Annotated in this window: 202 protein-coding genes, 2 tRNA genes and 4 pseudogenes (1 of these 208 cut by a window edge); 113 read left to right on the plus strand and 95 right to left on the minus strand. The window is 62.7% G+C overall.

Going from position 1 to position 230,686, the window contains the following annotated elements; genetic code table 11:
• From dnaA to recF, 3 genes are all read left to right on the plus strand, one after another.
• A complete protein-coding gene (gene dnaA / locus ACPPVP_RS00005) occupies positions 1-1,431 on the plus strand; it encodes a chromosomal replication initiator protein DnaA (RefSeq protein WP_426530097.1) in 1,431 nt (476 codons plus the stop codon).
• Between the two features lie 312 nt (positions 1,432-1,743).
• On the plus strand, positions 1,744-2,862 hold the full coding sequence (dnaN, locus tag ACPPVP_RS00010) for a DNA polymerase III subunit beta (protein ID WP_426530099.1): 1,119 nt from the start codon (positions 1,744-1,746) through the stop codon (positions 2,860-2,862).
• A 219-nt stretch (positions 2,863-3,081) separates the two neighbouring features.
• On the plus strand, positions 3,082-4,221 hold the full coding sequence (recF, locus tag ACPPVP_RS00015) for a DNA replication/repair protein RecF (protein ID WP_426530101.1): 1,140 nt from the start codon (positions 3,082-3,084) through the stop codon (positions 4,219-4,221).
• Between the two features lie 6 nt (positions 4,222-4,227).
• On the opposite strand, the gene ACPPVP_RS00020 is transcribed toward recF, so the two are convergent.
• Positions 4,228-6,111, minus strand: a complete 1,884-nt coding sequence (locus tag ACPPVP_RS00020) for an acyltransferase family protein (protein WP_426530103.1) — start codon at positions 6,109-6,111, stop codon at positions 4,228-4,230.
• Between the two features lie 337 nt (positions 6,112-6,448).
• Here ACPPVP_RS00020 and gyrB point away from each other — a divergent pair, with 337 nt between their 5' ends.
• The 6 genes from gyrB (at position 6,449) to ACPPVP_RS00050 (ending at position 14,634) form a co-directional block, all read left to right on the plus strand.
• Complete coding sequence (gene gyrB / locus ACPPVP_RS00025; protein WP_426530105.1) at positions 6,449-8,884, plus strand: DNA topoisomerase (ATP-hydrolyzing) subunit B; 2,436 nt, start codon at positions 6,449-6,451, stop codon at positions 8,882-8,884.
• Positions 8,885-8,898: 14 nt separating this feature from the next.
• Complete coding sequence (gene murA, locus ACPPVP_RS00030) at positions 8,899-10,200, plus strand: UDP-N-acetylglucosamine 1-carboxyvinyltransferase (RefSeq protein ID WP_426530107.1); 1,302 nt, start codon at positions 8,899-8,901, stop codon at positions 10,198-10,200.
• A 148-nt stretch (positions 10,201-10,348) separates the two neighbouring features.
• Entirely contained in the window at positions 10,349-10,606 is a 258-nt protein-coding gene (locus ACPPVP_RS00035) for a FeoA family protein (protein ID WP_426530109.1), read from the plus strand.
• A 4-nt stretch (positions 10,607-10,610) separates the two neighbouring features.
• Complete coding sequence (gene feoB, locus ACPPVP_RS00040; protein WP_426530111.1) at positions 10,611-12,491, plus strand: ferrous iron transporter B; 1,881 nt, start codon at positions 10,611-10,613, stop codon at positions 12,489-12,491.
• A 254-nt stretch (positions 12,492-12,745) separates the two neighbouring features.
• The gene (locus tag ACPPVP_RS00045; RefSeq protein ID WP_426530113.1) at positions 12,746-14,152 is read left to right on the plus strand and encodes an MATE family efflux transporter; all 1,407 of its coding nucleotides are present in this window, start codon (positions 12,746-12,748) and stop codon (positions 14,150-14,152) included.
• Entirely contained in the window at positions 14,149-14,634 is a 486-nt protein-coding gene (locus ACPPVP_RS00050) for a DUF2867 domain-containing protein (RefSeq protein ID WP_426530115.1), read from the plus strand. The genes ACPPVP_RS00045 and ACPPVP_RS00050 overlap by 4 nt, the downstream gene beginning before the upstream one ends.
• Positions 14,635-14,643: 9 nt before the next feature.
• Here ACPPVP_RS00050 and ACPPVP_RS00055 read toward each other — a convergent pair whose 3' ends face one another.
• Entirely contained in the window at positions 14,644-15,759 is a 1,116-nt protein-coding gene (locus ACPPVP_RS00055) for an FUSC family protein (protein WP_426538358.1), read from the minus strand.
• A 135-nt stretch (positions 15,760-15,894) separates the two neighbouring features.
• Between ACPPVP_RS00055 and ACPPVP_RS00060 the strand changes: the two genes are divergently transcribed.
• Positions 15,895-17,265 (plus strand): MmgE/PrpD family protein, encoded by a 1,371-nt coding sequence (locus tag ACPPVP_RS00060; protein WP_426530117.1) that lies wholly within the window; start codon positions 15,895-15,897, stop codon positions 17,263-17,265.
• Between the two features lie 196 nt (positions 17,266-17,461).
• On the opposite strand, the gene ACPPVP_RS00065 is transcribed toward ACPPVP_RS00060, so the two are convergent.
• The 3 genes from ACPPVP_RS00065 to ACPPVP_RS00075 form a co-directional block, all read right to left on the minus strand.
• Positions 17,462-18,892 carry a serine hydrolase domain-containing protein gene (locus ACPPVP_RS00065; protein WP_426530119.1) on the minus strand — a complete coding sequence of 477 codons (1,431 nt, stop codon included), beginning with the start codon at positions 18,890-18,892 and terminating at the stop codon, positions 17,462-17,464.
• Positions 18,893-19,041: 149 nt separating this feature from the next.
• Positions 19,042-20,103, minus strand: a complete 1,062-nt coding sequence (locus ACPPVP_RS00070; RefSeq protein WP_426530121.1) for a helix-turn-helix domain-containing protein — start codon at positions 20,101-20,103, stop codon at positions 19,042-19,044.
• Positions 20,100-20,669 (minus strand): GNAT family N-acetyltransferase, encoded by a 570-nt coding sequence (locus ACPPVP_RS00075; RefSeq protein ID WP_426538360.1) that lies wholly within the window; start codon positions 20,667-20,669, stop codon positions 20,100-20,102. Before ACPPVP_RS00075 ends, ACPPVP_RS00070 begins: the two co-directional genes overlap by 4 nt.
• A gap of 87 nt (positions 20,670-20,756) precedes the next feature.
• Between ACPPVP_RS00075 and ACPPVP_RS00080 the strand changes: the two genes are divergently transcribed.
• The 3 genes from ACPPVP_RS00080 to ACPPVP_RS00090 all read left to right on the plus strand — a co-directional run bounded on the left by ACPPVP_RS00080 (position 20,757) and on the right by ACPPVP_RS00090 (position 23,680).
• The gene (locus tag ACPPVP_RS00080) at positions 20,757-21,674 is read left to right on the plus strand and encodes a pirin family protein (RefSeq protein ID WP_426530123.1); all 918 of its coding nucleotides are present in this window, start codon (positions 20,757-20,759) and stop codon (positions 21,672-21,674) included.
• 69 nt (positions 21,675-21,743) lie between these two features.
• A complete protein-coding gene (locus tag ACPPVP_RS00085; protein ID WP_426530125.1) occupies positions 21,744-22,658 on the plus strand; it encodes a phosphoribosylaminoimidazolesuccinocarboxamide synthase in 915 nt (304 codons plus the stop codon).
• Positions 22,659-22,876: 218 nt separating this feature from the next.
• Complete coding sequence (locus ACPPVP_RS00090) at positions 22,877-23,680, plus strand: crotonase/enoyl-CoA hydratase family protein (protein WP_426530127.1); 804 nt, start codon at positions 22,877-22,879, stop codon at positions 23,678-23,680.
• A 143-nt stretch (positions 23,681-23,823) separates the two neighbouring features.
• Here ACPPVP_RS00090 and ACPPVP_RS00095 read toward each other — a convergent pair whose 3' ends face one another.
• Both ACPPVP_RS00095 and ACPPVP_RS00100 read right to left on the minus strand, forming a co-directional pair.
• The gene (locus tag ACPPVP_RS00095) at positions 23,824-25,317 is read right to left on the minus strand and encodes an NAD-dependent succinate-semialdehyde dehydrogenase (RefSeq protein WP_426530129.1); all 1,494 of its coding nucleotides are present in this window, start codon (positions 25,315-25,317) and stop codon (positions 23,824-23,826) included.
• A gap of 240 nt (positions 25,318-25,557) precedes the next feature.
• On the minus strand, positions 25,558-25,878 hold the full coding sequence (locus ACPPVP_RS00100; RefSeq protein ID WP_426530131.1) for a hypothetical protein: 321 nt from the start codon (positions 25,876-25,878) through the stop codon (positions 25,558-25,560).
• Between the two features lie 354 nt (positions 25,879-26,232).
• Here ACPPVP_RS00100 and ACPPVP_RS00105 point away from each other — a divergent pair, with 354 nt between their 5' ends.
• Together ACPPVP_RS00105 and ACPPVP_RS00110 are read left to right on the plus strand one after the other, a co-directional pair.
• Positions 26,233-27,426 carry a serine hydrolase domain-containing protein gene (locus tag ACPPVP_RS00105; protein ID WP_426530133.1) on the plus strand — a complete coding sequence of 398 codons (1,194 nt, stop codon included), beginning with the start codon at positions 26,233-26,235 and terminating at the stop codon, positions 27,424-27,426.
• A 201-nt stretch (positions 27,427-27,627) separates the two neighbouring features.
• Complete coding sequence (locus tag ACPPVP_RS00110) at positions 27,628-29,322, plus strand: AMP-binding protein (protein WP_426530135.1); 1,695 nt, start codon at positions 27,628-27,630, stop codon at positions 29,320-29,322.
• Positions 29,323-29,412: 90 nt separating this feature from the next.
• On the opposite strand, the gene ACPPVP_RS00115 is transcribed toward ACPPVP_RS00110, so the two are convergent.
• A complete protein-coding gene (locus ACPPVP_RS00115; protein WP_426530137.1) occupies positions 29,413-29,931 on the minus strand; it encodes a CC0125/CC1285 family lipoprotein in 519 nt (172 codons plus the stop codon).
• Positions 29,932-30,111: 180 nt separating this feature from the next.
• Entirely contained in the window at positions 30,112-31,113 is a 1,002-nt protein-coding gene (locus ACPPVP_RS00120; RefSeq protein ID WP_426530139.1) for an adenosine kinase, read from the minus strand.
• Positions 31,114-31,425: 312 nt separating this feature from the next.
• Between ACPPVP_RS00120 and murJ the strand changes: the two genes are divergently transcribed.
• The 4 genes from murJ to ACPPVP_RS00140 all read left to right on the plus strand — a co-directional run bounded on the left by murJ (position 31,426) and on the right by ACPPVP_RS00140 (position 35,550).
• Positions 31,426-32,970, plus strand: a complete 1,545-nt coding sequence (gene murJ, locus ACPPVP_RS00125; protein WP_426530141.1) for a murein biosynthesis integral membrane protein MurJ — start codon at positions 31,426-31,428, stop codon at positions 32,968-32,970.
• A gap of 67 nt (positions 32,971-33,037) precedes the next feature.
• Complete coding sequence (gene trpS, locus ACPPVP_RS00130) at positions 33,038-34,090, plus strand: tryptophan--tRNA ligase (RefSeq protein ID WP_426530143.1); 1,053 nt, start codon at positions 33,038-33,040, stop codon at positions 34,088-34,090.
• 279 nt (positions 34,091-34,369) lie between these two features.
• Positions 34,370-34,864 carry a universal stress protein gene (locus ACPPVP_RS00135; protein WP_426530145.1) on the plus strand — a complete coding sequence of 165 codons (495 nt, stop codon included), beginning with the start codon at positions 34,370-34,372 and terminating at the stop codon, positions 34,862-34,864.
• 116 nt (positions 34,865-34,980) lie between these two features.
• Entirely contained in the window at positions 34,981-35,550 is a 570-nt protein-coding gene (locus tag ACPPVP_RS00140; RefSeq protein ID WP_426530147.1) for a NifU family protein, read from the plus strand.
• Positions 35,551-35,681: 131 nt separating this feature from the next.
• Here the strand turns inward: ACPPVP_RS00140 and ACPPVP_RS00145 are convergent, their stop codons facing one another.
• The gene (locus ACPPVP_RS00145) at positions 35,682-37,367 is read right to left on the minus strand and encodes a PAS domain-containing protein (RefSeq protein ID WP_426530149.1); all 1,686 of its coding nucleotides are present in this window, start codon (positions 37,365-37,367) and stop codon (positions 35,682-35,684) included.
• Between the two features lie 335 nt (positions 37,368-37,702).
• Here ACPPVP_RS00145 and tsaB point away from each other — a divergent pair, with 335 nt between their 5' ends.
• The 13 genes from tsaB (at position 37,703) to trmB (ending at position 50,702) form a co-directional block, all read left to right on the plus strand.
• On the plus strand, positions 37,703-38,404 hold the full coding sequence (tsaB, locus tag ACPPVP_RS00150; RefSeq protein WP_426538362.1) for a tRNA (adenosine(37)-N6)-threonylcarbamoyltransferase complex dimerization subunit type 1 TsaB: 702 nt from the start codon (positions 37,703-37,705) through the stop codon (positions 38,402-38,404).
• Entirely contained in the window at positions 38,401-38,886 is a 486-nt protein-coding gene (gene rimI, locus ACPPVP_RS00155; RefSeq protein WP_426530151.1) for a ribosomal protein S18-alanine N-acetyltransferase, read from the plus strand. The genes tsaB and rimI overlap by 4 nt, the downstream gene beginning before the upstream one ends.
• A 52-nt stretch (positions 38,887-38,938) precedes the next feature.
• Positions 38,939-39,388, plus strand: coding sequence for a Fur family transcriptional regulator (locus ACPPVP_RS00160; protein WP_247782117.1), 450 nt, complete (start codon positions 38,939-38,941; stop codon positions 39,386-39,388).
• A 64-nt stretch (positions 39,389-39,452) separates the two neighbouring features.
• Positions 39,453-40,127, plus strand: coding sequence for an HAD family hydrolase (locus ACPPVP_RS00165; RefSeq protein ID WP_426538364.1), 675 nt, complete (start codon positions 39,453-39,455; stop codon positions 40,125-40,127).
• Between the two features lie 101 nt (positions 40,128-40,228).
• On the plus strand, positions 40,229-42,190 hold the full coding sequence (locus ACPPVP_RS00170; protein WP_426530153.1) for a glycosyltransferase family 39 protein: 1,962 nt from the start codon (positions 40,229-40,231) through the stop codon (positions 42,188-42,190).
• A gap of 104 nt (positions 42,191-42,294) precedes the next feature.
• Positions 42,295-43,695, plus strand: coding sequence for a tRNA (N6-isopentenyl adenosine(37)-C2)-methylthiotransferase MiaB (gene miaB, locus ACPPVP_RS00175; protein WP_426530155.1), 1,401 nt, complete (start codon positions 42,295-42,297; stop codon positions 43,693-43,695).
• A 4-nt stretch (positions 43,696-43,699) separates the two neighbouring features.
• Entirely contained in the window at positions 43,700-44,755 is a 1,056-nt protein-coding gene (locus tag ACPPVP_RS00180; protein WP_426530157.1) for a PhoH family protein, read from the plus strand.
• Positions 44,756-44,838: 83 nt separating this feature from the next.
• Positions 44,839-45,342: an rRNA maturation RNase YbeY gene (ybeY, locus tag ACPPVP_RS00185; RefSeq protein ID WP_426530159.1), complete on the plus strand. Its 504-nt coding sequence runs from the start codon at positions 44,839-44,841 to the stop codon at positions 45,340-45,342.
• A gap of 1 nt (position 45,343) precedes the next feature.
• Positions 45,344-46,462 (plus strand): hemolysin family protein, encoded by a 1,119-nt coding sequence (locus tag ACPPVP_RS00190; RefSeq protein ID WP_426530161.1) that lies wholly within the window; start codon positions 45,344-45,346, stop codon positions 46,460-46,462.
• Between the two features lie 20 nt (positions 46,463-46,482).
• Positions 46,483-48,069: an apolipoprotein N-acyltransferase gene (gene lnt, locus ACPPVP_RS00195; RefSeq protein WP_426530163.1), complete on the plus strand. Its 1,587-nt coding sequence runs from the start codon at positions 46,483-46,485 to the stop codon at positions 48,067-48,069.
• Between the two features lie 247 nt (positions 48,070-48,316).
• Positions 48,317-48,733 (plus strand): helix-turn-helix domain-containing protein, encoded by a 417-nt coding sequence (locus ACPPVP_RS00200; protein WP_426530165.1) that lies wholly within the window; start codon positions 48,317-48,319, stop codon positions 48,731-48,733.
• 101 nt (positions 48,734-48,834) lie between these two features.
• Positions 48,835-49,962, plus strand: a complete 1,128-nt coding sequence (locus ACPPVP_RS00205) for a M20 family metallopeptidase (protein WP_426530167.1) — start codon at positions 48,835-48,837, stop codon at positions 49,960-49,962.
• Positions 49,959-50,702, plus strand: a complete 744-nt coding sequence (gene trmB, locus ACPPVP_RS00210) for a tRNA (guanosine(46)-N7)-methyltransferase TrmB (RefSeq protein WP_426530169.1) — start codon at positions 49,959-49,961, stop codon at positions 50,700-50,702. Before ACPPVP_RS00205 ends, trmB begins: the two co-directional genes overlap by 4 nt.
• Before the next feature lie 8 nt (positions 50,703-50,710).
• Here the strand turns inward: trmB and ACPPVP_RS00215 are convergent, their stop codons facing one another.
• The 3 genes from ACPPVP_RS00215 to ACPPVP_RS00225 all read right to left on the minus strand — a co-directional run bounded on the left by ACPPVP_RS00215 (position 50,711) and on the right by ACPPVP_RS00225 (position 53,383).
• Positions 50,711-51,217: a DUF4265 domain-containing protein gene (locus tag ACPPVP_RS00215; protein WP_426530171.1), complete on the minus strand. Its 507-nt coding sequence runs from the start codon at positions 51,215-51,217 to the stop codon at positions 50,711-50,713.
• A 32-nt stretch (positions 51,218-51,249) separates the two neighbouring features.
• Positions 51,250-52,095 (minus strand): phytanoyl-CoA dioxygenase family protein, encoded by an 846-nt coding sequence (locus ACPPVP_RS00220; RefSeq protein ID WP_426530173.1) that lies wholly within the window; start codon positions 52,093-52,095, stop codon positions 51,250-51,252.
• Positions 52,096-52,312: 217 nt separating this feature from the next.
• The gene (locus tag ACPPVP_RS00225; protein ID WP_426530175.1) at positions 52,313-53,383 is read right to left on the minus strand and encodes a DUF2336 domain-containing protein; all 1,071 of its coding nucleotides are present in this window, start codon (positions 53,381-53,383) and stop codon (positions 52,313-52,315) included.
• Between the two features lie 340 nt (positions 53,384-53,723).
• Here ACPPVP_RS00225 and rimP point away from each other — a divergent pair, with 340 nt between their 5' ends.
• The 9 genes from rimP to ACPPVP_RS00270 all read left to right on the plus strand — a co-directional run bounded on the left by rimP (position 53,724) and on the right by ACPPVP_RS00270 (position 65,097).
• Positions 53,724-54,503, plus strand: coding sequence for a ribosome maturation factor RimP (rimP, locus tag ACPPVP_RS00230; protein ID WP_426530177.1), 780 nt, complete (start codon positions 53,724-53,726; stop codon positions 54,501-54,503).
• 3 nt (positions 54,504-54,506) lie between these two features.
• Positions 54,507-56,117, plus strand: a complete 1,611-nt coding sequence (nusA, locus tag ACPPVP_RS00235; protein ID WP_426530179.1) for a transcription termination factor NusA — start codon at positions 54,507-54,509, stop codon at positions 56,115-56,117.
• A 75-nt stretch (positions 56,118-56,192) separates the two neighbouring features.
• Positions 56,193-56,876: an RNA-binding protein gene (locus tag ACPPVP_RS00240; protein ID WP_426530181.1), complete on the plus strand. Its 684-nt coding sequence runs from the start codon at positions 56,193-56,195 to the stop codon at positions 56,874-56,876.
• Positions 56,877-56,945: 69 nt separating this feature from the next.
• On the plus strand, positions 56,946-59,600 hold the full coding sequence (gene infB / locus ACPPVP_RS00245) for a translation initiation factor IF-2 (RefSeq protein ID WP_426530183.1): 2,655 nt from the start codon (positions 56,946-56,948) through the stop codon (positions 59,598-59,600).
• Between the two features lie 183 nt (positions 59,601-59,783).
• Complete coding sequence (rbfA, locus tag ACPPVP_RS00250; RefSeq protein ID WP_426530185.1) at positions 59,784-60,200, plus strand: 30S ribosome-binding factor RbfA; 417 nt, start codon at positions 59,784-59,786, stop codon at positions 60,198-60,200.
• On the plus strand, positions 60,197-61,375 hold the full coding sequence (gene truB, locus ACPPVP_RS00255) for a tRNA pseudouridine(55) synthase TruB (RefSeq protein ID WP_426530187.1): 1,179 nt from the start codon (positions 60,197-60,199) through the stop codon (positions 61,373-61,375). The genes rbfA and truB overlap by 4 nt, the downstream gene beginning before the upstream one ends.
• 2 nt (positions 61,376-61,377) lie before the next feature.
• Entirely contained in the window at positions 61,378-61,647 is a 270-nt protein-coding gene (gene rpsO, locus ACPPVP_RS00260) for a 30S ribosomal protein S15 (protein WP_426530189.1), read from the plus strand.
• 317 nt (positions 61,648-61,964) lie between these two features.
• Positions 61,965-64,121, plus strand: coding sequence for a polyribonucleotide nucleotidyltransferase (pnp, locus tag ACPPVP_RS00265; RefSeq protein WP_426530191.1), 2,157 nt, complete (start codon positions 61,965-61,967; stop codon positions 64,119-64,121).
• 226 nt (positions 64,122-64,347) lie between these two features.
• Positions 64,348-65,097 carry a superoxide dismutase gene (locus ACPPVP_RS00270; RefSeq protein ID WP_426530193.1) on the plus strand — a complete coding sequence of 250 codons (750 nt, stop codon included), beginning with the start codon at positions 64,348-64,350 and terminating at the stop codon, positions 65,095-65,097.
• 84 nt (positions 65,098-65,181) lie between these two features.
• On the opposite strand, the gene katG is transcribed toward ACPPVP_RS00270, so the two are convergent.
• Positions 65,182-67,329: a catalase/peroxidase HPI gene (gene katG, locus ACPPVP_RS00275; RefSeq protein WP_426530195.1), complete on the minus strand. Its 2,148-nt coding sequence runs from the start codon at positions 67,327-67,329 to the stop codon at positions 65,182-65,184.
• Positions 67,330-67,429: 100 nt separating this feature from the next.
• Between katG and ACPPVP_RS00280 the strand changes: the two genes are divergently transcribed.
• Positions 67,430-68,356, plus strand: a complete 927-nt coding sequence (locus ACPPVP_RS00280) for a LysR substrate-binding domain-containing protein (protein ID WP_426530197.1) — start codon at positions 67,430-67,432, stop codon at positions 68,354-68,356.
• A 39-nt stretch (positions 68,357-68,395) separates the two neighbouring features.
• On the opposite strand, the gene ACPPVP_RS00285 is transcribed toward ACPPVP_RS00280, so the two are convergent.
• Positions 68,396-70,393 (minus strand): autotransporter outer membrane beta-barrel domain-containing protein, encoded by a 1,998-nt coding sequence (locus tag ACPPVP_RS00285; RefSeq protein WP_426538366.1) that lies wholly within the window; start codon positions 70,391-70,393, stop codon positions 68,396-68,398.
• A gap of 172 nt (positions 70,394-70,565) precedes the next feature.
• Here ACPPVP_RS00285 and ACPPVP_RS00290 point away from each other — a divergent pair, with 172 nt between their 5' ends.
• The 3 genes from ACPPVP_RS00290 to ACPPVP_RS00300 all read left to right on the plus strand — a co-directional run bounded on the left by ACPPVP_RS00290 (position 70,566) and on the right by ACPPVP_RS00300 (position 72,565).
• Entirely contained in the window at positions 70,566-71,021 is a 456-nt protein-coding gene (locus ACPPVP_RS00290) for a GNAT family N-acetyltransferase (RefSeq protein ID WP_426530199.1), read from the plus strand.
• Positions 71,022-71,101: 80 nt separating this feature from the next.
• The gene (locus ACPPVP_RS00295) at positions 71,102-71,935 is read left to right on the plus strand and encodes a hypothetical protein (RefSeq protein ID WP_426530201.1); all 834 of its coding nucleotides are present in this window, start codon (positions 71,102-71,104) and stop codon (positions 71,933-71,935) included.
• A 33-nt stretch (positions 71,936-71,968) separates the two neighbouring features.
• On the plus strand, positions 71,969-72,565 hold the full coding sequence (locus tag ACPPVP_RS00300; protein WP_426530203.1) for a glutathione S-transferase family protein: 597 nt from the start codon (positions 71,969-71,971) through the stop codon (positions 72,563-72,565).
• A 155-nt stretch (positions 72,566-72,720) separates the two neighbouring features.
• Here the strand turns inward: ACPPVP_RS00300 and fabV are convergent, their stop codons facing one another.
• The 7 genes and pseudogenes from fabV to fabA form a co-directional block, all read right to left on the minus strand.
• Entirely contained in the window at positions 72,721-73,890 is a 1,170-nt protein-coding gene (gene fabV / locus ACPPVP_RS00305; RefSeq protein ID WP_426530205.1) for an enoyl-ACP reductase FabV, read from the minus strand.
• Positions 73,891-74,225: 335 nt separating this feature from the next.
• Positions 74,226-75,218 (minus strand): 2-hydroxyacid dehydrogenase, encoded by a 993-nt coding sequence (locus ACPPVP_RS00310; protein WP_426530207.1) that lies wholly within the window; start codon positions 75,216-75,218, stop codon positions 74,226-74,228.
• 128 nt (positions 75,219-75,346) lie between these two features.
• A complete protein-coding gene (eutB, locus tag ACPPVP_RS00315; protein WP_426530209.1) occupies positions 75,347-77,707 on the minus strand; it encodes an ethanolamine ammonia-lyase subunit EutB in 2,361 nt (786 codons plus the stop codon).
• Positions 77,708-77,794: 87 nt separating this feature from the next.
• Positions 77,795-78,817, minus strand: a complete 1,023-nt coding sequence (adhP, locus tag ACPPVP_RS00320; protein ID WP_426530211.1) for an alcohol dehydrogenase AdhP — start codon at positions 78,815-78,817, stop codon at positions 77,795-77,797.
• Positions 78,818-78,940: 123 nt separating this feature from the next.
• Positions 78,941-79,216, minus strand: a pseudogene (locus tag ACPPVP_RS00325) (succinyl-CoA--3-ketoacid-CoA transferase); the annotation flags it as partial.
• 584 nt (positions 79,217-79,800) lie between these two features.
• A complete protein-coding gene (gene fabB / locus ACPPVP_RS00330) occupies positions 79,801-81,024 on the minus strand; it encodes a beta-ketoacyl-ACP synthase I (protein ID WP_426530213.1) in 1,224 nt (407 codons plus the stop codon).
• A gap of 63 nt (positions 81,025-81,087) precedes the next feature.
• Entirely contained in the window at positions 81,088-81,609 is a 522-nt protein-coding gene (gene fabA, locus ACPPVP_RS00335) for a 3-hydroxyacyl-[acyl-carrier-protein] dehydratase FabA (RefSeq protein ID WP_426530215.1), read from the minus strand.
• Positions 81,610-81,944: 335 nt separating this feature from the next.
• Here fabA and irrA point away from each other — a divergent pair, with 335 nt between their 5' ends.
• Entirely contained in the window at positions 81,945-82,436 is a 492-nt protein-coding gene (irrA, locus tag ACPPVP_RS00340; RefSeq protein ID WP_426530217.1) for an iron response transcriptional regulator IrrA, read from the plus strand.
• A gap of 139 nt (positions 82,437-82,575) precedes the next feature.
• Here irrA and ACPPVP_RS00345 read toward each other — a convergent pair whose 3' ends face one another.
• Entirely contained in the window at positions 82,576-83,103 is a 528-nt protein-coding gene (locus ACPPVP_RS00345) for an SH3 domain-containing protein (RefSeq protein WP_426530219.1), read from the minus strand.
• Between the two features lie 347 nt (positions 83,104-83,450).
• On the opposite strand from ACPPVP_RS00345, the gene ACPPVP_RS00350 reads away from it, so the two are divergent.
• Both ACPPVP_RS00350 and ACPPVP_RS00355 read left to right on the plus strand, forming a co-directional pair.
• Positions 83,451-84,452 (plus strand): 2-hydroxyacid dehydrogenase, encoded by a 1,002-nt coding sequence (locus ACPPVP_RS00350; protein ID WP_426530221.1) that lies wholly within the window; start codon positions 83,451-83,453, stop codon positions 84,450-84,452.
• A 13-nt stretch (positions 84,453-84,465) separates the two neighbouring features.
• Positions 84,466-85,137 (plus strand): uridine kinase, encoded by a 672-nt coding sequence (locus ACPPVP_RS00355; protein WP_426530223.1) that lies wholly within the window; start codon positions 84,466-84,468, stop codon positions 85,135-85,137.
• A gap of 88 nt (positions 85,138-85,225) precedes the next feature.
• On the opposite strand, the gene ACPPVP_RS00360 is transcribed toward ACPPVP_RS00355, so the two are convergent.
• The gene (locus ACPPVP_RS00360) at positions 85,226-86,140 is read right to left on the minus strand and encodes a LysR family transcriptional regulator (RefSeq protein WP_426530225.1); all 915 of its coding nucleotides are present in this window, start codon (positions 86,138-86,140) and stop codon (positions 85,226-85,228) included.
• Positions 86,141-86,260: 120 nt separating this feature from the next.
• Here ACPPVP_RS00360 and ACPPVP_RS00365 point away from each other — a divergent pair, with 120 nt between their 5' ends.
• Positions 86,261-87,268, plus strand: coding sequence for an aldo/keto reductase (locus tag ACPPVP_RS00365; RefSeq protein ID WP_426530227.1), 1,008 nt, complete (start codon positions 86,261-86,263; stop codon positions 87,266-87,268).
• Between the two features lie 119 nt (positions 87,269-87,387).
• Here the strand turns inward: ACPPVP_RS00365 and ACPPVP_RS00370 are convergent, their stop codons facing one another.
• A complete protein-coding gene (locus tag ACPPVP_RS00370) occupies positions 87,388-88,482 on the minus strand; it encodes a hypothetical protein (RefSeq protein WP_426530229.1) in 1,095 nt (364 codons plus the stop codon).
• 22 nt (positions 88,483-88,504) lie between these two features.
• Here ACPPVP_RS00370 and ACPPVP_RS00375 point away from each other — a divergent pair, with 22 nt between their 5' ends.
• Entirely contained in the window at positions 88,505-89,182 is a 678-nt protein-coding gene (locus tag ACPPVP_RS00375) for a TetR/AcrR family transcriptional regulator (RefSeq protein ID WP_426530231.1), read from the plus strand.
• A gap of 10 nt (positions 89,183-89,192) precedes the next feature.
• Here ACPPVP_RS00375 and ACPPVP_RS00380 read toward each other — a convergent pair whose 3' ends face one another.
• On the minus strand, positions 89,193-89,996 hold the full coding sequence (locus ACPPVP_RS00380) for a HesA/MoeB/ThiF family protein (RefSeq protein ID WP_426530233.1): 804 nt from the start codon (positions 89,994-89,996) through the stop codon (positions 89,193-89,195).
• Between the two features lie 280 nt (positions 89,997-90,276).
• On the opposite strand from ACPPVP_RS00380, the gene ACPPVP_RS00385 reads away from it, so the two are divergent.
• Positions 90,277-91,650, plus strand: coding sequence for a serine protease (locus ACPPVP_RS00385; protein WP_426530235.1), 1,374 nt, complete (start codon positions 90,277-90,279; stop codon positions 91,648-91,650).
• A gap of 175 nt (positions 91,651-91,825) precedes the next feature.
• On the opposite strand, the gene ggt is transcribed toward ACPPVP_RS00385, so the two are convergent.
• Positions 91,826-93,505: a gamma-glutamyltransferase gene (gene ggt / locus ACPPVP_RS00390; RefSeq protein WP_426530237.1), complete on the minus strand. Its 1,680-nt coding sequence runs from the start codon at positions 93,503-93,505 to the stop codon at positions 91,826-91,828.
• Positions 93,506-93,756: 251 nt separating this feature from the next.
• On the opposite strand from ggt, the gene ACPPVP_RS00395 reads away from it, so the two are divergent.
• Positions 93,757-94,527, plus strand: coding sequence for an AAA family ATPase (locus tag ACPPVP_RS00395; protein WP_426530239.1), 771 nt, complete (start codon positions 93,757-93,759; stop codon positions 94,525-94,527).
• 82 nt (positions 94,528-94,609) lie between these two features.
• Here ACPPVP_RS00395 and ACPPVP_RS00400 read toward each other — a convergent pair whose 3' ends face one another.
• Entirely contained in the window at positions 94,610-95,176 is a 567-nt protein-coding gene (locus tag ACPPVP_RS00400; protein WP_426530241.1) for a GNAT family N-acetyltransferase, read from the minus strand.
• The gene (gene mutM / locus ACPPVP_RS00405; RefSeq protein WP_426530243.1) at positions 95,164-96,045 is read right to left on the minus strand and encodes a bifunctional DNA-formamidopyrimidine glycosylase/DNA-(apurinic or apyrimidinic site) lyase; all 882 of its coding nucleotides are present in this window, start codon (positions 96,043-96,045) and stop codon (positions 95,164-95,166) included. Before mutM ends, ACPPVP_RS00400 begins: the two co-directional genes overlap by 13 nt.
• An 80-nt stretch (positions 96,046-96,125) precedes the next feature.
• Here mutM and ubiE point away from each other — a divergent pair, with 80 nt between their 5' ends.
• The 11 genes and pseudogenes from ubiE (at position 96,126) to trxA (ending at position 113,149) form a co-directional block, all read left to right on the plus strand.
• Complete coding sequence (ubiE, locus tag ACPPVP_RS00410) at positions 96,126-96,887, plus strand: bifunctional demethylmenaquinone methyltransferase/2-methoxy-6-polyprenyl-1,4-benzoquinol methylase UbiE (RefSeq protein ID WP_426530245.1); 762 nt, start codon at positions 96,126-96,128, stop codon at positions 96,885-96,887.
• Positions 96,884-98,458: a 2-polyprenylphenol 6-hydroxylase gene (ubiB, locus tag ACPPVP_RS00415; protein WP_426538368.1), complete on the plus strand. Its 1,575-nt coding sequence runs from the start codon at positions 96,884-96,886 to the stop codon at positions 98,456-98,458. Before ubiE ends, ubiB begins: the two co-directional genes overlap by 4 nt.
• A gap of 55 nt (positions 98,459-98,513) precedes the next feature.
• A complete protein-coding gene (gene coaBC / locus ACPPVP_RS00420; RefSeq protein ID WP_426530247.1) occupies positions 98,514-99,929 on the plus strand; it encodes a bifunctional phosphopantothenoylcysteine decarboxylase/phosphopantothenate--cysteine ligase CoaBC in 1,416 nt (471 codons plus the stop codon).
• Positions 99,926-100,384, plus strand: coding sequence for a dUTP diphosphatase (gene dut / locus ACPPVP_RS00425; protein ID WP_426530249.1), 459 nt, complete (start codon positions 99,926-99,928; stop codon positions 100,382-100,384). Before coaBC ends, dut begins: the two co-directional genes overlap by 4 nt.
• A 173-nt stretch (positions 100,385-100,557) precedes the next feature.
• Positions 100,558-103,077: an ATP-binding protein gene (locus ACPPVP_RS00430; protein ID WP_426530251.1), complete on the plus strand. Its 2,520-nt coding sequence runs from the start codon at positions 100,558-100,560 to the stop codon at positions 103,075-103,077.
• Complete coding sequence (tsaE, locus tag ACPPVP_RS00435; protein WP_426530253.1) at positions 103,074-104,594, plus strand: tRNA (adenosine(37)-N6)-threonylcarbamoyltransferase complex ATPase subunit type 1 TsaE; 1,521 nt, start codon at positions 103,074-103,076, stop codon at positions 104,592-104,594. The genes ACPPVP_RS00430 and tsaE overlap by 4 nt, the downstream gene beginning before the upstream one ends.
• 90 nt (positions 104,595-104,684) lie before the next feature.
• Positions 104,685-105,008, plus strand: coding sequence for a PilZ domain-containing protein (locus ACPPVP_RS00440; protein ID WP_426530255.1), 324 nt, complete (start codon positions 104,685-104,687; stop codon positions 105,006-105,008).
• A gap of 152 nt (positions 105,009-105,160) precedes the next feature.
• A complete protein-coding gene (locus ACPPVP_RS00445) occupies positions 105,161-105,883 on the plus strand; it encodes a nucleotidyltransferase family protein (RefSeq protein ID WP_426530257.1) in 723 nt (240 codons plus the stop codon).
• A gap of 203 nt (positions 105,884-106,086) precedes the next feature.
• Positions 106,087-109,233 (plus strand): double-strand break repair protein AddB, encoded by a 3,147-nt coding sequence (addB, locus tag ACPPVP_RS00450; protein ID WP_426530259.1) that lies wholly within the window; start codon positions 106,087-106,089, stop codon positions 109,231-109,233.
• Positions 109,227-112,757, plus strand: a pseudogene (gene addA / locus ACPPVP_RS00455) (double-strand break repair helicase AddA). Before addB ends, addA begins: the two are co-directional and overlap by 7 nt.
• Positions 112,758-112,828: 71 nt before the next feature.
• Positions 112,829-113,149 carry a thioredoxin gene (trxA, locus tag ACPPVP_RS00460; protein ID WP_426530262.1) on the plus strand — a complete coding sequence of 107 codons (321 nt, stop codon included), beginning with the start codon at positions 112,829-112,831 and terminating at the stop codon, positions 113,147-113,149.
• 1,009 nt (positions 113,150-114,158) lie between these two features.
• Here trxA and ACPPVP_RS00465 read toward each other — a convergent pair.
• From ACPPVP_RS00465 to rpsA, 11 genes and pseudogenes are all read right to left on the minus strand, one after another.
• Positions 114,159-114,947, minus strand: a pseudogene (locus ACPPVP_RS00465) (alpha/beta fold hydrolase); the annotation flags it as partial.
• A 191-nt stretch (positions 114,948-115,138) separates the two neighbouring features.
• Positions 115,139-115,879, minus strand: a complete 741-nt coding sequence (locus ACPPVP_RS00470) for a metallophosphoesterase family protein (protein WP_426530264.1) — start codon at positions 115,877-115,879, stop codon at positions 115,139-115,141.
• A gap of 320 nt (positions 115,880-116,199) precedes the next feature.
• Positions 116,200-117,540, minus strand: coding sequence for a bifunctional folylpolyglutamate synthase/dihydrofolate synthase (locus ACPPVP_RS00475; RefSeq protein ID WP_426530266.1), 1,341 nt, complete (start codon positions 117,538-117,540; stop codon positions 116,200-116,202).
• Positions 117,537-118,478 (minus strand): acetyl-CoA carboxylase, carboxyltransferase subunit beta, encoded by a 942-nt coding sequence (gene accD, locus ACPPVP_RS00480; RefSeq protein ID WP_426530268.1) that lies wholly within the window; start codon positions 118,476-118,478, stop codon positions 117,537-117,539. Before accD ends, ACPPVP_RS00475 begins: the two co-directional genes overlap by 4 nt.
• A gap of 83 nt (positions 118,479-118,561) precedes the next feature.
• Positions 118,562-119,398: a tryptophan synthase subunit alpha gene (gene trpA, locus ACPPVP_RS00485; protein WP_426530270.1), complete on the minus strand. Its 837-nt coding sequence runs from the start codon at positions 119,396-119,398 to the stop codon at positions 118,562-118,564.
• Positions 119,395-120,612, minus strand: a complete 1,218-nt coding sequence (trpB, locus tag ACPPVP_RS00490; protein WP_426530272.1) for a tryptophan synthase subunit beta — start codon at positions 120,610-120,612, stop codon at positions 119,395-119,397. The genes trpA and trpB overlap by 4 nt, the downstream gene beginning before the upstream one ends.
• Positions 120,609-121,268 (minus strand): phosphoribosylanthranilate isomerase, encoded by a 660-nt coding sequence (locus tag ACPPVP_RS00495; RefSeq protein ID WP_426530273.1) that lies wholly within the window; start codon positions 121,266-121,268, stop codon positions 120,609-120,611. The genes trpB and ACPPVP_RS00495 overlap by 4 nt, the downstream gene beginning before the upstream one ends.
• A gap of 61 nt (positions 121,269-121,329) precedes the next feature.
• Entirely contained in the window at positions 121,330-121,722 is a 393-nt protein-coding gene (locus ACPPVP_RS00500; protein WP_426530275.1) for a lipopolysaccharide assembly protein LapA domain-containing protein, read from the minus strand.
• A 79-nt stretch (positions 121,723-121,801) separates the two neighbouring features.
• Entirely contained in the window at positions 121,802-122,107 is a 306-nt protein-coding gene (locus tag ACPPVP_RS00505) for an integration host factor subunit beta (RefSeq protein WP_334391754.1), read from the minus strand.
• A gap of 170 nt (positions 122,108-122,277) precedes the next feature.
• The gene (sppA, locus tag ACPPVP_RS00510; RefSeq protein ID WP_426530277.1) at positions 122,278-123,258 is read right to left on the minus strand and encodes a signal peptide peptidase SppA; all 981 of its coding nucleotides are present in this window, start codon (positions 123,256-123,258) and stop codon (positions 122,278-122,280) included.
• Between the two features lie 297 nt (positions 123,259-123,555).
• A complete protein-coding gene (rpsA, locus tag ACPPVP_RS00515; RefSeq protein WP_426530279.1) occupies positions 123,556-125,256 on the minus strand; it encodes a 30S ribosomal protein S1 in 1,701 nt (566 codons plus the stop codon).
• 503 nt (positions 125,257-125,759) lie between these two features.
• On the opposite strand from rpsA, the gene ACPPVP_RS00520 reads away from it, so the two are divergent.
• Positions 125,760-125,930 (plus strand): hypothetical protein, encoded by a 171-nt coding sequence (locus ACPPVP_RS00520; RefSeq protein ID WP_426530281.1) that lies wholly within the window; start codon positions 125,760-125,762, stop codon positions 125,928-125,930.
• Between the two features lie 40 nt (positions 125,931-125,970).
• Here the strand turns inward: ACPPVP_RS00520 and cmk are convergent, their stop codons facing one another.
• Complete coding sequence (cmk, locus tag ACPPVP_RS00525; RefSeq protein ID WP_426538370.1) at positions 125,971-126,600, minus strand: (d)CMP kinase; 630 nt, start codon at positions 126,598-126,600, stop codon at positions 125,971-125,973.
• Between the two features lie 157 nt (positions 126,601-126,757).
• Between cmk and ACPPVP_RS00530 the strand changes: the two genes are divergently transcribed.
• Positions 126,758-127,747 carry a Bug family tripartite tricarboxylate transporter substrate binding protein gene (locus ACPPVP_RS00530; protein ID WP_426530283.1) on the plus strand — a complete coding sequence of 330 codons (990 nt, stop codon included), beginning with the start codon at positions 126,758-126,760 and terminating at the stop codon, positions 127,745-127,747.
• A 21-nt stretch (positions 127,748-127,768) separates the two neighbouring features.
• Here ACPPVP_RS00530 and aroA read toward each other — a convergent pair whose 3' ends face one another.
• Entirely contained in the window at positions 127,769-129,112 is a 1,344-nt protein-coding gene (gene aroA, locus ACPPVP_RS00535; protein WP_426530285.1) for a 3-phosphoshikimate 1-carboxyvinyltransferase, read from the minus strand.
• A gap of 137 nt (positions 129,113-129,249) precedes the next feature.
• Here aroA and ACPPVP_RS00540 point away from each other — a divergent pair, with 137 nt between their 5' ends.
• The 3 genes from ACPPVP_RS00540 (at position 129,250) to ACPPVP_RS00550 (ending at position 130,271) form a co-directional block, all read left to right on the plus strand.
• Positions 129,250-129,675: a TIGR02300 family protein gene (locus ACPPVP_RS00540; RefSeq protein WP_426530287.1), complete on the plus strand. Its 426-nt coding sequence runs from the start codon at positions 129,250-129,252 to the stop codon at positions 129,673-129,675.
• Between the two features lie 92 nt (positions 129,676-129,767).
• Positions 129,768-129,843 (plus strand) — tRNA-Ala (locus ACPPVP_RS00545).
• Positions 129,844-130,034: 191 nt separating this feature from the next.
• Complete coding sequence (locus ACPPVP_RS00550; protein WP_426530289.1) at positions 130,035-130,271, plus strand: GIY-YIG nuclease family protein; 237 nt, start codon at positions 130,035-130,037, stop codon at positions 130,269-130,271.
• Positions 130,272-130,273: 2 nt separating this feature from the next.
• Here ACPPVP_RS00550 and ACPPVP_RS00555 read toward each other — a convergent pair whose 3' ends face one another.
• Complete coding sequence (locus ACPPVP_RS00555; protein WP_426530291.1) at positions 130,274-130,732, minus strand: MarR family winged helix-turn-helix transcriptional regulator; 459 nt, start codon at positions 130,730-130,732, stop codon at positions 130,274-130,276.
• 166 nt (positions 130,733-130,898) lie between these two features.
• Between ACPPVP_RS00555 and ACPPVP_RS00560 the strand changes: the two genes are divergently transcribed.
• From ACPPVP_RS00560 to ACPPVP_RS00600, 9 genes are all read left to right on the plus strand, one after another.
• Positions 130,899-131,324: an organic hydroperoxide resistance protein gene (locus ACPPVP_RS00560; protein ID WP_057837514.1), complete on the plus strand. Its 426-nt coding sequence runs from the start codon at positions 130,899-130,901 to the stop codon at positions 131,322-131,324.
• 273 nt (positions 131,325-131,597) lie between these two features.
• A complete protein-coding gene (locus ACPPVP_RS00565) occupies positions 131,598-132,794 on the plus strand; it encodes a CaiB/BaiF CoA transferase family protein (protein ID WP_426530294.1) in 1,197 nt (398 codons plus the stop codon).
• Between the two features lie 213 nt (positions 132,795-133,007).
• A complete protein-coding gene (ugpB, locus tag ACPPVP_RS00570) occupies positions 133,008-134,321 on the plus strand; it encodes a sn-glycerol-3-phosphate ABC transporter substrate-binding protein UgpB (protein WP_426530296.1) in 1,314 nt (437 codons plus the stop codon).
• A 151-nt stretch (positions 134,322-134,472) separates the two neighbouring features.
• Positions 134,473-135,354, plus strand: a complete 882-nt coding sequence (ugpA, locus tag ACPPVP_RS00575; RefSeq protein WP_426530297.1) for a sn-glycerol-3-phosphate ABC transporter permease UgpA — start codon at positions 134,473-134,475, stop codon at positions 135,352-135,354.
• Positions 135,354-136,202 (plus strand): sn-glycerol-3-phosphate ABC transporter permease UgpE, encoded by an 849-nt coding sequence (gene ugpE / locus ACPPVP_RS00580; protein WP_426530299.1) that lies wholly within the window; start codon positions 135,354-135,356, stop codon positions 136,200-136,202. The genes ugpA and ugpE overlap by 1 nt, the downstream gene beginning before the upstream one ends.
• Positions 136,203-136,209: 7 nt before the next feature.
• Entirely contained in the window at positions 136,210-137,301 is a 1,092-nt protein-coding gene (locus ACPPVP_RS00585) for a sn-glycerol-3-phosphate import ATP-binding protein UgpC (RefSeq protein WP_426530301.1), read from the plus strand.
• A gap of 219 nt (positions 137,302-137,520) precedes the next feature.
• The gene (locus ACPPVP_RS00590; RefSeq protein WP_027538067.1) at positions 137,521-137,946 is read left to right on the plus strand and encodes an Hsp20 family protein; all 426 of its coding nucleotides are present in this window, start codon (positions 137,521-137,523) and stop codon (positions 137,944-137,946) included.
• Between the two features lie 49 nt (positions 137,947-137,995).
• Positions 137,996-138,262 carry a DUF1150 family protein gene (locus ACPPVP_RS00595; RefSeq protein WP_426530303.1) on the plus strand — a complete coding sequence of 89 codons (267 nt, stop codon included), beginning with the start codon at positions 137,996-137,998 and terminating at the stop codon, positions 138,260-138,262.
• A gap of 201 nt (positions 138,263-138,463) precedes the next feature.
• Complete coding sequence (locus ACPPVP_RS00600; protein ID WP_426530304.1) at positions 138,464-138,970, plus strand: GNAT family N-acetyltransferase; 507 nt, start codon at positions 138,464-138,466, stop codon at positions 138,968-138,970.
• A gap of 72 nt (positions 138,971-139,042) precedes the next feature.
• Here the strand turns inward: ACPPVP_RS00600 and ACPPVP_RS00605 are convergent, their stop codons facing one another.
• The 10 genes from ACPPVP_RS00605 to ACPPVP_RS00650 all read right to left on the minus strand — a co-directional run bounded on the left by ACPPVP_RS00605 (position 139,043) and on the right by ACPPVP_RS00650 (position 148,733).
• Complete coding sequence (locus tag ACPPVP_RS00605; RefSeq protein WP_426530306.1) at positions 139,043-140,731, minus strand: methyl-accepting chemotaxis protein; 1,689 nt, start codon at positions 140,729-140,731, stop codon at positions 139,043-139,045.
• Between the two features lie 106 nt (positions 140,732-140,837).
• Complete coding sequence (gene ptsN, locus ACPPVP_RS00610) at positions 140,838-141,299, minus strand: PTS IIA-like nitrogen regulatory protein PtsN (protein ID WP_108512713.1); 462 nt, start codon at positions 141,297-141,299, stop codon at positions 140,838-140,840.
• 232 nt (positions 141,300-141,531) lie between these two features.
• Complete coding sequence (gene hpf, locus ACPPVP_RS00615) at positions 141,532-142,119, minus strand: ribosome hibernation-promoting factor, HPF/YfiA family (protein WP_426530309.1); 588 nt, start codon at positions 142,117-142,119, stop codon at positions 141,532-141,534.
• Between the two features lie 86 nt (positions 142,120-142,205).
• Positions 142,206-143,855 (minus strand): RNA polymerase factor sigma-54, encoded by a 1,650-nt coding sequence (rpoN, locus tag ACPPVP_RS00620; protein ID WP_426530311.1) that lies wholly within the window; start codon positions 143,853-143,855, stop codon positions 142,206-142,208.
• Positions 143,856-144,064: 209 nt separating this feature from the next.
• On the minus strand, positions 144,065-145,078 hold the full coding sequence (gene lptB, locus ACPPVP_RS00625; RefSeq protein WP_426530313.1) for an LPS export ABC transporter ATP-binding protein: 1,014 nt from the start codon (positions 145,076-145,078) through the stop codon (positions 144,065-144,067).
• A gap of 196 nt (positions 145,079-145,274) precedes the next feature.
• Entirely contained in the window at positions 145,275-145,976 is a 702-nt protein-coding gene (locus ACPPVP_RS00630; protein WP_426530315.1) for an LptA/OstA family protein, read from the minus strand.
• A gap of 9 nt (positions 145,977-145,985) precedes the next feature.
• Complete coding sequence (locus tag ACPPVP_RS00635; protein ID WP_426530317.1) at positions 145,986-146,684, minus strand: LptA/OstA family protein; 699 nt, start codon at positions 146,682-146,684, stop codon at positions 145,986-145,988.
• 5 nt (positions 146,685-146,689) lie between these two features.
• Positions 146,690-147,421 carry an LPS export ABC transporter periplasmic protein LptC gene (gene lptC, locus ACPPVP_RS00640; RefSeq protein WP_426530319.1) on the minus strand — a complete coding sequence of 244 codons (732 nt, stop codon included), beginning with the start codon at positions 147,419-147,421 and terminating at the stop codon, positions 146,690-146,692.
• A 138-nt stretch (positions 147,422-147,559) separates the two neighbouring features.
• Complete coding sequence (locus ACPPVP_RS00645; RefSeq protein WP_426530321.1) at positions 147,560-148,174, minus strand: ribonuclease D; 615 nt, start codon at positions 148,172-148,174, stop codon at positions 147,560-147,562.
• A 169-nt stretch (positions 148,175-148,343) separates the two neighbouring features.
• On the minus strand, positions 148,344-148,733 hold the full coding sequence (locus ACPPVP_RS00650; RefSeq protein WP_426530323.1) for a DUF4267 domain-containing protein: 390 nt from the start codon (positions 148,731-148,733) through the stop codon (positions 148,344-148,346).
• Positions 148,734-148,863: 130 nt separating this feature from the next.
• On the opposite strand from ACPPVP_RS00650, the gene ACPPVP_RS00655 reads away from it, so the two are divergent.
• Positions 148,864-149,451: a TetR/AcrR family transcriptional regulator gene (locus ACPPVP_RS00655; RefSeq protein WP_426530325.1), complete on the plus strand. Its 588-nt coding sequence runs from the start codon at positions 148,864-148,866 to the stop codon at positions 149,449-149,451.
• A gap of 113 nt (positions 149,452-149,564) precedes the next feature.
• On the opposite strand, the gene ACPPVP_RS00660 is transcribed toward ACPPVP_RS00655, so the two are convergent.
• Positions 149,565-149,723: a hypothetical protein gene (locus ACPPVP_RS00660; RefSeq protein ID WP_426530327.1), complete on the minus strand. Its 159-nt coding sequence runs from the start codon at positions 149,721-149,723 to the stop codon at positions 149,565-149,567.
• A 172-nt stretch (positions 149,724-149,895) separates the two neighbouring features.
• Here ACPPVP_RS00660 and ACPPVP_RS00665 point away from each other — a divergent pair, with 172 nt between their 5' ends.
• Positions 149,896-150,138, plus strand: a complete 243-nt coding sequence (locus ACPPVP_RS00665) for a hypothetical protein (RefSeq protein ID WP_426530329.1) — start codon at positions 149,896-149,898, stop codon at positions 150,136-150,138.
• 89 nt (positions 150,139-150,227) lie between these two features.
• Here the strand turns inward: ACPPVP_RS00665 and ACPPVP_RS00670 are convergent.
• Positions 150,228-150,314, minus strand: a tRNA-Leu gene (locus tag ACPPVP_RS00670).
• Positions 150,315-150,465: 151 nt separating this feature from the next.
• On the opposite strand from ACPPVP_RS00670, the gene ACPPVP_RS00675 reads away from it, so the two are divergent.
• Positions 150,466-151,446 (plus strand): complex I NDUFA9 subunit family protein, encoded by a 981-nt coding sequence (locus tag ACPPVP_RS00675; protein WP_426530331.1) that lies wholly within the window; start codon positions 150,466-150,468, stop codon positions 151,444-151,446.
• A gap of 99 nt (positions 151,447-151,545) precedes the next feature.
• Here the strand turns inward: ACPPVP_RS00675 and ACPPVP_RS00680 are convergent, their stop codons facing one another.
• Complete coding sequence (locus ACPPVP_RS00680) at positions 151,546-152,352, minus strand: undecaprenyl-diphosphate phosphatase (protein ID WP_426530333.1); 807 nt, start codon at positions 152,350-152,352, stop codon at positions 151,546-151,548.
• A gap of 178 nt (positions 152,353-152,530) precedes the next feature.
• Here ACPPVP_RS00680 and ACPPVP_RS00685 point away from each other — a divergent pair, with 178 nt between their 5' ends.
• The 3 genes from ACPPVP_RS00685 to ACPPVP_RS00695 all read left to right on the plus strand — a co-directional run bounded on the left by ACPPVP_RS00685 (position 152,531) and on the right by ACPPVP_RS00695 (position 155,361).
• Positions 152,531-153,223, plus strand: coding sequence for a glutathione S-transferase family protein (locus tag ACPPVP_RS00685; protein ID WP_426530335.1), 693 nt, complete (start codon positions 152,531-152,533; stop codon positions 153,221-153,223).
• A complete protein-coding gene (queG, locus tag ACPPVP_RS00690; protein WP_426530337.1) occupies positions 153,172-154,383 on the plus strand; it encodes a tRNA epoxyqueuosine(34) reductase QueG in 1,212 nt (403 codons plus the stop codon). Before ACPPVP_RS00685 ends, queG begins: the two co-directional genes overlap by 52 nt.
• Positions 154,384-154,554: 171 nt before the next feature.
• Positions 154,555-155,361 carry a thioesterase family protein gene (locus tag ACPPVP_RS00695; protein WP_426530339.1) on the plus strand — a complete coding sequence of 269 codons (807 nt, stop codon included), beginning with the start codon at positions 154,555-154,557 and terminating at the stop codon, positions 155,359-155,361.
• 133 nt (positions 155,362-155,494) lie between these two features.
• Here the strand turns inward: ACPPVP_RS00695 and ACPPVP_RS00700 are convergent, their stop codons facing one another.
• Both ACPPVP_RS00700 and ACPPVP_RS00705 read right to left on the minus strand, forming a co-directional pair.
• A complete protein-coding gene (locus tag ACPPVP_RS00700) occupies positions 155,495-155,965 on the minus strand; it encodes a nuclear transport factor 2 family protein (RefSeq protein ID WP_426530341.1) in 471 nt (156 codons plus the stop codon).
• A gap of 170 nt (positions 155,966-156,135) precedes the next feature.
• Positions 156,136-156,930, minus strand: coding sequence for an alpha/beta hydrolase (locus tag ACPPVP_RS00705; RefSeq protein ID WP_426530343.1), 795 nt, complete (start codon positions 156,928-156,930; stop codon positions 156,136-156,138).
• Positions 156,931-157,155: 225 nt separating this feature from the next.
• On the opposite strand from ACPPVP_RS00705, the gene infC reads away from it, so the two are divergent.
• Positions 157,156-157,695 carry a translation initiation factor IF-3 gene (infC, locus tag ACPPVP_RS00710; protein WP_426538373.1) on the plus strand — a complete coding sequence of 180 codons (540 nt, stop codon included), beginning with the start codon at positions 157,156-157,158 and terminating at the stop codon, positions 157,693-157,695.
• Positions 157,696-157,850: 155 nt separating this feature from the next.
• Here infC and ACPPVP_RS00715 read toward each other — a convergent pair whose 3' ends face one another.
• Entirely contained in the window at positions 157,851-158,276 is a 426-nt protein-coding gene (locus ACPPVP_RS00715; protein ID WP_426538375.1) for a hypothetical protein, read from the minus strand.
• Between the two features lie 252 nt (positions 158,277-158,528).
• Here ACPPVP_RS00715 and rpmI point away from each other — a divergent pair, with 252 nt between their 5' ends.
• Both rpmI and rplT read left to right on the plus strand, forming a co-directional pair.
• Positions 158,529-158,729, plus strand: coding sequence for a 50S ribosomal protein L35 (gene rpmI, locus ACPPVP_RS00720; protein ID WP_008539890.1), 201 nt, complete (start codon positions 158,529-158,531; stop codon positions 158,727-158,729).
• 79 nt (positions 158,730-158,808) lie between these two features.
• Positions 158,809-159,168 (plus strand): 50S ribosomal protein L20, encoded by a 360-nt coding sequence (gene rplT, locus ACPPVP_RS00725; RefSeq protein WP_426530346.1) that lies wholly within the window; start codon positions 158,809-158,811, stop codon positions 159,166-159,168.
• 9 nt (positions 159,169-159,177) lie between these two features.
• On the opposite strand, the gene ACPPVP_RS00730 is transcribed toward rplT, so the two are convergent.
• Entirely contained in the window at positions 159,178-159,594 is a 417-nt protein-coding gene (locus ACPPVP_RS00730) for a hypothetical protein (protein ID WP_426530347.1), read from the minus strand.
• Between the two features lie 154 nt (positions 159,595-159,748).
• On the opposite strand from ACPPVP_RS00730, the gene pheS reads away from it, so the two are divergent.
• Genes pheS through ACPPVP_RS00745 form a run of 3 tightly spaced genes read left to right on the plus strand, consistent with a single transcriptional unit; the run spans position 159,749 to position 164,003 of the window.
• Positions 159,749-160,831, plus strand: coding sequence for a phenylalanine--tRNA ligase subunit alpha (gene pheS / locus ACPPVP_RS00735; RefSeq protein ID WP_426530349.1), 1,083 nt, complete (start codon positions 159,749-159,751; stop codon positions 160,829-160,831).
• Complete coding sequence (gene pheT / locus ACPPVP_RS00740) at positions 160,828-163,236, plus strand: phenylalanine--tRNA ligase subunit beta (protein ID WP_426530351.1); 2,409 nt, start codon at positions 160,828-160,830, stop codon at positions 163,234-163,236. The genes pheS and pheT overlap by 4 nt, the downstream gene beginning before the upstream one ends.
• Positions 163,233-164,003: a sulfite exporter TauE/SafE family protein gene (locus ACPPVP_RS00745; protein WP_426530353.1), complete on the plus strand. Its 771-nt coding sequence runs from the start codon at positions 163,233-163,235 to the stop codon at positions 164,001-164,003. Before pheT ends, ACPPVP_RS00745 begins: the two co-directional genes overlap by 4 nt.
• Positions 164,004-164,068: 65 nt before the next feature.
• Here the strand turns inward: ACPPVP_RS00745 and ACPPVP_RS00750 are convergent, their stop codons facing one another.
• The gene (locus ACPPVP_RS00750; protein ID WP_426530355.1) at positions 164,069-164,737 is read right to left on the minus strand and encodes an ATP-binding protein; all 669 of its coding nucleotides are present in this window, start codon (positions 164,735-164,737) and stop codon (positions 164,069-164,071) included.
• A gap of 11 nt (positions 164,738-164,748) precedes the next feature.
• Positions 164,749-166,131, minus strand: a complete 1,383-nt coding sequence (locus ACPPVP_RS00755) for a flavin monoamine oxidase family protein (RefSeq protein WP_426530357.1) — start codon at positions 166,129-166,131, stop codon at positions 164,749-164,751.
• A gap of 189 nt (positions 166,132-166,320) precedes the next feature.
• On the opposite strand from ACPPVP_RS00755, the gene ACPPVP_RS00760 reads away from it, so the two are divergent.
• Positions 166,321-167,334 carry a lipo-like protein gene (locus ACPPVP_RS00760; RefSeq protein ID WP_426530359.1) on the plus strand — a complete coding sequence of 338 codons (1,014 nt, stop codon included), beginning with the start codon at positions 166,321-166,323 and terminating at the stop codon, positions 167,332-167,334.
• 47 nt (positions 167,335-167,381) lie between these two features.
• On the opposite strand, the gene ACPPVP_RS00765 is transcribed toward ACPPVP_RS00760, so the two are convergent.
• Positions 167,382-169,589, minus strand: a complete 2,208-nt coding sequence (locus ACPPVP_RS00765; RefSeq protein WP_426530361.1) for a TonB-dependent receptor domain-containing protein — start codon at positions 169,587-169,589, stop codon at positions 167,382-167,384.
• 130 nt (positions 169,590-169,719) lie between these two features.
• Between ACPPVP_RS00765 and nikR the strand changes: the two genes are divergently transcribed.
• Entirely contained in the window at positions 169,720-170,166 is a 447-nt protein-coding gene (gene nikR, locus ACPPVP_RS00770; RefSeq protein WP_426530363.1) for a nickel-responsive transcriptional regulator NikR, read from the plus strand.
• Between the two features lie 22 nt (positions 170,167-170,188).
• On the opposite strand, the gene ACPPVP_RS00775 is transcribed toward nikR, so the two are convergent.
• Positions 170,189-170,464, minus strand: a complete 276-nt coding sequence (locus tag ACPPVP_RS00775; RefSeq protein WP_426530364.1) for a metal-sensitive transcriptional regulator — start codon at positions 170,462-170,464, stop codon at positions 170,189-170,191.
• 50 nt (positions 170,465-170,514) lie between these two features.
• Between ACPPVP_RS00775 and ACPPVP_RS00780 the strand changes: the two genes are divergently transcribed.
• Positions 170,515-172,926, plus strand: coding sequence for a heavy metal translocating P-type ATPase (locus ACPPVP_RS00780; protein WP_426530366.1), 2,412 nt, complete (start codon positions 170,515-170,517; stop codon positions 172,924-172,926).
• 87 nt (positions 172,927-173,013) lie between these two features.
• Positions 173,014-173,712: a Spy/CpxP family protein refolding chaperone gene (locus ACPPVP_RS00785; protein ID WP_426530368.1), complete on the plus strand. Its 699-nt coding sequence runs from the start codon at positions 173,014-173,016 to the stop codon at positions 173,710-173,712.
• 17 nt (positions 173,713-173,729) lie between these two features.
• On the opposite strand, the gene ACPPVP_RS00790 is transcribed toward ACPPVP_RS00785, so the two are convergent.
• A complete protein-coding gene (locus tag ACPPVP_RS00790) occupies positions 173,730-174,677 on the minus strand; it encodes a hydroxymethylglutaryl-CoA lyase (protein WP_426530370.1) in 948 nt (315 codons plus the stop codon).
• A 127-nt stretch (positions 174,678-174,804) separates the two neighbouring features.
• Between ACPPVP_RS00790 and ACPPVP_RS00795 the strand changes: the two genes are divergently transcribed.
• The gene (locus ACPPVP_RS00795; RefSeq protein WP_426530372.1) at positions 174,805-175,557 is read left to right on the plus strand and encodes a sulfate transporter family protein; all 753 of its coding nucleotides are present in this window, start codon (positions 174,805-174,807) and stop codon (positions 175,555-175,557) included.
• Here ACPPVP_RS00795 and ACPPVP_RS00800 read toward each other — a convergent pair.
• From ACPPVP_RS00800 to nth, 6 genes are all read right to left on the minus strand, one after another.
• Positions 175,554-177,116 (minus strand): DHA2 family efflux MFS transporter permease subunit, encoded by a 1,563-nt coding sequence (locus ACPPVP_RS00800; protein WP_426530374.1) that lies wholly within the window; start codon positions 177,114-177,116, stop codon positions 175,554-175,556. The genes ACPPVP_RS00795 and ACPPVP_RS00800 overlap by 4 nt on opposite strands.
• The gene (locus ACPPVP_RS00805) at positions 177,113-177,628 is read right to left on the minus strand and encodes an isoprenylcysteine carboxyl methyltransferase family protein (protein ID WP_426530376.1); all 516 of its coding nucleotides are present in this window, start codon (positions 177,626-177,628) and stop codon (positions 177,113-177,115) included. Before ACPPVP_RS00805 ends, ACPPVP_RS00800 begins: the two co-directional genes overlap by 4 nt.
• The gene (locus tag ACPPVP_RS00810) at positions 177,625-178,677 is read right to left on the minus strand and encodes a type III polyketide synthase (protein ID WP_426530378.1); all 1,053 of its coding nucleotides are present in this window, start codon (positions 178,675-178,677) and stop codon (positions 177,625-177,627) included. The genes ACPPVP_RS00805 and ACPPVP_RS00810 overlap by 4 nt, the downstream gene beginning before the upstream one ends.
• Before the next feature lie 179 nt (positions 178,678-178,856).
• On the minus strand, positions 178,857-180,482 hold the full coding sequence (locus ACPPVP_RS00815; RefSeq protein WP_426530380.1) for an MFS transporter: 1,626 nt from the start codon (positions 180,480-180,482) through the stop codon (positions 178,857-178,859).
• Positions 180,469-181,620, minus strand: a complete 1,152-nt coding sequence (locus ACPPVP_RS00820) for an HlyD family secretion protein (RefSeq protein ID WP_426530382.1) — start codon at positions 181,618-181,620, stop codon at positions 180,469-180,471. The genes ACPPVP_RS00815 and ACPPVP_RS00820 overlap by 14 nt, the downstream gene beginning before the upstream one ends.
• A gap of 66 nt (positions 181,621-181,686) precedes the next feature.
• Entirely contained in the window at positions 181,687-182,445 is a 759-nt protein-coding gene (nth, locus tag ACPPVP_RS00825) for an endonuclease III (protein WP_426530384.1), read from the minus strand.
• A 22-nt stretch (positions 182,446-182,467) separates the two neighbouring features.
• On the opposite strand from nth, the gene ACPPVP_RS00830 reads away from it, so the two are divergent.
• Together ACPPVP_RS00830 and ACPPVP_RS00835 are read left to right on the plus strand one after the other, a co-directional pair.
• Complete coding sequence (locus ACPPVP_RS00830; protein WP_426530385.1) at positions 182,468-182,989, plus strand: DUF2244 domain-containing protein; 522 nt, start codon at positions 182,468-182,470, stop codon at positions 182,987-182,989.
• Between the two features lie 120 nt (positions 182,990-183,109).
• On the plus strand, positions 183,110-184,006 hold the full coding sequence (locus tag ACPPVP_RS00835; protein ID WP_426538377.1) for a methylated-DNA--[protein]-cysteine S-methyltransferase: 897 nt from the start codon (positions 183,110-183,112) through the stop codon (positions 184,004-184,006).
• A gap of 104 nt (positions 184,007-184,110) precedes the next feature.
• On the opposite strand, the gene ACPPVP_RS00840 is transcribed toward ACPPVP_RS00835, so the two are convergent.
• The 9 genes from ACPPVP_RS00840 to dnaK all read right to left on the minus strand — a co-directional run bounded on the left by ACPPVP_RS00840 (position 184,111) and on the right by dnaK (position 191,873).
• Complete coding sequence (locus ACPPVP_RS00840; RefSeq protein ID WP_426530386.1) at positions 184,111-184,734, minus strand: 2,3-bisphosphoglycerate-dependent phosphoglycerate mutase; 624 nt, start codon at positions 184,732-184,734, stop codon at positions 184,111-184,113.
• Between the two features lie 33 nt (positions 184,735-184,767).
• Entirely contained in the window at positions 184,768-185,583 is an 816-nt protein-coding gene (gene dapB, locus ACPPVP_RS00845; protein WP_426530388.1) for a 4-hydroxy-tetrahydrodipicolinate reductase, read from the minus strand.
• A gap of 68 nt (positions 185,584-185,651) precedes the next feature.
• Positions 185,652-186,104: a GNAT family N-acetyltransferase gene (locus ACPPVP_RS00850; protein WP_426530390.1), complete on the minus strand. Its 453-nt coding sequence runs from the start codon at positions 186,102-186,104 to the stop codon at positions 185,652-185,654.
• Positions 186,105-186,124: 20 nt separating this feature from the next.
• Complete coding sequence (locus ACPPVP_RS00855; protein ID WP_426530392.1) at positions 186,125-186,427, minus strand: DUF1330 domain-containing protein; 303 nt, start codon at positions 186,425-186,427, stop codon at positions 186,125-186,127.
• 19 nt (positions 186,428-186,446) lie between these two features.
• The gene (gene pyrF / locus ACPPVP_RS00860) at positions 186,447-187,157 is read right to left on the minus strand and encodes an orotidine-5'-phosphate decarboxylase (RefSeq protein WP_426530394.1); all 711 of its coding nucleotides are present in this window, start codon (positions 187,155-187,157) and stop codon (positions 186,447-186,449) included.
• Between the two features lie 6 nt (positions 187,158-187,163).
• Positions 187,164-187,742 carry an NADPH-dependent FMN reductase gene (locus ACPPVP_RS00865; RefSeq protein WP_426530396.1) on the minus strand — a complete coding sequence of 193 codons (579 nt, stop codon included), beginning with the start codon at positions 187,740-187,742 and terminating at the stop codon, positions 187,164-187,166.
• A gap of 136 nt (positions 187,743-187,878) precedes the next feature.
• Complete coding sequence (locus tag ACPPVP_RS00870) at positions 187,879-188,481, minus strand: class I SAM-dependent methyltransferase (RefSeq protein ID WP_426530398.1); 603 nt, start codon at positions 188,479-188,481, stop codon at positions 187,879-187,881.
• A gap of 214 nt (positions 188,482-188,695) precedes the next feature.
• Positions 188,696-189,829 carry a molecular chaperone DnaJ gene (gene dnaJ, locus ACPPVP_RS00875; protein WP_426530400.1) on the minus strand — a complete coding sequence of 378 codons (1,134 nt, stop codon included), beginning with the start codon at positions 189,827-189,829 and terminating at the stop codon, positions 188,696-188,698.
• Between the two features lie 142 nt (positions 189,830-189,971).
• Positions 189,972-191,873 (minus strand): molecular chaperone DnaK, encoded by a 1,902-nt coding sequence (gene dnaK, locus ACPPVP_RS00880; protein WP_426530402.1) that lies wholly within the window; start codon positions 191,871-191,873, stop codon positions 189,972-189,974.
• A 590-nt stretch (positions 191,874-192,463) separates the two neighbouring features.
• Between dnaK and ACPPVP_RS00885 the strand changes: the two genes are divergently transcribed.
• A complete protein-coding gene (locus tag ACPPVP_RS00885) occupies positions 192,464-193,426 on the plus strand; it encodes a hypothetical protein (protein WP_426530404.1) in 963 nt (320 codons plus the stop codon).
• Between the two features lie 116 nt (positions 193,427-193,542).
• Positions 193,543-194,256: a bifunctional nicotinamidase/pyrazinamidase gene (gene pncA / locus ACPPVP_RS00890; protein ID WP_426530406.1), complete on the plus strand. Its 714-nt coding sequence runs from the start codon at positions 193,543-193,545 to the stop codon at positions 194,254-194,256.
• A 179-nt stretch (positions 194,257-194,435) separates the two neighbouring features.
• Here the strand turns inward: pncA and grpE are convergent, their stop codons facing one another.
• Together grpE and hrcA are read right to left on the minus strand one after the other, a co-directional pair.
• The gene (gene grpE, locus ACPPVP_RS00895; protein WP_426530408.1) at positions 194,436-195,038 is read right to left on the minus strand and encodes a nucleotide exchange factor GrpE; all 603 of its coding nucleotides are present in this window, start codon (positions 195,036-195,038) and stop codon (positions 194,436-194,438) included.
• Between the two features lie 103 nt (positions 195,039-195,141).
• A complete protein-coding gene (gene hrcA / locus ACPPVP_RS00900) occupies positions 195,142-196,245 on the minus strand; it encodes a heat-inducible transcriptional repressor HrcA (protein WP_426530410.1) in 1,104 nt (367 codons plus the stop codon).
• Between the two features lie 157 nt (positions 196,246-196,402).
• On the opposite strand from hrcA, the gene rph reads away from it, so the two are divergent.
• From rph to hemW, 3 genes are read left to right on the plus strand one after another with little or no spacing between them, the layout of a single operon-like run.
• A complete protein-coding gene (gene rph, locus ACPPVP_RS00905; RefSeq protein WP_426530412.1) occupies positions 196,403-197,116 on the plus strand; it encodes a ribonuclease PH in 714 nt (237 codons plus the stop codon).
• 11 nt (positions 197,117-197,127) lie between these two features.
• On the plus strand, positions 197,128-197,757 hold the full coding sequence (rdgB, locus tag ACPPVP_RS00910) for an RdgB/HAM1 family non-canonical purine NTP pyrophosphatase (RefSeq protein ID WP_426530414.1): 630 nt from the start codon (positions 197,128-197,130) through the stop codon (positions 197,755-197,757).
• Positions 197,750-198,922 carry a radical SAM family heme chaperone HemW gene (hemW, locus tag ACPPVP_RS00915; protein WP_426530416.1) on the plus strand — a complete coding sequence of 391 codons (1,173 nt, stop codon included), beginning with the start codon at positions 197,750-197,752 and terminating at the stop codon, positions 198,920-198,922. Before rdgB ends, hemW begins: the two co-directional genes overlap by 8 nt.
• 127 nt (positions 198,923-199,049) lie before the next feature.
• Here hemW and ACPPVP_RS00920 read toward each other — a convergent pair whose 3' ends face one another.
• Entirely contained in the window at positions 199,050-200,258 is a 1,209-nt protein-coding gene (locus ACPPVP_RS00920; RefSeq protein WP_426530418.1) for a penicillin-binding protein activator, read from the minus strand.
• Between the two features lie 225 nt (positions 200,259-200,483).
• Here ACPPVP_RS00920 and rsmI point away from each other — a divergent pair, with 225 nt between their 5' ends.
• The 5 genes from rsmI to ACPPVP_RS00945 all read left to right on the plus strand — a co-directional run bounded on the left by rsmI (position 200,484) and on the right by ACPPVP_RS00945 (position 205,237).
• Positions 200,484-201,437, plus strand: a complete 954-nt coding sequence (gene rsmI / locus ACPPVP_RS00925) for a 16S rRNA (cytidine(1402)-2'-O)-methyltransferase (protein WP_426530420.1) — start codon at positions 200,484-200,486, stop codon at positions 201,435-201,437.
• Positions 201,424-201,837, plus strand: a complete 414-nt coding sequence (locus tag ACPPVP_RS00930) for a YraN family protein (protein WP_426530423.1) — start codon at positions 201,424-201,426, stop codon at positions 201,835-201,837. The genes rsmI and ACPPVP_RS00930 overlap by 14 nt, the downstream gene beginning before the upstream one ends.
• A 31-nt stretch (positions 201,838-201,868) precedes the next feature.
• On the plus strand, positions 201,869-202,816 hold the full coding sequence (gene gshB / locus ACPPVP_RS00935; protein ID WP_426530425.1) for a glutathione synthase: 948 nt from the start codon (positions 201,869-201,871) through the stop codon (positions 202,814-202,816).
• Positions 202,817-203,355: 539 nt separating this feature from the next.
• Positions 203,356-203,961, plus strand: a complete 606-nt coding sequence (locus ACPPVP_RS00940) for a hypothetical protein (protein WP_426530427.1) — start codon at positions 203,356-203,358, stop codon at positions 203,959-203,961.
• A gap of 304 nt (positions 203,962-204,265) precedes the next feature.
• A complete protein-coding gene (locus tag ACPPVP_RS00945; protein WP_426530429.1) occupies positions 204,266-205,237 on the plus strand; it encodes an MBL fold metallo-hydrolase in 972 nt (323 codons plus the stop codon).
• 128 nt (positions 205,238-205,365) lie between these two features.
• Here the strand turns inward: ACPPVP_RS00945 and ACPPVP_RS00950 are convergent, their stop codons facing one another.
• A complete protein-coding gene (locus tag ACPPVP_RS00950) occupies positions 205,366-206,712 on the minus strand; it encodes an IS5 family transposase (protein WP_426527868.1) in 1,347 nt (448 codons plus the stop codon).
• A 661-nt stretch (positions 206,713-207,373) separates the two neighbouring features.
• Here ACPPVP_RS00950 and ACPPVP_RS00955 point away from each other — a divergent pair.
• Positions 207,374-208,021: pseudogene (locus tag ACPPVP_RS00955) on the plus strand (magnesium chelatase domain-containing protein); the annotation flags it as partial.
• A gap of 92 nt (positions 208,022-208,113) precedes the next feature.
• Here ACPPVP_RS00955 and ACPPVP_RS00960 read toward each other — a convergent pair.
• The 4 genes from ACPPVP_RS00960 to ACPPVP_RS00975 form a co-directional block, all read right to left on the minus strand.
• Positions 208,114-209,622 carry a hypothetical protein gene (locus ACPPVP_RS00960; protein WP_426530431.1) on the minus strand — a complete coding sequence of 503 codons (1,509 nt, stop codon included), beginning with the start codon at positions 209,620-209,622 and terminating at the stop codon, positions 208,114-208,116.
• Positions 209,623-209,625: 3 nt separating this feature from the next.
• Complete coding sequence (locus tag ACPPVP_RS00965) at positions 209,626-211,227, minus strand: hypothetical protein (RefSeq protein ID WP_426530433.1); 1,602 nt, start codon at positions 211,225-211,227, stop codon at positions 209,626-209,628.
• Positions 211,228-211,237: 10 nt separating this feature from the next.
• Entirely contained in the window at positions 211,238-212,299 is a 1,062-nt protein-coding gene (locus ACPPVP_RS00970) for a hypothetical protein (RefSeq protein WP_426530435.1), read from the minus strand.
• Positions 212,300-212,448: 149 nt separating this feature from the next.
• Positions 212,449-212,937, minus strand: coding sequence for a hypothetical protein (locus ACPPVP_RS00975; RefSeq protein ID WP_426530436.1), 489 nt, complete (start codon positions 212,935-212,937; stop codon positions 212,449-212,451).
• 161 nt (positions 212,938-213,098) lie between these two features.
• Here ACPPVP_RS00975 and ACPPVP_RS00980 point away from each other — a divergent pair, with 161 nt between their 5' ends.
• On the plus strand, positions 213,099-213,965 hold the full coding sequence (locus ACPPVP_RS00980) for a hypothetical protein (protein WP_426530438.1): 867 nt from the start codon (positions 213,099-213,101) through the stop codon (positions 213,963-213,965).
• A 306-nt stretch (positions 213,966-214,271) separates the two neighbouring features.
• A complete protein-coding gene (locus ACPPVP_RS00985; RefSeq protein ID WP_426530440.1) occupies positions 214,272-216,017 on the plus strand; it encodes an adenylate/guanylate cyclase domain-containing protein in 1,746 nt (581 codons plus the stop codon).
• Positions 216,018-216,533: 516 nt separating this feature from the next.
• Here the strand turns inward: ACPPVP_RS00985 and ACPPVP_RS00990 are convergent.
• The 3 genes from ACPPVP_RS00990 to ACPPVP_RS01000 all read right to left on the minus strand — a co-directional run bounded on the left by ACPPVP_RS00990 (position 216,534) and on the right by ACPPVP_RS01000 (position 220,040).
• Positions 216,534-218,120: a sensor histidine kinase gene (locus ACPPVP_RS00990; RefSeq protein ID WP_426530442.1), complete on the minus strand. Its 1,587-nt coding sequence runs from the start codon at positions 218,118-218,120 to the stop codon at positions 216,534-216,536.
• 323 nt (positions 218,121-218,443) lie between these two features.
• The gene (locus ACPPVP_RS00995) at positions 218,444-218,872 is read right to left on the minus strand and encodes a GNAT family N-acetyltransferase (RefSeq protein WP_426530444.1); all 429 of its coding nucleotides are present in this window, start codon (positions 218,870-218,872) and stop codon (positions 218,444-218,446) included.
• 10 nt (positions 218,873-218,882) lie between these two features.
• A complete protein-coding gene (locus ACPPVP_RS01000; RefSeq protein WP_426530446.1) occupies positions 218,883-220,040 on the minus strand; it encodes a DUF2652 domain-containing protein in 1,158 nt (385 codons plus the stop codon).
• A 324-nt stretch (positions 220,041-220,364) separates the two neighbouring features.
• Here ACPPVP_RS01000 and ACPPVP_RS01005 point away from each other — a divergent pair, with 324 nt between their 5' ends.
• From ACPPVP_RS01005 to ACPPVP_RS01020, 4 genes are all read left to right on the plus strand, one after another.
• Complete coding sequence (locus ACPPVP_RS01005; RefSeq protein ID WP_426530448.1) at positions 220,365-222,074, plus strand: IS630 family transposase; 1,710 nt, start codon at positions 220,365-220,367, stop codon at positions 222,072-222,074.
• Positions 222,075-222,375: 301 nt separating this feature from the next.
• Entirely contained in the window at positions 222,376-222,735 is a 360-nt protein-coding gene (locus tag ACPPVP_RS01010) for a hypothetical protein (protein WP_426530450.1), read from the plus strand.
• Between the two features lie 1,121 nt (positions 222,736-223,856).
• Complete coding sequence (locus tag ACPPVP_RS01015; protein ID WP_426538379.1) at positions 223,857-224,309, plus strand: ester cyclase; 453 nt, start codon at positions 223,857-223,859, stop codon at positions 224,307-224,309.
• 241 nt (positions 224,310-224,550) lie between these two features.
• A complete protein-coding gene (locus tag ACPPVP_RS01020) occupies positions 224,551-226,308 on the plus strand; it encodes an adenylate/guanylate cyclase domain-containing protein (protein ID WP_426530452.1) in 1,758 nt (585 codons plus the stop codon).
• A 350-nt stretch (positions 226,309-226,658) separates the two neighbouring features.
• Here ACPPVP_RS01020 and ACPPVP_RS01025 read toward each other — a convergent pair whose 3' ends face one another.
• The 4 genes from ACPPVP_RS01025 to ACPPVP_RS01040 all read right to left on the minus strand — a co-directional run.
• A complete protein-coding gene (locus ACPPVP_RS01025) occupies positions 226,659-227,243 on the minus strand; it encodes a tyrosine-type recombinase/integrase (protein WP_426530454.1) in 585 nt (194 codons plus the stop codon).
• Positions 227,244-227,542: 299 nt separating this feature from the next.
• Positions 227,543-228,436, minus strand: coding sequence for a thymidylate synthase (locus ACPPVP_RS01030; protein ID WP_426530456.1), 894 nt, complete (start codon positions 228,434-228,436; stop codon positions 227,543-227,545).
• Entirely contained in the window at positions 228,433-229,080 is a 648-nt protein-coding gene (locus ACPPVP_RS01035) for a dCTP deaminase domain-containing protein (RefSeq protein ID WP_426530458.1), read from the minus strand. The genes ACPPVP_RS01030 and ACPPVP_RS01035 overlap by 4 nt, the downstream gene beginning before the upstream one ends.
• 209 nt (positions 229,081-229,289) lie before the next feature.
• On the minus strand, positions 229,290-230,686 hold the 3' portion of the coding sequence (locus ACPPVP_RS01040) for an AIPR family protein (protein WP_426530460.1). 445 nt of this gene lie beyond the right edge of the window; only the last 1,397 of its 1,842 coding nucleotides appear in the window; its start codon lies beyond the right edge, outside the window; it ends in the stop codon at positions 229,290-229,292.

The raw sequence follows: 230,686 nt of genomic DNA on the forward strand, positions 1-230,686 counted from the left end.
ATGACAAATACGGAACAGGATCGTTGGTCGCGGGTAAAGGGGCGGTTGCGGACGAGTGTGGGCGAGGACGTCTATACGAGCTGGTTTGCGCGCATGGATCTGGAAGGCGTGCAGGACGAAAGCGTGCATCTGTCGGTTCCGACCCGGTTCCTCAAGAGCTGGATCCAGGCGCATTACGCCGACCGCGTCCTGACATGCTGGCAGGCCGAGATGCCGGCGGTGCACCGGATCGACCTCACCGTGCGCACGGCGATGCGCAGCGCGGCACCCGCCAAGGAAGCTATCGCGCCGGCCGATCAACGCCGCGCCGAGCACGCCAATGGCCGTCCCGCGCCGGAATTGCGCGCGACCGCGACGGCGCCGGTATCCGCCAGCCATGATGCGCTCGGCGGCTCGCCGCTCGACCCGCGCCTGACCTTTGCAAGCTTCGTGATCGGTCGCTCCAACACGCTGGCCCATGCGGCCGCGCGCCAGGTTGCCGAAGGACGCCGCGGCGATGCCGTGATGTTCAACCCACTCTATATTCACGCCGGCGTCGGCCTCGGCAAAACCCATCTGCTGCAGGCGGTGACGTGGGCCGGCAATTCGGGCAGCGAGCGCAAGGTACTCTATCTCACTGCCGAGAAATTCATGTACGGCTTCGTCGCCGCGCTGAAGACGCAGACGGCGCTGGCGTTCAAGGAGGCGCTGCGCGGCATCGACGTGCTCGTGATCGACGATCTGCAGTTCCTGCAGGGCAAATCGACGCAGGCCGAGTTTTGTCACACGCTGAACGCGCTGATCGATGCCGGCCGCCAGGTGGTGATCGCCGCCGACCGTCCGCCGTCCGACCTCGAAAGCCTGGACGATCGCGTGCGCTCGCGGCTGGCGGGTGGCCTCGTCGTGGAAATGGGCTCACTCGGCGAAGAGCTGCGCCTCGGCATCCTGAAATCGCGCGTCGCGGCGGCGCGTGCGCATCACGCCAGCTTCGACGTGCCGGAAGCGGTGCTGGATTATCTGGCCCGCACCATCACCCATAACGGCCGCGACCTCGAAGGCGCCATCAACCGCCTGCTCGCTCATTCCAAGCTCAACAATCAGCCGGTGACGCTGGAAATGGCCGAGCGCGAAGTGCGCGACCTGATCCGTCCGCAGGAACCGAAGCGGATCAAGATCGAGGACATCCAGCGGGTGGTCGCCCGGCAGTACAATGTCAGCCGTTCGGACCTGCTGTCATCGCGGCGGACCGCCAACGTCGTCCGGCCGCGCCAGGTCGCGATGTATCTGGCAAAGACGCTGACGCTGCGTTCGCTGCCCGAGATCGGCCGCCGGTTCGGTGGACGCGATCACACCACCGTGCTGCACGCCGTGCGCAAGATCGAGGCGCTGGTGGCCCGGGATACCGCGCTGTCCGAAGAGGTCGAGTCGCTGAAGCGACAGTTGCAGGAATAGGGCCTGGCTCCTCCCAACCTCTCCCTCCCCTGCTCCAATCGAAGTCGGATATATCCGACTTCGATAATTGTGACGCCCAGGCCGGGTAAACCCGGCTGGGTGTGGCGGGAGAATTTTGTTCTGCCGCCATTTTCTGCCGCAAAAGTGGGGAACGGGGGGTTGTCTCCCTTGCACCGGCGGGCCATCCGCGCCACCTTGCGGTCCCCCCGGGGGTTTGATCAACTCCGATCCTGATCCGGCTTTTCGGGTTTCCAATGCCGCGGCGCTGCCTTTACGGGCCGCCCGGCTTTTCCATCTCTGGCGGATATTGCAATGAAGGTCACCGTCGAACGCGCGCAACTGCTGAAATCGCTGGGCCACGTCCATCGCGTGGTCGAGCGCCGCAACACCATTCCTATTCTCGGCAACGTGCTGGTCCGCGCCGAAAATGCCCGCCTGTCGCTGAAGGCGACCGACCTCGACCTGGAGGTGACCGAAACGCTGGCGGCGGAAACCGCGACCGGCGGTTCCACCACCGTGCCGGCGCATATGTTCTACGATATTGTCCGCAAACTGCCCGATGGCGCGCAGATCGTGCTGGAAGCCGACGGCGACCGTTCGGTGCTGGCGATCCGCGCCGGCCGCTCGCGCTTCACGCTGCAGACCCTGCCCGAAAGCGACTTCCCGGACCTCGCCGCCGGCGACATGACGCATTCGTTCGCGCTGCCTGCCACCGACATCAAACGCCTGATCGACCGCACGCAGTTTGCGATTTCGACCGAAGAGACCCGCTACTATCTCAACGGAATCTATCTGCACACCGCCGGCACCGCCAAGGCCGCGACGCTGCGCGGGGTAGCGACCGACGGCCATCGGCTGGCGCAGATCGATCTGATGCTGCCCTCCGGCGCCACCGGCATGCCCGGCGTGATCGTGCCGCGCAAGACGGTTGGCGAGGTGCAACGGCTGATCGAGGACAATGAGGCCGAGGTCAAAATCGAACTGTCGCAGGGCAAGATCCGCTTCACCCTCGGCAATGTCGTGCTGACCTCGAAACTGATCGACGGCACCTTCCCGGACTACGGCCGCGTCATTCCGCAGAACAACGACAAGGAACTGATCGTCGACAAGAAGGATTTTGAGGCCGCGGTAGACCGCGTCTCGACCATTTCCAGCGAGCGCGGCCGCGCCGTGAAACTCGCATTGTCGCCGGGCAAGCTGGTGCTGTCGGTGACCAATCCGGATTCCGGCAGCGCCACCGAAGAACTGGAAGTCGAATACGCCTCCGACGCCCTCGATATCGGCTTCAACTCGCGCTATCTGCTCGACATCGCCGCCCAGATCGAAGGCGAAGTCGCCGTACTGCGCCTCGCCGATCCCGGCTCGCCGACGCTGGTGCAGGACAAGGAAAACAAAGGCGCGCTCTATGTGCTGATGCCGATGCGGGTGTGAGCAAGATTGGCGACACGGGCGCCGATCTTCCCTCTCCCCTTGTGGGAGAGGTGGCGCCCGACAAGAATGTAGCTGTCATACCCGCGAAGGTGTGTATCCAGTAATCGCCAGCGCCAGTAAAGAAATCGAGCAGCTCGGCGTACTGGATCATCCGCTTTCGCGGATGATGACGACAAAGGTTGCCGCCACCTTCCGACTCTTCGGCAATGACAGCGCATCATGACCCCGTCTCGCATCCAACGCCTGTCCCTCACGCACTTCCGCAATTACCGCGCGGCGACCGTGCAGGCGCGGGGGGATGTCGTGGTGCTGGTGGGACCGAACGGCGCCGGCAAGACCAATTGCCTGGAGGCGATCTCGTTTCTGTCGCCGGGGCGCGGCCTGCGGCGCGCGACGCTGGAGGATGTCGCCGACAACCAGGGCGACGGCTCGTGGGCGGTATCGGCCGAGGTCGAGGGCGCGCTGGGGCTTGCCACGCTCGGCACCGGTATCGATGCGCCCGCTGCGGAAGCCGCGTCAACCAGCCGGCGCTGCCGGATCGACCGCGAGCCGGTGAGTTCGGCAACCGCCTTCGGCGATCATCTGCGCATGGTGTGGCTGACGCCCGCGATGGACGGACTATTCATGGGCGCCGCTTCCGAACGGCGGCGCTTCTTCGACCGGCTGGTGCTGGCGATCGACAGCGAGCATTCCAGCCGCGTCTCGGCGCTGGAGCGCTCGTTGCGCTCGCGCAATCGCCTGCTCGAAGTGCGCAACTATGACGACCATTGGTGCGACGCGATCGAGCGTGAAACCGCCGAGCTTGCGGTGGCGGTCGCTGCCACCCGCGGCCAGACCGTGACGCGGCTGGCGGCGATGCTGCGCGAACGCGGGCAGAATTCCGCCTTTCCGTCGGCACAGATCATGCTCGACGGCTGGATGGAAAATGCGCTGGTCAACGAGTCCGCAACTTCCGTCGAGGATCGCTACCGCGAGATCCTGCGCGCGAGCCGCGCGCGCGACGCCGCGGCCGGCCGCACGCTGGACGGCCCCCACCTCACCGATCTGCAGGTGGTCTATGCGCCGAAAAACATGCCGGCGCGCGACGCCTCCACCGGCGAGCAGAAGGCGCTCCTGATCGGGCTGGTGCTGGCCCACGCGACGCTGGTTGCCGAGATGACCGGCATCGTGCCGCTGCTGCTGCTCGACGAGGTGGTCGCGCATCTTGATCCCGCCAGGCGCAAGGCGTTGTTCGACGAGCTTGCAAAGCTCGGCGCGCAGGTCTGGATGACCGGGGCCGACCCTGCGGCGTTCGTCGATATCGGCGCCGGCGGAGAGATTTTCGACGTCGAATCCGGCCAGGTGAAACGTCGCGGCTGAGTGCCGTTAACGCGGCCTCGCAGGTGCCGCGCCGGCGAGCAGGCGGTCGATGATGGATGCGATCAGAAAGACCGATCCCTTTTCAGTGATGTGCACCTGATCGCTGACGGTGATGTCCGCCGCCGCATCGCCGATGCGGGTCAGACAACCCTGCGCGTTGCAAAAGACGTCCGACGCAGAGATGAATTCCGCACCGAGCGGCTCGAGCCTGGCGCGCATGACCGCGTCGTAGGCCGACGATTGTGCGGCAGCGGGCGAACGCTGCGGGATCAGCGTGCGATGGAGGATGAAATACTTGAGCACCTCGGAGGGAAGCCCACGCCGCCACGTCGGCACACCGCCAAGAACAACGACGCGCGCATTCGTCTCCTTCTTCAGTGCGACCACCGTTTCAGCCACGTTGTCGAGGTGCTGTTCCCAGGTTCCGTGCAGCAGAACGATGTCGGGCTTGATCTGCCGGACCAGCGAATAAACCTTGTCGTTCATCGCGCGGCAGCCGGGTGTACTCGCAATGTCGGCGTTCAGCGCCGGAATGCAAGAACTGGAGGTCAGCTGCGCAATGCCGAAGTTGTGCGTCTCCTGAGCCTTGCGCAGGCCAGGCAGCAGAGCGCCCGCGGTCGAATCGCCCCAGATCAGAACCAGCGGACGCCGATCGCGCTCGACGCAAGTATCGGCGAACGTCGTTTCCCTGCTGAGATCGAGCAGGCATTCGTGAAACCGCCACCTGAAGCTCTCCGTCCGCACGCTCGCCATGGCGCGGATTTCAGGCGGCAGCCGGAAGTCGAAGCCGCGCCCCCAAACGACAGCAAGACCGGCGACCGCGACCATCGCCATGCCGGCCCCAAGGCTGAACATCTTGCGCCGGCTCGGGAGGCCGAAGCGGATTGGTATTTCGACAAACCGGTAGGTCGCCCACGCCAGCAGCGCGCTCGCGAGCAATATCAATTCGCGCTCCGGCAGTGTCAGCGGACCGAATTTGACGACCCCCGCGAATACCAACAGCGGCCAGTGCCAGAGATAGAGCGGGTAACTGATCAGCCCGATCCACACCAGCGGCGGGCTTGCCAGCGCGACCCGGTTCACCCACGCAGCCGGCGCGGACAACAGAAGCGCGCTACCGGCGACCGGAAGCACCGCCCACCAGCCCGGAAAGGCGCGGTGGCTGTCGAGAAGGCCGGCCGCCAACGCGATCAGCGCTACCCCGATCCAGGCGCGCCAGTTGCTCGCCGCGCTGGAGTGATGGACGTTGATCCAGCCGCAGGCCAGCACCGCACCGATCAGCAATTCAAACGCGCGCGTGAACGGCAGATAGAAGGTCGCGACCGGATTTGAGCCGATCAATGCCACGTTGAGCAGGAAAGAGGCGATGCCGAGCATCGCAGCCATTGCCATGATGCTCATTCGAAAGCGGGCTGCGAGCATCAACAGCAGCGGCCAGAACAGATAGAATTGTTCCTCAATTCCGAGCGACCACAGATGTAACAGCGGCTTCCTGGCGGATTCGACGTCGAAATAGCCGGACTGCAGCAACAGCGCGATATTGGCCAGAAACGCCGCGCTGGCGAAGGTGTCGCTGCCGAGTTGCGCAAAGGCCTGTGGCAGCATCCAGAACCAGCCCAGCGCCAATGTCGCGCCGAGCACCACGATCAGCGCCGGGAAGATGCGCCGGATCCGCCGGTTGTAGAACTCGACCAGGCTGAAACGGCCGCGTTCCAGTTCGCGCGTGATGATGCCCGTGATCAGAAAACCTGAAATCACGAAGAACACGTCGACGCCAATGAAGCCGCCCGGCATGGCGTCCGGGAACGCGTGGTAATTCAGGACCAGCATCACGGCGATGGCGCGGAGGCCGTCGACATCGGGCCGATATTTGGATGAAGGCAGAGACAATGGAGCGCTAACCCGGGATCGCTGTGAACGGCGGACAACGACTACAGGCTGCCGCGCCGCCCTTCTCTAGCAGGTCCGCGGCGTCCTGCCATTTCCCGCCGCGCCGGCAGCCAAAAAATCCGACGGTCGGGAGCACGGAATCAGCCCTCGAATCGCGCTTTTCGAGAGCGTCAGAATCGACCCTTGGAGACCTTGAAAAAGGGTAAAAAATCGCCATTTATTCAAAGGCTTGTGGACGGAGAGATTGCGCTAGGCGCAACCTCTCTTTCATGGCACAAATAGACCAATCAGCGCCTCATATTGCGCAGCTGATTCGGGACACCCTCGAAGGCTTCATATGACAGAACCTGCCCGGCAGACACCTGCCGAAACTGAGCATCCCATTCCGGTCGAATACGGCGCGGAATCGATCCGGGTGCTGAAGGGGCTCGATGCCGTGCGCAAGCGGCCGGGCATGTATATCGGCGATACCGATGACGGTTCCGGCCTGCATCACATGGTCTACGAGGTCGTCGACAACGCCATCGACGAAGCGCTCGCGGGCCACGCCACCGCCGTGGAAGTCATCCTCAACGCCGACGGCTCGGTGACGGTGCGCGACGACGGCCGCGGCATTCCGGTCGACATTCACAAGGGCGAAGGCATTTCCGCGGCCGAGGTCATCATGACCCAGCTTCACGCCGGCGGAAAATTCGACCAGAACTCCTACAAGGTTTCCGGCGGCCTGCACGGCGTCGGCGTCTCCGTCGTCAACGCGCTGTCCAGCAAGCTGCAGCTTCGCGTCTGGCGCGACGGCAAGGAGCACTACATCGAATTCGCCCATGGCGATGCGGTGGCCCCGCTCGAGATCGTCGGCGACGCCAACGGCAAGCGCGGCACCGAAGTGACCTTCCTTGCATCCACCGAGACTTTCACCAACGTCGAATATGATTTCCCGACGCTGGAGCATCGCCTGCGCGAGCTCGCGTTCCTGAATTCCGGCGTCAATATCGTGCTGTCCGACATGCGCCACGCGGTCGAGAAGCGCGAGGCGATGCAATATGCCGGCGGCGTCGAGGAATTCGTCAAATATCTCGACCGCAACAAGAAGGCGATGGTGCCTGCCCCGATCATGGTGCGGGCGGAGATGAACGACATCGGCGTCGAGGCCGCATTGTGGTGGAACGACAGCTACCACGAGAACGTGCTGTGCTTCACCAACAACATCCCGCAGCGCGACGGTGGCACCCATCTGGCCGGCTTCCGCGGCGCGCTGACGCGCCAGGTCAACGGCTATGCCGAGGCCAACGCGAAAAGGGAAAAGATCGCGCTGACCGGTGACGACTGCCGCGAAGGCCTCACCGCCGTGCTGTCGGTGAAGGTGCCGGACCCGAAATTTTCCTCGCAGACCAAGGACAAGCTGGTGTCCTCGGAAGTGCGACCCGTCGTCGAAAACGTCCTCAACGAGGCGCTGGCGGCGTGGTTCGAGGAGCATCCGAGCGAAGCAAAAGTCATCGTCGGCAAGGTGATCCAGGCGGCGGCAGCGCGCGAGGCCGCCCGCAAGGCGCGCGAGCTGACCCGCAAGAGCCCGCTCAGCATTTCCTCGCTGCCCGGCAAGCTCGCCGACTGCCAGGAGAAGGATCCCGCCAAGTCCGAACTGTTCATCGTCGAGGGCGACTCGGCAGGCGGCAGCGCCAAGCAGGGCCGCAACCGTGAATTCCAGGCGGTGCTGCCGCTGCGCGGCAAGATCCTCAATGTCGAGCGCGTCCGCACCGACAAGATGCTGTCGAGCGAGCAGATCGGCACACTGATCACCGCGCTCGGCACTGGCATCAGCGACGATTTCTCGGCCGACAAGCTGCGCTACCACAAGATCATCGTGATGACGGACGCCGACGTTGACGGCGCCCATATCCGCACGCTGCTGCTGACTTTCTTCTACCGGCAGATGCGCGAACTGATCGACCGCGGCCATCTCTATATCGCGCAGCCACCGCTCTACAAGGTGACGCGCGGCAAGTCCGAGCAGTACCTGAAGGACGAGCGCGCGCTGGAAGATTATTTGATCTCAACCGGCCTGGACGAATGCGTGTTTACGCCGGGCACGGGCGACGAGCGCGCCAGCCGCGATCTGCTCGCGCTGGTGGAAGACGCTCGTGTCATCCGCGGCGTGCTGCGCAACCTGCACAACCGTTATAATCGAAAGGTCGTCGAACAGGCCGCCGTCGCAGGCCTGTTTGGAAGGGACATTTTTACCGATCCGGCAACTGCCGCGGCCGCCGCCGAATACATGACCCGCCGGCTTGATATTCAAGCCGAGGAAGTCGAACGCGGCTGGACCGGACATTTCGTGGAAGGCCAGGGTTTCGTCTTCGAGCGCACGGTACGCGGGGTGAAGGACGTTGCCATCATCGACGACGCTTTCCTTGGCTCGGCTGACGCGCGCAAGCTGCACGAATACCGGGAGAGATTGCAGGACGTCTATGCGCGACCCGGCAAGCTCCGCCGCAAGGATTCGGAGACAATCATTTACGGTCCTGTCGATCTGTTCGAGGCAGTCACCGACGCCGGCCGCAAGGGCGTGGCGCTGCAGCGCTACAAAGGCCTTGGCGAGATGAATCCCAGCCAGCTCTGGGAAACCACGCTCGACACCAACGAGCGTTCGCTGCTGCAGGTGAAGATCAAGGAGGTCGACGAGGCCGACGACATCTTCACCAAGCTGATGGGTGACGTGGTCGAGCCGCGCCGCGAATTCATCCAGGATAATTCGCTCAGCGCCAATGTCGACGTGTGAGGCAGGACGCGCCCGTGCCGCCCATTCAATACATCGTTGAAGGCGGCCACCGGCTCGCGGGGACGATCGAGCCGTCCGGCAACAAGAACTCTGCGCTGCCGATCATCGCCGCCGCCTTGCTCACCGAGCATCCGGTCACACTGGAAAACGTGCCGCGAATCCGCGACACCGAGACGCTGGTCGAACTGATCCGCTCGGTCGGCGCTTCCGCCGAATGGCTGGAACGCAACAAGCTGGCGATCCATGCCAAGGAAGTTCGCGCCGCCGACCTCGATCCCGAACTCTGCGCGCGGATCCGCGCCTCGATCCTGCTGGCCGGGCCGCTGCTCGCCCGTTGCGGCGAGGTGGCGCTCCCGCCGCCCGGCGGCGATGTCATCGGCCGGCGGCGTCTAGACACGCATTTCCTTGCCTTCGAGCAGCTGGGCGCCACCGTCACGGCGACGCACCGGCTGGAATTCCGCGCGACCAAGTTGAGGGGCGCCGACGTGTTCCTCGACGAGCCCAGCGTCACCGCCACCGAAAACGCGCTGGTCGCAGCGGTCGCCGCCCACGGCACGACCTACCTGCGCAACGCCGCCTCCGAGCCGCATGTGCAGGACCTCGCGCATTTCCTGGTCGCGCTCGGCGCCAGGATCGAGGGCATCGGCACCAACACCATCATCGTGCACGGCCCGGCGACGCTCGGCGGCACCAGCTATTCAATCCAGCCCGACCATATCGAGGTGGGCTCCCTGATCGGGCTCGCCGCAGTGACCCGCTCGCCGCTGCGCATCGCGAAAGCCGGCGTCGAGCATCTGCGCTCGATCCGGATGGGCTTTGAACGACTCGGCATCGTCTGCGGCGTCGAGGGCGACGACCTCGTGGTGCCCTCAAGCCAGACCATGAAGATCCATGACGATTTCGGCGGTCACGTGCCGAAGCTGGAGGATCAGCCCTGGCCGGCCTTCCCGGCCGACCTGATGTCGATTGCGATCGTGACCGCGACGCAATGCGACGGCGTCATCCTGATGTTCGAAAAAATGTTTGAGTCGCGAATGTTCTTCGTCGACAAGCTGATCGCGATGGGCGGCCGGATCGTGCTGTGCGACCCGCACCGCGCGATCGTAGCCGGTCCGAGCCGGCTGCGCGGCTCGACGATGACCTCGCCCGACATCCGCGCCGGCATGGCCATGCTGCTGGCAGCGGTCGCCGCCGAGGGCACCTCGACCATCAACAACGCCGACCAGATCGAGCGCGGCTATGAGCGCATCGAGGAGCGGCTCAACGCGCTGGGCGCAAAGATCACGCGGGTGCCGGAACGGCCGAGCGACAACTAGCGACGGAGCCGCGAGCAGCAATCGGCGGTCCGAATAGCCTGGAATCTTGATTTAAAGCCATTCTAAACTACAGGCCGACCGTGGTTGCACGCTATCTCCGGAAATAGCCTATCTACAATCGAGATCGGCCCGTCGAGATCCCAGTTCCATGACCAAGACCTTGTCGCTCGGACAAGCCCCGCGAGGCTTCATCGGCCGGATCCGCGCCATCGACGCGGCGGCCTGCTCTTCCGCGCTGGCGCCAACCGAGCTGGAAAGCCGCCTCATCGAGATGGGCTTTGTGGAAGACGCGCGGGTGGAAATCCTCCACGAAGGCATGTTCGGCCGCGACCCGATTGCGGTCCGTGTCAATAACGCAACCGTCGCAATCCGCCGGCGCGAAGCCCTGGCCATCATTGTCGATTGATCAGATGGACGCTCGAACGACGACATCGCTGAACCTCACTCTGGTCGGAACGCCGAACAGCGGGAAGACAGCGTTGTTCAACGCCCTCACCGGCAGCCGGCAGCGCTCCGCCAATTATCCGGGCGTCACCGTCGAGCGAAAATCGGGAGCGTTTGTCACGCCGGCGGGACGCAGAGTTGCGATCGTCGACTTGCCGGGCACCTATTCGCTCAGAGGCCGCAGTCCGGACGAGGAAATTACGCGCGAGGTGGTTCTCGGCGAAATACGCGACGAAGCCGTGCCCGACTGCGTCGTCTGTGTTGCCGACGCGACCAATCTTCGACTCAGCATACGCCTGGTGCTGGAACTTAAGCGTGTGGGCCGGCCGATGCTGCTGGTTCTCAACATGATCGACCTTGCGCACCACCGCGGCATCAGGATCGATCTTGACCGCCTTGCATCGGAACTCGGTATTCCCGTTACCACGTCGGTTTCGGTTCGCAAGGGCGGCACGGCCGATCTGTTGCAGCGTCTGGACACATTCGCCCAGACGCGCACAGGCGAGGTCACCGTCAGCACATGGCGGCCACTTTCGACACACGAACTGCGCGCGCTGCAGCGGGATGCCGACCGGATTATTGCAGGCGCCGTAACTCCTCCAGCGAAGCCGGATAATTTGACGAACCGGATTGATTCCGTGGTGCTGCAGCCGGCATCCGGTCTCCTGATCCTGCTCACGATCCTGTTCATCATGTTTCAGGCCGTCTTCAGCTGGGCGCAGCCGCTGATGGAGCTGCTGTCGAGCAGCTTCGCTTCGCTCGGTCAATTGGTCCACGCGATGCTGCCGGATGGCCTGCTGCAGAGCTTCGTGCAGAATGGCGTGATTTCCGGGGTTGGCAGCGTTGTCGTGTTCCTGCCGCAAATCGTCATCCTGTTTTTCTTTATCCTGATGCTCGAAGATTTCGGCTATATGGCGCGTGCCGCGTTCCTGATGGATCGCATCATGGGCGGCGCCGGGCTGCATGGCCGCGCTTTCATCCCGTTGCTGTCGAGCTTTGCTTGCGCCATTCCTGGAATCATGGCCGCACGCGTCATCGACAACCGCCGCGACCGGCTGACCACGATCCTGATCGCGCCGCTGATGACCTGCTCGGCGCGCATTCCCGTCTACACGCTGATCATTTCCGCCTTCGTTCCGCAACGCCAGGTGTTTGGCTGGATCAATCTTCAGGGCCTCGTGATGTTCGGCCTCTATGCTGCCGGCATTGCGAGCGCGCTCGCGGTTTCGTTCGTCGTCAAATTCTTGATGGGGCGGGACTACGAACCCTCGCCGTTCATGATGGAATTGCCGGACTACAAACTGCCGCGCCCAAAAAGCATTGCGCTTGGTATCTATATGCGCGCCAAGGCGTTCCTGTACCGCGCAGGAACGACGATCTTCTCGATGATGGTGTTGATCTGGTTCCTTGCTTCATTTCCGCAGCCGCCCGCGGGAGCGGAGAATCCCGCTATCAACTACAGTCTGGCTGCGATCATCGGGTCTGCCATTCAGCCGGTCCTCGCACCGCTGGGCTTCAACTGGCAAATCGCAGTCGCGCTGATCCCCGGCATGGCGGCGCGCGAAGTCGCGGTTGCTGCCCTCGGCACAGTTTACGCGATCGAGGGCGGCAAGGAAGCCGCCGACCGGATTGGCGAGGTCCTCGCCAACAACTGGAGCCTCGCCACCGCGATATCGTTGCTGGTCTGGTACGTATTTGCGCCGCAATGCGCGTCGACGCTCGCCGTGATCCGCCGCGAAACCGGCAGCTGGAAATGGATGGCTGTCACATTCGGCTACATGTTGGCGCTGGCTTACGCCGGATCGTTCCTCGCCTACAACATTGCCAGAGCTCTTGGCGCGGGTTGAGTAGGCCGCACGCAGCGTGTTCAAGCTTCTGTCGATCGCCGAGCGAATCGTCGACAATCTTGGTGGCACGGTGACCGTTCAGAACGATGCCTCTTCTGGCGCAACCAGCCTTCGCTGCGACCATTCGACTTCCCTCAACTATGACTGGTTTTCGCAACTAATCGTGATTGCGTGCTGCGCGTGATCAGTTAAACAGACCAGCCCGGCGGGACTGAAACGGCGGCGATACCCCGCGACAATGCTGGCCTTATCGTATGGCTCTATCAGACAAAATCGGACCCGTATCGACCGCACCGACCACCGCTGCGGCCGTCCCCGGCCGTCATCTCGCGATCGAACTCGCCGAGACGCTGAAACTCGCGGTGCCGATCGCACTGACCCAGCTTGGGCAGATCGCGATGATGACGACCGACATTGCCATGATCGGCCGCCTCGGCGCCGAGGCCGTGGCGGCGGCATCGCTGGCGCATACCGTGCTCTTCGTCAGTTTCACTTTCGGCATGGGTCTCGTCTCGGCCGTAGCACCCTTGGCCGCGCAGGCCTACGGCGCCCGTAACCCGCATCTGATCCGACGTTCGCTCCGCGTCGGCCTGTGGGCCGCGCTGTTGATCTCGCTGCCGCTGATGGCACTGCGGTTCTGGGCCGAGCAGGTCCTGCTGATGCTGGGCCAGACCCCCGTGACCGCGCATTTGGCGCAGGAATATCTGGCCGGTCTGGTCTGGACCATCCTGCCTGCGCTGTGGTTTCTCGCGATCCGCGGCTTCATGAGCGCGATCAACCGCCCCGAGCCGATCCTGTGGATCACGCTGGCCGCGATCCCGGCCAATGCGCTGCTGGTCTATCTCTTGCTGTATGGCGCGTTCGGCCTGCCGCAGCTTGGCCTGTTCGGCGCGGGGCTGGCGACCTCCATCGTCAACCTCGGCACGTTCCTGGCAGCCGTGTGGTTTGCCGCGTACCGGCGGCCGTTCCGGAAATATCACGTGTTCGGATATTTCTGGCGCATCGATTGGAAACTGATGTGGCAACTCATTGTCATCGGCGCGCCGATCTCGCTCTCCTTCCTGCTCGAATACGGCCTGTTCGGCGCCGCCGGACTCTTGATGGGCCTGATCAGCACGACCGCGCTGGCGGCGCACCAGATCGCGCTGCAGGTTGCGGCCATCCTGTTCATGGTGCCGTTCGGCATCGGCATGGCCGCCACCGTGCGGGTGGGACACGCCATCGGCCGCGGCGACGCCGGCGCGGTTCGGCGCGCGGGCTATGTCGCCACCTGGCTCGGCATCGTGCTCGCGGCCATCCTGACGCTCGCCGTGATCGTCAGCCGCTTCGGCATCGCGGAAGTGTTTCTGGGCGAGAGCACCGACGCGACGGCCGAACTCTCCGCGACGCTGCTGCTGGTCGGATCGACCTTCTTCATCGCCGACGCCATCCAGACCGTTGCCGCCGGATCGCTGCGCGGCATGAACGACACGCGCGTGCCGCTATTGTTCGCGATCCTCAGCTACTGGCTGATCGGTTTCGCCTGCGCCTGCGGGCTCGCTTTCTGGACACCGTCAGGCGCCGTCGGCGTATGGATCGGGCTGTCGGTCGGAACCGCGGTCTATGCCGTGCTTCTGCTGTTGCGTTTCCGTTCGCTTGCAAGCAAGCTCACATTACAATGACCGTCCGCGAAGTCACACCTGCCGTCGATACCGGTGCGCTGCTGGCCGGCGCGCAGTTTGCCGACGCCTTCCGCGTCGAAATCGGGGATCGCAATCTCGACGCGCGACAGGCCGCAGAGCGCATGATGGCGCGTCAGCCGCGATGGGCCGAGGCGCTGGTGTCGCTGCGCAATTTCCTGATGGCGCCGCTGGGACTGAGAACGTCGGGTGCGAGCCTGGTCCCGCCCGAGGACATGATCGGCATATTTCCAGTCGTCAGCCAAACGCCGGATCGTCTCATCGCCGGCTTCAACGACCACCATCTGGATTTTCGTGTCGTGATCGATGTGACCGGGCCCGGGGATGTCCAGCAGGTCACCGCGACGACGCTGGTCAAGACGCACAACTGGTTCGGCCGGACTTATCTCGCCATCATCATGCCGTTTCATCGGCTGATCGTGCCGGCCCTGTTGCGTCAGGTTGCGGGCCGAGGCACTGGCTAACCGAATTGGCTAGACTTTTGCGCTAGCCGGTTTCTCCGCCGGCTTCTCGCACCACTCGGCATGGCAGCGATCGAGATCGTTCAGGTTCTGCCGCATCTGCTCCAGCGAAAATCCCAGCGCGAAGAACCGCTCCGCGACATCGACGGGCACGCCGCGGATCAGGCCTTCGCTGCGCAACGCGGCGACCTCAGTGGCATAGGCGTGCAATGCCGCATCGACGGGCCGAATGTCCACAGCGCCCTCGCCGTTTCGCAACGATGCGGCCGCCGCGCCCATATAGCCGACGATCGCACCGCTGACATCGGACAGCGGCCGCGCCAGCCGGGCCTGCACGTTGGCCGGCAGCGGCACCACGCTGGCGCGTCCGATCATCACGACATCATGGCGCAAGCGCTGGACGGTGCGCAGCAATGGGCCGGTGTCGGGTCCAGATGACAGGTGTGTCGCACGCTCGCGCTCGGCTTCCAGCCCGATCGCATGGAGGCTCGCCATCGCGGTGCCGATGCCATCCTGGATACGGTGCAGGGCGTCGTTGTCGAGCCCGCGCGTCAGGCCCGCGAGCAGTTCGGCGAATGCGGAAGCCAAAAGCTCCAAAAGCTCCGCGGCATTGATGCGGATCTGGCTGATCGCCCGCGACGGCAGCACCAGGAACGAGACCACCAGCCCGGTGAGCGCGCCGACGGTAACCTCGAACAGCCGGTCGATCGTGGAATCCAGCGGATTGGCGTGGTTCATCGCCGGAACCAGCAACACGATCACGGCCGTCACCGTGGCCGCGCTCAGGCTGGGATTGATGGCGCCGATGAACGCCATCGGCGCAACCGTCAGCACCAATAGCGCCAGCAATCCGCCTTCCCCGGAATGCGGGATCAACATCGCGATAGCGCCGCCATATACCGCGCCCCCGACCGTGCCGAGCATGTAATCCCGGGTCGCCTTCAGGGACCGGCCGACGCTCATCTGGGTGACGATGAGCGAGGTCAGCACCGCCCACAGCGGCAGCATGAGATGCAGCGCTTTTGCGATCGCGTAGGCCGCGACCGCGGCGACCGCGAGCCGGACCGCCAGCGACAGTTGCGTCTTGTGGCCGCGGAGCGAACCAAACATGCGTTTTGTGAAGACCATCATGCGCCGCTTTCCGGAATTTGTAGGCTGCGCCTGTGCTAGACGACGCCAAGCATAGCTGATGCCCGCGACCGGAAGGTGGCTTGAAAGCCAAAATCAGCCCGCCTACCCTGCGCCGCAAAACGAGGAAACACGATGGCCAACGAAACCGCAACGCTCGCAGCCTATGTCGCCGACCTGAAATTTGCGGACATCCCGCCGGAGGTGCTGGAACGCGCTAAGGTGCTGACGCTGGATTTCCTCGGCAGCACGATCCGGGCGCGGCGCGACGCGGAATCCACCGCCTCGCTGCTCGGGATGTTGGAAGCGCTGGCGCTGGACGGCAAGGGCGAATCCACCGTGTTCGGCGATGGCAAGACCTGGACACCGGCGGTCGCCGCCCTGCTCAACGGCGCGCTCGGCCACTCCCTCGATTTCGACGACACCCATGCGGACTCCTCGCTGCATCCGAGCGCGCCCGTGGTGCCGGCGGCGTTTGCGGTCGGCGAAATGGTCGGTGCGTCGGGGCGCGACGTGCTGACCGCGATCGTGGCCGGCTATGAGGTGTGCTGCCGTCTCGGCAACGCGCTCGACCCGACCTCGCATTATGCGCGCGGCTTCCATCCGACTGCGACCGCGGGGACCTATGGCGCCGCGGCGGCCGCGGGTAAATTGTTCGGCCTGTCGAAGGACCAGATCATCTCCGCCTTCGGCGTATCCGGCAGCCAGGCCGCGGGCTCGCTGCAGTTTTTGGTCAACGGCGCCTGGAACAAGCGCTACCAGGTCGGCGCCGCCGCGATGAACGGCGTTATCGCAGCCACGCTGGCGCGCAACGACTTTGTCGGTTCGAGCGAATCGGTCGAGGGCAAGCATGGCCTCCTCGTCGGCTATAGCGACAATGCGCATCCCGACAAGGCTGTCGCAGGCCTCGGCAAGACCTATGAGACGCTGAAGATTGGCGTGAAGCCGTATCCGAGCTGCCGCTATACCCACGCGGCGCTGGACGCGCTGATCGCGATGCGCAGGGAGCACAATCTGACGCCGGACCAGATCAAGCGCGTCGAGATCGGCCTCCATCGTAACGGCATCACGCTGACGGGCGACGCCGCCACCAAGCGCCATCCGACCTCGATCGTCGGCGGCCAATTCTCGATGTTCTTCACCGGCGCGCTGGCGCTCGATCAGGGCAGCTTTGGTTGGGACGATTACGACCGGCTCGGCGATGCCGCGGTGAATGCGCTCGCTGACAAATTCGACGTGGTGCAGGACGACCGCCTCGAGATCGGCCGCACCCATCCCTTCGGCGCGCGCGTTTCCATCACCACCGACGACGGCGTGCATGAGCGGCTCTATGCCGATCCCTCCGGCGAACCGAACTCGTTTCCGGACGCGCAGGCGATGCAGCAGAAGTTTCTCACCCTCGCCCGCCCCGTACTGAACGGCCGCGCCGATCAGCTCGCTGATGCAATTCTTTCCCTGGAGAGATTCGATCGCGTCGAGAAGGCCACGCGGTTGGGACGGCAATAGTCGCTGCGCGTACTGACCAACCTCGCCCCGCTTGCGGGGTCGAGACGAGCGGAGCTCGCTCTTAGAGGTCGGCGCGTAGCGCCGGGTGAGGGGTACAGGTCTATCGATAGAGCTCACGCGCTGAGAGAGCCCCTCACCCCGACCCTCTTCCCGCAAGAGCGGGGCGAGGGAGAAGCGGCACAGCCTCGCATAACGTTCAATTCGCGCCCGCTAACTTCTCCTTGCTCCTCGTCGCAGCAACCACATCGCGGACGAGATCGAACACGCCGTCCGCCTCCGGCGGCCAGTTCGGCGAACGGCCGAGCCGCACGATGACCAGCCGTTCGGACGGCACGATGATCACATATTGCCCGATCGTACCTTTGGCGAAGAACGCGTCGCCTGGCCAGCCGCGTTCGGTGCGGTAGGTCGCACCAAGGCTGTCGCCGAGATTGGTCCAGAATCCCGCACCCTGGCCAACCCAGGCGTTTGGCGTCGGTGAAGCGGAATACTTCGCCCATCCTTCCGGCAGGATGCGTTTGCCGCCGGCGACGCCGTCATTGAGGTAGAGCTGGCCGAAACGCGCCCAGTCACGCGCGCTCGCCAGCATCTGGCTCGACCCTTCCGCATTCCCCGACGCGTCGAACTCGAGCGTCACGTTGCGCATGCCGAGCGGATCGAACAATTCCTGCCACGCGAAACGCATCATTTTGGATGCACTTCCGCCCGCGGCCTGACGGATCACGTGACTGAGGATGACGGTGTTGCCGTCGTGATAGTTCCATGCGGTACCCGGCGCCGACTCCAGCGGCATGCTTTCCGCATAGGCCGCCATATCCGATTCCATGAATTTCATCCGGTTGACCGGCTCCAGCGCGGACGCCAGCGACGCCTGCAGCGAACTGCCGAGCGCTAGGCCTGCGGTGTGACGGATCAGATGATCGAGCGTGATGGCGCGCCTTGGATCATCGGTGCCTTGCCACGCTGCAATCGGCACCGGCTCGTGCAGCTTCAACGCGCCCTTGCGCACGAGAATGCCGGCGAGCGCGGAGATCACCGATTTGGTAGCGGAGAATCCGAGCAGCGGCGTGTCGACGCCGATGCCGTCGGCATAACGCTCGGCAACGACGCGCCCGTCCTTCATGACCACGATGGCCCGCGTATGGCGCAGCGTCGACTTGTCGGGCTCGGCAAAGGCGCGGTCGAGCGCCGCAGCCAGTTGCGGCGTTTGCGGCGCGGCAATGGAGGGACCGGCGATGTCCGGCAGCAGCACGGCCTTCGCATCGGCCGCCGGCACCGAGATGTCGGCGACGGCGCCACCGTGATCGAGATAGCAGCCAAGGCCTTCGCCCCGGTAAACCGCATGGCTCCGGCCGAGGCCGAACAGCGTTACCGTGACGTCCTTGCGCGCGCGGTCGACGCGATAGTCGAGCCCCCAGGAGATCAGCCCGGTGCCGGGCATGGCCGACATGGTCTCGGCGAACACGCGCGCGGGGTCGAGACCGGAGACGAAGGTCTCGGTGCAGACCACGTTGGCGACGAAGCCGGTCGCGACCTTTGGCACGTCACGGGCGCGGGCGGCTGAGAGCGCGAGCGCGCTCAGCGCCGTGGCGCTGGCGAGGATGAGGATAAGATTTCGTCGTTTCACGGGGGCCCTCCGGCATGACGCAAAAGCGCGTGCCGGACATGATGGCGAGCGCATCCATCGCGGCTCGCCGGATTTGGAAATCGCCTTGGCCGAACCTGGAAGCGGTTCGCCGATTCCAAAATAATACAGCAATTACAGTGATGTAAAGATCAGGCCGCAGTCGCCTTGAGCCGGCGATATTCGGTCGGCGTCACGCCCGTGGTGGCCTTGAACGCGCGGTTGAAGGGGCCGAGCGACTGGAAGCCAGCGTCCATCGCGATTGTAATCACGGGGACCTCGGCCTGGCTCGGATCGGCAAGCGCGGCCTTGGCTTCGGCGATCCGGTGCTCATTGAGGAAGACATTGAAGTTGCGATAGCCGAGCCGCTGGTTGATCAGCCGCCGCAGCCGGTATTCGGGGATGGAAAGTTTTGTCGCCAACGTGCCGATGCTGACATTGTCGTGCCGGTAGATCCGCTCACCCGCCATCAACCGCATCAGCGCGCCGACCAGCTTTTGATCCGCCGCGCCTTGCTCCTGCGCTGCGACCGCCTCGCTCGCGACGTTGGCCGCAGGCGCCGCAAACAGTTCGGCGCCATCGACGCGCATCATCGCATAGCTGATCGCGGCAACGATCAAGACCAGCACGGCGCTGTTGATGGCATTCGCGACGTCCGACGCGCCATTGCTGGAGATCGCGATCTGCGAAATCGCGTTCATGCAGCCGTAAAGCGCCGCGGCGCCGACGATGAAGACCCGGACGCGGCGGCGGCCTTCGACGAGGTCGGCCGACCAGGAGGCGATTGTTTGCCCGACCGCGAGCAAAATAAAGCCGAGCGCAAGCACATTGATCGCAATGATGGAAATCCGCGCGCTGCCGCTGGGCGCAATCCACATGCAATTGACGAAGCTGAACGCCGCCACCGCCGCCCAGATCAATGCATGCCACCAGCGCAATTTGAAGGAATCATCGAACAGCGCGCGCGTGAACAGCCAGAGCACCACGACATTGCCGGTCGACAGCGCGATCAGCGGCGCATGCGCGACCGAAACCGGCGTGGTCGCGCCGATTCCGGAGGTCACGGCATGCGTGGCCGAGCCCAGCGCAAGCGCAATCGCCAGCCGCCCGGCGACGACGTTGCGAAAATCGCGCAACAGCGATGCTGACAGCACCAGCAGCAGGGCCACCGTGCCGGCGCGCAAGGCAAGGTCGAGGGCAAAAAGCGACGTCAATTTTGGCTGCTCCACGTCTGGCGGCGCGTCACCCATAATTCAACGGCATGGCTGAGTAACATCGTCTCGCCCTCCGGATATGCGCCGAGCCGCCGCGCTACGGCTTGAGAGGCCGTGTTCTCGCGATCGATGCAGTGGATGATCCTGTCCAATTCGAACGTCGCAAACGACCAGTCGATCGCGGCCCGCGCCGCTTCGACGGCATAGCCCTTGCCACGGAATTCCGTTGCAATACCCCAGCCGACCTCAAACCCCGGCCAGACCGGCGGATAGAAAGGGCCGACGCGTCCGACGAACGTGCCGCTTGCCTTCTCTTCGACCACGAACATGCCGAAGCCGTGCAGCACCCAATGTCCCGCCATGATCGCGGCGTTGCGCCAGCCGGCCATCAGCTCCGTCACAGGCTTGCGGTCCGCGGTAATGAAGCGCGCGCTGAGGGGATCGCCGAGCATCATCGTGTTCGCAGTAACGTCCGAGGCGCGCCATTGCCGGAGGACGAGACGCTCGGTCTCGATCCCCGGCCAGTCCGGCTGCGGCAGCGTGGCACCCTTCTTCAGCGGCGGCATCACTCTTTTGTCATCCTCCCGGGGAGCGTCGCAGGACGCCTCTTATAATGCATGCTAAGCTCGCGGCAAAACTTGGAGTGCAGGAAAATGAGCTGGCAACCTTCCAACGATCCCGTGCTTGGCGATCCCAAGACCTGCGATGCGCTTGATCTCATCATCGTGCCGCGCACCCGCGATCTCGGCGACGGATTTGTGGTGCGCCGCGCGCTGCCGCATGGCAAGCGGCAGATGGTCGGGCCGTTTATCTTCTTCGATCATTTCGGCCCGATGCAGTTCATCGCCGGCAAGGGCATGGACGTGCGCCCGCATCCGCATATCGGGCTGGCTACCGTCACCTATCTGTTCGACGGCTCGATCATGCACCGCGACAGCGAGGGCAACATTCAGGAGATCCAGCCCGGCGCCATGAACCTGATGACGGCGGGGCGCGGTATCGCGCATTCCGAGCGCACGCCGGACGTGCAGCGCCGCGACGGCCAGAAGATGCTGGGCCTGCAGAGCTGGATCGCGCTGCCGGCCGGCTCGGAGGAAATCGCGCCGTCGTTCCAGCATTACGCCGCCGAGCAGCTTCCGACCGTAAAAGAGAGCGGCTTCACCGCGCGTATCATCGCAGGAAGCGGCTTCGGCGTGAAATCGCCGGTCAGCATGGTGTCTCCGTGGTTCTATACCGAGGTGACGGCGCAGGCCGGGACCAGCGTCCCGCTCGATCCGGACCATGAGGAGCGCGCGATCTATCTGGTCGACGGCGAGGTTGATATCGCGAACGAGCGCTATGAGGGGCCGCGCCTGCTGATCTTCCGGCCGGGCGACCGCATCACCGTGAAGGCCGTGAAGCCGACACGGATGATGTTTCTGGGCGGCGACGCGCTGGAGGGGCCGCGGCATATCTGGTGGAATTTCGTCTCCTCCAGCAAGGAGCGGATCGAGCAGGCCAAACAGGACTGGAAAACCGGGCGTTTTGCCGCGGTTCCGCAGGAACACGAGTTCATTCCGCTGCCGGAGTGAGCTATTGCTCCGGTTTCCAATTTGCGCCTTCGCACCTCGGCGAGGACGCCCGCTCGAAAGCCTGACCTGATGAACGCGATGCTCGCCAGCGATCTGCCCCTGCCCCGGATCGGCCGCGGCAAGGTGCGCGATATCTATGCCGTCGGCGACGACCGCCTACTGCTGCTGACCACCGACCGCATCAGCGCGTTCGACGTCGTGATGGCCGAGACCATTCCGATGAAGGGCGCAGTGCTGACGCAGATCAGCGCCTGGTGGTTCCGCCAGCTTGAAGGCGTGGTGCCGCATCACATGATCAGCGCCGACGCCGACGAGATCATCCGTCAGGTGCCCGAGCTGAAAAGCCACCGCGCCGATATTCTCGGGCGCGCGATGCTGTGCCGGCGTACCACCGTCTTTCCGGTCGAGTGCGTGATCCGCGGCTACATCTCAGGCTCGGCCTGGAAGGAATATGCCGTATCCGGCACGCTCGCCGGCGAGCAGCTCAAGGACGGTCTCGCCGAAAGCGAGAAGCTCGACGCGCCGATCTTCAGCCCGGCCACCAAGGCCGAGACCGGTCATGATGAAAACATCACGGTCGCGCGGGTGCGCGAGATCTTGGGTAACGACGTCGCCGAAAAACTCGAGAGCATGGCGCGCACGGTCTATAATTTCGGCGAACGGATCGCCCGTCACCAGGGCATCATCATCGCCGACACCAAGTTCGAGTTCGGACGCGCGATGGACGGCCGCATCATCCTGATCGACGAGGTGATGACGCCGGACAGTTCACGGTTCTGGGCCGCCGACGTCTACAAGCCCGGCCGGCCGCAGCCCTCCTTCGACAAGCAGCCGCTGCGCGACTATCTCGACGCCGAGCGCCGCGCCGGCCGCTGGAACGGCGACGCCCCGCCTCCACTGCTGCCCGACAGCGTGGTGGACACGACGAGCAAGCGGTATCTCGAGGCATATCGGCGCGTAACGGGAACGGAGCTCAATATCTAGCTCCCGTCATTGCATGCGACAAACGTGAAGCGTTTGCGCACGGAAGCGACGGCTCCCTCCACGTCATTGCGAGCAAAGCGAAGCAATCCATGGCTCAACGCTGGGATAGATGGATTGCTTCGTCGCTTCGCTCCTCGCAATGACGCGCGGATACAGGATTGCCCATTGGGCCCCTCGGGTGCGAAACTCCCTCCATAAAGAATGCGAGGGAGCGCACCATGTCCGAAGCCCATTCCGTGCTTGTCGAACGCGATGGTCCCGTCACCATCGTTTCCATCAACCGCCCGCATTGCCGCAACGCCGTCGACGGCGCGACCGCGCGAAAGCTGTATGATGCCTTCCTTGCCTTCGATGCCGATGAAGCAGCCTCGGTCGCCGTGTTCACCGGCACCGGCGGCTATTTTTGCGCGGGCGCCGACCTCAAGGCGGTGGCGGCGGGCGATCCCAACAAGAAGCGCGAACTCGGCGGCCATGACTCGATCGCACCGATGGGGCCGAGCCGGCTGCGGCTGTCAAAGCCTGTGATTGCCGCAGTGGAAGGTTTTGCGGTGGCCGGCGGGATGGAGCTGGCGCTGTGGGCGGATATGCGCGTGGTCGCCGACGACGCGACTTTTGGCGTCTTCTGCCGCCGTTTCGGCGTGCCTTTGATCGATCTCGGCACCATCCGCCTGCCGCGGCTGATCGGGCATTCGCAGGCAATCGACCTGATCCTCACCGGCCGCCCGGTCGGCGCGCACGAGGCGCTGCGCATGGGGCTCGCCAACCGCGTCGTCGGCCGCGGCGAGGCGTTCGCGCAGGCGATTGCACTGGCGCGGGAGATCGCGCGCTTCCCGCAGAAATGCATGCGTGCCGACCGGCTGTCGGCGCTGCGGCAATGGGATCTTTCCGAGGAAGAAGCGATCGCCAATGAAATGCGCGGCGGGATCGAGGTCATCTCCTCGGGCGAAACGCTGTCAGGCGCGACGCGCTTCGCCTCCGGCGTCGGACGTCACGGCGCGTTTGCCGGTGACGCAAGCGACTGACACGAACGGTCGTCCCTGCGAACGCAGGGACCCATAACCACCGATGCCTATTGCCGCGAATGCTGTGGCTCCAGCTTCTTTCAAAACTAAAGCCTGTGGTTATGGGTCCCCGCGTTCGCGGGGACGACAACGGAGTTTGAAGGCTACACCCCGGCCATCATCACGTATTTGATCTCGACATATTCTTCCATGCCGTGATGCGAGCCTTCGCGGCCGAGACCTGACTCCTTCACGCCGCCGAACGGCGCGACTTCCGTCGTGATCAATCCGGTGTTGACGCCGACCATGCCTGATTCCAGCGCTTCGGCGACGCGCCAGACGCGGCCGAGATCGCGGGAATAGAAGTAGGAGGCGAGTCCGAACGGCGAGTTGTTGCACATCGCGATCACCTCGGCCTCGTCCTTGAAGCGGAACACCGGCGCGAGCGGACCAAAGGTTTCCTCGTGCGCGACCAGCGCGTCCGGCTTCACATTCGAAAGTACCGTCGGCTCGAAGAAGCTGCCGCCGAGCGCGTGGCGCTTGCCGCCTGTGACGATCTTGGCGCCGCCCTTCACCGCGTCCGCGATGTGCTTCTCGACCTTGTCGATCGCTTCCATGTTGATCAGCGGGCCCTGCACCACACCCGCTTCGGTGCCGTCGCCAACCTTCATCGCCGCGACCTTCTTTGAAAGCTTTTCAACGAACTGATCGTAGATCTTGTCCTGGGCGTAGAGGCGGTTGGCGCAGACGCAGGTCTGGCCCATGTTGCGATACTTGGAAACCATCGCGCCCTCGACCGCGGCGTCGATATCGGCGTCGTCGAACACCACGAACGGCGCGTTGCCGCCGAGCTCGAGGCCGAGCTTCTTCACGCCGACGGCGGCCTGCTGATAGAGGATTTTTCCAACTTCGGTCGAGCCGGTGAAGCCGACGAAGCGCACGGCGGGGTGTTCGCACAGCACCTTGCCGATCGCCGATGAATTGCCGGTGAGAATATTGAACACGCCCTTCGGCACGCCGGCCTTTTCAGCGAGCGCGACCAGCGCCAGCGCGGTCAGCGGCGTTTCATTGGCCGGCTTGAGGACCACCGTGCAGCCGGCGGCGAGCGCCGGCGAGACCTTTCTAGTGATCATCGAGCACGGGAAATTCCACGGCGTGATAGCGCCGCAAACGCCGATCGGCTGCTTGATCGCAAGCAGCCTCGCATCCGGCCGCTGCGTCGGAATGGTTTCGCCATAGACGCGGCGGGCTTCCTCCGCAAAGAACTCGACATAGGCGCCGCCGATATCGACTTCACCGAGCGCTTCGGCCAGCGGCTTGCCCTGCTCGGACGTCAGGATCAACGCGAGGTCCTCGCGGTTGGCGATGATCAGGTCGAACCACTTTCGCAGAATATTGGAACGCTGTTTTGCCGTGAGCTTGGCCCAGGCCGGGAACGCGCGTTCGGCGGCCTCGACCGCTTGCGTTGCTTCCGCGGTGCTGAACGCCGGCACCTTCGCCAGTTCCACGCCATTGACCGGGTTGGTAACGGGACGCGACGGCGTGCCGACCCAGGCGCCGTCGATGTAGCAGCGGTCGCGCAGCAGCGAGGGGTCTTTCAGGCGATCGTGCAGCGAGGGGGTGGAAGCTGAAGCGCGAGCGGCAACGGGCGGGTTCATGGCGTACTCCTCGGATTTTCTTGGGATATTGATCCGAGTATAGGCCCGTCTCGTCGGCAATGCACCGCCCGCTGAGGCAACCCTGCGTCAACCAATGTTGAGGGCAGTAGTCATTCCGGGATGGTCCGAAGGACCAGACCTCAGGTGTGCAATTGCACACCGGGGAATCTCGAGATTCTCAGGGGCGCAAGGGCGCCCCATAGTTCGATGCTGCGCATCGCCCCGGAATGACCGACTCAATCAGGCCGCGCCGCTCATATAGGTTTCGCGGCGGCCAATCATGCGCTGGGCCGCGGCCTTGGCGTCGGCCTTCGAGGAGGTCGCGCAGGTCCGGTATTCGAGGTCGGGCAGCTTGGCGCTGTCCCGGCGGACGAACCAGGATTTGGACCCGACCGAAAGCTGCGCCAGCGCCTGGGCGACGTTATCGACCGCCTCGAAGGAGTGCAGCGCGCCGGTGCCGGCATAGCGGACTTCATAGAGGCCGGGGGTAATCGGCGCTTCGATGTTCTCGCCACGCCCGAGACGGGGATAGCGCTTCCATTCACTCCAGGTCGAAATCATTGCGCACCCTTCAAAGACGTCGGAAATGAGACAATTTTGGTCAATTGATCCAGTCAACGAGCAACGTTTGTGCTGGAATCTGAACGCTTTACTGCAAAAAATCGGCGGGGGGAATCATGGCGAAATCACGATATCGTGGATGGTTAAGCCGGTCACCGGCGAGGCCGTCCATCCACCGCCAATTGTAGCGAAGTGTTGCAGTTTTGTGCCTCCCATACCGCGCCACCGCCGCCCACGCGCCTTGCCCATCACGAGCGCGCGACGTCGCCCGCCGCCGAAGACCGCCGCTTGCGGGATCGCATGACCGGGAGGAAGATCGCGGCACCCCATAAAAATCAAAGCGGGAGGTGACCCATGCAAAGCAAAGCCCAGATCGATCAGATTCTGCGTCAGAAAAGTGAGGCCAAGGAAATTCCCGGCGTGGTCGCGATGGCGGCGACCGGGAGCGAGGTGATTTATCAGGGCGCGTTCGGCAAGCGCGACCTGGCCAAGGACGATCCCATGACCGCCGACAGCGTGTTCTGGATCGCCTCCATGACCAAGGCGATCACATGCGCCGCTGGCATGCAGCTTGTCGAACAAGGCAAGCTCTCGCTCGACGAGCCGATCGGCAAGCTCTTGCCCGATCTCGCCTCTCCGCAGGTGCTGGAAGGTTTTGACGCCAGCGGCGAGCCAAAACTGCGCCCCGCGAAGAAGCCGATCACGCTGCGTCACCTCATGACCCACACCGCGGGCTTCTGCTACGACGTGTGGAACGGCGACATGGGGAAATACCAGGACAAGACCGGAACCCCGAACATCTTCTCCTGCCTGAACGCCGCGCTGAAGGGGCCGATCATGACCGATCCCGGCACGCGCTGGGAATACGGCATCAACATCGATTTCGTCGGCAAGGCGGTGGAAGCCGCCAGCGGCACGAAGCTCGACGTGTATTTGCGCGAGAACATGTTCGCGCCGCTCGGCATGAACGACACCGGCTTCAAGATCACGGAATCGATGCGCCAGCGGCTGGTCGGCATGCATGCGCGCGGCGAGGACGGATCGTTGGCGCCAATCCCGTTCGAGCTGGAACAGAATCCGGAATTTCACATGGGTGGCGGCGGCCTCTACGGCACGGCGGCTGATTACATCAAGTTCACCCAGATGATCCTCAACAAGGGCCGCGGCAACGGCAACCAGCTCTTGAAGCCCGAGACGGTCGCGCTGATGGGCGAGAACCACATCGGTGATCTCACCGTCGGCAAGATGCCGACGATGGCGCCCATGTACACCAACGATGTCGATCTCTATCCCGACATCGTCAAGAAGTGGGGCCTCTCGTTCCTGATCAACACCGCCAAGACGTCGGAAGGCCGCAGCGCCGGCAGCCTCGCCTGGGCCGGCCTCGCCAACACCTATTTCTGGATCGATCCGGCACGCAACGTCGCCGGCGTGATCCTGATGCAGCTGTTGCCGTTCGTCGACCACAAGGCCCTGGAAGCGTTTGCGGGGTTTGAGCGCGGGGTTTATGCGGGGCTCGATGCCGGCAGCGGCCAGCGCGCGGCGTGATTGCAACAGGCGCCGTGATCGCCCCTGCTCTTCGGGCGTCACGGCGCGCACGTTCCCTCCCCCACTTGGGGGAGGGTCAGGGAGAGGGCGCGGCGGTGATCGCGGCGCATTTTTTTCTCTCACAAGTGCCCACCTCACACTTGCAGATTCCCATACTTGCTAATCTCGTACTTATAAATCTCATACTCGGAGAACCCCGCCTTGACCGACACCCTCGACAGCTACGTCTGCGGCACCGCCAACGCGCCGCTGCTCGGCGACACCATCGGGCGCTGCCTCGATCAGGCCGCTGCGCGCTGGAGCGATCGCGAGGCGCTGGTTTCGCCAAGCCATGACGTGCGCTGGACCTGGAAAGAGTTTGCCTGTCACGTCGATGCGCTGGCGGCGGGCTTTCTCGCGCTCGGCCTCGAACGCGGCGCGCGGATCGGGGTGTGGTCGCTCAACCGGCCGGAATGGGCGCTGACGCAATTCGCCGCTGCCAAAGCCGGGCTCATTCTCGTCACCATCAATCCCGCCTACCGCCTGAGCGAACTGGAATTCGCGCTGGCCAAAGTCGGCTGCGTCGCGATCGTCACCGCGACCGCCTTCAAGACCTCCAACTACATGGAGATGCTGAACACGCTGCTGCCTGAGCTTGCGGCATCGCAGCCGGGTGAACTGCAGGCGCAGCGGTTGCCGCAACTGCGCGCGGTGATCCAGATCGGCGGCCCCAAATGTCCGGGCACCATCGCCTTCGAGGACGTCACCAAAATGGGCGGCGCGCAGCACCGCGAACAGCTGGCCGAACTCGGCAAGACGCTGCAGTTCGACGATGCGGTGAATATTCAATTTACCAGCGGCACCACGGGCTCGCCGAAGGGCGTGACGCTGACGCACCACAACATCCTCAACAACGGCTATTTCGTCGGCCGCGCGATGCGGCTCACGGAACAGGACCGCATCTGCATTCCGGTGCCGCTCTATCACTGCTTTGGCATGGTGATGGGCAATCTCGCTTCGGTGACGCTCGGCGCGACCATGGTCTACCCCGGCGAAGGTTTTGATCCGCTGGCGACGCTGCAGACGATCGAGCGCGAAAAATGCACCGCGGTCTACGGCGTGCCGACCATGTTCATCGCCGAACTGGATCATCCGGAATTTGCACGCTTCAACCTGAAATCGCTGCGCACCGGCATCATGGCGGGCGCGCCCTGCCCGATCGAGGTGATGAAGCGCGTCAACAACGAGATGAACATGGGCGAAGTGACCATCGCCTACGGCATGACCGAGACCTCGCCGGTGAGTTTTCAGAGCTCGACCGATGACCCGCTGGAACGTCGCGTCTCCACCGTCGGCCGCATCCATCCGCATGTCGAGGTCAAGGTCGTCGATCTCGAGGGACATGTGGTGCCGCGCGGCGAACGCGGCGAACTCTGCACCCGCGGCTACAGCGTGATGCTGGGCTACTGGGACGAAGCCGAAAAGACCGCCGACGTGCTCGACGCCAATGGCTGGATGCACACCGGCGACATCGCCATCATCGACGCCGAGGGCTATTGCAACATCGTCGGCCGTATCAAGGACATGGTGATCCGCGGCGGCGAAAATCTCTATCCCCGCGAGATCGAGGAATTCCTCTATCGCCACCCCAAGATCCAGGACGTGCAGATCTTCGGCGTCGCCGACGATCGCTACGGTGAAGAACTCTGCGCCTGGATCCGCACCCGGCCCGGCGAGGTGCTCACCGCTGACGAGGTCCGCGCCTTCTGCCACGGCCAGATCGCCCACAACAAGATCCCGCGCTATGTCGAATTCGTCGACGAATTTCCGATGACGGTGACGGGCAAGATCCAGAAATTCCTGATGCGGGAAGCGGTGGAAACGAAGCTGGGGCTGAAGGCGGCGAAGACGGCTTAAAAAAGAAAAAGCAGGGTGGCGCTTCGTTGCGTGGCTCGCCCTCGCCGCAACCACCGTCGTCATTGCGAGCGAAGCGAAGCAATCGGGAGATCAGTCCCGCTTCACCCTCGGACCAATAAATTGGATAATCTCGTCTGCGGAGTAGGCGCCCGGCATCTGCTGGCCCGCCGCAAGCTTCAAGACTCGGATGTGGACGTCCTGGCCCGGCTTGATGATGTTGTCGACGTATCCCGCCGACCTCGTCGTATAGGCCGTGTTGCCGCTGAATGTGGTGGTGCTCGTTCCTGGCACGACGACCGTTGCAGCAGTGGTCGCATCAGCGGCGCTGATGATGACGAAATGCGTTGCGCCCGCATCCTTCGTGGTTTCGGCAGCCTTCAGGAGAGCGTAGTCCTGAATCGTCGTGGAGCGCGTATTTCCATTTCCGCGTGCGACGATTCGATAGGTGTCCTTGGTGATCTGCTCCGCTGCGACACCGCCCGTAAAGCCCATCTCCTGATATTTCGTACCGCAGCCCATCAACAACAGGCCAAGCGTGATGACGCACGCGATCGTTCCAAGTGTACGCATTTGATTTCCCCCCAGCCGCTTTGATTTATTCGCAACCACGGGGCGAGATCAAGGAGAGATGCGAGCCGAAGGTATGACCACAAAGGCTAATGGGGCGAACTGCACGCTGAATCCATAATGTGAACGCACCGCTCCCGGCGCGCGTGGCGTTGCTGCCGCAGGAAAGCGTCGCGTTAACGATATGAGCACAAAATCGCGACAGCTCTTTTGGAGCGAGAGCTACACGGGCAGCCCGTTCTGCCCAGCCAGTTCCTTCAGCGACACCTGCGGTCTAGCCCCGATGTGCTGGATCACCTCGGCCGCCGCCAGCGCCCCTAGCCGTCCCGCCGCCTCATGGCCCGCATTGCGCACGAGGCCGAACAGGAAGCCGGCGGCGAACAGGTCGCCGGCGCCGGTGGTGTCGACGAGCTTTTGAATCGGGAACGCAGGCACGGACGTGACGCCATCCTTCGCGGCCACCACACACCCCTTCTCGCTGCGGGTGACGACCCCGAGTTTGGTGTCGGCGCGGAGCTGCTTCAGCGCGCCCTCGAAATCCGAGGTCTGGTACAGCGAATGCAGTTCGGCCTCGTTGGCGAACACGAGATCGACGGTGCCCTTGCGCATCAGGTCGAGAAACTCGTCACGGTAACGATCGACGCAGAAGGAATCCGACAGCGTCAGCGCCACCTGCCGGCCGGCCTTATGCGCGATGGTCGCTGCCTTGACGAAGGCTTCCTTGGCGTTCTTCGGATCCCAGAGATAGCCTTCGAGATAGACGATGCGCGCGGCTGCGATCTGCGCTTCATCGATGTCCGATGAGTTAAGATCCTGCGCGGCGCCGAGATAGGTGTTCATGGTGCGCTCGCCGTCCGGCGTCACCAGGATGTAGGAGCAGCCGGTGGCGGGGCCGGTGCTGGCCGCCTTGGTCTCGAAGGCCGCGCCGGCCGCGCGGATGTCATGGGTGTAGAGACCGCCGATCTGGTCGTTCTTGACCTTGCCGATGAAGGCCGCACGGGCGCCGAAACTGGCAAGGCCGACGATGGTATTGGCGCCGGAGCCGCCGCTCATTTCGGTCGCCGGACCCATGTCCTTGTAGATGGCGGCGGCTCTGGCCTCGTCGATCAGCGCCATGCCGCCCTTGGTCATGCCGTGGCGGGCGAGAAAGCCCTCGTCGGTCTGCACCAGCACGTCGAAAATAGCGTTGCCGATCCCGAGAACGTCGTATTTTGCGTCAGTCATTCGTCCGTCCTGTTTACGGCTGTTTGCGCGAAGAAGCCGAGCGCGGCCAACAAGGCTGCGGCCTACCAGATCGGCCCCACGCCAGCAAGGGAAGCGGCTCAGATCAACCTCGCCCCGCTTGCGGGGAGAGGTCGGAATTCAAGCGCAGCTTGAATTCCGGGTGAGGGGGTACCGGTCTATCGATAGAACTCATTTCGCGGATAGAGCCCCTCACCCCAACCCTCTCCCCGTAAAGAACGGGGAGAGGGAGAAGCAAGCGCCAGCAGCATGGCTTGTTAGTGTTTCCTTGCTTCTCGCTGCTATACACCGCTCATGATCCGCTCCTTTCTCACGGTATCCTCGGGAACGCTGGCCTCGCGGCTGCTTGGATTCGTGCGCGATTCGGCGCTGGCCGCGCTGCTCGGCACTGGCGCCGTCGCGGATGCGTTCCTGGCGGCGTTTCAGCTGGTCAATGTTGTCAGGCGGCTGTTGACCGAGGGCGGGTTGAACGCGGCGCTGGTGCCGGCATGGTTGCGGGTGCGTGAAACTGATGGGCCTGTGGCCGCGGCGGCGTTCGCCGGCCGCGTGCTCGGCACCATCACGGTCGCATTGATCGCAGCCACGGCGTTGCTCGCTCTGCTGATGCCGTTCGTGATCGCGGGGCTGGCGCCTGGCTTTTCCGGCCGCGAGACGCTGCAGCTCGCCACCGACAATGCGCGGCTGATGCTGCCGTACCTCGCCTTTGCCGGCCCGGTGACCGTGATGATGGCGCTGTTGAACGCACAAGGGCGTTTTGCGCTGACGGCATTCTCGCCGCTGCTGTTCAATATCGCGCTGATCGCGATCATGGCCGTGCTGATGACGTTTCCGCAAAGTCCTGTTCGTGCCGCGCAGATCGCCGCCGCGACCGTCGGCGTTGCCGGCCTGTTGCAGCTTTCCATTCTGGTGTTGCGCCGTGGCGATAGCATCGCAACACCGCTGCGGATTTCGTTCGACAAGGAAATCCGCGGCTTTCTCGCCAAGGCGGCGCCGGGCATGATGGCGTCGAGCGCGCCGCAGTTGCTGATGGTCGCCGGCGCGATCATCGCCTCGTCGTCGCCGTCGGCGGTGTCGTGGCTCTATTTCGCCAACCGGCTGGTCGAACTGCCGCTCGGCATCGTCGGCGTCGCCATGGGCACGGTGCTGATCCCGGAACTGACGCGCGCATTGCGGGCCGAGGATCGCACGGCCGTCGCACATGCAGAATCGCGCGGCCTCGAACTCGCGGTCGGCCTCGCGCTGCCGGCAACGCTCGGCCTGATCGTGCTGAGCGAGCCGATCGTGCGGCTGCTGTTCGAGCATGGCGCCTTCACCGCCGATGATACCAAGGCTACCGCCCGCGCGCTGATGTGGCTGACGCTGGCGCTGCCGGCGCATGTGCTGGTGAAGGCATTGTCGCCGGCATTCTTCGCGCGCGAGGATACGATGACGCCGCTGGCGTCAGCGCTGAAGGGCGTGGTGCTGGCGATCGCGGCGGCCTTCCTGCTCAGCCGCTGGTACGGCACTGAGGGCATCGCAGCCGCCATCGCGCTTGGCGCGTGGAGCATGGCGTTCAGCCTGATCCGCCGCGGCGCCGAGACTTTTGGATTCTCGATCGATACGGAAGCGCGCCGGCGGCTGCCGCGCATCGCACTCGCGGCGCTCGCCATGGGCGCGCTGCTGTGGCTGGCGACGCGGTGGCTGCCTGCCCTCGCCTCGGGCGCGCACGGCCTCGTGCGGGCCGTCCTGCTGTTCGCGGTGATCGCGGCGGGAATTGCGATTTACGGCCTGTTGTTAAGGCTTTTCGGCGTCACCGGCCGGCGCGAGGCGGTTAACGCCGTCAGGCAAACAAAGGGCTAGCGGCTTGCGCGAATAGTCCCTGCGTGGCAAACGACAGCGCGAAACAGGGATCCTCGGGAAGCTGACTATGGCTTTTGTTGAAAAGGTTTTTTCCGGCGTCCAGCCGACCGGTAATCTGCATCTCGGCAATTACCTCGGCGCGATCGTCAACTTCGTGAAGATGCAGCAAACCCATGACTGCATCTATTGCGTCGTCGACATGCACGCGATCACCCAGGGCGTCGACGTCTGGGGCGGCCCGGCGGAGCTCGCCCGCAACACCCGCGAGGTCACCGCGGCCTTCATCGCCGCCGGTATCGATCCGAAGAAGCACATCGTGTTCAACCAGAGCCAGGTCTCCGGCCACGCGGAGCTCGCCTGGATCTTCAACTGCGTCGCGCGCGTCGGCTGGCTCAGCCGCATGACCCAGTTCAAGGAGAAGGCCGGCAAGGACCGCGAGAACGCGTCCGTCGGGCTATACGATTATCCGGTGCTGATGGCGGCCGACATTCTGCTGTACCGCGCCACCCACGTGCCGGTCGGCGAGGACCAGAAGCAGCATCTGGAACTGTCGCGGGACATCGCGCAAAAATTCAACAACGATTTTGCCGATTCGATCCGCAGCCATGGCGCCAATGACGGACTGTTCTTTCCGCAGCCGGAGCCCTTTATCGTCGGCCCCGCAACGCGGGTGATGTCGTTGCGCGACGGCACCAAGAAGATGTCGAAGTCGGACGCCTCGGACAATTCGCGCATCAACCTGACCGACGACGCCGACACCATCGCGCAGAAGATCCGGAAGGCCAAGACCGATCCGGAACCGCTGCCGTCGGAGGAAAAGGGGCTGGAGAACCGGCCCGAGGCCGACAATCTGGTCGGGATCTATGCGGCCCTTTCCGAGCGCGGCAAGGCCGACGTCTTGAAGGAATTCGGCGGCGGGCAGTTCTCCAGCTTCAAGAACGCGCTGGTGGAACTTTGCGTCGCAAAACTCGCTCCGATCGCCTCCGAGATGAAGCGGCTGGTCGCCGACCCCGGCCATGTCGACCAAATCCTGGTCGATGGCGCCGACCGGGCGCGCGTCATCGCCGACGAAACCATGCGCGCGACCAGGGACATCGTCGGTTTCATCCGAAAGCCGTAGCTTCACCCGCCCCTTGAGGGGGCGGGTCGGCACGCATCGCAAGATGCGTGACGGGGCGGGGTGACGGTCTCTCCAGGTCCAACAGTGTGCGCGTGGAGATACCGCCACCCCACCTCGCCGCGCGCTTCGCGCGCGTCGATCTACGAGCGAGCTTCGCTCGTCTCGGACCCCTCCAGGGGAGGATAAGTTTCATCACCTCTTGAGGAACCGCGGCGCCGCTTGTCGAAGACGGCTGCGCCGTGGCAGCATGCGTCGGTTTGGCGCAGCACCGGGACATGCATGACCACCCAGCGACGAAGCTACGACACGGGTCACAAGCCAAAATGCCTTGTCATCGTTGACGACACCGCGGAATGGGACCGCGCGGTGTACTACGCCAGCCGCTGGGCGATCCGCGTCGGCGGCGGCGTGGTGATGCTGCGCATCATCGAAATCGAGGACCAGAACCAGCAATGGCTGGGGGTTGCCGACATCATGCGCGCCGAGGCCGAGGACGCCGCCAATGAGGCGCTCGACCGCGCTTCGGGACGCGCCAACGGGATCGCCGCGATCACGCCGGAGCGGGTGATTCGCGAGGGCGACCCCACCGCCCAGATCCTCGACGTGATCGACAAGGACGTCGATATTTCGATGCTGGTGCTGGCGGCCAATCCCGGCCCGGAAGGCCCCGGCCCGCTGATCACCATGATGGCGCAGGTCACGGGCTCGTTCCCGATTCCCGTCGTCATCGTGCCCGGCGATTTGAGCGATTCGGACATCGACGGCCTGTCCTAGGGCTTGATTTATCTACGGAATTGCTGGTTTGCGCCCCTTGATCGTGCACTGGCGGTCGCCATCTGCTACAGGAGACGCACGCGCCGGCCTTGAACCGGCGGCGCCGGAGAAAAATCATGTTCATTCAGACTGAAGCCACGCCCAATCCCGCCACGCTGAAATTCATTCCAGGCCGTACCGTGCTCGACACCGGCACGATGGAATTCGCCAACCGCGAAGCCGCCGCCCGTTCGCCGCTTGCCGAAAGACTATTCGGCGTCCCCGGCGTCTCCGGCGTTTTCTACGGCTACGATTTCGTCACCGTGACCAAGGCGGATGGCGACTGGCAGCACCTCAAGCCCGCGATCCTCGGCGCCATCATGGAGCATTACATGTCCGGCGCGCCGCTGCTCGCCGACGGCTCCGCCGGCAATGACGAGGCTTCCGATGAGGAAGACGAGTTCTTCAGCGAGGCCGACGCCGATACGGTCGCGACCATCAAGGATTTGATCGAGACGCGAGTGCGGCCTGCGGTTGCCAATGACGGCGGCGACATCACCTTCCGCGGCTTCAAGGACGGCGTCGTCTACCTCAACATGAAGGGTTCCTGCGCCGGCTGCCCGTCCTCGACGGCGACATTGCAGCACGGTATCCAGAACCTGCTGAAGCATTTCGTGCCCGACGTGGTCGAAGTCCGGCCGATGTGATCGGTGCCTAGGGTGGGCAAAGGCGCATTTGCGCCGTGCCCACCATCATGCATCCGTATCGCCGAATGGTGGGCACGCTTCGCTTTGCCCACCCTACGTTTCGCTACATTCGTCCACAATGATGATCTGACCTAAGCCGCCAACCCGATGCTGGCCGCTTCGGCGGCGGCCTGCTGCATGCCGTTCGACATCTCGCTGGTGACGGTGCTCTGCTCCTCGACCGCAGCCGCGGTCGACGTCACGTACTCGCTGACGTCCTGGATCGCCTTTTTGATGGAGGTCAGGGCTCCAACCACGTCGCCGGAAATTCCGTTGAGATTGCCGATCTCCTGTTCGATCTTGTCGGTCGCCTGCTTGGCCTGATTGGCGAGGTTCTTGACCTCGGAGGCCACTACGGCAAAGCCGCGGCCCGCTTCACCGGCACGCGCCGATTCGATGGTGGCGTTGAGCGCCAGCAGGTTGATCTGCCCGGTGATGTCGCCGATCAACTGCACGATGCTGCGCATCGACTCAGCTGCCTCCGACAACCGCTGCGCCTTCCGATCGGCGTCCTCGACCTGCTCGACCGCGGTCAACGCCGTGTCTCGGGATTTCGACATCGCCGCCGAGATTTCGCGGACCGAGGCGTTCAGCTCCTCGGCTCCGGCCGCGACCGACTCCATCATGCCGCGCACCTTTTCGCTCCGCATCCGTGCGAGGACCTGCGCTGTGGTATCGGAGGCGTATTTCACGACTTTGAACGGCTTGCCGTTGAGATCGCGGATCGGGTTGTAGGAGGCCTGGATCCAGATCTGCTTGCCGCCCTTGCCGACACGCTCATATTCACCCGACTGAAACTCGCCGCGGTTCAGGTTCGCCCAGAACGCGCGGTAGACCTCGCCATCGCGCTGCTCCGATGGCACGAACATGCTGTGATGCTTGCCCTGGATCTCGGCGAGTGAGTAGCCAAGCGCGCTAAGGAAATTCGCGTTGGCTGTCAGCACATGGCCCTGCATGTCGAACTCGATCACCGCCTGTGACTTGCCGATCGCTTCGATCTGTCCCGCGAAATTCGCCGCTTTCAGTTTGTCCGCGGTCACGTCGGAGGCGAATTTCACCACCTTGAACGGTTTGCCGGCGTCATCGAGAATCGGATTGTAGGAAGCGAGAATCCACACCTCCTTGCCGCCCTTGCCGAAACGCTTGTACTCGGCCGACTGGAATTCACCGCGGCCGAGCCTGGCCCAGAATTCCCGATAGGCGGCGCTGTCGCGCTCGCTGGGCGCCACGAACATCTGGTGATGCTTGCCCTGAATTTCCTCCAGCCGGTAGCCCACCGTAGCGAGAAAGTTCTCATTGGCGGTGATAATGGTGCCGTCGAGATTGAATTCGATCACGGCCTGCGCACGGCCGATGGCGGAAAGCTTGCCCGCATCCTCCATGCCGCGGATTTTCTTCTCCGTGATGTCGGTGGCGAATTTGATGACTTTGACGGGCCGGCCGGCATCATCCAGAATCGGATTGTAGGACGCCTGGATCCAGACTTCGCGGTCGCCCTTGCCGACGCGCTTGTATTCGGCGGCCTGAAATTCACCCCGATTGAGGCTGGCCCAGAACGCTTTGTACGCCTCGCTGCCGCGCAGCTCCGGCGGCGCGAACATCTGATGGTGCTTGCCCTGGATTTCATCAAGGCGGTAACCCATCGTGTCGAGGAAATTCTGGTTGGCGGTGATGATCGTGCCGTCCATCTTGAACTCGATCACCGCCTGCGACCTGTTGATCGCGGCTGCCTGCGCCAATGCATCGCGGGCAGATGAATTGCTTTTCCACAAAGGCATAAAAAACCCCTTTTAAAATGCAGGGACGGGCGTGGCTTGATATGCCGAAAATGCACCGCCCGGATCCCCATTGACCCGTATTTTGTCGGGACACAGGCTCTCACCGGCTGGTGAAGAAAGACTTAATTCCTCGTAATTTCAATAACTTAGCATCCCAGAAGTTGCATGATAATGCACATGCATCAAAAATGGGGCGCGAGCCTTTTTTCAGGTATCTCTACAGGTAGCGCTGACCGAAGGTAGAGCGGTGAGGCGACAGCTTCGCGATGGATGCAAATGCGGAAATAGCGCAGCAACGCATTCAACCGGAGCTGAAAAACCTCTACGTTGGCGTCATGCTCATCCTCGCCATCGATACCGCGCTTGATGCCTGCGCCGCGGCCGTGCTCGACACCAGCGCAGGCGGCGTGATCGCGCAGGAATCGCAGGCGATGAAGCGCGGTCATGCCGAAGCCCTGATGCCGCTGATCGCGCGCGTGATGAAGGCGTCAGGCGTTGCCTTTGCCGCGCTCGACCGCATCGCCGCCACGACCGGCCCCGGCAGCTTTACCGGATTGCGCGTCGGCCTTTCCGCCGCGCGCGGCATTGCGCTTGCCGCCGGCAAGCCGGTTGTCGGCGTGACGACGCTGACGGCTTTTGCCGCCCCCGTCGTCAGCGAAAATGACCAACCTCATCCCGTTCTCGCCGCCATCGATGCGCGGCATGATCACGTTTATTTCCAGATGGTCGGCGGCGACGGCAGTTCATTGATCAAGCCGAAGGTCGCGCCGATCGCGGAAGCGCTCGACGCGGCGCGCGCCAGTGCGCCTCATCTGGTCGGCAATGCGGCGCAGATCCTGGCCGACCGCTGGCCACCCGATGCAGCGCCGCCGTTCAAGATCGATCAGCAGGCAGCACCCGATATCGCCTGGGTGGCGTGGCTCGGCGCCGCCGTCGATCCCGAGAGTTCACCGGCGCGGCCCTATTATCTGCGCGCGCCCGATGCCAAGCCGCCAAAAGATCCGCTGGCCGGCGTAGCACGGCCTCCGGCGTCATGATGACATGGTTCACCGACTGGTGGAGCGGCGGCACCGCCGTGATCGAACCAGCAAGTCAACGCGACGCGGCGCGGCTGGCGCAACTGCATGGCGCATCGTTTCACCGCGGCTGGGGCGAAGGCGAATTCGAGGTCATGCTGACCGAGCGCAACACGCTCGTTCACCGGTTCAGAGCCGGACGCAAGATTATCGGCTTTGCGGTGTCGCGCATGGCGGCCGACGAGGCGGAGTTATTGTCGATCGCCATCGATGCGGCCCAACGCGGCCGCGGCTTGTCGCGCAACCTGTTGATGACGCATCTCGGTCATCTCGCGGGCCGCGGCGTACGCAAGGTGTTCCTCGAGGTCGAAGAAAATAATCGACCGGCGCGGCGCCTGTATGAATGGGCCGGATTTGAGGTCGTCGGCCGCCGGGAACGCTATTATCAGCAGCCCGGCGGCGAGCAATTGAATGCACTTCTGATGCGGCGTGACTTGTCGTAATATGCGGGTGGTGGCAAAAGACCCCCGACCTGCGTCCGAAGGCCCTGAGACCATGCCCGCACTGAAATCCCCGCCTGCGCATAAAAATACCGGCATCGAGGCCCGTTGTGCCGCCACCGGCATGCGCATGACCGAGCAGCGCCGGGTGATCGCGCGCGTACTTGCCGATTCGGTCGATCATCCGGACGTCGAGGAACTCTACCGGCGCTGTGTCGCGGTCGACGACAAGATCTCGATATCGACGGTGTACCGCACCGTAAAATTGTTCGAAGACGCCGGGATCATCGAGCGGCACGATTTCCGTGAAGGCCGTGCGCGCTATGAACAGATGCCCGACAGCCACCACGATCATCTGATCAATCTGCGCGACGGCAAGGTGATCGAGTTCACCTCCGAGGAGATCGAGAAATTGCAGGCCGAGATCGCCCGCAAGCTCGGCTACAAGCTGGTCGATCACCGGCTGGAACTGTATTGCGTTCCGCTCGACGAAGACAAAACATAGGCCATAGTGTTTTCGAGCGAAGTGGGAACCGGTTCGCGTGAAGAAAACACGTCAAAGCAAGAATCTGACGCCAACCCTCATCATCTTCGATTGCGACGGCGTGCTGGTCGACAGCGAAGCCATTTCATGCCGCACGCATGCGGAAGTTCTCAGCCGACACGGCTATCCGATCACACGTGAGCAGGTCTTCGATCGCTTCCTTGGCCGCTCGACGCGCCAGGCAAATTCGGAAGTCGAGGCCGAACTCGGCCGCGCGTTGGCCGACGATTTTCATGTGCAATTGCAGGACGAGCAATTCCGGTCGTTCGAAGCCAATCTGGAAGCCGTGCCGCACATTCACTCAGCCCTCGATGCCATCGTCCAACCGGTCTGCGTCGCGTCGAGCGGATCGCAACAACGCATGCGCCTCACCCTTGGCCGCACCCATCTTTACGATCGATTTGCGCCGAATATCTTCTCGTCCTCGCAGGTCTTGAACGGCAAGCCCGCACCCGACCTGTTTCTGTTCGCGGCCGAACAGATGAACGTCCCGCCCGAAAATTGCCTCGTGATCGAGGACAGCGTCGCCGGCATCGCAGGCGCCGTCGCGGCAGGGATGCCCGTGCTCGGCTTTCATGGCGGCAGCCATTGCCAGGAAGGATATGGCGGAAAGCTGCAGGATGCCGGCGCGGCCATGATCTTCGACGACATGCGGCAACTGCCCGAGCTGATTGCGCGCGTCGGTCGAAAGGCCGGCTAGTTCTGCTTCGCATGGTTGAAGTCCGGCGTCGCTGGCCTCCTTCAGATCAGGAATCTTGCCGCGAGTTAACTGGGCGCGAGACCCGCAAATGGTAGTTTCCGATGAAGTTGCGTGAGGGGAGCGCGCGCATCGTGAAATTGCCTGACAGCCAAACATGGAAGACAATCCTGCCGCTCACGCTCGTGTCGGCGGTGGCTGTGCTGGCGCGAACCTGGCAGCTTTCGCAGAACGATTTTGGCAGGCAGTACTACGCCGCAGGCGCGCGAAGCATGCTGGATAGCTGGCACAATTTCCTCTTCAACGCGTTCGACCCCGCAGGCTTTGTGTCCATCGACAAGCCGCCCGTGGCGATCTGGCTGCAGGCCGCCAGCGCCAAGCTGCTTGGTTTTTCCGCGCTTTCGATCCTGCTCGCCCAGGTGATGGCGGGACTCGCCGCGATCCTGTTGGTTTACGTTCTGGTACGGAAATATTGGGGCGGGACCGCCGGGACGATCGCCGCGCTGTCGCTTGCGCTGAGCCCGGTCAATGTCGCCGTCGACCGTTCCAACAATACCGAGAGCTGTCTCATCCTGGTGCTGCTGGCCGCCGTGTGGCTCGCGATGCGGGCAGCCGAAACCGGCCGGCTCGCACTGCTCTGCGCCGCGATGGCCGCAATCGGCATCGGCTTCAACGTCAAGATGGGAGCTGCGCTGGTGCTGGCTCCGGTGCTGGCCTTGACGTTCAGCCTCGCCCGGCCGGGCGCTCCCGTCACCTGGCATCTCGGACGGCAAACCATGGCAGGCATCGTCCTCGTCGCCGTCTCGCTGTCATGGGCGATCTTCTTCGATCTCACGCCGGCCCGCGACCGGCCTTATGCGGGCAGCACCAAACACAATTCCATGCTGGAGCTTGCATTGGTGCATAATGGCGCGGCCCGCTTCGTTGCGATGTCCACGCCCGCAGCCAATCCGGCAACCACGGAAGTCCGGCAGCCCGTGATGACCGACGACTCGCCGACAGGCCCGCTCCGCCTGTTCCGGCCGCGGGCTGCAGCCCAGTTCGCCTGGCTGCTGCCGCTCGCGCTCGCGGGCCTTGTCCTTGCATGGTCGGATGCAACAAGTCCGGGCGCGCCAGTGTCGCGCCGCATCAGCGCCGGTGTGTGGACCGGCTGGCTTGTGATGTACTGGATCGTGCTCAGCTTTGCCGGTGGATCGATCCACACCTACTACGTCGCCGTGCTGGGTCCGCCGCTGGCCGTATTTTCCGGCATCGCCATCGCCGGGCTGTGGTCGCGATGGAAAGCTGGCAGGCCGGGGTGGATATACCTGCCCCTGATCATCATGGCCACGGCCGCCTGGCAGGCCTATCTCTGCATCGCGCCATCAGGAACGATCGGATCCGACTGGCTCAGCGTGACGTGGCTGACGTCGATCGGAATCGCGGTGATTTGCGCCGTCGTCCTTTTTGCATGGCCGCAGCAGGGCAGCAGATTTGCAAAATTGTTCGTGGCCGCTTGCATCGGTGCGCTGCTCGTTGCGCCGACGCTGACTACCGCAAGCGTCGTTCTCAGGCGCCCGAACATCGCGGCACCGGTCGCCAACATGTCCGCTTTGCTCACGCCAGCAGATGCGGAGCGTCAGGCATTGCGGACATCGCGGCTGGACGCCGCCCGCCAGAAGCTCACCAACTACCTCGCCGCCAATCGCAAGGCGGCAAAGTTTCTCGTCGCGGTCCCCAACGCCAACGTCGCGGCGCCGCTGATTATCTCGACCGGCCTGCCCGTCATGGCGATCGGCGGCTATCTCGGCGACGATCCGATTCTGATGACTTCGGACGTCGAGCGGCTGGCCGCGGACAGGCAATTGCGCTTCGTGATGCTTGGCGGATTTACTTTGGCGCCGGCAAAGCAGGCGGCGGCGCTCGATCCGATCGCCCGATGGGTGCGCGCGAACGGCCGCCCCGTCGATACGAAATTGTGGCGCCTGTCCGCATCGGCCGGCACCCCTTACCGCATCAACCTCGGCAATGAGTGGGTGGAGGTTCCGCCGCCAGAACTGTTCGATCTCTGGAATAATGCAGACTGAACCTACCCGTAATCCCTGGCTCAAACGCTGGCTTTTTGGCCATTTAGGCTATATTTGAGCCCCAGACGCCGCCAGGGCGCCACTCCACCACCACCGAAGGTTCCATGAAGCCGCCGCGCAAGCTGCATATCAAGTCCTATGGCTGCCAGATGAACGTCTACGATGCGCAACGCATGGTGGACACGCTGGCTCCGGAAGGCTTTGTCGAAACAGCCAGCGCCGAGGATGCCGATCTGGTGATCCTCAACACCTGCCATATCCGCGAGAAGGCCTCCGAGAAGGTCTACTCCGAACTCGGGCGGCTGCGTGTCGCCAAAGATGAGGCGGCGCGCCAGGGGCGCGATATGCGCATCGCGGTCGCGGGCTGCGTGGCGCAGGCCGAGGGCGCGGAGATCATCCGCCGCGCGCCTGTCGTCGATGTCGTGGTCGGGCCGCAGAGCTACCATCATTTGCCGCAGCTATTGGCGCGCGCAAAAAGCGAAGGCCGTGCGCTGGAGACCGAATTCCCGGTCGAGGACAAATTCGGCTTCCTTCCCGCCCCCAAGCCGGATGCGATTCGCGCGCGCGGCATCTCCGCTTTCGTCACCGTGCAGGAAGGCTGCGACAAGTTCTGCACCTTCTGCGTGGTGCCCTATACGCGCGGCGCGGAAGTCTCGCGCCCGGTGACGAAGATCATCGACGATGTGAAGCGGCTCGCCGACAACGGCGTGCGTGAGATCACGCTCATTGGGCAGAACGTCAACGCCTATCACGGCGAAGGCCCCGACGGGAAAACCTGGCCGCTCGGCAGGCTGCTGCACCGGCTTGCCGAAATCGAAGGTATCGTGCGGCTGCGCTACTCCACCAGCCATCCGCGCGATGTCGACGATTCGTTGATCGCGGCGCATCGCGATCTCGCCGCGCTGATGCCGTTCGTGCATCTTCCGGTGCAGTCCGGCTCCGACCGGATCTTGGCGGCCATGAACCGCAAGCATACCGCCGATGATTATCGCCGCGTCATCGACCGTTTTCGCGATGTCCGCCAAGATATTGCTTTTTCATCGGATTTTATCGTCGGCTTCCCCGGCGAAACCGAGGGAGAATTTGCCGCGACCCTCGCGCTTGTCATGCAAATCGGATACGCTGGGGCATATTCGTTCAAATATTCGCCCCGGCCCGGCACGCCGGCGGCGGACATGCAGGAGACGGTGTCAGCGGCTGAAATGGACGAGCGATTGGTGCGGCTTCAGGAATTGATCGACAGCCAGCAATCGGCCTTCAACAAGGCCATGATTGGCAACACCGTCGATGTGCTGTTCGAACGCGCGGCCCGCAATCCCGGCCAGATCGTCGGCCGCACCGCGTACCTTCAGCCCGCGCATGTCTTTGCCTCGCCTGACATCATCGGACAGGTGCTGCCGGTCAAAATCGGCAGCCTCGAGCGCTACAGCCTGCTCGGCGAACTCGCCGGCGCTGCCGCGCGGCCGGTCTCTTCAACACATTCATCCATGATGACGGGAGCCTGAACCCTTGCCAAAAAGCGCATCGGATTCGCCTTCACTCGCTCCCAGCCGCAAATTTGACCGCGACATGCAAATTCCGCCCGAAACCCAGGTCGTCATCGACTTCGACGACAACCGCGCCGCTTCCGCGCTTGTCGGCCCCTACGGACAAAACCTGGCGCTGGTCGAACGGCGCCTCGGTGTCGTCGTCGATTCCCGCGGCAACCACATCACCATCGCCGGCTCCCGCGACGGCTGCGACGCCGCGCGGCGCGTGCTGGAGACACTCTATGCACAGGCCGTGCAGGGACATGACCTGTCGCAGGGCGAAGTCGAAGGCGCGATCCGTGTCGTGCTGGCACAGGGCTCCCTGTTCGAGTTCGACCCCAAGACCGCCAAGGCCTCGTTCGAGACCATCAACCTGCGCAAGCGTCCGGTGCGCGCACGCACGGCGGCGCAGGATTCCTACATCCGTGCGCTGAAGCGCCATGAGATGGTGTTCGGCGTCGGCCCCGCAGGCACCGGCAAGACCTGGCTTGCGGTGGCGCATGCCGCGCAATTGTTCGAACGCAAGGAAGTCGATCGCATCATCCTGTCGCGGCCCGCGGTCGAGGCCGGCGAGCGGCTCGGCTTTTTGCCCGGCGACCTTAGGGAAAAGGTCGATCCTTACTTGAGGCCGATCTACGACGCGCTGTACGACTTGATGGATTCGCGCATTGTCGAGCGCGCGCTGCAGGCCGGCGAGATCGAGATCGCGCCGCTGGCGTTCATGCGCGGCCGCACGCTGACCAACGCCGTCATCATCCTGGACGAAGCGCAGAACACCACTTCGATGCAGATGAAGATGTTCCTGACCCGGCTCGGCGAGAACAGCCGCATGATCATCACCGGCGATCCGTCGCAGGTCGACCTGCCGAACGGACAGGCCTCCGGGCTTGCCGAAGCGGTCAAGCTGCTCGACGGCGTCGAGGGCATTGCGCAGGTGAAATTCACCGCGGAGGACGTCATCCGCCATGAACTGGTGGCGCGGATCGTCGCCGCCTATGAGGGATTGCCGCAAAAACCGGCAACCAACAAATCTTGACCCAGAAATCGTCGGCGATGGGCCTGCCGCAAGCAGGCCCTGGCCGTAACCCGAACATGGCCATTCAAAGCGCTGGAACGCTCGTGTCGTCCGTCCTTCCCCTCACCGAAGTTCTCGTCGTCGCCGAGTGCTGGAAGACCGAGCCGGAGGCCGAGGCGGTGATCCATCGCGCCATCAATGCGGCGGCCGAAATCGCCGATGCCGATGTCGGCGAGGCCGAGCTCGCGGTCATGCTGACCGACGATGCTGGCATCCGCACGCTCAACAACAACTGGCGCGGCATCGACAAGCCGACCAACGTGCTGTCGTTTCCGGCGCTGCAGCCGACTGCGGGCGCGCCTGCCGACGCGCCGCGGATGCTCGGCGACATCGCCATCGCCTATGAGACCACGCGCAAGGAGGCCGACGACGAGGAGAAGCCGTTCGATCATCACCTCAGCCATCTTGCGGTCCACGGGTTCCTGCATTTGATCGGGTACGATCACGAGACAGACGACGACGCCGAAGCCATGGAAGATCTCGAACGGGAGATTCTCGCGCAGCTCGGCATTCCCGACCCCTATGCGGACCGGGAGCGGGTGGCCTGAAATGCCGGACTCCGACCCAATACAAGACAATCCGCGCGATACGCCCAACCTGCCGGCGGTGGTGAAGGAAGGCGAGGTGCTGCGTCCGACCGCCGACGGCTGGCTGATGCGCGCGATTCGCACGCTGTTCGGCTGGAGGGCAGGATCGGTCCGCGCCGATCTCCAGGTCGTGCTCGACGCCTCCACCCCTGATGATGTCGGCTTCTCCGCCATCGAGCGCACCATGCTGCGCAACATCCTCGGCCTGAACGAGCGGCGGATCGCCGACGTGATGGTGCACCGCGCCGACATCGTCGCGGTGAAGCGGGATATTCCGCTCGGCGAACTCATGAGCCTGTTCGAAAGCGCGGCGCATTCGCGGCTGGTCGTCTACGACGAAACGCTCGACGACCCCGAAGGCATCGTTCACATCCGCGACCTGCTGGCGTTCATGACCGCGAAGGCGCGGGTCGGCGACACCACCAAGCCGAAGCGCAAGAAGCCGTTCCCAGCGGGCCTCGACCTGCGCGCGGTCGACCTCGCATTGCCGCTCGCCGAGGCCAACATCATCCGCAAGCTGCTGTATGTGCCGCCGTCGATGCGGGCGATCGACCTCCTTGCACAGATGCAGGCCTCGCGCATCCATCTGGCGCTGGTGGTCGACGAATATGGCGGCACCGACGGGCTGGTCTCGATCGAGGACATCGTCGAGCAGATCGTCGGCGAGATCGACGACGAGCACGACAGCGACGAGCCGCCCTCGATCATCCGGCAGGGCGACAACGCATACATCGCCGACGCCCGCGCCAGCCTCGAGGATGCGCGCAAGATGATCGGCGAGGACTTCGTCACCGGCGAGGCCGGCGGGGAAGTCGAGACGCTGGGCGGCTATCTGGTGGCGCAGGTCGGCCGGCTGCCGGTGCGCGGCGAGGTCATTGCAGGCCCGGGCAATTTCGAGATCGAGGTGCTCGACGCCGATCCGCGGCGGGTCAAGCGGTTGCGGATCGGGATTAGGAAAGAGCGGCCTGCGGCGCGTGCGACGCGCGAGCGAAGCCGCCGCGAGCCCACGCCCGATGCCGGCGTGCCGCCGACCAATGACAATACGCCGCCGGCCCCCGGCGATGGAGCCGGCTCGCAGTGATTCCAGGCAGTAAATTCCGCATGGCGGGACTCTCGATCATCCTGGCCTGGGGCTGGAAGCGCGCGATCATCGCACTGGTCGCGGGCGCCTTGTCGGCGCTGGCGATGGCGCCGTTCAATGCCTGGCCGGTGCTGTTTGTGACCTTTCCGGTCGCGGTCTGGCTGATCGACGGGGCGGCGGCCGGAAAACGGCGCGGCGTGCCGGCGGCGGCGATGGCGGGCTTCTGGTTCGGGCTCGGCTATTTTGTGCCCGGGCTTTACTGGACCGGCAACGCCTTCCTGGTCGATGCGCCGACCTTTGCCTGGCTGATGCCGTTCGCGGTGCTCGGCCTGCCGACCTACCTTGCCTTATTCCCGGCGGCTGGCTTCGCGCTGGCGCGCCTGATCTGGACGCGGGATGCATCGCGGGTACTGGCGCTCGCGATCGGGCTCACGGTCAGCGAATGGCTGCGCGGCCATGTGCTGTCGGGCTTCCCTTGGAACGCCTACGGCTACGCGCTGTCGGAGCCGCTGGCGCTGGCGCAGACGGCGTCGCTGATCGGGCTGTGGGGCATGACCTTCCTCAGCGTCGCGATCTTTGCCAGCCCGGCGGCGCTGATCGACGGCTCTTCGCGCGGCCGAAAGCCCTGGATCGCGCCGGTGGCGGCGCTGTCGCTGCTGGTCGCGATGGGGGTCTACGGCGCCGTGCGGCTCTCGCTGCAGCCGACCGAATTGACCAAGGTCAGGTTGCGCATCATGCAGCCGAACCTGCAGCAGGACGTCAAATTCAACTACGCCGCCAAGGCGGAGGTGATGCAGAAATACCTGGCGCTGTCCGACCGGGCCTCGGGACCGCAATCCACCGGTGTGCGCGATGTGCAGATCCTGATCTGGCCGGAATCGGCCTTCCCGTTCTTCCTGGCGCGGGAGGCCGACGCGATGGCGCAGATCGCCGAGTTGCTGCCCAAGGGCACGGTACTGATGACCGGCTCGGTGCGGGCCCCGGACGGCCCGCCCGGCGCCCGCGTCAGCCGTGCCTACAACTCGATATATGTGATCGACCATGACGGTGGTGTGCTGTCGGTCTACGACAAGCTGCATCTGGTGCCGTTCGGCGAATATCTGCCGTTTCAGGACTGGATGGAAAAGCTCGGCTTCGTGCAGCTGACAAGGGTGCGTGGCGGCTTCATCCCGGGCACGCAGCGCCGCACGATGGAGATACCGAATGCGCCGTCCGCGCTACCACTGATTTGTTACGAAGCGATTTTTCCCGGGAATGTTGCAGCGCGTGACGAACGCCCCGGCTGGATCGTCAACGTGACCAATGACGGCTGGTTCGGAAATTCGACGGGCCCCTATCAGCACCTGCAGCAGGCGCGGCTGCGTGCGATCGAAGAAGGCTTGCCGATGGTTCGCGCCGCCAACACCGGCATCTCGGCGGTGATCGATCCCTCAGGGCGGATTGTCGCACGGCTCGGCCTCGGCATCGAAGGCGTGCTGGACGCCAACCTGCCGGCGGCGCTGCCGCCGACGGTTTATGCTCGTCTTGGAGATATCCCGGCTGCCATCATCGTGGCCGCTGCCCTGCTGTTCGTCGTCAGACGCCGTGTTGCAAGGCACTCTGCCTGAGATTTGCACGTCGCTAGTTGTTGCTGGTTTACTAAAAAACGCTAACTGCGCGGTTCCACCAGTTGACAGACAGCCTGCGATTCGCTTTCTGCGGTTGCAAGCCAAGAACAACAACCAGTCACTTCATTGCTCAGATCGTCCCGCAATTCTACCCGATGCTCCGAGCAGGATATGACGGTCACGGCGCGCCTGGGGCATAGCTCTTCCACTGCCTCATTCCCGGCGCGCAACTCCAGGAGCGATCCAGATGTCCACCAAAGCGCCCAATCCGGTTGACAAATATGTCGGCAGCCGCGTCCGGATGCGCCGCATCATGCTGGGCATGAGCCAGGAAAAACTGGGCGAAGCGCTCGGCCTTACTTTCCAGCAGGTGCAGAAATACGAAAAAGGCACCAACCGGGTCGGCGCCAGCCGCCTGCAGCAGATCTCGGAGATATTGCAGGTCCCGGTGTCGTTTCTGTTCGATGGCGGGCCGAGCGGCGCGGTGAATGGCAACGGTTTCGCCGAAGGCGCCTCCCCGGCCTATGTGTCCGATTTCCTCGCTACCTCAGAGGGTCTCGCGCTGACGCGGGCGTTCACGCGCATCGCCGATTCCAAAATGCGGCGCTCGATCGTCGAGTTGGTCGAGCAGATCGCCTCACGCGACGGCCCCGACCAGCGCTGATTTTCAAGCCGTAACGGTTTGATAATTTCGTATTCTGGAATATGCCATCATTTCCCGGTGCGAAATTGCGCACCGGGAAATGACGCTGTATCGGATACGACATGACGACAACCAATCCGTTCGATGCCCTGCCGATCCTCGAGGGCATCCGCCGCTGGGTCGAGATCGAGACCCCGACCGAAGCCCCCGGGCAGGTCAACCAACTGGTTGATCTCGTTGCTGAAGGCTATCGCGGCCTGCCCGCGAGCCTGGAGCGGATCGCCGGGCACTCCGGCTGCGGCGACCATCTGGTGGCCCGCTCCTCATGGGGACAGGACGCACCGGGAATCCTGGTGCTGAGCCACCTCGATACGGTTCATCCGCTTGGATTCATCGAGCGGCTGCCGTTCCGGATCGTGGATGACAGCGCGTTTGGCCCTGGTATCTACGACATGAAGGGCGGCGCCTATCTCGCCTACCATGCGTTTCGGCAGGTTTGCGCCGACCGGGCGACGCCGCCACTTGGGATCACCCAGCTCTATGTCTCCGATGAGGAGATCGGCAGCCCGACCTCCCGTGCGCTGATTGAGGGCGAGGGGCAGAAGGCGAAATATGTGCTGGTCACGGAACCGGCGCGCGACGGCGGCAAGATCGTCACCGGGCGCAAGGGCGTCGGGCGCTTTGAGGTCTTCATCAAGGGCGTGCCCTCGCATGCCGGCACCAGGCCCGAGGACGGCCGCAGCGCCATCCGCGAACTCGGCCATGTCATTCAAACGCTGGAGGCGATGAACGATCTGGCGCGCGGCATCACCGTCAATGTCGGCGTGGTCCGCGGCGGCACCAAACCGAACGTGATTGCGGAAGAGGCCTATGCCGAGGTCGATCTGCGCGTACCGACGATGTCGGATTCCGACGAACTCACGGCGAAAATCCTCAACCTGAAATCGCGCACCGAAGGCGTCACCGTCAAAGTGATCGGCGAGCTGAATCGCCCGCCTTACGAAAAGAGCAATGCCGGCGCCGCGCTCTACGAGCACGCCAGGACGATTGCAGCGGAGATCGGTTTCGACCTGGTCGATACGTCGACCGGCGGCGGCTCCGACGGCAATTTCACCGCGCCGCATACCGCAACGCTGGACGGGCTCGGCGTCGACGGCCAGGGCGCGCATACCCATTACGAGCAGATGTACATCTCCTCGATCGAGCCGAGGGCGCGGCTGTTGTACCGGCTGTACCAGACGCTGCGATGATCGTCTCACCGCGCGATACCGGCGACCGCGACGCGACGCCGGATGACGGTGCGTCGGCGCATGCGCATGGCTCGTTCTTCGGGCGCCGCAAGGGCCACAAGCTCCGCATCCACCAGGCCGACCTGATCGATAATCTGCTGCCGCATCTGGCGCTCGACATCGGAGCGCCCGCGCCGGCGCGGCTTGCCGAGCTTTTCGATGGCGACATCGAGAATGTCAGGCTCGAAATCGGCTTCGGCGGCGGCGAACATCTGATTGCGGAAGCGCAAGCGTTTCCCAACATCGGGTTCATCGGCTGCGAGCCCTATGTCAACGGCATGGCAAAAATCCTGACGCAGATCGAGACGCACAATATCGGCAACATCAGGCTCTATGCCGGCGATGCCGCGGAATTGCTGGCCTGGCCGCCGCCGCGATCGCTGGCGCGGATCGACCTGATCCACCCCGATCCCTGGCCGAAACGGCGGCACTGGAAGCGGCGCTTCGTGCAGGATGCGACGGTCAACGCAATGGCGCGCATCTTGAAAGACGGCGGCGAATTCCGCTTCGTCAGCGACATCGACGATTACTGCGCCTGGACGCTGGCGCATCTGATGCGCAGCTCCGATTTTCTCTGGACCGCCGAACGCGCCGCCGACTGGCGACAAGCGTGGGACGGCTACACCATGACGCGCTACGGCCGCAAAGCCGAACGCGAGGGACGTGTGGCGGCGTATCTGCGGTTTCGGCGGGTGCGCTGACGAGGTGTTCACATGACGGGAGGAACTGGGTCACCATCCAGCATGTGACCAACAAATCCTTCTTCGAACAGCCATAGGCCTTCCTTCTCGCCGCTCTCGAGCATCTCATAGATATCGTGGATGTTCACGTGTGGCGGGATATCCAGGGCGAACAGCTTTCCACCCCCGAAACTGGTCGACTCCCAATAGCAGCCAATCTCATTGAACCTGAGTAGAACTCTCGTCTCGTCCCCGCTGGGATTCTGGAAAAATATTCGATAGGTGGAATGCCCTCCCCTCTCGACGACGGAATCAAATACGACTTCGTTATCCTTGAATGCGATAACGATCTTGTCTCCCAGGCTCAGAGCCCTCGAGAAAAATGGAATCTTGTTCACTTCCACGATCGCCTTGTCAGCGAGCGGCTTTATCAGCTTTGTCCAAATACCTTCGGAACCGGCGCCGTGCCACGAATCATCCTCTAACTTGAGCCTGACTTGCATCGCGCCATTGTCGCCCATCGGATCAATCAGCATTCACGTTACAATCGAATCCCACTCACTTGCTACTATTTGATGGCCTCGCCCATCCGCACCTTCCTCGCATCCGTCGCTTCCCACACCATGCGTTTTCCCCGTTCACGCCCGAGCAGTTCGATCGGGTCATGATTGTCGATGTGGCCGAACTGTCCCTTGTAGACGCTGTAGCCGCATAATTCCTGCAAGCGCCTCGGAAAACGCTTTGCCGTCTCCTGCGGAATGCCGAGCTGCAAATTCTCCTGCTGCCGCATCCAGCCCCAGCAATAGGCGCAGGAGAATGCGAAGCGCCGCTCATCGGAGTTGTTGGCGCCGCCGCCATGCCACAGCGCGCTGTCGAACAGCATCACGCTGCCAGCCTTCATCGTCGCGGTGACCGCGTCATATTCCCGGCCGTATTGCGGAGAGGAATCATATTTGTGGCTGCCCGGGATGATCCGCGTCGCGCCATTGTCCGCGCGGAAATCCGACAGCGCCCAGATCGCGTTGATGGTGATCGGAATGTGCGGACGCGGCAGCGGAATCAATTGCGTGTCTTCATGGATCGGCTGCGCCTCCTGCCCCGGTCCCAGCACCAGCGAGCAGAACGACGATAGCAGGCACTCCTTGTCCAGCACGCGCTCCACCACCGGCAGCACATTGTCATGCAGCGGCACTTCCCAGAACAAATCGTCATAGGTGAGGAGGTTATTGATGCGGACGGTCTTGAAGCCTTCGAACGACGTTCGGGCGGGACCGAGATGATGCTCGCGCTCGATGCGCTGCAGCGTCGCCTTCAATCCTTCGACCAGCTCGGGGTTCGCCGCAGCTTCGATAACGGTGAATCCGTCGCCGCGGATTCGATCGGCATGGGCTTGAACCTGCGCGTCCGTCAGCATGTCTCGCTCCCCGAAATGACGCCTTATCGCGTCTTGGCGCGAAGCATAGCGCCTGACTGCGACGTTGGGGAGGTGTTTCGGTTCAGTTCGTCATTGCCTGCGACAAACGCAAAGCGTTTGCAAGGGAGCGTTAGCGGCGGAGCAATCCATCTCGGCAAGCGGAGAGATGGCTTGCTTCGCTTCGCTCGCAATGACGGACGGGAGATCCCGGGCCGGCTTACCGCGTCTTCCAGAACGCGACGACGCGCTGGGCGGTCGAGGGCATCAGGCGCACATAGTTCACCCTCGCGCTTTCGATGTCGGCGGGGGCTGCCGTCCGGTTCGGACCGAGCCGAAGCAGGATCAGCGCGCGCACGGTCGCCCATTCGATATCGATGGCCTTCCCGGCGATCAGGAGCGGATCGTCGCGGTCACCGCTGATCAAGCGGTCGAGGGTTTCGATCTTGACGCCGGTCATCGCCGACAGTGCGGCGACCGCCTCCTCGTATTTGAAGGCCCTGGCGAAGTTGAGCAATGCGCCTTCGCCGAGCATGCCTTCGCGGTGGAGCTTCATGACGGTGCGCTGCGCGGGCAGGAAGTCGCGCCGCTCCTCGCGTTCGGTCGGGCCGGTGATGGCAGTCATCGCCTGCTTGATGTCGGCCTGCCGTTCGGGCTTGACGACCTGGAACAGGCGTCGGCGGACGACGTCGATGGAGCCGGAGAGCAGCTCCTTCAATTGATCGGAAGACAGATCGTCGCGCTGACCGAGCCTGACGGTCAGCACGCCGTCCTGGCCGGCGCGCTTAATCAGCGTCGAATAGCTGCTCGACGAGAAGGCTGCGCCCGCATTGCCGGCGGCACGCCTGACGACCTTGCGATCGCCGCGGGCGACCATGACGTCGGTGAGATCGGCTGAAAGCGTGGGCCGTTCCGCCATCGCCAGCAGATGATCCTGGCCCTTCTCGGACGCGATTTCGATCAGCATCTTTTCATCGATGAGCGGCGAGCGGCGCAGCAGCGGGCCTGCGATGGCAATTTCGTCGTCATGGGCGAGTTGGCTAACCAGGCCACGCGGGGCGTTCGCCAGCACCGACAGCCGCTCGGCCAGCTCGGCGCGCTCTGTCAGCTCGGCATGCGGAACGAGATTGGTCAGGACACCGTCGAACAGATCGACATGATCGGGGCGGAAGCTTGCCGCACCCTGCAGGAAGAGTTCGCTGATACGGCGCGCGGCATCAGCGCGACGCTTAGGGTCGCCACGACTGATGATGTCGTCGAGTTCCGGGATCAGCGATGGTGAAATTATCATAAACCCACTCAAACCGGCCGAATTGGCTGGTTTTCGGGAAATCTAGGCAGCGTTCGTGAATGAAGGGTTAGATTCCATCCCTGCGCTCGAAGCTTGGCAAAATCGGCCTTAACGGGATCGCGGGCCTTGTCGGATTGCACAAAAACCGCTATATCCGCGCCAACTTATGGTTCTCATACGATCGCGTATTGAGAGTGGGCCCCCCGGGACCCGCTCTTTTTTATTACCTGAACGAGCCCGGCCCAGAAGGGCCTTAACGGGCACGGTTCGGGGAACCGGCCCGACCGCCGGTTAAGGCCCGGCCTAAACCCATGCAAGTAAGACCCTTTTGACCCTGGACATGACCGATCCAACTGCTGGTTCCGTGGATGCCGACCTCTTGGCCGAGCCCCGTCTCGTCGTCGAGCCGGGCGTAGCTGCGCGGGTATCGGCGGTGGCCGGACCGGTTTTGCAGGGAATGGGCTACCGGCTGGTCCGGATCAAGATATCGGCCGAGGCCGGCTGCACCGTCCAGATCATGGCCGAGCGGCCCGATGGTACGATGCAGATCGAGGATTGCGAGGCGATCTCGCGGGCGCTGTCGCCGGTGCTCGACGTCGCCGACCCGATCGAGCGCGCCTACCGGCTGGAGATTTCCTCGCCGGGCATCGATCGCCCGCTGGTGCGCCGCTCCGATTTCGAGCGCTATGCCGGTCATCTCGTCAAGGTCGAGATGGCGGTCGCCCATCAGGGCCGCAAGCGTTTCCGCGGGCTGCTGGCCAGCGTCGAAGGCGATGCCGTCCGGCTACATCGGGATGACATACGCGCGGGCGAAGATGCCGAAGTGCTGCTGGTGATGGAAGACATCTCCGATGCACGGCTGGTCCTGACCGACGAATTGATTGCGGAATCGATGCGGCGCGGCAAGCAGGCCGAGCGCGAGTTGAAGCAGAATCTCGGGCTGGCGCCGCCGCCTCCGCCGCACGCAAAGAAGAGCGATCCGGCCAGGAGCAACAAACCGAAGCCGAAGCCCGGCAAGAAGCTCGAGCCCAAAAAGCCCGAGCCGACCAATACCAAGAAGCACCGCCTCGCCGCAGAAAGACTGCGCAGAGGCGACCTCGATCCTACCGAAGGAGACTAGGCCATGGCCGTCAGTGCCAACAAACTCGAACTGCTGCAGATCGCAGACGCGGTCGCCCGCGAAAAGTCGATCGACCGCGGGATCGTGATCGCTGCGATGGAAGACGCCATCGCCAAGGCGGCCCGCGCCCGTTACGGCAGCGAGACCGACGTTCACGCCGAGATCGACGCCAAGAAGGGCGAGCTGCGGCTGTCGCGCCACATGCTGGTGGTTGAGGTCGTCGAGAACTCCTCGAACCAGATCTCGCTGGCCGACGCGCAGCGCGCCAACCCGGGCGCCCAGGTCGGCGACACCATTGCCGATACCCTGCCGCCGCTGGAATATGGCCGCATCGCCGCGCAATCCGCCAAGCAGGTGATCGTGCAGAAGGTGCGCGAGGCCGAGCGCGACCGGCAATACCAGGAGTTCAAGGACCGCATCGGCGACATCTCCAACGGCGTCGTCAAGCGCGTCGAATATGGCAGCGTGATCGTCGATCTCGGCCGCGGTGAAGCCATCATCCGCCGCGACGAAATGCTGCCGCGCGAGGTGTTCCGCAACGGCGACCGCGTCCGCGCCTACATCTTCGATGTCCGCCGCGAAACCCGCGGACCGCAGATCTTCCTCTCCCGCACCCATCCGCAGTTCATGGCAAAACTGTTCGCGCAGGAAGTGCCGGAAATCTATGACGGCATCGTCGAGATCAAGGCGGTGGCCCGCGATCCCGGCTCGCGCGCGAAAATCGGCGTGATTTCCCGCGATTCTTCGGTCGATCCGGTCGGCGCCTGCGTCGGTATGCGCGGCTCGCGCGTGCAGGCGGTGGTGAACGAACTGCAGGGCGAGAAGATCGATATCATTCCATGGTCGCCCGATATCGCGACCTTCGTCGTCAACGCGCTGGCGCCTGCCGAAGTCGCGAAGGTCGTGATCGACGAGGACCGCGAGCGGATCGAGGTCGTGGTGCCCGACACCAACAACCAGCTGTCGCTGGCGATCGGCCGCCGCGGCCAGAACGTCCGCCTCGCCTCGCAGCTCACCGGCTGGGATATCGACATCCTCACCGAGCAGGAAGAATCCGAGCGCCGCCAGGCCGACTTCGAGAACTCCACGCGGGTGTTCATGGAAGCGCTGAACGTCGACGAAGTGGTCGGCCAGTTGCTGGCGTCGGAAGGCTTCACGTCGGTCGAGGAACTCGCGCTGGTCGACGTCAAGGAACTGGCCGGCATCGAAGGCTTCGACGAAGAAACCGCCAACGAGCTGCAGAGCCGGGCGAGAGAATACCTGGAACAGCTCGAAACGGAGCTGGAAAACAAGCGTAAGGAGCTCGGCGTGGATGATGCTTTGAAGACGGTGCCCGGCGTGACCTCGAAGATGCTGGTCAAGTTCGGCGAGAACGACATCAAGTCCGTCGAGGATCTGGCGGGCTGCGCGACCGACGATCTGGTCGGCTGGACCGAGCGCAAGGAAGGCGGCGAACCGACCAAATTCCCCGGCATTCTCGACGCCAACGAGATCTCGCGCGAAGATGCGGAAGCCATGATCATGCAGGCCCGCGTCATCGCCGGCTGGATCACCGAGGCCGAACTCGCCAAGCAACCCGAGGCGACCGAAGCCACCGAAGACCAGACGGCGTAGTGCGGGTGTTCCGCACCAACGAAAGCCTTTTCTGTGCGCAGACCGTGCGCAGATGACCGGAGCTACACAACAGGCATGCTCGCTTTGGCTGACCCCGATCTCGACCATGGGCCACGGACCGACAGGTCCGCGACAATGCGGATGTGCGCGGTCAGCCGCGAGGTACGCCCGATCGACGAACTGATCCGGTTCGTGGTCGCCCCGTCGGGCGACGTCATCCCCGATTTGAAGCGCAAGCTGCCCGGCCGTGGCCTGTGGGTCCAGGCCTCGCGCCGGACCGTTGCGGAAGCGGTGCGGCGTCACCAATTTAGCAGAGGGTTCAAGCGCAGCGTTCGCGCCGCGGAGACCCTTCCCGCCGATACCGAGGCCCTGCTGGAACGAAGCTGCACCGAGGCGCTGGCCATGGCGGCCAAGGCCGGTCAGGTCGTTTCCGGCTTTGCCAAGGTCGAGGGCCTGCTCGAACAGGGCAGGGCCGGAGCCCTGATTCACGCCTCCGACGGCGCGGCCGACGGAATCCGCAAATTGGACGCTATCGCCGGGCAAAGGACCGGAAATATCGGTGAATCGCGAGGTTTACCGATTGTTACCGCTTTAACCTCGGCACAATTGGATTTGGCACTGGGGCGGTCAAATGTGATACATGCTGCCCTGCTCGCGGGCCCGGCGAGCAAAACGTTCCTGTCGCGCTGCCAGATCCTGGTTCGATACCGGATGGACGACGACGACAAGACCGGGGATGCGGCCAGAAATTCTGACTGACGAAGATTCCGAAGCCTTGCTTCAATGAATGTGCGGATACGCACCACGTAACGAGATTAGGACTGCTGAATGGTTGATACCAAATCGCCTGGCGACAAGACTCTGAGTGTTCCGACCAAGACCTTGTCGCTGAAGCCGCGGGTCGAGACGGGCACCGTGCGCCAGAGCTTCAGCCATGGCCGGACCAAGCAGGTCGTGGTCGAGAAGCGTGGCAAGCGCCGCGTCGGAGGCGATGCGCCCGCGACCGAAACGCATGCGCCCGAGCCGGTCGCCGCCAAGCCGGCGCCCGTTGCAAAGGCCCCCCTTTCCCGCCCTGCAGCGCCGGCCGCACCGCGCAGCGGTTCGGGCGTGGTGCTGCGCACGCTGACCGAAGACGAGCGCTCCGCCCGCGCCAGCGCGCTGGCCGACGCCAAGGTGCGCGAAGTCGAGGAACGGCGGCTGGCCGAAGAAGAAGCCAAGCGCCGCGCCAGCCGTGAGGGCATCGAACAGGCCGAACGCGAGGCCGCCGAAGCCCGCCGCAAGGCCGAGGAAGAACGCCACCGGATCGAAGAGGAAGCCAAGCGCAAGGCCGAGGTCGAGGCCAAGAAGCGATTTGGCGAGGCCGAGGCCAAGCCCGCAACGGCGACGACGACGCCCGCTGCAACGCGGCCCGCCGCGGCCCGCCCGGCGACCGGAGCCCGTCCGGCAGTCGTGCCCCCTGCACGTGCGCCCGGCGTTGCTGCCGACGCTTCCGATGAAGACGAAGGTCCGCGCCAGGTTCGCCGCGGCCCCGGCGGCGCCATGCGCCCCGCGGTGCCGCCCAAAACCACCCACAAGCCGGGCCCGCAAAAGGAGCGCGGCCGCCTGACGCTGGTCACCGCGCTTAATGCCGACGACGTACGCGAGCGCTCGATCGCTTCGTTCCGCCGCCGCACCCAGCGCCTGAAGGGACACGCCTCCAACGAACCGAAGGAAAAGCTGATCCGCGAAGTGACGATCCCGGAAGCGATCACGATCCAGGAGCTCGCCAACCGCATGTCGGAGCGCGCGGTCGACGTCATCCGCATGCTGATGAAGCAGGGCGCGATGCACAAGATCACCGACGTGATCGATGCCGACACCGCGCAACTGATCGCCGAGGAATTGGGCCACTCCGTCAAGCGCGTCGCCGCGTCCGACGTCGAAGAGGGCCTGTTCGACATCGTCGACGATTCCACCGATACCGAGCCGCGCTCGCCGGTCGTCACCGTGATGGGCCATGTCGACCACGGCAAGACCTCGCTGCTCGACGCGCTCCGCCACGCCAACGTGGTGTCGGGCGAAGCCGGCGGCATCACCCAGCATATCGGCGCCTATCAGGTCACCTCGCCGGAAAGCGGCAAGAAGATCACCTTCATCGATACGCCCGGCCACGCCGCGTTCACCGCGATGCGCGCCCGCGGCGCCAAGGTCACCGATATCGTGATCCTGGTGGTGGCGGCCGATGACGGCGTCATGCCTCAGACGATCGAGGCGATCAACCACGCCAAGGCGGCGAAGGTGCCGATGATCGTCGCGATCAACAAGATCGACAAGCCCGACGCCAAGCCGGAACGCGTGCGCACCGAACTGCTGCAGCACGAGGTTCAGGTCGAATCGTTCGGCGGTGAGGTCGTCGACGTCGAGGTTTCCGCCAAGAACAAGACCAATCTCGACAAGCTGCTCGAGATGATCGCGCTGCAGGCCGAACTGCTCGACCTCAAGACCAACTCGGAACGTCCTGCCGAAGGTACCGTGATCGAAGCCAAGCTCGATCGCGGCCGCGGTCCGGTGGCCACCGTGCTGGTTCAGCGCGGCACGCTCAAGGTCGGCGACATCATCGTGGCCGGCGCCGAAATGGGCCGCGTCCGCGCGCTGATTTCGGACCAGGGCGAGAACCTCGACGAGGCCGGACCTTCGGTGCCGGTCGAAGTGCTCGGCTTCAACGGCCCGCCGGAAGCCGGCGACCGCCTTGCGGTGGTCGAGAACGAAGCCCGCGCCCGCCAGGTCACGAGCTATCGCGCCCATCAGAAGCGCGAGAACGCCGCCGCCTCGATTTCCGGCATGCGCGGCTCGCTCGAGCAGATGATGTCGCAACTCAAGACCGCGGGCCGCAAGGAGTTCCCGCTGATCGTGAAGGCCGACGTGCAGGGCTCGCTCGAAGCGATTTTGGGATCGCTGGAGAAGCTCGGCACCGAGGAAGTTGCCGCCCGCATCCTGCACGCGGGCGTCGGCGGTATCTCGGAATCCGACGTCACGCTGGCGGAAGGTTTCAACGCCGCAATCATCGGCTTCTCGGTGCGTGCCAACAAGGAAGCCGCGGCCGCCGCCAAGCGCAACGGCATCGAGATCCGCTACTACAACATCATCTACGATCTCGTCGACGACATCAAAAAGGCGATGTCCGGCCTGCTCGCGCCGACACTGCGCGAAACCATGCTGGGCAATGCGCAGATTCTGGAAGTGTTCAACATTTCCAAGGTCGGCAAGGTCGCCGGTTGCCGCGTCACCGACGGCACCGTGGAACGCGGCGCCAATGTGCGCCTGATCCGCGACAACGTCGTCGTGCACGAAGGCAAGCTCTCGACCCTGAAGCGCTTCAAGGACGAAGTGAAGGAAGTGCAGTCCGGCCAGGAATGCGGCATGGCGTTCGAGAACTACGGCGACATGCGTCCCGGCGACGTCATCGAGTGTTACCGCGTGGAGACCATCCAGCGCTCTCTGTAAGTCCAAATCTTACAAGGGCTATTTTGAACGAAACCGTCATGCCCCGCCTTGTGCGCAATGGCGCACTAAGGCGGGGCATTCAGTAGTCACCGAAATTTGCTTTGAGCACGGAATGCTGGATCACCCGCCTCGTTGCGCAATTGCGCACAAGGCGGGTGATGACGACAATTGGGATTTCCGACAATGCCTCGCCATCATACCAAGGGTTCCGCCCCCGGCGGCTCGCAACGGCAATTGCGCGTCGGCGAGACCGTGCGCCATGCCGTTGCCGATATTCTGTCGCAGGGTAGCGTGCACGACCCCGACCTCGAAGGTCACATCATCACCGTTCCCGAGGTGAGGATGTCGCCTGACCTGAAGCTTGCGACGATTTACGTGATGCCGCTCGGCGGCCGCGATACCGAAGTCGTGCTCGCGGCGCTCGCGCGCAATAAGAAATTCCTGCGCGGCGAAATCGCTCACCGCGTTAACCTGAAATTTGCCCCTGACCTTCGCTTTCGCGTCGACGAACGATTCGATGAAGCGGAACGGATCGAGAAATTACTGAGAACACCTGCGGTGCAAAGAGACCTCGCACCCGATTCGGACGACCAGTCATGAATATCCCCACCGCCAACGGCGGGATCGCGCAGCAAGCTGCCGATTCCCGCGACGCCGAAAAAAATATTTTTTCAGGTGAGCCGCGCGGCGACGATACAGGTCACGCTGGCGACGGCGAGCGCCGCGCTGGCGACGACGAACGTCGCGCCGGCGAAGAACAGCGCCGCAGCAACAACGATCCGCGCCACACCAAGCAGCCGCGCCAGAACAACCAGCCGCGTCGCGACAAGCGCGACGTCCACGGCTGGGTGATTCTCGACAAACCGATCGGCATGACTTCGACGCATGCCGTGGCCGTGCTCAAGCGCCTGTTCCAGGCCAAGCGCGCCGGCCATGCCGGCACGCTCGATCCTTTGGCATCCGGCGGCCTGCCGATCGCGCTGGGCGAGGCTACCAAGACGGTTCCCTTCGTGATGGACGGCCGCAAGCGCTACCGCTTCACGGTCGCCTGGGGCGAGGAGCGCGACACCGACGATACCGAGGGCCGGGCAACGCAAACGAGCAAGCTCCGGCCGTCGGCCGATGCCGTCCGGGCCCTGCTTCCGCGGTTCACCGGCCTCATCGAGCAGATCCCGCCGCAATATTCCGCGATCAAGGTCCAGGGCGAGCGCGCCTATGACCTGGCACGGGACGGCGAAACCGTCGAATTGAAGCCCCGGCCGGTCGAGATTCACGAATTAACCCTTGTAGAACATGCCGATAATGGCCAGTCCGTGTTCGAGGCCGAGTGCGGCAAGGGAACCTATGTCCGGGCTTTGGCCCGCGATATCGGCCGGATTCTGGGCTGTTTCGGCCATATCTGCGCGTTGCGGCGGACCTTGGTGGGCCCATTCCGCGAGGCGGACATGATTCCGCTGGAACAGTTGGAGGCTTTATGCAATAGAGCCGCGTCTGGCGAGGGAAGCCTCGCCGACGCGCTTTTGCCCGTTGAGACCGCGCTGGACGACATCCCGGCACTGGCCGTCACACGGGCTGATGCGGCAAGGCTCCACAGGGGCCAGGCCGTTTTGTTGCGCGGACGGGATGCGCCCAATAGTAGCGGCACAGTCTATGTCACGGTGGCAGGCCGGCTTCTGGCCCTCGCCGAAATTGGCAATGGCGAACTCATCCCCAAGCGCGTGTTCAACCTGACCGGGCTGACTGCCAGTCCCGGTCGCAGCAATGAGAGAGTTTGACGATGTCGATTACCGCCGAACGCAAAGCGGAAGTCATCAAGACGAATGCCAACAAAGCCGGCGACACCGGTTCGCCCGAGGTTCAGGTTGCGGTCCTGTCGGAACGCATCAGCAATCTTACGGGCCACTTCAAGACCCACGTGAAGGACCATCATTCACGCCGCGGCCTCCTGAAGCTCGTGCAGACGCGCCGCTCGCTTCTCGACTACATCAAGAGGAAGGACGAGGCGCGTTACAAGGCCTTGCTTGAAAAGCATAACATTCGTCGTTGATTTGAGAGAGTACGCGCGCTGTATGCGCGCGTTTTTGCATGATCTTCCGAACAATCGGACTCCGAATTTTCGGAGACGATCATGCGCAAGAGCATCATCCGATAAGGATCATGCTCGACAACGTCCAGCAGCAATCCGGCCGCTGGACAGGGCAAGGTGCCCGTGACTGCCGAGAGGATGGACGCCATCCGGAATATGAAGACCATGGCAGGATCGCCGGACGCTGATCTCGTATTGCGATCAGCGTCCCGCAATCTTGCGCATGGTCTTTGTGTTTTTGGGCCCCGCTCTCTCGTGAACCTATGAAAGAAACCACTATGTTCAATAAGCATTCCGTCGAGATCGACTGGGGTGGACGTCCCCTCAAGCTGGAAACCGGCAAGATCGCCCGTCAGGCCGACGGCGCCGTGCTCGCCACCTATGGCGAGACCGTCGTGCTCGCCACCGTCGTCGCCGCGAAGTCGCCGCGCGAAGGCGTCGATTTCCTGCCGCTGACCGTCGACTATCAGGAAAAGACCTACGCCGCGGGCCGCATTCCCGGCGGCTACTTCAAGCGCGAGGGCCGTCCGACCGAAAAGGAGACGCTGGTCTCCCGCCTGATCGACCGCCCGATCCGGCCCTTGTTCGTGGACGGCTGGCGCAATGAAACCCAGGTCATCGTCACCGTGCTGTCGCATGACATGGAGAACGATCCCGATATCGTGGCGCTGGTCGCCGCCTCCGCAGCGCTGACGATTTCCGGCGCCCCCTTCAAGGGCCCGATCGGCGCCGCCCGCGTCGGCTTCGCCAACGACGAATACGTGCTCAACCCGACGCTGGACGAAATGCTCGAGACCCAGCTCGACCTGGTCGTCGCCGGCACCGCCGACGCCGTGCTGATGGTGGAATCGGAAGCCAAAGAGCTCAACGAGGACATCATGCTCGGCGCCGTGATGTTCGGCCACCGCCACTTCCAGCCGGTGATCAAGGCGATCATCGAACTGGCCGAGAAGGCCGCCAAGGAGCCGCGCGAAGTCAAAGTCGTCGACGAAAGCGCACTTGAGAAGGAAATGCTCGGCCTGATCGAGCAGGACCTGCGCGCCGCCTACGCCATCCCGGTCAAGCAGGATCGCTATGCGGCGGTCGGCAAGGCCAAGGAAAAGGTGATGGCGCACTACTTCCCGGAAGGGCAGGAGTCGCCGCACAACAAGCTGCGCATCGCCGCAGTGTTCAAGGAACTCGAGTCCAAGATCGTTCGCTGGAACATCCTCGACACCGGCAAGCGCATCGACGGCCGCGACGCCAAGACTGTCCGCAACATCATCGCGGAAGTCGGCGTCCTGCCCCGTGCCCATGGTTCGGCGCTGTTCACCCGCGGTGAAACCCAGGCGATGGTCGTGACCACGCTCGGCACCGGCGAGGACGAGCAGTACATCGACGCGCTGTCGGGAACGTACAAAGAGACGTTCCTGCTGCACTACAACTTCCCTCCCTACTCGGTCGGTGAAACCGGACGCCTCGGCGGCACCAAGCGCCGCGAGATCGGCCACGGCAAGCTCGCCTGGCGCGCGATCCACCCGGTCCTGCCGCCGCACCACGAATTCCCCTACACGGTGCGCGTGGTCTCCGAGATCACCGAATCCAACGGCTCGTCGTCGATGGCCTCGGTGTGCGGCGCCTCGCTGGCGCTGATGGATGCGGGCGTTCCGTTGAAGCGGCCGACCGCGGGTATCGCGATGGGCCTGATTCTGGAAGGTTCGCGCTTTGCGGTTCTGTCCGATATTCTCGGCGACGAGGATCATCTCGGCGACATGGACTTCAAGGTGGCCGGTACCGACCAGGGCATCACCTCGCTGCAGATGGACATCAAGATCGAGGGCATCACCGAGGAGATCATGAAGGTCGCGCTCGGCCAGGCCAAGGATGGCCGTATCCACATCCTCGGCGAAATGTCGAAGGCGCTGACCAACGCCCGCGCCGAGCTCGGCGAATACGCGCCGCGCATCGAGACCTTCAAGATCGCCACCGACAAGATCCGTGAAGTGATCGGCACCGGCGGCAAGGTGATCCGCGAGATCGTCGAGAAGACCGGCGCCAAGGTCAACATCGAGGACGACGGTACCGTGAAGGTCGCCTCCAACGACGGCGAGGCGATGAAGGCCGCGATCAAGTGGATCAAGTCGATCGCCTCCGATCCGGAGATCGGCCAGATCTACGAGGGCACCGTGGTCAAGGTGATGGAGTTCGGCGCGTTCGTGAACTTCTTCGGCGCCAAGGACGGCCTCGTCCACATCAGCCAGCTCGCTTCGGCGCGCGTGCAGAAGACCTCCGACGTCGTCAAGGAAGGCGACAAGGTCAAGGTCAAGCTGCTCGGCTTCGACGACCGCGGCAAGACCCGGCTGTCGATGAAGGTGGTCGATCAGGAGACCGGCGAGGACCTCGAGGCCAAGCAGAAGGCGGATGGCCCGGCGCCGCGCGAAGCGGCCGGCGAGTAAGGCATCGCAAAAATGTGAACAAGGGGGCGGCCGAACGGCCGCCCTTTTTTGTTGCCCGCCTGAGCTACATTGCCGAGATCGCATCACCTGTGCGATTACGTCGCAGGCTCACGAGGGCAAAAAGCAAACCCGACCCAGCCCCTCGCCCGTAGCTTGCGGCGCGCGGCGGCCTACGGCGTTCATCCAGACATATTCACCCAATTCATCTACAGGTAAGGAGAAGTCGATGTCATCCATGTCCCGGCGCCATCTGATGTTTGCGGCAACCGGCATCGCAGCCATAGCTGCAGCCCCGCGTCTGGTCTTTGCACAGGCGGCCGCTCCTGCCCCGGCGCCCGCCGCCGCAACCGGCCCGTTCACGCTGCCGCCGCTCGCCTATCCGATCAACGCGTTCGAACCGCATATCGACGCCAAGACGATGGAAATCCATCACGACCGGCACCACGCCGCCTATGTCGCCAACCTCAACAATGTCGCCAAGACCAATCCGCAATTGGGAACGGCGAAGATCGAGGACGTGCTCGGCAATCTGAATGCGCTGGACGACGGCATCAAATTCACCGTCCGCAACAATCTCGGCGGCCACGCCAACCACACCATGTTCTGGGAGATCATGGGCCCGGACGGCGGCAAGCCGGAAGGCGAGGTGCTGACCGCCATTGATCGCGACCTCGGCGGCATGGAAAAATTCCAGAACGAGTTCAACGCCGCCGGCGGACGCCAGTTCGGCTCGGGCTGGGTGTTCGTCACCGTCAGCAAGGACGGCAAGCTCGCGATCGAGACCCGCCCGAACCAGGACACTCCGATGATGGATGGCAAGCGCGCCTTGATGGGCAACGACGTCTGGGAGCACGCTTATTACCTGAACTACCAGAACCGCCGCGCTGATTATCTCAAGGCGTGGTGGAACACGGTGAACTGGGCCAAGATCGCCGAGCGTTATGCCGCGGCGAAGGCCGGCACGCTCGGCGTGTGAACGTGGTCTAACCGGGTAAACGAAAGGGCGGCCTCGCGGCCGCCCTTCTTACTTTTATAGCGATTGATGATCGTCCTGATGGAATCAGGCGATGTCGAAACGATCGTGGTTCATCACCTTGGTCCACGCCGCCACGAAATCCTTGGCGAACTTCTCCTTCGAATCGGCGGCTCCATAGACCTCTGCGAAGGCGCGGAGCTGCGCGTGCGAACCGAAGATCAGGTCGACGCGGGTGCCGGTCCACTTGACCGCATTCGTCTTGCGGTCGCGGCCTTCGTAGGTCCCATCAGCCGCCGGCTGCCAGACGGTGCTCATATCAAGCAGGTTGACGAAGAAGTCGTTCGTCAGCGTGCCCGGCTTGCTGGTGAACACGCCGTGCTTGGAGTTGCCGGCATTCGCGCCGAGCACACGCAAGCCACCGACGAGGGCCGTCATCTGAGGCCCCGTCAGCCGCAGCAATTGCGCCCGATCCACCAACGCCTCTTCCGGCGCCATGTACTGATGCTTCTTGCTGTTGACGTAGTTGCGGAAGCCATCGGCCCGAGGCTCGAGCGGGGCAAAGGACTCCACATCGGTCTGATCCTGCAACGCATCCATACGTCCCGGCGTGAAGGGCACCTTCACGTCGAGCCCGACATCCTTGGCGGCTTTTTCCACCGCCGCGGAGCCGCCGAGGACGATCAGATCGGCCAGCGAAACCTTCTTGCCGAACTCCTTTTGAATCGCTTCGAGCTTCTGCAGGACCGTCTTGAGCTCGGCCGGCTGGTTGACCTCCCAGTCCTTCTGCGGGCTGAGACGAATGCGCGCGCCGTTCGCGCCACCGCGCTTGTCGGAGCCGCGGTACGTCGACGCCGACGCCCAGGCGGTCGAAACAAGCTGCGACACCGACAGGCCCGAGCCGAGAATCTTCGTTTTCAGCGCGGCGATATCCGCCTCGCCGATCAGCGGGTGATCCACTGCCGGGATCGGGTCCTGCCAGATCAGCGTTTCCTTCGGCACCAGCGGGCCGAGGTAGCGCGCGATCGGGCCCATGTCGCGATGCGTGAGCTTGAACCATGCGCGTGCGAACGCATCGGCGAACTGGTCCGGATGGTCCAGGAAGCGCCGCGAGATCTTCTCGTAGGCCGGATCGACGCGCAACGAAAGGTCGGTGGTCAGCATGGTCGGCACATGCTTCTTCGACGTGTCGTAGGCATCCGGGATCGATGCTTCCGCGCCCTTCGCCTTCCACTGCTTCGCACCGGCCGGGCTCTTGGTCAGCTCCCATTCGAATTTAAACAGATTCTCCAAGAAGAGATTGCTCCACTTGGTCGGCGTCTGCGTCCAGGTGACTTCCGGGCCGCCGGTGATGGTGTCGGCGCCGATGCCGGTGCCATACTTGCTCTTCCAGCCGAGGCCCTGATCCTCCAGCGCACCGCTTTCCGGGTCCGCTCCGACCAGCGACGGATCGCCGGCGCCATGGGTCTTGCCGAAGGAGTGGCCGCCGGCAATCAGGGCAACCGTTTCTTCGTCGTTCATCGCCATGCGGAAGAACGTTTCACGGATGTCCTTCGCCGCCGCGAGCGGATCAGGATTGCCGTTCGGCCCTTCCGGGTTGACGTAAATGAGGCCCATCTGCACGGCGCCAAGCGGCTCCGCAAGCTGGCGTTCGCCGCTGTAGCGTTCGTCGCCGAGCCACGTGCCTTCGGGACCCCAGAATAGCTCTTCCGGCTCCCAGACGTCGACACGGCCACCGGCGAAGCCGAAGGTCTTGAAGCCCATCGATTCGAGGGCAACGTTGCCGGCGAGAACCATCAGGTCGGCCCACGAGAGCTTGCGGCCGTATTTCTGCTTGATCGGCCACAGCAGCCGGCGTGCCTTGTCGAGGTTGGCGTTGTCAGGCCAGCTGTTCAGCGGCGCAAAACGCTGCTGACCGGCGCCGGCGCCGCCGCGGCCGTCCGTGATGCGGTAGGTGCCCGCGCTGTGCCACGCCATGCGGATCATCAGACCGCCATAGTGACCGAAATCGGCCGGCCACCATTCCTGCGACTCCGTCATCAACGCGGTCAGATCCTTGATCACGGCATTGAGATCGAGCGTCTTGAATTCCTTGGCGTAGTCGAACGCCTCGCCCATCGGATCGGACAAGGTGGAATTACGGTGGAGAACCGAGACGTCCAGCGCATCCGGCCACCAGTCGCGATTCCCGCGTCCGCGCGAGCCCGTGAACGGGCATTTGGTTTGATCATCCATGGTCGTCTCCTGCTGGTAGCTATTCAGATTGGAGGCAATCTAAGCATCGCCCTCCATCAGGTAAAGTTGATTTTAATGATCGAACCGATAAGATACCCTGATGATCCAGATGACGCTCAGGCAGCTCCGCTACTTCGATGCGCTGGCACGTCACGGCCATTTCGGACGGGCGGCGGAGGCGTGTTCGATCTCGCAGCCGGCGCTGTCGATGCAGATCAAGGAAATGGAGGAAACGCTCGGCGGCGTGCTGCTGGAGCGCAGCGCGCGACAGGTCACGCTAACGAAATTTGGCGAAGAGATCGTCCAGCGTGTCCGCGAGATCCTGCGCTCGGTCGACGAACTCGGCGACTTCGCGCGCGCCTCGCGCGACCGGCTCGCGGGCCGGTTACGCATCGGCATGATCCCGACCATTGCGCCCTATCTGCTGCCGAAGGTGATCGAGAACCTCGCGCGCATGCATCCGGAGCTCGACATTCACGTCCGCGAGACGCTGACGCCAAAACTGATCAAGGAGGTCGTCGAAGGCCGGCTGGATACGGCGATCGTGGCCCTTCCGGTATCCGAGCCTTCGCTGACTGAAGTGGTGTGCTTTTCAGAAAACTTCCTGCTGGTGCGCCCTGGCGTGGATGAGGGCACGCCGGTGCCGAGCCACGAGACATTGCGCGAGATGCGCCTATTGCTGCTCGAAGAGGGACATTGTTTTCGCGACCAGGCGCTGTCGTTCTGCAACATGCAGTCGCCGCCACGGGAAGTGCTGGACGCAAGCTCGCTGTCGACGCTCGTGCAAATGGTCGGCGCCGGCATCGGAGTCACCCTGATTCCCGAAATGGCGGTCGCGGTGGAAACCCGCTCGGCAACTGTCTCTGTCTCGCGCTTCAAAAATCCGCAGCCATCGCGAACCATCGGCATGGTCTGGCGCAAGACCAGTCCGCTGGCCGGGCAGCTTCAGCAAATCTCCGAAGTGGTTTGTCTCGCAGCCGACGCGCTGCGCGAACAGCGCAAGGCGAAACCGCCATCGCGGAAATGAAATTACGGGCCTGATATCGGGTGCACGCGGCGCGAGTCACTAAAGTTTTATCCGGAGCGTGAACGATCCCGTTTGGCTCAGAAAGCCGGAAGGACTGGTTTGCAGGCCGTAGCGCATGCTGAGGTCCAGATTGTCCGCCTGCTTCGCGTTCAACCCGACGCCCGCCGAATAGAGCCAGGGCGACTGGCTGAAAGCCCTGGTGACGAAACTGTCGCCGCCGGCCGCAAACGCCGCTGATATCTGCACCCGGCCATTGAGAAAATTGTAGCCGGCCGCGCCGTCGGCGGTGAGCCAAAGGCGGTCGGCGATCCGGTAGGCGCCCTTCACGCCCGCGCTCAGCATCAATTCGCGATAGTGCTGCGAATCGACCTTGAGGTTCAATCCGCCCGCGCCACTTTCGCTGTAGGGATCGGCACGCACCTGCGCGTAATCGAGCCGCAGCGAGGGCAAAATCGAAAACTCGGTGTGTATCGGGATCAACTGCTTGACCGCAACCCCGGCATGACCGGTGTAGCTGAGATAATCCGCAACGGCCGTGCTGTTCACGAACGAGAGCGAGCGGTTGACGCGGTTCTGGTTGATCCCGCCATTAAGCAGGAAATCGATTTCGGTGCCGGGCCGCAGCGCGTAGGCACCATAGAGCCCGAGCTGATAGGTATCCAGTCCGAGCCGGTTGGGCACGATCTCATCGCTGCCCGTGATGTTCTGATGCGCGTAAGAAAACAGGCCGCCCAGCGCCATCAGCGACGACACCGGCGCGTCGACGCCGGCCACCAGGCCGCCGCCGCTCGCACGATAGCCCGGCGCTCCGTCATTGCCGCCCTGGCTTGCAAACCCGCCAAGCGGCTTGAGCCAGACGTTTCGCTCTGCCGCGGCGTCGGCGGTACGCAGGCCGTAGGCGTCGTCGAGGCGGCCGATAACGGTCTGCTGCAGCGCGCGCTGCGTGGCGTAGGTCGCCTGCGACGCTGCGCCGGTGAGGACGGGCAAGGTCTGGCTGACGGCGTTCAAAAGCGCCGGCGCATCGAGATTGTCGAGGATCGCAAATGTCGGCGCCATGGCGCCGGTCAATCCAAGCGGCGTTGACGCCATCCGGTCGAGCACAACAGCAGCACCGAGGCCTGCGCGGTTGTCCTGTCCCGCCAACACTTCGGCGTAAGGCTGCACCAGCGAGATGGTCGCCAATCCTCCGGTCGGGTTGCCGGCCAGATCGTAGGTGCTGACGAGCATCTGCGCGCCGGACGCATCACCGCTGGCGCTGCCATAGAGGCTCGTAAGATTGCCGCGCGAAAGCGTGTTGAAAAGCACCCTGCCTTCGGGGGTGAGAGAGCCGAGCAGGGTGAAGTTTCCGGCACGGCTTGCCGAGGGCGCCGCCCCGCTGCCCCAGAAATATCCGTTTTGATAATCGCTCACCACGAATCGCCCCGGTGTCGCGGTGCCGAACATCGAGGGACTGGCGATGCGCCAGCGCGTGCCCGACGTCCACGCCCATTCCGGCACCGAGTTCGCAAGGATTGGTTGCGGGGCCGGCGGCGAGAAGGTCGCAGGGTTGTAAGGCGTCATATAGGCCCAATGCGTGATCAACAGGTTCTGGCCCGTGATCATCTGCATTTCCATCTGCCACACCCCATTGATCAGGCGCATCTGACCGAGGCCGACGGTCGGCGTGCCACCGCCAACCGGCGTGAACACCATGGTGATCTGCCCTGACGTCGCGACAAAACCCTGGATCGTCGAGTTCTCGGTTTGCGACGCCGGTCCGATCGCGAGCTGCGCGCTGCTGAACCCCGTGAAGGCGCCGTTGGTCGCCGCTCCAAGCGACCACAAGGTTTGATCGCCGATCGCAATGGGATTGGAAAAGCCGGTTGCCGGCGCGGCATATGCCAGCAATTGGGGGACCGGGACATACCAATGCGAATTGGACAGCGCCGCATCCCAGATCGCGGATTGCGCGAAGGCCGGTCCGCCTGCGCTCGTCATGATCACGCCGGCGGCCGTTGTCAGCAGATGCGAGCGAATCCAGCGCGTCAACAACGCCACCTTCCTCCGTGAGACCTGCAGAAATGGCGGCGCGGATACCTCGCGCAGAGGTATTGCAGACACGGCCGTCACGACTGAAAGTGCACCGCGCGTGGCGTCGTTGTCCTCCCATGTTCATGGGGGGCGGCTCGCCTCGTCGCCGACCGTCGCAACCGAGCCTGGAAGCATTGCCGTGCCGCAGCCCGTGATCCGCCCCGCCCGCGCTAACGAATACGACGATGTCGCCCGCGTCTGGATGGAAAGCTGGGTCTCGACCGGGCTGGAAGACGCCAGCGATTCCCTGCTCGCGAAATTGCGAGCAAGGGTGCCGATGGAGATCGAAAAGGGCTGGAGCCTTTACGTCGCCGACGACAACGGCGTGCTGGCGGCGATGCTGGCGATGCATGTGTCCGACTGCTACCTCGACCAGTTGTTTGTGGCGCCGAAATATCAGGGCAACAGCCTGGGGCGCCAGTTGCTCGCTTTTACGCGCCAACATCTGCCGGATGAAATCTGGCTGCGCTGCGTGCGCGAGAATGAAAAGGCCTGGCGCTGGTACGAGCGCGAAGGCTTTGCGTTCGAGAAAGAACAGGTCGACTCGACCAGCGGCCGCGTGATGAAATATTATCGATGGCGGAAATCCGCGTGAAAGCCATCGCTCCGCTTGCGGACGGCGCCTGCACGCTCTAGTTTGCGCGTTCAGTGCCATCAACTTGCGTTCTTCAAACCATGTTCCGTAGCTTCGCTGCCGCCACCATCCTCGTGTCATGCCTCACGGCGGCCGGATGGGCCCAATCTCCAGCGACCTCAAGCGCACGGGCGGTAGCGACGCCCGCCAAGCCCGTCATAAAGAAAGCGGCGCCCAAGGCCAAGGCCGCTGCCAAGCAGCCGGTTGCGGAAACCGGTCCCTGCCGACTTGGCGTCATCTCCGCTCTCGGAGATCGATTCTCCGTTCAGAAATTCGGCCTCACGATATTCGAGACCGAAGAAGGCGAAGCTGCGATGAACGGATGGGGGCTGGACGATCTGCCGTTTGCACGGGTGCGCGCAGCGACCGGCGCGGATCCGTCCGTGCGACGGATCGCTTATCCCAAGGGAGCGTTCGAACCCTACTACAATCCGAAATCGAGGTTCCTGCCCGATCCAAGCGAGGGCTTGCCGGCGATCGTCCGGAACATCACTTCCAGCGCGAACTGCGAACGTTATCTGGTCATCACGAAATACAACGGGGTAGTGCCGGGCACCAAATTGGAGATCAAGGGCATCGGCGCATACAGCCAGGGCATCGGATCGTTCGCCAGACATTACCATCTGTTCGCCAATGTTGCGGTCAGCATGTACGACGGCGCGACGTATGAAAAAATCAGCCGGTCACTCGCCGCCTTTGGCGCCTCGTTTGCGGCGGGTCTCGGGCTGACGGAAGACCCGCTCACCAAGCTCGACGAGTCGGTCTATCCCAATCCTCCGGAGTCGGCATCGAGCAGCACCGCTCTCAAGGAAAGAACGCGCGCCCTCGTTTCGGCACGACTTGACCGTATGATTCCCGTCTACCTTCAGCAGTGAAGCATCGGCACGATCTGAATGGGAGATACGCAAATGATCCAACTCTACTGGTCGCCCCGCTCACGCTCGATCTCCGCAATCTGGTTGCTCGAAGAAGCCGGGCTGCCCTACGAACGCGTGCTGACCGATATTGCAACTGGCGCGCAGAAGGCGCCGGAATATCTCGCGATCAACCCGATGGGCAAGGTGCCGGGGCTGAAGGACGGCGACGCCGCGCTCGGCGAGGCGGCTGCGATCTGCGCCTATATTGCGGATCGCTATCCGGAAACCGGGCTGGCGCCGGCCGTGACCGATCCGCTGCGGGCGAAATATCTGCAGTGGCTGCTCTTTTCGCCAAGCTGCATCGAGCCGGCGCTGATCCAGCTCTTCACCAAGCTGGAGGTGCCGGCGAGCACGGCGGCGTGGGGCAGTGCCGACCAGACCTTCGACGCGCTCGATGCCGCCCTGCAGAAAGGTCCGTGGATTCTCGGCGAGAAATTTTCCGCGGCCGACATCATGCTCGGCTCAGGACTGAACTTTGCGGTGCGGATGTTCAAGATGGTGCCGCCGCGGCCGTCATTCGACGCCTATATCGAGCGATGTGTGGCGCGTCCGGCATTCCAGCGCGCGGAAAAGATTGCGGCGGGGTAAAGCTGTAGGGTGGGCAAAGCGGAGCGTGCCCACCATTCCAATCGCAACCTGATGACAAATGGTGGGCACGGCTGCGCCTTTGCCCACCCTACGCGATCCCAGATACAAAATCGCGAAAACAACCCCATGCAAAGTAGACCAGAGCCCCAAGCGGCTCACGTCACGACGCGCGGGTCCACGTCCTGGGCGTAGTCGACACCGTCGATGCCAAAGCCGAACAGGCGAAGGAATTGGCTCTTGTACTCCGGAAGGTCCGCCAGTTCGCCGAGGGTCTCCGTGGAGAGCAGCGGCCACCGTCGCAGCACCTCTTTCTGAACCTCGGGCGAAAGCTCCCAGTCGTCGACGCGAATGCGCTGCGCCTCGTCAAGTTCGACGCCCTTGCCGAGGCGGGTGCGGAACAGACGGTCGATCTGTTCGATGCAGCCTTCGTGGAGCCCGAGCTTCTTCATCACCTTGAACAGCACCGTGCCATAGAGCGGCACCACCGGAATGGCCGAGCTTGCCTGGGTGACCACGGCCTTCAGCGCCACCACGCGGGCGGCGTCCTGGCCGAGCCGGCCACGGATCGCTTCCGCCTTGCGGTCGAGATCGACTTTGGCGCGACCCAGCGTGCCATTCCAGTAGATCGGCCAGGTCAGTTCGCTGCCGATATAGGTGTAGTTCAGCGTCCGGAAGCCCGGCGCCAGAACACCGGCGTCCGCAAGCTGGTCGATCCAGCGCTTCCAGTCATCGCCGCCCATCACCGCCACCGTGGCGGTCGCTTCATCCTCGCTCGCCGGCGCGATGGTCGTCTCGAAGACCTCGCCGGTCTCGGTGTTGAGGGTCTTGATGTCGACGGGGGCGCCGAGCGGCTTGATCGCCGAGCGCCAGGTCTTGCCGGTGTCGGGATCGGTCCGTACCGGCGCGGCCATGCTGTAGACCAGCATGTCCAGCTGTCCGAACTTTTCGCGCACGCGCTCGATGAAGGTTTTCTTTAACTCGTTGGAGAAGCCATCGCCCTCCAGCGTGACGGCAGTACGGCCGATCTTCCCGGCCTCGAGCTCGAAGGCGCGGTTGTTGTACCAGCCGGCGCTACCGCTCTTGGTCGCGGAAGGCTCGCGCTCCATCGACACGCCGATGGTGTCCGCGCCGCCGGCAAAGGTTGCGACAATACGGCTGGCGAGGCCGTAACCGGTCGAGCAGCCCACCACGGCTACGCGCTTCGGACACTCGGGAATAGCACCCTGGCGGAGAACATAAGCAATCTGCTCGCGGACATTTGTGGCGCAGCCGACGGGATGTGCCGTCGTGCAAATGAAGCCTCGCACGCGCGGTTCGATAATCATGCCCACCCCGTTTCAAATCGTTTCACACTCGCCATGCGCTGCTCGCCTGCCCGCTCACCGTTAGTCCGTCAAACAATAGCTGAGAAATCTTATGCAAGGTTTTTCAGTCATTTGCACGGCTCTGTCAAATTCGGCGGGCGAAAGTTGTCAAGCTATAAGTGCGAAATCGCGAAGTGGGTCCAGCAAAAACTGCGAAATGGATTCTCAGCGCCTCAGGATCCGATCCTGCCGTACTTTATCGGGCCCTATCACAGCTTGAAGGGCTCTGGGACTTCCCGTTAGATCGGTTGCTGGGCAAGCCTGGGGAACTTCCGATCAAGGGGCGCCAGCGCGAGTCATGCCTCCTTGACTTCGTTCTTTAGCGGCCGGCCGGCAGCAAAGTCCGAGACGTTGGCAAGCGTCGTGTTCATAATCTCTTCCAGCGCTTCGCGCGTGAAGAAGGCCTGATGGGCCGTGAGGATTACGTTCGGGAACGAAACGAGGCGCTGGATCACATCATCTACAATGATTGAGGTCGACAAGTCCCTGAAGAAGAGACTGGCTTCGTGCTCGTAAACGTCGATCGCCATCCCGCCGAGCTGACCGGATTTAAGTGCCTCAATCGCCGCCTCGGTATCGACCAGGCCGCCGCGACTCGTATTTATCAAGAGTGCACCTTTCTTCACTTTGGCGAGCGTCCTGGCATTGACGACATGCTTGGTTTGCGGAGTGAGCGGAGCATGGAGGGAGATGACGTCCGCATCTGCCTGAATTTCCTCTACCCCGGCATAGCGGCCAAACTTCTCGAATTCGGGCGAGCGGTGAATATCATAGCCCAGCACCTTGCAACCGAACCCATTCATGATCCGACCAAAGATGGTGCCGATCTTCCCAGTTCCAAGCACGGCCACTGTCCGGTTGACGAGGTCGAAACCCATGAGGCCGTCGAGCTCGAAATTGCCCTCGCGCGTCCGGTTATAGGCCCGGGGAATTTTGCGGTTGAGCGCAAGAAGGAGCGCCACCGCGTGCTCGGCCACCGAATTGGGAGAATAATTGGCAACCCGCGTAACTTTGATGCCACTCTTCTTTGCGGCCGCGAGGTCTATCTGATTGTGGCCGGTCGAGCGGGTTGTCACAAGCTTGGTGCCACCAGCAGCGAGCTGCTTGATTACGCCGGCATCGACTTGGTCGTTCACGAAGACGGCGACCGCCGGCGACCCTGCGGCCAATACTGCCGTGTCGGGACCAAGCAGCGGCTCAAAATACACGATCTCAAGTTTGTGACGAGCATTAAGCTCATCGAGCAGTCTGCGTTCGTAATTCTTTGCTCCAAAGACTGCGATCCGCATGTCAACCTCCTGTCTGAAAATGCACGTCGACGGATAGATGACCTGAGAACGCTGCCAACAGGCATCATCCGACGATGTCGGGGCAGCTGAAGCAGCCTGCACGACTTTTAATCCAGCGTGCTTCCTTTTCAGGTCCCGTGTCGCCGGCTGCCGCTCACACTCTTTCCGACGATCTCACGAATGATCGTTAAGGTTTCTCTGGCGGCTTCCTCTGGCGGCAAGGCGGTATCTGCGACATTGCTCACGAGCTTTGTAATGTCGTGATCGATCTTCCTTTGCGCCCAGACGTTGCCCTGCGCCACCGTTATGTAGACCGAATATGCGTGATGCATCGTTCCAGGCCGTTCGCCGATGATGTGGAGAACGCCTCTGAAACTATTGGGATCAGCGCGCTCGAAGAGTGTCTCGCCGATCCGGTAGCCGATGCGCACCCGTCCGCTGGTCACCAGGATGTTGTTTTCAGCGACGGAGACGCCGGCCTCGCGAAGCAACCGGCGCATTTCCGCGAGGAACGGCTCCAAGTGCCCTTTGTCCATAATCGCGTTGGCGTTCAATCCATCCGAGATGACGATCTGGGCTTTCGGAAGATTTGCGCCCCACGAATCCCGGAGCTTCAAAATCGCAGCAAGTGACTCTGCATCCAGTATTTCGCCGGTCGGCGGATGAGCGATGTAGTCGTTCCTGTCCTTGGACTTGGTCCGAACCGGCAGGACATTCGGAACGGTATTGATGAATCCGGGCGTCAGCTCGGTCCAGAGTGATTTCTTCGCGTCATCGTAGAGACTGTTGACCTTGGCGGCGAGCGCCGGGTTCAGGTCCCAGATCTCCCGGCCGTGCCCCGTCGCGAGGTCGACACCTCTTTGCTCGACTTCGGTCATCATGCGCCGGCCTTCCGCGTACACGGCCTCCTTCGGTCTCGTGTCGCCCTTGGCCAGCCGGTACTGATAGTAGACCCAGACAGGATCGCCATAGTTCTTGGTGTAATTGTTGGCGTCGTCGACAATCTCGATCCGCTTGTAGAAGTCCCACATCGCGTCGTTGACCTTGAACCCGAACTTCTTCCGCAGCCGTACGTGGTCCTGGAACGACGTTGTGAGATAGCCCAGCATCGGATCGTTCTTGGTGGGCAGGGCGATGAGATAGACCGGGGTCGCGGGCATGATTTGATCCTGGCACCAGTCCAGGTCTTCCAGGGTCACCGCCATGTGCAGTGTCGAGCATACGTCCAGGCCGATGGTCAGGCCGTGCAGCTTCCCCATGACGATATCTTCGAGACAGCATCGAACCAGCTGCTCGCGGCTTTTGAACACTTCGGGCCCGATGAATCCAGCGACATCGTTGACGTGGAGCCAGGCGCCGCGTGGCTGCACCTTGGCGAGCACCTGTCCAACTGCCCGGCTGAAGCCATACTTCCGGGATTCGAGGATCATCATGTCGACGCCGTTCGCGGCACCATTGGTAAACTCGGATCCTTGCCCAGTTTCAAAATAGAGCCCGTATCGCTGGCCGGTCTTGGACTTCGCGTAGTTCAGGATCTTCTCAACGGTGATGTCGAAGGTCTTGTTGCAGTCATCGGTTCCCGCAAGGCTCTGGAACACCGTAGCGACTGTGCCAGGGTAACTCTCGGCGACGGCCGCCTGGACGTCGATATGGGCGAGCACGCACCACGGGATGACATCCTGCAGGCCGAATGCATCGACGACGTCCTTGAGAGCGCGTTCCACGGCGACGACGCTGCTCACCGTGCTGTCGACCGGATTTGTACCGATGACGATGTCGCCGGTCGCATAGGCGAAAGCGTCAAAGACCTGCCAGGTAACGTCTTCTGGATGATCCGTCGGGGAGTTGGGTTGGATGCGGGCACCCATATATCCCTTGGCGCCGATCTGCGTGCCAGGAAGGACGTTGAACAATTTCTGACCGACGACGATGAGTTCCTCGTTGCTCATCAGCTTGGGGACGCAGCCGATCGCGTCGCTCGTTAGGCCGTTCATGACGCCCTTGATCTGGTCCTCTGATCCGGTCAGGAGAAACTGCTTCAACCGGCCCATGGTCCAGTCCTGAACCTTCGCGTACTGGTCCTTGTCTGTGGTCTGCCAGATCAGCTTTTGCAGATCGTCCACATGAAGCGGATGCTCATGGAGATCGCGGATCCTGGTGTTCGCCAGCAGGGAGCGTGCATTCTTGCGAGAAGCCTCGCCCTTGGCGACGACGCCGATCGCCTCGTCTCCCTCCTTGAAGTCATTCGCGGCGCCGATGACCTGCTGGTAGACGGACTGATCGAAGTTGCCCTTCACCCGGCTGACATAGGCGAAGACGTCCTCGCTTGGCTTTACCTCATCGACACCAATGGCGCTTCTGTCCGCTACCGCCGCCTTCGCGACGGTGCTGTAGCCTGCCGCGATGACGCCGGACGCGGCGCCCATCATCGCGATGACATCTCTTCTCGAGAGACTCTCTAGTCCTTCGGACGGTGTGTGGCTGCGCATGTTATCTCCACCCTGCTGGAGACCGCCGCCACACGCCCGTCGGGAGTGACGGCCGGCCGGAATCAACGAAGACGGGCCCTGTCGTTTCTAGAGTTTCATGACCACGCGACCGTCAATCTTGTTATCGCGCATGCGGCCGAAGATGCTGTTGATGTCTTCAAGCCGCTCGGTCGTGTAGTGGACCTTGACCTTGCCTTGCCCGGCGAACTGCAGGCACTCGGCGAGATCGAGGCGCGTCCCCACGATCGATCCTCGAATGGTCTTGCGCATCAGAACCGTGTTGAAGATGTCCAGTTCGAAAGAACCCGGTGGCAGGCCAATGAGGGCCATCGTGCCGCCCTTGCCGAGCATTCCGAGAGCCTGGCTGAACGCTTTGGGGGAGACGGCGGTTACGAGCACGCCTTGCGCACCACCAGACAGTTTGTTCACTTCGGCCACCGCATCGCCCGTCTTGGCATTGACCGCAGCGTCAGCGCCCATCTTGCGTGCCAGCGACAGCTTCTCGTCCGAGATGTCGACGGCAATTACCCTGAGACCCATGGCCTTCGCGTACTGGACGGCGACGTGACCAAGTCCTCCGATGCCGGAAATGACGACGGTGTCGCCGGGCTTGGCCTCGGTCTCCTTCAGCCCCTTGTAGACGGTCACGCCGGCGCAGAGGATCGGGGCCGCCGGTTCGAAGTCGAGGCCGTCCGGCAGGTGGCCCACATAGTTCGGATCGGCGAGGGAGTACTCCGCAAAGCCACCATTGACGGAATAGCCGGTGTTCTGTTGTGAATCGCACAGGGTTTCCCAGGCGGCGAGGCAATGCCTGCAATGACCGCACGCCGTATGCAGCCAGGGTATGCCGACGCGGTCGCCTTCCTTCACCGCGGTTACGCCTCCACCTACGGCGGAGACCGTCCCAACGCCTTCATGACCGGGAATGAAGGGAGGGGTAGGCTTGACCGGCCAGTCTCCGTCTGCGGCATGCAGGTCGGTATGACAGACACCGCACGCCTCGATCTTCACGAGGATCTGGCCGCGTCCAACCTCCGGGACCTGCACCTCCTCGATCGACAGCGGCTCCCCGAACTTACGGACCATCGCCGCTTTCATCGTCTTCGCCATTTCGTCCTCCCTTATTCCAGGCGTTTGAAAACGGAATTGATGAGATGTCTCATGCTTCTCGTCGTCTTGACGTCATCCGGTCGGGCTCACCGCATCGCAGCGACGGCTTCCAGCCATCTCGCTTCAGATCCTCAATTCCGAAACCGTGTCGGGAATGACGAGCTCGGCTTCGGTCACCGCCAGTACTTTGGCGACACTGATGCCAAGGGCGATCTCCAGCAAAGTTGCCTTGCCATCCGCGAAGCTGATCACGGCCATATCTGTCACCGCGAGATCGACCGGCCGCGCCGAGGTCAGCGGCAAGGTGCATCTGGGGACGATCTTTGATTTTCCCTTTGCAGCGTGCTGCATCGCGACGATGACACGCTCGGCGCCACTGGCTCTGACAAGGTCCATCGCGCTGCAACAACGCAGCCGCACCCGGCAGAGGCGTCGGCAAGCTGTTCGACGCGAACCTGGCTTTGGGCCTGACGGCCAGCCATATCGGTCTCAACCCGATGGCGCAGCAGCAAATGGAGGTGAGGCCTGTCTTTGCCTCGCGGACGACGTCGTCGAGTAGGCTCTCCGGCGTATCGACACCCATGCCCCCCCGACCATGGCGCTGGCGCCTGTAGGGATCACCGCAACGGCTTCCTCGGCGGAAATGGCCTTTCATGGCAGGCACTCTGGTCCGCAGGCGGAGGCTTCCTCCGACGGAAAGCTGGCACCCAGTCTCCTATGTGCTTTGATCTAGATCAAAAGCGGGGGCCCTTTTGGCTGCGGTCTCGAGGGAGCCGCATTTTGCCTGTCCCTTTAATAGCGAGGGGACTTGAGCGGCATCACGTGCTCCCGAGAATGCGCCGCCTGCCTAGTGGCTACTCGGGACAACGCGGAGCCGCTTCAATGTCGGTGTCCACGCGCTGGAAATTATCTCAACATTTGCTGACACGTTTGCAGCTATTGTTTGAAGCCCAAACCGCAAGCGAGAAGCGATAGAAGCGAGATCATGCATCCATCCGCTTGAACACCAGCGTGGCGTTGGTGCCGCCGAAGCCGAACGAGTTCGACAGCACGGTGCCGAGCTTGGCGTTGTCGATCCGCTTGCGGACGATCGGCATGTCGGCAAACACCGGATCGAGTTCGGTGATATTGGCACTCTCGCAGACGAAGCCGTTGTTCATCATCAGCAGCGAATAGATCGCTTCCTGCACGCCGGTAGCGCCGAGCGAGTGGCCGGTCAGCGCCTTGGTCGCCGAGATCGGCGGGCACTTGTCACCGGTGCCGAACACCTTTCGAATTGCCTCGATTTCCGGCGGATCGCCGGCCGGCGTCGAGGTGGCGTGCGGGTTGATGTAATCGATCGGGGTCTTCACGGTCGACATCGCCATGCGCATGCAGCGCTCGGCGCCTTCGCCCGACGGCGCGACCATGTCGTAACCATCCGATGTCGCGCCATAGCCGACCACCTCGGCATAGATGCGCGCGCCCCGCGCCTTGGCGTGTTCCAGCTCTTCCAGCACCACCACGCCGGCGCCGCCGGCGATGACAAAGCCGTCGCGGGTGATGTCATAGGGGCGCGAGGCGGTGGCGGGGGTGTCGTTGTATTTCGATGACATCGCGCCCATGGCGTCAAACAGCACCGACAGCGACCAGTCGAGCTCCTCGCAGCCGCCGGCGAAAATCACGTCCTGCTTGCCGATCTGGATCGTCTCATAGGCGTTGCCGATACAATGGTTTGAGGTCGCGCAGGCCGACGAGATCGAGTAGTTCACACCCTTGATCTTGAACCAGGTCGCGAGCGTGGCTGATGCCGTCGACGACATCGCCTTCGGCACTGCAAACGGCCCGACCCGCTTGGGGCCCTTGCTCCGGGTGATGTCGGCCGCTTCCACGATGGTGCGCGCGGACGGCCCGCCCGAGCCCATGATGATACCGGTGCGGACGTTGGACACTTCCTCGGGCGACAATCCGGAGTCCTGGATCGCCTGCTCCATCGCGACGTGATTCCACGCCGCGCCCTCGCCGAGGAAGCGCATCGCACGGCGGTCGATGACGTCGGCCGGATTGAGCGTCGGCGCGCCCTGCACCTGCGAGCGGAAGCCCATTTCGGCGTATTTATCGGCGCGCGTGATCCCGGATTTCGCCTCGTGAAGGCTCGCAAGCACTTCCTGGGTGTTGTTTCCGATGGACGAGACAATACCCATCCCCGTGATGACAACCCGCTTCATGATCGCCTCGCCCTACCGTTTCCGTTCGTCCGTGAAGATATTTTGATCGTCTGATCGCGCCGCTCAGGCAGGCTCGGTGCCTTGCTTGAACAGCCCGACTTTCAGGTCCTTGGCGCGATAGATAATCTCGCCATCCATGGAAAGCCAGCCGTCGGCAACGCCAAGCACGAGCTTTGAACGCATCACCCGTTTCATGTCGATGTTGTACACAACCTTGCGGGCATTCGGCAGCACCTGCCCGGAGAACTTCAGTTCACCCAGCCCGAGCGCCCGGCCGCGTCCCTCGCCGCCGACCCAGCCGAGGTAGAACCCGACCATCTGCCACATCGCGTCGAGACCGAGGCAGCCCGGCATGACCGGATCGTTCTTGAAGTGGCAGCCGAAAAACCACAGGTCCGGCTTCACATCGAGTTCGGCTCGAATCAGACCTTTGCCGAACTCCCCGCCTTTTTCGGAGATATCTGTGATGCGGTCGAACATCAGCATCGGCGGCAGCGGCAATTGCGCATTGCCCGGGCCGAACATCTCGCCGCGGCCGCAGGCCAGCAAATCCTCGAATTCATATCCGCTGCGCCGATCCAGCATCGTGTCCCGCCTCTACCTTAGATGTCCCGATGGAGCGCTTTCTGAGCGAACCGGACCCGTTTCCCTACGGGAGTACTTGTTTCCCGCAAATTGGCGCTACTTAGGGTGCGATCGGCATTACCCTCTGCCGAAATCGCATATGTGGTCCGCGCGCTCTGTAACATAGGCACTGGGGCCCGGCAAAGCACCGGAATGGGCTAAAACACCGCGTTTACCAGCTTAGTACCTTTCTAAACTTGGGCGGGTTCTAGTTGCGAAAAACTTGCATCTATCTGATTTCCTTTTATATTGGGCAACAATATTGCCAGAGTTAGAGCGTGGTGCCCGAAGTGGACATGAACGACCAAGCCTCCAATGCGAACGACGACGGAGTCGATGCGGCTGCCCGGGCAGCCGGACATCAGCCGGCGTTGACCGGCTGTCCCTGGCACGACGTCAACGAGATGCTGCAGGCCGCAGGTCTCAGACCGACCCGCCAGCGCATGGCGCTGGGCTGGTTGCTGTTCGGCAAGGGCGCCCGCCATCTGACGGCGGAAATGCTGTACGAGGAAGCCACGCTGGCCAAGGTTCCGGTGTCGCTGGCGACCGTCTACAACACGCTCAACCAGCTCACCGATGCGGGTCTGTTGCGCCAGGTCTCGGTCGACGGCACCAAGACCTATTTCGACACGAACGTCACCGCGCATCACCACTTCTATCTTGAGAACAACCACGAGCTGGTCGACATTCCCGATCCGCATCTGGTGTTGTCGAAGATGCCCGACGTGCCGGAAGGCTACGAAATCGCCCGCGTCGACATGGTCGTGCGCCTGCGCAAGAAGCGCTAGCTGTCGTCCCTGCGAAAGCAGGGACCCATAGCCACCAATGCTCGTTGTTTAGGAAGGCATCGGTCCGCGTGCCTCGCGGAGAGGCTGCGGCGTATGGGTCCCCGCGTTCGCGGGGAAGACCACTAGGAATGACTCGGCGTCACTCCACCTTCTCATCCGCGTAAACGCCCCACAGGCGCTGCTGCTCGATCCAGCCGTCAAAGCCGTTGCCGATCACGCGGCACCAGCCATTGGCGCATTTCTTGACCTGAGTGACGACGCCAACCTGCAGGCGGGCCGCAATCGCGCTGGTTGGATCGGGACGATCATAGAGCGACGCCAACTCGCCCTTGGTTTTCATGGTGACGACCGCCGTGCGGCGGCCGGACAGCAGCGAATGATAGACCCAGCCCTCGGAGCCCTCGGAATCGCGCACACGGCGCCAGTTCTCGAACTCGGCGGTGATTTCGACCGGTAGGCCCGAACGGGTATAGATCCAGGCGACGTCGTTATCCTTGGTCGGACCACCCCGGACGTTCACATGGTCGGATTTGAGGCTGACATATCGCGGCACCGGCAGGCCGCTAGCGGTGGTGGCCGAATCCTTGGCCGAAAAACCTGTGCTGACCGATGCCAAAAGACCGCACCCCGCCAGCCCCGCCACCGAACAGAAACGCCCCAACGCCATTAACTCGTCTCCCGCCGAGATAGCCTCAACTCAAATTCTTCGAGTTGAAACCGCTCGCTAACGCCCGAAAACCCCAAACCCCTGTGCCCCGCTTGGCCCACCCCGGATGTTCGACTTCCGGGGGGTTCTTGTCTTGGCCCGGCCTTCTGATAGAGAGGACGGAACGTTGAGAACAAGAATGCCCGAATTTTCCGCTGAGAATCCGTGGCAAGTATTTGGGAACCCAAGGACTTACCTGAGGAAACAGCGGGACACCGGGTCCGCGTGGCGTCAGCAGTGTCGAACAACCGGGTTAATGAGGTCTGAACGGCAAGCTCTGGCGAGCCATTGCCTCATGAGAGCAGGATATGTCGGTTAAGAAAAAACCTCTCGTCGTCGTCACCCGCAAGCTGCCGGACTCGATCGAGACCCGGATGCGCGAGCTGTTCGACGCGAGGCTCAATCTCGACGACACGCCGATGACGCCGGAACAGATCGCGGACGCGGTTCGCACCGCCGACGTGCTGGTGCCGACCGTCACCGACATGATCAACGAGGAGATGCTGGGGCATCCCGACTGCAAGCTGCGCATGATCGCCAATTTCGGCAACGGCGTCGACAATATCGACGTCACGGCAGCGCATGCGCGCGGCATCACGGTGACCAACACGCCGAAAGTTTTGACCGAAGACACCGCCGACATGACCATGGCGCTGATTCTGGCGGTGCCGCGCCGACTGATCGAGGGCGCGTCGATCCTCACCGAGGGCAAGGGCTGGCCGGGCTGGTCGCCGACCTGGATGCTCGGCCATCGCATTGGGGGAAAACGCCTCGGTATCATCGGCATGGGCCGCATCGGCCAGGCTGTGGCCCGCCGCGCGCGCGCCTTCGGCCTCCAGATCCACTATCACAACCGCCGCCCGGTGGCGCCTGTCATCGCCGAAGAACTCGGCGCGACCTATTGGGAAAGCCTCGACCAGATGCTGGCGCGGATGGACATCATCTCGGTGAACTGTCCGCATACGCCCGCGACCTTTCACCTGCTCTCGGCGCGACGGCTGAAGCTGATCCGCAAGGACGCCTATGTCGTCAACACTGCGCGCGGCGAGGTGATCGACGAGGACACCTTGGTCAAGCTGATCGAAGCCGGCGACATTGGCGGCGCCGCCCTCGACGTCTACGAGCACGAGCCCGCGGTAAATCCGAAACTGGTACGGCTGGCCAAGGCCGGCAAGGTGGCGCTGCTGCCGCATATGGGCTCGGCGACCATCGAAGGCCGCGTCGAGATGGGCGAGAAGGTGATCATCAATATCCGGACCTTCCTCGACAACCACAAGCCGCCGGACCGCGTGCTGCCCAGCATGCTGTGACGCGGGAAGCGGCGTGAGCGAAGCGCACGCATCGCTGCTCGCCCGCCTCGCCGGTGCCATTGCCGGCTTTGATCCCGATCGACGAATTCGCATTGCCATCGACGGCGTCGATGGTGCCGGCAAGACGACACTGGCGGATGCGCTGGCGCCGTTGGTTGCGGCGAAAGGCCGGCCGGCGATCCGCGCCTCGGTGGATGATTTTCACAATCCGAAAAACCTTCGCTACGCGCGCGGCAGGTATTCGCCCGATGGCTTCTATCTCGACTCCTACGATTACGCTTCGTTTCGTCGGCTGTTGCTCGAGCCCTTGAGCCCTGGAGGCTCCGGCCAATACGTCGCGAAGCAGTTCGACCTCGACAATGACAGGCGGTTCGATCTGTATCCGCAACAGGCCGGGCCGACGGCTGCGCTCATCGTCGACGGCATCTTCCTGCATCGTCCCGAATTGCGGTCCAGCTGGGATCTTTCGATATTCTTGAAAGTCGATTTCGACGTCTCGCTGCCGCGCGGCGCGGCGCGCGGCCAAAGCTTCGACGCCATCGACCCCAACTTGCCGCCGCATCAGCGCTATGTCGGCGGCCAGGCGCGATACCTCGCCGAATGCGTCCCCGAGCGGCAGGCCGATATCGTGATCGACTACAATGATCTGGAAGTGCCGAGAATTTTGAAATGGGTGAAGCCGTAGCCTGGATGAGCGCAGCGAAATCCGGGAAAACTGTATCCGCTGGATAGACCGCCCCGGATGTCGCTTCGCTCATCCGGGCTACGGGATACTACTTGCTCCTTCGGCGCTCCCGCTTCCGCCATTCCGCAACAAAGGCCACGAATGCCGCGAGCGCCGGCGGCGGCTGGCGGCGGCTCGGGTAATACAAAAATGGTCCCGGGAACGGCGCGCACCAGTCGTCCAGCACACTGACCAATGCGCCCGACTTGATGCCGTAGCGAACGTAACCCTCGAACGTCAGCCAGAAGCCGGTTCCGTCATGGACGGCGCGCAACGCCAGGCCGAGATAGGTCGCGACGAGCTTAGCCGGCGGCGAGACTTTTACGACGCGGCCTGCTTTCTCGAATTCCCAGTCCAGCATCGCGCCGCTGCCGAAACGGGTACGGATGCAGGAATGCTCCAGCAGGTCTTTCGGATGTTGCGGCCGTCCATGCTGCGCGACGTATTCGCGCGAGGCCACCACCGCGTAACGCTGCGGCGCGCCGAGCGAGACCGCGATCATGTCCTGCGCCAGATGCTCGCCATAGCGCACGCCGGCATCAAAACCTCCGGCCACGATATCGACGAACGCGCTTTCGCCGACGATTTCCAGATCGATCGTGGGATGCGCTGCAAGAAACGGCGCAACCATCGGCGCCAGCACCAGATCGATCGCCGGCGGCGGCGCATTGATGCGCAGACGGCCCGACGGCACGGCCCGCAGACCGCGCACCTGATCGAGGGCCGCTCCGACATCCGACATCGCGGGGCCGACACGGGCCAGCAGCAATTCGCCGGCCTCGGTAAGGGCTACACTGCGCGTGGTGCGGTTCATCAGGCGGACGCCGAGCCGCTCCTCCATGTCGCGCAGGCGCTGGCTGAGGCTCGAAACGGACACGCCCTGCTCGACCGCGGCGCGGCGGAAATTCCGGGTGCGCGCCACGGCGACGAACGCATCGAGGTCGCGGAGGTCGAAATTCTTCATTGTTCGATATACTGAACAAAGCATTTACAATTGTCCAGCTTATCGCTTCACCCGAAAGAGCGCATATCAGGCTCGTCACCACGGCGCGAATATCCGCCGCCGATTACGAGGAGAACCATCATGGAAAAACGCAAACTCGGCACTACGGGCCCAACCGTCTCCACCATCGGCCTCGGCTGCATGGGCATGTCGGATTTTTACGGCCCTGCGGACCGCAGCGAGAGCATCGCCACCATCCACGCCGCGCTCGATGCCGGCATCACGCTGCTCGACACCGGCGATTTCTACGGCATGGGCCACAATGAGATGCTGATCCGCGAGGCGCTCGCCGGGCGCAATCGCGACAATCTGCAGATCAGCGTCAAGTTCGGCGCGCTGCGCGATCCCAACAAGGGTTTTCTCGGCTATGACAGCCGCCCAGCGGCAATCAGGAATTTCGTCGCCTATTCGCTGCAGCGGCTCGGTGTCGATCACATCGACATCTATCGGCCGGCGCGGCTCGATCCCGATGTGCCGATCGAGGAGAGCGTTGGCGCGATGGCCGACATGGTGAAGGCCGGCTGGATCAAGCATATCGGACTTTCCGAGGTCGGCTCCGACACCATTCGAAGGGCGCACGCGGTGCACCCGATCGTCGACCTGCAGATCGAATACTCGCTGGTTGCGCGCGGGATCGAGAGCGACATTCTCAAGACCTGCCGCGAGCTCGGGATCAGCATCACCGCCTACGGCGTATTGGCGCGCGGGCTGATCAGCGGACACTGGTCGAAGGAACGCGCCGCGGTGCAGGATTTTCGTCAGATGAGCCCGCGTTTCCAGGGCGCCAATCTCGACGCCAATCTGACGCTGGTAGATTCCCTGCGCGCCATTGCAGCCGAGGTTGGTGCATCGCCGGCGCAGGTCGCCATCGCCTGGGTCGCAGCGCAGGGTAACGACGTCGTGCCGCTGGTCGGCGCACGCCGCCGCGACCGCCTTTCCGAGGCGCTCGGCGCGCTCGATGTGAAATTGACGGATGCGCAGCTCGCGGCGCTGGCCAAAACTTTTCCGCCCGGCGCCGCCGCAGGGGCGCGCTATCCCGAGGCGCAGCTAGCGCACATGGATAGCGAGAGGCCGGCCAAGGCTTCCTGAGTTCAAGGCTTCCTGAGTTCAAGGCTTCCTGAGTTCAAGGCATCCTGATCTCAGGGCATCCCGACTCGGCGAGGCCCGCTCACATCGACGACGGCCCGAGGGCGTCACGGTTGAGCGGGTTAGCCGCGGCCGATGGTCGTCACCGCGGTCACGAGATCGCCGTCCCGGGAGCAGGTAACGCGGACCTCTCTCGCCGCGGCCCACTCCGGCTGCGTTGGAGAGAGGGTGATGACGGCCGTCCCGGCCTGCCGCTTCACCGCTGCCGATCCCGATACGATCGTCTCGCCTTCCATCGCGAGGCTGAAATGCCCGGCTTCATCGAATGCGAGATCGAGCCCGCCCTGAAGCCTGCCATCCGCAAGGTAGCCGATCCGGGTGACCCGCAAACCGTCGCCAGTCGCGAAAGCTTCAATTGATTCGCCGGGCGTATCCGTTCTTGCGATGCGCAGCTTTCCATCCGGACTGCTGTTCTCGATGCGATAGATGATATCCCGGCCATTGCTCTCCAGAGTCCATTGCTCCCCGGCCGCCATTCGGGAGGGCTCGGTCTTCAAGCGACAGCTGATCTTTCCGGCGCGTACGGCGCCGAAAATGTGCCCTTCCGTAAAATAACCTTCAAGCGCCACGAAAGGCCCGGAGCTGATCTTGACGGGAACCTCGAAACGCCTGCCGGCGAGGAATACCGCGGTCTGCGGCCCTGCGAGCGCGCTGGCCCGGCGCCGCATCAGCGGCAGGCTGGTGTTGGGCGAGTGGTTGCCGGGATCGGAGATGCCACCGCGCCTGGCATCCGGCTCGCCGACGGTCGTGATGTCGAGCACCACAGGCTCGCCCGCATGCGAGTCAAATTCCAGCCGCGCGTGCCGCCTTCCCGGCAAGGTTTCAACGGCAAGCGCGATGTCGCGGCGGCAGGTCTGACGGGTAACGCCGTGACCTTCGGCCGACAGATCATCGTCATTGACGTGATCGATCTGGCGCTGGTCGTGACGGGTCAGGATCGCCCGGATCGAAGGCGTGCCGTCGCCGCGATAACGGATCATGGCCTCCACCGCCTCATAATCGGGATGGCCGCTGAAGAACGCCATGATGTGCAGGTCTTCGCGCCGAAACCGCAGCAGGAAGGGCTGCGGCAGGCCGGGGGGCAGAACGATGCCCGCCTCCCCGGCGCTCCATTCCTTCGCCCCGCATGATTGCATGCAATCGTTTTGAGTACCCATGGGTACCTGCTATATAGTACCGATGGGTACTCAGTCAAGACGGGCAAGGACGAAGCGTTCGGATCCGGCTGCGCAGCCTCCGCAGGAAGATTCCGCGCGCGAGGAGGAGATCCTGCAGGCCGCCTTCGACGTCTTCACCGAAAAGGGCTTTCACGGCGCGCGGATGCTCGATGTCGCGAGCCGGGCGCGCGCGTCCAAGGCAACGCTGTATGCGCGTTACCCCAGCAAGGAGGCGCTGTTCGAAGCGCTGATGGCGTGGTCGACCCGACAGGGCACCGATGCGCTGGATGCCATTGCCGCGGACGAGACGCTCGATCCCTTGACCGCGCTGCATCGTCTTGCCGCGCAGCTGCTCGCCCTGATGCTGCAGCCGAAGAAGCTGGCGCTGTTCCGAATCGCGGTCGCGGAAGGCAACCGGCTATCTCCGGTCGGCCGCACCTACAGTGCCTTCACCAGGGATCACGGCATGGAGCGCGTTCGCGCGATCGTGGCGCGGCTGTTGAAGCAGGGACTGATCGAGATCGACGATCGCGCCGAATTCGGACACAGCTTCATTGGGCTGTTGCAGGGCGAACTCTTCACGCGCGCACTGCTGGGTACGATCCCCGCCCCTGGCCGCGAGGAGATCGATCGCCACGCCAGGCGAGCCGTGACGCGCCTGATGCGTGCCTATGCTCCGTCGGGCCCGCGCCGAGCCTGAAGATTGAGGCTCAGGCAGCGTAGCCGCTGAGATCAGTGATCGTAGGCGCATCGCCGTTAAGCGGGTTGGCCGGGTCGCGCGCGTAGCGCAAGGTTTCGAAGCGCATGGCGCGCGCGTCCACCATCACCAGCCGCCCGACCAGGCTCTCACCGAAGCCGACGATTTCGCGGATCGCCTCCAGCGCCATCATCGATCCCAGCATGCCCGCCAGCGCGCCCATCACGCCGGCCTCGGCACAGGCTGGCACGGTGCCGGGCGGCGGTGGTTCGGGAAACAGGCAGCGATAGGTCGGATTGAACGCGCCATCCGCGCCGCGCTCGTGCGCTCGGATCGTGGTCAGCGATCCGTCGAACATCCCCAACGCCGCCGTGATCAGCGGCTTGCCGGCAAAGAAACAGGCATCGGAAACCAGATAGCGGGTTTCGAAATTGTCGGAGCCGTCGAGCACGAGATCGTAGCCGCCGATCAGCGACATTACGTTCTTTGCATCGAGACGCACCGCATGCGCCTCGAAATGAACATGCGGATTGAGCGCGTGAATCACTTCGGCCGCGCTGTCGACCTTGCGCCTTCCGATGTCGGGCGTGGTGTGGATGATCTGGCGCTGCAAATTCGACAGCGAGACGATGTCGTCATCGACCGCGCCGAGCGTGCCGACACCGGCGGCCGCCAGATACATCAGGACCGGTGCACCAAGGCCGCCGGCGCCGATCACCAGCACGGACGCCTCCTTCAGCGCGGTTTGCCCCGGGCCGCCGACTTCGCGCAGCACGATATGGCGGGCGTAACGTTCGAGTTCGTCGGCCGTCAGCATGGTCGCTTTGCTTCCTCTCTCCGCGGGTCACCTGTCAAACCCTCATGGTGAGGAGCGCGGAACGCGCGTCTACCGGACGATGCTACGCATCGCCGAGAGAACCATGAGGCCCCGATCTCGCCCACGGCCATCCTTCGAGACGCGGCTTGCGCCGCTCCTCAGGATGAGGAACGAAATCCCTGAACCGGGGCGCGGTTGGTGCCGACTAAGCAGATGTGCTTAATTGGCGTGACGTCAATGACGCTCCCCTATTCCACTCCGGCATTCTCCTGGATTTGTCATGAGATCGGTGCTTTCGGCAACATTGATGATGGCGGCCTCGGTTTTTGCGGCCTCGGATGCGCGGGCGCAGCTGACACCGCCCTCCACGGTGGGCGCCAAGCCGAAACCGGTCACCACGATACCGATCCGTCCCGCGCTGCAGAAGCCGGAAGAGACGGCGAATGCGATGGGGCAGGGCGAGCGGCTGGCGCTGCAGTCGGATCTTGCCTGGGTCGGCCAATATAACGGCGCCATCACGGGCGACCTCAGCGAGCGCATGGTCAATGCGATCAAGGAATTCCAGAAAAGTCGCGGCGGCAAGCCGACCGGCGTGCTCAATCCGCAGGAGCGCGGCATCCTTGCGGACACGGCGAAGAAAAAACAGGAAAGCGTCGGCTGGAAGATCGTCACCGATCCCGGCACCGGCGTGCGGCTGGGGATTCCGGCCAAACTGGTGCCGCAGCAGGCCAGCGACGCCAACGGCACCAAGTGGACCTCGCCCACCGGCACGATCCAGGTTCAACTGGCGCGGCGCAAGGAGGCCGGCCCCGTGACGGCAAAACTCGCCGAGCGCGAGAAGAAGGAGCCGGGGCGCAACATCGACTACACCGTGGTCAAGCCGGATTTCTTCGTGCTGTCCGGCCTGCAGGGCCTGAAGAAGTTTTATCTGCGCGGCACCTTCAAGGGCGACGAGGTCCGCATCCTCACCATTCTCTACGATCAGGCGACCGAGAATACCGTGGAACCGGTCGTGATCGCGATGTCGAGCGCGTTCAATGCATTTCCGGCGGCCGTGCAAACGGCGGGACCTCCGCCGCGCAAGACCGTGGAATACGGCACCGGCATCGTCGTCGGTGACGACGGCGCAATCATCGCCGACCGCCAGATCACCGACGGCTGCCTGACGGTTGCGATCGCGGGCTTCGGCAATGCCGATCGCGTCGCCGAGGACAAGGAGCACGATCTCGCACTGCTGCGCATCTATGGCGCGCGCGGGCTCAAAGCGCTCAATCTCGCCAACGCCGCCACGAAGACGGCGCTCGATCTCACCGGCATTGCCGATCCGCAGAACCAGGGCGGCGGCGCCGCGGCGAGCGGCATCAAGGCTTCGGTGGCCCAGCTTGGCGGCGGCAGCGACATCGCGCTGACGCCCGCGCCCGCGCTCGGCTTTTCCGGCGCACCCGCACAGGATGGCGACGGCAGGTTTGCCGGCGTCGCCCTATTGAAGCCGGTTCAGGTAGCAGGGCCCGCGAACGGCGTATCGGCGGCGCAGGCGGTACTGGTGACATCAGACACGGTGCGCGACTTTCTGAAGGCCAATGGCGTGAATGTGGCCGGTGGATCGACCGACGCGAAGGCGTCAGTCGTTCGCGTGATCTGCGTAAGGAAGTAGGGTCCCTAACCTCGCCCCGCTTGCGGGGAGAGGTCGGATTGCGAAGCAATCCGGGTGAGGGGGTACTGGTCTCACGTCGTTCAGAACTCGCGGAGAGAGCCCCTCACCCCAACCCTCTAAGAGCGAGCTTCGCTCGTCTCGACCCCGCAAGCGCGGGGCGAGGAAGCACACCGACTTACGCCAGCCCGAACCTCACGCCGGCGCGCGCCAACCCGCCGGCGATGCCGATCGGCGTGCCGTCCGCGCGCCAGCAGGCCGCACCCGACATCGTGCCGTCGTCGTGAAACTGGATGGCATTCATGCCGCCGGCGACCGTCGGCACCGCCTGCACCTTGTGCCCCATCGACGTGAGTTTGGCGCGGACAGCATCGGGCACCGCCAGCTCGACTTCGAGCGCGTTGCCTTCGGTCCATACCCGCGGCGCTTCGACCGCCTCCTGCAGGCTCATGCCGTGGTCGATCAAATTGACCAGCGCCTGCATCGCGCTCGGAAAGATCTTCTTTCCGCCCGGCAAGCCCAGCGCATAGACGAGCTTGCCGTCGCGCAGCGCCATGACAGGCGACATCGAGGTGGTGACCCGCTTGCCCGGCGCCAGCGACAACGCATGGCCGGGACGGGGATCGTAGAGGTTCATGTAATTGTTCGGGATGGCGCCGAGACCGGGAATCAGAATCTTCGCGCCGAACAGATTGTTGATGGTCTGGGTGGTCGCGACCACGTTGCCGAACGCATCCGCCGCCGTCATGTGCGTGGTGTGCGCGCTTTCGAGCTGCGCCACGCCTGCGCTCCATGCCTGTGCACGGTTCGGATCGATCGCGCGGCGACGTTCATCGGCATAGGCCTTCGAGGTCAGCCGCTCGACCGGCACATTGATGAAATCGGGATCGCCGCTGGCCGCGGCGCGGTCGGCAAAGGCGATCTTGAGCACTTCCGCGAGGTAATGGATCGTGGCGGCGGAGCCGAAGCCGAGCTTCGCGATATCATAGCCTTCGAGAATGTTGAGCATCTGCGCGATGTGCACGCCGGAAGCCGCGGGCGGCGGCGGCCCCAGAATTTGCCAGCCGCGATAATCGGCGCGGATCGGCTGGCGTTCGACTGTCTTGTACCCCGTGAGATCCTCGCGGGTGATGAAGCCGCCCTTCTTCTTCATGTAGTCGACGAGGATATCGCCGAGCGGGCCGTGATACAGCGCCGCCGCGCCACGCTGGGAGATGTAGGTCAGGGTTTCCGCATATTCCGACTGCACCACGCGCTCGCCAACCCTGAGCGGCGTCCCGCTGGGCAGATAGATCGCCGAAATCTCCTTGTCCTTCAGCATCTCCTCGGCGGAGTCGGAAATACATTCATGCAGATAGGGCGTTGCCGCATAACCGCGCGAGGCGTGCTTGATCGCGGGCTGCATGACGTCAGCGAGCGACATGGTGCCGAACCGCTGCAGCGTTTCGCACCAGGCCTTCAGCGAGCCCGGCACGGCGACGGCTTTCGGACCGTTGAGGTTTTCATCGCCTGTCGTATCGAACACGTCATGCGCCGAGCCGGGTTTCGATGTGTAGGTATCGGGCCGGACCGCCAATGGCACCGTGCTTTGGCCGTCGATAAAGCGATGGCTGCCGTCGGCCAGCCGGATATGGGCCATGCCGCCGCCGATGATGCCGACCATCATCGGCTCGACCACGGTCAGCGCAAACAGCGTCGCAATCGCCGCATCGATGGCGTTGCCGCCGGCCGCCAGCATTTCCGCGCCGGCGCTCGATGCCAGCGGATGATTGCTGACCACCATGCCGCGGCTGCCGGTCGCCGGCCGCTTTTGACAGACAAAACCGGTGGTTGAGCGATCCCGCCAATTGCCCGTCATGTTGTTTTCCGTTTCTTGTTGTCGCTTTCAGGCATCAGCCGGCGAAATTCGAGCACGGCCGTGTTCGCCCGGGATAGCCAGAATTCCACAATCCTGCATGATTGCAAGGTGACTGATTCGGACGTCCGCGATCTTTCCTTTGGGTCGGGCTGGGTACGTTTGGGGTGAGCTTCGGCTCCCCGCCGCAGAATGCGGGCTTGTTTGTAAGGCGTAACCCAAACACCGCCAAAAGCCCCTCCAGAGGACTAGAAATGCAGACGATTGTATTGACCACCCAGAAGGGCGGTTCGGGAAAAAGCACGCTTTCCATCAGCCTTGCACTTGCCGCCATCCGGGCCGGCCACAATGTCCGCCTGATCGAGACCGACCCCCAGGGCACCGTATCGAACTGGAAGCGCCGCCGTCCCTATGCCTCGCCGATCGTCGAGCCGATCTACGCCGCCCGGGAGGTCGAGCAGCGCCTGCAATCGCTCGCGCACACCGGCGTTACGGTGACGATCGTGGATACCGCCGGCGGCGAAACCGCCGCGACCAATTCGGCCATTCGTTATTCCGACTTCTGCCTGATTCCGACGCGACCGAGCATCGCCGACATCGAGGCGACCGCCGCGACGCTCCGCGTCGTCAGGGCCTGGCACAAGCCGTTCGCCTACGTCCTGAACCAGACCCCGATCCGGGCTGCGGCACGCCTTGCCGGCGCCGAACACGCGCTGGGCGCCGAGGCGGCGCTCGAAGCCGCCGAGATCGTGGCCCAGCCCTTTGTCGTCATGCGCAACGACTACCAGGACGCGCTGAGCGCCGGCCTTGCGGTCTGCGAACATGCGCCGGAGGGCAAGTCCGCGGAGGAAATACGCGCTCTCTGGCAATGGGTCGAAACGCGGCTGGGCAATGTGGCGACGGCGACCGACGAACCGGCCGTCGAGGATTTCATTGAAATACCCGCGATCATTCCGAAATGGGCGGCACGCCCTTCGTTCGACAACGACAGCGCGCTGTTCCTGAGAACTCCCGCCCGGGTCTGATATCGCGCTTCGCGCAGGGTAAGTGCGCGAGACGAATGGAGAAACAATCCGGCCACCAGCGCCGCCGGATTGCCCCGCTCTGCTACAACTCCCGCCGCAGCCAGCTCTTCCGCGTGACGCGCCATTTTTCGGCGCGGCTCTGACCGTTGTGATGGGGGATCTCGATGAAGCCGACGAATTCGGCGCCGGTCTTTTGCTTGACGCGGCGCGACGCTTCGTTGGCAACGGCGTTGCAGACATTCAGGACGTCGACGCCCAGCACGCGGAAAGCGAAATCGTTCACCGCCGTGACGGCTTCGGTCATCAGGCCCTGATTCCAGTAGCGCTCCGCCAGCCAAAATCCACGGTTGCCCTTCGGATCGTCCGCCCACGGGCGCAGGCGAATATTGCCGATCGCCTCGCCGTCACCGCCGCGCAGCACCAGCATCCAGTTGTAGATCACCTGCCCCGCCGCGACCCTTTCCAGTTCCCGCGCGATGAAAGTCTCCGCGCCGTTCTCCGGATATGGCCAGGGAACGACCTGTGCGAGATGCTGGATGATGTTCCAGTTGTTGAAATGGCGCTGGATCGCCGGCGCATCCGAGAGCACGAGCGGCCGCAGGATCAGTCGCTCGGTCTGCAACGTCGGGGTGATGGTTATTTCTGACATTTCGGACACCAGAAGGTCGAGCGGCCGTTCTGAACGAAGCGCCGAACGATGCCGCTACAGCCCTTAGTTTGGCATTTTTCACCCTCGCGGTCATAGACCTGAAAGGAGTGCTGGAAATAACCGAGCTCGCCCGAGGTCAGCCGATGATCGCTGATCGAGGAGCCGCCGGCCTTGATCGCCTGATTGAGCACCGAATGAATCGCATTCACCAGCCGACCGGCATGATCGGTCGGCTCCGCCTTCTTCGTTGCCAGCGTCGCCGCCAGCCGCCGCGGCGACAGCTGCGAGCGAAACAGCGCCTCGCAGACATAGATATTGCCGAGCCCGGCCACAACGCGCTGGTCGAGCAACGCGGCCTTCAGGCTGGTCTTCTTGCTTTGGCACGAGCGCGCCAGCATCGCGGCGTCGAATTCATTGCCGAGCGGTTCCGGGCCGAGGCCTTTCAACAGCGGTTCATCCTCCAGCGCGTTGCGGGCGATGATCTTCATGTAACCGAAGCGGCGCGGATCGTTGAACACGATCGCGGCACCCGATGACATGTGGAACACCACGTGATCGTGCGCGCGGTCCTCGCTGCGCGGATGGTGGAATTGGCCGGGCGTGCCGTTGCCGCCGTCCTCCAGCACCCGAAACGAGCCGGACATGCCCAGATGCATCAACAGCACGTCGCCGGAGCCGAGATCCGCCATCAGGTATTTGGCGCGGCGGCCGAGACCGGTCACGGTCTGGCCCTCCAGCCGCGCGATAAAGTCTTTTTGAAAGGGAAACCGCAAATCCTTGCGCCGGGCTTCCGCTTTGAGGATTTTCGACCCCTCCATGGCGGGCTGCAGGCCGCGGCGGACGGTCTCAACTTCAGGCAATTCGGGCATGCAGGCATTCACCTTATGGAGGTGACGTGATAGCGCCATTGCGCCCGGCGCGCTATGGTCTGGGGTAGTGGAGTAAGCTTATGGATCGGCCGGACCAAACCACCCATTTCGGCTTCAGGGATGTGCCCCTGGGGGACAAGCAGACGCTGGTGAACGACGTCTTTCACAGCGTGGCGTCCCGTTACGACCTGATGAACGATCTGATGTCGGGAGGCCTGCACCGGGTCTGGAAGGACATCATGATCAATGCGCTCAACCCGCCGAAAAGCGATGCGCCCTTTGCCCTGCTCGACGTCGCCGGCGGCACCGGCGACATCGCATTCCGTGCGGCCGAGGCGGCAGGCGCAGGCTTCCGCGCCACCGTCTGCGACATCAACTCCGATATGCTCGACGTCGGCCGCAACCGGGCCGTGACGCGCCATCTCGACCAGCAGGTTTCCTTCGTCGAGGGCAATGCCGAGGCACTGGCGTTCGGCGATCGCTCTTTCGACGCCTACACCATCGCGTTCGGCATTCGCAACGTGCCGCGGATCGATGCCGCGCTGCGCGAGGCCTATCGCGTGCTGCGCCCCGGCAGCCGGTTTCTGTGCCTGGAATTCTCCACCGTCGATGTGCCCGGACTGGATGCGCTCTACGACTTCTTCTCGTTCAAGGTGATCCCGCCGCTCGGCCGCGCCGTGACGGGCGATGCGGAATCCTATCAATATCTCGTCGAATCGATCCGGAAATTCCCCCGACCCAATGTATTTGCCGAGATGATCCGCGACGCCGGCTTTTCGCGGGTGAAGTGGGAAAGCCTCTCCGGCGGCATCGTGGCGTTGCATTCGGGCTGGCGTTTGTGATTTCTGCGGCGACCCACATCGCGCGGCTCGTCCGCGCCGCTTACGTATTCGCGCGCGAGGGCGTGTTCGGCGTCGTCGATCCGAGTCTGGTGCCGCCGCCCGGACAGATCGCGCTGCGGCTGGCGCGGCTGATCGAACGGCCCGGCGCCAAATCCGGACCACGTTTGTCGCGGGCGCTGACGCGGCTCGGTCCCGCTTATCTCAAGCTCGGGCAATTTCTGGCGACGCGGCCCGACGTGGTCGGCGTCGCGATGGCGCGCGATCTGGAAGCCCTGCAGGACCGGCTGCCGCCGTTTTCGCAAGCCGAAGCCGAGGCCGTGATCGCCGCTTCGCTGGAACGCCCTGTGGCGCAGGCGTTTGCCAGCCTCGGCCCGCCGGTGGCCGCCGCGTCGATCGCGCAGGTGCATCGCGGCGAGACCGAACGGGACGGCGTACGCAAATCGGTCGCGGTGAAAGTGCTGCGGCCCAATGTCGCCGCGCGTTTTCGCCGTGACCTCGGCGATTTCTTCTTCGTCGCGCACAATGCGGAAGCGCATTCGGCCGAAGCGCGGCGGCTGCGGCTGATCGAAGTCATCAACACGATGTCGCGCTCGGTCGCGATGGAGATGGACCTGCGGCTCGAGGCGGCCGCGCTGTCCGAGATGGCGGAGAACACAAGCGACGATCCGGATTTCCGCGTGCCGACCGTCGACTGGGACCGCACCACCCATAACGTGCTGACCATGGAGTGGATCGACGGCATTGCGCTCAACGACCACGCCCGACTCGCACAGTCGCAGGTCGACCTCCCCAATCTCGGCCGCAAGGTGATCCAGAGTTTTCTGCGCCACGCGCTGCGCGACGGCTTCTTCCATGCCGACATGCATCCCGGCAATCTGTTTCTCGACGATGCCGGCCGGCTGGTGGCGGTGGATTTCGGCATCATGGGCCGGCTCGGGCTGAAGGAACGGCGCTTCCTTGCGGAAATTCTGCTGGGCTTCATCACGCGCGATTATCGCCGCGTTGCGGAAGTGCATTTCGAGGCCGGTTATGTGCCGGGCCATCACTCGGTGGAGAATTTCGCGCAAGCCATCCGCGCCATCGGCGAGCCGATTCATAACCGCACCGCCGAAGAAATCTCGATGGCGAAGCTGCTCACGCTGCTGCTCGAGGTCACCGGCCTGTTCGACATGCAGACCCGGCCCGAACTGATCCTGCTGCAAAAGACCATGGTGGTCGTCGAGGGGGTCGCGCGCGGGTTCGACCCGAAACTCGATATCTGGAAGGTCGCCGATCCCGTGGTGCGCGAATGGATCGAGCGCAACCTCGGGCCGGTCGGGCGGATTCAGGGCGCGATGTCCGGCGCAGGCGAACTCGGCCGCGTGATGGCGGGCCTGCCGGCCATCGCCTCGCGGGCGGTTGCGGTGCTCGAGAACATGGAGAGAATGACCCGGGAGGGCCTGACGCTGTCGCCGGAGACCATCGCGGCCATGGGCCGGGCCGAGGGCCGCAAGAGCCGCTGGCGGACGGTGGCGCTCTGGATCATCGCGGTCACCTTTATCGGGATTCTGGTCGCCATCCGCCAGTTGTGATTGCAATGCTATCATAATTTGATAGCATTGATTTCATATTTTGCCGGAGGCCGCCATGGCCAGCCTGACCATCCGAAAACTCGACGAAGCCGTCAAAGCCTATCTGCGTCTCCGGTCGGCCGGGAATGGCCGCTCCGTCGAAGAGGAAGTCCGGGTCATCCTCGGAGAGCTCATCCAGGGGCGCCCCGAATTACCGGGAAGCGCCTCCCCAGCCTCTGCACCGGCCCCGCAACCGGTCGGCGCCGCGGGCGAACGGAGCGTCACCCTGATCATCGGCGGCGGCATCGCCGCCTTCAAATCGCTGGAACTGATCCGGCGGCTGAAGGAGCGGCACATCGACGTCCGCTGCGTGCTGACCAAGGCCGCGCAGCAATTCGTCACGCCGCTTTCCGCCAGCGCATTGTCGCATCAGCGCGTCTACACCGATCTGTTCGACCCCGGCAGCGAATTCGACGCCGGTCATATCCGCCTCGCCCGCGAATGCGATCTGATCGTGGTGGCGCCGGCAACCGCCGACCTGATGGCGAAGATGGCGCAGGGCCACGCCGACGATCTTGCCAGCGCAATTCTGCTGGCGGCAGACCGGCCGATCCTGCTGGCGCCCGCGATGAACCCCCTGATGTGGAACAATCCCGCCACGCGACGCAACGTGATGCAGCTTCGGCGCGACGGCGTCCACATGATCGGCCCCAACGCCGGCGAAATGGCCGAATCCAACGAGGCCGGCGTTGGGCGGATGTCGGAGGCGATCGAAATCGCCGCCGCCGCCGTCGACATTCTCCGCCCGCCGCGACCGCGTCCGCTCGCGGGCAAGCGCGTGCTGATCACGGCGGGACCGACGCATGAGGCGATCGACCCTGTGCGCTATATCGCCAACCGTTCCTCCGGCAAGCAGGGTTTTGCCATCGCCGCCGCGGCGCAGGCCGCGGGCGCCGATGTCACGCTGGTCTCCGGCCCGGTCGAACTGCGCGACCCCGCGGGCGTCACGGTGATCCGTGTGGAATCGGCGCGCGACATGCTGCATCGGGTGCAAGCTGCGTTGCCGGCCGATATCGCGATCTTCGCCGCCGCGGTGGCCGACTGGCGCGTTGCCAATGAGGGCGAGCAGAAGTTGAAAAAGACCTCCGCCGGGATGCCGCCGCTCGCGCTGGTCGAAAACCCCGACATTCTCGCGACGATCTCGAAGCTGCAGGACAAGCGTCCGCCGCTGGTGATCGGGTTTGCCGCCGAGACCGAGCATCTGATCGACAACGCCAAGGCCAAGATCGCGCGCAAGGGATGCGACTGGATCGTCGCCAACGACGTGTCGCCCGCAACCGGCGTGATGGGCGGCGACCGCAACACGGTTCACCTGTTGACGCGCGACGGCGCCAACGAGATCCAGGTTGATTCCTGGCCTGTGATGACCAAGGAACAGGTGGCAGCCGAACTGGTGGCGAAGATTGCAAAAACCGTGGAGAAGAATTCGTGAGCGCGACAGTGAAGGTCGATATCCGCCAATTGCCGCACGGCGAAGGTCTCGCGCTGCCGGCCTATCAGAGCGTGGATGCCGCAGGGCTCGATCTGCTGGCCGCAGTTCCCGCCGACACGCCGCTGATCCTGCCTCCGGGCAAATACGCGATGGTGCCGACTGCGCTGACCATCGCGCTGCCGTCGGGCTATGAGGCGCAGGTGCGGCCGCGTTCCGGGCTTGCCGCCAAGCATGGGGTTACCGTCTTGAATTCGCCGGGCACGGTGGATGCGGATTACCGCGGCGAGATCAACGTGCTGCTGATCAACCATGGCGACACGCCGTTTCCAATTCGCCGCGGCGAGCGCATCGCGCAGATGGTGATCGCACCAGTCGTGCAGGCGCAGCTGGTTCCAGTGGTATCGCTCTCGACAACCGATCGCGGAAGTGGTGGTTTCGGCTCGACCGGCCGCTGAATCGTTTCAAATTTGAGCGGTTCGACTCATCCTTCCGCCGCTTTTTTCACAGCCAATTCAGCGTTCACGGTCTGGACTCTTACCGGCCGACTCCCGAAGGGGATACTCTCGACCCGATTCGTGCACGGCGGGGGTAGCGCCGGGCGTGCAGTCGTGCGTTTTTGGGGCAAATAATGTTGGGCGTAGTCGCGGCGATGCGTCGAACCCTGCTGTCGTGCACCTCACTGGCGCGCCACGGCGTGATTTCGCTCGCCACTGCCCTCTCCGCCTGGCCGAAAGCTGCGCTGGCCTCTGACTTGACCATCACGCAGACGATTTCCGCCTTGCTCGACCTCAATCACCAGGAATTCGCAGCGCTGACGACCGCGCTGTCGCTGCTGTGCTTTACGGTGCTGGCTGCGATACTGCTGATGCGCTCGCGCGTTCGGGCCAGCCAAATGGAACTCAGCCTGCGCTCCGACATCGCCGACCTGCAGGTGCAGGCCGACCGGCTGCGCGCGCTCCTGTTCGCCGAGCCGCAGATCCTGATCGCCTGGGCCGCGGGCGACAACCGCCCCCAGATCAGCGGCGACACCTCGCTTCTGATCTCGCAGGACGCGATGTCCAATTCACCGCAGCGCATCCTCGCCTTTGGAACCTGGCTGCCACCGGAACCGGCGCTGCAGATGGACCATGCGGTCGACGCGCTGCGCGAGGCCGGCGAAGGTTTTCTGCTCAATCTCTCCACCGCCAACGGCCGCGCCATCGAAGCGATGGGCCGCGCCATCGGGGGGCAAGCCATTGTGCGAATTCGCGAACTAGGCGGCTTGCGCCGGGAACTCGCCGAATCCAATCTCCGTTACAGGACGCTTGCGGAAGAGACCGAGTTGCTGCGCGACTTTGCCGCCGCGGCGCCGTGGCCAATCTGGGCCAAGAGTATCGAGGGCAATCTGCGTTACGCCAATACCGCCTATGTGCGGGCCACCGAAGGTGCGAACGTCGCGGATACGATCTACCGCAGCCTCGAACTGCTGGAGAACGACCAGCGCGCCGAGATGACCCGGGTGCTGAACGACAATGCCACGTTCAGCGCGCGGCTGCCGATCGTGGTCGGCGGTGAGCGGCGCATTTACGATGTGCAGGCGCTCAAGCTCAGCGCCGGCAGTGCCGGCATCGCCATCGACGCCAGCGAGGCGACCGCATTGCAGGACGCGATGGAGCGGATGGCGGAAGCCCATCGCCGCACCCTCGACCAATTGTCCTCAGGGGTTGCCGTGTTCGACAGCCAGCGGCGGCTTGCCTTCTACAATGAGTCCTACCGGCGGCTATGGGGCCTCGATCAGGCCTTCCTCGATTCCAATCCCGATGATTCAAGCGTGCTCGACCGCTTACGCGCCGCGCGTAAGCTGCCCGAGCAGCCCGACTTCCGGGTCTGGAAGGCCAAGCTGCACAAAGCCTACAGCGCCGTCGAGCCGGAGAACTACACCTGGTTCCTGCCCGACGGCCGCGCGCTCAGCGTCGTCACCACGCCGAACCTCGAAGGCGGCGTCACCTATCTGTTCGACAACGTCACCGAGAGCCTGGATCTCGCACGGCGGTTCGACCGGCTGACCCGGGTCCAGCATGAGACGCTCGATAATCTGGCCGAAGCCGTCGCGGTGTTCGGCAGTAATGGCCGCGTCGAACTGTTCAATCCCGCCTTCGAGAAAATGTGGAAGCTGTCGGCGGAGGCGCTGAAGGAGCAGCCGCACATCGAGGCCGTGGAAGCGTGGTGCAAGCCGCTATTCGACGACGAACTGACCTGGCGGGCGCTGCGCGAGGCGATCACGGGAATCGAGAACCGGGCGCAAGTGGCGCTGAAGCTCGAGCGGAAGGACGGCAGCGTGCTGGACTGCATGACCATGCCGCTGCCCGACGGCGCGACCATGCTGACCTTCCAGGACATCACCGACACCGAGAATGTCGAGCGGGCGCTGCGCGAGCGCAACGAAGCGCTGGAAGCCGCCGATCAGATGAAGGTCGATTTTGTCCACCACGTGTCCTACGAACTGCGCGCCCCCCTCACCACCATCATCGGCTTCGCACATTTCCTCAGCGATCCCTCGACCGGCCCGCTGACGCCCAAGCAGGCCGAATATCTCGACTACGTCACCAAATCGACCAACGCGCTGCTGGCCCTGACCAACAACATCCTCGATCTCGCCACCATCGATGCCGGCGCGATGAAGCTCGAGCTCGGCCCGGTCAATATCGAAAAGGCGATCCAGGCCGCCGCCGAAGGCATTCAGGACCGGCTGGCGACCGACCGCATCGAACTCAAGGTCGATATCGATTCGAATGTCGGCAACTTCACCGGCGACGAGCGGCGCGTGGTGCAGGTGCTCTATAATCTGCTCGCCAACGCCGTCGGGTTCTCGCCGCACGACGCCGCGGTCACGATCAGTGCGCGGCGGACCGAGCATCGCGTGATCTTCACCGTCAGCGATTCCGGCCCCGGCATTCCGGCTGACGTGAAAGACAAGGTGTTCGACTGGTTCGAGAGCCACTCTCACGGCTCGCGTCATCGCGGCGCCGGCCTCGGCCTGTCGCTGGTGCGTTCCTTCGTCGAACTGCACGGCGGCAAGGTGCGCGTCGATTCGGTGGTCGGCAAGGGCACGACGGTCTCTTGCGACTTTCCGGTCGACCAGAACGCGCATCGCAACGCTGCCGAATGACCGCGCCAGCTACATTCACGGTGGCGCTGGCGAACGAGACGGCGACATCTCATCTGATGGCCGACCTCGCGCTGCTGGTCGGTCCCGGCGACGTCATCACGCTGTCGGGCGATCTCGGCGCGGGCAAGACCGCGGCAGCGCGGGCTATGATCCGCTATCTCGCCGACGATGCCATGCTCGAAGTGCCGAGCCCGACATTCACGCTGGCGCAGAGCTATGATTTACCGTTCCCGCTTCTTCACGCCGATCTCTATCGGATCAATGATTCGAGCGAGCTGGAAGAAATCGGATTGTCGCCGCTGCCGGAGGGCACGCTGGCGCTGATCGAATGGCCGGAACGCGCGCCCGATGCGCTGCCCGAAGATCGCATCAACATCGCCTTCAGCCACCGCCCGGCGCTCGGGTCCACCGCACGCGCCGCCGAAATCACCGGCTACGGCAAGGCGGCGGCGCAGGTAACGCGGCTGGAGGGCTTGCGAAAGTTTCTCGGCGATGCCGGCTTGTTGGATGCGGCGCGCGGGCGCATGCCGGGCGACGCCTCGACGCGCTCCTATGCGCGGCTGATCCGCGACGACGGCACGTCGATCCTGATGAATTCGCCGCGACGGCCGGACGGACCTGCGATCTACAGCGGAAAATCCTACAGCGCCGCCGTTCATCTCGCCGAGGATGTCAAACCATTCGTCGCCATCGACAATGGCCTGCGCGCGCATGGTTTTTCGGCGCCGGCCATCCGCCACGCCGATCTAAGTGCCGGTTTCCTGATCACTGAGGATTTCGGCACCGCCGGCGTCATCGAGGGCGACCCGCCGCGGCCGATCGTCGAGTGCTACGAGGCGGCAACCGACATGCTGGCGGAGCTGCATCGCAAGGCCCTACCCGAAACGGCGCCGCTGGAGCCGGAAGGCCCATACCAAATTCCGCGCTACGATATCGATGCATGGCTGGTCGAGATCGGCCTGATGCTCGAATGGTATCTTCCGGACCGCGGCGCTGAAATCAGCCCGCAACAGCGCGACGAATTCGTCACGATGTGGCGAACGCTGCTGGAAAAGCCGGCGGCTGCGCCGCGAACCTGGGTGATGCGGGATTTTCATTCGCCGAACATCATCTGGCTCGGCGACCGCACCGGGATCTTGCGCGTCGGGATCATCGACTTTCAGGATGCCGTGCTCGGCCCCGCCGCCTACGATCTGGTGTCGCTGCTGCAGGACGCGCGGATCGATGTGGCCGAACAACTCGAATTGACGCTCTTGACCCGTTACATCAAGGCGCGCCGCGCCGCCGATGCCCAGTTCGACCCGGCCAGCTTCGCCGAGCTCTACGCCATCATGTCGGCACAGCGGAATACCCGCCTGCTCGGCACCTTTGCCCGGCTCAACCGGCGCGACGGCAAGCCGCAATACCTGCGCCACCAACCCCGGATCTGGACCTATCTCAGCCGCTCGCTGGCACACCCGACGCTAGCGGCATTTCGCGCATGGTATGCCGCCAACGTGCCGCCGCCGGTTCCCTGATTTACCTCCTGTTAGCCACCCCGCATATATTCTGGAACCGGCCATGCTGCAGAGGCATGGCACAGTCAGTTTTGACACGGGAAAACGGCCATGGCGGGGGCAGAACGGCGCAAGGGAGATCGAGTCGTATTCGAGCGCGGCTTTGCGGCGCACATGATGGGAATCGACGGCACCTGGCGGCGTGACTGCGTGATGGAAGACGTTTCCGAGACTGGCGCCAAGCTGACGGTCGAAGGCTCGGTCGAAGGTCTGCACTTGAAAGAATTCTTCCTGCTGCTGTCGTCCACGGGACTGGCCTATCGGCGCTGCGAGCTGGCCTGGGTCAATGGCGATCAGATCGGCGTCAACTTCCTCAAGCAGGGCGACAAGAAGAAGAAGGCGGCCAAGCGCGGGGCCCAGGACGCCGAAGTCTGAGATTTGGCCGCGCCGGCAGCCGTCGTACGGCCGTCATGCGCGGCCACTAAGGCCTCATGGCTGCTGGTTCAAGCCACTCGCCGTGATATGATCCGCAGCGCGATTTGATGGTTCGAGAAATCCCAAGAGAAATCCCAAGAGAAATTCCAGGAATGTCCGTTACGCCTACCAAAGCCATGGTCCTTGCCGCCGGTCTCGGTTTGCGCATGCGCCCGTTGACCGACCACATGCCGAAGCCGCTGGTGCGCGTGGCCGGCCAGCCCTTGCTTGATCATGTGCTGGACAAGCTCGCCGGTGCCGGCGTCAGCGAGGCCGTGGTCAACGTGCATTACCTGCCCGACCAGATCATCCAGCATACCGCGAGCCGTACCCGCCCCCGCATCATCATTTCCGACGAGCGCGACGTCGTGCTCGGCACCGGTGGGGCTGTCGTGAAAGCGCTGCCATTGCTCGGCAAGGAGCCGTTCTTTCACCTCAACGCCGACACGATGTGGATCGACGGCGTGCGGCCCAATCTGGCGCGGCTGGCCGAAACCTTCGATCCTGACCGGATGGACATCCTGCTCCTGATGGCGCCGACCACGAGCAGCATCGGCTATGCCGGCCGCGGCGACTACGCCATGCTGCCGGACGGCGCGTTGCGCAAACGGAAAGAGCATCAGGTGGTGCCGTTCGTCTATGCGGGCGCGGCGATCATGTCGCCCTCGCTGTTCGCCGACGCGCCTGCCGGCGAGTTTTCCCTGACCAAGATGTTCGATCGCGCCAACGAACAGGAACGGCTGTTCGGCCTGCGGCTCGACGGCGTCTGGATGCATGTCGGAACCCCCGACGCGGTGCAGGCCGCCGAAGAAGCGTTTCTGGAAAGCGTGGCGTAGGTCCACGCACAGATTCGTAGGGTGGGCAAAGCGCAGCGTGCCCACCATTCAAAGACAACGGTCGTGGACGGATGGTGGGCACGCTTCGCTTTGCCCACCCTACAGCACCGTCACCAACGGTGAGTAGTGGGGGTTACCCTCCCCCACCCATGACCTTCCCTGATTACCTCCCTATATTGCGCTGACCTCGAATCAGGAAGCCCATGCGCGTTTTCAGCGTTCCCGTATCCGTGCCGCTCCTGCGCACCGTCATCGCGGCGCTGGTCGATGGGCGGCTGGTCGAGGGATTCGAGGCGCGCCGGGATCCGCTCAATCTCGCGCGCGCGACGCTCTATCTGCCAACCCGGCGCGCCGGGCGGCTGGCGCGCGAAATCTTTCTCGATGAGCTGAAGACCGACGCGGCGATCCTGCCCCGCATCGTGGCGCTCGGCGACATCGACGAGGACGAGTTGGCGTTTGCGGAAGGCGCCGAACAGTTCAGCGGCGTGGCGCCGCTCGACATTCCGCCAAGGCTCGGCGAACTGGAGCGCCGCCTGACGCTGGCGCATCTGGTTGCGGCATGGGCGAAGAGTCCCGTCTCGGCGCCGCTCGTGGTCGGCGGCCCGGCCTCGACATTGGCGCTGGCCGGCGATCTGGCGCGGCTGATGGACGACATGGTGACGCGCGGCGTTGCCTGGGAAGCGCTCGACAAATTGGTACCCGACCAGTTCGACAAATACTGGCAGCACTCGCTGGAATTTTTGCGCATCGCGCGCAAGATATGGCCGGAGCATCTGAAGGAGATCGGCCGGATCGAACCCGCAGAGCGGCGCGACCGCCTGATCGACGCCGAAGCCGCGCGCCTGACCGCGCATCATGAAGGGCCGGTGGTCGCCGCAGGTTCGACCGGTTCGATGCCGGCAACCGCAAAATTCCTCACCGCCGTGGCCGGGCTCAAGCTCGGCGCGGTGGTGCTGCCCGGGCTCGACACCGATCTCGACGAGGAGGCCTGGCAGACCATCGGCGGCGTCAGGGACGCGCGGGGCAAGTTCACCACCCAGCCCTCCTCGAACCATCCGCAATTCGCGATGCACGGTCTGCTGGATCGCTTCGGCATCAAGCGCAGCGACGTCGAGACCCTCGGCACGCCGAGTCCACGGGGACGCGAGGTGCTGGTGTCCGAGACGATGCGGCCGTCGGGCGCGACCGAACAATGGCATGACCGCCTGGTCCAGCCGGATGTCTCGCTCAAGATTGCAGGCGGCATGACGAAGCTTGCCATCGTCGAGGCGCCAAATTCGGAGATGGAGGCGCTGGCGATCGCGGTGGCGATGCGCGAGGCGCGGCATCTGAACAAATCGGCGGCGCTGGTGACGCCGGATCGCGCACTGGCGCGGCGGGTGATGGCGGCGCTGCGGCGATGGAATCTCGATTTTGACGATTCCGGCGGCGACGCCCTGATGGATACGCCGGCCGGCATCTTTGCGCGCCTCGCCGCTGAAGCTGCCGGCAGAGGGCTGGAGCCGCCGACGCTGCTCGCGTTGCTGAAACATCCGCTGTTTCGGCTCGGCGGCGCGCGTGACGCGTTTAAGCACGCGATCGAGACGCTCGAACTGGCGCTGCTGCGCGGCACCCGGCCGCAACCGGGCACGGCCGGGCTGGCCCGCGACTTCGACCGTTTCCGCACCGAGCTCAAGAAACTTCGCAGCCATGAGACCTCCTCACTGCACGCCTCCGAGCCGCGCGCGAAATTGCGGGATCACGAACTCGACGAAGCGCAAGCGCTGGTCGTCGCGCTGCAGCAGGCGTTGGCGCCACTCGAAGTGATGGGCGCATCAAAACCCTATGATTTTGCCGAGCTGGCGCTGCGCCATCGCGAAGCGCTGATCGCGCTGTCGTCCGACCAAAACGGCATTGCCGTCGCCTTCGAGGAAACGCAGGGCGCGGCGCTGTCGGCGGCGTTCGACGATCTGCTTGCCGAGCAGAAGCCGAGCGGACTGATGGTGCAGCTCGGCGATTACCCCGAATTGTTCCAGACCGCCTATGCCGACCGGATGGCGCGGCGGCCGGAATCGGCGACCGCGCAGTTACACATCTATGGTCAGCTCGAAGCGCGATTGACCGAATCCGATCGCGTCATCCTCGGCGGGCTGGTCGAGGGCGTATGGCCGCCGGCGCCGCGGGTCGATCCCTGGCTGAGCCGGCCGATGCGCCATGAACTTGGCCTCGATCTGCCGGAGCGACGCATCGGCCTCTCCGCGCACGATTTTGCGCAATTGCTGGGAACGGACGATGTGATCCTGACCCATTCGGCGAAAGTCGGCGGCGCGCCGGCGGTCGCCTCGCGCTTTCTGCACCGGTTGGAGGCCGTCGCCGGCCAAGCACGCTGGGACGCGGCGAAAAGTGCTGGTGAAAATTACGTCAGCTTCGCCGCCGAACTGGACCAGCCCGACGAGGTCACGCCGATCGAGCAGCCTGCGCCGAAGCCGCCCGTCGCGACTCGGCCGACAAAACTGTCGGTCACGGCGATCGAGGACTGGCTGCGCGATCCCTATACGATCTACGCGAAATATATTTTGCGGCTCGATCCGCTCGATCCCGTCGACATGCCGCTGTCGGCGGCCGACCGCGGTTCGGCGATCCATGGCGCGCTCGGCGAGTTCACGCAAAAATTTGCCGACGCGCTGCCGCCACAGCCCGCGCTGGTGCTGCGCGGCATCGGCGAAAAATACTTTGCGCCGCTGATGGAGCGTCCCGAGGCGCGGGCGCTGTGGTGGCCGCGGTTTCGGCGCATCGCGAACTGGTTTGCCGATTGGGAGCTGGCGCGGCGCGACGCCATCGAGAGAATTGACGCTGAGATCCGCGGCGAGATCAAGATTTCACTCGACAACGAACGCATCTTCACGCTGTCCGCGCGCGCCGACCGGATCGAGCAGCGCCACGACGGCAGCTTTGCGATCCTCGACTACAAGACCGGGCAGCCGCCGACCGGCAAACAGGTGCGCATGGGCCTGTCGCCACAACTGACGCTGGAGGCCGCGATCCTGCGCGAGGGCGGCTTTGAGAATATCCACGCCGGATCCTCCGTCGGCGAACTCGTCTATGTCAGGCTCAGCGGCAACAATCCGCCGGGCGAGCAGCGCTCGCTGGAGCTGAAGATCAGGAGCAACGACACGCCGCAACGGCCGGACGAAGCGGCCGACTATGCGCTCGAGCAGCTCGAAGCGCTGATTAGAAAGTTCGAGAACGAGGAGACGCCCTATACCTCGCTGAACCTGTCGATGTGGTCGAACCGCTACGGCGCTTACGACGATCTTGCGCGCATCAAGGAATGGTCGGCGGCCGGCGGACTGGGGATCGAGGAATGGTGAAGGCTGCCCGCATCATTCCTCCCAATGTGCGCGACACGCAGGCGCGCGCGTCCGATCCCGCGGCGTCCTCGTTCGTTTCGGCCAATGCCGGATCGGGCAAGACGCATGTGCTGGTGCAGCGGGTGATTCGGCTGCTGCTCGACGACGTCCCGCCGGAAAAGATCCTCTGCATCACCTTTACAAAAGCCGCCGCCGCCAACATGGCGGAGCGGGTGTTCACCACGCTGGGCCATTGGGTGACGCTCGACGACGATGCGCTGGATGCGGCAATCCGCGAGGCCGGCATTCCCAATCCAAGCGCACGCTTGCGCAAATCGGCGCGCAAACTGTTCGCCTGCGCGCTGGAAACGCCGGGCGGGCTGAAGGTGCAGACCATCCACGCGCTGTGCACGCGGCTGCTGCAGCAATTCCCGTTCGAGGCCAATGTGCCGGCGCGGTTTGCCGTGCTCGACGACCGCGACCAGAACGAGATGATGGAGCGCGCCAATCTCGGGGTTTTCCTCGAGGCATCGCGCAACCCTGACAGCGCCACCGGCCGCGCGCTGATGACGGCGATGGCGAGTGCGGCGGACGTCACCTTCAAGGACGTGGTGCGCGAGGCCTGTCTCAGCCGCGATCATTTCATGGCCTGGACGGACGCCGCCGGCAGTGCGCAGGCCGCCGCCGCGCAGATTTCGGCCGCGCTCGGCGTGAGTCCCGACGACCGGATCGAGGATGTCGAGCATGACATCGTTGATGGACCCAACCTGCCGCGTTCCGAATGGGAGGCCATCGCCCTGGTTCTGGAAACCGGAAGCAAGACCGATCAGGACCAGGCGGCGCGGCTGCGCGGTGCGCTGGTGTTCACGGGCGCGGCGCAGGTCGACGAATATCTCGGCGTATTCCTCACGGAAGCCGATCGCACGCCGCGCAAATCGGTGGTGACCAAGAAATTCTGTGACAACAATCCGGCCATCGGCCGGCTGTTCGATTCCGAGGCCCGTCGCATCCTTCCCCTGATCGAGCGCCGCCGCGCCGTGGTGGCGCGCGACCGCACCGAGGCGCTGCTCCATATCGCCACCGCTGCGGCGGCCAACTACCGCCGCGAGAAACAGGAACGTGGCCTGCTCGACTATGACGATTTGATCGACAAGACGCTGGAGATGCTCGATCGCGTCTCCTCCGGCTGGGTTCATTACAAGCTCGACCGCGGCGTCGACCACGTGCTGATCGACGAAGCGCAGGACACCAGCCCGCGGCAATGGGACATCGTTGCGCACATCATCTCCGAATTCACTTCCGGAGCGGGCGCGCGCGATGGCGTGGTGCGCACGGTGTTCGCGGTCGGCGACGAGAAGCAGTCGATTTTTTCGTTCCAGGGCGCGGCACCGCGCGAATTCGACCTGCGCCGCCGCGCCCTGCAGCGGAAGTTCGAAGGCGCCGGACTGAAGTTCGATCCGGTGTCGTTTACCTATTCGTTCCGTTCGGGACCGGCGATCCTGCACGCGGTGGACGAGGTGTTTCGCGAACAGGACATCTTTCGCAGCATCCATGCGGTCGATATCGGCAACCCGATCCATCACGCGCTGGCCGACGCGGGGCCGAGCCAGATCGATCTCTGGGAGCTGGCCGAGGCCGACGACCGGCAGGACATCGAAGGCTGGCGCGCGCCGTTCGACGGCGTCGCCGCGACCAGCCCTGAAGTGAAGCTTTCCCGGCGCATTCAGGCCGAGATCAAGTCGCTGGTCAGCAGCGGCGTGATGACCGGCAGCAGCAATGACCGCCGGCCGCTGCGCTATGGTGACATGTTGGTGCTGGTGCGCCGACGCGGCAACGCCTTCGACGCCGTGATCCAGGCGCTGAAGCATGCCGGTATCCCGGTCGCCGGCGCCGACCGTCTCAAGCTGACCGAGCACATCGCGATCATCGACCTGATGAACCTCGCCGACGCGCTGCTGCTGCCGCAGGACGATCTGGCGCTCGCGGTGGCGCTGAAGAGCCCGCTGTTCGGCCTCACCGATGATGACCTGTTCAAGATCGCCTGGCAGCGCAAGGGATCGTTGCGCGCGGCGCTGGCCGAGCGTGCCGCGGCCGACGGTCGGTTGCGGGATGCGCTATGGCGGCTCGAACAGTGTGAGCGGCGCTTCGCCAGCGAAACACCGTTTGCGTTCTATGCGTGGCTGCTCGGCGGCGATGGTGGCCGCGCGCGAATCTTGCGCCGGCTCGGGCACGAGGCGAACGACGCGCTCGATGAGTTTCTGGAGCTGGCGCTGAACTATGAACGCAAGGCGCCGGCCTCGTTGCAGGGCTTTATGGCGTGGCTGCGCACCGCCGATCTCGAAGTGAAGCGCGACATGGAAATTTCGCGCGACGAGGTCCGCGTCATGACGGTGCACGGCGCCAAGGGGCTGGAGGCTTCGGTCGTGTTCCTGGTCGACACCACGACCTCACCTTCGGATACACAGCGGCTGAAACTCATCAACCTGTCGCAGGGCAATGCCGATCCGCATGCGCCCGGCGTCGTGGTCTGGGCTGGCCGCAAGGCCGAGGATCCGCCGGCCGTCGTCGCGGCGCGCGCAGCGATGATCGGCGATACCGAGGATGAATATCGCCGGCTCCTGTATGTGGCGATGACGCGCGCGGCGGACCGCCTGATCGTGGGCGGCTGCCTGCCCGGCAACATGAGGAGCGTCCGGCCGCTGTCCTGGTACGATCTGATCACCAAGGGGCTCGGCGGTTCCGCCCTGCAGCTCCAGGAGATCGAGACCGCCATCGGCCGGGTGAAACGCTATATGCGTCCTGAGGAGACCGCGCCCTTGGCCGCACCCGCTGCTGCGCCATCCGCGCCGGCGCCGCTGGTGCTGCCCAACTGGCTGCTGACCCCGGCCCAGCCGGAGATGTCCGCAGAAAGTTTTGTGCGGCCATCCGACCCCGCAGATGACGACCCCCGCAAGGTACGGACGGCAGAGTCGCTCACGCAGCGCGCCCGCGCCCTGCAACACGGCACGCTGGTGCACCGGCTGCTGCAATCGCTGCCCGATATCGCCGCGGAGCGCCGCCGCGAGGCCGCGCTGGCCTATCTGGCCCGCAACGCCGACGGCTGGAGCGAGGAGGAACGGCAGGCACTGGCCGAAAGCACGCTGGCCCTGATTGCGGATACGCGTTTCGCGCCGGTGTTCGCCCCCGGCAGCCGGGCCGAGGTCTCGATCGTCGGCCGGTTGGAGCGACCGGCCGGACGGCCGGCGCTGGTATCCGGGCAGATCGACCGCCTCGTGGTCACGGAAAACGAGGTCCTGATCGTCGATTTCAAGACCAACCACGCCCCGCCGAGCCGGCCCGAGGAGGCGCCAAGGGGCTACGTCCGCCAGCTCGCCCTGTACCGCGAGGTGCTTGGCAAGCTTTATCCCCAGCTGCCGGTCCGCGCCGCGCTGCTTTGGACCGAAACCGCTGAATTGATGGAGATTTCGGCCCCCGCGCTGGAGGCCGAGCTGGCATCCATCATCTCGGCGTGACCCGCGCTTGACCCGGCAGGGTCGCGTTCATAGGTTTGGCGCTATCATCCCCGGCGCGATTCTCATTCCGCGCCGCTTTTTCCTAACCAAACGAGGTAATTCCCATGGCCGTTGGCAAGGTTTCTGACTCCGATTTCGAAGCCGAAGTGCTCAACGCGACCGGGCCGGTGGTCGTCGATTTCTGGGCCGAATGGTGCGGCCCCTGCCGCATGATCGCCCCCGCCCTCGACGAAATTTCCGGCGCGATGGGCGACAAGGTCAAGATCGTGAAGCTGAACGTCGACGAGAGCCCGAAGACGGCTTCGAAATACGGCGTGATGTCGATCCCGACCCTGATGATCTTCAAGGGCGGCGAGATGGCCTCGCGCCAGGTCGGCGCCGCGCCGAAGGCAAAGCTGCAGCAGTGGATCACCGCTGCGGTCTGATTGGCTCTTAGACAGTAATTTTTCAGGGACGGCCGGCGAATAGCCCGCCGTTTTACTTTGAGAGAACATAAGCCGGAAGCGGGTGCCGGCAGGAATTCGCGCGCAAGCCGATCGAGCGTGTCGGTCACGCGAGCATGATCCCGCTCGTGTTCGCTCCCCGCCCTATCCTGATGACTGGCCGTCTTCAGGCGGCGGTATTCCGCGTCATAGTCGTTTGTGGGCTACCTGTTGTCGGTTTCGGAGTTGCGCAACAGTCTTACTTCCCCTTTGCTCGCCTAGCCGCACGATTGGGAAATGGTTTGCGGCGTACCCTACGCCAAATGTCGCTAATGAAAGTTCTTACCTTGGGTACAAGGGCGATCAGTGCAGCAAGAGGCGTGATCGCAGCCGCGGCTGCAACGATCAGACCGTTTGCTTGGCCGACATATGATTTAAGTTGCTGGAACGCAGAAACCTGAATGACTACCTCCTCGTGCAACGTTGTCACCTGCACCCGGTGCCTGTCAGGCCCAACTTGAATATTCGCTGCCACCTCGATCGTAAGGGTTTTCTTGCCCCCGGATTGCGGGGTGACCGTCCAATCCCATTCAACAGGTTTGGACGTCGTAGCAGTGCGCAGTTGCGCTCCTGCAGGTTCGATTTTTAGGTCGTCACCCTGCAGTGTTGCCTCGATCGACTGAGCAAATTTCCCCTCTCTCTTCGTTATCGTGCCGGGCAGTCCTGAAAATGCATCTTGAACGTCTTGTTTGTTAGAGGTCGTTAAAAGGAGACGAAATCTGAATGGTTCCTCGAGGTATGCCGTGCGCGGCTTATTGAAGTTGTAGTGCCCCTCAAGCAAGTTGTCGACAATGTCCCCGACATCAACGCAAGGGCCGTTCGACACCACCCCCAACCTTCGTGATTTTTCCTGACAGGCAGTTTCGGTAACGATTTGCTTTCCTGAATTGGAATCGGCGACTATTTGGCCGGAGGAAGGCGTAATCGGTCTATCGACTGACTTGATGTCACCAGGAACTACTCCACTGGAATTAGTATCCTCCAAGAACTTGTCCAGCATCGACTGGATTGAGCTCTTCGCGGCGTCCGGCCCCTTGTCCGACATGTCGTTGTGCTGGAAGCCGGTGTTCACGACCGTGATGCCGGCTTTTTCGGCCTGCTCGTCGTCAGGTACGACGCCGGGGTCGGGTTTGAAGTGGGTATCCTTGGAGCGGAACGACAGGATCTTGAACTTGCCGTCGGTCAGGAACGGCACGCGCAGATTGTCGAGCGTCACAACCTTCTTGATCTCGTCGGGATATTCCTTGGCGAAATACATCGAGATGTCGCCGCCCATCGAATGGCCGACCATCGTCACTTTTTCATAGTCTGCGTTGGGCTGGACCTTCTGCATTTCGTGAATGGCGAAATGGATGTTGGCCACGCCGCGCTGAATCTGCGGCAGACGGCCGACGTAGGGTTCACCGACCTTGGTCACCATCGGCGGATCGGTCGGCAGATCGTGCTGCGGGCTGATCGCGAGGTAGCCGCGCCAGGCGAAGACGTTTGCAAGGAAGGAATACTCGGTGTTCTTGACGGTGTTATCGTGGTTAAGGATCGCGACCGGCAGCTTGATCAGACCGGCATTAGCCTGCATTTCGCTGTCGCGCCGGACAGCGATATTGACCGCGACCAGGCGATTGTCGCGATCGGGATCATGGAACGCGATGGTCTCGTGCCGGATCGCCCACTTGTCCGCGGTGAAATATGCAACGGCGACCAGCAGGGCGAGTGAAAGCAGAACGGTAATTCCACGTTTCATGCACAGCCTCGGGCTGAACCACTGACCTAACGGCAAAATCCCTACTTTGTATCAACTTGCGTGTCCTTGTAAGCGGATACGACAGAACTCAGCCTGTTTCAACGCCAGATTGCGACACGACATAACGATCCTGTAATATGACCATGATCCAGCCGCCCGCGACTGGCTCTCCGACCACGTGATCGAGGATTCTATCTGATCCACCCCGTCGCGAGCGCGGACGCCAGTTCGGCCTGACCGTTCTGCCGCGCGAGCGCGGCCATCGCCTCGTGATCATACGGCACGTGGCGGAACGTGACGCGCCATGTGCCGTTGACGAGTTCGAGGATGGCATAGCGCGCATCCGGCGTGCCGGCTTCGACGACATGCGGAAACGGATGGACATCGCGATAGCCGGGCGAGCCGACGCTGCCGGGATTGACGATCAACCGGCCGTCGTGAAGCCTGACCGCGCGCGCGATGTGGGTGTGTGCGCAGAGGATCAGGGATTGCGTGATGCCATGTGCATATTTTTCGATTGTCTCCAGCGCCGCCATTCGCACGGTGCCGTCGGGCAAGACCGTTTCCAGCCAGTAGATCTCATCATGGTCAGGTGTGGCGTGGCAGAGAAAGACCTGATCGCGAAACACCGCGCTCTTCGGCACCCCGCGCAGCCAGTCGAGATGGTGCGCTTCGAGCTGCGCATGGGCCGGCCGATCCCATGATCCCATTTTCTCCGGCGGCCGGTCGATCAGATAGCGATCATGATTGCCGAGCACGTGAACCGCATCAAGCGCCATCAGCGCGTCCATGGTTCGCCGCGCATCGAGCGGGCCGCTCGCCATGTCGCCGAGATGGACGATGTCGCCGATGCCCTGCGCGCGGATGTCGGCCAGCACCGCTTCGAGCGCGAGATAGTTTCCGTGGACATCGGCTATGGCGGCAAAACGCATGTCAGTTTTCCTGCTTCCGGCAGCTGCTGTTGTACGATCGTACAAAAAAAGATGTCAGGTCACTTAACTCATTTGGGTGAAACCAGCCGGCAACATGCTCCTTAGGTTCTACGACGGAACCCGGGTTCCGACTCGCAGTAAGCACAAGCCTTGGCTAGTCTTTTGTGACCACCGGGGCTGGTTAGTTTCATAAGCAATCGATATTTCTTCCCGGGTCGCCGCTGGAAGCGATTCCAGCGGCATTTCATTTTGTCGGACGCCAGATTTGGGCTGACGCGTTTTCATGACGCGAACCAGCCCCCGCTCCGCTTGAAAACGCTCTATGCAGGCGGCGTGCCATTGATCGCAAGCACATCGCCGGCGAGGTAGAGCGAACCCGTGATCAGAATGCGCGGCGGCACTTCATAAGCGAGCCGCGATAACGCTTGCAGCGCCGCTTCGACACTCACAGCGTTTTCCACGCGCATACCGAGCGAGCGCGCCGCATCCGCGAGGCGATCCGGCGGCATCGCATTGTCGCGGCTGGGAATCGGCACAGTGACAATGTGCCGCGTCAGGCCGGCGAAATTGGCGAGGAACGCGCCCGCATCCTTGTTCGCCATCATGCCCGCGATCACCACCAGGGGGCGCGACACGCGCTCTTCGAGATCGCCCAGCGCTGCAGCAGCGACGCGGCCGCCTTCCGCATTGTGCCCGCCATCGAGCCAGATCTCGCAACCCTTCGGCCCCTGATCAACCAGCGCGCCCGCGACCAGCCGCTGCATCCGCGCCGGCCACTCGGCGCCGACGATGCCGGCCTCGAACGCCGGCATTCCGATTTTGAACGACTCGATCGCGCGCAACGTCGCGATGGCGAGACCGGCATTGTCGAATTGATGGCGCCCGAACAGTTTTGGCGCCGCGAGATCCATCAGGCCGCGCTCATCCTGATAGACCAGCCGCCCGCGTTCGACACCGACGTGCCATTGCTGTCCCGCCGCATGCATCGGCGCGCGCATGCGCTTGGCCTGCGCCTCGATTACCGACATCGCCTCCGGCGTCTGCTCGGCGCAAATCACCGGCGCGCCGCGCTTGATGATGGCAGCCTTCTCGCCGGCGATGGCTTTCAGCGTGCTGCCGAGAAATTCCATGTGATCCATGCTGACCGGCGTGATGACGACAGCGATCGGCCGGTCGATGACGTTGGTGGCGTCGAGCCGTCCGCCAAGACCGGTTTCCAGCAGCACCACATCGGCCTCATGCTCCGCGAACAGGCAAAATGCTGCCGCGGTCTCCATCTCGAAAATCGTGATGGGATCGCCCGCGTTGACCTGTTGGCAGTGCTCCAGCACCCGGCGCAACGCGGCATCATCGGCCAGGCGGCCACCGCCCTTCTCGCCGATGCGGAAGCATTCGTTGATCCGCACGAGGTAAGGCGAGGTATAGACGTGCACGCGCAGGCCGGCGGCCTCGAGCGTCGCGCGCAAATAGGCGATCGTGGAGCCTTTGCCGTTGGTGCCGGCGACATGAATCACCGGCGGCAACGTGGCTTCTGGATGATCGAGACGCGCCAGCAGGCGGTGCATGCGATCGAGGCTGAGATCGATTCGCTTCGGATGCAAGGCAGACAGCCGCGCGATCAATTCACCGAGCGGCCGGGGATTGGCGGCAGGCAGGTTCACGCGTGGGGCGCAGCCGGCACGGCTTCGGGCGCCGAGACGATCTGGGCCGGGTCCGTAACCTGCGGTGCAGGCTTTGAAGCGACGTCGAGCGCCGGCGATTTGGTCAGGAGCCGGCACAGCCGCGCCAGCGTCGGGCGCATCTCGTGGCGATGCACGACCATGTCGATCATGCCGTGATCGAGCAGATATTCAGCACGCTGGAATCCTTCCGGCAGCTTCTCGCGGATGGTCTGCTCGATGACGCGCGCGCCGGCGAAACCGATCAGCGCGCCGGGCTCGGCGATCTGCACGTCGCCCAGCATGGCGTAGGACGCGGTGACGCCGCCGGTGGTCGGATTGGTCAGCACCACGATGTAGGGCAGCTTTGCTTCGCGCAGCATCTGTACGCCGACGGTGGTGCGCGGCATCTGCATCAGCGACAGAATACCTTCCTGCATCCGCGCGCCGCCCGAGGCCGCGAACATGATGAACGGCGACTTCTTCTCGACCGCCAATTCGAGCCCGCGCACGATCGCCTCGCCCGCGGCCATGCCAAGCGAACCGCCCATGAAATCGAAATCCTGCACCGCGACGACGACACCGGCGCCCTCGAGCTTGCCGTAGCCGACCTTGATGGCGTCGTTCAGCCCGGTCTTGGCCCGGGCGTCCTTGATGCGGTCGACATATTTGCGCTCATCACGAAACTTGAGCGGATCGGCCGTCACTTCCGGCAGCGCAATGTCGTACCAGGTCTCGTTGTCGAAGATCGATTTCAGCCGCGCCACCGCGCCCATGCGCATGTGGTAGTTCGAGCCGGGGATGACGAACTGGTTGGCCTCGACGTCCTTGTAGAACACGAGCTGCCCGGAATCCGGGCACTTGATCCACAGATTCTCCGGCGTCTCGCGGCGCAGGATGTTGCGGATTTTTGGCCGGACGACGTTGGTGAGCCAATTCATGGTTCGCTCCGAAATGCGGTTAACGCATCAACTGAATCATATGGCGATCCGGACCTAGCCCGGCAAGCCGCCGCAATTGTGGCCTATTCGGCAGCCTGTTTCGCGCCCCGCACGCCCTGCGCCAGCGCGGACGCCAGATCGGCGACGGCGCCGACGGTTTTGGAGGTCGCGCGACCCTCGGCATCGAGGCTGCCGCGGAGCGCATCGACCAGCGCGGTCCCGACCACGGCGCCGTTGGCATTCTCGGCAATCGCACGCGCCGCTTCCGGCGTGCGGATGCCGAAGCCGACGCAAACCGGCAGCTTGGTGTGACGCTTGATGCGGGCAACGGCTTGGCCGACCACCGTGGAATCGGCGCTGGCGCTGCCGGTGATGCCGGTAATAGCGACGTAGTAGACGAATCCCGACGTGTTCGCGAGCACCGCCGGCAGGCGCTTGTCGTCGGTGGTCGGCGTCGCCAGGCGGATGAAGTTGAGCCCCGCCTTCATCGCCGGAATGCAAAGCTCGGTATCTTCCTCCGGCGGCAGGTCGACGATGATCAACCCGTCGACGCCTGATGCCTTGGCATCGGCGAGGAATTTATCGACACCGTAGATGTAGATCGGATTGTAGTAGCCCATCAGCACCAGCGGCGTGGTGTCGTCGTCCTTGCGGAAACCACGCACCATCTCCAGGGTCTTCTTCAGAGTCATGCCGCCTTTGAGAGCGCGCAGGCCCGCCGCCTGGATCGACGGCCCGTCCGCCATCGGATCGGTAAAGGGCATGCCGATCTCGATGAGGTCGGCGCCGGCCTTCGGCAGCGCCTTCAGGATGTCGAGCGAGGTCTTCGGATCGGGATCGCCGGCCATCAGGAAGGTGACGAACGCCGAGCGGCCCTGTTTGGCGAGGTCGGCAAATCTAGCGTCGATACGGGTGGTCACTTCTTCCTGCCCTTCAGAATTTCCGTGATCTGCGGGATGTCCTTGTCGCCGCGGCCGGAAAGATTGACGACCATCAGGTGATCCCGCGAACGTTTTGGCGCGAGCTCCATCACCTTGGCGATCGCGTGCGCCGGCTCCAGCGCCGGAGGAATGCCTTCAAGCCGCGTCAGCAACTGAAACGCCGCGAGCGCTTCCTCGTCGGTCGCGGAGAGATAATTGACCCGGCCGGTTTCGTGCAGCCAGGAATGCTCCGGGCCGATGCCGGGATAATCCAGCCCCGCCGAAATCGAATGCGCGTCCTGGATCTGGCCGTCCTCGTCCATCAGCAAATAGGTGCGGTTGCCGTGCAGCACGCCGGGACGGCCTCCGGCGATCGAGGCGGCGTGGAGTTGTGTCAGCCCGTGGCCGGCGGCCTCGACACCGAAAATCTCGACGGAGGGATCATCGAGGAAGGGATGAAACAGCCCCATCGCATTGGAGCCGCCACCGATGCAGGCGACCAGCGAATCCGGCAGGCGGCCCTCGATCTCCTGCATCTGCTCGCGGGTCTCGATGCCGATAATGGACTGGAAGTCGCGCACCATCATCGGATAGGGATGCGGACCCGCCACTGTGCCGATGCAGTAAAACGTGTCGTGCACATTGGTGACCCAGTCGCGCAGCGCGTCGTTCATCGCGTCCTTCAGCGTACGTGCACCGGACTGAACGGGGACCACCTTGGCGCCCAGCATTTCCATGCGGATCACGTTCGGCTGCTGCCGCTCGACGTCGACCGCGCCCATATAGACCACGCAGTCGAGCCCGAACCGCGCGCACAGCGTGGCAGTAGCGACGCCGTGCTGGCCGGCGCCGGTCTCGGCGATGATGCGCTTCTTGCCCATGCGGCGCGCGACCATGATCTGGCCGAGCACGTTGTTGACCTTGTGCGAGCCGGTGTGGTTGAGCTCCTCGCGCTTGAAATAGATTTTTGCCCCGCCGAGATGCTCGGTCAGCCGCTCGGCGAAATAAAGCGGCGACGGCCGGCCGACATAGCTTTTGAGATAGCCGTTCATCTCCGCCTGGAACGCCGGATCGGCCTTGGCGTCGGCATAGGCCTTTTCCAGGTCGAGTATCAGCGGCATCAGCGTCTCGGCGACGAAGCGCCCGCCGAAGATACCGAAATGCCCGCGCTCGTCGGGACCGGTGCGGAATGAATTGAGCAGGTTTGGATTCATCGGACCATCAGTTCTTCGGTGGCGCGGGCGGCGCGAATGAAATTGCGGATCATCTCCGGATCCTTGACACCGGGCGCGCTTTCCACGCCGGACGATACATCGACGCCACCGGCGCGGGTGACGCGAATGGCCTCCGCGACGTTGTCAGCGGAAAGCCCGCCCGAGACCATAAACGGCAGTGCAAGATCGAGCTTTTCCAGAACATGCCAGTCGAACACGGCCCCCAATCCGCCGGGGCGGGTGGCGCCTTTGGGCGCGCGGGCGTCGAACAGGATGCGGTCGGCGACGCTGGCATAGCCTGGCAGCAGGGCAAGATCGGCCGAGGTTTCGACCGCGATCACCTTCATGACCGGAAGCGCGAATTTGGCCTTGATATCGCGGACGCGGGCGGTGGTTTCCTTGCCGTGCAATTGCAAGAGGTCCGGCCCGAGCGTCTCGACGATGTTCTCCAGCGTCGCGTCGTCGGCATCGACGGTCAGCGCCACCTTCGCGGCACGGCCCTTGGCTTGCTTGCCGAGCTCGCGCGCGGCCTCCAGGCTGAGATGGCGCGGCGACGGGGGAAAGAACACGAAGCCCACCATGTCGGCGCCCGCCTCGAGCGCTACTTCGAGCGTCTCGCGCGTGGACAGGCCGCAAATTTTGACGAGCAGGGGCATGGTCTCTCGGGGGCGGATCCAGCGCCGCCAGGCAAATGGGAACAAGCTGACGGGGCGGGTTCTACAACGTCGCGCCCTGCTTGTCTCGCCCTGCGGCCCCATAGATCCCGTGCTGGGACGGCGCCGGAAGCCGCTGCTGGCCGACCCGGGAAACCGCCGCCGCGGCCCGCAAATCGGCCGTCTCCGTCCTTGCCCGGCGGGCATCTGCCTCATGCTGGCGCGCCGCGCGGCGCCAGTGGCGCTGGCGGAACCAGGTCGCCATGCCGCCCGCCGCCACCCCCAGAATGGCGACCGTAATGATCACGACGAACAGCGGCATCGACACTGCGATCGCCGGATCGGTCGAATTGAAGGGATCGAACGACACCGTCACGAAATGGCGGTTGGCGACCGCAAAGACGATGAAGATGAGCCCTAAGGGAATGACGACCAGCGCCGTGAAGAACTTTCGCATGACCGTCGCTCGTAGTGATCGAGAAAGGCGGACAACAGGTCCGCAACACGGCTACAAAATAGTCAAATCGAAAAAGCGCCTACGCGCCGGCCTCAGGCGAGCCGTCCTCGCGATTCAGCCGCTCGCGCATTTCCTTGCCGGTTTTGAAGAACGGCACGCTCTTCTGGTCAACCGGCACATGTGCGCCGGTGCGAGGATTGCGGCCTGCGCGGGCAGGACGATGCTTGACCGAGAAAGCGCCGAAGCCGCGCAGCTCGACACGGTCGCCGCGCGCCAATGCTGCCACGATCTCATCGAGAATCGCGTTCACAATGTTCTCCACATCCCGCTGATAAAGGTGCGGGTTGTGCTCGGCGATGCGCTGAACAAGTTCGGATTTGATCATCGAAGTTGGGATCCGGGATCGTACGGATATCCATTTCCGTGAAAATACCTTGCACTGTCAAGACGCTAAATCACTTTTGGGCAGAACGGGCCACGTCACAAACGGCCCAAAGAGGCTATGCGGCAACACCCGCAGTGCGGGAGAATGTGGCCAAGGGCCGCTAGTAAGGCTCAGTTGGACGCCGCGGGGCGCCACAATGCGAGCATGCCGTCGAGTGAGAGCTGATCGACCGCCTGGGCAACGCCGGCCTGCTCGATCTGGCGCGCGACGGAACTCAGGCCGACCGCATTGAACGCGATCGAAGCTGCCGCGCGCAGGAATGTCAGGTCCCCGAATTGCGGCGTCAGCTTGAAATCGCGCACGGGCAGGTCGCTTTTGATCTTCTTTTCGGCAACCAGCCAGGCAACGGCTGATTTTTCATCGCCGAGCTGATCGATCAGCTTCAGTTCGACCGCCTGCCGGCCGGTGAAGACCCGTCCGTCCGCGACTTTTTCGAGAAGTGCATCGTCCATGCCGCGCCGCTCCTTCACCAGGCCGCGGAACCAGGCGTAGGAATCCTTCACCAGCGCGTCGAGGGCGGCGCGCGCCTCCGGGCTGGTTGGCTCGAAACCGTTGGGCGCCGCCTTCAATGGTGAGGATTTCACCTCCTCGACCTTGACGCCCACGGTCTTCATCAGCTCGGTGAAATTCGGAAACTGGAACAGCACGCCGATCGAGCCGACCAGAGAGCTCTGGCGGGCGATGATCTGATCAGCGGCGATGGCGGCGATGTAGCCGCCCGACGCGGCCAGTCCCTCGACCACCACCACGACAGGCTTCTTGGCTTTCAGGCGCACCAGCGAATCATAGAGCTGCTCGGAGCCGGCCGTGGTGCCTCCAGGCGAGTTGATGTGGATGATGACAGCGGCGTGGTTCGATTTCTCCAGCCGCTCCAGCGCCTCGACCCGCTGCTGGTCGCTGCGGATCAGCCCGTCGATGTTGACCCGCGCAATCGAGCCCGATGTGGCCAGCGCCGTCGGCCCGTTCGTCGTCGCGATCGCGCCGACGGCTATGATCGCCGCGATGGCGACCAGGCCGGCCGCGACCCGCCAGAAGGTCAGTTTGCGGCGGATCCTGCGGCGATCGACGATCACGTCCGAATCGAGCGACATCAAAATTCTCCAAAAATGTCCCGGGCGTTTTTGCATTCGCAGCGTGAGCGAAGCGTTATCTGAATACATCAATTGCTACGCAATTTGAAGAAAACAAGGCCCTGTTCCCTTCTCCCCTTGTGGGAGAAGGTGCCGGAGCGAAGCGGAGGCGGATGAGGGGTATGTCTCCGCGAGTTGTGCCCGTTGATAGAACCCCTCATCCGGCGCTTCGCGCCACCTTCTCCCACAAGGGGAGAAGGAAGAAAAAAGGCCCCGGTCGAAACCGGGGCCTGATGTCACAGCGAGATAAGCGAACGCTTACTTCTCGCGGTTCTTGAGCGCGGTGCCGAGAATGTCGCCCAGCGTCGCTCCCGAATCGGAGGAGCCGTACTGCGCGATGGCTTCCTTCTCTTCGGCCACTTCCAGCGCCTTGATCGAGACCTGCACCTTGCGGGCCTTCTTGTCGAACTGGATCACGCGGGCATCGACCTTCTCGCCGACGGCAAACCGTTCAGCGCGCTGATCGTTGCGGTCACGGGCGAGCTCCGAGCGCTTGATGAAGGTGGTGAAGTCGGTGCCCGAGATCTTCACCTCGATGCCGGCTTCCTTCACTTCGAGCACTTCGCAGGTCACGACCGCGCCCTTCTTGACGTCGCCCGGCTCCGCGAAGGGATCGCCTTCTAGCTGCTTGACGCCGAGCGAGATGCGCTCCTTTTCGACATCGACGTCGAGCACCACGGCCTTGACCATGTCGCCCTTCTTGAAGTTGTCGATGACCTGTTCACCCGGCTGCTTCCAGTCGAGGTCGGACAGATGGACCATGCCGTCAACATCGCCGTCGAGACCCAGGAACAGACCGAACTCGGTCTTGTTCTTGACCTCGCCTTCGACCGTCGAACCGACCGGGAACTTCTCGACGAAGACTTCCCAGGGGTTGCGCATGGTCTGCTTGAGGCCGAGCGAGATACGGCGCTTGACCGAATCGACTTCCAGAACCTGCACTTCGACTTCCTGCGAGGTCGAAACGATCTTGCCGGGGTGCATGTTCTTCTTGGTCCACGACATTTCCGAGACGTGGATCAGGCCTTCGATGCCCGGCTCCAGTTCGACGAACGCGCCGTAGTCGGTGATGTTGGTGACGCGGCCGGTGAAGCGCGCGTTCAGCGGGTACTTCGCCTCGATGCCCTGCCACGGATCGTCCAGCAACTGCTTCATGCCGAGCGAAATGCGGTGGGTCTCGTGGTTGATCTTGATGATCTTGACCTTCACGGTCTGGCCGATGGTGAGCACCTCGGTCGGGTGGTTGACCCGGCGCCAGGCGATATCGGTGACGTGAAGCAGGCCGTCGATGCCGCCGAGATCAACGAACGCACCGTAATCGGTGATGTTCTTGACCACGCCGTCGATCACTTGGCCCTCTTCGAGGTTCTGCACCAGCTCCTGGCGCTGCTCGGCGCGGGTCTCTTCGAGAACCGTGCGGCGCGACACCACGATGTTGCCGCGGCGGCGATCCATCTTGAGGATCTGGAACGGCTGCGAGTTGTTCATCAGCGGTGCGACGTCGCGGATCGGGCGGATATCGACCTGCGAGCGCGGCAGGAAGGCAACGGCACCGTCGAGGTCGACCGTGAAGCCGCCCTTGACCTGGTTGAAGATGACGCCGTGAACCTTCTCGTTGTTGTTGAAGGCCTTCTCGAGCTTGCCCCAGCTTTCCTCGCGGCGCGCCTTGTCGCGCGACAGCACGGCTTCGCCGAGCGCATTCTCGATCCGGTCGAGGAACACCTCGACTTCGTCGCCAACCTTGAGATCGCTTTCGCGGCCGGGGCCGGCGAATTCGCGCAGCGCGACGCGGCCTTCGGTCTTCAGGCCGACGTCGATGACGGCCATGTCCTTTTCAATTGCAACTACCTTGCCCTTGATGACGGAGCTTTCCTGCAGATTGCCGCCGGCGAAGGACTCGTCCAGCATTGCAGCGAAATCGTCACGGGTAGGATTATAAGAAGCAGCAGTCGAAGCCATATGTTCTCCAGATGCGGTATTGCCGGCCATTCGGGTTAAGGGGCGTATCGCGCGTGAAGTGTCGGGGTCCGCAAATCCCAACGACCGCTGTTTGCGGGAGGCGCAAAAGCGGGCCGGCAGCATGCCTGCACGTTCGGTACGTTTGATTTATCCGGAGCCTGAAACGAGCGTATCGACTTCAAGAACCTGGAGCGGGCATTCCTCCAATGACGGCGGGGGTTCAAACCTCCCGACGGCCCGCTCGGACAGCCCTGATCTCATCGATGGCGGCCCGGATGGCGCTGGATATAGCCCCAAGGGCCATTTTCGGCAAGCGGAAATGCCCCGGTTAACGGGCCCTTAGGGCTGACGGACGGTAACGGTTGGGCCGTGTTTTCGCTGCGGGCATTCAACACCCCGTTGACCGCACGGTGCGAAAGGTCCGCAACCGCAGGCGGGATGGAACCCGAACTTAAGCGCCGCCACGCACGATGGCTACGGTTCAAAAACAGGGGAGCACCGGAATGAAGGACCTGATCGCTGTGGCTGCCATCGCCACATTTACCGTCGCCAGCGCCGTTGCCGACAAACCGCCGGCGTTTGCGACCGACAAGGCGATTGCCGCCGTCAGATCGAAGCCCTTGATGGTGGCTGCACGGCAATTGCCGTTTGACCGCGAGTGGTCGAAGAACTGATCCATGAGCTCGGAAGCCCGCAGCCGGGGCTAAGCAGGGCTCACCGCCTGGCGCGGACGGCCTCCACGATCGCAATGGCCGCCTGAACGCCGCCTTCGATGTCGAGATTGGAATTATCCAGAATGTGGGCGTCGGCGGCCGCCTTGAGGGGCGCGGCGGCGCGGTTCTTGTCCCGTTCGTCGCGCTTGAGGATATCGGCCAGCACCAGCGCCTCGTCGGCGGCTTCGCCGCGCGCGAGCGCCTCCAGCGTCCGGCGGCGGGCGCGCACATGAGGGTCGGCGACCACGAAAATCTTCACATCGGCATTCGGGCAGATCACCGTTCCGATGTCGCGCCCGTCGAGCACGGCGCCGGGCGGATCGGCCGCGAACTGGCGCTGGAAATTGACCAGGGCCTCGCGCACGCTGGGAATTGCCGACACGACAGAGGCGGCATCGCCAATGCGTTGCGATTTGAGCTCGGGATGTCCAAATCTTTCAGGATCGAGCTTAATGGCGACCGCCACCGCCCGCGCCTCGTCGGTGAGGTCAAACCCCTCATCCAGCAGCGCCTTCGCCACCGCGCGATAGATCACGCCGGTGTCGAGATGCCGATAGCCGTAATGCTGCGCGAGCCGCTTGCCGAGCGTGCCCTTGCCGGATGCCGCTGGTCCGTCGATGGCGATGATCATGAGAGCCATGTGCGACAGCGCGGCCATCCGGTCAAGGCCGGGGAGACGCAGGTGCGTCCAAATGTTCCTCGCTCAGGCCGTCGGCCGTCTCTATTCTGAGACTTGCCCGGAATTCCATCCAAGGATCTGCAGCAATAGCACCGGCCGGAGGGATACGATGAGCGCGATTTCACGACGTCGTTTTATCGGCAGCGCCGCGGCCGCCTCGGCGATCCCGCTGATCGGGTCCCAGGCCCATGCGCAGGCCGACTGGCCAACCAAGCCGATCAAGATCATCGCTGGCTATCCGGCCGGCGGGCAGACCGATTTGTACGCGCGCACCTATGGCGAATATATCCGGTCCGAGACCGGCCAGAGCGTGACGGTGGAAAACAAGGCCGGCGCCTCGGGATCGGTCGCGGCGGTTGAGGTCAAGCGCGCCGGGCCCAACGGCTACACGCTGATGTTCACGATCTCGACGACCATGATCATGAACCGCGTCTTGATCAAGGACATCGCTTACGACGCCGACAAGGATTTCGTCCTCGTCTCGATCATGCCGGCAGGCAGCCTGCCGTTCGTGGCCGGCGAGAAGACCGGCGCCAGGACACTCGCCGAATTCGTCGCCTACGCGAAGAAAGCCGAGAAGGTCAATGTCGGCACCTATGGCGCCGGTTCATACGCGCACATGGCGGTCGCCGAAATGAACAAGCAGTACGGTCTCAAGATGGAAGCGGTCCATTATCGCGGCGAAGCGCCGATGTGGACCGATCTTGCCGGCGGATTTATCGACGGCGCCCACGGCAGTTACTCCGCAGCGTTGTCAGTCCTGCAGAGCGGCCGCGGACATGCGGTCGCCGTGTCACGCAAGCGGATGTCGACATTGCCGGATGTCCCCTCGTTCAAGGAACAGGGCGCTACATCGCGGATCTTCCAGTTGACCGGCTTCCAGTGCTGCGCGGTGCCCATGGGCACGCCGGCGGCCGTCGTTCAGAAGCTGTCAAAGCTGCTCGTCGCCGGCGGCAAGACTGAAAAGGTGCAGCAGGTCATGAAATCATTCGGCGTCGACGATACCGCGATGACGTTCGAGGAAACGCAGAGACTGTACAAGGAAGAATCGCCGATCTGGCTTGAGGCCGTGACCAGCCTCGGGCTCGCGCCGTCTTGAACCGCGCAAGACGCGAGCGTCTTACGAAAACTCAGCGCCGAGCCCGCGCATCATCGGGATGAAATCGGGAAAGCTGGTGGCGATGAAGGCAGTGTCGTCGACCTTGACCGGCTTGTCGGATGCCAGACCCATTACCAGCGCCGACATCGCGATGCGGTGATCCATGTGGGTGGCGACGAGGCCGCCGCCGGGCACGTGACCGCGGCCCTCGACGATCAGATCGTCGCCTGCGATCTCGACCTTGACGCCGTTGACGCGCAGCATGGCGGCGGTCGCCTCCAGCCGGTCGGATTCCTTGACGCGCAGCTCCTGCAGACCGCGCATGATGGTGGTGCCTTCGGCGAACGAGGCTGCCACCGCCAGCACCAGATATTCGTCGATCATCGACGGCGCGCGCTCCGGCGGCACCTCGACGCCACGCAGTTTGGACGCGCGCACGCGCAAGCGGGCCATCGGCTCGCCGGCATCGCCGCGAACTTCGCTTTCCTCGATCGAAGCGCCCATCTCGCGCAGCGTCGTGAACAGTCCCGTGCGCAGCGGATTGGTCATGACGTCGGAGAAGGTCACGTCGGAGCCGTCGACGACCAGCGCGGCCACGATCGGGAAGGCGGCCGAGGATGGATCGGCGGGCACGATCACCTCGGCGCCGCGCAGTTCGGGCTGGCCCGTCAGCGCGATCTTGCGGCCGTGGATGCCTTCATTGACGGAGACGATCTCCGCGCCGAAATGTTTCAGCATCAACTCGGTGTGGTCGCGGCTGGCTTCCTGTTCGATGACGGTGGTGACGCCGGGCGCGGCAAGCCCCGCCAGCAGCACCGCCGACTTGATCTGGGCCGAGGCCACCGGGGTCCGGTAGAGAATCGGCACGGGATCGCGGGCGCCGTGCAGCGTCAGCGGCAGACGGCCGCCTTCTTTGGCCTCACCGGCCTTGGCCCCCATCAGTTCCAGCGGATCGAGGATCCGGCGCATCGGGCGGGAGCGCAGCGAGGCATCGCCGTCGAACACGGCCGATATCGGGCACCCCGCGACCGCCCCCATCACGAGCCGGCAGCCGGTGCCGGAATTGCCGAAATCGAGCGGGGAGGCCGGCTGGGCGAAGCCCGCCACGCCGACGCCGGCGACCTGCCAGGCAAATGGCCCCGTCCGCTCGACTTTTGCGCCCAGTGCCTGCATCGATTTGGCGGTATTGAGGACATCTTCGCCCTCCAGCAGGCCGGAAATGGTGGTTTCGCCGACCGCAAGCGCCCCCAGAATGAGGGCGCGGTGCGAAATCGACTTGTCGCCGGGAACGCGGACTTTACCGCTCAAGGGGCCGCTTGCGCGGGATTCCAGCGGGGTTTGGGTGGTTGAATCGGTCAAGATCATGGTCCTTTGCGGGGGCGGCAGTACCACATGGGCCCTACGGCGTCACCCGGCCGGCAAATGCGACACACCGCTATTGACACCGGCCTCTCAACTAGCCAAGTGAAGCACCGTTTTTCAGAATTTCCCAGGATCCACACGTGGCCAAATCCGATCTCGGAACCAAACGCATTTGCCCGACGACGGGTAAGAAATTCTACGATCTCAACAAGAGCCCGGTGATCTCGCCCTACACTGGCGAGGTCGTGCCGATTGCGCCGGTTGCGCCACCACGGGCCGCCCGTGGCGATGCCGCACGCGCCGCGGCGGCCGCTTCGGCCACCGCCGCTGCCGATCAGCCGGAGGCCGCCGAGGCCGAAGAGTTGGTCTCGCTCGAGGAGGCCGACGCCGAGGAAAATACCGGCAAGGTCAAGGCCGTGGTTCCCGAATCGGAAGACGACATCGAGATCGACGAGACCATCGAAGGCGATGACGACGACGATTCCACCTTCATTCCCGACGAGGAAGAGGGCGACGAGGACGTCACTGACATCATCGGTGATGTCGGAGGTGACGAAGAGACTTGAGATCGGCCCTGAACTGTGTTCTGGGTCTCCCCCGCAAGTCGCCCAAGGCTTGCGGGAGCATGGTCGGATGAGACCGTGCCTTTGACTGTGAAGGGGCCATAGCTCAGCTGGGAGAGCGCTTGCATGGCATGCAAGAGGTCGGCGGTTCGATCCCGCCTGGCTCCACCAGCCTTCGCTTGCTTCGCAAGCTACGGCTCGGCAAGCCAGCCGAACTCCATCGTAGCGAAGCAAGCGAAGGCTGCCGCGGCGTAGCCCGAAGGGCGAAGCCGGGCTCTATCAGATCATACCCTTTTACCTGCCTCCGAGAGCGATATCCTGCGAAACACGCCCACGACGTGCGCCAACAGCAGGGTGGCCTCATGAAATACGTCTACATTCTGGAAAGTCTCGATTCCCAACATTTCTACATCGGCATCACCGATGACCTCCGGGCCCGATTGCTAAAGCACAATGCCGGCGAAGTCCCGCACACTTCGAAGTACGGGCCATGGCGGATCAAGACCTACGTAGCGTTTAGCGATGGGACTCAAGCGGTCGCCTTCGAAAAGTATTTGAAGTCCGCCTCCGGCCGCGCCTTCGCCAAGAAGCGCCTCTGACCCTACTCCCCCAACACCGCATTCAACCGATCGCGCAATGCGACGATCTCGTTCTTCATTCCCACAAGCTCCCCGACCGAGCAGGCTGACGCTGCGAGAATCGATTGCGGCACCGCTCTCGCTTTCTCCCTGAGCGACTCGCCCTTTGATGTCAGCGCGATCAGCACCTGGCGCTCGTCCTCGGTGCTGCGGCTTCGCTTGATCAGTTCGGCCGCCTCCAGCCGCTTGAGCAGCGGCGTCAGCGTGCCGGAATCCAGGAACAGCCGTTCACCGATGTCTTTCACCGGTACGCCATCGCGCTCCCACAGCACCAGCATGACCAGGTATTGCGGATAGGTCAGGCCGAGTTTGTCGAGCAGCGGCTTATAGACGCGGTTGAACGCGTGCGCGGTGGAATACACCGCAAAGCAGATTTGATTATCGAGCCGGAGCGGAAAGTCCGCTGAAGATTTCCTGGCCATCACGACCTCGTTAACGGGCAGCGTCCGGGCACTGATATGGTGGCCTAAGCGCTTGATTTCAATTGCATACAATTAAATCGCGCCGTCCGCAATAATTTGTATTGTGCACAATCTAGTTGTGTGCAATACATCGTTTATCGAAACGGCAAACCCCAGGGAGACCGATATGTCTGTGAACGTGCTCTACAAGACCAGCGCCAAGGCGACCGGCGGCCGTGACGGCACCGCAGCGACCCTCGACGGTGCGCTCGACGTCAAGCTTGCCACCCCGAAGGAACTCGGCGGCGGCGGTGGCGCCGGCAACAATCCCGAGCAGCTGTTCGCGGCCGGCTATGCCGCCTGCTTCATCGGCGCGATGAAATTCGTGGCTTCCCAGGGCGGTCCGAAGGTGCCCGCGGACGCCACCGTGACCTCCACCGTCGGCATCGGCCCGCGCTCGGAAGGCGGCTTTGGCCTCGATATCGACCTCGCCGTCTCGCTGCCCGGCGTTCCCAAGGCGGAAGCGGAAGCCCTGGTCGCGAAGGCGCACCAGGTGTGCCCGTACTCCAACGCCACCCGCGGCAATGTGGATGTGCGCCTGACGGTCGTGTAACGACCGGCGGTTATACCTCTCCCGTGTCGTCACCCGCGAAGGCGGGTGACCCAGTATCCCAGAGGCGACTGCGATCGACCGAGGCGCCGCGGCGTACTGGATCCCCCGCCTTCGCGGGGGATGACAGCTGAGGGATGCCCCGCGACCTACGAGATCACCATCCGAGCTACTCGGCGGTCACGTCATGCGCCTGTCCGCGAGACGCCATTGCCGCCGCGCCTGAAGACCGCTAGCTCAGGATTTCCATTCTCGTCCTGAGCGAAGGTTTTCTCCATGAGTTCTCCCGGCGCAATGACCGGCCTGCGCGTGATCGATCTCACGCGCGTGCTCGGCGGCCCCTATTGCACGCAAATCCTCGCCGACCACGGCGCCGACGTCATCAAGGTCGAACCGCCGGCCGGCGACGAAGTGCGCGACTGGGGCCCTCCGTTCCAAGAGGAAGACGCGGCCTATTTTGTCGGCATCAACCGCAACAAGCGGTCGATCGGGCTCGACCTTGCCTCCGAAGGCGGCCGCGCCGTGCTCATGAAACTGCTGGAGACGGCCGACGTCCTGATCGAAAACTTCAAGCCGGGCACGCTCGACAAATGGGGCATCGGCAACGATGTGCTGCGCGCGAAATTTCCGCGTCTGGTGCATTGCCGGATTTCCGGCTTCGGCGCCGACGGCCCGCGCGGCGGCAATCCCGGCTATGACGCCATCATCCAGGCCATGACCGGCATGATCGCGGCGACCGGCTCGCCGGAGAGCGGCCCGATGCGGATCGGCGTTCCCCTGGTCGACATCACCACCGGGCTTTACGCAGCGATCGGCATCCTGATGGCGCTGTCGGAACGGCAGCGCTCCGGGCTCGGCCAGTTCCTCGAAACCACGCTGTACGAAACCGGCCTTGCGATCATGCATCCGCATGCCGCCAATTATTTCATGCACGGCAAGCCGCCGGGGCTGACGGGCAACGAGCATCCTAATCTCGTTCCCTATGCGGTCTTTCCGACCAAGACCGACAACATCTTCATCGGCGTCGGCAATGACGGTACCTTCCGCAAGCTCGCCAGAGAAATCGGCAAGCCCGAGCTCGGCACCGATCCGCGCTTTGCCCGCAACAAGGACCGCATCGCCAACCGCGACGCGTTGCGCGCCGAACTCGCCGCGGTATTCAGCCAGCACGAGGCAGAGCCGCTCTGCAATCGCCTGCTGGCGGCGGGCCTCCCGGCAGGTCCGGTGCAGAAGATCGACCAGGCGCTGACCAATCCGCATACGCTGCATCGGGGCGATATCATTGAGAAGGATTGGTACAAGGGCGTCGCCTCCCCGATCCGGCTGGAGCGGACCAAGCCGAGCCTGCGCCGGACGCCGCCGAAATTCAGCCAGCACACAGCGGAAGTGCTGGGCGAGTTCGGCTATTCGAAGAGCGAGATCGAGGGATTGGTCGCGAAGGGTGCGGTCTGCGGCGCCGAGCGCAAGCGCTGAATTCTCTTATGTCCCGGACGCGGCGCAGCGTGTAACGCTGTGCCGCAGAGCCGGGGCACGCTCCACACAACGTTCACCACCTTCGCCTATTTTCCGGCTTCCCTTCGCGCACGCTTTCCCCATACGATCCTTTCGCTTATACGGTCATTTGCACGTCATCCGGCGCTGTTATCGCGCGAAACGAAGGTGACGACCCCAACCCGGAGGAATTCCATGGCACTTCGACAATTCGGCGCAGCGGCGGCAGTGACTCTTGCGCTGGCGCTCGCCACGCCTGCCCATGCTGTGACCGAGATCCAGTGGTGGCACGCCATGACCGGCGGCAACAACGACATCGTCAACAAGCTCGCCGAGGAATTCAACGCCAGCCAGTCCGACTACAAGGTCATCCCGACCTTCAAGGGCAGCTATCCCGACACCATGAATGCCGGCATCGCCGCGTTCCGCGCCGGCACCGCGCCGCACATCATTCAGGTGTTCGAGGTCGGCACCGCCACCATGATGAGCGCCACCGGCGCCATCAAGCCGGTCTACCAGCTCATGAAGGACGCCGGCGAGCCGTTCGACCCCAAGGCCTATCTGCCGACCATCACCGGCTACTACTCGACCTCCAAGGGAGACATGCTGTCGTTCCCCTTCAATTCCTCCTCGATGGTGATGTGGATCAACAAGGATGAGTTGAAGAAGGCAGGTGTGGCCGAAATTCCAAAAACCTGGCCGGAGGTGTTTGCTGCCGCGAAGAAGCTCAAGGCCGCCGGACACGAGACCTGCGGCTTCTCCAACGCCTGGGCATCGTGGGCGCACATCGAACAATTTTCGGCATGGCACAACGTGCCGATCGGAACCAAGGCCAACGGCCTCGATGGTTTCGACACGGTTCTGACCTTCAACTCGCCGCTGCATGTGAAGCATTTGCAGAACCTGATCGACCTGCAGAAGGACAAGACCTACGACTATTCCGGCCGCGAAAATAAGAGCGAAGCCCGCTTCGCTTCGGGCGAATGCGCGATCTTCCTGACCTCGTCGGGCTATTACGCCACCGCCAAGAGCACCGCCAAGTTCGACTTCACCTCGGCGCCGATGCCCTATTATCCGGATGCCGCGGGCGCACCGCAGAATTCGATCATCGGCGGCGCCTCGCTCTGGGTGATGGGCGGCAAGAAGCCCGATGAATACAAGGGCGTGGCGAAATTCTTCACCTTCCTGTCCGACACCAACCGCCAGGCCAAGCTGCACCAGGAATCCGGCTACCTACCCATCACCAAGGCGGCCTATGAGAAGACCAAGGCCGATGGTTTCTACGAAAAAAACCCGGTGCCGGAGACCCCGCTAAAGGAGCTCACCAACAAGGAGCCGACCGAGAACTCGCGCGGCCTGCGCTTCGGCAACATGGTGCAGATGCGCGACGTCTGGGCCGAGCAGATCGAAGCGGCCCTCGCCGGACAAAAGACCGCGCAGCAGGCGCTTGATGATGCCGTCGCCAAAGGCAACGCGATGTTGCGAACGTTCGAAAAGACGGCAAAGTAAGGCGGACACCTAGGGGGTGTCATTGCGAGGAGCGTAAGCGACGAAGCAATCCATTGTTCCGGCCATGCCGCCACGGTGGATTGCTTCGCGGAGCCCGTCATCCGGCGGCGCTTCGCGCCGACCGGGTGGCTCGCAATGACGAAGGCATTGAATGGAAAAGTCGGTCGTCTTCAACAACAGGCTGCTGCCCTATTTGCTGCTCGTGCCGCAGCTCATCATCACATTCGTATTCTTCTACTGGCCGGCGAGCCAGGCGGTCTGGCAATCCTTTCTGCGCGAGGACGCGTTCGGATTGCATTCCGAATTTGTCGGGCTGGAAAATTACCAGAGCCTGTTCGCCGATCCCGGCTATTACAAATCGATGCTGGTGACGGTGATCTTCTCCTCGCTGGTCGCCGCATTGTCGCTTTCGATTGCCTTGCTGTTTGCGACCCAGGCGGACAAGAACCTGAAAGCCGCCGGCTCCTACAAGACGCTGATGATCTGGCCCTATGCGGTGGCGCCCGCGGTCGCCGGCGTGTTGTGGATATTCATGTTCCATCCGACCCTCGGGACGCTGGCGCGCCCGCTGCGCTGGATGAATTTCGACTGGAATCCGTTGTTGAACGGCAACCACGCCATGTGCCTGGTAGTGATGGCCGCGGTATGGAAACAGATTTCCTATAATTTCCTGTTCTTCCTGGCGGGCCTGCAATCGATCCCCAGGAGCGTGCTGGAAGCCGGCGCGATCGACGGCGCGGGACCGATGCGGCGGTTCTGGACCATCACCTTTCCGCTGCTGTCGCCGACCACGTTCTTCCTTCTGGTCGTCAATATCGTCTACGTCTTCTTCGACACCTTCGGCATCATCGATGCCGTGACCGGCGGGGGTCCGGCCGGCGCCACCACCACGATGGTCTACAAGGTGTTTGCCGACGGGCGCCTGGGAGGCGATCTCGGCGGCTCGGCGGCGCAATCGGTGGTGCTGATGGTGATCGTGATCGCGTTGACTGCGGTCCAGTTCAGATATGTCGAGCGCAAGGTGCAGTACTGATGGTCGAGCACCGCCCGCTCAGCGACATCATCGCCTACACGATCCTGACGCTCGGCATCTTCATCGTCGCCTTTCCGGTCTATCTGGCGCTGATTGCTTCCACCCATGACGCCGCCACCGTGGTCGGCGGTAACATGCCGCTGACGCCAGGCGGCCATGCGCTGGATAACTACTACCGCGCCATCTTCGTCGGCGGTTCGCGCGCCATCCGCGAGCCGGTCGGCCAGATGCTGTTGAACTCGTTCATTTCGGCAATCGGCATCGCGATCGGCAAGATCTTCATCTCGATCCTGTCGGCCTACGCCGTGGTGTATTTCCGCTTTCCGTTCCGCAAAACCGCGTTCTGGATCATCTTCGTGACGCTGATGCTGCCGGTCGAGGTGCGCATCTATCCGACCTACAAGGTGATCGCCGATCTGCACATGCTGGATACCTATGCCGGGCTGATCCTGCCGCTGATTGCATCCGCCACGGGCACGCTGCTGTTCCGGCAGTTCTTCATGACCATCCCCGAAGAACTCCTGGAAGCGTCGCGGATCGACGGCGCGGGTCCGTTTCGCTTCTTCTGGGATACGCTGCTACCGCTGTCGGTGACGACGATCGCCGCCCTGTTCGTGATCCAGTTCATCTACGGCTGGAATCAGTATCTGTGGCCGCTGCTGATCACCACGCAGGACTCGATGCAGACCATCGTTACCGGCATCAAGAAGATGCTGTACACGACCGACGAACTCGCCGAATGGCAGCTCGCGATGGCAACAGCCATCCTGGCAATGCTGCCGCCGGTCGCGGTCGTCGTGTTCATGCAGCGCCTGTTCGTGCGCGGCCTGGTCGAGACGGAGAAGTAGGGTAGCCATGGCCAACGTAACGCTGCGCAACGTCCGCAAGACCTATGCCGGAGGCTTCGAAGCCATCAAGGGCATCGATTTCGACGTCGGCGACGGCCAGTTCTGCGTGCTGGTCGGCCCTTCCGGCTGCGGCAAGTCCACGCTGCTGCGCATGGTCGCAGGCCTGGAGACCATCACCGGGGGCGAGATCGATATCGGTGGGCGCGTCGTCAACCAGATCGAGCCGGCCGATCGCGACATCGCGATGGTGTTCCAGAACTACGCGCTCTACCCGCACATGACCGTCTATAACAACATGGCCTACGGCCTGCGCAATCGCGGCATGGCCGAGCCCGAGATCAAGACGCGGGTGGAGGAAGCCGCGCGCGTTCTCGAACTCGGCGCGATGCTCGAGCGCAAGCCGCGGCAATTGTCCGGCGGCCAGCGCCAGCGCGTGGCGATGGGCCGCGCCATCGTGCGACAGCCGAAAGTGTTTCTGTTCGACGAGCCGTTGTCGAACCTCGACGCCAAGCTGCGCATCGCCATGCGCGTCGAAATCCGGAAATTACAGCGCCGCCTGTCCACGACGTCGATCTACGTCACCCACGACCAGCTCGAGGCGATGACGCTGGCCGATATTCTGGTTGTCATGAACGGTGGCCAGGTCGAGCAGATCGGCAATCCGCTCGACATCTACCAGAAGCCCGCGACCACCTTTGTTGCCTCCTTCATCGGCGCCCCGCCGATGAATCTGATGCCGCTGCGTTCTGACGAGATCAAATCGCAACTGGCCGGCGATGGCAGACTCAACGAGGCCGGCATCCTCGGCATTCGCCCTGAGGATTTCGTCATCTCGAACGAAACGGTTTCCGGCGGCGTGGCGCTCGGCCTCACCGTGGAAGCGATCGAACGCGTCGGCGCCGAAACTTTTATTTACGGCGCCAGAGAACAGGAAGTTCAGGGCGTCGCCGCCACCCCCGGCGAACTGCCGCCGGGCGAAATTATCGTGCGAATTCCCGGAGCCGTCGGCCCGGCCATCGGCGAGCGAATCAGGGCGGTGGCCGCAAAAGACAAGCTGCATCTATTTACCGCCGACGGGCGGAAACGTGTGGGTGGGTGATCCCGTCATTCCCTGGTGCGCAATTGCGCATCTGAGGATCGCTTCGCGCCCAAAATGACGGTTTTGTAACCTACCGCGGCGGATTTACGCAGCTTTCAGAGGCGCTTGAACCGTTCCTTAATCACCCCCATATTCCCTCGTGACCGGGCGGCAAGTCGGCCGGCCGGTTGAATGGGGCGCCGCAAGGGCCCCTCAAAGTCGCTTCGAGAGGACTTTGTAATGTCTCGTGTTCCTTCGTTGTCCAGTCCGTTCCTGCTTGGGTTCGACGAAATCGAGCGTGCGCTCGATCGCGTCGTCAAAGGCGCCGACGGTTATCCTCCCTACAACATCGAGCGGTGTGACCGTGCCAACGGCCAACCCGAACGGTTGCGTATCACGCTCGCGGTGGCGGGTTTTACCCGTGACCAACTCGATGTGACCATTGAGGAAAACCAGCTCGTGATCCGGGGCCGCCAGCAGGACGACAAGGCCCGGCAATACATCCATCGCGGCATCGCCGCGCGCCACTTCCAGCGCACTTTCGTGCTGGCCGAGGGGATGCACGTGCTGGGCGCGGATCTGAAGAACGGGCTGTTGTCGATCGACCTTGCCAGGCCGGAGCCTGAAAGGGTCGTTAAGACAATTGCTATCAATGAGCACGAATAATGGAACAAGTAGCGGACTCGACCGCTTAGACCCAGAAGGAGTCGAGACCATGAGTGACGTGAGTTTTACGTTCGAACCCGAAAAGGTTTCCGTCGAGGCGCTGGCCCATCTTGGTGAAGGCCACATCGCCTACGTGAAGCAAGTCCGTTCCGAGGACGTGCCGGGACTGTTTCCGCAGGCGCCGAAAATTGCGCCAGGGCTGAAGCTGTTCGCGCTGCATGCCGCCGACGGCACTCCGATCATGCTGACCGACAGCCGGGAAGCCGCGATCGCCAATGCATGGAGCAACGAGCTCCAGGCCGTCAGCGTACACTGACGAAACCTGCCGTCGCTGACGCGGCGTAGGCCGCCGTCACTGACGCACGCTTGGCGGCCGAGTAAGGTCGCAGGAGAGTTTTACAATACGCGGGCACGCCCTCAATGGGATCGCGCCCGCGTATTTTTTTGCTTTCGGGCCGGCCGCGCCTTTTGATACCAAGACAGCCTGGCTGCAATCTCCAATCGGGCGCCACGACTGATGAACGACCCAGAGCTGAGATCTGTTGTTGCGGCCGATATCGTGCGGGACACGGCGCTGGGAAGCGACCTGCTCGCGCTCAACAACGCGCATGCGCAGGAGCTGTCATGGCTCGAGCCGGAACGGCTCGAATACCTGATCGGTGAATCGTTCCTCGCCAGACGGATCGGCAATTTCGACGCCTTCCTGCTCGCCTTCGATCAGGACGCGCGATACGACAGCCCCAATTTCATCTGGTTCCGCGCTCGCTATCCGCACTTTGTGTATGTCGACCGGATCGTGGTCGCGCCATCCGCCCGCGGACGCGGTTGCGCGCGACGGCTCTATGCCGATCTGTTCGAACACGCCGTCCGCGCCGGGCACGACCGCGTCGTCTGCGAGGTCAATACCATTCCGCCGAACCCCGCTTCGGATGCCTTCCACGCGGCGCTAGGTTTTGTCGAGATCGGCACCGCCAGCGTCCATGGCGGAAGCCGGACGGTTCGCTACCTGTCGCGAACGCTTTAGATCGCTTTGTTTGAGCATGATCTCTTCGGAAAACCGGGTTCCACTTTTCCGGATCATGCTCCAGCGCTGACCTCACGCCGCGCGCACGGTCGAGAGGAATTTCTCCACCTCACCCTTGAGATGATTGCTCTGTCCCAGCAGCGACCGGGCCAGGCCGTGCACGTGCGTCGATGCCGTACCGGTATCGGTCGCGCCGCGGTTGACGTCGGTGATGCTGCCCGCGACCTGGGTGGCGCCCTGCGCCGCCTGCTGCACGTTGCGCGAGATTTCCTGCGTCGTGGCGCCCTGCTCTTCTACGGCGGACGCGATCGCCTGCGAGATTTCCGCGATGCGGCCGATCGTGCCGCCGATTTCGGCAATGGCAGATACCGACTGATTGGTCGCCGACTGCATCTGGCCGATCTGCTCGCTGATTTCCTCGGTCGCTTTCGCGGTCTGCGCGGCAAGCGCCTTGACCTCGGATGCGACGACGGCAAATCCCCGCCCCGCCTCGCCGGCGCGCGCTGCCTCGATCGTGGCGTTGAGCGCCAGCAGGTTGGTCTGCTCGGCGACCGCGCTGATCATCTTGACCACCTCGCCGATCCGGCTGGCGGACTGGGCGAGATCGGAAATCCGCGCATTGGTCTGCTCGACCTGGCTGACCGCCTCGCGCGAGATCTTGTGTGAATCCTGCACCTGGCGGCTGATCTCCGACACCGATGAAGCCATCTCTTCCGCGGCCGCCGCGGCGGACTGCGCGTTGGCCGAGGATTGCTCCGATGCGGAGGCGACGGTTGCCGACAGCATCTGGGTCACTTCGGCGGTCTTGGTCAATTGTCCAGCCGATGATTCGAGTTCGGAGGACGCGGTCGAGACGGTGTGGATGATTTTTCCGATCGCGGAATCGAAGCCGTCCGCCATCTGCTGCATCGCGGCCTTGCGATCGCCTTCCGCTTTAAGCTTCAGGCCAGCCTGCTCCTGCTCCATCGACAGAACGCGTAACGCGTTTTCCTTGAAGACCTGGACCGCGCGCGCCATGGCGCCCACTTCATCGCCGCGGCCGAGTGCGGGGACCGAGACATCGAGGTCGCCGCCTGCAAGGCCCTTCATCACCGCGGTCATTTCCGCAATGGGGCGAATCACGCCGAATGCCACGCCAAAAATGCCGGCACCGATGACGAGAAACACCGCGGCTGAGACGCCCCACAATAGCAGTGTGAATGTGCTGACGCGTTCCGTCGCTGCGACTTCCGTCGCGGCGTTCTGATCGTTGGCCTGCTTGACGATGTCGTCGACGATGGCACGGTGCGCGGCATAGCGTGCGCTGATCTCGACATAGGATTTCGCGGCCGCCGTGCTGTCGGCCTTGGCAAGCGCGGGCAGCAGGCCGTCCTGGAGCGCGGTCCAGAACCGGCGCACCTCGCCGTCGGATTTCTCCACCAGCTTGGTCTTGAGCACCGGGTCGAGATCGGATTTGACCCAGAAATCGTGCCGCTCGTCATATTCCTTCTTGAGCTGAACGATCCTGTCGCGATGCGCCGCCAGCTGCGCCGGATCGTGCAGCACCAGCGTTGCCTCCAGATAGGCCTCGATGACGTATTCGGGCGGCGGCAGAATGTCGGCGATCAGGTCGTTGCCGAGCTTGATTCGGTCGTAAAGCGGACCGCCGACCTTGAGCTGTGACAGCCCGTAAACGCTGGTGGCAATCACGGCACCGAGACCCAATGCGGTGACCAATCCAAAAACCAATATTGCGCGCGAAATCGTCAGCCGCAACGTCATGGCAATGTTCTCCGGACGCGGGCAATATCCGCGCCGAACGAATAACTGCAATTTAGCTTAAGATTGCGTTATCCGCGCCCGCGCCAATGCGCCGCGCCCGAAGCGGCTACGCCGCGCTCGCCGGCGGCAGGGCCAGCACCGAATAGATCGCCTGGGCATCGCGCGAGGCGCGCAGCTTCTTGGCGACGTCCTGGTCGCGCAACAGCCGTGCGATTCGCGCCAGCGCCTTCAGGTGATCGGCGCCTGCGCCTTCCGGTGCCAGCAGCAGGAAGATCAGGTCTACCGGCTGGCCGTCCATCGCCTCGAAATCGATCGGGCGCTCGAGGCGGGCGAAGAACCCGAACAGCTTTTCCAGCTTCGGCAGCTTGCCGTGTGGAATGGCGACGCCATAGCCGACGGCGGTGGTGCCGAGCTTTTCGCGCTGCAACAGCACCTCGAACACCGAGCGCTCGTTCTGGCCGGTCAAGGCGGAGGCGCGCGCCGCCAGCTCCTGCAGCGCCTGCTTCTTGCTGATGACCTTCAAAGCCGGGAGAATCGCCTCGGGTGCGACCAGATCGGTAATCGTCATTGGGCGTTCCGAGGTGAATTGAACCGTCAGGTTGCGAAGTAGGTTCTATAACTGGGGCGTCAAGAAGATGAGACGGGAGGCGGGCTTAGACCCCGGGTCCCGATTTGCACGGCTTCTACTCCAACCCATGCGCGGTGCCAACTCCCGAAGAGCCAGTTCCTGCGTCCTATGCTTAAGGGCGGCGGACCATAGGGAGGGTGGCTGGGGGCGTCAATGCTGTCTGGCATATATCTCAGGGGGTAACCGTGGGGGGATCGACCCAGCCGACATTGCCGTCCGCCCTGCGGTAAATGATGTTCACCCGGCCGCTGGAGCCGTGCTGGAACACGATGCAGGCGGCCCCGGTCAGGTCCAGTTCCATGACCGCCTCGCTGACCGAAAGCCGCTTCAGGGACGTGGTGGCCTCGGCAATGATGACCGGGCTGTAGGTCGTGACTTCCTCGTCGCTTTCGGCCGGCGCCTCGATCACGTAGCTGGGCGCGTCGATATCGGCCAGCGCCGCGTTGGCGGCATAGGTCTTGCGGGCCGAGCGATCCTTCAGCCGGCTCTTGTAGCGGCGCAGCCGCTTCTCGATCATCACCAGTGCCTGGTCGGCGCTGGCATAGGCGTCGGTGGCGTTCGAATCGGCCTCCAGCGTGATCCCGGAATCCAGATGCAGCGAGCAATCGGTGCGGAAGCCGAAACCATCCTTGCTCAGCGTGATATGGCCGGAATAGTTGCCGTCGAAATATTTTCGCAAGACCTCATCGGTGCGCTCGCTGACGCGCGAACGAAGCGCCTCGCCGACGCTGATGCTTTTCCCGGAGATTCGAAGGGTCATTTGATGCCTCGCTGGATGCCTACTCTGGTTTCCCGGGATCGGCTCTTCGGGGGAACTGAGACTATCGCGATTTGACGCGAACGCAATCAGGCCGGAGCCGTATCGCGGGACCGGTCGGCGGAGGTGGCGGGAGCGGAAAGTGCGTTACCGAGCATGCTCTGTTTATCGCGGCGGCGCTGCACCGAGGAAGGAATACGCATCGCTTCGCGGTATTTCGCGACCGTGCGGCGGGCAATATCAATGCCCGATTCGCGCAATCGTTCCACGATGGTATCGTCGGAGAGGATCGCGCTTGCGGCTTCCGCGTCGATCAATTGCTTGATGTGGTGGCGGACCGCCTCCGCGGAATGTGCCTCGCCGCCGTCGGCCGAGGCGATCGAAGCGGTGAAGAAGTATTTCAGCTCGAAGCTGCCGCGATTGGTCGCCATATATTTGTTGGCGGTAACCCGTGACACCGTCGATTCGTGCATCTGGATCGCGTCTGCCACCGCCTTCAGATTCAGCGGCCGCAAATGCGCCACGCCATGGGTGAAGAAGCCGTCCTGCTGGCGCACGATTTCGGTGGCGACCTTCAGGATGGTGCGGGCGCGCTGATCCAGCGCGCGCACCAGCCAGGTCGCATTCTGCAGGCAATCGGTGAAATAGGATTTGTCGCCGTCCTTACGGATCGTCTTCGACAACTCGGTGTAATAGATCTGATTGACCAGCACGCGCGGCAACGTGTCGCTGTTGAGCTCGACATGCCAGCCGCCGTCCGGGCCGGGCCGCACATAGACATCCGGCACCATGGTTTGCGTGCGCGCCGAGCCGAACTTCAGGCCGGGCTTGGGATCGAGACGGCGGATTTCACCGATCATGTCGGTGATATCCTCGTCGTCGACGCCGCATAATTTACGCAAGCTTGCAATGTCGCGCTTGGCCAGCAGATCGAGATTTTCTACCAGCGCTTGCATCGCGGGGTCGTAGCGGTTGAGTTCGCGAAGCTGGATGGCGAGGCACTCGCTCAAATTCCGCGCACAGACGCCGGGCGGATCGAATTTCTGCAGCACGGTCAGCACCGCTTCGACATCCGCTTGCGAGGCGCCCAGCCGCTCGGCGGCCTGTCCCAGATCCGCCGGCAGATAGCCGGCATCGTCGACCAGATCGATCAGATACTGCCCGATCATGCGCTGCGCCGGCCCGCTGAAGGCCACCGCGAGCTGTTCGGCGAGGTGGCTGCCGAGCGTCACCTCGGCGGCGACAAAGGCTTCCAGGTTGTAGTCGTCGTCGTTGGAGGCGCCGCCGCCCCATTCGGTGTAGGCGGTCGGTGCCGCATCCTGCGCCACGCGTGCGGCGGCTTCGGCGGGTTCTTCGGAAAAAACGTTGTCGAGCGGGGTGTCCAGGGTCTGCTCGATCTCGGTGCGGCTGCCGAGGTCGCGGTTCAGCCACTCCTCCTGGCCCGGCTCAAAGGCGTCGCCGGCGGAACCTGACGCCATATCGGAGGCATCGCCGCCGCCTTCCTCGCCATAACTGCTGGAATCGGCGTATTCGGCACGTTCGGCGGCCGGCTCGCCCGCGACCGGGGCTTCGGGGCCGTCGCTGGCGCGGTCCAGCAGCGGATTACGCTCCAGCTCCTCCTCGACGAAGGCCGAGAGGTCGAGATTCGACAGTTGCAGCAGCTTGATCGCCTGCATCAATTGCGGCGTCATCACCAGCGACTGCGACTGGCGGAACTCTAGTCTCTGCGTTAGCGCCATGAGGCCAAGAACCGATCCACTGTAAAGTTGGTCCGATTCTTGCTTATATTAGTCCTGGGCCCTTGTACACGGCTTGACGGATGCGAAAAATGGGCTATAGCGCCGCCGGCCAAAATGGGAACCGATTTTTGCGTACCGAGGCACCCCGGATTACCAAGTTAACGCAATAGCTTATCACTAAACCGCCAACCCTTGTGCGCTGCACACAGTTAGAGCCGGAATTCCTCGCCAAGGTAAAGACGGCGTACATCCGGATCGTTGACGATTTCCTCCGGACTGCCCTCGGTCAAGATCTGCCCGGCATAGACGATATAGGCGCGGTCGGTCAGCCCCAGCGTTTCGCGCACATTGTGGTCGGTGATCAGGACGCCGATGCCGCGGTTGGTGAGGTGCCGAACGAGATCCTGGATGTCGCCGACCGCGATCGGATCGATGCCGGCAAAGGGTTCGTCGAGCAGCATGTAGTTCGGACGCGTCGCCAGCGCGCGCGCGATTTCGACGCGGCGGCGCTCGCCGCCGGAGAGCGCGATCGAGGGCGATTTGCGCAACCGCGTGATGTTGAATTCGTCGAGCAGCGAATTGAGTTCGGCCTCGCGCTTCTTCCTGCTGGGCTCGACGACCTCGAGCACCGCGCGGATATTCTGTTCGACAGTGAGGCCGCGAAAGATCGAGGCTTCCTGCGGCAGGTAGCCGATGCCGAGCCGCGCGCGCTGATACATCGGCAGCTTGGTCACGTCGTGGCCGTCGAGTTCGATGGCGCCGCGATCCGCCTTGATCAGCCCGGTGATCATGTAGAACACCGTGGTCTTGCCGGCGCCGTTCGGACCCAACAGGCCGACCGCCTCGCCGCGGCGGACATAGATGCTGACACCGCGCACGACCTGGCGCGTGCCGAAACTCTTCTCCACGCTATGCACAGCCAGATAACCCGGCCGCTTGGTCGGGCGCGGCGCTTCTCCGCCATTGGGCTTGGCGTTTGACTTGGGACGGGGCGCCTGCGCGCGGGGACGCGGTTCACGCGGCGGTTCGACGTCGGCCTGCTGCGGCAATTCCAACCCGGGCAGCGCGGCGGAACGCGCCTTCGGCGGCGCATCGCGCACCGGGCTCGTCAGCATATCGCCGAAGGAATCCCCAAGTGCGGTGATGTCGTCGCGCGAACGCGCAAATCCGGGGGCGCCGCGTTTCGCGGGGCGTCGACGGAACATGCCGAGTAAATCCACCATCCCGCTTCGCTTACGCCTTTCACGGTGATTCCGCGACGCGTCCACCGGCGAATCGCTTCGCCAGCGAACCATGAATGAATGGATGTCCCCTGCCCAGCGAAACACCCCGCCGTGCGCCCTGCCCAGTAGATACAGGCTCGCGCCACCGGCTTCAACCGTACGAGCCCCAAATATTCTTCAAGGCATTGATCTACAATTATTTTTTACCGGGGATCAGCGACGGTCTGGCCACCGGCGCCGGCTTCGGCCCGCCCGATCCGGACCCGCAGCCTTGGTCCGACTGCTCGATGAGAACCTTCACCTTGCTGTCGGATTCGACACGCGACACGCCGGTGGTCATGTCCACCTTGAGTCGGTCGCCGCTGAGCACATTCTTGCATTGGGTGAGCACGACCCCGTTCGCCCCGCCCACCATGGTGATGAGGTTGGCCCGCGGATCGAAGACCGCAGTCTCCCCCGTCACGACCTGATCCTTTTGCATGACCACGACGGAACCCTTGGCTTCCAGCCGGCGGATCGATGAACTGCCGCCGGGTCCCGGAGAGGCAGCTTGCATCGACCCGGACTTCGATCCCTTCGCAGCAGCGGGCGGCGGCGGCGCGGACGTCGGACCGGCATCGTAAAACACCACCAGTGTTTTCGAGGTCATGGTGGTGTCGCCCTGCACGACCTTCACATTTCCGGAGAAGGTCGCCTCCTTTTTCTTGTCACGCATTTCGAGCGAAGCTGCCTCGATCTGAATCGGCTGATCGCGGTTTTGCGAAAAGCCTTGCATCGCATTTGGCACACCGGACATGGCGCCTTGCGCCACGGCATCAGCAGACGTGATCAGCGCGAGTGCCGCGGTCGCAAAACTCCGCGAGAAGAACTGCATCACCTGCGGTGAGTGTACCGGCATCGAACCGTCTTATTTTTTACCGGGGATCAGCGACGGTATCTGTACCGGAGCTGGAGCCGGCTTCGAGCCGCCCGACCCGGACCCGCAGCTCTCTCCCTGCATGAACATGCCCTGCACCTTGCCGCTGTCGGATTCGACGCGCGACACGCCGGTCGTCATATCGACCTTGAGTCGGTCGCCCTTGAGCACGTTCTTGCACTGGGTCAGCACCACCCCGCCCACCATGGTGATGAGGTTGGCCCGCGTGTCGAAGATCGCGGTATCACCGGTCACGACCTGGTCCTTCTGCGTCACCACGACGGAGCCCTTGGCTTCCAGCCGGCGGATCGACGAGCTGCCGCCGGGCCCGGGGGTTGCGGACTGCATCGGCCCGGATTTCGATCCCTTCGCCGGGGCAGGCGGTGGCGCGGCGGGCGCAGGCGTCGCCGGCGCCGGGCCGGAATCGTAAAACACGACAAGCGACTTCGAGGTCATGGTGGTGTCGCCCTGCACGACCTTCACGTTTCCGGAGAAGGTCGCTTCCTTTTTCTTGTCGCGCATTTCGAGCGACGCCGCCTCGATCTGAATCGGCTGGTCGCGATTTTGCGAAAAGCCCTGCATCGCATTCGGCACGCCCGACATGGCGCCTTGCGCCAAGGCGTCACCGGAGGCGATCCACACGAGCGCAAGCGCCGCGGCCGCAAAACTGCGCGAGAAGAACTGCATCATGAAGATCACTTCGTGTTTGATGACTTGCCGGTGACGGACCGCGTCCTCGGCGGTGGCGCTGGTTCAGGCTCGGGCTCAGGCGCCGGAGGGCTGTCCATGATCAGGTTCATCACGACGTTGCCTTCGAAACGAACAATCTCACCGCTGTTGATGATCCTGAGCCGGTCGGCGGTGAGCGTACCGTTCAGCAATTTGACGTCGACATGTTCGTCCGACGTTACCGTTCCCTTGTTGATGTCGACATAGGCCTGCGACAGCTTCGCCTCGTAACCGGTGGAGGATTGCAGGAAGATGTCCTTGCGCAGGTCCAGCATCTGCTGCTTGCTGTCGAAGAATCCGGTGCGCGCATCCATCGTCACCGTACTCTTGTCCTCCATCATGACCTTGGCGCGCAGCGTCCTGAGCTCGACGTGATCAGGGTCGGTCAGATCCTGGATCGCGGACTTGGCCCACACTTCGTAGGGACGCTGGTCGGTTGAGAAACCTGCAAGGTGCGGCGTTTCCATGGTGATCTTGGTGCCGGAGACGACGAGATTGCTCATGTCGACGGGCAGCTTTGCGAGCGCAGTCTGGAACGGGTTCACGAAGACCTGGATCAGGACGATACTGGCCAGGGCCAGCAGCACGGCCGCCGGGACCGCAACCCGCAGCGCCCGCACCATCCGGCTGTGGCGGGCGGCCGCGGCAAAGCGGGCCTCCATTCCGGCGACATAGGCTGGGTTTTGTATCGAGTTCACCGCGGCTCCAACGGGCGCCAAGACGCCAGGAAGGCGTCATTCTACCCGCAATCGCGGGATTGTGCAGCCCGGACACGCGCTAGGAGTGTGACCGAAACGGGGCGGAGACAGGCACCCCGGCGCTTCAAATGGCCCCGGTCACGAATGCGCGAAGATATCCTCGGCCTCCCAACCGCCGAGATCGAGCCTGGCCCGGGTCGGCAGGAAGTCGAAGCAGGCCTGCGCCAGCTCGTTGCGGCCTTCGCGCGCCAGCATGGCGTCTAAGCGTTCGCGCAAGGCATGCAGATGCAGTACGTCGGAGGCGGCATAAGCGAGCTGCGCCTCGCTGAGGCTGGAAGATCCCCAGTCACTCGACTGCTGCTGCTTCGACAGGTCGATGTTGAGGACTTCGCGCACCAGGTCTTTCAGGCCGTGCCGGTCGGTATAGGTGCGCGTCAGTCGCGAGGCGATCTTGGTGCAATAGACCGGCTGCGGCATCACGCCAAAGGCGTTGTAGAGCGCGGCGAGATCGAACCGCGCGAAGTGAAATATCTTCGTGACGGCAGGATTGGCCAAGAGCGCTTTGAGGTTCGGCGCGTCGGTGTGGCCCTTCGGGATCTGGATGACATCGGCGCTGCCGTCGCCGTTCGACATCTGCACCACGCAGAGCCGGTCGCGATGCGGGTTGAGCCCCATGGTCTCGGTGTCGATCGCCACCGAATCCTTGTAGCGGGACAAATCGGGCAGATCGCCGCGATGCAGGCGGATGGTCATGAAGGAAAGCCTCGTGTCATCAGTCGATTCGAAGGAAACACTAGCGCCCAAAACCGCGCGAGGCGAGCGGTTGGCTGCCGCGAAACCTGCGAAGACCGGCTTTTCACAGCAGTTTTAGCCTCAGGCCCATGGGTGTTTTGCGTGAAGCGGTCTTCGGGTCGCGTGCAGATTAGCCCTTGCCCGCGGCTGCCCGTCGCCACGCCAGGGCAGCGGTGATTGCGATCAGCGCCAGCGCAAGTGGATGAAAGATCGGCGGGGTTACCCCGTTCGAAGACAGCACGGTCATGTCGAACACCGGCAAGGCCGCCGTCGCGGTGAGAAGAATGGCGAGCGGCGTCCATTGCCGTGTGAGCAGGGATATCGCGCCGGTAATGACGATGACGAGATTGCGTGACAGGTAGACCCGGTAAAACAGGCTGCCGGCGGCATCGGCAACCGGCACGCCGAAGCGGGCCGACGCCTGTTCCGGCGCGATCAAGCCGCGCAAGGACAGCGCCGCGAATGCCAGTAACAGCAGGGCAGCCAATACGATTGCCGCAACGTCCAGCGACCTCTTCATAGCGAAACCCTCCCATTCGGCATTCGGAAAATCGTTGAAGCCATGGATGGATCAGCGATTTTCAAAATATATATGTTGATATACATATTATAAAGGTCGACATACTTACTTGCAATTGATATTTTTGCGCATGGGAAAAGCCGATGATTCCAAAGGGAAAACCCTGACCGCCGCGGTCAAGCTGTTTCGCCAGCAGGGCTATCACGGCACCGCGCTGCACGACATCCTGGCGGCCGGAGGGGCGCCGCGCGGCTCGCTGTATTTTCATTTCCCAAAGGGCAAGGAGGAGATTGGTGCGGGCGCACTGTCGCTGGCCGGCGAAGCCGTGCGCCAAGCCATCGTGCAGGCCGCGGAAAAATCCGACAACGCCGAAAGCTTTCTGGTCCGCATCGTCCGCGCCATGGCGTCAGACCTTGAACGTTCCGATTACAGGGAAGGCTGCCCGATCGCGACCACGGCGCTTGAAACCGCCGCGCAATCCGAAGTGCTGGGCGCTGCGACCCGCACCGCATTCCAGAAATGGGAACTGGAGATCAAACGCGGGCTGTTCCGCTTTGGCCTGACGTCGGGCGACGCGGATCTGGTCGCCACGATGGTCCTCAGCCAACTCGAAGGGGCGCTGCTACTGGCGCGAACCTATCGTAGCCTTGCGCCGATTCAGCGGGCGGAGGAAGCGGTGAAGCTGCTGCTGGCGGGTGCCGCAAGGAGCGCGAATTGAATCCCGCGATTGTTTTGCAGCGAACCGATTTCAATGAGCCGTGAGGTGGTGGCCGTCTACGCTTTTGGACTTCATGCTCTCGGATAAGGGAAAGCTCAGCCTGATTTCACGGCTCAGGCTCTCTTCTCTCCGGATGATGTCGGCGGCTGAAGCCCCGGGCTATTGGCCCAGCGGTCGAGATTCTCGATGACGTTCGCATGGCTCGGCCGTTGCGGCGGCGGCGGCTTCCGCTCTTCGGACAGTTTGCGCGGTAGCTTGATGGTCTCGGTCATGGGCGTACTCCACCCCTCGATTATGCGCTCTCGCAAATCATAAATCAACCATTAACATATTGTTTTTGTTGAAGTATTTAGCTAATTTGACACCTGAATCTCGTTTGACGGAACCAGCGCCAAGGACAAGCGTTGAGTAAACTACTCAATGATCTCATTTTGGGGTGTTTCGATGTCCGACATGCGCGGTGAGCGACTGCAAGTCATGCTCTCGCCGGAAGAACTGACGGCGATCGATGATTTCCGCTTCAAACACCGGATGCCGACGCGGGCAGCGGCGGTGCGTGAGCTATTGAGGATGGGTCTCACGGTCGTTGCCGCCGATGGCGGCGGGATGAAGTCCAGCAATTATGGCGTGTTCAGCCGCGGTCCGGACGGGCACACGCACGCCTCCGATCAGGATCCGGCGGAATAGCGCGACGACAGGACAGAAATTTCCGCGCCTCGTGGCAGCTGTTCGCTCCTTCGTGCCAAGCCGCATCTCATTGTTTTGGGCAAGGGCAATGGTGCCCAGGAAAGGACTCGAACCTTCACGGCCGTTAAGCCACTGGCACCTGAAGCCAGCGCGTCTACCAATTCCGCCACCTGGGCCCGGGCGGGTTAGTAAGGATCGGTCACGCGCTTGTCAAATCGCTTCAACGTCGCCCAAATACGCTGTACAGCGACCGCGTGTTGGCGTATCGCGAATCCGCTAAATCCAACCGATATCTCTCGAATTCGATCCTCGCAGGAATTGACACCAATGACATCGTACCCGGCATCAAACCTGGAAACGCTCGTCACGGTTTTTGGCGGGTCGGGGTTTCTGGGGCGAAACGTGGTCCGGGCGCTGGCCAAGCGCGATTACCGGATCAGGGTGGCGGTGCGGCGGCCGGAGCTGGCCGGGCACCTGCAGCCGCTCGGCCGGGTCGGCCAGATCCACGCAGTGCAGGCCAATCTGCGCTATCCGGCCTCCGTCGAGGCGGCGATGCGCGATTCGCAAATCGCGATCAACCTGGTCGGCACCCTGACCGAAAGCGGCGCGCAGACGTTTGACGCCGTGCAGGCCAAGGGCGCCGAGGCGATCGCGAGGGCCGCCGCCGCCGCGGGCGCGCGAATGGTGCATGTGTCGGCGATCGGCGCCGATGAGAACGCGCTCTCGGCCTACGGCCGCGCCAAGGCCGCCGGCGAGAAGGCCGTGCTGGCGGCCGTGCCTTCGGCCACCATCCTGCGGCCGTCGCTGCTGTTTGGCCCCGAGGATCAATTCACCAACCGCTTTGCAGGCTTGGCCCGGATGTCGCCCTTCCTGCCGCTGATCGGCGGCGGGGTCACCCGGATGCAGCCCGCTTATGTCGGCGACGTCGCGGCCGCGGTGGCTAATGCCGTCGACGGCAAGACCAGGTCCGGCGCGGTTTACGAGCTCGGCGGACCGGAAGTGCTGACCATGCGCGAGATCATGGAAATCATTCTTGCCATCGCCGAGCGCAAGCGCATGCTGATTTCGCTGCCGTTCGGGCTGGCACGGCTGCAGGCGATGTTCCTGCAATTCGCGCCGGGGCCGTTGAAGCTGACGCCGGATCAGGTGGCGATGCTGCAATCGGACAATGTGGTGTCGGACGCCGCCAGGGCAGCGGGGCTAACGCTGGAAGGCCTTGGCATCACGCCCGATTCGATGGAAGCGGTCGCCCCGCAATATCTCTGGCGCTTCCGCGCCGCCGGGCAGTTTCAGCGCAAGAACGCGTAAAGGTTCGTAGGGTGGGCAAAGCGCAGCGTGCCCACCATCCGACATCGCGATCGTACTGGTGGGCACGCTGCGCTCTGCCCACCCTACGGGTTCTGAAAACTACCGCCCCAGCGCCAGCGCGATCAGGCCGAGGGTGCCGACGATGACGCGCCACCACGCAAAGAACGTGAACCCGTGGCGGGTGACGTAGTTCAAAAACGTCTTCACCACGATCATCGCCGTGATGAACGACACCCCGAATCCGATCGCGATGACGCCGATATGATCGACCGTCATCTCGCCGCGGTTCTTGTAGAAATCATAGGCGAACGCGCCGACCATGGTCGGGATCGCGAGAAAGAACGAGAACTCCGCGGCCGAGCGCTTGTCGCCGCCAAGTAGCATCGCCGCCACGATGCTGGCGCCGGAGCGCGACACGCCGGGAATCATCGCCAGGCACTGCGCGATGCCGATCCACAGATACATCATCAGCGGATAGCGCGTGGCGTCGTCCTCGTGCGGCTTCAGATCGAGCTGATCGACCCAGAGCAGGATCGCGCCGCCGACGATCAGCGTGAAACACACTACCCACGGATTGAACAGCAATTCCTTGATGTATTTGCCGACGGCCAGACCAACGACCACCGCCGGCAGGAACGCCACCAATACGCCGATCACAAAGCGTCGATCGTCCGGATTGCTGAACATGCCGAGCGCGACCCGCCATAGTTTGGCGAAATACAGCACGACGATCGCAAGAATAGCGCCCAGCTGAATCAGGATCACAAAACTCTGCCAGAAAGCGCCCTCGCCAAGGCCGAAGAAGCGTTGCGCCAGCAGCATATGGCCGGTGGAGGAAACGGGTAGAAATTCCGTGATACCCTCGATGATGCCGAGAATCACCGCCTTCACTGCATCCGACATCATGGTGTTGGTCCATTTTGACTGGAGAAGCCGCGCTCTTCTCGCCTATTCGCCCCCATGCCGCAATCGCAAAAAAACGTCAGAACACCATTGTCTCGCGCGTTTGCTTGGCTAGTGTCCCGATTCGCTTGACGCGGTTTGAGGGTTCCTTTAGTCGCCGCGATTTTACCCTTGGGATTGCATGTACACGCTCTATCATCATCCGTTCTGTCCGCATTCGCGCTTTATTCGCCTGGTGTTGGGCGAACACGGCCTCGACCTGCGCCTGGTCGAAGAGCGGGCCTGGGAACGGCGCGAAGGGTTTCTCGTGCTCAATCCCGCGGCCAACACCCCGGTGTTGATGGCCGACGGCTTTCCGCCGATTCCGGGAGCGGGCATCATCGCCGAATATCTCGACGAGACGCACGGCCTGGAGGCGGGCGAGCGGCGGCTGTTGCCGGCCTCGATGGAAGAGCGTGTCGAGGTGCGCCGGCTGATGGCCTGGTTCAACGAAAAATTCTTTGAGGAGGCGTCGAACCCGCTGGTGACCGAGCGCATCTACAAGCGCTTCATGAGCGAGGAGAACGGCGGCGGGGCGCCGTCAACCGACGTAATCCGCGCCGCCAAGGTCAATGTGCGCTATCATCTGGCCTATATCGGCTGGCTGGCGCAGACGCGGAATTTCCTCGCCGGCGACCGGTTGACTTACGCGGATCTCGCCGCCGCGGCGCATCTTTCGGCGATCGATTATCTGGGCGATGTGCCATGGCACGAGGACGAGGCGGCAAAGGCGTGGTACGCGCGGGTGAAATCCCGCCCGTCGTTCCGCCCGCTGCTCAGCGAATGGCTGGCGGGCGTGCCGGCGTCGCGCACCTACGTGGACCTCGACTTCTGAACAAGGCCGTCAAACTCTCCGGTGCCGATCTGAAAGCCGCGCTCGCACGCGAGGCGGAGACGCTGGGCTTCGACTGTATCGGCGTGACCGATGCCGAGGGAATCGGCAACGCCGCAAGATATTTTCGCGAATTCCTCGACGCCGGCGCGCATGGCGACATGGACTGGCTCGCAGCGCAGCCCGAACGGCGGATGGATCCGCGCGTGCTGTGGCCGGGCGTGCGCTCGATCATCATGCTCGGCTTCAATTACGGCCCCGATGAGAACCCACTCGCGCTTCTCGAACGACGGACGTGTGGCGCGATCTCCGCCTATGCGCAGGGCGATGACTATCATGACGTCATCAAGAAGCGGCTGAAGATGCTGGCGCGATGGCTGGTGGCAGCGTCAGGCGAAGAGGTGAAAGTTTTCGTCGATACCGCAGCCGTGATGGAAAAGCCGCTGGCCCAGGCGGCCGGCCTCGGCTGGCAGGGCAAGCACACTAATCTGGTCTCGCGCGAATTCGGCTCATGGCTGTTTCTCGGCGCGATCTTTTCTGCATCCGACCTGCCGCGCGATGCGGCCAACATTGACCACTGCGGCTCCTGCAATGCCTGCCAGGAGATTTGCCCGACCGCGGCGTTCCCCGCACCGTACAAGCTCGATGCACGGCGCTGCATCTCGTACCTGACGATCGAGAACAAGGGTGCGATTCCGCACGAATTCCGCAAGAGCATCGGCAACCGCATCTATGGCTGCGACGACTGCCTTGCGGTGTGCCCGTGGAACAAGTTTGCGCAAGCGGGCCGCGAAGCCAAGCTGGCCGCGCGCGCCGCGTTGCGCGCCCCGTCGCTTTCCGAACTGTCGCGGCTCGACGACGCCGCGTTCCGCGCGCTGTTTTCGAAATCGCCGGTCAAGCGCATCGGCCGCGACCGTTTTGTCCGCAACGTGCTGATTGCGATCGGCAACGCCGATGACGCGTCGCTGGCGGCGGAGGCCGAACGCTTGCTGGATGATGCAAGCCCGTTGGTTCGTGGCGCGGCGGTTTGGGCGCTGTCGCAGTTGGTCGAGCGGGAGAGCTTCGAGGCGCTGGCAAGGAAGACGATGAGCAGCGAGCCGGATGAGAGCGTCCGTGACGAGTGGCTCTTTGGCGGGAGCACCACTGCCAGACCCTCATCCTGAGGAGCGCTCAACGCGTCTCGAAGGATGTAGCCACAGTCGGGCCTGCATGGTTCGAGACGGCGCGGAGCCTGTCATCGGGCCGCGCTACGCGCGGACCCGGTGGCGCCCCCTCCCGATGAGGGTTTTAGTGCCCTTGATTTCGTGCATCCAAATCCGCCATGGTCATCAGCCATGACAAAAAATCAGCCCTTCTTCACCCACGATCGCGACAGCGACGCCTTCATGCCCACGCCCGTCTCCAACGGCCCGTGGGACCCCAACTCCCTGCATGGCCGCATCGTCATCGGCCTGCTCGCCCATGTGATCGAGCAGCGCCACGGCTCCGACGATTTCGTGCCGGCGCGGCTCACCGTCGACATGTTCCGCCTGCCGAACACCACGACACCGATCGAAGTCACGACAAAACTGATCCGCGACGGCAAGCGCATCAAGGTGGTGGAAGCCGAGTTCTTCAGTGGCGGCACCAGCATGGCCCGCGCTTCCTGCCAGTTATTGCGCAAGACGGAAAACGCGCCGGGCAATGTCTGGTCGCCGCCGAACTGGGACGCGCCGAAGCCTGCGGACATTCCAAGGCCCACCGATGCCAGGCTCGGCATGAACGGCAAATGGACCACGCGGCCCATCGTGGGCCACATGGGCTCGCTCGGCCTGCGGCGGCTGTGGATGAGCGAGGTGCGCGAGCTGGTCGAGGGCGTGCCGATGTCGCCCTTCGTGCATGTCGCGACCGGCGCGGACTTTGCCAGCCCCTTCGCCAATGCCGGCGACCAGGGCCTCGGCTACATCAACAGCGACGTCACGCTCTATCTGCACCGGCTTCCGGTGACACCATGGGTCGGATTCGAGGTGGTCAACCACCACGCCACCGACGGCATCGCGATCGGCGAATGCTGGCTTTACGACGAACAGGGCCCGATCGGGACGTCCACGGTGGCGGCGCTCGCGCAGCGCAAGCCGATGACCAGCGTACCGCCGCCGTGAGGCACGGGCGCCTTAGGCCGTCATGCCCCGCGAAGGCGGGCATCCAGTATTCCAGAGACTTTAGCGATAGAACCGAAAAGTCACGGCGTACTGGATCGTCCGCCTCCGCGGACGATGACGGCGGAGAAGCCTCTCACTCCACCAGATGCCGCTTCATCTCGGGTCGCGCCTTCAGCGCCGCGCCCTGTTTGGCAACGATCTTGGCGATGCGCTCAGGCGCGAACTTGATGTCGACGAAGGCCGGCGCGGTGTTGGCGACCTCGTGGTACTCCGTGATCTTGCCGTCGCGCAGCCGCATGATCGCAACGCCTTCGAACATGGCGCGCGCGCCTTCGGCTTCCGGCAGCGTCGAGCGGTAGCTGAAGGTATAGCGCGCGTAGAGCGTATGTCCGTCGCTGACGGGATCGTGCATGTCCCAGCGAAAATCGGTGGCCGTACGATAGAACCAGTCGTCGATCATGCCTGCGATTTTCGCCCGGCCTTCGAACGCGCCGTAGAACACATCGTGATAGACGCCGTCGTCGGTGAACAGTTCCGAGAATGCCTTGCCGTTGCGTTGCTCGACGGCATCGCAGAACGCGCGGAGCATGGTGGATAGGTTCATGGCGTTGCCTCCCCGCTCGTGACTTTTCTTCCCCTCTCCCCTTGTGGGAGAGGGTGGATCGAATGAGCGACAGCTCATTCGAGACGGGTGAGGGGTATGTCCCCGCGGAGAGAACCCCTCATCCGGCGCTTCGCGCCACCTTCTCCCACAAGGGGAGAAGGAAAAAAACTTCACCCCATCTCCGCGACCGCGGCCATGATCCGCGCAATATCCTGCGGGCGCGACAGGCGGTGGTCGCCGTCCTGGATCATGGTCAGCACCACGTCCTCGGCCGGCAGCCGGTGCGCCAGCGCGAAGGCATGCTGCCAGGGCACATCAGGATCCTGCGCGCCCTGCAGGATGCGCACGGGGCAGCCGACCTCGATGGCGCTGCCGAGCAGCAGATGATTGCGGCCCTCCTCGATCAGCGCGCGGGTGATCGGATAGGGCGCGCCGTCGCCATACTCAGACGGCCGCATCCACACGCCCTTGGTCCTGATCTCCTCGCGGACCTCGTCGGAGAAAGCGTTCCACATCAACTGCTCGGTGAAGTCGGGCGCCGGCGCGATCAGCACCAGCCCGGCCAGCGTCGCCTGCCTGGCATCGCGGTTGGCGATGGCGCGCGCCAACAGCAGCGCCATCCAGCCACCCATCGACGAGCCGATCACGACCTGCGGGCCTTGGGCGAACTGCTCGAACACGGCGACGGCCTCTTCCAGCCAGCGCCCAATGGTGCCGTCGATGAAAGCGCCGCCCGACTCGCCGTGGCCGGAATAATCGAACCTGATGCAGGCGCGGTCGCGTTCCGCGGCCCAGGTGTCCAGCGCTAAGGCCTTGGTGCCCCGCATGTCGGAATTGAAGCCGCCGAGCCAGAACAGCCCGGGTCCGCTGCCGGCACGGGCCCGCACGGCGATCCGGCGGAGGCCATCGCCCGACCCCACCTCGATAAAGGTCGGTTCCTGGTCGATTGGTGCTGAATTGGTCATGGATCTGTCACCCTCACCCCCGTCGCTTTTGTCCGCGAGCCCGCTTCATCGGTCAAGCATGGCCTGACTTTGCTTGCGCATCAGGCCGCCGAGCTATATTTGCCTGAAGTGACCGAAATGCCTCGCATTTGACGGTTTTCGGGCGCAGACCGTGAGTCGGCTTGCTGTTATCAGCGTATTGCTTCAAACTACGGCCCTTCCTTTCACAACTTTGGAGAGTTACCCATTCGCCGTCCCAACAGAGCCCCGCCCGCTGCAACCAAAGACGGGCCGCGCACCAATGATGAAATCCGCAACGCACAGATCCAGCTGATCGATCAGACCGGCCTCAACCATGGAACGGTCGAGACCGTGGTTGCCGTCAAGATGGCCCTCGAAGCGGGCATGGATCTCGTCGAGATTTCGCCGAACAACAATCCTCCCGTTTGCAAGATCATGGACTACGGGAAGTTCAAGTATTCCGCGCAGAAGAAAGCCGCCGAAGCCCGCAAGAAGCAGAAGGTCGTCGAGATCAAGGAGATCAAGCTGCGGCCGATGATCGACGATCACGATTACGACGTGAAGATGCGCGCGATGCAGCGGTTCTTCGAGGAAGGCGACAAGGTCAAAATCACCTTGCGCTACCGTGGCCGCGAAATGGCGCATCAGGAAATCGGCACCAAGCTGCTGGACAAGGTCAAGGCCGATGTCGCCGAGTTCGCCAAGGTCGAGCAGGACGCACGTTTCGAAGGCCGCCAGGTCGTGATGGTGCTGGCGCCGCGTTGAGTTGAATTCACGTGCTATCAAACGGCCCGTCAGATCTGGCGGGCCGTTTTCGTTTCCGTAGCCGGGATGGAGCGCAGCGCAATCCGGGAAAGTCGATACGCGTATGCACCGGCCCCGGATTTCGCTGCGCTTCATCCGGGCTACGAACTGCGGACTCAGTTCCGCGTGGCCTGCCAGGTGCCGCTGCAGCGGTCGCCAGTGATGATGCCATGCCATGCGCCCGCGCCATAGCCGCGGGCGAGCCGGCCGCCGCCGCTGGCTCTGGATGCGCCGACCGAAACATTGACCGCCACGGTCCCGTTGCGGTTGACCGAGCCGGAAACCCGGCCGCCGCCGGCCGACGAAACACGGCTGCCGGCGACCATGAACGGCACGCTGTAGCCCGAACTGCAATTGCCCCTGGTGGTGGCGAAGACCACGTTCCAGGTGCCGTCATAAGCGCCTCCGGCTCTCCTGATCGCCGCATCTGCCCCTCCGGACATGGTCGCCGCTGCCAGCGCCGCGAGCACGGGAAGCCAGCGCCGGGCGCGTCGGCCTGACAAGACGTTCAAACAGCCAATCATTTGTCGAAAACGGGTCATTTCTTCTTGCTCCGCACCGAGGGTTGACGACATCACCACGTAGGTAGTTCCCCGGTTCATCATTGCCAATCGGCCGATCCTCTGCCATAAGCCCCACCTTCATCGCCCGGCTGATCAAGGGCTGCCGTGTCGGTGTCCGTGCGGGTTATCTCGGTTTTGAGAAAACCTGAGCACTTTCAACGCTCTAACGAGCATTTTAAGCCGCAAAAGCGCCCCTCGGGCGCATTTTTCTGTGGCCGATAGGAGAGCCAAATGCCCAAGCTGAAGACCAAGTCAGGCGCTAAAAAGCGCTTCAAGGTGACTGCCACCGGCAAAGTGATGCACGCCCAGCGCGGCAAGCGCCACGGCATGATCAAGCGGACGAAGAAGCAGATTCGTCAGCTCCGCGGCACCCGCGTGCTGTTCAAGACCGACGGCGACAACGTCAAGAAGTACTTCTTGCCGAACGCCTGATCGCGCTCGCAATCACGCTTTAGCCGGCCGCGCATGCGCGGCGATCCATCATCGATTTTAAAATTCAAGGATAGCAGTCATGTCTCGCGTCAAACGCGGTGTGACCTCTCACGCCAAGCACAAGAAAGTCTACAAGGCCGCCAAGGGTTTCCGCGGCCGCCGCAAGAACACCATCCGCGCCGCCAAGGCTGCGGTCGAGAAGGCCGGCCAATATGCCTTCCGCGACCGCAAGCGCAAGAAGCGCACCTTCCGCGCGCTCTGGATCCAGCGCATCAATGCCGCGGTTCGCCCGTTCGGCATGACCTACAGCGTCTTCATCAACGGCCTGTCCAAGTCGGGCATCACGGTGGACCGCAAGGTGCTGTCGGATCTCGCCATCACCGAGCCTTCGGCGTTCCAGGCGATCGCCGAGAAGGCCAAGGCCGCTCTGGCGGCCTGAGGCGGAGCGCTAGCGGGGCTTCGACGGCCCCGTGCCTTTCTGCGCACGTTGCGAGTAGCGCCGGGCGACTTCCGCCCGGCAAAAGGCCGTGAACGAGAGATACATGGTGCCGGATTCGTTCCGGTACTTTCGATCGCAAACCCCCATCTCGCGCGTGTAGGCCTGCTTCTGCGGCGCTTTGAGACGTCCAAGGAAATCGCCCTCGCACTTCTTTTCGACGGCAGCGCCAAGCCGAACGTCGCCGCTGGTGCCAAATTCGCAGTCCTTGAACACCTTCATCGCGCGCTCGCATCCGGGCGAGGCGTCGATCACGTCGACGATCTCATCAAGGGTCATCGATTTGTCGAGACAGAACGCGGCAACCGCGGGGCCACTGCCGAGCCACACAATACCGGCCAGCACGGCCGCCGAGGGACCAAAACGCATCGCGCTCTCCTTGATCTGACACATCTTGGTAGGGCGCCCGGGATAAGGGTTCAAACGCACCGGATCGCCCGGCCTGCCATAACGGGCTTTTTGCTTGACGTTTTGGCCCCCGAGCGGCGACAACCCGGCGGCCTTTTGCGAAAGAGATTTGACCGTGTCCGACCTTGCTACACTTGAAAACTCCATTCTCGATGATATCGCCTCAGCCGGCGATGAAGCAGCCCTCGAAGCCGTGCGCGTCGCAGCACTGGGCAAGAAGGGTTCGATCTCGGCGTTGCTCGCAACGCTCGGCAAGATGTCACCGGACGAGCGCAAGACCCAAGGCGCAGCGATCAACCTCGCCAAGGACAAGGTGACCCAGGCGCTTTCGACGCGCCGCGACATCCTGAAGTCGGCAGCGCTCGATGCCCGGCTTGCCTCCGAAACCATCGACGTCACGCTGCCGCTGCGCGAGGCGCCCGCGGAAGCCGGCCGCATCCATCCGCTCAGCCAGGTCTTCGAGGAGGTCAACACGATCTTCGCCGACATGGGTTTTGCGATCGCCGAAGGTCCCGACATCGAGACCGACGATTACAACTTCACCAAACTGAATTTCCCCGAGGGCCATCCGGCCCGTGAGATGCACGACACCTTCTTCTTCAACCCGAAGGAAGATGGTTCGCGCATGCTGTTGCGCACGCACACCTCGCCGGTGCAGGTGCGTACGATGCTGTCGCAGAAGCCGCCGATCCGCGTGGTTTGCCCGGGGCGCACCTATCGCATCGATTCCGATGCGACCCATACGCCGCAATTCCATCAGATCGAGGGCCTCGTCATCGACAAGGGCTCGCATCTCGGCCATCTCAAATGGATCCTGCACGAGTTCTGCAAGGCGTTCTTCGAGGTCGACCACATCAACATGCGGTTTCGCCCGTCGTTCTTCCCGTTCACCGAGCCCTCGCTCGAGGTCGACATCCAGTGCCGGCGCGACAAGGGCGAGATCCGTTTCGGCGAAGGCGAGGATTGGCTCGAAATTCTTGGCTGCGGCATGGTGCATCCGAACGTGCTGCGCGCCTGCGGCATCGATCCCGACGTCTACCAGGGCTTTGCCTGGGGCATGGGCCTCGACCGCATCGCGATGCTGAAATACGGCATCGCCGATCTGCGCCAGTTGTTCGATAGCGACGTGCGTTGGCTCAATCACTACGGCTTCAAGCCGCTCGACATCCCGACACTGGCGGGGGGGCTGAGCTCGTGAAATTCACCCTCTCCTGGCTGAAGGAACATCTCGACACCGACGAGCCGCTGGAAAAGCTTGCCGACAAGCTCACCATGATCGGGCTCGAGGTCGAGAACATCGAAGACAAGGCGAAGGCACTGGCGCCGTTTTCCATCGCGCGGGTGATTTCGGCCGAGCAGCATCCGAATGCGGATCGCCTGCGGGTGTGCATGGTCGATACCGGCGACGGTGGCGCACCGGTGCAGGTGGTCTGCGGCGCGCCGAATGCGCGCGCTGGCCTTATCAGCGTGTTTTCGCCGCCCGGCACCTTCATCCCCGGCAAGAACATCACGCTCGGCGTCGGCACGATCCGGGGCGTTGAGAGCCGCGGCATGCTGTGCTCGGCGGCTGAGCTGCAGATTTCCGAGGACCATGACGGCATCATGGAACTGCCAGCCGATGCGCCCATCGGCAAGGGATATGCCGAATGGGCAGGCCTCGGCGATCCCATGCTCGAAATCAATTTGACTCCAAACCGCCAGGACTGCACCGGCGTGCACGGCATCGCGCGCGATCTCTCCGCCGCCGACATGGGCAAGTTCAAAGACCCCGCCATCAAGCCGATCAAGGGCGAATTCCCCTGCCCGGTGAAGGTTGCGGTGGAAGACGCCGCGTTGTGCCCGGGCTTTGCGCTGCGGCTGGTGCGTGGCGTCAAGAACGGCCCGTCGCCGGAGTGGCTGCAGAAGCGGCTGACGTCGATCGGGCTACGGCCGATCAATGCGCTGGTCGACATCACCAATTTCATGACCTACGACCGCGCCCGGCCGCTGCATGTGTTCGACGCCAGGAAGGTGAACGGCAACCTCACCGTGCGCCGCGCCAGGGATGGCGAGAGCCTGCTGGCGCTTGACGGGCGCACCTATACGCTCGACAGCAACATCTGCGTGATATCAGACGAGCACGGCGTCGAGTCGCTGGCGGGCATCATGGGCGGCGAGACCTCGGGCTGCGACGAGAACACGACTGATGTGCTGATCGAATCGGCGCTATGGAACGAGATCAACATCGCGCAGACCGGCCGCAAGCTCGGCATCAATTCGGATGCCCGTTATCGGTTCGAGCGCGGCGTCGATCCGGCCTTCATGGTGCCAGGGCTCGAACTCGCGACCAGGCTCGTGATGGAGCTGTGCGGCGGCACGCCGTCGGAGAACATCGTCGTTGGCAACGCCTTCGGCGAGGACCGCATCATCGATTTCCCGTTGAGCGAGGTTAAACGTCTGGCAGGTATCGAAGTGCCGCTGGCCGAAATGCGACGCATCCTCAGCCATCTCGGCTTCATGATCGCCGGCAGCGGCCCGGTGGTGAAAGTCGCGGTGCCCTCGTGGCGCACCGATGTGCACGGCAAGGCCGACATCGTCGAGGAGATCGTGCGCATCGTCGGCGTCGACAAGGTGCCGATGACACCGTTCGAGCGCGGCGACGATGCCCGCAAGCCGGTGCTGACGGCGATGCAGAATCGCACCCATCGGGCCAAGCGCGCGCTGGCGGCGCGCGGCATGGTGGAAGCCGTGACCTGGTCGTTCATTTCCAAGCCGCACGCCGAATTGTTCGGCGGCGGACAGGCCGAGTTGGCGCTCGCCAATCCGATCGCCTCCGACCTCTCCGACATGCGGCCGAGCCTGCTGCCGGGCCTCGTCGCCGCGGCGCAGGCCAACGCCAATCGCGGTTATCAGGACGTCGCGCTGTTCGAAGTCGGTCAGATATTCAGGGGCGATAGACCTGAGAACCAGTTCGTCGCGGCCTCCGGCGTGCGTCACGGCTTTGCATCCTCAAAAGGCATGGGCCGGCACTGGTCGGGCTCTGCCATGGCCGATGCGCTCGACGCCAAGGCCGATGCGTTCGCCGTGCTCGCGGCAGCCGGTGCGCCGATGCAGGCGCTGCAGATCGTACCTGCTGGAGCCAGCTGGCTGCATCCGGGGCGTTCCGGCACCATCCAGATCGGGCCGCAGAATGTGCTGGGCTATTTCGGCGAATTGCATCCGCGCACGCTGGAAGCGCTCGGCGCCGACGGCCCTTTGATGGCGTTCGAAGTCATCCTCGACCGTATTCCCGACGCCAAGAAGAAGCCGACCCGGGCCAAGCCGTTGCTCGACCTTTCCACGTTCCAGCCGGTGTCGCGTGACTTCGCCTTCATCGTCGATCGCGGCGTCAAGGCCGGTGACATCGTGAGATCGGCGCAGGGCGTCGACAAGAAGCTGATTACGGATGTGACCGTCTTCGACGTCTACGAGGGCAAGGGCATCGATCCCGACAAGAAGTCGGTCGCGATTGCCGTGACGATCCAGCCCCGCGAGAAGACGCTGACCGACCAGGAGATCGACGCGGTGGCGGCGAAGATCGTGGCCGAGGTAACGAAAAAGACCGGTGGCGTTCTGCGCGGATGAGCCCACTCGGCCTCATCCCTGCGGAAGTCAGCCTCCATGCGGCGATCGCCATCTGCGCGGTCGCCTTCGTCTCGGGAACGGCGCGGGGCTTTTCCGGATTCGGCTCGGCGCTGATCTTCATGCCGCTCGCAAGCTCGATCGCCGACCCGCGGCTGGTCGCGGCACTGCTCCTGATCATTGATTTCATCGCCGCCGCGCCGCTGCTGCCGGGCGCGTGGCAAAAGGCCGACCGCAAGGCGACCTCTATCATGGTGTTCGGCGCGCTGATCGGCGTTCCCATCGGCACCTATTTCCTGAGCCGGCTCGAACCGGTGACGACGCGCTGGATCATCTCCGTCTTCGTGTTCGCGCTGCTGTTGCTGCTGCTCTCGGGCTGGCGCTACCGCGGCAAGGATCACGCGGCAGTCTCGGTCGGCATTGGCGGGCTATCCGGCTTTTGCAGCGGGCTCGCCCAGACCGGCGGCCCGCCGATCGTCGGCTACTGGCTCGGCCGCACGCTGCCGTCCGTGATCGCGCGCGCCAATATCCTGCTGTTCTTCGGCGCGTCGGATTTCTTTTCTGCCGTCAGCTACGCCACCGCCGGACTGATCACAATGGATGCGATCAAGTTCGCCGTGGTGGTCGGCCCGGTCTACGGAATCGGCGTCTGGTTCGGCGCCTCGCTGTTCGGCAAGGCCAGCGAAGCCGTCTTCCGCGCCATCTGCTATGCGCTGATCGCAGCCGCCGTGATTTTTGGCCTGCCGGCGCTGGATGGCTTGCTGCGCTGATACTAGCGCCGGTCCTGTAGGGTGGGCAGAGGAGCGAAGCGACGTGCCCACCCTACGAGAGGTCGCTAACCGGGAACCAGATCGCAATACGCATAGCCATCGCGTTCGACGCGCTCGCCGGTTTTCACGTCAAGCCGCCTCGAAAACATCGGCCCGGCCACCACACAGGTATGAAACTCGCCGTTCTCGCCGCAAGGATCGACGCCTTCGGGCAAATCGGCCAACAGGCTTGCATCGAACGTTCGGCCTGCAAATTCCGCCGGCAGCTTCTTCAGATCGACGGTGGCGAGATGCGCTTCTAGTCCGCTTGCAATCATTGCCCGTGCCAACTCCGGCGTCGGCCGCTCCCACAATGGAAACACCGGCGTGATGCCCGTGCCCGCTAGCTTCTGTTCGCGATAGGCGCGGATGTCCTGAAGGAACAGATCACCGAAGATCATGTGCGTGACGCCGCAGGCCACGGCTTGCGCAACCGCCTCGCCCATCCGCGCTTCGTAAATCTCGTTCGGGCAGGGATAGGGGATCGGCACGATTCGCTGCGGCAGGCCCGCGGCCTCGCATTGCGCCTGCAAGATCTCCTGCCGCACACCGTGGATCGAGACCCGGCCGAACGTCTCGGTCACCGTGGTCAGCGCGCCGACCACGTCGAATTCACCCGCGCGCCGCACTTCATGCAGCGCGAACGCCGAGTCCTTGCCGCTCGACCAGGAGATCAGTGCTTTCCGGCGCGCCATCAGTTGATCGGTTATCCGCGTCGCCGCTGCTTCGCCGGCCGCGCCTCCGGCTCCGGATCCTTCAGCGCACCGATCCGCCGCAACGCCGCTTCCGCAGCGCGCTCGCCGCTTTCCCAGGCGCCGTCGATCGTTCCCCACAGCGTTTCATGGGTCGCCTCGCCGGCGAGATAGATGCAGCCGAACGGTTCGGTCAAAAGTTTTCGCGAGGATTGCGCGCCGGGACCGGCCGCCGACATCGCGCCCAGCGCGAACGGCGCGGCGTTCCAGCGCGTCGCGCTCGATTTCTTCACCGCGGCCGCCGCCTCGCTGCCGTACAGTTTCGCCAGCCATTCCACCGCGAACGCGACCATCGCCTTCTCGCCCTGCCCGGAAAGCTCGCGGCCGAACGAGCCGCCCACGTCGATCGTGCAGAGCGACGAGCCGCCCATATTGGCGAATATCATCGCCGTCTTGGTCGAATTGCTCTGCTCGATGACGACGTCGTCACGCGCCAGCCCGAGTGGATTGCCCGGCATCTGCAGCGCGATCCGGTCATAGCTGCCTAGGCTGAGTTTTGAGGCCGCGTCGAGCGTGCGCTTCGGGATGTCAGGTGCGAACTTGATGTTGCCGGCGGCCAGCACGTTGCTCGATACGGTGATGACGGCGGCGCGCGCGGCGATCCGGCCTGCCGGCGTTTCCACGCTGACATCGCGGTTGCTCCAGACAATGCGGTTGGCCGGCGTCGACAGCGACAGCGGCACCTGCTCGCCGAGCTTTGCGATCAGCGTGCCCAATCCCTGACGGCAGCCGATCGCGGTGTTGCGATCCTGCGCGCGGGACTTGTCGCCGACGGAGACGTCTTTCAGATCCTTGCCTGAGAAACTGGCACCGAGCACGAACTCCGACGTATCAGCCCAAACGCCGAGATCCTTTGGCAGCACCGATGCACAGGAGACATCGAAGCGGCGCGCGGCTTCATCGATGGCGCGGTTGGCGCGCACGAGCGCGGCGAGAAATTCCTCGGTCTCGCCGGCACGGGCGTTGCGGCGGCCGATGCGCATCTTCTGGCCCGAGGGCGCGGTCGTGATCTCGAGACCCGCGGCGCGCGCCAGCTTGATCATCGGATTGGTTTCGGGATTATGCATCCAGCGCGCGCCGCGATCGAACGGCACGTCGAACGTCGAAGCGTCGGTCTGGCAGCGCCCGCCGATCTGGCTTGCCGCCTCCACCACGATCACCTTGCGGTTCGCCGCCATGATCCGCCGCGCCGCAGCAATGCCGGCCGCGCCCGCGCCGATCACAACAATGTCAGCCTCCCGCGGCAATGGTGCCGCTCCCGCGCGCGCCCCGCAAAAAACCGGAGTGGCTGCCAGACCTGCGGACGCCGACAGGAAGGTGCGGCGGGTCATTGTCATGTCATGGTTTCCGGGACCTGAAAGAAGCGAGAACAGTCAGCGAACTGTGCCGTATCTCACGTGACGCAGCAACACTCATGGTAAATCAATCATGATTGATCCGCTTATCGCATGAACTAAATTGAAACGGCTTGCGACCATGATAAGGAAACAAAAAAAGCGGGAGAAAAGCCGCTCCAGGGGAGTTTCATGGGCGTAATGCTCGATACCATCGGCCAGTTGATTGCGGGCTACCTTCAGAAGGAAGTCCCGGGCTATGAGCCGTTCACCCCCAGCGACCCCGAGCATCTGCGCGGCGTCATCGAGCCGGGCGACGTTCTGCTGGTCGAAGGCAACAACCGCATCTCCGGCATCATCAAATACCTGACGCAATCGACCTGGTCGCATGGCGCGCTTTACGTCGGCCCGGTTGACGGCGCGTACGAACCCGACGGCGAGCCGCATGTCCTGATCGAGGCCAATATCGGTGAAGGCGTGACCTCGGCGCCGCTGTCAAAATATTATCCCTATCATACCCGCATCTGCCGCCCGATCGGCCTGTCCTACGAGGACCGCACCACGGTGTGCCGTTACGCCATCAATCGAATCGGCTTCGGCTATGACACCAAGAACATCGTCGATCTGATGCGCTTTCTGATTCCGCTGCCGGTGCCGCAGCGCTGGCGCCGGCGCATGATCGCGTTCGGCTCCGGCGACCCCACAAAAATCATCTGCTCGGCGCTGATCGCGCAGGCATTCGACGCGGTGCGTTATCCGATCCTGCCCAAGATTACGCGCGCCGCCTCGCGAAAGGCCCGGCGCGAAATCCTGCACATCCGCGATTCCTCGCTCTACATGCCGCGCGATTTCGACATCTCGCCCTATTTCGAAATCGTCAAACCCACCATCGTGCACGGCTTCGACTACACGGCCTTGCACTGGGCCGACAAACAAAAGCCGCTCCCGGAGGTAGCGGGCGAGTTCGCCGTGTTTCCCGAACTCAACTCGCCGCCGCTTGTTCCTGAAGAGATTGACCAAGAGGCGTCGCTTCCAGTTGAAGAAATGATGCTCGACGAAGTGGCAATAGCGGAAGTGATCTGCGAGACGAAGATGATCGAACGCGTCACCGTGTCGGAGCATTACCTGGCCGTCGAATACGTCCCGGTTCGCCCGCCCGAACGCCGCATGAGGCCGCGCAACAAGGCGCGGGAGATGGTGGCGTAGACGCAGATCGTAGGGTGGGCAAAGCGAAGCGTGCCCACCCTTTCAAGCTAAAACCTCCCCGCCAGCGTCAACCGAACCGCCAGCGGCTCTGCCGGATGCACATGGCGATCGGCCACGCCACCAATCGGCTCGCCCGGCAATCGCGACAGATAGTAATATTCGATCTGGTTGGTTTTCGCGTTGAAGAGGTTGAGGACATCGAGCTGCAGCCGCAGGTCGTTGTCGAATCTGTAACCCGCGCGCGCATTGAAGATCAGCGACGCCTGCGAACGGACGCTGACGTCCTCGATCAGCGGACGCGGCCCGAAATAGCGCCCACGCAACGCGCCGAACCAGCCGCGCTCGCCGCCGAACGTCATGCCGCCAGCCGCCACCCACGCCGGCGCACCCGGAATGAAATTTCCTGCAGGATCGAGATCGGTGAAACGAGCGCGGGTATAGGCGAGATCGAAATCGAGCCGCACCCACGGCAACACCTGATACTGGTTGGTCCACTCCATGCCGACACGCCGGCTAGGCCGGCTCGCTTCGGTGGTCCCGGCATCGCCGACGAACAGCAGTTCCGAGTCGAAATCCAGCACGAATACCGCAAGCGAACTGGTCAGGCCTTCGACCGCCTTGGTGCGGACGCCGATCTCGGCGCCTTTCGACCGCACCAGTAACGGCACCCGATCCTGCGGCGTCACCTTGTCGATCGGATCGACCGTGATCGTCGCGCCCCGGATATCGTTGGAGTGCAGGCCATAACCGGCATTGCCGTAGAACTCGGTCTTGTACCACGGCCCCAGCACAATCCCGGCCTTCGGGCTCGTCATCGACGCCTGGGCGCTTCCCGAATTCGCCGGCGTGTCACTCAGCACCCTCCCCGCAAAATAATCCTCGCGGATGCCGACCGTGGTACGCAGCCAATCGGTCCAGCGCGCCGTCGTATCGGCCCACAGGCCGACATTGCCTTCCCGCACGCTGTCTTCGCGCACGGTCGAGAGCGTCTCGCGCTGCAACGTCTTGAACAAGCCGACCCGGATATCGTCGCCACGCGTCTGTAGCCCGATTCGGGTTTGCGTCTCGATGCCGCCCACGCGCACATCGAAAGCGTGGCTGGCGTCGAGGCCGTAGACCGTGCGCCGGTCCATCTGGCTGAACTGATCGCCATTGACGGGATCGTCGAGAAAATACGTGAAATTGTTATAGAGCCTCAGCGACGAGTTGATCGCATAGGCATTGATCTTGCTCTGCCCGTATTCACTCGATTGCGCCCAGTCGCTCGATAGCGAGAACCGGCTCGAGACGCCGCCATCGGTCGGATCGAGCGAACCGAAGCGGCCGATCACGCCCTGGTCGATCGCGCGTTGCGCCACCTGGTCGGTCGAATTCCAGCCATTGGAATAGGCCATCGCCGACAGCGCAAATCCGTCGGTGGCGGTGCCCTGGCTGTAGCGCAGCACGCCGTTGAGCTTGCGTATGTTGTCCGGCACGTCCCACGGGCCGTTGTATTTGACGCCTTCGACAGCCGCGAGCAGCGTGCCCGCACCGACCGCCGTTGACCCCGCCGCCAACGCACGGTGATAGCCAAAGGTACCGTTGGTCGTCTCCAGAATGTTCTTGGGCAGCCGGTTGATGTAGTCGATCGTGAGGGAGCCGGCGGAGCCGAAGTCGCCGACATCGGCGAAGTACGGACCCTTGCGTACATTCACCGACTGGATCAGCTCGGGAATCATGAAATTGATATCGGCATAGCCCTGCCCGTGACCATGGGTCGGCATGTTGACGGGCATACCATCGATCTTGATGGCGAGATCTGTGCCGTGGTCGAGATTGAAGCCGCGCAGAAAATACTGGTTGGCTTTGCCTTCGCCGGAATGCTGGGTGACGATCAGCCCGGGCACTGCCTCCAGCGCCTCGCCGGGGCGCGAGAAAGGCCGGGCGTTCACCTCAGCACCGCTGATCGTCATGGCGCTGGCCGCGGTAGGCTGCATGTATGCAGGCCCTGCGGACGCAGACCCGGAAGTGACGCCGCCGCTGACTTGCGGTGGGACAGGCACGCTCGGCTGAACCGCGGATGGATTTCGCGCGGTCTGCAGACGGCGCGGCGGCTTGGGCCGATTGCGCGGCCGCGCCTCGGGAGGATTCACCGTCACAGCGGGAAGCTGGCCGGGCGTGGCGGCCGCGTCGCTCTGGGCGTCCGCAGGTGGCGCCATGACAATCAGCGATGCGGCGGCGGAAAATATCCGCCAAACAGCCTTACGCAACGCCATGCCCTCGCACGATAATTGCTACAGTCGCCGCGCGACCGCATCAGTTCGACTTAGCCCGGCGCATCACGCTAGCAAGCCCGGTATGATGATACAATAGAAATGTCATACCAGACCAGAACGGAAATTTGGGATGCAACGGATCACCATTACCATCGAAGACGAACTGCTTGCCGAGATCGATGCGGCGGCGGAAGCGCGCGGCTATCAGAACCGCTCCGAGATCATCCGCGATCTCGCCCGCGCCGGGCTGCAGCAGGGCGCCGAGGACGCGGCTCCATCGGGCCAATGCGTCGCCGCGCTGGTTTACGTCTACGATCATGCCGCGCGGGATCTGTCAAAACGGCTGGTGCAGAATTTCCACGGCCATCACGATCTGTCGCTGGCGACGCTGCATGTGCATCTCGACGACGATTCCTGCATGGAAGTCACGGCACTGAAGGGTGCCAGCGCCGAAGTCCGGCACTTTGCCGACCACATCATCGCCGAGCGCGGCGTGCGCTACGGCCGTGTGGTGATGATCCCGACGGCATCCGACAAGAAGCCGAAGGCGCGCAAACACGGCCATCGCCACGACTGACGGTCCGCTGAACCAGCGGATGCTACCTGTCGGAACGGCCGATCACGGCCATCAGTTCCGCGATCTTCTCGCGCTGATCGGCCTTGTTGCCGCTGGTGATCGCATGTTCGACGCAATGCGACACGTGATCCTTCAAAACCTCTTCTTCGACGCGCCGTAGCGCCGCCCGTACCGCCGAGATCTGCGTGACGATATCGATGCAGTAGCGGTCCTCGTCGACCATTTTTGAGAGGCCGCGGACCTGGCCCTCGATCCGGCTGAGACGTTTTTGACAGGATGCCTTGATGTCTTTTCGCATGCGCTCTATATACCCCTACAGGGTATAGGTTACAAGGGCCAGAGCGGATGATGAACAACAATGAAAACTCCGACCGAAACGGCGCGCCAAAGGCTGCCTGCTGCGGCGGCCACGGGGACACCGGCCACACCCACGCCAGTCACAGCCATCACGATCATTCCGACCACGCCGCTGCAACCGTTCGCGACCCCGTCTGCGGGATGACGGTAGACCCCACGACCAGCAAGCACCGTTTTGATTATCGCGGCGAGACCTATCATTTCTGCTCGTCCGGCTGCCGGACCAAATTCGCCGCCGATCCCGTCTCCTATCTGGAAAAGGACAGCAAGCCGAAGGCCGCGGTGCCGGAGGGCACGATCTACACCTGCCCGATGCATCCGGAGATCCGCCAGGTCGGCCCGGGAAGCTGCCCGATCTGCGGCATGGCGCTGGAGCCCGAGGTCGCGAGCCTCGATGCGCCGCCCAATCCGGAACTTGCCGACATGACGCGCCGCTTCTGGGTCGGCCTCGTGCTCGCGCTGCCGGCGGTCGTGCTGGAGATGGGCGGCCATCTCGCCGGCGGCCATGGCTTCCTCGATCAAACGCTGTCGAACTGGATTCAGTTCGCCTTCGCCACACCCGTCGTGCTGTGGGCTGGCTGGCCGTTCTTCGTGCGCGGCTGGCAATCGCTCGTCACGCGCAATCTCAACATGTTCACGCTGATCGCTGTCGGCACCGGTGTGGCCTATGCCTACAGCGTCGTCGGCACCGTCGCGCCCGGAATCTTTCCGACGACCTTCCGCGGACACGGCGGCGCGGTCCCCGTCTATTTCGAATCCGCGGCCGTCATCACCGTGCTCGTGCTGCTCGGCCAGGTGCTCGAACTTCGCGCCCGCGAAGCGACATCGGGCGCGATCAAGGCGCTGCTGCAGCTCGCACCGAAAACCGCGCGCCGGATCGGCGACGACGGCGCCGACCACGAGGTGGAAATCGACGCGCTCGTGGTCGGCGACAGATTGCGGGTGCGGCCGGGCGAGAAGGTGCCGGTCGACGGTGTCATCCTCGAAGGCCGCTCCTCGCTCGATGAATCGCTGGTGACCGGCGAATCCATGCCCGTCACCAAGGAGCCCGGCGGCAAGGTGATCGCGGGCACGCTGAACCAGTCCGGAGGGTTCGTGATGCGCGCCGACAAGGTCGGGCGCGACACGCTGCTGTCCCAGATCGTCAAGATGGTGGCGGACGCGCAGCGTTCGCGGGCGCCGATCCAGCGGCTGGCCGACCAGGTTTCCGGCTGGTTTGTGCCAATCGTTATCGTCGTGGCGCTGATCGCGTTCGGCGCCTGGGCCTGGCTTGGGCCCGAACCGCGCCTGGCGTTCGGCCTCGTCGCCGCCGTCAGCGTGCTCATCATCGCCTGCCCCTGCGCGCTCGGCCTCGCCACGCCGATGTCGATCATGGTGGGGGTCGGGCGCGGCGCGCAGGCGGGCGTGCTGATCAAGAACGCCGAATCGCTGGAGCGGATGGAGAAGGTCGACACGCTGGTGGTCGACAAGACGGGCACGTTGACCGAAGGCAAGCCGAAGGTGGTCGCGATCGTGCCGAGCGCTGGATTTAACGAGACCGACATTCTGCGGCTGGCCGCGACCGTCGAGCGGGCGAGCGAACACCCGCTGGCCGACGCCATCGTGCGGGCGGCCAAGGAGCGCAACCTCGATCCCGGCAAGGTCGAGGAATTCGACTCGCCGACCGGCAAGGGCGCGACCGGCAAGGTCGACGGCAAGACGATCGTTCTCGGCAATGCGAACTTCCTGCAGTCGCTCGGCATCGATGCGCAGTCCTTGAACGATCAGGGCGAACGTCTGCGCGGCGACGGCGCCACCGTCATCAACATCGCCATCGACGGCAAGCTCGCAGGGTTGTTCGCCATCGCCGACCCCGTGAAGGCCTCGACACCGGACGCGTTGAAGGCGCTGGCAGCCGAGGGCATCAAGGTCATCATGCTCACGGGCGACAACAGGACCACGGCGAATGCGGTTGCGAAGCGGCTCGGCATCGCCGACGTCGAAGCCGAAGTGCTGCCCGACCAGAAGAGCGCTGTCGTCGCAAAGCTGCAGAAGGCCGGAAAGATCGTCGCGATGGCCGGCGACGGCGTCAACGATGCGCCGGCGCTCGCCGCCGCCGAAGTCGGCATTGCGATGGGAACGGGCACTGATGTCGCGATGGAAAGCGCAGGAATCACGTTGCTGAAAGGCGATCTCGTCGGCATCGTCCGCGCCCGCCGGCTGTCGGAGGCGACCATGAGCAACATTCGGCAGAACCTGTTCTTCGCGTTCATCTACAACGCCGCCGGCATCCCGATCGCCGCGGGCATCCTCTATCCCGCGTTCGGCCTGCTGCTGTCGCCGATCATCGCCGCCGCGGCGATGGCGCTGTCGTCGGTGAGCGTGGTCGGCAATGCGCTGCGGCTTCGGGTGACGCGGCTGTAACAACTTGACGTGCGTCAAAGCTGCGACCGGCGCCGGGGTCCATATTTACCCGCAAATGCTGAACGCTCAGCAACGGGAGATTTGGCCATGACGCGCTTGACGATGGCGACGGTTCTCACGGTCGCGGCACTTACGGTTCCGGCTTGGGCGCAAGCGCCGGCCGAACATGATCATTCCCACTCCGGGAACACAGAAAAATCGGCTCCGGCAAATCCGGCGCCGGGCCCGGCCACCGCCGCACCGCAAGGCGGCACGCCTATGAACGACATGAAGAACATGATGAGCAGCATGTCCGCGATGCACTCGATGGGGATGATGCAGATGATGGGCATGATGGGCCGCGGCATGGACGGGATGGCGACCATCGATCGCATCGAAGGCCGCATCGCTTTTCTGCGCGCCGAACTGAAGATCACTGACGCGCAGGCTGACGCATGGAACGGCTTTGCCGATGCGTTGCGCACGAATGCCAGGAAGCTCGCGGAAGTTCGCGCAGCGACGATGCCGAAGCCCGGCGATGGACAACCGGCTTCCACCGTGTCAGCCCGGCTGGACCAGCAAGAGCAGTGGCTGGCCGCGCGGCTGGACGGCACCAAAGCGATGAAATCCGCCTTCGCGAAGCTGAACGAGGCCTTGTCGGACGATCAAAAGAAGACGGCCAACGATCTCCTCGCCCCGCATATGGGGATGGAAGCAATGGCGATGATGCCTGCGCAGCCTTCCCCCGAACAAAAGGAACAGGGACGCATGCCTGGCATGGGCAGCATGGGTATGGGCAAAAAGTAAGCGCTGAAGGCTCTGGATCAGGCCGCCCTCGCCGCCGTCCCGCGCGGCAATCCGGCGCGCGCGAGCCCGCCATACAGCGCTTCGCTCGGCATTTCCGATTTCAGGATTCCGCGCACCGCGATCAGCTTTTCGATATCTATGCCCGTGGCAAATCCCTTGCTCTCGCACAGGAAAACCAGGTCCTCGAACACAACATTGCCGGTGGCGCCCGGCGCGAACGGGCAGCCGCCGAGGCCGCCGAGCGATCCATCCAGCACGCGCGCGCCGGCATCGAGCGCGGCGGATGCGTTCGCAATCCCCATCCCTCTTGTGTCGTGCAGGTGAATGCAGATCGGCTTTGAGCCGGCGATCTTCACGGCCGCCGCGGTCAATTCGCCGACCTGCTTCGGCCCGGCATAACCAACGGTGTCGGCGATCGCGACCATGTCGACGCCGGCCTCGAACAGCTTTTCCGTCAGCAGCAAGACCTCCTTCGGATCGACTGCCCCCACGATCGAGCAGCCCAGCGCCATCGAGATCGCGGAGTTCACCACCGGCTTGTGCGCGCTGGCGTCGCGCAGCTCGCAGAGCCGCCTGACGTTGGCAATGGCTGACTCGCGCGAGCGGTTGGCATTGGCCTGGCTGTGCTCTTCCGTGGCCGAGACCACCGTCGCCACCTCGGCGACGCCCGAAGCCAGCGCCTCGTTGACGCCGCGCTCGTTGAGCGTCAGCGCAATGCCGTAGGCGTCGGGCAGCGAGGCAACGGTCCCGATGATGTCGCGCACGTCGGCAAATTGCGGAAAGGTCTTTGCCGGCAGGAACGAGCCTACCTCGAAGTGCCGCACGCCAGCGGCATATTCGTCGCGGATCCAGCACTGCTTGGCTTCCGTCGACGGAAATGCCTTCACGAGCTGCAGACCGTCGCGCAGGCCGACCTCGCGCAGGATGATTTTGCTTTCGGGATAGAGTTCCTGGACGCGGGTCATGGCAACCTCTTTTTTGGCGGCAGTCTTGTTTCCCCGGGGGGCCGGCAGGCGCTTGTCGAAACCCTTGCCGAAACCCTTGGGGGTATCTACCTCTCGCGAGGGCTTTTTCACAAGAGGCAGAACCGCCATGTTGGACGCCGCCGTCAAGGCGATTTCGCAGATCCTGTCGCCGCCGATGCGTACCATCCTCTGGCGCTCGATCGGGTTGGCGCTGGTGCTGATCACGGTGCTGGCCATCGGATTGCAGCGCGCGTTGAGCTGGTTTGCCGATTACGGCGAAGGCTGGGCGGAGGCGATGCTGGGACCGGGCTTCCACACGACGCTCAACATCCTTGCCTGGATCATCTCGATAGCGGCAGGGCTCGGTGTCGTGCTCGGCGGCATTTTCCTGATGCCGGCGGTCACCTCGCTGATTGCGAGCGTATTCGTCGACGACGTCGCCGAGCATGTCGAGCGCGAACATTATCCGGCGGAGCGCCCCGGCGCCGCGCTGCCGCTCGGCGTCGCGATCCCGGAAGGCGTCAAGACGGCGCTGCTGACGATCCTGGTCTATCTGATCGCGCTGCCCTTCGTGCTGTTCGCGGGCGCAGGCTTTCTGATCTTCTTCATCGCCACCGCCTGGCTGCTCGGCCGCGAATATTTCGAACTCGCGGCGATGCGGTTCCGCTCGCCGGCAGAAGCCAAGGCGATGCGCAAGGACAATGCGGCCACCGTGTTCACCGCGGGCCTGTTCATTGCGGCCTTCGTGTCGATCCCGATCGTCAACCTGGCGACGCCGCTGTTCGGCATGGCCTTCATGGTCCACATGCACAAACGCCTCTCCGGCCCGAGGCCGGAACTGATCGAGCCGGCGCGTCGGACCGGAGTTCCCACCATCTAACTGCCTTTTGCATCCGGCCGATCGCGCGCAAACGGAACCAGCAGCACACCCGCAATCGCCACGCAGGCGAGCATCGCCCAGGCTTCGTTGACACAGAGCGCCAGCGATGCCTTCTCGACCATCGGCCGCACGAACGCGACGGCGGCGGCGTCGGGCGGACCCGGCGGCCGGTTGGCGAGCAGCGCCGGATCGAGGCCGATCGCCTTCGCCGCGCTGATATCTCCCGCCAGCAAGCGGACGCGAAAATCCTCGGCGTACATTGCGACGCGGCCATACAGGATCGTATCGATCAGCGCGATGCCGATGGCGCCGCCGAGATTGCGCATCAGGTTGAACAACCCACTGGCGTCGGCGACTTCAGATTCGGGCAGCGCGCCCAGGGCGATGCGCGTCGGCGGCAACAGACAAAACATGATTGCGACACCGCGAACGATCTGCGGCCAGAACATCTCGTCGAAATCTGCGGTGCGCGGCTGGAAGGCACTCAAGCCAAGCCCCAGCGCAAACAGGGCGAAACCGGCACCGGTCAGCGCGCGCGCGCCGATCCGGCTTTCCAGGATCGCGGCGACGGGGGCGGCGATGAGCTGCGCGATCCCGGTCACCAGCATGATGGTGCCGATCTCAAAGGCATCGTGGCGACGCACGAAGGCGAGAAACACCGGCATCAAATAGACCGAGCCGAACAGGCCGACGCCAAGGCAAAAGCTCAAGGCGCAGCCGGCCGCAAACGAACGCCGCCGCAGTGTAACCAGCCGTACCACCGGATGCTCGCCGCTCAGGCTGCGATGAACAAAAATGCCCAGGCCGACCGCGCTTCCCGCCAGCAGGACCGTGCAGGTGGGTGACAACCAGCCGTGATGGGGTGCTTGCTTCAACCCGATCTCGAGGCTCGCCAGGGCCGCGGCCAGCAGCACCAGAGAACCGCTGTCCAGTTTGGTAAGCTCGGCGAAGTCAGTGTTTTGGCGCGGTAGCAGGAACGGCGTCACCGAGATCACGATCAGCCCGGGGATGACGTTGATCAAAAACAGCCACGGCCACGACCAGGTCTCCGTGATCCAGCCGCCGACCACGGGGCCAACCGTCGGCGCCAGCACCGCGACAACGCCACCAATCGTGGTGGCGACGGCGTGAAGCCGGAGCGGAAACAGCAGGAATACCGCGGTGAAGACCGCGGGGATCAGCACGCCGCCGGCAAATCCCTGCACCACGCGAAAGGCAAGCAGCACGGCAAAGCCGCCACTGGTGGCGCAGCCGATCGATGCCAGGGTAAAGAGCGCCACCGCTGCAGCGACCAGCCACCGCAAGGTCAGAACCCGCGTGAGCAGGCCGGTCAGGGGTATAGCGACCACCTCCGCGATCAGATAGGCGGTCTGGACCCAGCTCATTGCATCCTGGGAAATCGCCAGCGCTTGCTGGATCGCCGGCAACGACGTCGCCACCACCTGAATGTCGAGGATGGCCATGAACATGCCAAGGCACATCAGGAGGAAGCCGGCCCAGGTTTTGATGGAAGGCACGACGATCGCCGCGCCAGACGGCGGCTCCTGCCGGTTGCTCATTGGAGCGGGCGTGCAAGCTGTCCGCCGGTCGCGGAGAGCGCGTGGGCTTCGATGCGAATCCGGATTGCGAGCACCGCGGCGTTGAGCACGGTAAAAATCAGCGCGAGCAAGGGCAGATGCAGGGCAAGCGGTAGCAGCGCGATCTCTCCGGCGACGACCGCATAATTGGGATGCGCAAGATATCTGTAGGGCCCCGACGCGACCAGCGGCTCGCCCAGTAGCACGATGATGCGCGTGGTCCATCGCGGCCCGAGCGTGGCAAGGATCCACAGCCGCAAGCCCTGCAGCACGATGAATCCTGCAAGTGCCGGGAGAATGATCTCCTGATCACGGCCCCAGATCCACAACGCGATCAGCCACGCCGCATGAACCGACACCACCAGCGGATAGTGGCCGGCGCCGACCTCGATCGCGCCGCGCGCCAGCAGCCGACGCGTGTTGTAATTGGAGAGAACGAGTTCGCCCAATCGCTGCAGCGTGACCAGCAGGAGAATGATTGACGCCAGGCTCACGCGGCGTGCCGCAACGCGACGCAGCTGGCGGTGAAACCGGGGCCGAGTGCAGTCAGCAGCGACCGCGCCGGCAGACCCCGCTCCATGGCGCGTTCCAGCACGAACAGAACGGTCGGCGCCGACATATTTCCGTAATCGGCGATGACCTCGCGCTCGTGATCGAGCGTGCCCTGATCCAGCGATAGCGCGCGTTCAAGCGCGGCGATCACTTTCGTGCCGCCGGGATGACAGATGAAGCGATCGATATCCCCGGCCGAAAGCTTCATCCGGGAGAGCATTTCGATCACCGCAGGGCCGAAATGTTCGGCAACGAAATCGGGAATCGTGCGCTGGAAGATGACGCCGAATCCCTCGGGATCGACGCTCCAGCCCATGATATCGAGCGTATCGGGCCACAGTTTTTCGCCCGTCGCCTCGATCCGGGTCGCGCCGCCGTCACCGGCACGCAGAACAACAGCCGCGGCACCGTCGCCGAACAGGCTGGCGGCGACGATATTGGCCTTGGTCAACTCATCGTGGCGCACCGCGAGCGTGCAGAGTTCGAGCGCGACCAGCAGCACGTTCGTTCCGGGCCGCGCCTGCGCAAGGCGCGAGGCGATCGACAGCCCCGACACGCCGCCGGCACACCCCAAACCGAAGATGGGCACGCGCGACACGTCGCTACGCAAGCCGAGCTTGCCGGCGACGCGCGCCTCCAGTGTCGGCGTCGCAATGCCGGTCGAACATACCGTGACGACGGTGTCGATATCACCGGCCGCAAGATCGGCCCGCCCGATGGCCTTGCGCGCGACGTCGAGAAACAGCGATTCCGCGCCTTCCAGAAAAGCCTGTGTCCGCTCCGGCCAGCCGCGCCGCTCCAGATACCATTCGATCGGTTTGACCCCGTAGCGATGGCGGATGCCGGTATTGGCAAACAGGCTCGAAAGCGTCTCGAACTGCGGGTAACGATCAGCAAGCAGGTCGTGCGCGGCCTGGAGGATCTGCTTCTGGTGGAATTGATATGGCGGAATCGAGGTCGCCAGCGAAACCAGCGCGGCCGTGTGGTTCATATCGCTGTCCCCGCCTTCGGTACCCCAACATATGAGACCGCGCGATCATGCGAATATTTCGTCGACTGCCGTTATCGAACGGCCTTCGGCATTCACTATGATTTGAATGCAGCCCTTTGATGTCGCAATCGAGCCGGCGCGGCGGCAGCCGTTGTCGGCGCGCTGATCGGCGCTGCGCGTTACGAAACGGTCACCCCGCACTTCCGCAGGACATTTTTAGCGAAGCCGAACGGCGCCGGCGTAAAGGGCCCCGGCGGCGCGCGGGTCATCAGCGCGACGCAGAACAGCGCCACCATCGCGAGCCAGAAGCAGAGCCAAAATCCGTCGATATAGGCGAGCACGTTGGCTTCGCGCTGGACCCGCGCCGACAACGTCCCCAGCGCCCGCGCCGGAGCAGCGCCCGCGCCATGGCTGGCAAAATAGTCGCCGAGCTGCTTGAGCAGGCGCGTCACGTCGAAGGTGCCGTTCTGGACATGCAGTCCGAGATAATTGGAGTGGATCTGCTCGCGCACGCGCAGCCAGGTGCCCATCAGCGCTATGCCGATCTCGGCGCCGCCGAGCCGCATGATCTGGATATAGGCGGCGAATGCCGTCGTGCGGGTCGTATCGACGTTGGACAGCGCCAGGATGATGATCGGCAATAATGTGAGCGCCTGCCCGATCGACTGCAGGATCACGATGCCGACGAAATCACCGCGTGCCCAGTCATGGGTCAATTGGGTTCCCCACAAATTGGCGGCAGCGAACGCCGAAAAACCGAGGATCACCACGAAGCGTGCATCGAAATACCGAAGCAGGACGATCGATAAGGGCACCAGCGCCACCATCGGCAAGGCGCCGAAGGTCAGGAGCAGGATGCCGCTTTGTTCGGGCCGCATCAGGCCGACAACGCTGAGGAAGTTCGGCACCAGCGACGAGTTGGAGAGGCTTGTCAGGGTGTACAGCAGGATGGCGACCAGCGAGAGCCCGACATTGCGCGAGAACAGCACATTGACGTGCGCCCAGGGCTGCTGAACCAGCGTCTCGTTGACCAGAAAGGCGATGAACAGCGCACCACCGGCGAGCAACAGTGCCATCACCGTGCCCGACTCCAGCCAGTCCAGACGATTGCCCTGATCGAGGCCGGCATAGATCATCGCGACGGAGACCCCGAGCAGCAGCATCCCACCCCAGTCGGCCTGCCTCAGCAGGTCGCGGTTGATTTGCTCGTTGGGCGTGCCGAGATAGACCATCAGGCCCATCAGCGGCGCGATCACCACGCCCTGCCAATACAGCCACTGCCAGCCCAGATGGTCGACGTAGAAACCGACCAGCCAGGTAGAGGTGTCGAGCGCGAACCCGACCCTGATCGAATAAATTGAGATCGCCGGCAGCCACCATTTGATCGGCAAATTGCGCAGGATGATCATCAGTGTCGCCGGCACGAAGGTGCCGAGCAGCATGCCATGCACGATGCTGAGCGTGATCAGCGTGGCGTAATCGTTCACGAACGGGATCGCCAGCGAGATCAGGGCATAGACCAGGCTCGGAATGCCGAGCACGCGGCGCAGCCCGAATACGGTCGCAAGCCATGCCACCGCCGGTGCGATCAAGATCTGCGAGCCGATGCCCGCGGTTGAGAGCCAGGCACCCTCGTCGAAACCGAGCGAGAACGCGCCGCGCAGATCGGGCAGGCCTACCGTCGTCAGCCGGCTGTCGAAGTTCGCCAGAAACGCGCCGAGCAGCACCGCGCCGACCGCGAACAACGGCTGCGGCGCGATCTCGCCGCGCGAGACGGGTCCGCGATCTCGGTCATTTTCCGCCATCCGTGCCCGCCTCGCCGGTATTGATATGGGTGACGACGGACATTCCGGGTAGCAGGCGTTCCAGCAGCGGCTGGTTTTTGTCGAGCTGGATCCGGACCGGGACGCGCTGAACCACCTTGGTGAAATTGCCGGTGGCATTGTCCGGCGGCAGCAACGCGAATTGCGAACCGCTCGCCGGCGCAATCCGCTCGACGCGGCCGCGCAGTTTTTCGTGCGGGAAACTGTCGACGGTGATCTCGACGGGCTGACCGGGCTTGACCCGCGTCAGCTGCGTCTCCTTGTAATTGGCGATCACATAGACGTTCGGCAGCGGCACGACATTGATGAGGTTGGTTCCGATATTGACGTAATCGCCCGGCTGCACCTGCCGCTCGCCGGTGACGCCATCGAACGGCGCTACGATCTTGGTGTAGCCGAGCCTGAGTTTGGCCGCAGCCAGCGTCGCCTTGGCGCCCTCGACGTCTGCCGCACGCTGCTTCTTGGTGCCCGACAGCACGTCGAGCTGATGACGTTGCGCGGCAATGACGGCACGGCTCGCACGCACATCGGCCTGCGCCTTGGCAAGCGCTGCAGTCGCCTGTTCGAACCTTTGGCGCGTTCCGGATTCGGTTTGCGACAGCGACTGCTGGCGCTCCTGTTCCTGACGCGCCTCGACCTCCTGGGCCGTGGCAGACACCAGCTGGGCTTCGGCCTGTGCAATCGTCGCGTATTGCAGCTCGACCTGATTGCTCAGATTGTCGAGGGCTGCCTGCGCGGCGGCGACGCTGGCGTCGGCCTGTGCGACTTGAGCCGCGTAATCCGCGGGGTCGATCTGCACGAGCAGATCGCCCGCCTTGACGCGCTCGAAATCCTGCACGGCGACCGTAATCACCTCGCCGGCGACCCGGCTGCTCAGCCGGGTGAGCTCGGCACGAACATAGGCGTCGTTGGTGGTCTGGACCGTGGCGCTGCCGACCCAGGCATCCCAGCGCAACGTCGCCAGCACGATAAAGGCAAACGCCGCCAGCACCGCGAATAATGGAATCGTGAAGCGGCCCCAGAAGCCGCGTGTCGCCGGCGGCGGCTTCGGAACTGGCGCGACCGGCGGAGACGGAGCCCGACTTGCGGGTGGCGGACTTGCTTGATCCTGCGCGCTCACGGCATCTCCCTCAATCACGTTCCCGCGAGCCGGATAAGGCCCTCGGAACATGGCAACGATGATGCCTCAGACCGTCTTCTCCGGCCACCGGCAAAGATCGTTGATCAGGCATACCTCGCAGCGCGGCTTGCGCGCCAGGCACGTGTAGCGCCCGTGCAGGATCAGCCAGTGATGGGCATGCAGCATGAATTCCGACGGGATCACCTTCTCAAGCCCCAGCTCGACTTCCAGTGGCGTGTTGCCCGGCGCCAAGCCTGTTCGGTTGCCGACACGGAAGACATGCGTATCCACCGCCATGGTGTGCTCGCCATAGGCCATGTTGAGCACGACATTGGCGGTCTTGCGCCCGGCGCCGGGCAGCGTCTCGATCTCGGCCCGCGTGCGCGGCACTTCGCTGCCGAATTCGGCGATCAGCTTTTCCGACAGCGCGATGACGTTTTTCGCCTTGTTGCGGTAGAGCCCGATGGTCTTGATGTACTCGCGCACTTTCTCTTCGCCGAGCTCAAGCATCTTCGCCGGCGTATCAGCCACCGCAAACAGCGCGCGCGTCGCCTTGTTGACGCCGGCATCCGTTGCCTGCGCCGACAGCACAACTGCCACCAGCAGCGTATAAGGGTTGAGATGCTCGAGTTCGCCCTTCGGCTCCGGATTGGCTTTGCGAAAACGGCTGAAGGCCTCGTAGACCTCGGCCGGCGTCCACGGTTTTGGTTTTGCTGATTTCTTCGCAGGTTTGGGCGGATCTTTGGCGACCTTCTTTGCCGGTTTCTTCGGCACGGACGGAACGCCTACCTTTTTGGCGCGCGAAGAGCTGATGATTTTAGCCATGATCGAGGTATACTGATACGCGATGACCGCAGGCAACGACTTTGATCCGGCGCTTGACCCGCCGACGCTGTTTTCGGCGCGGGTGACGCCGCATCGCTCGCTGAACCGTACCGGCTTTATGGTGCTGATGATTTTCATCGGCACGGTGAGCTTTGTCGCCGGCATCGCATTCTTGCTGATGGGTGCCTGGCCGGTGCTCGGCTTTTTCGGCCTCGATGTGCTTGTCATCTACTGGGCGTTCCGGATCAATTTCCGCAGCGCCGAGGCCACCGAGGACATCGTGGTGACACCGACGGAATTGCGCGTGCGGCGGGTCAACCATCGCGGCCATCTGATCGAATGGTCGTTCAATCCGCTCTGGGTGCAGCTGGAGCAGACCGGCGACCCCGAATTCGGCATCGAGCGGCTCTATCTGGTCTCAAGGGGTCGGCGGGTCTCGATTGGATATTTTCTGGGGCCGGACGAAAAGGAAAGCTTTTACAAGGCCTTAATGGCAGCCCTGCAAACCGCCAAACGCGGCATTACCTACAATCCGGTCACTTAAGGCTTTCTTTTTTGACGCGTTTTCTTGGCGCGAACCGGTTCCCACTTCGCTCGAAAACGCTACGTTGGCTTGTCGGAAATCGGGTGGTTTGGACCGCGCATGAGCCCTAAATCAGACCCCATGATGATAACAGCCATACAAGAACAGCGCCTGACCAAGTCGGGCCCCCAGAACGCCGCGCTGCGCGATTACGACTCGGTGCGCCGCGCTATCGCCTTCATCTCGGAACGCTGGCGCAACCAGCCGACCATCGAGGCGATGGCGGATGCCGCTGCGGTGACGCCGGACGAATTGCACCATCTGTTCCGCCGCTGGGCCGGGCTGACGCCAAAGGCTTTCATGCAGGCGCTCACCCTCGATCACGCCAAGGGCCTGCTGCGCGATTCCGCCAGCGTGCTCGATGCCGCGCTCGATTCCGGGCTCTCGGGCCCGGGCCGGCTGCATGATCTGTTCGTCACCCATGAAGCGATGTCGCCGGGCGAATGGAAGAACGGCGGCGCCGGCATGACACTGCGCTACGGATTCCATGCCTGCCCGTTCGGCACCGCGATCGTGATTGCAAGCCAGCGTGGGTTGGCGGGGCTTGCCTTTGCCGATCCCGGCGAGGAGCCGACGGCGTTTGCCGACATGAAGCGGCGCTGGCCGAACGCGACCTATGTCGAGGACCACGACGGCACGGTTGGCCTCGCGCAACGCGTCTTCGATACCCGGCTGTGGCGGTCCGACCAGCCGCTCCGCGTGGTCCTGATCGGCACCGATTTCGAGGTGCGGGTGTGGGAGACGCTGCTGAAAATTCCGATGGGCCGCGCCGTTTGCTATTCCGACATCGCCAACAAGATCAAAAACCCGAAGGCTTCGCGCGCCGTCGGCGCCGCGGTCGGCCGCAACCCGGTGTCGTTCGTGGTGCCCTGCCATCGCGCGCTCGGCAAAGGCGGCACGCTGACCGGCTATCACTGGGGCATCACGCGCAAGCAGGCGATGCTCGGCTGGGAAGCGGGGCAAGTGGGATTGCATTGACTTCGTAGGGTGGGCAAAGGCGCTCTTGCGCCGTGCCCACCATCTATCCCGGTGACGACTGAATGGTGGGCACGCTTCGCTTTGCCCACCCTACGCCTGACACCTCACGCCGCCAGATCGAGCTTCTCTGCCACCGTCGAATCCGCATTCAACCGGTAGATCACCGGCACGCCGGTGGCGAGTTCGCGTTTCAATATCTGCTCGGGCGTCAGCTTCTCCAGCACCATGATCAGCGCACGCAGCGAATTGCCGTGGGCGGCGACCAGCGTGCGCTGTCCGCGCAGCACGCCGGGCAAGATCTCCTGCACGTAATAGGGCAGCGTGCGCGCCAGCGTATCCTTCAGGCTCTCGCCGCCGGGCGGCGGCACGTCGTAGGAGCGGCGCCAGACCAGCACCTGGTCCTCGCCCCATTTCTTGCGGGCGTCATCCTTGTTGAGCCCGGAGAGGTCGCCGTAGTCGCGCTCGTTGAGCGCGAGGTTCTCCGTCGTCGGCAGGCCGGTCTGGCCGATCTCGGCGAGCATCAGCTTCAGCGTATGCTGGGCGCGCGTCAGGTCCGAGGTAAAGGCGACGTCGAACGTCAGCCCTTGCGCCTTCAGCTTGCGGCCGGCGTCCTTGGCTTCAGCGATACCCTGTTCGGTGAGGTCAGGATCTTTCCAGCCGGTGAACAGGTTTTTCAGATTCCATTCGCTCTGGCCGTGCCGTACGAGCACGAGAAGACGGTCGCTCATTGAAAGGATTTCCGTTTTTCGTTTCGGATTGGATTAGAAGTCAGTAAGCCCGAGCACATCGGTCATCGTATAAAAACCGGGCTTCCTGCCGTGTGCCCAGAGCGCGGCCTTGACCGCGCCCAGTGCAAACATGGTCCGGTCCTCGGCGCGGTGGGTCAGTTCGATGCGCTCCATGGCCCCTGCGAAGATCACGCTGTGATCGCCGGTGACGGTGCCGCCGCGCAGCGCGGCAAAACCGATATCACCCGGCCGGCGCGCGCCGGTATGTCCGTCGCGGCCACGGGCCGAATGGGTGTGCAGGTCGACGCCGCGGCCGGCGGCGGCGGCCTCGCCGAGCAGGAAGGCGGTGCCCGACGGCGCGTCGATCTTGGCCTTGTGGTGCATTTCGACGATTTCGATATCGAAGCTTTCGTCCAGCGACTGCGCGACACGCTTGACCAGGGCTGCGAGCAGATTGACGCCGAGGCTCATATTGCCTGATTGCACGACCACGGCGCGCGAGGTGACGCTCTTGATCACGGCCATGTCGGACACCGACAGCCCGGTGGTTCCGACAATGTGTACGAGGCCGCGTTCGGCGGCGATCGCGACGTTGGCAATGGTCGCGGCCGGCACCGTGAAATCGAGAATGCCATCGGCATTGGCCGACAGCGTCCACAGGTCGGCGGAAAGTTTGACGCCGTTTTCCGGCAGGCCGGCGAGCACGCCGGCATCCTTGCCCAGCAGTTCCGATCCCGGCGCTTCCAGCGCACCGGCCAAAACCGCGCCCGGCGTTTCCGAAATGACGCGGACCAGCGCGCGGCCCATCCGGCCGCCGGCCCCCGCAACGATCAATCGCATATCGGCCATGGCTTTACCTCTTTACGCCCTATAGCGGGATGAGGCCGTTCCGGCAACCAATCAGGCCTCTCGCCGGGTTATTTCCCGGTCCCGAAATCCAGCCCGTGCGACGCCGTCGGTTCATTACGCGGTGAGAATCCGCACCGGAGATAGAACCTGGCGGCTTCCTCGGTGTCCGTGCGCAGCCGGACCTGGCTGAATGTCAGCCTCGCCTCATTCAATAGATGATCCACCATGGCGCGCCCGATCCCGGACCGCCTGTGATCCGAGCGAACGTAAAGATGACGAATGCGACCGACCGCAGGATCGGCGGCGTATGGGTCCCGATTGAGGCCGCCGACGCCAACCAACATGGCATCGGTGAACGCCCCGAGAATGCGCTCGCCAGGTTGACCGAACGTGTTGGCCCCGCTTGTCCAGTCCGACACAAGCCGCTCCACAAATCGAAATCCCTGCCGCGCGGCGTCCGTCCTGAGGGGCTCGATGACAGACGGCAGCTCATGCAGCCGCGTTATTTCAATTCGGTTCATCACGCGGCTGCATGTGACTCTTATGGCTGCGGGCCGTCATAGCCTTCGATAATGACGAGATCGGCGGCCGAATGCGGCAGCCGCACCTTGATGTTGGCCTGATATTCCGGCGAGTGGTAGCAGGCCAGCGCGGTCTCATAGTCGGGAAATTCGATCACCACATTGCGTGAGCGGCTTTGGCCTTCGATGGCCGTGAATTTGCCGGCACGCACGACGAAGCGCGCGCCGAATTTCTTGAAGATGGCGGGGTTGGCCGCCGCATAGGCCTTGTAGCCATCGTCAATGTGCACGTCGACGCGCGCGATCCAGTATCCCTTCGCCATCTCACTCTCCGTTACTCGTTCAAGAACTCGCCTGTTTGATTTCCGCCTGAATGGCACCCGCCGCCGCCTTGGGGTCGGCGGCTTCCGTGATCGGGCGGCCGACCACCAAATAGTCCGCGCCGGCGGCGATGGCGCGCGCCGGTGTCATGATGCGTTTCTGGTCGCCGGTCGCCGCTCCCGCAGGCCGGATGCCGGGAGTCACCAGGTTCATCTGGTGGCCGACGATCTTGCGTAAGCTGGCCGCCTCTTCCGGCGAGCTGACGATGCCGTCGACGCCGAGCACCTGCGCCTGCTGCGCGCGCGCCTCGACCAGATCGGAGACGTTGAGCCGATAGCCCGCGGCATGCAGATCGCCGTCGTCATACGAGGTCAGCACGGTGACGGCGAGAATCTTCAAACCCGATCCGGCCCGCGCCTCGACCGCGGCCTTCATGGTCTGCGGATAGGCATGCACGGTGAGGAAAGTTGCGCCGAGTTTTGCCACGCTCTCTACGCCGCGCGCCACCGTGTTGCCGATGTCGTGCAGCTTGAGATCGATAAAAACCTTCTTGCCTGATTTCGCCAATTGCTGCGCCAGTGGCAATCCGCCGGCATAGGCGAGCTGATAGCCGATCTTGTAAAACGTAACGCTGTCGCCGAGCCGCGCGATCATCGCTTCCGCCTCGGCGACCCCGGGCAAATCGAGCGCGACGATCAGGCGATCTTTCGGAGCGATAACGGCTGGTTGCATGTCACCTCACATCATGCGTTGGGAAATGTCGATCAACTGCCGCACCAGCGCTTTCAACCCGTCGCTGTCGGCGGCATGCTTCAGGCGGTCCATCTCGTCATAGGCATCGTCGGCGAACGGCAGCGCGAGCTGGTTCGGTATCACGGTCGCATGACAAGCCGACAGGATCAGCCGCAGCGCGGCCAGCGCGCGGGACCCGCCGAGCCGGCCGCCAGACGCAGACGCGATCGCAAACACCCGCTCGCGAAAAACTTGCCCGCGGGTCTCGTGCGCATCCTGCACCCGGCTCACCCAGTCGATGGTGTTTTTCACCAGCGCCGGCACCGAGGAATTGTACTCCGGTGTCACGATCAGCACGCCATGATGGGCCGCCATCATGCGCTTCAGATTGACCGCGTGCTTCGGTACGCCGGACTTGGCCTGCAGGTCGCCGTCATAGATCGGCAGCGGAAAATCCAACAGCGAGATCCGGGTGATCTCGGCGCCTTCCCGCGCCAGCGCATGCGCGGCAACCGCCGCCAGCTTCGCATTGAGCGAGCCTGATCGGAGCGATCCCGGGATCACGAGGATTTTGACTGCGGACATATTTGAATTCGTATTCGGGGCAGACTTGCCACGCGAATACGTGGCGAACATTTTCTACGAAAATGCTCTTAGCTGATAAGCTGCGCGTATTCTATTCGCAACACCGGCGTCCACTTTTGCGGAATACGCGGGATAATCAGCCCTTGCGATACACCCAGACCCGCGCGGGCGGAAGGTTCATCCAGATCCGCTCGGAGGCTTCTGTGGACACGCCGGGCAGCGATTTCGGAATCGGCGGCGCGACCGAATAGGTGAACTGCACGAAGGGGGCGCCGGGCGCGAGCGCCGTGAAGGCGTCGCGGATCAGTTTCAGGCGCGTCAGCATCGGTTTGGTCACGAGCGGCAGGCCGGAAACCACGGCGGAGGCAGGCGCATCCAGCACCGCGTCAAGCGAGGCGCGCAGCGCATAGGCGTCGCCCTGCACCACCCTGGCCTGCGGATAGCGGTCGCGCAACAGCGCGCAGAAGCTCGGATTGTATTCGACCAGCACCAGCCGCTTCTGGTCGACGCCATGCTCGATCAGCGCATTGGTGATCGCGCCGGTGCCGGGCCCGAGTTCGATCACCGGCCCTTTGGAGTCGACGTCGACATATTGCGCCATGGTCCGGGCGAGCAACTTGCTCGACGGCATCACCGCGCCCATGTGCAGCGGCTTTTCGATCCATGAACGAAGGAAGCGAACCTCGTCGTCGAGACGGAGAGGCTTCTTCAACGCACGCACGGACGATTGCAAAGGCATGTCGCTACCAGGCGGGACCGCTAACAAAGCGGGGGATGTCAGAAAACAGTCATAAACACGTATAGGTCGACGGGTTTGTGGTCAAGCCAAACGGTAACGTCTCAGCCGCGCGAAAGTGCCCGCGATCCGGCGATAAGACCCTGTGCAAGCTGAATGAATCATGACTGCGGTGCGAGAACTGCGCGTCGCGCAGTTCGCATGCGCGCAAGCTCAGTCAGGAGCCCGCGCGGTTGCCGAAGAAGTCCTTGACCTTGGTGAAGAAGCCGGCTGCTTCCGGCTGGGTGGCGCCGGACGACAATTTTTCGAACTCTGCGAGCAATTCCTGCTGCTTCTTGGTTAGATTCTGCGGCGTTTCGACCATCACCTGGACATACATGTCGCCGGTCTGGCGCGAGCGAAGCACCGGCATGCCTTTTGATGCAATGCGGAAACGGCGGCCGGACTGCGTCCCGGCCGGCACTTTCACCTTGGTCTTGCCCTTGTCGATGGTCGGGACCTCGAATTCACCGCCGAGGGCTGCGGCGACCATCGAGATCGGAACCCGGCAATGCAGATCGGCGCCGTCGCGCTGAAAGAACTCGTGGGTGACCAGCGACAGGAAAATATAGAGATCGCCGGGCGGTCCGCCGCGGACGCCGGCCTCGCCTTCGCCGGCCAGACGAATGCGGGTGCCGTCCTCGACGCCTTGCGGAATGTTGACCGACAACGTCCGGTCGCGCGTCACGCGCCCCGAGCCCGAACAGTTCGGGCAAGCGTCCTCGATCATCTGTCCGCGGCCCTGACAGCCGGGGCAGGTCCGCTCCAGCGTGAAGAAGCCCTGGGCCTGGCGTACCCGGCCCGCGCCGCCGCAGGTCGAGCAGGTCTTCGGCTTGGTGCCGGCCTTGGCGCCGGTGCCTGAGCAAGGTTCGCAGGTGACCGAAACCGGAATCTCGATCTGCGCGGTCTTGCTCTGAAAGGCTTCCTCCAGCGTGATTTCCATGTTGTAGCGCAAATCGGCGCCACGCTCGCGGCCACCGCCGCGGCCGCGCTGCCCGGCCATGCCGAACAGGTCCTCGAAAATATCGGAGAATGACGAGGCGAAGCCGGCGCCGAAACCGGGACCGCCGCCGCCCATGCCCTGCTCGAACGCGGCATGGCCGTAACGGTCATAGGCGGCGCGCTTCTCGCCGTCCTTCAGGACCTCGTAGGCTTCGTTGATTTCCTTGAAGCGGACTTCGCTGGAGGCATCGCCCGGATTCTTGTCCGGGTGCCATTTCATCGCGAGCTTGCGGAACGCTGCCTTGAGCTTGCCGTCGTCCGCGTTCCGTTCGACTTCCAGGGTTTCGTAATAGCAGCGCTTGGTGGACATCAGTCAAACCCGCCCGAAATTCGTCTTTACGCCGAAGGGTGCTTTCCGAAGGATGCAGCCATCGGCTTAACGAAAAATGACCCCCACCCATCGAACGCTGTCTGCGCGCTCTTTTGGATGAGGGTCATGATCGAAAGCCCGCTTACGCCGACTTCTTGTTGTTCTTGTCGTCGTCGACCTCGGTGAACTCCGCGTCGACCACGTCATCCTGGGCAGCGTCGCGCTTGGCGTCCGCCTCGGCCTGCTGCTTGTACATGGCCTCGCCGAGCTTCATCGAAGCCTGCGCCACCGTGTTGGTCTTGGCCTTGATGGCCTCGGCATCGTCGCCCTTCAGCGCTTCCTTCAGATCGCTGACGGCATCCTCGATGGCGCGACGCTCGGACTCTTCGACCTTCGAGCCGTGCTCGGCCAGCGCCTTCTCTGTGGAATGCACCAGCGCGTCGGCATGGTTCTTGGCGTCGACCGCCTCGCGGCGCTTCTTGTCCTCGGCCGCATTGGCCTCGGCATCCTTGACCATCTTCTGGATGTCGGCTTCCGACAAACCGCCGGATGCCTGAATCCGGATCTGCTGCTCCTTGCCGGTCGCCTTGTCCTTGGCGGAGACGTTGACGATGCCGTTGGCGTCGATGTCGAACGTCACCTCGATCTGCGGCATGCCGCGCGGTGACGGCGGAATGCCCATCAGGTCGAACTGGCCGAGCACCTTGTTGTCGGCCGCCATTTCGCGCTCGCCCTGGAAGACGCGGATGGTGACCGCGTTCTGGTTATCCTCGGCGGTCGAGAACACCTGGCTCTTCTTGGTCGGGATCGTGGTGTTACGGTCGATGATCCGGGTGAACACGCCGCCCAGCGTCTCGATGCCCAGCGACAGCGGGGTGACGTCGAGCAGCAGCACGTCCTTGACGTCGCCCTGCAGCACGCCGGCCTGGATCGCCGCACCGATGGCGACGACTTCGTCCGGGTTGACGCCCTTGTGCGGCTCTTTGCCGAACAATTGCTTCACGATTTCCTGGACCTTCGGCATGCGCGACATGCCGCCGACCAGCACCACTTCGCCGATTTCGGCGGCAGTGAGGCCAGCATCCTTCAGCGCCTTGCGGCACGGCTCGACGGTCTTCTGCACGAGGTCGTCGACCAGCGCTTCGAACTTGGCGCGGGTCAGCTTCATCGTCAGATGCTTCGGACCGGTCTGGTCCGCCGTGATGAAAGGCAGGTTGATTTCGGTCTGCGTCGTTGACGACAGCTCGATCTTGGCCTTTTCAGCGGCTTCCTTCAGGCGCTGCAAGGCGAGCTTGTCGTTGCGCAGGTTGATGCCCTGCTCCTTCTGGAACTCATCGGCCAGATAGCTGACGAGGCGCATGTCGAAATCTTCACCGCCGAGGAAGGTATCGCCGTTGGTGGACTTCACTTCGAACACGCCGTCGCCGATCTCGAGGATCGAGACGTCGAAGGTGCCGCCGCCGAGGTCATAGACCGCGATGGTGCCGGCTTTGGTTTTGTCGAGACCGTAGGCGAGCGCCGCCGCCGTCGGCTCGTTGATGATGCGCAGCACTTCGAGGCCGGCGATCTTGCCGGCGTCCTTGGTGGCCTGGCGCTGCGCGTCGTTGAAATAAGCAGGAACCGTAATGACGGCCTGATCGACCTTCTGGCCGAGATGGGCTTCCGCGGTCTCCTTCATCTTCTGCAGAATGAAGGCGGAGACCTGCGAGGGCGAATAGGTCTTGCCGTCGGCTTCGACCCAGGCGTCGCCGTTCGATGCCTTGACGATCTTGTAGGGGACGAGCTTCTTGTCCTTCTCGACCATCGGGTCGTCGTAGCGGCGGCCGATCAGGCGCTTCACTGCGAAGAACGTACGCTCGGGATTGGTCACCGCCTGACGCTTGGCGGGCTGGCCGACGAGGCGCTCGCCGTCATCGGTGACGGCAACGATCGAAGGCGTCGTGCGCATGCCTTCCGCGTTCTCGATGACTTTGGCTGTCTTGCCATCCATTACGGCGACGCACGAATTCGTGGTGCCGAGATCGATCCCAATGACCTTTCCCATGGTCCTCATATCCTTCTTGTTGCGGCAGGTTGGCTGGGCCCTGGACGGCGCACCTAACCGAACCCCCAACGATCAATTACTCGCGATATTGCGACGGTGAGCCTCATATAGGAGGGGGGGTCCGCCCTGCAAGGACCGAACGCAAGCTTAGGGCCTGAAAAGGCTGACGTTTGAAAGATTGCTTCAGCCCGCGGCGGGCCGACCGGTGCCCCGAGCCGCGTTAAGAAATCGGCAAGGCCGCTCACTTTAGGCCGCTCATCGCACGCCGCCGAAGCGCCGCGAAACGAAGCGGCCTCATCCCACCTGCGCCGGGGGCTGGCCGGGGCTGGGAGTGGACGCGGTATTTGGCCGCTGGAAGCGCCTCAAAAAGTGCCCGGATAGCGGGCAGAATCCCGGAAAATAGCCGACATATCGGAACGTAACGGTGGAACGGACGCCTACCCGGCCCTGTTGCAGGGACATCAAACCCGCTAAAAGCGGGCCGACCGGGACGACCCTGTCGGTGCCCCGAGACTGCAAATTCCATCAGAGATTCCTAGCTGCATCGTCGGCCCCACTGAACGGCCCCATGCAAACCCGGTAGATCCTCCATGAAGCTCCTTCGATACTTCGCTGCGGTTGTCCTGATCGTTGCCGCCAATTCTACCGTCTTCTCTTCCGCGTTCGCGGCCGACCCGGTCTTCCCGCCGGGCGCCAAGGTGGGCATGACGCCGCTGGTCGGCCTCAACAAGGCGAGAGGATTCATTGGCTTCGAGACCGAGGATCAGGGGGTCAAGGTCCTGATCGCCGACCTCCCCGCCGAGGCCTATGGCGAGGTCGCCAATGCCTTCAAGTCTGCCCCGGGCGGCACCGGCGGCATCAAGCCGGAGAGCATCGAGACCGCGGCCGGGCTCGCCTACTACACCGTCGAAAACGCCAAGGAAAACGCCAAGGACGGCGCCGCCAGTGTGCGCCGCTATTCGATGATCCTGCCCGGCCCGACCTTCTCCGGCTACGTCGCCGTGCAGGTGCCGGAGAACGCCACGAGGATCTACACCGACGACGCCATCCGCCAGATGTTCGCTTCCGCCGTGATCCGCAACGAGGTCCCGGTCGAGGAGCAACTCGGGTTGATGCCGTTCAAGATCAGCGAGCTCTCGAGCTTCAAGAACATCCGCATGCTGGCGCCGGGCGCCGCCCTCATTCTCTCCGACGGCGACGAAAAGACCGGCTTCGAAGTCGCGCCCTTCATGATCATCGGCCTGATCGGCTCGACGGCGGCCTCGCCCGATGATCGCGGCCGCTTTGCCCAGCAGATTGCGACCACCATTCCCGGCGTGCGCGACGGCAGGATCACGATGTCGGAGCCGGTCCGCATCGATGGCCAGCCCGGCTACGAGACCCGGATCGACGCCACCAGCGGCAAGGACAACACGCCGGTCACCATCGTGCAGTGGCTGCGGTTCGGCGCCCAGACTTCGATGCGCATCATCGGCTCTTCGCCGCGCGACGACTGGACCAAGGCTTTCCCGCGCTTCCGCGCGGTGCGCGACGGCATTCATCCGCGGGGCTGACGTTCGAAATTCGCAAGCCCTGAAATTGTAAGCTGCGCCGAATTTTCGGGCTTTCGTTCGTACACAAATGTAACTAGCCTTCTCCCCGTCGGGTTTCACTACCGGGGAGACGCACCATGTTTACTCGCAGGCTGGTTCTGACAGGTCTCGGCGCGACGTCGGTCGCCGCCCTCGCTCCATCAGCGCTTTGGGCTGCACCGATCAAGCCTGATGCCGCTTCCGCGCTGATCGTCATCGACGTGCAAAATTGTTTCCTGCCGGGCGGCAGCCTCGCGGTCAAAGACGGCGAGCAGGTCGTCCCCATCATCAACCGCCTCGCAAAAGGCTTTGCCAATGTGGTGATGACGCAGGACTGGCACACCGCGGGCCATGTCTCGTTCGCAACATCGCATTCCGGCAAGAAGCCGTTCGAAACCGTCGATCTCTCCTACGGCAAGCAGGTGCTGTGGCCGGATCATTGCGTACAGGGCACCGAGGGCGCTTCGCTGTCGAAGGACCTCGCGATCCCGCATGCCGGGCTGGTCATCCGCAAGGGCTTTAACAAGAACGTCGACAGCTACTCGGCCTTCACCGAGGCCGACGGCAAGACCACGACGGGGCTCGCCGCTTACCTAACGGCGCGCAAGGTGAAGCGGGTGTTCCTCGCCGGCCTCGCCACCGACTTCTGCGTGGCATGGAGCGCACTCGACGCGCGCAAGGCGGGCTTCGAAACCTATGTGATCGAGGACGCCTGCCGCGGCATCGACACCCAGGGCTCGCTCGCCAAAGCCTGGACCGACATGACCAAGGCCGGCGTCAAGCGGATCAAGTCGGACGATATCGCGGCGTAGGGGACGGAAAGCGACACTGATAACCCTCGCCCTGAGGAGCGCGCCTGCGCGCGTCTCGAAGGATGAAGGCCAAGATGCATCAGCGGGGCCTTCATGGTTCGCCTGGCGATGCAATGCATCGTCCAGAGACGGCGCTTGCGCGCCTCCTCACCATGAGGGTCTGCCGTTTACACCGCGTGTCAGTTGGTGACGTCGGCCGCCGGCGCCGCCTTCGCGCCGCCCTTGGACACGGCGACCAGCGCCGGGCGCAGTACGCGCTCGCCGATCATGAAGCCGGCCTGCACGACCTGAACCACCGTCCCGGATGGAACGGACGGATCGGGCACTTCGTACATCGCCTGCTGGAAGTTGGGATCGAACTTCTCACCCGACGGATCGAACTTCTTGACGCCGTTCTTCTCCAGCGTGTTGAGCAGCGAACGCTCGGTCAGCTCGACGCCCTCGATGAAGGCCTTGAGGCCGGGATCGGCGGTCTCCTTGGCCTCGGCCGGAATGGCGTCCAGCGCGCGCTGTAGATTGTCGGCGATATCGAGAATGTCGCGTGCGAACCCGGTGATGCCGTAGGCGCGCGCATCGGCGACTTCCTTGGCGGTGCGCTTGCGCAGGTTTTCCATCTCCGCCAGCGTGCGCAGCATCTTGTCGCGCGACTCGGTCGCTTCCTTGACCAACAGCTCGATCGACCCTTCCTCGGGATCGTCAGGCATGATGTAGGGTTTTGAGACCACGGGCTCGCCGGTCTGGGCCGGTTTCACATCGTCGGTCGGCCGGTTTGGATCGGTCATAAGACTGCCTTCTCAAAAAACGGTTCTGGTTCGATGGGGATTTGCTGGGCCGGATATCGTGCTTTAGTGGCCGAAAATCAAGCGCAACCACACCGGATTGGGGTCAATTTGGGGCGGATTGGCCGCCCAGCATCCGGCTGACGATCCGGGCAGCGTAATCCACCGTCGGGATCACCCTGGCATAGTTCAGCCGGGTCGGCCCGATCACGCCGAGAACGCCGACGATGCGGCCTGCGGCGTCGCTATAGGGGGCGATGATGGTGGAGGAACCGGACAGCGAGAACAGCTTGTTCTCCGATCCGATAAAAATCCGCACCCCTTCGGCGCGCTCGGCCCGCCCCAACAGATCGATCACGCCGCGCTTGGTCTCGAGATCGTCGAACAGCGACTTGACGCGTTCGAGATCCTCCAGCGCGTGCAGGTCTTCGAGCAGATTGGCATGGCCGCGCACGATCAACTGCCGGTCGTCATTGTCGCCGCCGGACCAGCTTGCGATGCCGGCCGCGATCACCTTCTGCGTCAATTGATCGAGTTCGACGCGGCTCTGCGTCAGCGCGGTTTCGAGCTCTAACCGCGCTTCCGCAAGCGTCCGCCCGCGAATCCGAGAATTGAGGAAGTTGGTCGCTTCGGTCAGCGCCGAGGAGGGAACGCCGGGCGGCAGCGCCAGCACGCGGTTTTCGACCTGGCCGTCTTCGCCGACCAGCACCACCAGTGCGCGCTCCGGCTCCAGCCGCACGAATTCGATATGTTTTAGCCGCGAATTGGATTTGGCGGTCAGCACCACGGCGGCGGCGCGGGTCAGGCCGGAGAGCCGCGTCAGCGCTTCGCCGAGCGCTGCCTCGACCGATTGCGCGCGCCCGACGGAAGCGAGCTGACTCTGGATCGATTCCCGTTCCGGTTCGGTAAGGTCTCCGATCTGCATCAGGGCGTCGACGAAGAAGCGCAAGCCCAGTTCCGTAGGCAGCCGCCCGGCAGACGTATGTGGCGCATAGATCAGCCCGAGGTGCTCGAGGTCCGACATCACGTTGCGCACCGACGCCGGCGACAGCGGCATCGCTATCAGACGAGAGATATTGCGCGAGCCGACGGGTTCGCCGGTCGCGAGATAACTCTCGACGATTTGACGAAAAATGTCGCGTGACCGCTCGTTGAGCTGGGCGAGCCCGGCATGCGGCGCGATCAGGCCAATCGGATCGTGGTGGGCCACTATTTAACTCCTCACACCCGCCTAATCTGTCGATCCGGCGGGCCAATGACAAGCATGCATTAGTCCCTGAAACGAGGCCAAAAGGCCTTGCCGCTGCGCACGCCCCCTCCTACAAGCACCGCGAACGCATTTTCGCTCGATTTCGAAAGGATTTCCCATGCGGCCAAGCCGCCGTGCGCCCGATCAGCTGCGCCCCGTCTCGCTGGAACGCGGCGTGGTCAAATACGCCGAAGGTTCCTGCATGGTGAAATTCGGCGACACCCAGGTGCTGGTCACGGCCACGCTGGAAGAACGGCTGCCGCCGTGGCTGAAGGGCCAGGGCCGTGGCTGGGTCACCGCCGAATACGGCATGCTGCCGCGCGCCACGCTGGAACGCACCCGCCGCGAGGCCGCCGCCGGCAAGCAGGGCGGCCGCACCGTCGAGATCCAGCGATTGATCGGGCGTTCGCTCCGCGCAGCCGTCGACCTCGAAGCGCTCGGCGAGCGCCAGATCACGGTCGATTGCGACGTGATCCAGGCCGATGGTGGCACCCGCACCGCCTCGATCACCGGCGCCTGGGTGGCGCTGGCGGACTGCATCTCGTGGATGAAGAGCCGCAACATGATCAAGGCCAACGTGCTGCGCGACAATGTCGCCGCGATCTCCTGCGGCATCTACAAGGGAACGCCGGTATTGGACCTCGACTATGCCGAGGATTCCGAGGCCGACACCGACGCCAATTTCGTCATGACCGGCGACGGCCGCATCATCGAGGTGCAGGGCACCGCCGAGAAGACGCCGTTCTCGCAGGACGAGTTCCTCGCGTTGATGGAACTGGCGCGCAAGGGTGTCGCGCGTCTGGTGGACTTGCAGAAACTGGCCGTCGCGTAGTCTGATTGCGCATGCACCGTCGAATCACAGGCCGGCTCGTGATCGCGACCCACAATCCCGGCAAGCTTGCCGAAATGCGGGAATTGCTGGCGCCGCATGGCGTCGAGGCCGTTTCCGCTGGCGAACTGGGCCTCGGCGAGCCCGAGGAAACCGGCCAGACATTTCGGGCCAATGCCGCGCTCAAAGCGATCGCAGCCGCGAAAGCCGCGCAACTGCCGGCCTTTGCCGACGATTCCGGCCTCGTGGTCGACGCGCTGGATGGCGCCCCCGGCATCTACTCGGCGCGCTGGGCCGGCGAGGCCAAGGATTTCATGGCGGCGATGAGCCGGATCGAGCGCCTGCTGCAGGAGCGTGGCGCGACCACGCCCGACAAGCGCAAGGCGCATTTCGTCTCGGCCCTTTGCGTCGCCTGGCCCGACGGCCATCTCGAAGAGGTCGAGGCCCGCGTCGATGGAACTTTGGTCTGGCCGCCGCGCGGCACCGCCGGTTTCGGCTATGATCCGGCGTTCCTGCCCGACGGGCACACGCGGACCTTTGGCGAGATGACCTCGATCGAGAAACACGGCCTGCCGCCGCTCGGCCTCGGCCTGTCGCACCGGGCGCGCGCCTTCGTCAAACTGGCGGAGATCTGCCTTGGGTAGCGCCGAACGCCAATACCCGAAGCGAGCAGCCTTCGGTGTCTACGTGCACTGGCCGTTCTGCCTGTCGAAATGTCCGTATTGCGATTTCAACAGCCACGTCCGCCACGCGCCGATCGACGAAGAAAGATTTTCCCGCGCGTTTGCGCGCGAGATCGAAACCACAGCGGCGCGCGCGCCTGATCGAACCGTCACGTCGATCTTTCTCGGCGGCGGCACGCCGTCGCTGATGCAGCCGCAAACCGTAGGCTCCATCCTGGATTCGATCGGCAAGCACTGGCGCGTTGCCGACAATGTCGAGGTGACGCTGGAGGCCAATCCGACCAGCGTGGAGGCAACAAGGTTTCGCGGCTATCGCGCAGCCGGCGTCAATCGCGTCTCGCTCGGCGTGCAGGCGCTCGATGACGCTTCGCTGAAGGCGCTCGGACGATTGCACAGCGCGCGCGAAGCGCTGGATGCGGTCGCGATCGCGCGCACCGCGTTCGACCGTTACTCGTTCGACCTGATCTACGCCCGCCCCGACCAGACCCCGCAGATGTGGGCCGACGAATTGAAGCTCGCGATTTCGGAAGCCGCCGAGCATCTCTCGCTCTACCAGCTCACCATCGAGGAAGGCACGCCGTTCTTCGGCCTGCATGCGGCGGGCAAACTGAAGACGCCGGACGAGGCGGTGGCCCGCGCGCTCTATGATGTGACGCAGGAAGTCTGCGCGCATCATGGCTTGCCGGCCTACGAGATTTCCAACCACGCCCGATCAGGCGCCGAGTGCCAGCACAATCTGGTCTACTGGCGCGGCGACGAATATGCCGGCATCGGGCCGGGCGCGCATGGCCGCCTCGACATCGATGGCAAGAGGCACGCGATCGCGACCGAAAAACGTCCCGAGGCGTGGCTGATGCGCGTCGAGGCCAACGGCCACGGCGTCGTCACTGACGATGACCTCAACAGCGAAGAGCGCGCCGACGAATTCCTGCTGATGGGATTGCGGCTTGCCGAGGGCATCGATCCCAAGCGCTATACGGCCTTGTCCGGCCGCGCACTCGACCCGGGCCGGATCGCCGTGCTCCGCGAGGAAGGCGCCATCATCGTCGACGCCGACGGCAGGCTGCGCGTGACGAAAGACGGTTTCCCCGTGCTGGATGCTGTCGTCGCGGATCTCGCGGCGTAGGGCTGTCGTTCGTGCGACGCAGGAACCCATAAGACGCCGCCCCTCCCACAAGGCACACGGGTCGAGACCTTCTTTCAACATCAGTGACTGTGGTTATGAGCCCTTGCGTTCGCAGGGCGACGAGTGTCTACGCCCCAAAACTCTTCGGCGAGCCCGCAACCGGCATGCTGCCGCCGCTGGCGACCTTCATCACCGCGAGGCCCCGCTCATTGCTGCCGTCGGAGCGGAACCGAAATAGCCCGTCGATGCCGGCAAAGCCCGAGGGATTGGTCATCGTCTCCGGCGCAAAGCGTTGCGCGCCCTGCTTCGACAGCGCGGCGACGAGCGCGACCGCATCATAGGCGAGCGTCGCGGTGCGCACCGGATCGGCGCCATATTTGGCGCGGTAGCGATCGGAGAAGGTGCGGAAGCCCGACGGATCCGGCGCGGCATAAAGCCCGCCCTGCAGCACAGGGCTGGCATAGACGCGCGGATTGTCCCACAGCCCGGTGCCGAGCAACTGGATGTTGCGCAAATTCGCGCCCGCCGCGGTCAAGGCATCCGCCGTCGCCACGACCGATTCGCCGTCGTCGGCGACGAACAGCGCATCCGCCGAGCCGAGCGACTGCGCCACGGTCCGCGCCGCCGCGGAACGATCGGAGGCATATTTCTCGAAGGCAACGATGCGCCCCTTGCGGCCGGCCGCCTGCTTGAACGCTGCTTCCACCACATTGCCGTAGGCATTGTCCGGCAGCAGCGCCGCAAAAGATTTCTTCCCGATGCTGGCGGAGTAATCGACGATCCGGTTGACGTCGGATTCGGGCAGGAAGCTCAGGAGATAGACGCCGCGTCCGGCGACGCTGGAATCGGTCGAGAACGCGATCACCGAAACGCCCTTCGCGCGCGTCAGCTGCGCGGTGGCCGGCACCGAGGCCGCGAACAGCGGGCCCAGAATGATTTCCGCGCCCTCGCCGAGCGCCTGCTGCGTGACCTGTTGCGCGCCTTGCGGGCTGCCGCCGTCATCCTTGATCAGAAGCTGGATATTCGGATTCTGGAATTCCGCCAGCGCCATCTCGGCGGCGTTCTTCATCGATTGCGCGGCGACGCCGGCATTGCCCGCGGCGGAGAGCGGCAGGATCAGGCCGACCTTGACCTGCCCGGTGCCGACCGCAAGCGGCTGCTGCTGCGGGCCTGCCGGTCCCTCATTCTGGGGAGAAGCGAACGGGTTTGAGATCTGGCCGCCCGAGCAGGCGCCGAGCAGGGGCGCACCGAGAATAAGACCAACCGCCGTCCGGCGAGTCGGTCCCGACAGCCGAAGATCCGAAGATCCAGGCTTGGGATTGAGCGGGCCTACCATCTTGTCTCTATCTCTTGACCGACCGCCGTCGGCCAGGATTCCGGCTTTTTGGGCCGAGGCACCTGAACCGCTACTGAACCCGAATGTGCGATTCTGCAATATTGTCGAGAATTAGTTAACCAAAACAAAAGGATTACGGTCCCGCCAGACGTCGCGGGGAACTCCGGTCTTGCCGCCATCCCGCCGGATATAGCGCTCGCACCAAGACCCCTTTAGATTGCCATTATGCGCGCAAAACCCAGTTCCAACTACGGGTCTGACACCGAGCCGGGTTCGGCCAACAGAACATTTTTAATCGGCGGCCACGTCCTCAACGCCCCGAAACCGGTTCCCGGCCTCTATCTGGTGGCGACCCCGATCGGCCATCTCGGCGACATTACCTTGCGCGCGCTGGAGACATTGGCCGGCGTCGACATCATCGCCTGCGAGGACACCCGCATCACCCGCCGCCTGACCGAGCGCTATGCGATCTCGGCAGAGCTCAAGCCGTATCACGAGCACAACGCGGCGATGGCCCGGCCGAAAATCCTGGAAAAGCTGGCGCAGGGCGCCTCGATCGCGCTGGTATCGGACGCCGGTACGCCCTTGATATCGGACCCCGGCTTCAAGCTGGTGCGCGAGGTCTGCGCCGCCGGCCATGCCGTGATCGCGGTGCCCGGCGCGTCCTCGGTGCTGACGGCGCTTTCAGTCGCGGCATTGCCGACCGACCGGTTTTTCTTCGAGGGATTTTTGCCGGCCAAGCAAGTCGCGCGGCGGACGCGGCTCACGGAGCTTGCCCGGATCGATGCCACGCTTGTCATGTTCGAATCCGGCAACCGCGTGCAGGAGACGTTGGCCGATCTTGCGGACGTCATGGGCGGGCGCGACGCCGCGATCTGCCGCGAACTGACAAAGCTGCACGAGGACATCAAGCGTGCGCCCATCGCCGAGCTGGCGAAGGCCGCAGATCAACTGGAAACCCGCGGCGAGTTCGTGCTGGTGGTCGGCCCGCCGCGCGCGGATGCCAATATCATGACGCAGCACGACCTCGACGATTTGCTGCGTTCGTCGCTTTCACGCGACAGCGTCAAGGACAGCGTGGCGCATGCGGTCGAACTTTCGGGGCGGCCGCGCCGCGAGGTCTATGCCCGCGCGCTGGAGCTTGCCAAAGAAGTGAGAGGCGACGATGGCAAAGACTGACGGCGCCACGCCGCCCGAAGCGCCCGCCAGGATCGCCGCACCCGAACGGGTCGCGGCCTTCCGCACCGGGCTTTCGGCCGAGAGCCGCGCCGCCGCCTTTCTGATGGCCAAAGGCTACCGCATCCTGGCCAAGCGCTTCCGCACGCCCTATGGCGAGATCGACCTGGTAGCGAGGAAGCGCAATCTGATTGCCTTCATCGAGGTCAAGGCCCGGGCCAACCTCGATGACGCCGCCTATGCGGTGACGCCACGCCAGCAGGCGCGCATCATCGATACCGCCCAGGCCTGGCTGATGGCGCATCCCGAGCATGCCGAATTTGAGCTGCGATTTGACGCCATCCTGATTGCGCCGCGGCGCCTGCCACGCCATCTGTTAGCGGCATTCGACGCCAGCACCTAAGATATCCCCTCCAGAGACCCGGACCCTCCCTATGAAACTGAATGTCGCCGTCCAGATGGACCCCATCGCGCGTATCAACATCCGCGGCGATTCGACCTTCGCGCTGCTGCTCGAAGCGCAAAAGCGCGGCCACAGCCTTTCCTATTACACCCCCGATAAGCTTTCGCTGCGCGGCGAGGAGCTGGTGGCGCCGGTGCAGCATCTCACCGTGCGCGACGAAGTCGGCGACCATTTTACGCTCGGCGAAGCCAGGCGCGAGCCGCTGCAAGCCTTCAACGTCATCCTGCTGCGGCAGGACCCGCCCTTCGACCTCGCCTATATCACCTCGACGCACTTCCTCGAACGCATCCATCCCAAAACGCTTGTCGTGAACAACCCGGCCTCAGTGCGCAACGCGCCGGAAAAACTGTTCGTGATGAATTTTCCGCAGCTGATGCCGCCGACGCTGATCTCGCGCGACCTCGACGAAATCAATTCCTTCAGGGATGAACACGGCGCGGTCGTCATGAAGCCGCTGCACGGCCATGGCGGCGCGGCGGTGTTCCGCGTGATGCCGCAGGACATGAATTTTGGCTCGCTGTTCGATATGTTCTCGGTCACCTTCCGCGAGCCCTGGGTGATCCAGCGCTTCCTTCCCGAGGTCAAGCACGGCGACAAGCGCATCATTCTGGTCGACGGTGAATTCGCCGGCGCGGTCAACCGCGTGCCCGCGCCCGACGACCTCCGCTCCAACATGGTGCGCGGCGGCGCCGCCCAGGCCACCGACCTCTCTCCGCGCGAACGCGAGATCTGCGCCACGCTCGGCCCGGCGCTGCGCGAGCGCGGCTTGCTGTTTGTCGGCATCGACGTGATCGACGGCAACCTTACCGAGATCAACGTGACGTCACCCACGGGCATCCGCGCCATCCAGCGCCTCAACGGCCCGGATGTCGCGGCAAAGGTCTGGGATACCATCGAGGCCAAGCGCGCCGGGAAATAATTTCCCTCGCGCCCGATCGGCCGACGATTCGCGGCGCGCCATTACGCGACCCACCTTGGCACGCATGAATGGCGCGCGCCTTCCTGCCGGCTGCATGGAACTGAAGAGCCGCCGCTGCCATTGGGCTGCGTCGCCGGCAGCCGTACCACCGGCTTCCAAGGCGCTATTGCCATACGATCCAGTATTCTACCATCATACGGCCACTCTTGGGACAAGACTGCACACGAAGCGCCGGCGGTTGGTCGACCGCCACCTTCGGATGACATTGGACGGAAAAGGAAACGCCAATGAACTCCACACCTGGTCCGACAGAAACGGAACCTCGCGACGCCCCGACCGGGCAGGCCGATGAACGGCTCGCGCACGCCCACGAACAGATCACGCGGGCGGATGAACAGCTCACGCGTTTGAGTGAACAGCTTGCAAAAATGGAGCGCGATGCCGCGCGCCCATCTTCGGCCGGACCTGGCCCGCAATCGCCACCTACACCATCAACACCTGCGCCATCACCGCCCGGAAATCCGGCGCTACGGGCCCCCATGGGCTTGCTGCTGCTACTGGCGGCGGGCGTCGTTGTCGCTGCGCTGGTTTTGCAGTCGTCCCATGGCGGCGGAGCCCGCCCCCCGCAGCTCGCTGCAACGCCGTCATTGCCGTCGGAAAATCCGCCGCTCCCCGCGCAGCTCGCGCCATCGACCGTTCAAGTGGCCGCGGCTGAGACAACACCGCCTCAAACAGCACTACCGCAAGCAACCCCGCCGCAGGCAACACTGCTGGCTCAGACCGCACCACAGGACGCCGCGCCGGCAGCACCCGCAGTGCCTCCCGATCAAACGCAGTTGCTGCAAACGATCGCGCGCGATCTCGCAAATCTGGAGCGAACCATCGAACAGCTCAAGGCGAACCAGCAGCAAGCCGCCAGCGACAATTCAAAGGCCATTACGGAGCTCAAGGCGACCCAGGAAGAGATGAAACGCGCGCTCGCGAAGGTTTCCGAGCCGAACCCGCCCAAGACGGCACAGCCTGCCTCACCGCCTCCGACACAGCCGGCCCCGGCCTTGCGCAAGCCCGAGCGGAAGGTTGAGCGGCCGCAGGTGAGAACGCGGCCTCGATTCCGAAGGGAGTGGATTTACGACGACGATTGGTAGCCGCCGTTTCGATGATCATCGCGCTGATGCCAGGTTGCGGCATCGCAGCTTGACTTGATGTCTGCCTTGCGCCGGCGATCTGCATCGCCCGCCTCAGCGAACCGGATGTCGTCGGAAAAATCTGGGATACCATAGAGCAGAAGCGCACCGCAAATAGCTCCGCGCTCGGCCACCTCCTTCCCGCATCTCGCCTTTGCCGTCTCATCCCACTTGCCAATTTCGGGAAGCGGGAGCAGCCTGTACCTGCGGATGAATCTGTCCGGGCGACGAACTACAATTCATAAAAAACAGTGGAGGAAGACGTATGACGATGAACGTTTCACGACGGTCTTTGCTTGCGCTCGGCGCCGGTTTGGGCGCTTCGACCTTTCTCGGCGGCAGCGCGCTGGCCAAGGCACCAAAACTCGGCACCCAGACGCCCTACTGGCATCGCTTCGTCCTCGGCGACGCCGAAGTGACGATCGTTTCCGACGGCACGCTGCCGCTCGGCCCTCCCAAGGGCACCTTCGTTGGCGTGCCCGATGAAGAGGTGAGGAAGATGCTCTCCGACAACTTCCTCAATCCCGACAATGTCGTGCTCGAGCAGAACTCGCCGATCGTGAACACCGGCGACAAGCTGATCCTGTTTGACACCGGCATGGGCACGTCGAAAGCATTCGGGCCGACCACGGGCCGCCAGCAGAAGAGCATGGCGGAAGCCGGGATCAAGCCGGGAGATATCGACGCCGTGGTGCTGTCGCACGCCCATATCGATCATATCGGCGGCATCGTCGGCGCCGACGACAAGCCGCTATTCCCCAACGCGCAATACTACATCACCCAGAGCGACTTCGATTTCTGGACCGATGAAGGCAAGCTCGGCAGTCCCTTGAAGGATTTCGTGGTTCACGCCCGCAAGAATTTGCTGCCGGTGCGCGATCGCATCGTGTTCATCAAGGACGGCCAGGAGTTCCTGCCCGGCGTGCAGGCGATCGCAGCGCCCGGCCACACCGTGGGCCACACCATCTTCATGGTGACATCGGCAGGCAAATCCTTCGCTTTCCTCGGCGATCTCACGCACCACGCCGTGCTGTTGCTCGAGAAGCCGCGGATGGAGTTTTCCTACGACACCGACCCGAAACAGGCGGCCGCGAGCCGGGTCAAGTTGCTCGACACCATCGCGGCCAACAAGACCCCGGTCATGTCCTATCACTTCGCCTGGCCGGGCTATGGCCACGTCGCCAAGGCCGGCGACGGTTTCCATTATTATCCCGAGCCGATGAAGATGGAGCTCTGAGGGGAATCAATGTCCGGGGCCGGTCCACACGGCCGGCCCCGGAACTGCAGATCGACCCGTCGGCGGCGCGGTTTACATCCCGATTGTCCAGAGCGCGGTGAAAGCATTGCTCATTAACAAGTCGTCCGTTAAGAAGCTGATTTAAGCGCGGGCTGGAGGCTGACGACCGCGATTAGGGCTGTGAAGATGAGGCACCAAAGGGTCTTCAGCCAGGCGAGGATACGTCGGAAATTGTGGCCCACGGCTGAGAGGATGACGTTTGCGGCATCGCCGGCGCGGCCTTTGAGGTAGCAGCGGCCGAGGTGACCTTCGGCCTTCAGGTGTCCGATGATGGGCTCGATGGCGGAGCGGCGGCGCAACTCGCGCTTGATGACACCAAAGACGCCGCGCTTCTGGCCGGAGATGAAGACGCGACGGGGATTTTGCGCGTTGTGGCCGCGGTATCCCTTGTCAACATAGGCGCGCTCGATCGGACAGCCGGTGAGTGTTTCGGTGCGATCAATGATGTCCCGCAAGGTGTGACCGTCGTAGGGGTTATCGGGCAGTGCCCTGGCGTGCAGCACGAACAGGCCACCGGGAGCCCGGCGGTTGTTGGTGACGATGGAGGCCTTCACTCCGAACTCGTAAGGCGCCGCGGCCTTGCCTTTGCCGATGCACTCCACCTCAGGGGCATGGAAGGAATAAAGCTTCCAGCCGCGCTGGCGCTGCTGCTGCGAGCGGATCTGCGTGGCCCGGCCAAGCGGGAGGGCGAACGTCTCCTCCAGTGCTGGCTGGCCCTCGATCTTGCGGCGGATGTCGCGGATGATCCGGCCCAGCCTGGAGCGCAGGATACGCAACTGCCGCTGATGCCGCCTGAACTGTTTGGCATGGGCGTAGCGGCCCGCCATCATCGCTGCGGCCTTGGCGACGCGACAATAGGTTTGCCGCAGCCGCACCCCGTGCCTGGTCGCGAGGCGGTTGAGCCCCTTGATGGCCGCATGCAGCAGCTTGGCATCGGTCGGAAAGGTGATGGCCTTCGGCTGCACCGTGGTATCGACCGTGACCCGCTTGAGGTCTTTGCCGCGTAACGCGCCGGTCTCGTGCGCCACCCGAAGGCTCTCGGCCAACAACAGCTCCAGTCTGTCGCCAAGCCGCTTGCGCCAATGGCTCAGGTCCGAGCGCTCGTGCGGGAATGCGTGCTGGAAGAACTCTTCGCCGGTGAAGAACTGGAAATACGGGTCGTGGACCCAGCGCTCACACACCCCCTCATCGGACAGCCCGTAGATGTGCTTGAGCAACAACAGCCCGATCATGAAGCGGGTCTCAATCCCCGGCCGGCCGTTCTCGCTGTAGAGCGGCGCGATCTCGCCGTCGATCCAGTCCCAATCGATGTTGCCGGCAAGCAGAACCAGCTCGTGCTTCAGATTAATGATCTGGTCCAACCGCGCCCGGAACAGATCGTTGGATCCCGTCGACTTGTGCTTCTTCGGCCGCATCGGTCCCTCCGATACGACAGGGAATCATGCTTCGCTCTTCGAGGGAATCCAAAATCGAATTTGCAAGGTTCCGGTGCCCAAAGCACCAAAACCTTGCAATCTCAAATCAACCTTCAAACCAGATCATGATTCCAGATCAGCCGCTTAGCCGTTGTTCACGGACGACTAACAAAGGACCGGATTGGACCGCTGCCCAGTGGACCGCCGCCGCAATCGGCTTCTTTGCGGCGGCCGGCATCGGACGCGTTCTGGTCGCGCAAGGGTACACCACGCGGAATTGGGCCGTTATCCTGATGGCCATCGGACTGTGTGTTCCACCGGCCATCGTCCGATGGCTCGACGTCAGGAAGCGTCAGAAAAGCGGGTTACCCTGAACTGCCGGCAACGGCCTCGACGCGGCATTGAAGATGCTGGAGCAGCCGCAAGGCAGCGCGGCCGCGATCGCGGCGGGGAAGCTGAATTGAGTGGCCGCCATCCGTTTCCGTAACCCCTTTATTTGGCGACCGGCGGGAGCGCATTCGTCGAGGGCGGTAAGCAGCCAGGGGTTGTCGCTGTGTCCATTTGTATACGCACGGAATTAAAACCTGCCATCTTGTTCCCTAAACGTTCTTGACTTGCCCCACGGTTCCCCGCTACCTTTGATTGAGTGATGAGGGGCAGCATGGTCGCGCGGGTTTCTACCGTAGCCTTTGAAGGGATCGAGGCCCGCGCGGTCGACGTGCAGGTGCAGGTCGCGCCCGGCTTGCCGGCGTTTGCCATCGTCGGCCTGCCGGACAAGGCGGTGTCGGAGGCGCGCGAGCGGGTGCGTTCGGCGCTGATCGCCTCGGGGCTGGCGCTGCCGGCGCGCCGGATCATCGTCAACCTCGCGCCGGCCGATCTGCCGAAGGAAGGCAGCCATTACGATCTGCCGATCGCGCTCGGCCTGATGGCGGCGATCAGCGCGATTCCGCCGGACGCGCTCAACGGATTTACCGTGCTCGGCGAGCTCGGGCTCGACGGCTCGATCGCTCCCGTCGCGGGCGTATTGCCGGCCGCGATCGGCGCCAATGCGCGCGAGGAAGGCCTGATCTGTCCGGCGGCGTGCGGAACGGAAGCCGCCTGGGCGAGCCCCGATATCCAGATCATCGCGGCAAAATCGCTGATCCAGATCGCCAACCATTTTAAAGGCACGCAGGTGCTGTCGCGCCCGCAGCCGAAAGTGCACGAGCCGGAGGCGTCGCATCTCGATTTGCGCGACATCAAGGGCCAGGAAAGCGCCAAGCGCGCGCTGGAGATCGCCGCGGCCGGCGGGCATCATCTGCTGATGTTGTGAACAATTATCCGAGAGTCGGGGGACAATAGGCCGGTATCCATTGCTAAGTGATGGTCGAAATCTATTGTCCCCTGTACGGCGCTGTTGGCTCATGGATCTAAGAAAAAACGGGAGAGCAGGTTCCGATCTTCAGTGAGAGCCGGTTCGTCCACTCCCTCGACACGTTCTCGCCGATTTCGCTTTTGACTTAGAGCCATCGCCTTCTCCTCCGCAACCCGCGCTTCTACTTCGCGGTAGGAAAGCGCGAGCGTGGTCATTGTGGCAAGAATGTCTCTCGAAATTCCGTAGGATCTGATTTTCTTACCTGCAACCTTATGTGTTTTTGCCTCTATCAGATCCAGCCCCGCTCTTTTCAGGATCTCGTTCAGCTGGCGCGTCGGTTTCTTGTGATAATCGTTTCTAAGGGGCTGTCCTAAGATCTCTTCGATCATCGTTCGATTGTCGCGGCAAATGCCGACGAACCTAGTCAGGCTGTCAACTGAAACTACGGCCTTGTCGTCGAAGCCATCGGCAGAGGTCAGACCGGCAACCCGGATCAGGACGGCCATCAGCCGCTCCGGCCTCGTCTTATCGAGTCTCCCTTTGGGCGTTGTCGTGGGTTCAAGAAGCCAGCTTACCAAGTCAGCGCCCTGGTCGGCGGCAGGAAGCAACGGTAGTACCGCCGCTAGGGTACTGATCCGAGGCAAAAGCTTGCCATCGCGATCCAATTCAACCAAACGCTCATCAAGCGGGATGCCAACCGTTCTCTCAAAGTGATTGCGCTCATAGACGATGCGGTCCTCGTCCGACAAATTGGTGCCGTTCTGGATTTTCATATCCAGCTCGATGTAATCGTCGTTGCCGACCAACGGCGCAGCGAGCAGCTTTTCCGCTCTTTCGGCCGCCAAGATTTCTCGCGCAGCGGTCACGGGGCTCGTCGAAGCAGCCCCGTCCATCCACTCCACCGTCCAGCCATTGGCCACTCGAAGCGCGCAGAAGAGTTCGACCAACCGGTTCTTCGATGCCCGCTGCAGGGCAGTCACGTGCGCGCACAGGTTCAGCAACGGATCAGCCCGATCGTATTCGACCATCCCGTCGGGCCGTCTTCCACGCACGGCCCGAGGAACAGCGTAACCGCGCGCCAAATCGTCCATGATCACATCCACGTTGGACGTGAAGTTGAAAGTGGCCGGGTTAATCCACACATCCACCCTGCCAGGATGGCGAACTCTGCATAATTGCTGATCGATATCAGTGTGGGTGTTGATGAAAGGATAGAAAAATCCGAACACCCGGTCGACCAAGATCTGATCGTTCGGGAATGTCATATCGATGCCGGTTCCGATAGAGGGCGTACCAGCCAGGACCTGAATTTGTAAAAACTCTTCCTTGACGTTGGCGAGGAACCGGAGAATGCCGTCGTCGCGGGAGTTGTCGCTGGTGATTACGCGCATCGCGACATGGCCCCCGCATTCAATCAGAATCATGCGATGAACCGCTTTGATGTATTTTTTCGAATTGCTGACGATAAAGCAGCGCTCGCCGCGCTTGACGGCTGCTACGACCTCTCGCTCCAGAAACGCTCGGCTCTTGTGCAGGTAAACGGTGCGCTTGTGCATTTTCTAAACCGGCAGATTGTAGATGATCCGGCAACGCGACGCCCAGTCCTGCGGTCGCATGGTTCGCATGGCATGGGCAGTCACGAGACCTAAGTCGGCGTCGAGTGCCACAACCGCTTTCGAATTGGCGACTTCGAAGTGCATCGCGTCGAAACACCGTTCAAGCCCACGGCCCTTTTTGATCGTCTCGCCGAACAGATGGCTCAGCACTTGTTCGCTCTCGTCGATGATGACCAAGTCGAATGCTTTGCTGGCTGATTTTCCCTTCGCGTCGTTGAACTTGGGCAGACTGTCCAGCGTCACCGCCAACGTCCGGATGGGGCCCACCGGCTCTTCGCCTCTGTCGAGATAACAATGAAGTTCCAAGTTCTTGGCAGCCTCGCGGAGAAGCGACTGGCGGTGGCCAATGAGCAAGACTGATTTGGGCCAATCCCTGGACCGCAGATCGCTACGGATCTGGCCGGTCCGGATCTGGCCAAGCATGAACCTTAGCGCGTCTGTCTTTCCCGAGCCTTTTGCACTCTTTACCAACGTGATGCCGGGCTCATAGACCAAGCGCGGCAAATATCGCTCCTGAAGCCGTTCAAATCGCGGGCCGGGTGGAAAGAACCGCTCGAGACCCGTGGCGTCTTCGTTGATCCGTTGCTGTCCGGCAGCCAGTTCGTCGAATAACCGGTCGAACGCACCAAAATCGTAACCGTCATGCTCATTGCCCGGCCAGAAGGTCACCCCGCCCCCGCAGGCTGAGCAATGGATTCCGATCGATCCCAATCGCGACTTGACGGCGAAAGCGCTTGGGTCGTCATCGATGTGATGGGGACAATGCACACGGGTACCTTCGAGTAATTCGTCGAACCGGACCTTCTGCCCGCTGGCCGTGGTAATCAACTCTGGACCGGCGATGCGACGCGTTGAGACAATCGGCAACTGACCGCCTCCGGGCCTGCGCGAAGCCCTCACATCGCGGCCACGCGCGACCAGGCCCGCAACGACGTCCGGTGGCATCGTCCTCCCAAGATGAAAAATCGTCGCGTTGCTGGAACCAAAGAACAGGCGTCCGCCGTCGGTCACCGTGGCGTCGCTTCCCATCTTCAGCGCAATACCGAGCTGAGCATCGGCCCAGTAGGCGGCGTTCAGGATCGCCTCGTCGAGCAGGAAGATGATCCGGAAACGGTGACGTTCGGCCGTGTGCGAAACGGTGGTGTGGAGCAGCGCGGCGTAGCGCAGCACAAACGGGTGATTTCTCGCGTCATCAAGCGTCAGACCGCTATCAACATCGGCCGCCAAAAAACCTGCGATTGTGAAATTTGCGGTCTTTCGGTTGCCCCCGCGATACTGTGGCGCGATCGCCCATCCTTCCTGGATGCATTCGGCTAGCTCCGCCTCGGACATCTCGACGGGCTCCCAGCCCTTGCCTAGTTTGCGCCGAGACGCCTCATCCGGCTTGTCCTTGACACCAGTGTGAATGCTGAATGCGTACTTGATCTTGTGTGTCATGGCGTCGTCGGTCGGCGCCAGGCAGCCGGCGCTATGTTTGAGGTCGCGGTCGAAATGAAATCGCCGCCCTTCGGCGGCGATTCCTGTTTGATGGTGCGGTAGATCCAACGCTTAAGGGCTACCGTCGACGCCTGCGCCGGTCCCTACGCGTGTTCTCTGTGCGCTGATGCCTTACGCGGTAGAGCGTGTTCTTGCCGTACGGGAGATGCCAATCTGCCGGCTCGACCGAGGTTTTGAAGGCGGGGTGCGCATGAATGAACGTCGACAATGCATCTTTGACAGTCTCAAGCCGAACGGCGCCATCGCCAGTGAGGAAAGTTCCGAGCAATGCTGCATGGCAAGCGCGGATTGTGGCGTCATCGGCCTTCGTAAAATTGAACACTTCGAGGGTCCAATCAGTCCATTCCGCAGATGAATATTCGGCCGTTAGGTGATCCCAGACCACAGCACCGGATTTGTGCCACTCAAGGGGCGACGGCCGGACATGAGCGAGGCATGCCGCCCAGTGTTCGACAAGTTCGATCCGAGATTGTTGTGCAGAGAATGCGCCTATCAAGCGATCATCAACCGCCGTCATAAACGCACCTGCGCATGGATCGGGATCTGCGTTCGGGAGCCGCACCATTCGCAACTCATGTTCTTTCGAAGCTGCGGGAATGGTCGGTCCAGACCATGCTGCGGACTGCAGGAACGACTTATTCAATCCGGCCAGAGCGGAGTGGAGCGGCACCTGTTCATCAGCGATTCTGTTGCGGAGAATGCTGTCATTGCGATCGGCGCTTGCAGAGCAGCGTTCCGCATTGCCGCCTGTATGGTGATCGCTTCTACGATCCTCCTCCTTATCCTCGCTTTCGAGCGGCGAGGACGATCTGTCGACAACGGGTTCTTCGAAGGCAAACTCCCTGTCCTGATATTTGTTTTCCCAAGTCCTGATTGCCGCTGAATGTGCACTGAGTTGCTCGAGGTGCATCCTAATCAGGTCCCGTTCGGCAACATACAGCTCCGCGTTATCCTCTAGCCAGCTCATAACAAGCCGCATCAATGGCTCGATCATCGAGGCTATCAATTTGCTCAGTTCACGAGCCCGTTCGAGTTCGTAATTTTTCCACTTCTGCAAATTAATCAAATACTGCTCATCGGGCGTTACTCCGCCCGGTCGATCTTCGTCTGCGTTCGCCATGTTGGCTCCTCTTATGTCAATTAGGCCTACGCTGAAAATCAGCGTAAGCCTGGGACTAGAAGCCGGTTATGAAAGCGATTGCCATTGCGTAGTTGGGTGACTTAATTGCGCAATTAGGTCACCCAACTACGCAATAGATTATGAGGACGTCAGCGTTTATTTCTCTGCGAGATTGCGTCTTGGATTGGTTTCGTCAGGCCGCTTCGGGTTATCTTGTATTGAAGGTTTTCGGCTATCTCACCTCTTATACGTTCAGCGACCAGATGACGGCAGATTTGAGCGATACTTGTTGTATCCAGCGCTATACCGGCGGCGATGCATTGTTGCATCACCTCGTCTTTCTCATCTTGAGTCATGGGTTGCGGACCTGGTCTGCCCTTCCTGATCATCATCAAAGAGTCATGCAGTAATTGCCACCAGTGAAATGGATCTTCGATGTTCAAGTTGGCGTCGTGAAACTGATCTTGCAGGAACTTATCATCTTCGTCACCCATTGGAATTAGAGTCACAACGAGTTCAAATGAGTTGTCTGGGTCCGCATGATTTATCTTTGGTGCAATGCTCGACTTGGCCATGTTTTTCCGAGCGAGAGCGACAAGATGCTCGTCCCATAACTTCTGAATTTTTTTTGCGGGCATTGAAACACCTTTCACTCTGCTCTTGGGGTTCACAGAAAGTGCGAGCTAGCGACGACCCCTGCCCTAAACACTGCCCCGAGTCAAACAAGCGAACCGGCATGATCAGAACTGGTGAAATGCTTAGCAACGCGACAATCTGTGACGTGTTCGGAGTCGCGAACATGGGCGGGATACGCGTGAGCAAGTCCCGTGACCTGATTGTTTTGATTTCGAACAACACCGACCCGACTTACCGCAACGAATGGACGGACGGCACGTTGCAATTCGTCGGTATCGGCTCGACCGGACCACAAAAGCTCGACAGACAAAACAAAACACTTGCCAGCTCCAAGCGCAACGGCATGGCAGTCCATCTATTCGAGGTGTTCGAAAAATCGAAATACGTTTACGCGGGCGAAGTCGAGCTTGCTGATGAACCGTATCTGTCGGATCAACGGGACGCGACTGGTGCCAGTCGGTTGGTATGGATGTTTCCGCTCCGTCGGAAAGTGACCGATACTGCGGAAACACGGACCAATGGTGGCTCGCCCAAGATCTATCTTCCCCATGGTGCATACGCGGTGATCGAAGGCAATCTTACGGATAAGCAGGTTGACTTGGTCCACGAGGCCCTGGACCGACTAAAAGGCGCCGGTGTGGTCACTGTCGACCAGAGGGACGTCGACCTCGCGCGGTACGAGAAAGCGCTGGCAGCTTGGCATGCCCGCGTGCTTGATCGCGTTCGCGGGTCGATTAAAGCACTCATAGCAAAGCGGAAACGTGCCGCGAAGGAAAGAAATCAGGAATTTCGCCTGATCGATGATGAACTTAAGATCAATAGCGCCAGTGATGAGACGGAGTTACGCGCAGCTCTCGTGTTCTTGGACCGTGACGATACAACTAGCGCCAATCAGATTTTCGACGAGGCGATGTCTCGCGAGACAATGCCCGAACCACCGAAATGGCTCAAACAGTCGTCCGATCCGACCGACATCGCCCTCGTACGCCCGTCAGCGATTGACCAAACTAAACTCAAGGACTTTTGCTGAATTCGAAGTCGCTGGCGTTCTCCTTGAGGGGGATCCTAATTCGGCTTCCCCCCTGGGGCGGCGCCCCCCGGAGCCCCGAATACCCGATTACTCAACGTCTGCTTAACTGGGCGGACCCGACGTCAGATGCTTAGTCTCCTGACTTCCGCGAATGACCCACCTCAGGCCAGCCCGGGCTGACGCACGCTATCAACCCGCGCTAACTCGAACCGGATTTGTGCTTTCCAGCAATTCCTGCTCACATAGCTGCAATGAGGTGCTAAACTCCCTCATTGTCCGTGGTTAGTCTGTCGTGCGGAGGACGCTGTGACCGAGCAGCGGGTTCAGAGGCGACTAGCGGCGATCTTGGCCGCCGACGTCGTCGGTTACTCCGCGTTGATGCAACGCGCTGAGGAAGCGACATACGTCGAGTTCGAGCGAGTCAAGCGAGAACTGATCGAGCCGAGCCTCTCCCGCCACGAAGGACGACTTATCAAAACAACGGGTGATGGCGCGCTTATCGAATTTGCGAGTCCGTTAGCCGGCATACGGTGCGCTATCGAGATACAAGAGTATCTCGCTTCGAGCAGCAGTCCACTAAGATTACGCATCGGGCTTAACCTCGGTGATGTTATCGTGGGCAAGGATGGCGAACTCTACGGTGACGGGATCAACATTGCTGTCCGGCTGGAGGGACTCGCTGACCCAGGCGGTGTCTTGATTTCCGAAAAAGTATATGGCGAAGTCGAAGGCAAGTTGGATGTTCGCTTCGAGGATCGCGGCGAGCAGTCGCTCAAAAACATCTCAAAGCCCATCCGCACGTATGCTGTGCTCAACGGAACATTTAACACGGCGACCGAAGGACTAAGTGCAGCCCCTGCACTTCCAAACAAACCTTCCATCGCCGTGCTGCCGTTCGAAAACATGAGCGGCGACCCCGAACAAGAATACTTTGCGGATGGAATGGTTGAGGAGATCATTACCTCGTTGTCACGCTTGAAATCGTTGTTCGTAATCGCTCGCAATTCAAGCTTTGTATTCAAAGGCAAAGCCGTGGATATCAAGGAGGTCGGACGGAGGCTGGGTGTTCGCTACGTGCTTGAGGGGTCTGTGCGCAGAGCATCGGGGAAGGTTCGCATCACGGGGCAGTTGATTGATGCCATGACGGGTACGCACATTTGGGCGGATAGGTTCGAGCGTGATTTAAGTGACGTTTTCGCCCTGCAAGACGAAGTAACGGCCGCCGTTGTCTCGGTCATTCAGCCGAAATTGCTTCAGGCAGAAATCGCAATTGCGACGCGGCGGCGATCGGAAAACCTCAGCTCATATGAATTTTATCTCCGAGCGATGCAGCAATCCTACCTAACTAGCCGCGAGGGTGTGGCCGAGACACTCCGGCTAGCTCATCGCGCGTTAGAGCTGGACCCTCGATTTGGAGTAGTCGCGGCCCTGGCAGGCGTCTGTCACATGCGAAATGTCACTTTGGGCTATGCCGACGATCCTCAACTCGAGCGCAAGGAAGCAGTTCGGCTACTTCAATTGGCTTTGAGTGTCGACGATAGCGATCCGGACACGCTGGTGTGGGCTAGTACGATCTCGGCCTGGATGGTCGGCGATCATGAAGGTGCGATTGAAATGGCAAACCGGGCGGTCGCGCTCAACCCGAATTCAAGTCTCGCATGGGGCAACAGAGGCTGGATCTACAAGATCGCGGGGCTTTCGGACGAAGCGGTCCGGAGCTTCGAACATGCCATTCGGATGAGTCCGATAGAGCCGCTCTTGCATCGAGCTTTCTTTGGAATGGCGACGGCGTTTATTGAACTTCGTCGCTTCGACGAGGCCATCGTCGCAGGGGAGAAAGCCCTGCGTCAGACCCCCTCCTATTCGCCAGCTTACCGGTGTCTCGCATCTGCTTTCGCTCATCTCGGACGAGACACGGAAGCGGGTCAGGCGGTGGGACGTCTGCTTGAGCTCGATCCCGACTTTACAATATCTGCGTTTATTGCACGAGGAGGGCAAGCAAACGCAAAGCTGTACATCGAGGGTCTTCGGAAGGCAGGGGTGCCTGAATGAGGCGGTGCGCGCTCGCAGTTCTCGTGGATCCAGCGGACAGTCAAGGACGACGTAGGGTTTGATTTAGCCAGAGTAGGCGCGGATGTTGGGATGTGGTTTATTGTTTCTCACCCTCACTTCGTTCGGGTGAGCGCCCTTCGGGCGTGTTCGGATTGTTATTCGTACCGCCTTCCTCACTTACCAGTTCCAACAAAACTTTCGTGCGTTGCGGCTGAGGACATCACTTTGCTACCAAGCAAAATGATCCGTGCGTATTACGGCTTTCGGTATCATCGGATCAGAAGACCAGTTTCATGGTCGGGACCGGCAGTGCGGTGATACGCCGATACTGATACTGAGATGTCCCGCTACTTACTGAACCAACTCCGTAGTCTAGACCGCGTCTGTCACGGGGCAGCGATGTGTCAGGCCAACAGCTCAAACACGTGGCCGGCGCCCGCTTTGCGAGGGGGTTAAAGGGTCAGGCAACCCATTTGGGGGAAGCGAAAGCTGCTGCGTTCCCGGACAATTCCGAAATTAGGGGCTAGTCTCAGCGTCAGTTTGCGCTTCAGTCACAAGATTGGCTGCTGGTATGGATACGCTCCATTCGAGCCCGCGCGTGGCGAATTCAAGGGTGACCTTCGCATTTAGTGAGCGTTCTATCATTTCGCCTATGACGAGATGTCCAAATCCTTTGCGCGACGGCCGGGCCACGCGCGGCCCGCCATGCTCGACCCACTTCAGCAACAATCCACGTGATGCAAGCGGTTCACTGTCGAACACCCAGGATATTTTGATCTTGCCTTCAGGCACCGAAAGGGAGCCGTACTTGATTGCATTTGTCGCAAGTTCGTGGATTGCAAGTCCGATCGCCTGGGTAGCTTCCGCCGTAACGACAATCTCGGATCCGGTAATTTCGACTCGCGAGCTTTGAATATCCATAAAGGGCATAAGCTGCTGACGCAGCAGATCCCCAAGAGGCGCTCCTTGCCAACTGTTACGAACTAACACATCGTGTGACGCGGCGAGACCCTGCAGACGTTTTCCGAACCGGATCTCAAACTCCTCCATCGTCGTGGTCGTGCGAGCCGTTCGGCGAGAAATGGACTGGATCACGGCAAGCAAATTCTTCGAGCGGTGCGATAGTTCATGCATTAAGAATTGAACATGGTCTTCCGCTGCTTTGCGTTCGGTGACGTCGGCCACAATGCTGACAAGGCGGAGAGCTTTCCCATCCGGCGTGCGAGCGACAACTCGGCCGTGGCCCCTGAGCCAGAGTGTTGTGCCGTCCGGCCAAACCACCCGGTACTCAGAGGTGAATGAGTCCTGCTTGTCTGCAAGCTCGTGGAATTTTTGCATAAGGTAGCGGTCATCGGGGTGTAACGCCGACCAATATTCGTCTTGGGCGCCTCCCACGTGTCCCCGGCCGCCAGGAAGTTTGATCCCGAACAGATCCATGCCCTCCGGCGTCCAGAGTCTGGTTTTGGCCACCAAATCTGTTTCCCACGTGCCCATTCGACCAGCCGCAAGGGCAGATCGGTAAAGGGCTTGCCCATCCTGTAACCGCCGATTGGCTTCGGATAGTTCTTGGGTTTTGAACTCCAGAGCCTTTTCGATCCTCAGGCGCTCACTTGTTTCCACCGCCGTGATGAGCACGCCACCTATCCCGGTCGGCGATGAAGGATCGGGCACTGGACTGTAGCTGACGGTAAAATGCGCCGTCTCCCAACTGGTGCCACGACGGCGAATTGTCAGAGGCCAGTCCTCGGAATAGACGCCAGGACTTTCGCCAGCGAGAATTGCTTCCTGTAGGGGGATCAGTTCTGAAACTACCTCCGGCCATACAACGCGAAATGGCAGCCCCAGCGCCCACGGGTGCTTGTCCGCCAAGATGGGCCGGTATCCGTCATTATAGATCAGGATAAATTCGGGCCCCCAGCGTACGGCCATCGGAAAGCCGGACGCGGTCATGATCCCGACGATAAGCTTAAGGCTGGGAGACCACCTATTCGAATCACCTAACGCCGTCGTCGACCAGTCCTTGCTCGCGATCAGGCGAGCCATTTCCTTTTTCGTGGAGGGATCAGCCAGTGGCAGTTTTGCTCCGTTCTCATCCAGCGACATTTTGACATTTGCCTACAGAACTACGGAAACAGCTAAACGCGCACTGTTATACCGCGGTATTGAACACAGGGTCGAGCAACTTGATCACCCGTACCGGTCCCGCCCTCGGGGCGAAGCCGCCGGTCCGCTAGGAGTTGCGCAATAGCCACGTTACTCACCAGCGCTTATGGAGAAACCCTTTTGCTGCGCTGCAGAAGTCCGCTGGCACGTTGCGAATTGCTTACGCATGCTGCAAATGTCCGTTGATCGGCTGGACCGGAAGTGGCTATCAGAATGACGTGCATGAACTAACTGAGACATGAGGCCTGACCAGCTTCTGCGGCTTATAGTGTTTTGCAGAGGATCACATTGACGTGGCCTTCGGGCCAACCTTCGAACTCGGCCATACGCTTGAAGCCTGCCTTTTCATACATCCCCGGCGCTTGGAAGTCGTAGCTCGCCACCCAAATACGGCCAACGCCTCGACGGCGAGCTTCTTCTACAAAGGCTTCCAATAGGTCACGCGCATAACCACGTCCACGATAAGCCTTATCGACCCACATCTGCTTGAGTTCGGAAATGCCAGCCCACGTATAGCCAGCAGCCGCGCCGACTATCTGTCCCGCATCGTCCCGAATTACGAACCCCAACCTTTGGCCATCATGGCGTCCGGTCGCATGTCTATTGTGTTCGTAGAAGCGATCTTCTATCGCATCGATCTCATTCGGAGTTAGGTCATGCCGGGCTTCTAGATGAAGAGGCATAGCGAGCATAACCTCTCGTTCAACTTGCGTTTGATTTCACCGCCTCGGTTAAGAATCGCTCGCTCGAGGCAATCAAGGGCGGCTCATCGATCATAGAGACCGAAGTCTGCTGTCCTTCCAGCACGACTCGCAATTTTTCGACGGCCGTGGTGATATTTTCTTTGAACTTCTCTGCTGCCTGGTCGACAAACGCTTTGTCCTTTGGCTTGGGCTGGGCAACGCGCATTTCTAGGTGGGTCGCGCCATCTGTTCGATCTTGAAAAGCATGAGTCAGCATAATTTTGGGCGCGCCCGAGATTGGAAGAAGAGTGCTCACGGTGATATAGTCGGAGGGGCGCCAATCCAGCACTTCTTCGACGATGGCATCCTTTCCGTGCATGCAATGATTCTCAGTACCAATTCCCCTGCGCTTGTTGCTTGAGTTTTCGATGATCGCATCAGCGGGCCACCATTTCTGTCGCTGCCCGGGCACTGTAAAATGTTCCCATACTGTCTGGCGAGGTGCGGCGATATCAAAACCCCACATCAGATAAGCATTGGCCCGCGTAACTTCCACGTGCGTGTTCCCGTTTTCTGCTTTCCACGCGTCATCAAGGTCGCGCAGCCAGACCTTAACGTCGCCAATGATCTCGATAGTTTCGCAGTGTTCGACGAGTCCCTGTGCCACCGGATCCATGCTCAAAGTCTGAACGCAGGCGTCGCTGTAAAGCGCATAGGCTCGGCAGCCGACCTTCTCAGAGATCGTGTTCTTGAGGAGTCTATGGACAAGGATCACATCGCGTCCGGCAAGCTCTTCGCGCCCGCCCATCTTCTGCTTAACCATCTGGCCGTGATGGATAACAAACTTAAAATCAAGATCACTCATCGCAACGCAGGCTTGGCACTCGCAGGTCGATGCCTGCTTGACGTCTCGCAGCCGCCTTCGGAACTTGAAATAGGCCGACTCGATGCTATCCTGTAAGAGCGAGCCGTCGACCTTCTCTGCCACCGCGTAGACGAAAGCGGCATCACCCTCAAATTTAGCAAGTCGGAAAGGCGGTCTCAGACCTTTGACCACTGTGTTCATGAGATCGGCGATAATGTCCTGCGCGTGGTCGAGTTCGACCCCTGCGAGGAACTTCGTATAGCCGGAGATATCGGCGATCGCGAAATAAGCCAATTCGGGTTTCGGAAGCATCGAAATGTCTCCCTAAGCACGCGGAACGTCTCCGATCTTATGCCACGAACTGTCGCGAAAGGCGTGAGGAATTCACGGCTCAGGGCGCTCTTGTTTCACCATTGTCGCTCTTTGGATGACGATAGTTCCTGGCCTGCAACGGACCAGCCCCGCCGGTTGGTTGATGTCCGTTGATCGGGGCAAAGCGGAGGTGGCGTTGCGGGACTGTCGAGGCAGCTTTCGACCGACCCATAGCGACTGTTTGCTGATATGCTTTGTTGCGGCGCATCACGAGCAACGTAATTCCCAACTTCTAATGCTCATCCCTGATTTCGGGAGATGGCGATGTATCGGAATATTCGGCAGTGGCGTGAAATCCGACGGCGCATTTTAGAGAAAGGCGCACCGAAAAAGCGGGTGTCCGCCGAGACCGGGATCAGCCGGAAAACGATCAACAAGATGCTCGCACATGAGGAACCTCCAGGCTACCGCTGCAGGCGAAGTCGATACCCAAAACTGGCACCACACATTCTCACGATTGATCGACTTCTGGGGAATAGTGAGGCATTTCCATTTGTTGCCAAGCTGACGATCCAAGATATCGTCCATCATTTAAGTCGTGAGGAAGGGTTTGATGGAAGTTACGATTCCGTACGGAATTACATCAATCGCCGGGCGCAGGATCTAGAGAGTTCGTGGGCACGCGCGTATGACCTAATAGTTTGTCTTCCGAAGCCTCGTGCGCTTGACCTGATCCGGTGCTTGGCGCGAAGCCAACCACCAGCATTTGCGTCTGCACAGCTTCGATCATTCATACGCGAAGCTGCATGTCCCAGGATGCCGTCGGCGCGATCTAGCCGCGAGCGGCAACGTCTCTTGCACATAGAATGGATGAGGCGGCTGCTTCAGAAAGAGTTAAGTGAGCACCTCGATAACGATTTGGGCGATATCCCTGGTCTTTCCACATTGCTTGGGCGCCTCCACAATGGTCGGCTAGTGGACCGCAATCGCGCCATGGTCGCCTTGGCTAGCCGTAGACACATTCCAAATCGGACGATTTCTGAATTTCTTGGCGTCGGCAAGGCCTTCGTTCGCAAGTGTAGAAACAAGTTTGAAAGCGATGGCGCCCCCTGTTTATTTGCTCCTCAAACCAAGTCGAACCGCAAAATGGACAACGAGGATTTGCGGAAAGCGATTTTCAGCCTGTTGCACGAACCGCCAAGCAATCACGGCATCAATCGAACGTCCTGGACAATGGCGCTCTTGCGCCGGGTGTTGAAGGAGAATGGCACACAAATTGGCACCGCGCTTATTGCCAGAATGATCAAGGCGGCAGGCTATAAGTGGCGCAAGGCGAAAATCGTCCTGACATCGAACGATCCAAGCTACAAGGAGAAGCTCGCTCACATTCGGTACATCCTCTCAAATCTGCAGCCCGACGAGGCCTTCTTTTCGATTGACGAATACGGCCCATTTGCAATCAAAGCCAAACCCGGACGCACATTGTCTCCCGCCGGTATTCAACCGACTGTCCCTCAATGGCAAAAATCGCGTGGATGTTTGATTATGACGGCGGCGCTGGAATTATCTGGCAACCAGGTGACCCATTTCTACAGCGCAAGGAAAAACACCGCCGAGATGATCCGTATGATGAATGTTTTGATCAAGAGATACGGTGACCGCCGAAAGCTTTATCTATCGTGGGACGCTGCTTCATGGCACATTTCAAAACAACTTTTCGCTCGTATCAATGCTCACAACTCGGTGGTTTCCAATGAGGGCGGCCCGGTCATCGAAACCGCACCCTTACCGGCTGGCGCTCAATTCTTGAACGTAATCGAGTCAGTCTTCAGTGGCATGGCGCGTGCGATAATCCACAACAGCGATTATAGGTCTCTGGATATCGCAAAGGCGGCGATTGACCGATACTTCGTGGATAGGAATGCTCATTTTCAGAAGCACCCAAAGAAGGCCGGGAAGAAAATCTGGGGTAGTGAGCGGGAGATATCTGCGTTTTCGGATGCGAATAACTGTAAGGATCCACGATACCGATAACCGCGCTCTGAGGACGTGATTGTAGCGTTTTGCTGCGGTGCATGAGTCTCTTCAGACAAGCATAGCGTACCATCCGATGTCTCCACCTGAGGGGTGAACGACATGACACTGAGTTGGTTCGACGTCGCAGCTTGACCCGTTCGGAAGTAACCCGGGTTGAATGCTAAGGGGGCGCCCTGGGTCTTCGGGCGTCCACTGTGGTCGGGCACGGACGTTCGACAAAAAAACTTTTAGCCGATGTCGGCAGGCGTTAGGTTCCTTCGTCCTGAGGGTTAACGTCCGCCCCGTTGAAGGAAAAACCATGACCAACGCAACCAAACAGAAGTTTCTTGTCTTGTATCTCATCCCCGCCTCGGTGATGGCGGACTGGGCAAAAACCGATCCCACGATACGGCAGGCCGAAGAACAGAAAATGCAAGCCGCATGGGGGAAATGGATGGGCGAGCATGCCAAAATGATTATTAGTTCGGAAGCGGGCGGCAAGACCAAGCGCGTCACAGCGAGCGGTGTATCCGATACCAAAAACGACATCATTTTGTGCTCGCTTGTCGAGGCGGAATCCCATGAGGTGGCGGCGAAGGCCTTCGAAAATCACCCGCATCTGCAAATTCCGCAATCATCAATTGAGGTCATGTCCGTCAGGCCGATGGGCGGAATGTGATGGGCCAGCTACGTATCTGATGACGTCTGCTTCGGGTGAACGGCGGGCATTTTGTACTGCTTACTCACCCTCACTTCGTTCGGGTAATCGCCCTTCGGGCGCCATCAGGCCTTTTCAAACGAGTTCGGAAATTACTCAGCCCAACCGATAAACCATCTGTGCGGTTGCGGCTGAGGACATCACTTTGCTATCCCAGCAAAATGATCCGTGCGTATTACGGCTTTCGGTACCATCGGATCAGAAGAACCAAATCATGGTCGAGACCGGCAGTGCGGTGAGCCCCGTTATCTTCTGCTTGTCTGCGCAGGGTCTCGGCAAGACCGATCCGCCGATCTTGCCACCCTTGACGGTCAAAAGCTTTTCCGTCTCTTGTCAGGCTTTGTTTAGCGACCGTGCCTGCTTTGGTCGTTTATTGTCCAGGAAATTCCATCCGGGTCGGGCGACCGGGATGCTCCGACCGGTGTCTCAGGCCACCGGGATTTCCACGCGTACTCACCTATTCGGAAGGGCGTGGGGCGCTGTGATGAGTGCGCCGATACTGAGATGTTGAGTATTTAGGGTGGTTTGGAGCGCAATGCGGATGGGTGCCAAGTCTTTATTTTCAATGGTTCGATCTCGGCGAACAAGCCAAGAGTAGCTTTTCAAGAGTCTCAGCGCACTCTTGGTCGTGGGCGTTCTCCTTGAGGGGGATCCTAAGTCGGCTACCCCCCCCGGGCCTCGCTAGTTGCGCGCCGATGACTGAATGGGTTTCGCCCCCAACTCTATCGATGTCTGCTCACTGGCTACGATCTAACGTCATCCGAGCTGTCGCCCGTCTTCCGCAAATGACCAAAAGGCGACCTGTGTCGGCGTAGCAGTCGGTCGGAAATCGGGTGGATCGATCTGCGTGAAATCCTATCGTGACAACGCGCAGATAGGAGCACGACATGCACAAATTTCATTCGATAGCAGCTCTTTGTGGGGACGGTCTCCGACCAGAACTGCGAGAGCTATTCGAGAGGCTGGCGATTGATCCGCACTCTGGGCTGCACATCCGCCATGACGGCATGGTCCAAGCCGGACCAGATCCCGTTTCCAAGGCGTCCACTCAAACTGAACACAGCAATACAGGAGTTAGCTACATGTCGAAGGAAACTGAGAACAAGGCGATCGTAGGTCGCTGGTTTGCCGATTTTTGGGGCGAGGCCTGCAACCTGAATATCGTCGATGAACTCGCAGCGCCGGACATGCTGTTGCAGTACTCGCTGCACGAGCCACGTCGCGGGCGCGACGACATTAAAGCCTTCATGACCGACTTTCGAAAGGCGTTTCCGGACCTCAACTTCTGGGGTGCCGCTGACCTGATCGCGGAAGGCGATTACGTCGTTGGACGCTGGGAAGGTGGTGGCACGCACACTGGCCCCGCCTTCGGCGACTTTTTGGCAGGATCACTGCCTGCCAACACGGGGCGCAAGATGAAGTTCACCGGTACGACCGTCCTGAAGCTCAAGGATGGCAAGATTGTCGAGGAGATCGGTCTCGACGATGGTGTGGCGGCCTTGACACAGCTTGGACTTATCAAGACTGCCGCATAGGCGGATTTCTAAATGTGACGAACAGCGGGCTGGCCTTCTCCGGAGGGCCGGCCCTACGTCCGCTTATGGCCCATTTGAGGCATCTCGCAATTTCCGTTGTTCAGTCGCTATCGGGGGATAAGCGGACCTAACGCGGACATGGGCAAAATCGACGCGAATGACCCACTCCGGAAGCCTTTCCTAGTCCTGCAGCGACCTGCTATGCTTTCATGGTTGAGGACCCACCATTTAGGGGCATTCTTTGACCGCCGAACGCGTGGAACGGCGACTGGCAGCGGTGCTGGCGGCGGATGTCGCCGGTTATAGCCGTCTCATGGGCGTGGATGAGGAAGGCACGCTGGCGCGGCTCAAAGCTGTCAGGAAGACACTCGTTGACCCCACTATCGCCAACAATCGCGGGCGGATCGTCAAGACCACGGGTGACGGAATGTTGGTCGAGTTCGCGAGCGCAGTGGATGCAGTGCGCTGCGCTGTCGAAGTTCAACGTGGCATCACGGTGCAGAACGAAGGTGTAGCCCAGGACACTCGGATCGAGTTTCGCATCGGCGTCCACATCGGCGACATCATCATAGACGACAACGACATCTTCGGCGACGGCGTGAATGTTGCCGCCCGCCTTGAAGGCATTGCTGAACCGGGCGGGGTTTGCATGTCCAATGATGCCTACCGGCAGGTCCGGGGCAAGGTGGACATTGTCTGCGATGATATGGGACAGCAGCACCTGAAGAACATTGCTGAGCCTATGCAGGCGTGGCGGGTTCGGCTGCTTGGTCATATCATGTCAGAAGCGGGCGTATTTCCCGCCAAGCCCTCCATTGCTGTCCTGCCCTTCCAAAACATGTCCGGCGATCCCGAGCAGGAGTACTTTGCAGACGGCATGGTCGAGGATATCATCACCGAGCTGTCTCGCTTTAAATCGCTATTCGTTATCGCTCGAAACTCTAGCTTTACGTACAAGGGCACCGCGGTTGATATTAAGAGAGTAGGTCGAGACTTAGGAGTGCGTTACGTTCTAGAAGGCAGTGTTCGAAAGTCGGGAGAGCGAGTTCGCATAACGGGACAGCTTATTGACGCTTCAACCGGCGCACATCTTTGGGCAGATAAGTTCGATGGTTTCTTGGCTGACGTTTTCGAGCTCCAAGATGAAGTAACTCATAAGGTCGTTGCATCCATTGCTCCAAAGATGGAGCAAGCGGAAATTGAACGAGCAAGCCGGAAGCAAACTGAACGGCTCGATAGCTATGACTTGTTTCTGAGAGGCATGGCTCTAAGTTATCAAAGAAGAACCGCATCCAACATTCAACATGCCTACGAAGCGTTTAAGAGCGCTGCGGAGCTTGATGAAACTTATGCGGCGGCGCACATAATGGTGGCGTGGAGCAATTTGGTTTATCAGGCTTACACCGGCGAAAGATCATCAGTCTCTCGTATCGATGAATCACTCCGATTTGCCGAGAAGGCGAGAGCGCTGGGGGAGGACGATGCTTTTGTAAAGGCTCGGGCTGGTCACGTATTTACGTATTTCGGACAGCAACACGATCTGGGCCTTTCGCTGGTAGATGAGGCTGTTGAACTAAACTGCAACTTAGCTCCGGTTTGGTACAGTCGCGGTGCGGTTTCTGTCATGTGCGAAATGCCGCAGCAGGCAATCCAAAGTTTTGAGCAAATGGCCCGGCTTAGTCCTCGCGATCCTTTGATACATGCCGCTTCCTATATGACAGGTTGGGCTCACTTCAGCACTGAGGGATACTCAGCCGGGTACATAGCATCGCAGAAGGCGGTGCAGATCGTACCTGATGCTCACTCGTTGGCAGCATTCGCCGCAAACGCTCTTCGGGCTGGGCGCGTTAGTGAGGCTCGGGAGGCCGCAGAGCGCCTGCTCAAGTTCCAGCCGGGGTTCAGAGCGTCGCATGCGCATTACATGTTTCCGATAAAGTCGGTAGAAATTCGCGACCGTATCCAAGCAGCGCTCCGAGATGCGGGGATTCCGGAGTACTGAGAACTGACTGGATCGGATAATGGCATAGTGCCGACCACGTAACTGAGCCGCCTTGGCGCCACCTCTAAGCGGTCTTCCGTTGGGCGGCCTTTCATTTGTCTATGCAAACCTATGTCGTCTGTTTGCACGAAACGGAACTGCCGGGCGGATCTGAGGCCGTCCGTTGACTGGGGTAGACCGGAAGAGGGAGATACGCAGTCAAACCGACGCGATTGGCCCTTAGCTGAAATGCCAGCCGGTGGACGAGATGTCCGCTCCTGAAGGCTGAGTGGACTCCGGTCGATCGCTCTCGGATCAGTGCGCGCCGGGCTCAGCGCGCATGTGAAGGCGATCCCAAGCGGAGGTCTTTATTAGACCAGCTCCACAATCTTTTTCTGCGCATCCGGGTTGGGCTCGATGTATCGCTGAGTTGTTCGGAGGTTTGAGTGCCCTGCAAGCATTTGCACGTCGCGGAGCGAGCCACCGACCGTCGATATCTTGCGTGCGGTGTTGGTAATAAAGGTGCGCCGACCACTGTGACTGGAGCAACCGTCGAAGCCGATGTGCTGGTACCACCGCCAGAACAAATTCACGATAGCTTGGGCCGACATCCTGTTGGAACGCTCGCTCTCGATCAGGTAGTTGCCGCTGGCTATGATGGTCGTTTTGGCGTAGGCGGCGAGTGCGGTCCGAAGCTCGTAATTCATGGGTATGACCCGACCCGACTGGCCCTTGCTGGCTGTATCTGCCAAGTGGATGGCTTGCCCGATTTGACCTCGTGCATCAGTGACCATGCGCCAAGTTAGGCTGGCGATCTCCTTGGCCCTAAGGCCGGCCTTTGCCGAAAGCAGGAAGATGACCCTGTTTCTCGTGGGCCATCGAGTCTTGGCCAAGTAGCCTAGGACAGCCTCGACCTGACCCCTGCTCAACGTTTTCGCTTGTTTTCCCAGTCCCATCACGTCCTCCAAACCCATTATTTATCGGCAATAGGACGCAGGACTATAATCAGTCAGCAGTGGTCGTACATGCCGACTGAAAAATACTGGTTGGAAGTCCAATGGCTTGGACGGTCTGATTATAGAAGGGTAATTCCATCATCAGTTAACAACTTGACGGCCCAAAGCGAAACTGATGCCTGCAGAAAGTGAAGCACGCTACTGTGCCTCACTCCACCGATTGAACTCCTGATGCCCAATGTCCCTGCATATGGTCGATCGCGAGTATCGATCGCTGGAACATGATGGAAGTAGACCCTCTAGCGATGCATAAGGTCGGAATAAAAGCTTCCAGTTGGTCCACCTTGTCGTGCTTCTACCAACAGCAAACATTTCTGCCTCCAAAATTCATCCACAAACAAAATACTCGCGTGCTCCTTACCACCTGACCGAATGCTTGCTTCTGCTTGGCAGAATTTTTCGGACTCATCGCTTCGTAAGAGCGGCAAATCGGAAAACTCGCCACTTAAAGTTCGATTTCTGAGCAGATCCTCTGCCCTCGCCGCATCCTTCTCATAGAGGTGAAGGGACGTGACGAAATGGTGATAGGCGCCCAATTTAAGGCCTAATTCGACGGCCATTAGCTCCTGTAGGTTGCTGTAAAGGAAAACGTCGTAGGGAAAGCCAAAATAAACATCGTTGCTACGCATGAACACGGTCGCGTCCAATAAGCCGTGGCGCGCAATAAACTGAATATTAAGGGCACAGCTTACATCCGGAGAGCTTGGAAAATTTTGCTCCGGATCGTACAATTGGATAACGGCCCGCCTACTGAACCCATCAGCAACTAGGGCGTCTCGGCATATCTCCCACTGAGTTTTACCAATCCGCGTTTTTCTGAAGATTCTGTGCCCGTAACAGCTGCCATCAACCGTCGCCCCCGTCGAGAACCGTCGCCAAATCTTCGCATAAGAAGCCAGAGCTTCAACATCTTGGGAGCCGGAAAGATGCCATGCCAGCTCACCAAAGGCCAATGGCAGGCTCCATTTTCGCGCCGGGTTCGTAATGAAGCGCTCACGAGGGTTCTCTATTGTCAAAAAGACGTTCGAAAGCTCACGTGTTGCAAGACCGCGCGGAGACGCCATGACTGCTGAATTTAGCGCGGCTGCCATCAACGCCTCGTATGCGGCGTCAAGATTCCGAAACTTCATCATTTTTTAAGGCTCAAGTTTTTTACAACAGCTTCGAGCTCCTCGATGCGCTTCTTAAACTCTCTTTGCTGATCAGCAACTTCAATGGACTTGCCAAAGTACGAAGAATAATAGCCAGGTCCGTAGAACGCGTTCGAGTTGATAAAGATTGCTCCGAGGGTCAACACTGCGGCGACAATCGCCACGAAGATGCCCGCGCCCACTCCAATGACGCTGGCGTATTTGAATATGTTGGCATTGAGCGCTTCCTTCAAGATGGCATTGGCGTCTAAGAACTTATCTCCGAAGAAACGTACCGCCTTATCTTGCTTGTCGGCTACATATTTGGGCCGACTAGTCTTAAGGGGTTCAGCCTCTTCGGCCGCATGACTATGGAACAATAGTCTGAGGAATTGGTCGCCGCTCCTCAGGACATGAGACGTTTTTCCAAAGTTTAGGAGAGGGGTAGATAGTGGTCCTTCCCACCCGGGATCAACGATTCCGGTGTTTAGCGCGAGGATACCGTCGTTACACAAGCTTGTCTTAATATGTGCTGTAGCAGTTACGTGGTTCGGAAGTTGGAGCATCTCTTTTGAGACTACCCACGCGACTTCTTGTGGCTTCAATATGTAGTTGTCATAATAAATGGTGCCTGCGGAGTCGATCACGCAGTCTATTCGTAAGTCGTAAGTCGACGGCCTAAAGCTTCCCTCACTTGTTGCCAACATAAAGTTACCAGTCTTAATCGCACTCCGAGCAAGCATAGCCAGACCTTCCCGTCACAATTCGCAGCCGGCAACTCGCTTTGTCGCCTTGCGCGATGTTCACTCATACGTCGAACTGTTCAACCGGCTTTCGCTATTGGGCCCCCGTTGATTTAGAGCCTGATCTCTTCGTTCCGGACCTTGGAGCGGCTTGAGCCGCGGCCGGCAGAGATTGCCGTGGCGGAGAGTTCGGGCGGAAGCTTATCCGGCAGATCGAACGACAATTCACGAAGTCCGTCGCGGCACTCAGTCTTCTTCGCCCACTCGCTCACCATGCGATTGCCCGCAGTCCTTCGAAGCGCCTTGTCGATCTTCCCCACCCAGCCCTCTAGAAGCTTGTGCAGCTCAGGCGATATGTCCTGGCGCGCCCAGATCATGTCGAAATCAATACGTCCGCCGCACGCCCAGGAAAGGCACGCAATGGTGTACGCGACAATGTTGGCTTGAAAGGCGGCAAACTTCTTTGCCCGTACAATCGATAGAGTGACTCGGAAGAGGATCGCCTTCGCAACGAATGCCTTGAACCACGCCGTATCAGGTTCAAACCCATCCGGGTGCTCGTCCTTCAGGGCCTGCATGAAGAACTGAAAATTCTTCTGATTGCCAAAGCTCACCTGGTGGGCCTGTCCCTCCCAGGCATTCAGGTATTTCGCCAGATCGGTCTTCGAGAACCTGCGTTCCTTTGGGGTCTCCTGTGCAAACCGTCGCTTCTGGCCCGCGGCGAAAGACGCCTTCAACTCTGCTGCCCCGTAGCTTCCGCGGGCGCGCTCATAGAACCAGCGGCCCTTGCCGTCCAGCCAGGTATTGTTGGCAAGCTTTTCAACGGTGACGTGGAACGGGTCGTTTGCAGAAAAGTCTGCGGGCTGTACCGTATTCTGGCTGTTGGCAGATTTCGAGACCGCGGCGACCATCTCATCAAGGTCCGCTCCGCCGACGCAGATGATCTTCGCGGGCACGAAGATGGCATCGAGCCTAGCACCGTCCTGTCGCTTGGCTCGATGCAGGCTGGCGGTGGTTTGACCGCCATTGACTATCTGCAGGCCCCGTATCGACTTGATCCTGAACTGCCCATTCCCGGTATCCTCGACGTCCATCGCATCAACGGTTGCGACAATGCCGTTGTTGTAAGCGAGGAAACGGTGAGGGAGATCGCGGATTGTCGTTCGAAGCCCCGCGTTGACGCTTTTGCGACCGCGCAGGCCAAGAAACGCTCGCACGTTCAGCTCGAGCAATCGAGTGCCGTACTTCTCGTAGATATCCGCGAGCAGCACGCCCGGTATGGAGGCCAGATAGGCGTCATAGTCGGCAGTTTCCGATGACGCCTTGAGACAAGGGAGCGGGCCACCGCGTTCGGCGCAGAAATCGACCACAATGTCGTCTCGGCGCAGTCCCTGTCCGAGAATACGCTGGAGCCGTTCGATGCCGAATAGATCGACAATGACACGCGTCCCATCAAAAGCCTTCTTGAGATCGATCGATCTGAGGCCCGTGAGTCCGTCTGATAGAAGGA

Source organism: Bradyrhizobium sp. McL0615 (assembly GCF_049993905.1).
Classification (GTDB): Bacteria; Pseudomonadota; Alphaproteobacteria; order Rhizobiales; family Xanthobacteraceae; genus Bradyrhizobium.

Bases quoted from the DNA above. Each gene is read 5' to 3' on its own strand.
- dnaA (WP_426530097.1), top strand. From the start codon at position 1: ATGACAAATACGGAACAGGATCGTTGGTCGCGGGTAAAGGGGCGGTTG.
- dnaN (WP_426530099.1), top strand. From the start codon at position 1,744: ATGAAGGTCACCGTCGAACGCGCGCAACTGCTGAAATCGCTGGGCCAC.
- recF (WP_426530101.1), top strand. From the start codon at position 3,082: ATGACCCCGTCTCGCATCCAACGCCTGTCCCTCACGCACTTCCGCAAT.
- gyrB (WP_426530105.1), top strand. From the start codon at position 6,449: ATGACAGAACCTGCCCGGCAGACACCTGCCGAAACTGAGCATCCCATT.
- ACPPVP_RS00035 (WP_426530109.1), top strand. From the start codon at position 10,349: ATGACCAAGACCTTGTCGCTCGGACAAGCCCCGCGAGGCTTCATCGGC.
- feoB (WP_426530111.1), top strand. From the start codon at position 10,611: ATGGACGCTCGAACGACGACATCGCTGAACCTCACTCTGGTCGGAACG.
- ACPPVP_RS00045 (WP_426530113.1), top strand. From the start codon at position 12,746: ATGGCTCTATCAGACAAAATCGGACCCGTATCGACCGCACCGACCACC.
- ACPPVP_RS00050 (WP_426530115.1), top strand. From the start codon at position 14,149: ATGACCGTCCGCGAAGTCACACCTGCCGTCGATACCGGTGCGCTGCTG.
- ACPPVP_RS00055 (WP_426538358.1), bottom strand. From the start codon at position 15,759: ATGGTCTTCACAAAACGCATGTTTGGTTCGCTCCGCGGCCACAAGACG.
- ACPPVP_RS00060 (WP_426530117.1), top strand. From the start codon at position 15,895: ATGGCCAACGAAACCGCAACGCTCGCAGCCTATGTCGCCGACCTGAAA.
- ACPPVP_RS00075 (WP_426538360.1), bottom strand. From the start codon at position 20,669: ATGCCGCCGCTGAAGAAGGGTGCCACGCTGCCGCAGCCGGACTGGCCG.
- ACPPVP_RS00080 (WP_426530123.1), top strand. From the start codon at position 20,757: ATGAGCTGGCAACCTTCCAACGATCCCGTGCTTGGCGATCCCAAGACC.
- ACPPVP_RS00085 (WP_426530125.1), top strand. From the start codon at position 21,744: ATGAACGCGATGCTCGCCAGCGATCTGCCCCTGCCCCGGATCGGCCGC.
- ACPPVP_RS00090 (WP_426530127.1), top strand. From the start codon at position 22,877: ATGTCCGAAGCCCATTCCGTGCTTGTCGAACGCGATGGTCCCGTCACC.
- ACPPVP_RS00095 (WP_426530129.1), bottom strand. From the start codon at position 25,317: ATGAACCCGCCCGTTGCCGCTCGCGCTTCAGCTTCCACCCCCTCGCTG.
- ACPPVP_RS00100 (WP_426530131.1), bottom strand. From the start codon at position 25,878: ATGATTTCGACCTGGAGTGAATGGAAGCGCTATCCCCGTCTCGGGCGT.
- ACPPVP_RS00105 (WP_426530133.1), top strand. From the start codon at position 26,233: ATGCAAAGCAAAGCCCAGATCGATCAGATTCTGCGTCAGAAAAGTGAG.
- ACPPVP_RS00120 (WP_426530139.1), bottom strand. From the start codon at position 31,113: ATGACTGACGCAAAATACGACGTTCTCGGGATCGGCAACGCTATTTTC.
- murJ (WP_426530141.1), top strand. From the start codon at position 31,426: ATGATCCGCTCCTTTCTCACGGTATCCTCGGGAACGCTGGCCTCGCGG.
- trpS (WP_426530143.1), top strand. From the start codon at position 33,038: ATGGCTTTTGTTGAAAAGGTTTTTTCCGGCGTCCAGCCGACCGGTAAT.
- ACPPVP_RS00135 (WP_426530145.1), top strand. From the start codon at position 34,370: ATGACCACCCAGCGACGAAGCTACGACACGGGTCACAAGCCAAAATGC.
- ACPPVP_RS00140 (WP_426530147.1), top strand. From the start codon at position 34,981: ATGTTCATTCAGACTGAAGCCACGCCCAATCCCGCCACGCTGAAATTC.
- ACPPVP_RS00145 (WP_426530149.1), bottom strand. From the start codon at position 37,367: ATGCCTTTGTGGAAAAGCAATTCATCTGCCCGCGATGCATTGGCGCAG.
- tsaB (WP_426538362.1), top strand. From the start codon at position 37,703: ATGCTCATCCTCGCCATCGATACCGCGCTTGATGCCTGCGCCGCGGCC.
- rimI (WP_426530151.1), top strand. From the start codon at position 38,401: ATGATGACATGGTTCACCGACTGGTGGAGCGGCGGCACCGCCGTGATC.
- ACPPVP_RS00160 (WP_247782117.1), top strand. From the start codon at position 38,939: ATGCCCGCACTGAAATCCCCGCCTGCGCATAAAAATACCGGCATCGAG.
- ACPPVP_RS00170 (WP_426530153.1), top strand. From the start codon at position 40,229: ATGAAGTTGCGTGAGGGGAGCGCGCGCATCGTGAAATTGCCTGACAGC.
- miaB (WP_426530155.1), top strand. From the start codon at position 42,295: ATGAAGCCGCCGCGCAAGCTGCATATCAAGTCCTATGGCTGCCAGATG.
- ACPPVP_RS00190 (WP_426530161.1), top strand. From the start codon at position 45,344: ATGCCGGACTCCGACCCAATACAAGACAATCCGCGCGATACGCCCAAC.
- lnt (WP_426530163.1), top strand. From the start codon at position 46,483: ATGGCGGGACTCTCGATCATCCTGGCCTGGGGCTGGAAGCGCGCGATC.
- ACPPVP_RS00200 (WP_426530165.1), top strand. From the start codon at position 48,317: ATGTCCACCAAAGCGCCCAATCCGGTTGACAAATATGTCGGCAGCCGC.
- ACPPVP_RS00205 (WP_426530167.1), top strand. From the start codon at position 48,835: ATGACGACAACCAATCCGTTCGATGCCCTGCCGATCCTCGAGGGCATC.
- trmB (WP_426530169.1), top strand. From the start codon at position 49,959: ATGATCGTCTCACCGCGCGATACCGGCGACCGCGACGCGACGCCGGAT.
- ACPPVP_RS00215 (WP_426530171.1), bottom strand. From the start codon at position 51,217: ATGCTGATTGATCCGATGGGCGACAATGGCGCGATGCAAGTCAGGCTC.
- ACPPVP_RS00220 (WP_426530173.1), bottom strand. From the start codon at position 52,095: ATGCTGACGGACGCGCAGGTTCAAGCCCATGCCGATCGAATCCGCGGC.
- ACPPVP_RS00225 (WP_426530175.1), bottom strand. From the start codon at position 53,383: ATGATAATTTCACCATCGCTGATCCCGGAACTCGACGACATCATCAGT.
- rimP (WP_426530177.1), top strand. From the start codon at position 53,724: ATGACCGATCCAACTGCTGGTTCCGTGGATGCCGACCTCTTGGCCGAG.
- nusA (WP_426530179.1), top strand. From the start codon at position 54,507: ATGGCCGTCAGTGCCAACAAACTCGAACTGCTGCAGATCGCAGACGCG.
- ACPPVP_RS00240 (WP_426530181.1), top strand. From the start codon at position 56,193: ATGCTCGCTTTGGCTGACCCCGATCTCGACCATGGGCCACGGACCGAC.
- infB (WP_426530183.1), top strand. From the start codon at position 56,946: ATGGTTGATACCAAATCGCCTGGCGACAAGACTCTGAGTGTTCCGACC.
- rbfA (WP_426530185.1), top strand. From the start codon at position 59,784: ATGCCTCGCCATCATACCAAGGGTTCCGCCCCCGGCGGCTCGCAACGG.
- truB (WP_426530187.1), top strand. From the start codon at position 60,197: ATGAATATCCCCACCGCCAACGGCGGGATCGCGCAGCAAGCTGCCGAT.
- rpsO (WP_426530189.1), top strand. From the start codon at position 61,378: ATGTCGATTACCGCCGAACGCAAAGCGGAAGTCATCAAGACGAATGCC.
- pnp (WP_426530191.1), top strand. From the start codon at position 61,965: ATGTTCAATAAGCATTCCGTCGAGATCGACTGGGGTGGACGTCCCCTC.
- ACPPVP_RS00270 (WP_426530193.1), top strand. From the start codon at position 64,348: ATGTCATCCATGTCCCGGCGCCATCTGATGTTTGCGGCAACCGGCATC.
- katG (WP_426530195.1), bottom strand. From the start codon at position 67,329: ATGGATGATCAAACCAAATGCCCGTTCACGGGCTCGCGCGGACGCGGG.
- ACPPVP_RS00280 (WP_426530197.1), top strand. From the start codon at position 67,430: ATGATCCAGATGACGCTCAGGCAGCTCCGCTACTTCGATGCGCTGGCA.
- ACPPVP_RS00295 (WP_426530201.1), top strand. From the start codon at position 71,102: ATGTTCCGTAGCTTCGCTGCCGCCACCATCCTCGTGTCATGCCTCACG.
- ACPPVP_RS00300 (WP_426530203.1), top strand. From the start codon at position 71,969: ATGATCCAACTCTACTGGTCGCCCCGCTCACGCTCGATCTCCGCAATC.
- fabV (WP_426530205.1), bottom strand. From the start codon at position 73,890: ATGATTATCGAACCGCGCGTGCGAGGCTTCATTTGCACGACGGCACAT.
- ACPPVP_RS00310 (WP_426530207.1), bottom strand. From the start codon at position 75,218: ATGCGGATCGCAGTCTTTGGAGCAAAGAATTACGAACGCAGACTGCTC.
- eutB (WP_426530209.1), bottom strand. From the start codon at position 77,707: ATGCGCAGCCACACACCGTCCGAAGGACTAGAGAGTCTCTCGAGAAGA.
- adhP (WP_426530211.1), bottom strand. From the start codon at position 78,817: ATGGCGAAGACGATGAAAGCGGCGATGGTCCGTAAGTTCGGGGAGCCG.
- fabB (WP_426530213.1), bottom strand. From the start codon at position 81,024: ATGAAGCGGGTTGTCATCACGGGGATGGGTATTGTCTCGTCCATCGGA.
- fabA (WP_426530215.1), bottom strand. From the start codon at position 81,609: ATGCTGGATCGGCGCAGCGGATATGAATTCGAGGATTTGCTGGCCTGC.
- irrA (WP_426530217.1), top strand. From the start codon at position 81,945: ATGAACGACCAAGCCTCCAATGCGAACGACGACGGAGTCGATGCGGCT.
- ACPPVP_RS00345 (WP_426530219.1), bottom strand. From the start codon at position 83,103: ATGGCGTTGGGGCGTTTCTGTTCGGTGGCGGGGCTGGCGGGGTGCGGT.
- ACPPVP_RS00350 (WP_426530221.1), top strand. From the start codon at position 83,451: ATGTCGGTTAAGAAAAAACCTCTCGTCGTCGTCACCCGCAAGCTGCCG.
- ACPPVP_RS00360 (WP_426530225.1), bottom strand. From the start codon at position 86,140: ATGAAGAATTTCGACCTCCGCGACCTCGATGCGTTCGTCGCCGTGGCG.
- ACPPVP_RS00365 (WP_426530227.1), top strand. From the start codon at position 86,261: ATGGAAAAACGCAAACTCGGCACTACGGGCCCAACCGTCTCCACCATC.
- ACPPVP_RS00370 (WP_426530229.1), bottom strand. From the start codon at position 88,482: ATGGGTACTCAAAACGATTGCATGCAATCATGCGGGGCGAAGGAATGG.
- ACPPVP_RS00375 (WP_426530231.1), top strand. From the start codon at position 88,505: ATGGGTACTCAGTCAAGACGGGCAAGGACGAAGCGTTCGGATCCGGCT.
- ACPPVP_RS00380 (WP_426530233.1), bottom strand. From the start codon at position 89,996: ATGCTGACGGCCGACGAACTCGAACGTTACGCCCGCCATATCGTGCTG.
- ACPPVP_RS00385 (WP_426530235.1), top strand. From the start codon at position 90,277: ATGAGATCGGTGCTTTCGGCAACATTGATGATGGCGGCCTCGGTTTTT.
- ggt (WP_426530237.1), bottom strand. From the start codon at position 93,505: ATGACGGGCAATTGGCGGGATCGCTCAACCACCGGTTTTGTCTGTCAA.
- ACPPVP_RS00395 (WP_426530239.1), top strand. From the start codon at position 93,757: ATGCAGACGATTGTATTGACCACCCAGAAGGGCGGTTCGGGAAAAAGC.
- ACPPVP_RS00400 (WP_426530241.1), bottom strand. From the start codon at position 95,176: ATGTCAGAAATAACCATCACCCCGACGTTGCAGACCGAGCGACTGATC.
- mutM (WP_426530243.1), bottom strand. From the start codon at position 96,045: ATGCCCGAATTGCCTGAAGTTGAGACCGTCCGCCGCGGCCTGCAGCCC.
- ubiE (WP_426530245.1), top strand. From the start codon at position 96,126: ATGGATCGGCCGGACCAAACCACCCATTTCGGCTTCAGGGATGTGCCC.
- coaBC (WP_426530247.1), top strand. From the start codon at position 98,514: ATGGCCAGCCTGACCATCCGAAAACTCGACGAAGCCGTCAAAGCCTAT.
- ACPPVP_RS00430 (WP_426530251.1), top strand. From the start codon at position 100,558: ATGTTGGGCGTAGTCGCGGCGATGCGTCGAACCCTGCTGTCGTGCACC.
- tsaE (WP_426530253.1), top strand. From the start codon at position 103,074: ATGACCGCGCCAGCTACATTCACGGTGGCGCTGGCGAACGAGACGGCG.
- ACPPVP_RS00440 (WP_426530255.1), top strand. From the start codon at position 104,685: ATGGCGGGGGCAGAACGGCGCAAGGGAGATCGAGTCGTATTCGAGCGC.
- ACPPVP_RS00445 (WP_426530257.1), top strand. From the start codon at position 105,161: ATGTCCGTTACGCCTACCAAAGCCATGGTCCTTGCCGCCGGTCTCGGT.
- addB (WP_426530259.1), top strand. From the start codon at position 106,087: ATGCGCGTTTTCAGCGTTCCCGTATCCGTGCCGCTCCTGCGCACCGTC.
- trxA (WP_426530262.1), top strand. From the start codon at position 112,829: ATGGCCGTTGGCAAGGTTTCTGACTCCGATTTCGAAGCCGAAGTGCTC.
- ACPPVP_RS00470 (WP_426530264.1), bottom strand. From the start codon at position 115,879: ATGCGTTTTGCCGCCATAGCCGATGTCCACGGAAACTATCTCGCGCTC.
- accD (WP_426530268.1), bottom strand. From the start codon at position 118,478: ATGAATTGGCTCACCAACGTCGTCCGGCCAAAAATCCGCAACATCCTG.
- trpB (WP_426530272.1), bottom strand. From the start codon at position 120,612: ATGAATCCAAACCTGCTCAATTCATTCCGCACCGGTCCCGACGAGCGC.
- ACPPVP_RS00495 (WP_426530273.1), bottom strand. From the start codon at position 121,268: ATGCCCCTGCTCGTCAAAATTTGCGGCCTGTCCACGCGCGAGACGCTC.
- ACPPVP_RS00500 (WP_426530275.1), bottom strand. From the start codon at position 121,722: ATGCGAAAGTTCTTCACGGCGCTGGTCGTCATTCCCTTAGGGCTCATC.
- ACPPVP_RS00505 (WP_334391754.1), bottom strand. From the start codon at position 122,107: ATGATCAAATCCGAACTTGTTCAGCGCATCGCCGAGCACAACCCGCAC.
- sppA (WP_426530277.1), bottom strand. From the start codon at position 123,258: ATGTCGCTCGATTCGGACGTGATCGTCGATCGCCGCAGGATCCGCCGC.
- rpsA (WP_426530279.1), bottom strand. From the start codon at position 125,256: ATGGCTTCGACTGCTGCTTCTTATAATCCTACCCGTGACGATTTCGCT.
- ACPPVP_RS00520 (WP_426530281.1), top strand. From the start codon at position 125,760: ATGAAGGACCTGATCGCTGTGGCTGCCATCGCCACATTTACCGTCGCC.
- cmk (WP_426538370.1), bottom strand. From the start codon at position 126,600: ATGATCATCGCCATCGACGGACCAGCGGCATCCGGCAAGGGCACGCTC.
- ACPPVP_RS00530 (WP_426530283.1), top strand. From the start codon at position 126,758: ATGAGCGCGATTTCACGACGTCGTTTTATCGGCAGCGCCGCGGCCGCC.
- aroA (WP_426530285.1), bottom strand. From the start codon at position 129,112: ATGATCTTGACCGATTCAACCACCCAAACCCCGCTGGAATCCCGCGCA.
- ACPPVP_RS00550 (WP_426530289.1), top strand. From the start codon at position 130,035: ATGAAATACGTCTACATTCTGGAAAGTCTCGATTCCCAACATTTCTAC.
- ACPPVP_RS00555 (WP_426530291.1), bottom strand. From the start codon at position 130,732: ATGGCCAGGAAATCTTCAGCGGACTTTCCGCTCCGGCTCGATAATCAA.
- ACPPVP_RS00560 (WP_057837514.1), top strand. From the start codon at position 130,899: ATGTCTGTGAACGTGCTCTACAAGACCAGCGCCAAGGCGACCGGCGGC.
- ACPPVP_RS00565 (WP_426530294.1), top strand. From the start codon at position 131,598: ATGAGTTCTCCCGGCGCAATGACCGGCCTGCGCGTGATCGATCTCACG.
- ugpB (WP_426530296.1), top strand. From the start codon at position 133,008: ATGGCACTTCGACAATTCGGCGCAGCGGCGGCAGTGACTCTTGCGCTG.
- ugpA (WP_426530297.1), top strand. From the start codon at position 134,473: ATGGAAAAGTCGGTCGTCTTCAACAACAGGCTGCTGCCCTATTTGCTG.
- ugpE (WP_426530299.1), top strand. From the start codon at position 135,354: ATGGTCGAGCACCGCCCGCTCAGCGACATCATCGCCTACACGATCCTG.
- ACPPVP_RS00585 (WP_426530301.1), top strand. From the start codon at position 136,210: ATGGCCAACGTAACGCTGCGCAACGTCCGCAAGACCTATGCCGGAGGC.
- ACPPVP_RS00590 (WP_027538067.1), top strand. From the start codon at position 137,521: ATGTCTCGTGTTCCTTCGTTGTCCAGTCCGTTCCTGCTTGGGTTCGAC.
- ACPPVP_RS00595 (WP_426530303.1), top strand. From the start codon at position 137,996: ATGAGTGACGTGAGTTTTACGTTCGAACCCGAAAAGGTTTCCGTCGAG.
- ACPPVP_RS00600 (WP_426530304.1), top strand. From the start codon at position 138,464: ATGAACGACCCAGAGCTGAGATCTGTTGTTGCGGCCGATATCGTGCGG.
- ACPPVP_RS00605 (WP_426530306.1), bottom strand. From the start codon at position 140,731: ATGACGTTGCGGCTGACGATTTCGCGCGCAATATTGGTTTTTGGATTG.
- ptsN (WP_108512713.1), bottom strand. From the start codon at position 141,299: ATGACGATTACCGATCTGGTCGCACCCGAGGCGATTCTCCCGGCTTTG.
- hpf (WP_426530309.1), bottom strand. From the start codon at position 142,119: ATGACCCTTCGAATCTCCGGGAAAAGCATCAGCGTCGGCGAGGCGCTT.
- rpoN (WP_426530311.1), bottom strand. From the start codon at position 143,855: ATGGCGCTAACGCAGAGACTAGAGTTCCGCCAGTCGCAGTCGCTGGTG.
- lptB (WP_426530313.1), bottom strand. From the start codon at position 145,078: ATGGTGGATTTACTCGGCATGTTCCGTCGACGCCCCGCGAAACGCGGC.
- ACPPVP_RS00630 (WP_426530315.1), bottom strand. From the start codon at position 145,976: ATGCCGGTACACTCACCGCAGGTGATGCAGTTCTTCTCGCGGAGTTTT.
- ACPPVP_RS00635 (WP_426530317.1), bottom strand. From the start codon at position 146,684: ATGATGCAGTTCTTCTCGCGCAGTTTTGCGGCCGCGGCGCTTGCGCTC.
- ACPPVP_RS00645 (WP_426530321.1), bottom strand. From the start codon at position 148,174: ATGACCATCCGCCTGCATCGCGGCGATCTGCCCGATTTGTCCCGCTAC.
- ACPPVP_RS00650 (WP_426530323.1), bottom strand. From the start codon at position 148,733: ATGAAGAGGTCGCTGGACGTTGCGGCAATCGTATTGGCTGCCCTGCTG.
- ACPPVP_RS00655 (WP_426530325.1), top strand. From the start codon at position 148,864: ATGGGAAAAGCCGATGATTCCAAAGGGAAAACCCTGACCGCCGCGGTC.
- ACPPVP_RS00660 (WP_426530327.1), bottom strand. From the start codon at position 149,723: ATGACCGAGACCATCAAGCTACCGCGCAAACTGTCCGAAGAGCGGAAG.
- ACPPVP_RS00665 (WP_426530329.1), top strand. From the start codon at position 149,896: ATGTCCGACATGCGCGGTGAGCGACTGCAAGTCATGCTCTCGCCGGAA.
- ACPPVP_RS00675 (WP_426530331.1), top strand. From the start codon at position 150,466: ATGACATCGTACCCGGCATCAAACCTGGAAACGCTCGTCACGGTTTTT.
- ACPPVP_RS00680 (WP_426530333.1), bottom strand. From the start codon at position 152,352: ATGATGTCGGATGCAGTGAAGGCGGTGATTCTCGGCATCATCGAGGGT.
- ACPPVP_RS00685 (WP_426530335.1), top strand. From the start codon at position 152,531: ATGTACACGCTCTATCATCATCCGTTCTGTCCGCATTCGCGCTTTATT.
- queG (WP_426530337.1), top strand. From the start codon at position 153,172: ATGGCTGGCGGGCGTGCCGGCGTCGCGCACCTACGTGGACCTCGACTT.
- ACPPVP_RS00695 (WP_426530339.1), top strand. From the start codon at position 154,555: ATGACAAAAAATCAGCCCTTCTTCACCCACGATCGCGACAGCGACGCC.
- ACPPVP_RS00700 (WP_426530341.1), bottom strand. From the start codon at position 155,965: ATGAACCTATCCACCATGCTCCGCGCGTTCTGCGATGCCGTCGAGCAA.
- ACPPVP_RS00705 (WP_426530343.1), bottom strand. From the start codon at position 156,930: ATGACCAATTCAGCACCAATCGACCAGGAACCGACCTTTATCGAGGTG.
- ACPPVP_RS00715 (WP_426538375.1), bottom strand. From the start codon at position 158,276: ATGACCCGTTTTCGACAAATGATTGGCTGTTTGAACGTCTTGTCAGGC.
- rpmI (WP_008539890.1), top strand. From the start codon at position 158,529: ATGCCCAAGCTGAAGACCAAGTCAGGCGCTAAAAAGCGCTTCAAGGTG.
- rplT (WP_426530346.1), top strand. From the start codon at position 158,809: ATGTCTCGCGTCAAACGCGGTGTGACCTCTCACGCCAAGCACAAGAAA.
- ACPPVP_RS00730 (WP_426530347.1), bottom strand. From the start codon at position 159,594: ATGCGTTTTGGTCCCTCGGCGGCCGTGCTGGCCGGTATTGTGTGGCTC.
- ACPPVP_RS00745 (WP_426530353.1), top strand. From the start codon at position 163,233: ATGAGCCCACTCGGCCTCATCCCTGCGGAAGTCAGCCTCCATGCGGCG.
- ACPPVP_RS00750 (WP_426530355.1), bottom strand. From the start codon at position 164,737: ATGGCGCGCCGGAAAGCACTGATCTCCTGGTCGAGCGGCAAGGACTCG.
- ACPPVP_RS00755 (WP_426530357.1), bottom strand. From the start codon at position 166,131: ATGACAATGACCCGCCGCACCTTCCTGTCGGCGTCCGCAGGTCTGGCA.
- ACPPVP_RS00760 (WP_426530359.1), top strand. From the start codon at position 166,321: ATGGGCGTAATGCTCGATACCATCGGCCAGTTGATTGCGGGCTACCTT.
- ACPPVP_RS00765 (WP_426530361.1), bottom strand. From the start codon at position 169,589: ATGGCGTTGCGTAAGGCTGTTTGGCGGATATTTTCCGCCGCCGCATCG.
- nikR (WP_426530363.1), top strand. From the start codon at position 169,720: ATGCAACGGATCACCATTACCATCGAAGACGAACTGCTTGCCGAGATC.
- ACPPVP_RS00775 (WP_426530364.1), bottom strand. From the start codon at position 170,464: ATGCGAAAAGACATCAAGGCATCCTGTCAAAAACGTCTCAGCCGGATC.
- ACPPVP_RS00780 (WP_426530366.1), top strand. From the start codon at position 170,515: ATGAACAACAATGAAAACTCCGACCGAAACGGCGCGCCAAAGGCTGCC.
- ACPPVP_RS00785 (WP_426530368.1), top strand. From the start codon at position 173,014: ATGACGCGCTTGACGATGGCGACGGTTCTCACGGTCGCGGCACTTACG.
- ACPPVP_RS00790 (WP_426530370.1), bottom strand. From the start codon at position 174,677: ATGACCCGCGTCCAGGAACTCTATCCCGAAAGCAAAATCATCCTGCGC.
- ACPPVP_RS00795 (WP_426530372.1), top strand. From the start codon at position 174,805: ATGTTGGACGCCGCCGTCAAGGCGATTTCGCAGATCCTGTCGCCGCCG.
- ACPPVP_RS00800 (WP_426530374.1), bottom strand. From the start codon at position 177,116: ATGAGCAACCGGCAGGAGCCGCCGTCTGGCGCGGCGATCGTCGTGCCT.
- ACPPVP_RS00810 (WP_426530378.1), bottom strand. From the start codon at position 178,677: ATGAACCACACGGCCGCGCTGGTTTCGCTGGCGACCTCGATTCCGCCA.
- ACPPVP_RS00815 (WP_426530380.1), bottom strand. From the start codon at position 180,482: ATGGCGGAAAATGACCGAGATCGCGGACCCGTCTCGCGCGGCGAGATC.
- nth (WP_426530384.1), bottom strand. From the start codon at position 182,445: ATGGCTAAAATCATCAGCTCTTCGCGCGCCAAAAAGGTAGGCGTTCCG.
- ACPPVP_RS00830 (WP_426530385.1), top strand. From the start codon at position 182,468: ATGACCGCAGGCAACGACTTTGATCCGGCGCTTGACCCGCCGACGCTG.
- ACPPVP_RS00835 (WP_426538377.1), top strand. From the start codon at position 183,110: ATGATGATAACAGCCATACAAGAACAGCGCCTGACCAAGTCGGGCCCC.
- ACPPVP_RS00840 (WP_426530386.1), bottom strand. From the start codon at position 184,734: ATGAGCGACCGTCTTCTCGTGCTCGTACGGCACGGCCAGAGCGAATGG.
- dapB (WP_426530388.1), bottom strand. From the start codon at position 185,583: ATGGCCGATATGCGATTGATCGTTGCGGGGGCCGGCGGCCGGATGGGC.
- ACPPVP_RS00850 (WP_426530390.1), bottom strand. From the start codon at position 186,104: ATGAACCGAATTGAAATAACGCGGCTGCATGAGCTGCCGTCTGTCATC.
- ACPPVP_RS00855 (WP_426530392.1), bottom strand. From the start codon at position 186,427: ATGGCGAAGGGATACTGGATCGCGCGCGTCGACGTGCACATTGACGAT.
- pyrF (WP_426530394.1), bottom strand. From the start codon at position 187,157: ATGCAACCAGCCGTTATCGCTCCGAAAGATCGCCTGATCGTCGCGCTC.
- ACPPVP_RS00865 (WP_426530396.1), bottom strand. From the start codon at position 187,742: ATGTCCGCAGTCAAAATCCTCGTGATCCCGGGATCGCTCCGATCAGGC.
- ACPPVP_RS00870 (WP_426530398.1), bottom strand. From the start codon at position 188,481: ATGCCTTTGCAATCGTCCGTGCGTGCGTTGAAGAAGCCTCTCCGTCTC.
- dnaJ (WP_426530400.1), bottom strand. From the start codon at position 189,829: ATGTCCACCAAGCGCTGCTATTACGAAACCCTGGAAGTCGAACGGAAC.
- dnaK (WP_426530402.1), bottom strand. From the start codon at position 191,873: ATGGGAAAGGTCATTGGGATCGATCTCGGCACCACGAATTCGTGCGTC.
- ACPPVP_RS00885 (WP_426530404.1), top strand. From the start codon at position 192,464: ATGAAGCTCCTTCGATACTTCGCTGCGGTTGTCCTGATCGTTGCCGCC.
- pncA (WP_426530406.1), top strand. From the start codon at position 193,543: ATGTTTACTCGCAGGCTGGTTCTGACAGGTCTCGGCGCGACGTCGGTC.
- grpE (WP_426530408.1), bottom strand. From the start codon at position 195,038: ATGACCGATCCAAACCGGCCGACCGACGATGTGAAACCGGCCCAGACC.
- rph (WP_426530412.1), top strand. From the start codon at position 196,403: ATGCGGCCAAGCCGCCGTGCGCCCGATCAGCTGCGCCCCGTCTCGCTG.
- rdgB (WP_426530414.1), top strand. From the start codon at position 197,128: ATGCACCGTCGAATCACAGGCCGGCTCGTGATCGCGACCCACAATCCC.
- ACPPVP_RS00920 (WP_426530418.1), bottom strand. From the start codon at position 200,258: ATGGTAGGCCCGCTCAATCCCAAGCCTGGATCTTCGGATCTTCGGCTG.
- rsmI (WP_426530420.1), top strand. From the start codon at position 200,484: ATGCGCGCAAAACCCAGTTCCAACTACGGGTCTGACACCGAGCCGGGT.
- ACPPVP_RS00930 (WP_426530423.1), top strand. From the start codon at position 201,424: ATGGCAAAGACTGACGGCGCCACGCCGCCCGAAGCGCCCGCCAGGATC.
- gshB (WP_426530425.1), top strand. From the start codon at position 201,869: ATGAAACTGAATGTCGCCGTCCAGATGGACCCCATCGCGCGTATCAAC.
- ACPPVP_RS00940 (WP_426530427.1), top strand. From the start codon at position 203,356: ATGGGCTTGCTGCTGCTACTGGCGGCGGGCGTCGTTGTCGCTGCGCTG.
- ACPPVP_RS00945 (WP_426530429.1), top strand. From the start codon at position 204,266: ATGACGATGAACGTTTCACGACGGTCTTTGCTTGCGCTCGGCGCCGGT.
- ACPPVP_RS00950 (WP_426527868.1), bottom strand. From the start codon at position 206,712: ATGCGGCCGAAGAAGCACAAGTCGACGGGATCCAACGATCTGTTCCGG.
- ACPPVP_RS00960 (WP_426530431.1), bottom strand. From the start codon at position 209,622: ATGCACAAGCGCACCGTTTACCTGCACAAGAGCCGAGCGTTTCTGGAG.
- ACPPVP_RS00970 (WP_426530435.1), bottom strand. From the start codon at position 212,299: ATGGCGAACGCAGACGAAGATCGACCGGGCGGAGTAACGCCCGATGAG.
- ACPPVP_RS00975 (WP_426530436.1), bottom strand. From the start codon at position 212,937: ATGCCCGCAAAAAAAATTCAGAAGTTATGGGACGAGCATCTTGTCGCT.
- ACPPVP_RS00980 (WP_426530438.1), top strand. From the start codon at position 213,099: ATGGGCGGGATACGCGTGAGCAAGTCCCGTGACCTGATTGTTTTGATT.
- ACPPVP_RS00990 (WP_426530442.1), bottom strand. From the start codon at position 218,120: ATGTCGCTGGATGAGAACGGAGCAAAACTGCCACTGGCTGATCCCTCC.
- ACPPVP_RS00995 (WP_426530444.1), bottom strand. From the start codon at position 218,872: ATGCTCGCTATGCCTCTTCATCTAGAAGCCCGGCATGACCTAACTCCG.
- ACPPVP_RS01000 (WP_426530446.1), bottom strand. From the start codon at position 220,040: ATGCTTCCGAAACCCGAATTGGCTTATTTCGCGATCGCCGATATCTCC.
- ACPPVP_RS01005 (WP_426530448.1), top strand. From the start codon at position 220,365: ATGTATCGGAATATTCGGCAGTGGCGTGAAATCCGACGGCGCATTTTA.
- ACPPVP_RS01010 (WP_426530450.1), top strand. From the start codon at position 222,376: ATGACCAACGCAACCAAACAGAAGTTTCTTGTCTTGTATCTCATCCCC.
- ACPPVP_RS01015 (WP_426538379.1), top strand. From the start codon at position 223,857: ATGTCGAAGGAAACTGAGAACAAGGCGATCGTAGGTCGCTGGTTTGCC.
- ACPPVP_RS01025 (WP_426530454.1), bottom strand. From the start codon at position 227,243: ATGGGACTGGGAAAACAAGCGAAAACGTTGAGCAGGGGTCAGGTCGAG.
- ACPPVP_RS01030 (WP_426530456.1), bottom strand. From the start codon at position 228,436: ATGATGAAGTTTCGGAATCTTGACGCCGCATACGAGGCGTTGATGGCA.